The organism is Streptomyces barringtoniae (assembly GCF_020819595.1).
In the GTDB taxonomy this organism is placed as follows: Bacteria; Actinomycetota; Actinomycetes; order Streptomycetales; family Streptomycetaceae; genus Streptomyces; species Streptomyces barringtoniae.
Map to the genome: position 1 here is coordinate 57,672 of NZ_JAJHNP010000014.1, position 166,523 is coordinate 224,194.

At 69.3% G+C, this 166,523-nt stretch carries 150 protein-coding genes and 28 pseudogenes (1 of these 178 only partly in view); 80 read left to right on the plus strand and 98 right to left on the minus strand.

Translation table 11 applies throughout. The features are described 5' to 3' along the window. Together ppdK and LMU33_RS24770 are read left to right on the plus strand one after the other, a co-directional pair. Positions 1-554, plus strand: the 3' end of a protein-coding gene (ppdK, locus tag LMU33_RS24765) for a pyruvate, phosphate dikinase (protein ID WP_228622814.1). It extends 2,131 nt beyond the left edge of the window; 554 of the gene's 2,685 nt are visible here — the last part of the coding sequence; the start codon falls outside the window, past its left edge; it ends in the stop codon at positions 552-554. Between the two features lie 385 nt (positions 555-939). Further along, a pseudogene (locus LMU33_RS24770) lies at positions 940-1,143 on the plus strand (2-hydroxyacid dehydrogenase); the annotation flags it as partial. 12 nt (positions 1,144-1,155) lie between these two features. Here LMU33_RS24770 and LMU33_RS24775 read toward each other — a convergent pair. Beyond that, positions 1,156-2,196: a condensation domain-containing protein gene (locus LMU33_RS24775; protein WP_228622815.1), complete on the minus strand. Its 1,041-nt coding sequence runs from the start codon at positions 2,194-2,196 to the stop codon at positions 1,156-1,158. Between the two features lie 314 nt (positions 2,197-2,510). Between LMU33_RS24775 and LMU33_RS24780 the strand changes: the two genes are divergently transcribed. Continuing rightward, positions 2,511-3,320: a GNAT family N-acetyltransferase gene (locus LMU33_RS24780; RefSeq protein ID WP_228622816.1), complete on the plus strand. Its 810-nt coding sequence runs from the start codon at positions 2,511-2,513 to the stop codon at positions 3,318-3,320. Positions 3,321-3,389: 69 nt separating this feature from the next. Here LMU33_RS24780 and LMU33_RS42055 read toward each other — a convergent pair. Continuing rightward, positions 3,390-3,632, minus strand: a pseudogene (locus LMU33_RS42055) (2OG-Fe(II) oxygenase); the annotation flags it as partial. A 57-nt stretch (positions 3,633-3,689) separates the two neighbouring features. On the opposite strand from LMU33_RS42055, the pseudogene LMU33_RS24785 reads away from it, so the two are divergent. After that, positions 3,690-3,830 (plus strand): annotated as a pseudogene (locus LMU33_RS24785) (IMP dehydrogenase); the annotation flags it as partial. A gap of 204 nt (positions 3,831-4,034) precedes the next feature. Here the strand turns inward: LMU33_RS24785 and LMU33_RS24790 are convergent. The 9 genes from LMU33_RS24790 to LMU33_RS24830 form a co-directional block, all read right to left on the minus strand. Then, positions 4,035-6,365: a heavy metal translocating P-type ATPase gene (locus LMU33_RS24790; protein ID WP_228622817.1), complete on the minus strand. Its 2,331-nt coding sequence runs from the start codon at positions 6,363-6,365 to the stop codon at positions 4,035-4,037. A 133-nt stretch (positions 6,366-6,498) separates the two neighbouring features. Beyond that, entirely contained in the window at positions 6,499-6,711 is a 213-nt protein-coding gene (locus LMU33_RS24795) for a ferredoxin (protein ID WP_228622818.1), read from the minus strand. Then, complete coding sequence (locus LMU33_RS24800; RefSeq protein WP_228622819.1) at positions 6,708-8,042, minus strand: NADH-ubiquinone oxidoreductase-F iron-sulfur binding region domain-containing protein; 1,335 nt, start codon at positions 8,040-8,042, stop codon at positions 6,708-6,710. The genes LMU33_RS24795 and LMU33_RS24800 overlap by 4 nt, the downstream gene beginning before the upstream one ends. Further along, positions 8,039-8,728: a ferric reductase-like transmembrane domain-containing protein gene (locus LMU33_RS24805; protein WP_228622820.1), complete on the minus strand. Its 690-nt coding sequence runs from the start codon at positions 8,726-8,728 to the stop codon at positions 8,039-8,041. The genes LMU33_RS24800 and LMU33_RS24805 overlap by 4 nt, the downstream gene beginning before the upstream one ends. Next, positions 8,725-9,690 carry an FAD:protein FMN transferase gene (locus LMU33_RS24810; protein WP_228622821.1) on the minus strand — a complete coding sequence of 322 codons (966 nt, stop codon included), beginning with the start codon at positions 9,688-9,690 and terminating at the stop codon, positions 8,725-8,727. The genes LMU33_RS24805 and LMU33_RS24810 overlap by 4 nt, the downstream gene beginning before the upstream one ends. Next, positions 9,687-10,052, minus strand: coding sequence for a hypothetical protein (locus LMU33_RS24815; protein ID WP_228622822.1), 366 nt, complete (start codon positions 10,050-10,052; stop codon positions 9,687-9,689). The genes LMU33_RS24810 and LMU33_RS24815 overlap by 4 nt, the downstream gene beginning before the upstream one ends. Before the next feature lie 135 nt (positions 10,053-10,187). Next, positions 10,188-11,534 carry a sensor histidine kinase gene (locus LMU33_RS24820; protein ID WP_228622823.1) on the minus strand — a complete coding sequence of 449 codons (1,347 nt, stop codon included), beginning with the start codon at positions 11,532-11,534 and terminating at the stop codon, positions 10,188-10,190. Further along, the gene (locus tag LMU33_RS24825; protein WP_228622824.1) at positions 11,531-12,235 is read right to left on the minus strand and encodes a response regulator transcription factor; all 705 of its coding nucleotides are present in this window, start codon (positions 12,233-12,235) and stop codon (positions 11,531-11,533) included. Before LMU33_RS24825 ends, LMU33_RS24820 begins: the two co-directional genes overlap by 4 nt. A 238-nt stretch (positions 12,236-12,473) precedes the next feature. Further along, positions 12,474-13,439, minus strand: coding sequence for a ferritin family protein (locus tag LMU33_RS24830; protein WP_228622825.1), 966 nt, complete (start codon positions 13,437-13,439; stop codon positions 12,474-12,476). Positions 13,440-13,741: 302 nt separating this feature from the next. On the opposite strand from LMU33_RS24830, the gene LMU33_RS24835 reads away from it, so the two are divergent. The 3 genes from LMU33_RS24835 to LMU33_RS24845 all read left to right on the plus strand — a co-directional run bounded on the left by LMU33_RS24835 (position 13,742) and on the right by LMU33_RS24845 (position 15,787). After that, a complete protein-coding gene (locus tag LMU33_RS24835; RefSeq protein ID WP_228622826.1) occupies positions 13,742-14,620 on the plus strand; it encodes a universal stress protein in 879 nt (292 codons plus the stop codon). A gap of 289 nt (positions 14,621-14,909) precedes the next feature. Continuing rightward, positions 14,910-15,179 (plus strand): SHOCT domain-containing protein, encoded by a 270-nt coding sequence (locus tag LMU33_RS24840; RefSeq protein ID WP_228622827.1) that lies wholly within the window; start codon positions 14,910-14,912, stop codon positions 15,177-15,179. Next, a complete protein-coding gene (locus tag LMU33_RS24845) occupies positions 15,176-15,787 on the plus strand; it encodes a sulfocyanin-like copper-binding protein (RefSeq protein WP_228622828.1) in 612 nt (203 codons plus the stop codon). Before LMU33_RS24840 ends, LMU33_RS24845 begins: the two co-directional genes overlap by 4 nt. 1,201 nt (positions 15,788-16,988) lie before the next feature. Here LMU33_RS24845 and LMU33_RS24850 read toward each other — a convergent pair. After that, positions 16,989-19,391, minus strand: coding sequence for a glycoside hydrolase family 65 protein (locus LMU33_RS24850; protein ID WP_228622829.1), 2,403 nt, complete (start codon positions 19,389-19,391; stop codon positions 16,989-16,991). Between the two features lie 57 nt (positions 19,392-19,448). Further along, on the minus strand, positions 19,449-20,324 hold the full coding sequence (locus tag LMU33_RS24855) for a universal stress protein (RefSeq protein WP_228622830.1): 876 nt from the start codon (positions 20,322-20,324) through the stop codon (positions 19,449-19,451). 195 nt (positions 20,325-20,519) lie between these two features. Between LMU33_RS24855 and LMU33_RS24860 the strand changes: the two genes are divergently transcribed. After that, positions 20,520-21,200 (plus strand): CBS domain-containing protein, encoded by a 681-nt coding sequence (locus LMU33_RS24860; RefSeq protein ID WP_228622831.1) that lies wholly within the window; start codon positions 20,520-20,522, stop codon positions 21,198-21,200. A gap of 4 nt (positions 21,201-21,204) precedes the next feature. On the opposite strand, the pseudogene LMU33_RS24865 reads toward LMU33_RS24860, so the two are convergent. Next, positions 21,205-22,080: pseudogene (locus LMU33_RS24865) on the minus strand (DUF1918 domain-containing protein). 116 nt (positions 22,081-22,196) lie between these two features. Between LMU33_RS24865 and LMU33_RS24870 the strand changes: the two are divergent. Then, on the plus strand, positions 22,197-22,874 hold the full coding sequence (locus tag LMU33_RS24870) for a CBS domain-containing protein (protein ID WP_228622832.1): 678 nt from the start codon (positions 22,197-22,199) through the stop codon (positions 22,872-22,874). A gap of 115 nt (positions 22,875-22,989) precedes the next feature. On the opposite strand, the gene LMU33_RS24875 is transcribed toward LMU33_RS24870, so the two are convergent. Beyond that, positions 22,990-23,808 (minus strand): universal stress protein, encoded by an 819-nt coding sequence (locus LMU33_RS24875; RefSeq protein ID WP_228622833.1) that lies wholly within the window; start codon positions 23,806-23,808, stop codon positions 22,990-22,992. Positions 23,809-24,005: 197 nt separating this feature from the next. On the opposite strand from LMU33_RS24875, the gene LMU33_RS24880 reads away from it, so the two are divergent. The 3 genes from LMU33_RS24880 (at position 24,006) to LMU33_RS24890 (ending at position 27,542) form a co-directional block, all read left to right on the plus strand. Then, positions 24,006-24,875 carry a universal stress protein gene (locus LMU33_RS24880; protein WP_228622834.1) on the plus strand — a complete coding sequence of 290 codons (870 nt, stop codon included), beginning with the start codon at positions 24,006-24,008 and terminating at the stop codon, positions 24,873-24,875. Further along, the gene (locus LMU33_RS24885) at positions 24,868-26,436 is read left to right on the plus strand and encodes a bifunctional aminoglycoside phosphotransferase/ATP-binding protein (protein ID WP_249814208.1); all 1,569 of its coding nucleotides are present in this window, start codon (positions 24,868-24,870) and stop codon (positions 26,434-26,436) included. Before LMU33_RS24880 ends, LMU33_RS24885 begins: the two co-directional genes overlap by 8 nt. A gap of 77 nt (positions 26,437-26,513) precedes the next feature. After that, positions 26,514-27,542, plus strand: coding sequence for an alcohol dehydrogenase catalytic domain-containing protein (locus LMU33_RS24890; RefSeq protein ID WP_228622835.1), 1,029 nt, complete (start codon positions 26,514-26,516; stop codon positions 27,540-27,542). Positions 27,543-27,606: 64 nt separating this feature from the next. On the opposite strand, the gene LMU33_RS24895 is transcribed toward LMU33_RS24890, so the two are convergent. The 7 genes and pseudogenes from LMU33_RS24895 to LMU33_RS24935 all read right to left on the minus strand — a co-directional run bounded on the left by LMU33_RS24895 (position 27,607) and on the right by LMU33_RS24935 (position 34,605). After that, a complete protein-coding gene (locus LMU33_RS24895) occupies positions 27,607-27,870 on the minus strand; it encodes an acyl carrier protein (RefSeq protein WP_228622836.1) in 264 nt (87 codons plus the stop codon). Positions 27,871-27,875: 5 nt separating this feature from the next. Beyond that, positions 27,876-29,429: a dihydrolipoamide acetyltransferase family protein gene (locus LMU33_RS24900; RefSeq protein WP_228622837.1), complete on the minus strand. Its 1,554-nt coding sequence runs from the start codon at positions 29,427-29,429 to the stop codon at positions 27,876-27,878. A gap of 1 nt (position 29,430) precedes the next feature. Continuing rightward, positions 29,431-30,510 (minus strand): alpha-ketoacid dehydrogenase subunit beta, encoded by a 1,080-nt coding sequence (locus LMU33_RS24905; protein ID WP_228622838.1) that lies wholly within the window; start codon positions 30,508-30,510, stop codon positions 29,431-29,433. After that, a complete protein-coding gene (gene pdhA / locus LMU33_RS24910) occupies positions 30,507-31,532 on the minus strand; it encodes a pyruvate dehydrogenase (acetyl-transferring) E1 component subunit alpha (protein WP_228622839.1) in 1,026 nt (341 codons plus the stop codon). Before pdhA ends, LMU33_RS24905 begins: the two co-directional genes overlap by 4 nt. After that, positions 31,529-33,283, minus strand: a pseudogene (gene acsA / locus LMU33_RS24915) (acetate--CoA ligase); the annotation flags it as partial. The pseudogene acsA and the gene pdhA, both read right to left, overlap by 4 nt. Before the next feature lie 205 nt (positions 33,284-33,488). Continuing rightward, positions 33,489-34,242: pseudogene (locus LMU33_RS42220) on the minus strand (hemerythrin domain-containing protein); the annotation flags it as partial. A 111-nt stretch (positions 34,243-34,353) separates the two neighbouring features. Next, positions 34,354-34,605 (minus strand): hypothetical protein, encoded by a 252-nt coding sequence (locus LMU33_RS24935; RefSeq protein WP_228622841.1) that lies wholly within the window; start codon positions 34,603-34,605, stop codon positions 34,354-34,356. Between the two features lie 850 nt (positions 34,606-35,455). Here LMU33_RS24935 and LMU33_RS24940 point away from each other — a divergent pair. The 7 genes from LMU33_RS24940 to LMU33_RS24970 all read left to right on the plus strand — a co-directional run bounded on the left by LMU33_RS24940 (position 35,456) and on the right by LMU33_RS24970 (position 41,619). Beyond that, complete coding sequence (locus LMU33_RS24940) at positions 35,456-36,640, plus strand: 4Fe-4S dicluster domain-containing protein (protein WP_228622952.1); 1,185 nt, start codon at positions 35,456-35,458, stop codon at positions 36,638-36,640. Further along, positions 36,637-37,455: an FAD/NAD(P)-binding protein gene (locus LMU33_RS24945; protein WP_228622842.1), complete on the plus strand. Its 819-nt coding sequence runs from the start codon at positions 36,637-36,639 to the stop codon at positions 37,453-37,455. The genes LMU33_RS24940 and LMU33_RS24945 overlap by 4 nt, the downstream gene beginning before the upstream one ends. Before the next feature lies 1 nt (position 37,456). Next, a complete protein-coding gene (locus tag LMU33_RS24950) occupies positions 37,457-38,305 on the plus strand; it encodes an NADH-quinone oxidoreductase subunit B family protein (RefSeq protein ID WP_228622843.1) in 849 nt (282 codons plus the stop codon). Positions 38,306-38,330: 25 nt separating this feature from the next. Beyond that, complete coding sequence (locus LMU33_RS24955) at positions 38,331-39,677, plus strand: Ni/Fe hydrogenase subunit alpha (RefSeq protein ID WP_228622844.1); 1,347 nt, start codon at positions 38,331-38,333, stop codon at positions 39,675-39,677. Beyond that, positions 39,674-40,153, plus strand: coding sequence for a hydrogenase maturation protease (locus LMU33_RS24960; RefSeq protein WP_228622845.1), 480 nt, complete (start codon positions 39,674-39,676; stop codon positions 40,151-40,153). The genes LMU33_RS24955 and LMU33_RS24960 overlap by 4 nt, the downstream gene beginning before the upstream one ends. A gap of 268 nt (positions 40,154-40,421) precedes the next feature. After that, entirely contained in the window at positions 40,422-41,042 is a 621-nt protein-coding gene (locus tag LMU33_RS24965) for an Rv1733c family protein (RefSeq protein WP_443728971.1), read from the plus strand. Between the two features lie 133 nt (positions 41,043-41,175). Next, complete coding sequence (locus LMU33_RS24970) at positions 41,176-41,619, plus strand: universal stress protein (protein ID WP_228622847.1); 444 nt, start codon at positions 41,176-41,178, stop codon at positions 41,617-41,619. A 34-nt stretch (positions 41,620-41,653) separates the two neighbouring features. On the opposite strand, the gene LMU33_RS24975 is transcribed toward LMU33_RS24970, so the two are convergent. The 8 genes and pseudogenes from LMU33_RS24975 to LMU33_RS25010 all read right to left on the minus strand — a co-directional run. Beyond that, entirely contained in the window at positions 41,654-42,310 is a 657-nt protein-coding gene (locus LMU33_RS24975) for a potassium channel family protein (protein WP_228622848.1), read from the minus strand. Further along, positions 42,307-42,966 carry a potassium channel family protein gene (locus tag LMU33_RS24980; protein WP_228622849.1) on the minus strand — a complete coding sequence of 220 codons (660 nt, stop codon included), beginning with the start codon at positions 42,964-42,966 and terminating at the stop codon, positions 42,307-42,309. Before LMU33_RS24980 ends, LMU33_RS24975 begins: the two co-directional genes overlap by 4 nt. Further along, positions 42,963-45,818 carry a cation-translocating P-type ATPase gene (locus LMU33_RS24985; protein WP_228622850.1) on the minus strand — a complete coding sequence of 952 codons (2,856 nt, stop codon included), beginning with the start codon at positions 45,816-45,818 and terminating at the stop codon, positions 42,963-42,965. The genes LMU33_RS24980 and LMU33_RS24985 overlap by 4 nt, the downstream gene beginning before the upstream one ends. After that, a complete protein-coding gene (locus tag LMU33_RS24990; RefSeq protein ID WP_228622851.1) occupies positions 45,808-46,266 on the minus strand; it encodes a CBS domain-containing protein in 459 nt (152 codons plus the stop codon). The genes LMU33_RS24985 and LMU33_RS24990 overlap by 11 nt, the downstream gene beginning before the upstream one ends. Positions 46,267-46,305: 39 nt before the next feature. Continuing rightward, complete coding sequence (locus LMU33_RS24995; RefSeq protein ID WP_228622852.1) at positions 46,306-47,295, minus strand: Acg family FMN-binding oxidoreductase; 990 nt, start codon at positions 47,293-47,295, stop codon at positions 46,306-46,308. Positions 47,296-47,325: 30 nt separating this feature from the next. Beyond that, a complete protein-coding gene (locus tag LMU33_RS25000; RefSeq protein ID WP_228622853.1) occupies positions 47,326-48,204 on the minus strand; it encodes a universal stress protein in 879 nt (292 codons plus the stop codon). Between the two features lie 16 nt (positions 48,205-48,220). Then, a pseudogene (locus tag LMU33_RS42225) lies at positions 48,221-48,403 on the minus strand (DUF1918 domain-containing protein); the annotation flags it as partial. A gap of 207 nt (positions 48,404-48,610) precedes the next feature. Beyond that, positions 48,611-49,474: pseudogene (locus LMU33_RS25010) on the minus strand (nicotinate phosphoribosyltransferase); the annotation flags it as partial. A 390-nt stretch (positions 49,475-49,864) separates the two neighbouring features. Between LMU33_RS25010 and LMU33_RS25015 the strand changes: the two are divergent. Then, a complete protein-coding gene (locus LMU33_RS25015; protein ID WP_228622855.1) occupies positions 49,865-51,400 on the plus strand; it encodes an MFS transporter in 1,536 nt (511 codons plus the stop codon). A gap of 57 nt (positions 51,401-51,457) precedes the next feature. On the opposite strand, the gene LMU33_RS41220 is transcribed toward LMU33_RS25015, so the two are convergent. Together LMU33_RS41220 and LMU33_RS25025 are read right to left on the minus strand one after the other, a co-directional pair. Then, positions 51,458-51,766: a DUF1214 domain-containing protein gene (locus tag LMU33_RS41220; RefSeq protein WP_228622856.1), complete on the minus strand. Its 309-nt coding sequence runs from the start codon at positions 51,764-51,766 to the stop codon at positions 51,458-51,460. Between the two features lie 185 nt (positions 51,767-51,951). Then, positions 51,952-52,095: pseudogene (locus tag LMU33_RS25025) on the minus strand (AAA family ATPase); the annotation flags it as partial. Positions 52,096-52,771: 676 nt separating this feature from the next. Between LMU33_RS25025 and LMU33_RS25030 the strand changes: the two are divergent. Further along, positions 52,772-53,251 carry an ATP-binding protein gene (locus LMU33_RS25030; RefSeq protein ID WP_228622857.1) on the plus strand — a complete coding sequence of 160 codons (480 nt, stop codon included), beginning with the start codon at positions 52,772-52,774 and terminating at the stop codon, positions 53,249-53,251. A 429-nt stretch (positions 53,252-53,680) separates the two neighbouring features. After that, positions 53,681-53,848 (plus strand): annotated as a pseudogene (locus tag LMU33_RS25035) (alpha/beta fold hydrolase); the annotation flags it as partial. Between the two features lie 487 nt (positions 53,849-54,335). Here the strand turns inward: LMU33_RS25035 and LMU33_RS25040 are convergent. The 3 genes from LMU33_RS25040 to LMU33_RS25050 all read right to left on the minus strand — a co-directional run bounded on the left by LMU33_RS25040 (position 54,336) and on the right by LMU33_RS25050 (position 57,694). Next, a complete protein-coding gene (locus LMU33_RS25040) occupies positions 54,336-55,916 on the minus strand; it encodes a multicopper oxidase family protein (RefSeq protein ID WP_228622858.1) in 1,581 nt (526 codons plus the stop codon). A gap of 705 nt (positions 55,917-56,621) precedes the next feature. Further along, complete coding sequence (locus tag LMU33_RS25045) at positions 56,622-57,386, minus strand: hypothetical protein (RefSeq protein WP_228622859.1); 765 nt, start codon at positions 57,384-57,386, stop codon at positions 56,622-56,624. Next, the gene (locus tag LMU33_RS25050; protein ID WP_228622860.1) at positions 57,383-57,694 is read right to left on the minus strand and encodes a PadR family transcriptional regulator; all 312 of its coding nucleotides are present in this window, start codon (positions 57,692-57,694) and stop codon (positions 57,383-57,385) included. The genes LMU33_RS25045 and LMU33_RS25050 overlap by 4 nt, the downstream gene beginning before the upstream one ends. An 81-nt stretch (positions 57,695-57,775) precedes the next feature. Here LMU33_RS25050 and LMU33_RS25055 point away from each other — a divergent pair, with 81 nt between their 5' ends. The 6 genes from LMU33_RS25055 (at position 57,776) to LMU33_RS25080 (ending at position 61,790) form a co-directional block, all read left to right on the plus strand. Continuing rightward, complete coding sequence (locus LMU33_RS25055; protein ID WP_228622861.1) at positions 57,776-58,810, plus strand: hypothetical protein; 1,035 nt, start codon at positions 57,776-57,778, stop codon at positions 58,808-58,810. Positions 58,811-58,812: 2 nt separating this feature from the next. Next, entirely contained in the window at positions 58,813-59,142 is a 330-nt protein-coding gene (locus LMU33_RS25060; protein ID WP_228622862.1) for a P-loop NTPase family protein, read from the plus strand. After that, positions 59,120-59,764 carry an ATP-binding cassette domain-containing protein gene (locus tag LMU33_RS25065; RefSeq protein ID WP_228622863.1) on the plus strand — a complete coding sequence of 215 codons (645 nt, stop codon included), beginning with the start codon at positions 59,120-59,122 and terminating at the stop codon, positions 59,762-59,764. The genes LMU33_RS25060 and LMU33_RS25065 overlap by 23 nt, the downstream gene beginning before the upstream one ends. Before the next feature lie 175 nt (positions 59,765-59,939). Continuing rightward, the gene (locus LMU33_RS25070) at positions 59,940-60,245 is read left to right on the plus strand and encodes an ABC transporter permease (protein WP_228622864.1); all 306 of its coding nucleotides are present in this window, start codon (positions 59,940-59,942) and stop codon (positions 60,243-60,245) included. 12 nt (positions 60,246-60,257) lie between these two features. Further along, on the plus strand, positions 60,258-60,509 hold the full coding sequence (locus tag LMU33_RS25075; protein WP_228622865.1) for a hypothetical protein: 252 nt from the start codon (positions 60,258-60,260) through the stop codon (positions 60,507-60,509). A gap of 132 nt (positions 60,510-60,641) precedes the next feature. Beyond that, positions 60,642-61,790: an ISAs1 family transposase gene (locus tag LMU33_RS25080; RefSeq protein ID WP_228622866.1), complete on the plus strand. Its 1,149-nt coding sequence runs from the start codon at positions 60,642-60,644 to the stop codon at positions 61,788-61,790. A 215-nt stretch (positions 61,791-62,005) separates the two neighbouring features. On the opposite strand, the gene LMU33_RS25085 is transcribed toward LMU33_RS25080, so the two are convergent. Continuing rightward, positions 62,006-62,551 (minus strand): methyltransferase domain-containing protein, encoded by a 546-nt coding sequence (locus LMU33_RS25085; protein WP_308280804.1) that lies wholly within the window; start codon positions 62,549-62,551, stop codon positions 62,006-62,008. Between the two features lie 103 nt (positions 62,552-62,654). Beyond that, positions 62,655-63,083: an IS200/IS605 family transposase gene (gene tnpA, locus LMU33_RS25090; protein WP_228622867.1), complete on the minus strand. Its 429-nt coding sequence runs from the start codon at positions 63,081-63,083 to the stop codon at positions 62,655-62,657. A gap of 51 nt (positions 63,084-63,134) precedes the next feature. On the opposite strand from tnpA (LMU33_RS25090), the gene LMU33_RS25095 reads away from it, so the two are divergent. Next, positions 63,135-64,334, plus strand: coding sequence for an RNA-guided endonuclease InsQ/TnpB family protein (locus LMU33_RS25095; RefSeq protein WP_228622868.1), 1,200 nt, complete (start codon positions 63,135-63,137; stop codon positions 64,332-64,334). Here the strand turns inward: LMU33_RS25095 and LMU33_RS25100 are convergent. Together LMU33_RS25100 and LMU33_RS25105 are read right to left on the minus strand one after the other, a co-directional pair. Continuing rightward, positions 64,293-64,601: a methyltransferase domain-containing protein gene (locus LMU33_RS25100; protein WP_308280805.1), complete on the minus strand. Its 309-nt coding sequence runs from the start codon at positions 64,599-64,601 to the stop codon at positions 64,293-64,295. The two genes, LMU33_RS25095 and LMU33_RS25100, sit on opposite strands and share 42 nt — an antisense overlap. 86 nt (positions 64,602-64,687) lie before the next feature. Beyond that, the gene (locus LMU33_RS25105; protein WP_069779380.1) at positions 64,688-65,194 is read right to left on the minus strand and encodes an NUDIX hydrolase; all 507 of its coding nucleotides are present in this window, start codon (positions 65,192-65,194) and stop codon (positions 64,688-64,690) included. Positions 65,195-65,227: 33 nt separating this feature from the next. Here LMU33_RS25105 and LMU33_RS25110 point away from each other — a divergent pair. Together LMU33_RS25110 and LMU33_RS25115 are read left to right on the plus strand one after the other, a co-directional pair. Beyond that, positions 65,228-65,371 (plus strand): annotated as a pseudogene (locus LMU33_RS25110) (phosphate signaling complex protein PhoU); the annotation flags it as partial. 207 nt (positions 65,372-65,578) lie between these two features. Then, entirely contained in the window at positions 65,579-65,947 is a 369-nt protein-coding gene (locus LMU33_RS25115; protein WP_228622869.1) for a VOC family protein, read from the plus strand. A 157-nt stretch (positions 65,948-66,104) separates the two neighbouring features. On the opposite strand, the gene LMU33_RS25120 is transcribed toward LMU33_RS25115, so the two are convergent. Next, positions 66,105-68,306, minus strand: a complete 2,202-nt coding sequence (locus LMU33_RS25120; RefSeq protein ID WP_228622870.1) for a putative Ig domain-containing protein — start codon at positions 68,304-68,306, stop codon at positions 66,105-66,107. Between the two features lie 904 nt (positions 68,307-69,210). Here LMU33_RS25120 and LMU33_RS25125 point away from each other — a divergent pair. The 3 genes from LMU33_RS25125 to LMU33_RS25135 all read left to right on the plus strand — a co-directional run bounded on the left by LMU33_RS25125 (position 69,211) and on the right by LMU33_RS25135 (position 71,783). After that, entirely contained in the window at positions 69,211-69,549 is a 339-nt protein-coding gene (locus LMU33_RS25125; protein WP_228622871.1) for a hypothetical protein, read from the plus strand. A gap of 86 nt (positions 69,550-69,635) precedes the next feature. Next, positions 69,636-70,103 carry a hypothetical protein gene (locus tag LMU33_RS25130; RefSeq protein WP_228622872.1) on the plus strand — a complete coding sequence of 156 codons (468 nt, stop codon included), beginning with the start codon at positions 69,636-69,638 and terminating at the stop codon, positions 70,101-70,103. 1,194 nt (positions 70,104-71,297) lie between these two features. Next, positions 71,298-71,783 carry an Lrp/AsnC family transcriptional regulator gene (locus LMU33_RS25135; RefSeq protein ID WP_228622873.1) on the plus strand — a complete coding sequence of 162 codons (486 nt, stop codon included), beginning with the start codon at positions 71,298-71,300 and terminating at the stop codon, positions 71,781-71,783. 130 nt (positions 71,784-71,913) lie between these two features. On the opposite strand, the gene LMU33_RS25140 is transcribed toward LMU33_RS25135, so the two are convergent. Both LMU33_RS25140 and LMU33_RS42230 read right to left on the minus strand, forming a co-directional pair. Next, on the minus strand, positions 71,914-72,366 hold the full coding sequence (locus LMU33_RS25140) for a hypothetical protein (RefSeq protein ID WP_228622874.1): 453 nt from the start codon (positions 72,364-72,366) through the stop codon (positions 71,914-71,916). A gap of 112 nt (positions 72,367-72,478) precedes the next feature. Next, positions 72,479-72,649 (minus strand): annotated as a pseudogene (locus LMU33_RS42230) (IS256 family transposase); the annotation flags it as partial. A 364-nt stretch (positions 72,650-73,013) separates the two neighbouring features. On the opposite strand from LMU33_RS42230, the gene LMU33_RS25150 reads away from it, so the two are divergent. Continuing rightward, the gene (locus tag LMU33_RS25150) at positions 73,014-73,841 is read left to right on the plus strand and encodes a maleylpyruvate isomerase family mycothiol-dependent enzyme (protein WP_228622875.1); all 828 of its coding nucleotides are present in this window, start codon (positions 73,014-73,016) and stop codon (positions 73,839-73,841) included. Between the two features lie 44 nt (positions 73,842-73,885). On the opposite strand, the gene LMU33_RS25155 is transcribed toward LMU33_RS25150, so the two are convergent. Further along, complete coding sequence (locus LMU33_RS25155) at positions 73,886-74,245, minus strand: MerR family transcriptional regulator (protein ID WP_228622876.1); 360 nt, start codon at positions 74,243-74,245, stop codon at positions 73,886-73,888. Between the two features lie 62 nt (positions 74,246-74,307). On the opposite strand from LMU33_RS25155, the gene LMU33_RS25160 reads away from it, so the two are divergent. Next, the gene (locus tag LMU33_RS25160) at positions 74,308-75,447 is read left to right on the plus strand and encodes an alkene reductase (RefSeq protein WP_228622877.1); all 1,140 of its coding nucleotides are present in this window, start codon (positions 74,308-74,310) and stop codon (positions 75,445-75,447) included. Between the two features lie 902 nt (positions 75,448-76,349). On the opposite strand, the pseudogene LMU33_RS42060 reads toward LMU33_RS25160, so the two are convergent. Beyond that, positions 76,350-76,631: pseudogene (locus tag LMU33_RS42060) on the minus strand (hypothetical protein); the annotation flags it as partial. Positions 76,632-76,699: 68 nt separating this feature from the next. Between LMU33_RS42060 and LMU33_RS42315 the strand changes: the two are divergent. Beyond that, positions 76,700-76,954: a DUF6417 family protein gene (locus LMU33_RS42315; RefSeq protein ID WP_504967698.1), complete on the plus strand. Its 255-nt coding sequence runs from the start codon at positions 76,700-76,702 to the stop codon at positions 76,952-76,954. A gap of 13 nt (positions 76,955-76,967) precedes the next feature. Here the strand turns inward: LMU33_RS42315 and LMU33_RS25170 are convergent, their stop codons facing one another. Beyond that, the gene (locus LMU33_RS25170; RefSeq protein WP_228622878.1) at positions 76,968-77,267 is read right to left on the minus strand and encodes a hypothetical protein; all 300 of its coding nucleotides are present in this window, start codon (positions 77,265-77,267) and stop codon (positions 76,968-76,970) included. Positions 77,268-77,297: 30 nt separating this feature from the next. On the opposite strand from LMU33_RS25170, the gene LMU33_RS25175 reads away from it, so the two are divergent. Next, positions 77,298-77,552 (plus strand): hypothetical protein, encoded by a 255-nt coding sequence (locus LMU33_RS25175; RefSeq protein WP_228622879.1) that lies wholly within the window; start codon positions 77,298-77,300, stop codon positions 77,550-77,552. Positions 77,553-78,080: 528 nt separating this feature from the next. On the opposite strand, the gene LMU33_RS25180 is transcribed toward LMU33_RS25175, so the two are convergent. The 4 genes from LMU33_RS25180 to LMU33_RS25195 form a co-directional block, all read right to left on the minus strand. Beyond that, positions 78,081-78,668, minus strand: coding sequence for a TetR/AcrR family transcriptional regulator (locus LMU33_RS25180; protein WP_228622880.1), 588 nt, complete (start codon positions 78,666-78,668; stop codon positions 78,081-78,083). A gap of 1,095 nt (positions 78,669-79,763) precedes the next feature. Continuing rightward, positions 79,764-80,045 carry a nuclear transport factor 2 family protein gene (locus LMU33_RS25185; RefSeq protein WP_228622953.1) on the minus strand — a complete coding sequence of 94 codons (282 nt, stop codon included), beginning with the start codon at positions 80,043-80,045 and terminating at the stop codon, positions 79,764-79,766. Positions 80,046-80,674: 629 nt separating this feature from the next. After that, entirely contained in the window at positions 80,675-81,601 is a 927-nt protein-coding gene (locus LMU33_RS25190; protein WP_228622881.1) for a hypothetical protein, read from the minus strand. A 4-nt stretch (positions 81,602-81,605) separates the two neighbouring features. Further along, complete coding sequence (locus LMU33_RS25195; RefSeq protein ID WP_228622882.1) at positions 81,606-82,244, minus strand: papain-like cysteine protease family protein; 639 nt, start codon at positions 82,242-82,244, stop codon at positions 81,606-81,608. Positions 82,245-82,492: 248 nt separating this feature from the next. On the opposite strand from LMU33_RS25195, the gene LMU33_RS25200 reads away from it, so the two are divergent. Beyond that, positions 82,493-83,476 carry a hypothetical protein gene (locus LMU33_RS25200; protein WP_228622883.1) on the plus strand — a complete coding sequence of 328 codons (984 nt, stop codon included), beginning with the start codon at positions 82,493-82,495 and terminating at the stop codon, positions 83,474-83,476. Positions 83,477-83,906: 430 nt separating this feature from the next. Here the strand turns inward: LMU33_RS25200 and tnpA (LMU33_RS25205) are convergent, their stop codons facing one another. Next, the gene (tnpA, locus tag LMU33_RS25205; RefSeq protein WP_228622884.1) at positions 83,907-84,338 is read right to left on the minus strand and encodes an IS200/IS605 family transposase; all 432 of its coding nucleotides are present in this window, start codon (positions 84,336-84,338) and stop codon (positions 83,907-83,909) included. A 25-nt stretch (positions 84,339-84,363) separates the two neighbouring features. On the opposite strand from tnpA (LMU33_RS25205), the gene LMU33_RS25210 reads away from it, so the two are divergent. The 4 genes and pseudogenes from LMU33_RS25210 (at position 84,364) to LMU33_RS25220 (ending at position 86,931) form a co-directional block, all read left to right on the plus strand. After that, positions 84,364-85,590, plus strand: a complete 1,227-nt coding sequence (locus LMU33_RS25210) for an RNA-guided endonuclease InsQ/TnpB family protein (RefSeq protein WP_228622885.1) — start codon at positions 84,364-84,366, stop codon at positions 85,588-85,590. A gap of 29 nt (positions 85,591-85,619) precedes the next feature. Beyond that, positions 85,620-85,871: pseudogene (locus tag LMU33_RS42235) on the plus strand (type I-E CRISPR-associated protein Cse1/CasA); the annotation flags it as partial. 50 nt (positions 85,872-85,921) lie between these two features. Then, positions 85,922-86,110 (plus strand): NucA/NucB deoxyribonuclease domain-containing protein, encoded by a 189-nt coding sequence (locus LMU33_RS42240; protein WP_443728973.1) that lies wholly within the window; start codon positions 85,922-85,924, stop codon positions 86,108-86,110. Positions 86,111-86,205: 95 nt separating this feature from the next. Next, entirely contained in the window at positions 86,206-86,931 is a 726-nt protein-coding gene (locus tag LMU33_RS25220; RefSeq protein ID WP_228622886.1) for a hypothetical protein, read from the plus strand. Positions 86,932-87,458: 527 nt separating this feature from the next. On the opposite strand, the gene LMU33_RS41725 is transcribed toward LMU33_RS25220, so the two are convergent. Beyond that, complete coding sequence (locus LMU33_RS41725) at positions 87,459-89,903, minus strand: lysylphosphatidylglycerol synthase transmembrane domain-containing protein (protein ID WP_228622887.1); 2,445 nt, start codon at positions 89,901-89,903, stop codon at positions 87,459-87,461. 405 nt (positions 89,904-90,308) lie between these two features. Between LMU33_RS41725 and LMU33_RS25230 the strand changes: the two genes are divergently transcribed. From LMU33_RS25230 to LMU33_RS25255, 6 genes and pseudogenes are all read left to right on the plus strand, one after another. After that, positions 90,309-90,464 (plus strand): hypothetical protein, encoded by a 156-nt coding sequence (locus LMU33_RS25230; protein ID WP_228622963.1) that lies wholly within the window; start codon positions 90,309-90,311, stop codon positions 90,462-90,464. 376 nt (positions 90,465-90,840) lie between these two features. After that, a complete protein-coding gene (locus LMU33_RS25235) occupies positions 90,841-91,059 on the plus strand; it encodes a ferredoxin (RefSeq protein WP_228622888.1) in 219 nt (72 codons plus the stop codon). After that, positions 91,056-92,459 (plus strand): NAD(P)/FAD-dependent oxidoreductase, encoded by a 1,404-nt coding sequence (locus LMU33_RS25240; protein WP_228622889.1) that lies wholly within the window; start codon positions 91,056-91,058, stop codon positions 92,457-92,459. The genes LMU33_RS25235 and LMU33_RS25240 overlap by 4 nt, the downstream gene beginning before the upstream one ends. A 60-nt stretch (positions 92,460-92,519) precedes the next feature. Beyond that, positions 92,520-93,776, plus strand: a complete 1,257-nt coding sequence (locus LMU33_RS25245) for a cytochrome P450 (protein WP_228622890.1) — start codon at positions 92,520-92,522, stop codon at positions 93,774-93,776. A gap of 24 nt (positions 93,777-93,800) precedes the next feature. Continuing rightward, positions 93,801-94,838: pseudogene (locus LMU33_RS25250) on the plus strand (NAD(P)-dependent alcohol dehydrogenase). A gap of 247 nt (positions 94,839-95,085) precedes the next feature. Beyond that, complete coding sequence (locus LMU33_RS25255) at positions 95,086-95,763, plus strand: HdeD family acid-resistance protein (RefSeq protein ID WP_228622955.1); 678 nt, start codon at positions 95,086-95,088, stop codon at positions 95,761-95,763. Between the two features lie 335 nt (positions 95,764-96,098). On the opposite strand, the gene mgtA is transcribed toward LMU33_RS25255, so the two are convergent. Beyond that, a complete protein-coding gene (gene mgtA / locus LMU33_RS25260; RefSeq protein ID WP_228622891.1) occupies positions 96,099-98,825 on the minus strand; it encodes a magnesium-translocating P-type ATPase in 2,727 nt (908 codons plus the stop codon). Between the two features lie 215 nt (positions 98,826-99,040). Further along, positions 99,041-100,288 carry a diacylglycerol/lipid kinase family protein gene (locus LMU33_RS25265; protein ID WP_228622892.1) on the minus strand — a complete coding sequence of 416 codons (1,248 nt, stop codon included), beginning with the start codon at positions 100,286-100,288 and terminating at the stop codon, positions 99,041-99,043. A gap of 592 nt (positions 100,289-100,880) precedes the next feature. On the opposite strand from LMU33_RS25265, the gene LMU33_RS25270 reads away from it, so the two are divergent. Then, positions 100,881-101,984: an AI-2E family transporter gene (locus tag LMU33_RS25270; RefSeq protein ID WP_228622893.1), complete on the plus strand. Its 1,104-nt coding sequence runs from the start codon at positions 100,881-100,883 to the stop codon at positions 101,982-101,984. A 166-nt stretch (positions 101,985-102,150) separates the two neighbouring features. On the opposite strand, the pseudogene LMU33_RS25275 reads toward LMU33_RS25270, so the two are convergent. Beyond that, positions 102,151-102,327, minus strand: a pseudogene (locus tag LMU33_RS25275) (integrase core domain-containing protein); the annotation flags it as partial. Between the two features lie 8 nt (positions 102,328-102,335). After that, positions 102,336-102,494: pseudogene (locus tag LMU33_RS25280) on the minus strand (IS5/IS1182 family transposase); the annotation flags it as partial. Positions 102,495-102,633: 139 nt separating this feature from the next. Between LMU33_RS25280 and LMU33_RS25285 the strand changes: the two are divergent. Then, positions 102,634-103,112: pseudogene (locus LMU33_RS25285) on the plus strand (GNAT family N-acetyltransferase). 611 nt (positions 103,113-103,723) lie between these two features. Further along, positions 103,724-104,068 (plus strand): MerR family transcriptional regulator, encoded by a 345-nt coding sequence (locus LMU33_RS25290; protein ID WP_228622894.1) that lies wholly within the window; start codon positions 103,724-103,726, stop codon positions 104,066-104,068. Positions 104,069-104,567: 499 nt separating this feature from the next. Here the strand turns inward: LMU33_RS25290 and LMU33_RS42065 are convergent, their stop codons facing one another. The 3 genes from LMU33_RS42065 to LMU33_RS25305 all read right to left on the minus strand — a co-directional run bounded on the left by LMU33_RS42065 (position 104,568) and on the right by LMU33_RS25305 (position 106,920). Continuing rightward, positions 104,568-105,296 (minus strand): ATP-binding protein, encoded by a 729-nt coding sequence (locus LMU33_RS42065; protein WP_372478050.1) that lies wholly within the window; start codon positions 105,294-105,296, stop codon positions 104,568-104,570. A gap of 306 nt (positions 105,297-105,602) precedes the next feature. Next, positions 105,603-106,412, minus strand: coding sequence for an SUKH-3 domain-containing protein (locus tag LMU33_RS41730; RefSeq protein ID WP_228622895.1), 810 nt, complete (start codon positions 106,410-106,412; stop codon positions 105,603-105,605). After that, positions 106,399-106,920, minus strand: coding sequence for a hypothetical protein (locus LMU33_RS25305; protein ID WP_228622896.1), 522 nt, complete (start codon positions 106,918-106,920; stop codon positions 106,399-106,401). Before LMU33_RS25305 ends, LMU33_RS41730 begins: the two co-directional genes overlap by 14 nt. Positions 106,921-107,054: 134 nt before the next feature. Here LMU33_RS25305 and LMU33_RS25310 point away from each other — a divergent pair, with 134 nt between their 5' ends. Further along, on the plus strand, positions 107,055-107,543 hold the full coding sequence (locus LMU33_RS25310) for a hypothetical protein (protein ID WP_228622897.1): 489 nt from the start codon (positions 107,055-107,057) through the stop codon (positions 107,541-107,543). A gap of 375 nt (positions 107,544-107,918) precedes the next feature. Here LMU33_RS25310 and LMU33_RS25315 read toward each other — a convergent pair whose 3' ends face one another. Continuing rightward, positions 107,919-108,398: an SMI1/KNR4 family protein gene (locus LMU33_RS25315; RefSeq protein ID WP_308280808.1), complete on the minus strand. Its 480-nt coding sequence runs from the start codon at positions 108,396-108,398 to the stop codon at positions 107,919-107,921. A gap of 135 nt (positions 108,399-108,533) precedes the next feature. Beyond that, positions 108,534-108,918 (minus strand): annotated as a pseudogene (locus tag LMU33_RS25320) (IS5 family transposase); the annotation flags it as partial. A 162-nt stretch (positions 108,919-109,080) separates the two neighbouring features. Here LMU33_RS25320 and LMU33_RS25325 point away from each other — a divergent pair. After that, a pseudogene (locus LMU33_RS25325) lies at positions 109,081-109,439 on the plus strand (transposase); the annotation flags it as partial. Between the two features lie 221 nt (positions 109,440-109,660). Here LMU33_RS25325 and LMU33_RS25330 read toward each other — a convergent pair. Together LMU33_RS25330 and LMU33_RS25335 are read right to left on the minus strand one after the other, a co-directional pair. Then, complete coding sequence (locus tag LMU33_RS25330; protein WP_228622956.1) at positions 109,661-110,893, minus strand: COG4705 family protein; 1,233 nt, start codon at positions 110,891-110,893, stop codon at positions 109,661-109,663. A gap of 955 nt (positions 110,894-111,848) precedes the next feature. Next, a complete protein-coding gene (locus tag LMU33_RS25335; RefSeq protein WP_228622899.1) occupies positions 111,849-112,679 on the minus strand; it encodes a COG4705 family protein in 831 nt (276 codons plus the stop codon). A gap of 1,192 nt (positions 112,680-113,871) precedes the next feature. Between LMU33_RS25335 and LMU33_RS25340 the strand changes: the two genes are divergently transcribed. Continuing rightward, positions 113,872-114,738 (plus strand): COG4705 family protein, encoded by an 867-nt coding sequence (locus LMU33_RS25340; RefSeq protein ID WP_228622900.1) that lies wholly within the window; start codon positions 113,872-113,874, stop codon positions 114,736-114,738. Between the two features lie 569 nt (positions 114,739-115,307). Here LMU33_RS25340 and LMU33_RS25345 read toward each other — a convergent pair. From LMU33_RS25345 to LMU33_RS25365, 5 genes and pseudogenes are all read right to left on the minus strand, one after another. Then, positions 115,308-115,571: a hypothetical protein gene (locus tag LMU33_RS25345; RefSeq protein ID WP_228622901.1), complete on the minus strand. Its 264-nt coding sequence runs from the start codon at positions 115,569-115,571 to the stop codon at positions 115,308-115,310. Between the two features lie 52 nt (positions 115,572-115,623). Then, positions 115,624-116,031 carry an ATP-binding protein gene (locus LMU33_RS25350; protein ID WP_228622957.1) on the minus strand — a complete coding sequence of 136 codons (408 nt, stop codon included), beginning with the start codon at positions 116,029-116,031 and terminating at the stop codon, positions 115,624-115,626. 171 nt (positions 116,032-116,202) lie between these two features. After that, positions 116,203-116,431: pseudogene (locus tag LMU33_RS25355) on the minus strand (transcriptional regulator); the annotation flags it as partial. A gap of 222 nt (positions 116,432-116,653) precedes the next feature. Continuing rightward, positions 116,654-117,052: a hypothetical protein gene (locus tag LMU33_RS25360; protein ID WP_228622902.1), complete on the minus strand. Its 399-nt coding sequence runs from the start codon at positions 117,050-117,052 to the stop codon at positions 116,654-116,656. Next, on the minus strand, positions 117,049-117,897 hold the full coding sequence (locus LMU33_RS25365; protein WP_228622903.1) for an IS5 family transposase: 849 nt from the start codon (positions 117,895-117,897) through the stop codon (positions 117,049-117,051). Before LMU33_RS25365 ends, LMU33_RS25360 begins: the two co-directional genes overlap by 4 nt. A gap of 173 nt (positions 117,898-118,070) precedes the next feature. Here LMU33_RS25365 and LMU33_RS25370 point away from each other — a divergent pair, with 173 nt between their 5' ends. Next, complete coding sequence (locus LMU33_RS25370; protein WP_228622904.1) at positions 118,071-118,892, plus strand: IS5 family transposase; 822 nt, start codon at positions 118,071-118,073, stop codon at positions 118,890-118,892. 7 nt (positions 118,893-118,899) lie between these two features. On the opposite strand, the gene LMU33_RS25375 is transcribed toward LMU33_RS25370, so the two are convergent. The 3 genes from LMU33_RS25375 to tnpA (LMU33_RS25385) form a co-directional block, all read right to left on the minus strand. Beyond that, positions 118,900-120,033, minus strand: coding sequence for an IS630 family transposase (locus LMU33_RS25375; protein ID WP_228622790.1), 1,134 nt, complete (start codon positions 120,031-120,033; stop codon positions 118,900-118,902). 83 nt (positions 120,034-120,116) lie between these two features. After that, positions 120,117-121,673 (minus strand): oxidoreductase, encoded by a 1,557-nt coding sequence (locus LMU33_RS25380; protein ID WP_228622905.1) that lies wholly within the window; start codon positions 121,671-121,673, stop codon positions 120,117-120,119. 525 nt (positions 121,674-122,198) lie between these two features. After that, positions 122,199-122,627, minus strand: coding sequence for an IS200/IS605 family transposase (gene tnpA / locus LMU33_RS25385; protein WP_228622906.1), 429 nt, complete (start codon positions 122,625-122,627; stop codon positions 122,199-122,201). A gap of 50 nt (positions 122,628-122,677) precedes the next feature. On the opposite strand from tnpA (LMU33_RS25385), the gene LMU33_RS25390 reads away from it, so the two are divergent. Continuing rightward, the gene (locus tag LMU33_RS25390; protein ID WP_249814242.1) at positions 122,678-123,808 is read left to right on the plus strand and encodes an RNA-guided endonuclease InsQ/TnpB family protein; all 1,131 of its coding nucleotides are present in this window, start codon (positions 122,678-122,680) and stop codon (positions 123,806-123,808) included. Between the two features lie 221 nt (positions 123,809-124,029). On the opposite strand, the gene LMU33_RS25400 is transcribed toward LMU33_RS25390, so the two are convergent. The 5 genes and pseudogenes from LMU33_RS25400 to LMU33_RS41740 form a co-directional block, all read right to left on the minus strand. Then, positions 124,030-124,572, minus strand: a complete 543-nt coding sequence (locus LMU33_RS25400; protein ID WP_228622907.1) for a hypothetical protein — start codon at positions 124,570-124,572, stop codon at positions 124,030-124,032. After that, positions 124,572-125,255 (minus strand): hypothetical protein, encoded by a 684-nt coding sequence (locus LMU33_RS25405; RefSeq protein WP_228622908.1) that lies wholly within the window; start codon positions 125,253-125,255, stop codon positions 124,572-124,574. The genes LMU33_RS25400 and LMU33_RS25405 overlap by 1 nt, the downstream gene beginning before the upstream one ends. Positions 125,256-125,280: 25 nt before the next feature. After that, complete coding sequence (locus LMU33_RS25410) at positions 125,281-125,643, minus strand: hypothetical protein (RefSeq protein WP_228622909.1); 363 nt, start codon at positions 125,641-125,643, stop codon at positions 125,281-125,283. Beyond that, the gene (locus LMU33_RS41735) at positions 125,640-125,930 is read right to left on the minus strand and encodes a DUF2071 domain-containing protein (RefSeq protein WP_308280809.1); all 291 of its coding nucleotides are present in this window, start codon (positions 125,928-125,930) and stop codon (positions 125,640-125,642) included. The genes LMU33_RS25410 and LMU33_RS41735 overlap by 4 nt, the downstream gene beginning before the upstream one ends. A gap of 73 nt (positions 125,931-126,003) precedes the next feature. Continuing rightward, positions 126,004-126,357: pseudogene (locus LMU33_RS41740) on the minus strand (DUF2071 domain-containing protein); the annotation flags it as partial. Positions 126,358-126,710: 353 nt separating this feature from the next. Here LMU33_RS41740 and LMU33_RS25420 point away from each other — a divergent pair. Further along, positions 126,711-127,706, plus strand: a complete 996-nt coding sequence (locus tag LMU33_RS25420) for an L-threonylcarbamoyladenylate synthase (protein ID WP_228622910.1) — start codon at positions 126,711-126,713, stop codon at positions 127,704-127,706. Positions 127,707-127,731: 25 nt separating this feature from the next. On the opposite strand, the pseudogene LMU33_RS25425 reads toward LMU33_RS25420, so the two are convergent. The 4 genes and pseudogenes from LMU33_RS25425 to LMU33_RS25445 all read right to left on the minus strand — a co-directional run bounded on the left by LMU33_RS25425 (position 127,732) and on the right by LMU33_RS25445 (position 129,521). Then, a pseudogene (locus tag LMU33_RS25425) lies at positions 127,732-128,092 on the minus strand (carbonic anhydrase). An 81-nt stretch (positions 128,093-128,173) separates the two neighbouring features. Further along, positions 128,174-128,473, minus strand: coding sequence for a hypothetical protein (locus LMU33_RS25430; RefSeq protein WP_443728974.1), 300 nt, complete (start codon positions 128,471-128,473; stop codon positions 128,174-128,176). A gap of 412 nt (positions 128,474-128,885) precedes the next feature. Beyond that, positions 128,886-129,104: a helix-turn-helix transcriptional regulator gene (locus LMU33_RS25440; protein ID WP_228622911.1), complete on the minus strand. Its 219-nt coding sequence runs from the start codon at positions 129,102-129,104 to the stop codon at positions 128,886-128,888. Positions 129,105-129,113: 9 nt separating this feature from the next. Further along, a complete protein-coding gene (locus tag LMU33_RS25445) occupies positions 129,114-129,521 on the minus strand; it encodes a hypothetical protein (protein ID WP_228622912.1) in 408 nt (135 codons plus the stop codon). 346 nt (positions 129,522-129,867) lie between these two features. Between LMU33_RS25445 and LMU33_RS25450 the strand changes: the two genes are divergently transcribed. After that, positions 129,868-130,842, plus strand: a complete 975-nt coding sequence (locus LMU33_RS25450) for an alpha/beta hydrolase family protein (protein ID WP_228622913.1) — start codon at positions 129,868-129,870, stop codon at positions 130,840-130,842. Positions 130,843-130,921: 79 nt separating this feature from the next. On the opposite strand, the pseudogene LMU33_RS25455 reads toward LMU33_RS25450, so the two are convergent. Next, positions 130,922-131,123, minus strand: a pseudogene (locus tag LMU33_RS25455) (hypothetical protein); the annotation flags it as partial. 542 nt (positions 131,124-131,665) lie between these two features. On the opposite strand from LMU33_RS25455, the gene LMU33_RS25460 reads away from it, so the two are divergent. After that, positions 131,666-132,136: an STAS domain-containing protein gene (locus tag LMU33_RS25460; RefSeq protein ID WP_228622914.1), complete on the plus strand. Its 471-nt coding sequence runs from the start codon at positions 131,666-131,668 to the stop codon at positions 132,134-132,136. Positions 132,137-132,196: 60 nt separating this feature from the next. Here the strand turns inward: LMU33_RS25460 and LMU33_RS41470 are convergent, their stop codons facing one another. Further along, positions 132,197-132,319: a hypothetical protein gene (locus tag LMU33_RS41470; protein ID WP_283844196.1), complete on the minus strand. Its 123-nt coding sequence runs from the start codon at positions 132,317-132,319 to the stop codon at positions 132,197-132,199. 497 nt (positions 132,320-132,816) lie between these two features. On the opposite strand from LMU33_RS41470, the gene LMU33_RS25465 reads away from it, so the two are divergent. The 3 genes from LMU33_RS25465 to LMU33_RS25475 all read left to right on the plus strand — a co-directional run bounded on the left by LMU33_RS25465 (position 132,817) and on the right by LMU33_RS25475 (position 135,212). Continuing rightward, a complete protein-coding gene (locus LMU33_RS25465; RefSeq protein WP_228622915.1) occupies positions 132,817-133,620 on the plus strand; it encodes a VOC family protein in 804 nt (267 codons plus the stop codon). A 231-nt stretch (positions 133,621-133,851) separates the two neighbouring features. Beyond that, the gene (locus LMU33_RS25470) at positions 133,852-134,169 is read left to right on the plus strand and encodes a DUF5335 family protein (RefSeq protein WP_228622959.1); all 318 of its coding nucleotides are present in this window, start codon (positions 133,852-133,854) and stop codon (positions 134,167-134,169) included. Beyond that, on the plus strand, positions 134,079-135,212 hold the full coding sequence (locus LMU33_RS25475; protein WP_228622916.1) for an IS630 family transposase: 1,134 nt from the start codon (positions 134,079-134,081) through the stop codon (positions 135,210-135,212). Before LMU33_RS25470 ends, LMU33_RS25475 begins: the two co-directional genes overlap by 91 nt. Before the next feature lie 294 nt (positions 135,213-135,506). On the opposite strand, the pseudogene LMU33_RS25480 reads toward LMU33_RS25475, so the two are convergent. Beyond that, positions 135,507-135,865, minus strand: a pseudogene (locus tag LMU33_RS25480) (DUF2267 domain-containing protein); the annotation flags it as partial. A 135-nt stretch (positions 135,866-136,000) separates the two neighbouring features. Here LMU33_RS25480 and LMU33_RS25485 point away from each other — a divergent pair. Next, positions 136,001-136,474 (plus strand): STAS domain-containing protein, encoded by a 474-nt coding sequence (locus tag LMU33_RS25485; protein WP_228622917.1) that lies wholly within the window; start codon positions 136,001-136,003, stop codon positions 136,472-136,474. A gap of 116 nt (positions 136,475-136,590) precedes the next feature. Here the strand turns inward: LMU33_RS25485 and LMU33_RS25490 are convergent, their stop codons facing one another. The 3 genes from LMU33_RS25490 to LMU33_RS25500 form a co-directional block, all read right to left on the minus strand. Next, positions 136,591-137,346, minus strand: a complete 756-nt coding sequence (locus LMU33_RS25490; protein ID WP_228622918.1) for an alpha/beta fold hydrolase — start codon at positions 137,344-137,346, stop codon at positions 136,591-136,593. Between the two features lie 444 nt (positions 137,347-137,790). Further along, complete coding sequence (locus LMU33_RS25495) at positions 137,791-138,687, minus strand: hypothetical protein (RefSeq protein ID WP_228622919.1); 897 nt, start codon at positions 138,685-138,687, stop codon at positions 137,791-137,793. A gap of 467 nt (positions 138,688-139,154) precedes the next feature. Next, entirely contained in the window at positions 139,155-139,310 is a 156-nt protein-coding gene (locus LMU33_RS25500; protein ID WP_228622920.1) for a hypothetical protein, read from the minus strand. Between the two features lie 199 nt (positions 139,311-139,509). Here LMU33_RS25500 and LMU33_RS25505 point away from each other — a divergent pair, with 199 nt between their 5' ends. Continuing rightward, positions 139,510-139,995: an Hsp20/alpha crystallin family protein gene (locus LMU33_RS25505; RefSeq protein WP_228622921.1), complete on the plus strand. Its 486-nt coding sequence runs from the start codon at positions 139,510-139,512 to the stop codon at positions 139,993-139,995. Positions 139,996-140,092: 97 nt separating this feature from the next. On the opposite strand, the gene LMU33_RS25510 is transcribed toward LMU33_RS25505, so the two are convergent. From LMU33_RS25510 to LMU33_RS25520, 3 genes and pseudogenes are all read right to left on the minus strand, one after another. Next, positions 140,093-140,470: a hypothetical protein gene (locus LMU33_RS25510; RefSeq protein ID WP_228622922.1), complete on the minus strand. Its 378-nt coding sequence runs from the start codon at positions 140,468-140,470 to the stop codon at positions 140,093-140,095. Then, complete coding sequence (locus LMU33_RS25515; RefSeq protein WP_228622923.1) at positions 140,467-140,859, minus strand: STAS domain-containing protein; 393 nt, start codon at positions 140,857-140,859, stop codon at positions 140,467-140,469. Before LMU33_RS25515 ends, LMU33_RS25510 begins: the two co-directional genes overlap by 4 nt. A gap of 118 nt (positions 140,860-140,977) precedes the next feature. Beyond that, positions 140,978-141,452, minus strand: a pseudogene (locus LMU33_RS25520) (Hsp20/alpha crystallin family protein). A gap of 179 nt (positions 141,453-141,631) precedes the next feature. Here LMU33_RS25520 and LMU33_RS25525 point away from each other — a divergent pair. The 3 genes and pseudogenes from LMU33_RS25525 (at position 141,632) to LMU33_RS25535 (ending at position 143,791) form a co-directional block, all read left to right on the plus strand. Beyond that, positions 141,632-142,000, plus strand: a complete 369-nt coding sequence (locus LMU33_RS25525; protein ID WP_228622924.1) for a J domain-containing protein — start codon at positions 141,632-141,634, stop codon at positions 141,998-142,000. A gap of 237 nt (positions 142,001-142,237) precedes the next feature. Further along, positions 142,238-143,385: pseudogene (locus LMU33_RS25530) on the plus strand (SpoIIE family protein phosphatase); the annotation flags it as partial. 10 nt (positions 143,386-143,395) lie between these two features. Beyond that, positions 143,396-143,791: a DUF2267 domain-containing protein gene (locus LMU33_RS25535; RefSeq protein WP_228622925.1), complete on the plus strand. Its 396-nt coding sequence runs from the start codon at positions 143,396-143,398 to the stop codon at positions 143,789-143,791. A 354-nt stretch (positions 143,792-144,145) separates the two neighbouring features. On the opposite strand, the gene LMU33_RS25540 is transcribed toward LMU33_RS25535, so the two are convergent. The 4 genes from LMU33_RS25540 to LMU33_RS25555 all read right to left on the minus strand — a co-directional run bounded on the left by LMU33_RS25540 (position 144,146) and on the right by LMU33_RS25555 (position 147,540). Next, complete coding sequence (locus LMU33_RS25540) at positions 144,146-144,985, minus strand: IS5 family transposase (protein ID WP_228622926.1); 840 nt, start codon at positions 144,983-144,985, stop codon at positions 144,146-144,148. Positions 144,986-145,206: 221 nt separating this feature from the next. After that, the gene (locus LMU33_RS25545; protein WP_308280806.1) at positions 145,207-146,274 is read right to left on the minus strand and encodes a PP2C family protein-serine/threonine phosphatase; all 1,068 of its coding nucleotides are present in this window, start codon (positions 146,272-146,274) and stop codon (positions 145,207-145,209) included. A 199-nt stretch (positions 146,275-146,473) separates the two neighbouring features. After that, positions 146,474-147,001: a hypothetical protein gene (locus tag LMU33_RS25550; RefSeq protein ID WP_228622927.1), complete on the minus strand. Its 528-nt coding sequence runs from the start codon at positions 146,999-147,001 to the stop codon at positions 146,474-146,476. Further along, positions 146,998-147,540, minus strand: coding sequence for a TnsA-like heteromeric transposase endonuclease subunit (locus tag LMU33_RS25555; RefSeq protein ID WP_228622928.1), 543 nt, complete (start codon positions 147,538-147,540; stop codon positions 146,998-147,000). Before LMU33_RS25555 ends, LMU33_RS25550 begins: the two co-directional genes overlap by 4 nt. A 657-nt stretch (positions 147,541-148,197) precedes the next feature. Between LMU33_RS25555 and LMU33_RS25560 the strand changes: the two genes are divergently transcribed. Further along, positions 148,198-148,593, plus strand: a complete 396-nt coding sequence (locus LMU33_RS25560; RefSeq protein ID WP_228622929.1) for a hypothetical protein — start codon at positions 148,198-148,200, stop codon at positions 148,591-148,593. A gap of 189 nt (positions 148,594-148,782) precedes the next feature. On the opposite strand, the gene LMU33_RS25565 is transcribed toward LMU33_RS25560, so the two are convergent. Both LMU33_RS25565 and LMU33_RS25570 read right to left on the minus strand, forming a co-directional pair. Further along, positions 148,783-149,130: a hypothetical protein gene (locus LMU33_RS25565; protein WP_228622930.1), complete on the minus strand. Its 348-nt coding sequence runs from the start codon at positions 149,128-149,130 to the stop codon at positions 148,783-148,785. Positions 149,131-149,158: 28 nt separating this feature from the next. Continuing rightward, on the minus strand, positions 149,159-149,647 hold the full coding sequence (locus LMU33_RS25570; protein WP_228622931.1) for an FKBP-type peptidyl-prolyl cis-trans isomerase: 489 nt from the start codon (positions 149,645-149,647) through the stop codon (positions 149,159-149,161). A 95-nt stretch (positions 149,648-149,742) separates the two neighbouring features. On the opposite strand from LMU33_RS25570, the gene LMU33_RS25575 reads away from it, so the two are divergent. Beyond that, complete coding sequence (locus LMU33_RS25575) at positions 149,743-150,138, plus strand: hypothetical protein (RefSeq protein WP_228622932.1); 396 nt, start codon at positions 149,743-149,745, stop codon at positions 150,136-150,138. A gap of 421 nt (positions 150,139-150,559) precedes the next feature. Here LMU33_RS25575 and LMU33_RS25580 read toward each other — a convergent pair whose 3' ends face one another. Next, entirely contained in the window at positions 150,560-151,183 is a 624-nt protein-coding gene (locus LMU33_RS25580; RefSeq protein WP_228622933.1) for a TetR/AcrR family transcriptional regulator, read from the minus strand. Between the two features lie 160 nt (positions 151,184-151,343). On the opposite strand from LMU33_RS25580, the gene LMU33_RS25585 reads away from it, so the two are divergent. The 8 genes from LMU33_RS25585 to LMU33_RS42075 all read left to right on the plus strand — a co-directional run bounded on the left by LMU33_RS25585 (position 151,344) and on the right by LMU33_RS42075 (position 159,494). Continuing rightward, entirely contained in the window at positions 151,344-152,735 is a 1,392-nt protein-coding gene (locus LMU33_RS25585; RefSeq protein WP_228622934.1) for a flavin monoamine oxidase family protein, read from the plus strand. After that, positions 152,732-153,112, plus strand: a complete 381-nt coding sequence (locus LMU33_RS25590) for an SCP2 sterol-binding domain-containing protein (protein WP_228622935.1) — start codon at positions 152,732-152,734, stop codon at positions 153,110-153,112. Before LMU33_RS25585 ends, LMU33_RS25590 begins: the two co-directional genes overlap by 4 nt. A 188-nt stretch (positions 153,113-153,300) precedes the next feature. Next, complete coding sequence (locus LMU33_RS25595; RefSeq protein ID WP_228622936.1) at positions 153,301-154,734, plus strand: APC family permease; 1,434 nt, start codon at positions 153,301-153,303, stop codon at positions 154,732-154,734. Between the two features lie 82 nt (positions 154,735-154,816). Next, entirely contained in the window at positions 154,817-155,023 is a 207-nt protein-coding gene (locus LMU33_RS25600; protein ID WP_228622937.1) for a hypothetical protein, read from the plus strand. After that, complete coding sequence (locus LMU33_RS25605; RefSeq protein WP_228622938.1) at positions 155,020-155,820, plus strand: maleylpyruvate isomerase family mycothiol-dependent enzyme; 801 nt, start codon at positions 155,020-155,022, stop codon at positions 155,818-155,820. Before LMU33_RS25600 ends, LMU33_RS25605 begins: the two co-directional genes overlap by 4 nt. 467 nt (positions 155,821-156,287) lie before the next feature. After that, positions 156,288-157,994, plus strand: a complete 1,707-nt coding sequence (locus LMU33_RS25610; protein ID WP_228622939.1) for an aldehyde dehydrogenase family protein — start codon at positions 156,288-156,290, stop codon at positions 157,992-157,994. A gap of 19 nt (positions 157,995-158,013) precedes the next feature. Further along, entirely contained in the window at positions 158,014-158,598 is a 585-nt protein-coding gene (locus LMU33_RS42070; RefSeq protein ID WP_372478051.1) for an AMP-binding protein, read from the plus strand. Next, complete coding sequence (locus LMU33_RS42075; RefSeq protein ID WP_372478052.1) at positions 158,598-159,494, plus strand: AMP-binding protein; 897 nt, start codon at positions 158,598-158,600, stop codon at positions 159,492-159,494. Before LMU33_RS42070 ends, LMU33_RS42075 begins: the two co-directional genes overlap by 1 nt. A gap of 497 nt (positions 159,495-159,991) precedes the next feature. Here LMU33_RS42075 and LMU33_RS25620 read toward each other — a convergent pair whose 3' ends face one another. Both LMU33_RS25620 and LMU33_RS25625 read right to left on the minus strand, forming a co-directional pair. After that, positions 159,992-161,743, minus strand: coding sequence for a Vgb family protein (locus LMU33_RS25620; protein ID WP_228622940.1), 1,752 nt, complete (start codon positions 161,741-161,743; stop codon positions 159,992-159,994). A 435-nt stretch (positions 161,744-162,178) separates the two neighbouring features. Continuing rightward, complete coding sequence (locus tag LMU33_RS25625; RefSeq protein ID WP_228622941.1) at positions 162,179-162,634, minus strand: hypothetical protein; 456 nt, start codon at positions 162,632-162,634, stop codon at positions 162,179-162,181. 1,388 nt (positions 162,635-164,022) lie between these two features. Between LMU33_RS25625 and LMU33_RS25630 the strand changes: the two genes are divergently transcribed. Further along, positions 164,023-164,628 (plus strand): TetR/AcrR family transcriptional regulator, encoded by a 606-nt coding sequence (locus tag LMU33_RS25630; protein ID WP_228622942.1) that lies wholly within the window; start codon positions 164,023-164,025, stop codon positions 164,626-164,628. An 87-nt stretch (positions 164,629-164,715) separates the two neighbouring features. Here the strand turns inward: LMU33_RS25630 and LMU33_RS25635 are convergent, their stop codons facing one another. Then, on the minus strand, positions 164,716-166,026 hold the full coding sequence (locus LMU33_RS25635; protein WP_228622943.1) for an MFS transporter: 1,311 nt from the start codon (positions 166,024-166,026) through the stop codon (positions 164,716-164,718). Positions 166,027-166,319: 293 nt separating this feature from the next. Here LMU33_RS25635 and LMU33_RS25640 point away from each other — a divergent pair. After that, a pseudogene (locus LMU33_RS25640) lies at positions 166,320-166,523 on the plus strand (taurine dioxygenase); the annotation flags it as partial.

Sequence of the window (166,523 nt, forward strand, 5' to 3'; positions counted from 1 at the left end):
GGCCGCACGCCGAGATCATGATCCCCCTCGTCGGAACGGTCGAGGAACTGCGCCTGGCCCGGACGGAGGCGGAGCGCGTGCTCGCCGAAGTCACGGCAGAGACAGGGAAGTCCCTGCACCTCCCGATCGGCACAATGATCGAACTGCCCCGCGCGGCCCTCACCGCCGGACGCATCGCCGACGCCGCCGATTTCTTCTCCTTCGGCACCAACGACCTCACCCAGACCACCTGGGGACTGTCCCGCGACGACGCCGAAGCGTCCTTCTTCCCGCTGTACCTGGAGAAGGGCATCTTCAGCGTGTCCCCCTTCGAGACCATCGACCAGGAGGGCGTCGGCAAACTCGTAGGGCTGGCCGTGGAGGCGGGCCGCGCCGTCAACCCCGGGCTGGAGACCGGAGTGTGCGGCGAACACGGCGGCGACCCGGAGTCCATCCACTTCTTCCACCGGGCGGGCCTCGACTACGTCTCCTGCTCCCCCTTCCGCATCCCGGCCGCCCGGCTGGAGGCGGGACGAGCGGCCCTCACGGAAGCCGAAACCAGCAACAGCCGGTGACGGTCAGGTCCGGCTTGGCGATCGGGTCCCCAGTACCCCAGCGCCGCCCGGGTGTTGCGCGTTCTGGACTTGCCCTGGCCTCCCCTCCGGTGGGAGGGAAGGCCACAGCGTGTGACCGGAACCGCATCCACCGGGGGCGTGGATCTGCAGCTCGCCCCTTCGTTCCAGCCGCCCAAACGGGGGCACGCTCACGCCGCCGGTGAGGACGGGCGTGGGGACTTTCGCGGAGGGAAGCGCGTCGTCCTCTCCCCACGACCTCCGCAGTCAGCGCGGCGGCCCGGTGCCCTGGGACGACGGAGCCCACCCCGGAGCCAATCGGCTCCCGTTCCTTCTGCGATCCCGGCCTACGGCGGAGGTGATCACCCGAGCGACGGGAGGAGAGCAGGTGGAGATCGTCGCGTACGGCGTTCTCGCGGACGAGGAGCCGCTGCTGAGGGACGCGTTCGCCAAGGCGTTCACGGGCCGGCATGAGCTGAGGTGTCTGGGGCTGCTCCTGCACGGGGACACCGTCCCGACGGCCGCGGGCAGCGAGGTGGTCCTCAGCAGCGTCAACGACACCCTGGACGCCGGCGTTCTGCGCTCGCTGGCCAGCCGGCGCCTTTCATCGAACCGTCCCGGTCTCAGCGTCAGCACATACGAGCAATCGGTTCACCAGGCCGTCGGCGAGGGCGCACGCTTCCTCGGCGTGGAGGTGCTGCCCCTGGTAGTAGATGGCAATGGTGATCGTCCCGTCGGGCTCCTGCGTCACGTCCACGGTGCAGGGGTAGGGGGACTCGGGCAGTCTGAGCTCTTCGACGCTCCACGTGCTGTTTCCCACCGCACGTGATGTGTTCCAGGACGAACGCACCGACAACGAGACCTCGATCGGCTTGCGCAGTCGCAGCATGCGGAAGATGCGTGCGGAAGGCGTGCTCGCGTGGTCCAGCAGGTCGAGAAGGCCCTCGCGCACCTGGCTGAGCAGGTTGTCAGCGGTGGAGGGCGAGGGGTCGGGCACCTGGACCCTGAGGGGGAGAACGTCGACGAACATGCCGACCGTGTGCGCATACTCCGGCGGCCGGTGGTCAACGGCGATCCCGATTGTCACCTCGGTGCGTCCCCGGTCCTCAGCGAGCTGGCCGGCCAGCGCCGCGCCGAAGAGTGTCGGGAGCCCGGCTCGGCGAGTGCGAGCAACGCGTCGCAGCGAGGACGCTGTGGTCACGTCGATCGACCGGATGACCAAGCCGTCGCCACTGGCGGGCACTGCTGTCGACCGGGCGAGCAGTGGCTCGTACGGCAGGTCTTCGAGTGCCTTGACCCAGAAGTCGTCCGCCAGGTCGCGCTCGCTTCGCCGGGCGTCCTGGTTGCTTCGCGCAGCGTACGCGTACAGGTCGCCCTCAGAAGCCGCATCGGGAACCGCCGTATCGCCGACCGCGGCGAAGTGGGCGGCCGCCAGCTCGTCGATCAACTCAGGGCCGCTGTAACCGTCCATCACCAAGTGATGTGCGATGACCAGGAGCTCGGAGTGCCACTCGTCGACTGGCCACCACCACACGCGCACGAGAGGATCCTCGAGGCTTTCGAAGGGCTGTCGGCAGAAATCGACGATGCCTTCGCTCGGGCGCGAAGGCCGCTTTCCCTGCTTCGTCGGAACCCACGTGAGCACGCAGCATGGATTGGCGACCGGCGACCCGACGCAGCGCGTGTACCTGGACTCACCAACTCCCCAACGTAAAGCTGTTCCTGCTGGGGGATAAAAGGCATGATTCGGGCAAATCCAGGAGGGCGTCCTCCGCCTTCTGTCGGATTTCCCTTCGATTCAATCGACGTTTCGGGATTACCAGAGAATCCGTTCACGAAAAACCCCCTTGCCTCATAGAACTTCTTCAATAATGGATGACGCATCGCTACATGATGCGATATAACGGCCAACGTGACCTTTGAATTCTTCGAACACTCCGAGCCCATTCCGGGCAGCCGATGAACGGCCTGGTCGCCACGGCCGACCGATACTTCGACGCCGCACCGCGCCCGGACGCCGACGCAGTGGAGGTGGGAGCTTTCACGCTCTTCGTCAGCCGCACGCCGTGGAGCTATTACGCGCGCCCCTCGCTCCACAGCGGACGCCCCATCGAGAGCACAGACCTGGACCTCCTGGCCGAGGCCTGCCGGAAGCATGACGTGGACCTTGCCATCGAGTGGGTCCACGAGACCCGTCCGGAGCTGCGAGAGCTGACGCAGTCGTACGGACTGTCCCGCGACGACCACTCGCTCATGGTCGCCACAGTCGACCAGGTCCGCGCCCAGGCAGTACCGGGCGTCACCTTTCGGGTGGCGCAGCCCGGCGGCGACAGTCTGCTGGCCGGTCGTGCCGTCGCCGAGGTGGCTTTCGGCTACGGCGGAACCGCCGTCGGCGTGCCCGGCGCGAGCGAGCGGGACGCCGCGCTGGCCCGGATCTCCCCCGAAATGGCCGAGCACCTGCGGTATCGGGCTCAAAGCGGACTGACAGTCACCGTGGTGGCCGAGACGGCTGATGAGGGCGTAGTGGCCGCCGGCTCGTACCAGCCGATGAGGTCGACCGCCGAAGTGCTCGCGGTAGCCACCCTTCCGAGCGCCCGGCGGCGGGGCATCGCTGCGGCGTTGAGCGCCCAGCTCGCACAGCATGCCCACGGCGCGGGCGTCGAGACGGTCGTCCTCTCCGCACAGGATGCCGACGTCGTCCGGGTCTACGAGCGGGCCGGCTTCACCACGGTGGGGACCGTCCACGCTGCCGAGCTCCCGCAGGACTGACGGCACGACGGGCTCAGTCGGGAAGGCCGGCCGCACCGACTCCAGGCAGGCATCCGAGTAGTAGTTCATCGTCACCACAGCCCGGACCACGTTCGGATCGCGCAGCGGGCGCACGTAGTGCGGGTTGCGCCGGGCGTCGAAGAACAGCAACTGGCCGGCCTTCGGGTAGATGAGCATGCAGTCCGCGTCGACTTCCTCTGTGGTGCGTGCCCCCGCGTCACGCGCCACCGCCAGCTCGCCGCCGGTGTGTTCGTCGCAGTCGGTGAGGTAGAGCAGGCCCTCGACGGGGTTGCTGTCCACGTGGCAGGGGTAGCGGACACCCTTACGTCGGTTCCAGCCTGCCCACCGGTTGGATCCAACACTTGCTGGTTCCGCGCCACCGGCATCGGCACCGAGCGCGGCGAGGAAAGCGTGGCCCGGATCAAGGAGCTGACCGGCGGCATCGGCGCGGACAGTGTCGTGGAGTGCGTGGGCACCACGCAGGCCATGCAACAGGCCCTGCACGCGGCGACTGCTTGGCGCGGACGTCGCGCAGCATGGCCGCGTACGCGCTCTCGGCGGCGAACGCCCTTTCGGAGGGCACAGCGTCACGCTCATAGCGCGCGATGCCAACCGTCGTACTGGAGCGGACCGTCTGACGAAGAGTCCGGCCCCCCGATGTACGGTGCCCCGCATCCGGTAACGAGACGATCAAGGCTGCCTCCATGCCGTCGCTCACGGAGCGAGGGAGAAGTAGTTCTCCTCCTCCTGGGTGAAGTGCAGGCGCAGGACGGTGTTGAGGCCGTAGAGGCAGGAGCGCAGGTCGTCGAGTTGTTCGGAGGCCAAGCCGCCGCCTGCGTGGGCCAGTTGCAGGTGAGTGGCGATGCGGCGGGAGAGACGTTCGATCTCGGTGTGGGCGCGGCTCATGGTGGCGGTGGCCTCCGGGCCGCCGAGCGTCGGCGCGAGGGCGGGGTAGAGCTCGTGTTCCTCGGCGTACTCGTGCGGCAGCAGCCGCTCGGTCAGCAGCCGGTGTGTCTCCTCCACGGCCGCGAGGGCGGTCGGGCCCGAGCTGTCGGACAGGCGGTCGGCCGCGTCGCGCACGGCTTCCAAAACGTCCTGGAGGTCGTCGTGTTCGGCGGCGAAGCGGTGGACGAGGGCTTCGGCGGCGGGGGTGAGGGCCGGTCGTGCAGCCTGGTCGACACGCAGGGCGCGCAGAGCATTGAGGATGACGGCGACGTCGATGCCCTCCTGGAGCAGGGCGCCGGCGGCGGGCGGGAGCATGCCGTAGGCGGCTGCCATCATGGCGGCCAGGGACATCAGCATGCCACCGAGCGCGCTTTGTACGGCGATACGTCGGGAGCGTTGGGCAATGGTGACGGCGTCGGCGAGGCGGTCCACGCGGTCGGTGGTCAGGACGATGTCGGCGGCTTCGGAGGAAGCGGTCGAGCCGCGGGCGCCCATGGCGACGCCGATGTCGGCGGCGGCGAGGGCGGGTGCGTCGTTGACGCCGTCGCCGACCATCACGGTGACTGCTCGCTCACGTTCGGCGCCTACGGCGGCGACCTTATCGGCCGGTGTGAGTTCGGCGCGCACGTCGTCCAGGCCGAGGACGGCGGCGACCTCGTGGGCGGGTGCGGCGCGGTCGCCGGTGAGCATCAGCAGCCGGTCGATGCCCGCCGTACGCAGGTGGCGCAGGGTGCGGGGGGCGTCGTGGCGCAAAGGGTCGCGCAGCAGGACGGCGCCGGTCAGGTGTCCGTCGACGGTGAGCCATGCGATGGCCGCGCCGTCGAGAAGTGCGCGGGTGTCGACCGCCTTCGCCCAGTCCGGCCGGGCGGTCGAGACGCCCATACGACCGACGGACATCCTGTGGCCATCCACGTTTCCGATGGCGCCGCGGCCGGGCTCCTCGGTGACATCCGTCGGCACTGAGAGATCCAGTCCGCGTTCGCGGGCGGTGTCGACCATGGCCTGGGCGAGGACATGCGGCGAGAACTGGTCCAGAGAGGCGGCCAGGCGCAGCACCTCTGCGGGTTTGACCTCTGGAGCGGCGATGACGTCGAGCACGCGGGGGCGGCCGCGGGTGAGGGTGCCGGTCTTGTCCAGCAGGAGGGTGCGGGCTCGGCCGAGGTTCTCCAGCGCTCCGCCGTCACGGATGACGACACCGAGGCGGGAGGCACGGGACAGGCCGGAAACGATCGCGACCGGCGCGGCCAGCAGCAGCGGACAGGGGGTGGCGACCACCAGCACGGCGACCGCGCGCACGGCGGAACCGCTGATCAGCCAGGCCAGTCCCGCCACCGCGAGCGACAGGGGCAAGAACCATGCCGCATACCGGTCGGCCAGCCGTACAACGGGCGCTGACTCGGCGCCGGCCTGCTGGGCCAGCCGTACGATCCCGGCGTAGGTGCTGTCCTGCTCGGTCGAGGTGGCGCGCAGTTCGAAGGCGCCGCCGGCGTTCACCACCCCGCTGCGCACCAGCTCGTCCCGTGCCCGCTCGACCTGGAGGGACTCCCCGGTGAGCACCGACTCGTCGAGAACAGCGGCGGTGCTTTCCACTCGGCCGTCGACGGGGACGACCTCGCCGGGGCCGACGACAAGAAGATCGCCGACGGTGACCTCTGACAGCGGCACCGTGGCCACGCCGGTCTCGGTGCGGCGGCGGGCGGAGCGGGGGGCGTGTTCCAGCAGGGCCCGCAGGTCGTGGGAGGCGCGGCGCCGGGCTGCCGCTTCCAGGGTCCGGCCGGTGGCGAGCATCAGGGCGATCAGTGCGCCGGCCAGGTATTCGTGGACGGCCAGGGTGCCGCCGAGCGCGAGGACGGCGATGAGGTCCACGCCCACGTGCCCGTGCCGCAGCGCGGCGAGCACCCATCCCACGGCGGGGACGACCGCGGAGAGGGTGCCCAGCCCCCAGAAGAGGTCGGCGAGGCTGCCCACTCCCGTGAGCCAGGCGATGCCGCCGGCGACCAGAGCCGTCGCCGTGACTGCCAGAAGGACAGGTTCGAGGCGTGGCGACACGACCGCCGCAGTCAGGCGGCGCAGCCGTGCTGTGAACGTGCGGTGCTTCATCGCGTACCTCGGTCCGTACGGCGCTGGGACCGTTGGGTCGGTCCCCATCCAGCACAGCGCACGCTCACGTGCTGGCGGCAGGGGACGTCCGGCCCTGCTTCAGGGCCATGCAGACGGTGCCTGTGCGTGCTGGTCATGGCCGGCCCCGGTCGGTGTGGAGGGCCAGGCGGGGGCAGGCGGCGACGGCTTGGCGGGCGTGGGTGCGCAGCTGGTCCGGTACCGCTCGGTCTTTCAGGAGGGGGTAGCCCCATTCGTCGAGGTCGATCAGTTCGGGCAGGAGTTCGGCGCACAGGCCCTGGCCGGTGCAGGTGATGCGGTTGACGCGCAGGCTTCGGGTGCTGGTCATCGCCAGGTCTCCGGGGGTGTTGCGGGTGGTATGGGGATGCGGGGTGGCTGGTGGGCGGCGGGGCAGGGGCCGTGGGTGAGGTGGTGGTCGACGTCGTCGGCGAAGGCGCGTAGGGCGGAGGCGGCGAGGCGGGCGGCACCGTCGGGGTGGCGGCAGGCGCCACGGTCGGGCAGTAGGCCGGTGCGGCGGCGCAGGCGGGGCAGCAGCCCGGGGTCGGCTCGTCCGGCGGCCAGGGCGGTGAAGTCCTCGGCCACGGCGGGCAGCCCCAGATGGCAGGGGCCGCACTGGCGGGCGCTGTGGGCGGCGAGGTAGGCGAGTATCTGTGCCGTCTCGCTCAGCCCGCAGGCTGCTCGGGGCAGCGCGATGAGGACCCCGGCACCGGGTGCGGCGCCCAGCGGGGCGAGGTCGCGCCGGGCGAGGGGTGTGTGCAGATGTGCCCTGGGGAGCCAAGTACCGGCGAAACCGCCGAGCAGCACCGCTTGCAGGGGTTCGGTGGGCTCTCCGGCACGGTCGAGGAGCGTGGTGATCGATGTGCCGAGTGCTGCCTCCAGGACACCCGTGGCGGCGACGGCGCCGGAGAGGGTGACGAGCGTGGTGCCGGGCTCGTCCGGGGTGCCCGCCTGCCGGTACCAGTCGGGTCCGTAGCGGGCGATGAGGGCGAGGTGGGCGAGGGTCTCGGCGTTGTTCACGAGTGTGGGGCGCCGGTGGACGCCGCGTTCGTGGGTGCGCGGTGGGCTGCCCTGTGGCCGGGCCGGGCCCCCGTTGAGCCAGCGCACCAAGGAGGTCGATTCGCTGGAGACGTAGGGGTGCGGAAGGGCCTGCAGACGCAGCCGGACCGGGTCGAGGCGGGCGCGCCGGCGTTCGTCCAGCGCCGCGCTCAATTGCCGGTGTTGGGTGGCGCGGTCGCGCGGCAGGCATATGTGGACGGTGTCCGCGCCGACCGCGGCGGCGGCCAGTACGGCACCGTCGAGCACGAGGTGGGGTGCGACGGTGCTGAGGAACTGGTCCTTGCAGCTTGCCGGTTCACTCTCCATGGCGTTGACGACGACCACGGCGCGGCCACGGCGTTCTGCCACGGCGCGCAGCTTGCGGGCGGTGGGGAAGCCCGCGCCGCCGCGCCCGGTGAGTCCGGCCGCCTCGACGGCCTCCACCAGCGGCACTGACGTACGGCTGCCGAGCGCGGCAGCGACAGGGGGTGGCCCGTAGCGCGTCAGGTGGTCGTTCAGGGTGGCCGGTCGCCCGGTGGTGTACCAGTCCGCCAGCAGCCGCGTTTCGCCGGGAGGTGCTGAGGGGTGGGGGAGGGCGAGAGGCATCATGGCGGCGGAGTTCACCGTCCACCTCCCAGGACGAACGTCGTGGCGGCCGCCCGCTGGGCCCAGCCGGGCTGCAGCGGGCCGGTCGCGAGGAACGCGCCGAGTACGACCGGTACGGCCATCGCGGCCGTGGCGGCCGGCAGGCGCCCCGTGATGTGCCCCGGGCCGGCCTTGGCCAGCCGCCACCACACCGCTGCCACCACCGCGCCGAGGCATCCGGCGTGAAGCCACAGCTGCAGCGGCAGCCGGGTGTCGGTACCGGTGCCGACGCCGTGGAAGAGGGCGAGGGGCCAGGCCGCGTACGCCATCCAGTGCACGGCCTTCCAGCGGCGCACGCCCAGGCGCTGCCGCAGGGCGCTGGTGACGAGCACCGCGAGCAGCTGGTCGAGCGCGGCCGTGCCCAGGCCGAGCCAGAGCGGTCGGTACGACGCCCCGAACGGCACCACGGCCACCGCCCACCCCAGGTGGACGAACGGGTCGAGTACGGCCGTCACCACGTGCATGGTGAGGAACGCCAGCGTGAGCAGGGACAGGTTGCGGTGCAGCAGACCGATCTCGAACCGGCCGATGCAGCGGGGTGCGGCGCGCCCGCCGGCGGCGATGCCGAGTGTCACGGTGGCGGTGAGCAGCACCAGGGCGAGGGTGCCACTCGCGCGGCTGGCGTACCACAGGGGGCTGCCCGTTAGGGCCAGGGTCGTCGTCATCGCGGGCCTCCTGGAGCGGGAGTGTCGGAGTCGGGTGGCCAGCCGCCGAGACGTATGACGTGGCCGTCGAGGCCGACCAGCCGGGCGGGCAACGCGGTGCGGCGCAGCCAGTCGACGGCCCGGTCGCCCAGCACGATCGCCGCGGTACTGGCGGTGTTGGCGTCCACGCAGGTGGCCGCGGCGACGGTGACGGTGCGCCAGACGGGGGCGGCGGGTTCTCCGGTGGCCGGGTCGACGATGTGGTGCAGGGTGCGCCCTGCGCGTCGCCAGGTGCGCACGCGGATGCCGGAGGTCGCCAGGGCGCAGCCGGTGATCGCGACGGCGGGGCCGTGGTCCGTGGCAGGCTGGGCGTGGTCGTCGGCCAGCGCGATCCGCCACCCGTCCTCGGGTGCCGGTCCGGCCGTCGCCAGATCGCCGCCGAGACTGACGAGGACGCCGCAGCCGGCGGCCGCGGTCGCGTTGCGGGCGGCGCGGTCGGCGGCGAGGGCCTTGGCGGTCGCACCCAGGTCGAGGCGAGTGTGCGGGGGCAGGCGCAGCCGCCGGGTGTGCGGGTCGAAGGCGATCCGGCGCCATCCGGGGACGGGCCGGGGCGACGGCATGGGGCGGACGTCCTCGGGGCGCAGGGAGGCGAAGGTGCGGTCGTAGCCGAGCGCGGCCATCGCGTGGCCGACTGTCGGGTCCACCGCGCCGTCGGTGAGCCGTGCGGCCCGCAGCGCGACGTAGAGGGCTTCGGCGAAGCCTTCGCTGACCGTCGTCGCGGTGCCTGCGGTGAGGTTGACCCGGGTGAGTTCGGAGTCGGCGCGGAATCGGCTGCAGGTGCGGTCTGTGGCTGCCAGTTCGGCGCGCAGGATCGCTTCCGCGGCGAGCAGGGCGGACGGCTCGGTGACGAGCAGTGCGGCCGTGGTCCCGAGAGCCGGGAAACTGACCTTGGCCAGGGTCGGCTCGGGGCTGTGTGTGGTCATGACGCCCCCGTCGTGGTGTGCGGCTTCTGCTGGGTGGGCGTGGGTGGCTGGGCCGGGGCCCGCGGTGTGGGCTTGGTGACGGCCGCTGCCGCCTCGTCGTCCGACGTGCCCTCCCGGTCGTCTCCTTTGGACGTGGTGGTCGACGTCGGCGGGCTCTGCCCGGCTGGGGGCGACGACGCGGGGGAGGGCGGACTCCCGGGGATCAGGTGGGTGTACACGCCGCCGAGGGCGGCCGTCGCGGCCACTGCGGTGACGGCGAGCCACCGGGTGAGGCGGCGGGTCCGTCGCAGTCCGCGATCGCGAGCGCCGGGTGAACCGGCCGGGGGAACGGTCTGGTCGAAGGCGTCGGGTGAGAGTGCCATGGCAGCGGCTCCTGGTGATTCGGCGGCCCGGATCGGCTGCGTGCACTTCCAGGCTGTGACGGAGGCAACCAGGAACTCGCTCACGTCTCTTTCAGGACTGGTAAAGATCTCGGGTGACCGAGTCGCCGGCCCGAGTCAGCCCTCCGGCGCCAGTGGCAGATCAAGTACGACGGTCAGCCCGCCACCCGGCGTGTCCTCCAGCCGTGCCGTACCGCCGTTGGCGGTGACCAGCCGATGGACGATGGCGAGCCCCAGACCGGTGCCCCTCGCCTCCGGATTGCCGAACCGGCGAAAGGCGACCGCCTTCGCCTCCGCACTCATCCCGGGGCCGTCGTCCTGCACGCGCACGCGGGCCAGTTCGTCAGTCGCCCTGTGGTCGAGCGTCACGTGACCGCCTTCGGGCACGGCGTCCACGGCGTTGGCGATCAGGTTGTCGAGGATCTGCTCCAGGTGGCCCGTACCGAGCGCGGCGGTCAGCGAAGGCCCGTCGGAGACGGTCAGCCGTACACCGCGTTCCCCGGCCACCGGCGCCCAGGCGGCCACCCGCTCGGCCATGACCTCGTCGACCCGGACGGCCACAGGCCGGGGCGTCGCCTGCTCGGCGCGCGCGACCGCGAGCAGCCCGTCAACCAGCCGGGACAGCCGGGTGATCTCCTCCTCGGCGGAGGCCAACTCGGCGGCGGTGTCGCCCTCCGCCCCGGCGGCGAGGACATCGAGGCGCAGCCGCAACGCCGCCAGCGGGGTGCGCAACTGGTGGGAAACGTCGGCGAGCACGGCCCGGTGACCGTGCACGAGGGCCTCGATGCGGGCCGCCATCGTGTTGAAGGTGCCGGCCAGCCGGCGTACCTCAGGGGGTCCGTCGCCGACCTCGGCCCGCTCGCCGAGCGCACCCTCGCCCAGCCGCTGCGCGCTGACGTCCAGTCTCGACAGGGGGCGGCCGACCCAGCGGGCGAGGCGGACGGACAGCAGCACGGAAGCGGCCAGCCCTGCCGCGGCGATCGCGGCGGACCAGCCCCAGATGGCGGCGATCCGGGCGCCGAGCGGGGCCGCGGAGCGGGCCAGGACGACCGCGCCGGAGGGTGCACGGACCTCACCGGCCGGCTCCGCCGTCAGGAGCCGGCCCTCGTTCTCCGGCGGCTCCGGTTCGCGTCCGGCCAGGACCTTCTCCGCCAGTTCCTTCGCCTCCCCGCCCTGGGCCGCTGTACAGGGCGTACTGGCCACCAGCCGCGCGGAGGCGTCGTACACGGCGGCGCAGTCCCCCACGCGGGCCGCGGCGTCCAGCTCCTGGCGCATGACGGTGGCCGGCTTTTGGTCGGAGAGGTGTTCCTCGGCCGCCGCGGCGATCGTCCGGGTGGCGGCACGCTGGCTGTCGCGGAAGGCGACGCGCTCACGGGCCGTCATCGACGCCGCGAGCGGTACGACCGCCAGCACCAGGAGCACGGAGGTCAGGACCAGGAGCGTCCAGGTGATCCGGCGGGTCACGACCGTTCCCGGGACTCCTGGACCGCCCCGAGCCGGAACCCGTGCCCGTAGACGGTTTCGATCAGCCCCGCCACGGCGAGCTTGCGCCGCAGCGCCGCGATGTGCACGTCCACCACCTTGGTGGGGCCGTACCAGTGGGCGTCCCACGCCCGATCCAGGATCTGCTGCCGGCTCACCACGCGGCCGGGGTCGGCGGCTAGGCACTCCAGGATGCCGAATTCCTTCGGCGTCAGCGCGACCACGTGTCCGTCGACCGAGACCTGCCGGGTGCGAAGGTCGAGCGCCAGCGGGCCGTGGCGAAGAATCTCTGGTTCCGTCGGGCGCCGACGGCGCAGTACGGCCCGCATCCGCGCGAGCAGTTCGGCCAGCCCGAACGGCTTGACCAGGTAGTCGTCGGCGCCCTCGTCCAGAGCCACCACCCGGTCCGCCTCCTCGCCGCGCGCGGTCACCGCGATGATCGCGGCGTCCGACCGCGCCCGCAGCCTGCGGCACACCTCGACGCCGTCGATGTCGGGCAGCCCCAGATCGAGCAGCACGACATCGGGGCTGGGCGCCGACAACGCCGCCCGCCCGGTTCCGACGCCCTCCACCGCATAGCCGGCCTGCCGCAGACCGCGCACCAGCGACTCCGCGATGCCGCGGTCGTCCTCCACGACCAGCACCCGTGTCTCCTCGGCCACGCCTGCGACCTCGGCGCTCATGCCTGGCACCCGCCTCCCTGGCGGTGGGATCAGCTGTCCGTATGCGACATCCAGCCTGCTCCCCTCACCGGATGCGAGGGCAGGGCCGTTCGTCCCTGGACCGCGCTGTTCGGACCGCCTCGCCGCCCAGGCACACGGTCCCCGACCGGGCGGGCGAGGGCACCGGCCGGGTGGGCGAGGGCACCGGCCGGTCGGGCGTTTCGCGGCAGGCAGTTCGGGGCGGGCCAGGGGGCGGCGCTCAGCGCAGCCGGTTCAGCGCCGACTGGAAGGCGGCGGCGTGCCGGGCCTCGTCCGCGGCGGTGTTGCGGAAGAAGTTGGCGGCAGCGGTGTCACCGACGGCGGTCGCCTGCTTGGCGAATCCGGGGTAGAGGGTGGTCGCCTCGGAACGTTCCCCGGTAATGGCCTTGTCCAGGTTCTCCTTCGTGGTGCCCACCCGTCCGGCCAGGACCGCCTCACCGGCGAAGTGCTCGTGCAGCTCGACGGCGGCCGTCCCCTCCCACAGGCGGGCCAGCGCGGAATTCCCGGACTGCTTGGCGTGCGCTGCGAAATTCATGTACTTGGCGTAGGCCAGGGCTTCGCCGTGCATCGCGGTGTCCAGGTTGGCTTTCGTGCGGGCGGCACGCACCTGCGGCAGCCCGGCGGGTACTGCGACGGTCCTGGCGGCGCTTGGCGCCGGTACGGTGCCGTGGCCGGAGGTCACGGCTGCGAGTGCCGTGCGGAAGGCGTCGCGGTGGCGGCCCTCGTCGGCGGCTATCTCCGTGAACAGTTCGGCGGCCTTCGCATCCCCGTCCTGCCGGGCCTCCGCCGCGAAACCGCGGTACATGACCTGGTTCTCGTACGTCTCCCCGTTGATGGCCTGGCGCAGGTTGGCCGCGTTCGTGCCGACCAGACCGGCCAGCGTGGCCGCCTCGTGCAGGTGCTCGTTCAACTCGGTCTGCGCCGTGGTCCGGAAGAGCCGGCCGACGGCAACGTGGGCAGCGCCGTCGGCTTGAGTGCCGAAGAGGCTGTAGGAGGCGTAGGCGAACGCCTCGCCCTTGATGGCGGTGTTGAGGTCCGAGAGCGTCTGCGCTCGAAGAGCCCGGGCGGCTTGAAACTGCGGGTGGGGGCTGGCCGGGGCGGCGAGGGCCAGGGCGGGGGCCGCCTGCGATGCCGCCGTCAGCGCGCACAGACTCACCAGGAACGTACGTATCGAGTGGCGGAACACGACTTCCTCCTCCGGGGGCCTCTTGGGTGACAGCGCCCCTTCCTCATGGGAGCCGTTCGGGTGCACCCATGCCGTGTCTGCTGAGCCTTCCGGGTGATTACTGCCCGTGATCAGGAAGGGGGTGGTTACCGCGACAGCGGTGGTACGGCGGCGCCCGGGAGCACGTCCACGGACGCGTACGGCACCGCTGTCTCGAAGGTGCCGGGAAGGCCATCGGGTCCGATGCGCTGCGCGGCACAGTGGCGGAGGATGGACGAAGCCGGGCAGGCGGCCGCAAAGCCGGCCTGGCGAGGAGGCGCGGCATGGCGAAACCGGTCGTAGTGGGAGTCGACGGCTCACCGTCCAGCCTGGACGCGGTCGAGACGGCGGCACACGAGGCGGTGTTGAGCGGGGTCGGCCTGCGGCTGGTGCACGCCTTCGGGTGGCCGTCGATCCATCCACCGCCTGGTGGGTCTCCTTGGAGTCCTGCCAGGGCGGGGGTGCGAGAGCTGGTGGACGGCACTCTGGCCGAGGCCGAAAAACGGGCACGCGAGGTCGCGCCACGTGTGGACATCACACGCGAGGTCACCGTCGGCGAGCCGCTGATGGTGCTGGAGATCGAGTCGCGAACCGCCTCGCTCGTCGTGGTGGGCAGCCGCGGGCTGGGCGCGTTCGGCAGCCTGCTCCTCGGTTCCACTGCCGTGCATCTGGCCGCGTATGGCCACTGCCCGGTGCTGGTGGTACGAGGCAGGCCGAACCCGACCAGTCCCGTACTACTGGCGGTGGACGGCTCCTCGGCGGGCGAACGCGCCGTCGAGTTCGCCTTCGCCGAGGCGTCGATGCGCGGTGCGGACCTGCTGGCCCTGCACGTGTGGAACACCTGGAGCGAACGGCCCTACGAGGGGCCGGGTGACCCGCTGAACATGGTGGTCGACATCGACCGGCTCCGCGAGGAGGAGCAGCAGCTGCTGGACGAGACCCTGTCTCCGTGGCAGACGCGCTACCCCCAGGTCGCTGTGGAGCGGCGCCTGGTGCGCTCCCGGATCCGCCCGGCCCTGATCGAAGCCAGTCACGACGCGCAGCTGGTCGTGGCCGGTGCGCGCGGCCGCGGTGGCTTCACCGGCCTGCTGCTCGGCTCGGTCAGCCAGGCCCTGCTGCATCATGCGCACTGCTCCGTCGCGGTGGTCCGAGGCAAGGAGTGACCGTCGCCACCCGTTCGTCGGGCCGTCGACGTCCGCACCGGTTACGAGAACCGGCCGCCGGCGAGGGTGGCTGCGAAGTGGGTGAAGGTGACGGCCAAGCCCAGGGTGGTGAACGGCCTGGGTGGCACGTCGTGCTCTGCGAAGCGTTTCCACACAGCTGCGAACGGCGGAGTCCGATGGGGTGTTGGGTCCCCCGGCCCTGCATCCGGGAACTGTGGCCCAGCGCGGTTGAGGTCTCACTGATCCATCCTGGTAGCGCGGGAGCAATCAGCCGAGGGAAGTGATCGGCATGATGTGGTACGGCGGCGGATGGGGCGGCTGGATCATCATGACGGTGTTCATGGTGCTGTTCTGGGCCGTCCTGATCGTTGGCCTCGTCGCACTCGTGCGCTACCTCGCCGGTGCCCGTCATCAGCAACCGGGCTCGCCTCCACCGCCCGGCGACGGCGAGTGGCAGGACCGGCGGGCCGAGCACCTGCTCGCCGAGCGGTTCGCACGCGGGGAGATCGACGAGGACGACTACAAACGCCGGCTCGCGCTGCTTCGGGAGCACCGATGAACGCGCATGGCCGCCGAGGGGTCTGGGCGGCGATCGCCATCGCCGCGGCGGCCCTGGTGCTGGGCGTCGCCACGACAAGTCTGATGGCTGCGTCCGGCGCCTTTCACAGGGCGGGACCGGCGTCCTGGCGAGCGCAGGGCGCCCGATGCGCCGCGCCGACCGCGACAGGCAGTGCGGTCGACGTGACCGTGTGGGACACGGGACGCATGATGTGGGGCCCGAACTGGCCTGCGCCGAACAACGGCCACCCAGGTTGGTACGGCATGAGCATGATGCGCCTGGTAGCCCACCCCACGACCGTTCCGGCGGGAAAGGTCACAGTGCGGGTAGTCAATGCGGGAACCCTCACACACGAGGTGATCGTGTTGCCGATGCCGACGGGGCAGGCCGCGGGACAACGTGCCATCGGCTCCGACGGTCGGGTGTCGGAAGCAGGCAGTCTCGGCGAGGCGTCCCGCACCTGTGGCAGTGGCGCTGGGGACGGCATCGCCTCCGGTGCGGCCGCCTGGACCACGGTGACGCTGCGGCCGGGCCACTATGAGCTGCTGTGCAATGTCCCGGGTCACTACGCGGCCGGGATGTACACGGAACTGGACGTCACTCGGTGAGTGGTCCGCACCAGCGGCAGGGGTCTGCCGTAGAGGGTTCCCGATCATCGCCGGATTCCGCGGGAAGCCGCTGTCCCGGTCCAGGCCGGCAGCAGGGCGATGCTGGCCTGGAACGGCGGCCGGAGCGGCGGCAGTCCAGGACCCGACCTGTGCACCGGCGATGGTGCCGACTGCGGCGCGGACCAAGACGGGCAGCTGGGGCATGTGCCGACCGGTGCGGGCAGCGGAGCGCACGACAACCCGGCTGGCACCAGCAAGGTGTCGCCGGGCGGCCGTGTCTGTGATCCATCGAGTATGTCAGGGAAGAGCCCGGGGGACCGGGTCTGCGGCGCCGGGTGACCTCGGCGAGGCGCGCTGTGCCGGCCCAACTCGTCGCGTACCTTCGGCATCCGGACCCTCACGCTGCCTGGCGGGAGTGATGGCCGATGTCCGGGTGGCGGGATCCCGAAGCGGTGGGCGGAGGGTCGTCCCGCGCGACCAGGCCCGCTGTGGTGGTCGGTGACCGTTCTCCTGGCGGCGGCAGTGGTCCTCATCGCAATCCTGCTGCGGCGTGAACTGACACAGGCCCACCACCTCATCGCGGGAGTACACCCGCTACCGATGGCGGGCGCCGTGGTGTGCCAGGTGCTGTCGATCGTGTGTTTCGCCGTCATGCACCGCTGGCTGCTCGGGGCGGGCGGGATCCGTTGGAGCCCGCGGCGCACGACGGAGATCGTGGTGGCCGCCCACGCCGTCGCGGGTGCGTTGCCCGGAGGGCGGCGTTCTCGGCCTGGGTCTTCCGGCAGCTGCGCCGCAGGGGTGTGGAACAGGTACTCGCGGCCGCCGTGCTGGTGGTGGCCGGTGCGCTGGCGATACCGCTTCTCGGGCTTCCGTCACGCGGTGGGGCGAGTCTGGACGAGTGCCGGGACGCGCTCCCGCCGCGTCCAGCAGGCCAGGAGGCACTCTCCCGGCTGGTCGCACAGGCCCGCGGTCTGCACCCCGGCCTGCGGCCGTGGCTTCGACCGTTCGCGTTCGTGCTGCTGAACTGGGTCTTCGACGTCGCTTGTCCGGCTGCCGGCCTGAGGGCGCTGGCTCGCCATCACCCTGCATACCGGTGCGTCGAGCTCCCCGCCACCCCACTCGGCACGACGCGGCGGGCCCCACGGAGAACGTACTGTGAGTGGAGATCCCAACGGCGGCCGAGCCGGCGACCGCCGCAGCGTCAGTCCTTCGGCAGAAGGAGCGTGCACGTCTCGCCCGGGGCGATGGTCACTGCTCGGTCGGCCAGCACCACGCGGATCGCCGACTCTTCCGAGTCGGGTACGGCGATCTCCAGTTGCCCGCTTCGGCGGCGCACGCCGACACCCCAGTGACCGCGGTAGTGGAGCGAGAATCCGTACTCGGACAGGGCTGGGAGAGGCACCGGGTCCAGCCAGAGGGCGTCCTCGCGTGTCTCCAGTCCCGTCAGGCCGCGCTGGATCAGGTCGAGGGTTCCGGCCATGGCGCCGAGGTGGATGCCTTCGCCCGTGGTGCCGCCCTGGATGTCGGCGATATCCGCCTCCAGGGCTTCATGGACGTACTGCCATGCGTCGGCCCGTCTGGCTCTGGCGAGGACCAGGCCGTGGACGAGTTCGCTGAGGGTCGAGCCGTGGCTGGTGCGCTGGAGGTAGTAGTCGACGGTGCTGCGCCAGATCTCGTCATCCAGGTGGTACCCGAGACGCCGGAACAGACCACGCAGTTCCGTGGGCGAGAACAGGTAGCCGAGCATGAGGACATCGGCCTGCTTGGACGCCTTGTAGCGGTTGACCGTGTCGCCCTCGGCCTCGAGAACGCGGTCCAGCCGCCGGATGGTGCCGTAGCGGGCGCGGTAGGCGTCCCAGTCGAGTTCGGTGAGGTCGTCGTAGCCCTCGAACTGGCTGATGACGCCTTGGTGGAAGGGCACCCGCAGGCGTCTGGAGACCTCCTCCCACTCCGGCAGCGCGTCGGTGCTCAGCCGGATCCGTTGGAACAGTTCCTCGCGCCGCCATGCGGGAAGGCGCCGCACGAGTTCCAGAGCGCGGGTGAGGACCCAGGCGGCGGTGACGTTGGTGTACGCGTTGTCGTCCAGCCCGGGCTTCGCGGCACCGGCATAGCCGTCGTGGTACTCGTCGGGGCCGACGACGCCGCGGATCCGGTAGCGGCGCGTGTCATGGTCGAAGACTGCCAGGTCCACCCAGAAGCGGGCGATCTGCAACAGCATTTCCGCGCCTTTGGTGTGCAGGTACTCCGTGTCACCGGTGGCCTCGCAGTACTGCCAGACGTTGTAGGCGATCGCCGAACCCACGTGGTGCTGGAGGCGCGAGTGGTCCGGCAGCCAGCGGCCCGAGGCGGGGTTGAGATGCCATTCCTGGGACTCCTCACGCCCGTTGCTGCCGCTCTGCCACGGATACATCGCCCCGGCCCTGCCGGCTGCGCTCGCCGCCGCGCAGGCCCGAGGGAGGCGTCGGTGGCGATAGTTCAGCAGCGCCCGGGACACCTCCGGAAGGTGCAGGTTCAGATAGGGGAGGACGAAGAGCTCGTCCCAGAACACATGACCCCGGTACGCCTCGCCGTGCAGGCCCCGGGCCGGGACGCCCACATCCAGCTCCGCCGTGTGCGGTGACAGCGTCTGCAGGACGTGGAAGAGATGGAAGCGCAGGATGCGGCCGGCCTCTCCGGGCACCTGTACGTCCGTGCGTCGCCACAGCCGCTCCCAGGCTGCGACATGGGAGTCGAGCAAGGCCGGGAAGTCCGCCGCCACGGACACCCGCTCGGTGGCCTCGCCGAGGGGATCGCTGATCGCTGTGTCCCGCGAGGTGTGCAGTGCCACCGTCTTGTCCACGGTGACGGGCCTGCCGCGGGTGATCGGGACGACCAGACGGTGGACGGCACGGTGGCGGGCGGGCCGAAGCACCGATGAGGCCGGAGCCTCGTCCGCACGGACCGTCGTCCGGGCTGCCAGGGCGACGGTGATGTCCGAAGTGCCGGTCCGGCAGCTCAGCCAGATGGTGTGGGGCTCGTGCGCACCGGTTCGCACGTGGTTCAGGTGGTGGCGGTCGAGTGCGCGATAGCGGTGCACATTGCCGTTGATGACATCGCCGTCCAGAGAGCTTTCGATCTCGATCTGGCCGGTCCAGTCCTCGGCCGTGAGTACCGTCCGCAGTGCGGCCAGGTGCGGGTCCTCCATGTGCACCAGGCGGGTCTGCTCGACGTGGAGCACACCCAGTTCGTCCTTCCGGTGGCGGGAGGACCGTGCGAGTGTGCCTCGGCGCAGATCCAGGGTGTGCCGGTGGTCCAGGAGGGTGTGCGTGCCGGGGGAGAACCACGGGCTCCACGTCCCGTCCGTGCAGCGCGCCCGGAACCGGAGAAAGAGCCAGTTGGGGAGGTTGACCACGTCTTCGTTCACGACCTGCCGCCCCGCCACGGCCGACTCCAGGCGGTTGTAGCACCCCGCTGCATAGGTGCCTGGATAGTGCACCAGGCCGGCCCGGTGTTCCGGCAGTGCGCCGCGTGTGGCGAAGTAGCCGTTGCCCAGTGTGCAGAGGGACTCACGCAGCTGCTCGGCGGCGGGATCGTATCCCGTCCACTCCCAAGTCCACTCCGACATCCGCCACCTTTCCCTCTCCTTCGCGGGCTGTGCCGGCCCAGGTGCCCGCGGCGGGCCTCAGACCGGCTGGGGGACGACGGCGACCGGGCAGTCGGAGTGGTGCAGCAGGGTGTGGCCGACCCGGCCGAGCTGCAGACCGAAGTGGCCGTGCCGGCGCTGGGCACCGACGACGATCAGGTCCGCTTCGGCCGATTCCCGCAGGAGGACCCGGTGGGCGGTGCCCTCGACCGCCTCGCGACGGACATCGACCTGAGGGTGCTCTCGTACCGCCTCGCGCAGGGCGTCTTCGAGGCTGGTCGCGGCCCGCTCCTCGCGGAGCCGGGCGGCGTCGTCAGCGATCAGCATGTGGTCCACGGGTTCTTGTGACGGATTGCGCCAGGCCCGTACGGCTGTCAGGGCACAGCCGCGCACCTCGGCTTCCCGGACGGCGAACCGTACGGCCGCCGCACCACCGGACGCGTCACCGACCCCCACCACCACGCGGCCGTAGGCTCCCCGGCGGTTGGCTTCCGCGCCCCGGATGACGACGACCGGGCAGACGGCGCGGGCCGCGACCGCGAGGCTGACGGATCCCAGCAGCATCCCGGCGATCTCGCCGCGCCCACGTGACCCCGTGACCAGGGCGAACGCCTCGGGCGCCGTCCGTAGCAGCGCGGATACGGCGTCCTCCGGCAGCGCCTTGCCGGACACATTGACCTCGGGATTGCGTCGCCGGGCCCGTTCCACGCACGACGCGACGATGTGCTCCGCCATGACCTCCTCGGCCGGACGGTCGGTGCTGAAGGACGGTTGGGCTCCCTCGTACAGCTCCCAGAGAGAGGCATGGACGAGATGGAGGGGCAGACCGTGCCGTGCCGCCTCGTCCACGGCCCAGTCGACCGCTGCCAGACTGGAGTCCGATCCGTCGACGCCCACGACCAGTGGGAGTTCCATAGCCGTCACCGCCTTCTCGCCCGGCTGCCGAGGTCCTCCTGTGAATACCGTCGCACTGCCTGCCCGGCGCCGCGACACGCCACCGGGTCCCGTTGCCAGGGCGGCTCTCCGGCCGGTTTGCGACCTGTCAGGTCATGGTGATGCTTGAGGCATCGGCCGAGCCGGGTTCCCCGGCCGCCTTTCGAGGACCGAGACATGCCCGTCACTGTTGCGCACATCGTGAACGATGTGATGACCACGCCCGCGGTCGCCGTCGGGCGCGACGCGCCGTTCAAGGAGATCGTGCGGGTCATGGACGAGCGGCACGTGAGTGCCGTGCCGGTCGTGAACGGCGAAGGGCGGGTCGTCGGCGTGGTGTCCGAGGCCGACCTGCTGCCCAAGGAGGAGTTCCGGGATCGCCGGCCCACCCGCTCCGAGCGCATGCGACTGCGGTCCGACCTGGCCAAGGCGGAAGGTGTGACCGCTGAGGAGGTGATGAGCGCGCCCGCTGTCACGGTCCGCCCGAACGACACCCTGGCCCGGGCAGCGCGCCTCATGGCCGTGCACCACGTCAAACGGCTCCCCGTCGTCGGTGCCGAGGACGGATTGCGCGGCATCGTCAGTCGTGGCGACCTGTTGCGGGTCTTCCTGCGGTCGGACGAGGACATCGAGGAGGAGGTCCGCCGTACGGTGGTGTCCTACCTGTTCCCCCTGCACGCCCACGCCATTCACGTGTCCGTGCGGGACGGCGTCGTCAGGCTCCGCGGGCCCGTCCACGACACCTCGCTCATCTGGGTCGCCGAGCGCCTCGTGAGCGGGTTGGAGGGCGTGGTGGGCGTCGAATCACGACTGCGCGGCGAGGGTTTCGGACCGGACAGCCCTGCGTCCGGGCCATGACCGGCTACTGATCGGCAGGGGTGATCCGGCGGCCCGTGTGGTTGGTGGGTTCGATCGACACCCACATTCCCGCGCTCGCCGCCCGCCCACTGCGTGGTGTGCGCGCGTTGGGCGAGCCTGCGTACCGCCTCGGGGTCCGGTACCACACGTGCCGGTGCGACGGCGAGCACGCTCCGGCTCTGGCTCAGGGCGTCGTCCACGTGGTCGACCTCGAAGGCGACCTCCCTCTCCGCTGCCGCCGCCGTCACGGATTCGGGCGCGGTCCGGAAGATGATGGCGTCATCGACGCATGCGTAGTTGACCGGGACGACCGCCGTGCGGCCGTCGGCCGTCGACACCGCGATCCGCGTCCCGAAGCCGGGGGTGCAGCAGTGCGTGGCCCTGACCGGGCGGGAGATCCATGCCTCCGCCACGCAGTGCGGCGACCGAGGTGCCCAGCGCGTCGGCCGGTCTGATGAGCGTCGCCAAGGCCGGATCGGCGGGCTGTTGCTCCGGGTAGGCCAGTAGTAGGGCGACATTCGCGCGCGGCCGACCGTCTCCTCCCGGCTGAGACCCCGCCTACGGCGTTCGACGGCCGCGCGCCGGCCGACGTCACCTGGACTGCCCGTCCCGGCCGGCCTGGTCATCGTGGACGCGGTCGCCGCCTCGCCGGTTGCCGGCGGCGCCTCGCCCGCCCCCCGGGGGGGCTGCTCGTACTCGAGATGGCGGATGTGGGCGTCCGGCCCGGGAAACACCAGCGTCATGTCGTGGGTGTCGGACCAGCGCACGTCGTAGGGGGTGTGCCGTCGTCGTGGGGGAGTCCGACGATCTCGCCGACGCGCCTGGCGTCGCCGGCCGCCGGCCTCTCGATGACGAGGTGGTCGCCGAGGTGCGCTCGCATGATCGCCGCCCTCTCCTCAGAATGGTGCTGTATCCAACCTGCCACGCGGGCCGCACTGCCGCACGGGGCGGCGGCCTCGTATCCGCGAGGTGGGTGTCCCGCACCCGGGAGGCACCATGCATCACCGAACAGTCGAGGAGCTCATGTCCCGGGATGTCGTCCGGGCACGGCCCGACACGCCGTTCAAGGAGCTCGTCAGGCTGCTGGAGGAGAACGACGTCACCGCCGTACCCGTGGTGGACGAGCTCGGCCGTCCGATGGGCGTGGTGTCCGAGGCCGATCTACTGCGCAAGAGCGCCGACCAGGCCGACCCGACCGGTAGGACCCCCATTCCGCATCTGGAGGCCTGGGAGCGGGCCAAAGCCGAGGGGTCCCGGGCCGAGGAACTGATGTCCGCTCCCGCGGTGTGCGCGCGGCCCGAATGGACCGTGGTCGAGGCCGCCCGCCTCATGGAAACCCAGAACGTCAAACGCCTGCCCGTTGTCGACGAGGCCGATCGGCTGCTGGGCATCGTCAGTCGCGGTGATCTGCTGCGGGTCTTCCTGCGCCGTGACGAGGCCATTCGCGAGGAGATCACCGGAGACGTTCTGCGGCGCACCTTGGGGCTCGATCCGAGGGACGTGACCGCGGAGGTCCGCGACGGGCGGGTCGCCCTTGCGGGCACCGTGGAGCACAGGAGTCTGATCCCCGTCATCGAGCAGTTGTGCCGGGGCGTCGACGGCGTGGTCTCGGTCACCGCACAGATCACGTCCCGGACGGACGGCGCCCGGGACACACCTACTGGGACCCCGTAAAACGACTGGGATTCACCGGGGTTGTCCGGCGATCTGCCGGATGCTGTGCCGAGCCGAAGGTTCCGGGCCACCGCCGGGCCCTGGAAGCCGGTGCTGCGGCCAGGTTCTGCGGCGGTCACATCTGGGGTACGACGGCCACGGGACACGGCGCGTGATGCAGCAGTGCGTGGTTGATCAGGCCGAGTTGCAGCCCCGGATGCCCAAGTCGTCGCCGAGCACCCACGATCAGCAGATCTGCGGTCGACGCGGCCTCCAACAGCGCCTGGCGCGCCGGTTTCTCGATCAAGCGCCGGCTCACCGCGGCGTCGCCGTACCTTTCCGCAGGCCGGCGCAGAGCGTCGTCGAGCACCTGCGCCGGGGGACGCCGGTGGGCCTCCAACTGCCACGAGGGTGCCTGTGGTGTCGTACAGGCACCGGACGGTGCGCTCCAGGCGTGCACGGCCTCGAGTCGGCAGCGCCGCACTTGGGCCTCGCGCACCGCGAAGTCCACGGCCGTGCCGCTGCCCTCCCCGTCCTCGACACCCACGACGACGCTTCCGAACCGGGCAGCGCGGTGCTCCGAACTGCCGCGGACCACGACCACCGGGCAGTCGGCGCGTGCGGCCACGGCGAGGCTGACCGAGCCGAGGAGCATGCCGGAAAGATCTCCGAGTCCCCTGTTCCCCAGTACCAGCGCGAAGGCATTACGCCCCTTGCCGACCAGGGCGGAGGCCGCGTCATCGTGCGACACCTCGCTGGACAACCGCACCGCTGGAGCGCCCTCTCTGGCGCGCGCCGAGGCAGCGCTGATCACGGCGGACGCCTCCTGTTCACCGGCCGCCGCGTGCAGCAGGTGGAGCGGGATCCCGTGCCGGGCCGCCTCGTCGGCGGCCCAGTCGACGGCCTCAAGGCTCGTCTCGGATCCGTCGACGCCCACCACCAGGGGAATCGTCACCGCGCCTGTCTCCTCTCCTGCCGCCCGCCCCGCTTTCGCGCCCGCCCCCGAGGTCCACATGCGCCGTGGCGAGGACCGGGAGATCCTCGAAGGGGAGAAACTCGCCGCTCCCGGTATGCAGGCGATGTCCGGACCGTTCACACGATCGGACTCGTTCGCCGTCCCTTCCAGCTTCTTACGAGACGGAGACCGCCGCCATGCAACCAGTCGTCACCGTGGGCCTCGACGGCTCGCCCGAGAGTCTCGCCGCCGCCCGTTGGGCCGCCGATGAGGCCGGGAGGCGAAAGCTCACTCTCCGGCTACTGCACGCGTGGCCGATGCTTGCCCCGGAACCGGCTCGTCTTCCCGCGGAACTCGATCAGAACTACTGGGCGAAGCATCTTGTCGACACAGTGCAGGCGGAACTCCGGACAGGCCACCCGGGCCTGGCCATCGGCAGGAACCTGGTCGCCGACGACGCCCAGCACGCCCTGCTCCAAGCGGCCTCCGAGTCGGAGATGGTCGTCCTGGGCTCCCGAGGACTCGAGCCCGTCGAGAGCTACTTCCTCGGGGACGTCAGCATGCCCGTTGTGGCACGGGCCGAGCGGCCCGTGGTGCTGGTGCGCGCCGAACTCCGGGACGAGGGGAGACCAGCCACGGCGGCGAGCCGTGTCGTTGTGGCCCTGAAACTGCACGGATCGTCGGACGACCTACTCGATTTCGCCTTTCATACCGCTGCGGCCAGGGACGTTCCTGTCCTCGTCGTCCACGGCCGCAGCGTGCCGCTCAGCGCACGTACGCCCTGGGGAGTGGACCACGGCTTCAGCGAGGAGACGACCCGGGACGCGCACGAGCAGGTGAGCAGAGCGCTGCAGCCGTGGCGGGAGAAGTACCCGCAGGTGGACGTGGCCGACAGCATCCGTCTCGAAAGCCCCGCCAAGGCCGTCGTACGAGCCGCGGAGGGCGCCTCACTGCTGGTCGTCGGCCGACGCCGGCACCGTACCGGTCTGGCGCCCCACCTCGGTCCGGTGGCGCAGGCCGCCGTCCATCATGGACGCTGCCCGGTCGCCGTGGTTCCTCATGACTGAGCCCGGTCACCACGAGCCGCGTGCCGACGTGTCCGCTCTGCGGCCGAGTGCTCCGCACGACGGGGAGCCGCTGTCGCGCGCTGCGGTGTGCGAGACCCACACCGCGACGCTGTTCTTCGTCGGCGACCGAGCCTACAAGCTCAAGAAGCCGGTCGATCTGGGATTCCTGGACTACACCACGGTCGCTGGCCGCCGAGCCGCATGCGAGCGCGAAATAGCCCTCAACCGCCGGTTCGCCCCCGACGTCTACGTGGGGCTCGGTGAGTTCCGCAGTCCCGATGGGGAGTCACCTGAACCACTCGTGGTGATGCGTCGCATGCCGGAGGAGCGCCGCCTCTCCCATCTCGTAAGGGCGGGGGCTGTTGTGGACGACGTCCTTCGCACCGTCGCCCGGCAACTGGCGGCATGGCACGCGCACGCGCCCCGTGGCCGCGACGTGGACGAGCAGGGCACGCGGGATGCGCTGTCGGCACGATGGGAGGCGAGCTTCTCGCAGGTCCAGACACTGGCCGCGGACGGCGCCGTGCCCGACTGCCTGACGGAGATCGAGGGGCTGGTGCGCCGCTATCTCGCAGGTCGCAAGCGGTTGTTCGACGCCCGTATCGAGCAGGGGCGGGTGATCGACGGCCATGGCGACCTGCTCGCCGAGGACGTCTTCTGCCTCGACGACGGTCCCCGGGTCCTGGACTGCCTGGAGTTCGACGACCGCCTCCGCTACGTCGACGGCCTCGACGACGCCGCCTTCCTTGCCATGGACCTGGAACAGCTCGGGGCCCGGGAGGCCGCGGCGTACTTCCTCGCCCGGTACGGCGAATACTCCGGGGATCCCGCGCCCTCGTCTCTGTGGCACCACTACGTCGCCTACCGCGCCTTCGTCCGGGCCAAGGTCTCGGTGATCCAGGCCCGGCAGGGCGCGCCCGGCGCCGAAGCCGCGGCGCGGCGGCTCGCCTCCATGGCACTGCGCCACCTGCGCACCTCCGCTGTCGGCCTCACCCTCGTCGGCGGACTGCCGGGCAGCGGGAAGTCCACCCTCTCCGGAGCCCTGGCCGACCGGCTGGGGGTCACCCTGCTCAGCAGTGACCGCATGCGCAAGGAACTGGCGGGCATCCCGGCGGAGCAGTCCGCCGCGGCGGGCTACGGCGAAGGGCTGTACACGCCCGAATGGACGGCCAGGACCTACGCCGCGCTGCTCGACCGCGCGGCCGCACTGCTTTCCTCCGGTGAATCGGTGGTCCTCGACGCCACCTGGTCCGACGCCGCACAGCGCGAAGCAGCTCTGCGCCTGGCCGACCGAACCAGCGCCGACCTGGTGGCCCTCCACTGCCAGGTGCCGGGCGAGCTGTCGGCGGCTCGCCTGAGCACGCGCGCCCCGGGCGTCTCCGACGCCGGTCTCGGCATCGCCACCGCCATGGCTGCCAAGGAGCCGCCGTGGCCCGAGGCCGTCCCGGTCGACACCAGTGGCGCGCTGGAGTCCGCGGTGGCCCAGGCGCTGGCGGCCGTATGCCCGTGGGGCAGCGGTCAGGCACCGGTCTTCCGCCGCCCGTACATGGAGCCGGACTGAGCTGTTGCGAGTGGCCGTGTTGCCCGGGTGCGGTGCGGGGGTGACCGTGGAGGTGGGGGAGCGAGGGAGTAAACGCGGTGCGAGCGCTCGTCTACCACGGCCCGGAACACACCTCCTGGGACACCGTCCCCGATCCGGTGATCGAGGAGGCGACCGACGCGATCGTCCGGGTCGACGCAACGACCGTCTGCGGCACCGATCTGCACATACGGCGGGGCGACTTCCCCGAGGTGAAGCCGGGGACGGTCCTCGGTCACGAGGCCGTCGGCGAGGTCGTCGACGTCGGTGAGCAGGTCCACCACCTGCGCCCCGGCGATCAGGTGATCGTGTCGTCCGTCTCTGCCTGCGGTGACTGCGCGGAGTGCCGCGACGGCAGGTACGGACAGTGCCGTGGGGGTGGCGGATGGATCCTGGGCAGTCTGATCAACGGCACCCAGGCCGAACTGGTGCGTGTGCCGTTCGCCGATCACTCCACCACCCGACGGCCCCCGGACCTTCCACCCGTTGACGCCGTACTGCTCGCCGAGCTCCTCCCCACCGCCTACGAGGTCGGGGTCCGCAACGGACACGTCGGCCCGGGAGACACCGTCGTCGTGGTGGGCGCCGGCCCCGTCGGTCTCGCCACGGTGGTCGTTGCCCGGCTCTACTCGCCTCGCAGGATCATCGTCGTCGACCTGGCCGGCGCTCGGCTGGAGAACGCCAAGCGTGTGGGGGCGGATGCCGCCGAATCGCCAGGAACCATGATCGCCGACCTGTCCGAGGGGCCGGGGGCCGACGTGGTCATCGAGGCGTCCGGCGCCCCGGACGGTTTCGTGCTCTGCACGCGCGCCGTCCGCACGGGAGGGCACATCGCCAACATCGGCACCCACGGCAAACCGGTGTCACTGCATCTGGAGTCCCTCTGGCGCAAGAACGTGACGATCAGCACGGGCCAGGTCGACACGTCCTCCACGCCGTGGCTGCTGGAACTGTTGAGGTTCGGCCATCTGCCCGTCTCCCCGTTGGTCACCCACACGTTCGGCCTCGACCGGATGGAAGACGCCTATGAGGCGTTCGCGCGCGGCACCAGCACAGGCGCCCTCAAAGTGGTGCTGCAGCGGGAGTGAACGCGGAAGGAACGTGGCCGTGGGGCGTACCGGGCAGCCGCGGCCTCGGCGTGTCACAAGGTGGTCATGATCCCTGGCCGGTCCTTTCGACCAGGAACCGCGTCGTGTCGGACAGCGTGGTCAGGTCCGGGTAGTCCTCTTCGCCGATACGGACGCCCACCCGCTCGGACAGCAGCTCGACCAGGCTGAGGAAATCGAGCGAATCCAGTTCGAGCACATCGCGGAACTTGTCGTCCGGTTCGACCAGAGTGAAGTCGGCGTCGGGGATGATCTGCGTGATCGACTCCTTGATCAGCGACAGGGCCTCCGCGTCGTTCAGTGGCTTCATCTGACTCACAACTCCTCCGGTCTCTGCAGAAGTCGGTCGACCGCCGTGAGATAGCGCGCCCCCACCGCGCCGTCCGTGGCCCGGTGGTCGGCGGCCAGGGTCGCGGTCACCACCGGACGCACTCCGAGCATGCCGCCCGCGGCCCAGGGCCGCTCGACGACCGCGCCGAAGCCCACCAGGGCCACCTGAGGCGGGTGGATCACCCCGAACACGGCCTCCACGCCCTGGTCGCCCAGGCTGGTGACGGTCAGAGTGGCGCCGGCCATCTCGCTCCCGCGCAGCCGCCCTCGACGGGCTCGCTGTACCAGCTCCTTCAGACGGGTCATGAGGGCGTCGGGCGGCAGTGTGTCGGCGTTGTGGATCACCGGGGCGAGCAGTCCGCCCTGCCGGAGTGAGACCGCGATGCCCACATTGATCTCGGAGGCGGGGACGAATCCACCGTTCTGCCAGTAGCCGTTGAGTGCCGGCACCTCACGTGCCGCGACGGCGGCGGCTTTCAGGAGCAGGGCCGCCGGTACGAGTCGGTCGGCGGGCGTACGAGCGCGGTTGACCCGGCGGAGCCAGTCGTCGGCCGCCGTCAGGTCGATGGTGGTGGACAGGTAGTAGTGCGGGATCTCCCGCTTGGAGCGGCTCATGAGGTCGGCGATGGCACGGCGCATGGTGTCCGTACGGTCCTCCGGGCGGCTGTCTCTTCGTGCGGCGGCGTCCGGATGCTGGTCGCCGTTCAGCGGGCCTCGATCGGGTCGCTCGGGTCCGCTTCCTCTTCCTCCGGCAAGGGTGCGCATGGCCGTACGCACGTCCGCCGCCCGCACGGCTCCGCCGTCCCCGGTGCCCCGCACCGCCGCCAGGTCGACGCCGAGGTCTTGGGCGAGGCGCCGCGCGTACGGGGTGGCCCGCACTCTCGGGGCGAGGGGCGGCTGGGCGTGCTCCACGTCGGCACGTGTGATCCGGCCGCCCCGGCCGGTGCCGTGCAGTGTCGTCAGGTCGACACCGCGCAGCACGGCCAGGTGCCGTACGAGCGGACCGGCGCCGATCACCGAGTCGGCTCCACCGGACGGCTTCGGGGGCGCGGGTACGTGCTCGTCGGTCGGCTCCTTCCGGGATGCGGCGAGTGCCGGCTCCGGAGTCGCCTCGGGCTTGCGGGCCGCCTTCTTCCGAGGCGCCGGACGCTGGTGCCGTGCGGCCGGTGCCTGGTCGGCCGCCGCGCGCGTCAGCGCCTTGTTCAAGACGGCCTCCCCGGTCGGCTCGGCGGACCAGGCCGGGACCCGCTCCGCCCCGGCCGTCACCGGCCCGCCGGAGACGCCCGCCCGCACGTCCGGCACGGCTTGGTCCTCGATCAGCGCGAGCGGTGTTCCCACCGGTACCCGGGTCCCGGGCTCGACGAGCAGCCGCCCCACCGTCCCGGACTCGAAGCACTCGACCTCTATGGCGGCCTTGTCCGTCTCCACGACCGCCATGACATCGCCCTTGTGCACCCGGTCCCCGGGACTCACGAGCCACTCCTGCAGCAGCCCCTCGTCCATGTCCGCGCCGAGCGAGGGCATGGTGAACGCGGTCATCTCAGCCCGACCTTCCGGTCACCGGTTGCCGTTCCGCCCCGTTGGCTCCGGTCGGCACTGGTTCACCCACGGCGCGGTGCGCGGCTGCGACGATTCCGTCGACCTGAGGCAGCGCGGCCTCCTCCAGCCTGCGTGCGTAAGGTATGGGCACTTCGGCGCTGCACACCCGCTCTACGGGGGCGTCGAGGTCGTAGAAATGCTGTTCCGTGAGGCGCGCCGAGATCTCCGCGGCGAGGCTGCCGGTGCGCCAGCCCTCGTCGACGACGACGGCACGGTGGGTGCGCGCGACCGAGTCGCCGACGGTGGCGTCGTCCAGAGGGCGCAGCGTGCGCAAATCGATGACCTCGGCGCTGATGCCGCCGCTCGCGAGGTCGCCGGCGGCGGCCAGCGCTTTGGGGAGTGACCCGCCGTACGCGATCAGCGAGACGTCCGTGCCGGGCCGGCGGACGGCCGCGTGGTCGATGTCGACCGGCCCTGCGTCGGCGGGCAGGTCGCCCGAGACGTTGTACAGGCTGCCGTGCTCGAAGATCAGCACCGGGTCGGGGTCGGCGAGCGCGGGGGCCAGCATGTAGCGGGCGTCGGTGAGAGTCGCCGGGGCCAGGACACGCAGGCCGGGGATGTGCGCGTACCAGCCCTCGAGGCTGTGCGAGTGCTGAGCCGCGAGCTGTCGTCCCGCGCCCGTGGTCATCCGGATCACGATCGGTACGGGCAGTTGGCCGCCCGACATGTGCAACAAGGTCGCCGCGTTGTTGAGGATCTGGTCGAGGGCCAGCAGGCTGAAGTTGACCGTCATGATCTCGACGATCGGCCGCATGCCCGCCAGGGCGGCACCGATGCCGGCGCCGACGAACGCCGACTCGGACAACGGGGCGTCGCGGATCCGCTCGGGCCCGAACTCCTCCAGCAGACCGAGGCTGACACCGAAGCAGCCGCCGTACCGGCCGACGTCCTCGCCCATCAGGAACACCCGCTCGTCGCTGCGCAGCGCCTCGCGCATGGCCTCGCGCATGGCCTCCCGGTACGTCGTCTTCCGGTCGGAAGGCGCGGTGGCTTCGGCGACACGCGTGTGTGTCGTGGTCATGGCCGGGTCACCTCCACCGGGCTGGTGACGTACTTCAGCAGATCCTCGACGGGCTCTTCCGGAGCCTGTTCGGCCGCTTCCACGGCTGCGTCGATCTCGGCGGCCAGACGATCCTCCAAGGTGGTGCGGGCCTTGTCGGACAGCTCCTTCGCATCCCGCAGCCGCCGCGCGAGCCCCTCCACCGGGTCGCGTTCCTTCCAGTGCTCGATCTCGGCCTTGTCGCGGTAGCGGTCGGAGTCGTACATGGAGTGGGCGCGGAAGCGGTACGTGCGCATCTCCAGGAAGTGCGGCCCGGTTCCGGCCCGCACCCCTTCGGCGGCCCGCCGGGCGGCGTCCTCGACGGCGAAGACGTCCATGCCGTCTACGGCCCAGGAGACCATGCCGTACGCGGCCGCGCGCAGCGCGAGGTCCGTCTGGGCCTGGTGGCGGGCCAAAGCGGTGCCCATCGCGTACAGGTTGTTCTCGCAGACCAGCAGCAGGGGCAGTTGCCAGAGCGCGGCGAGGTTGGCGGTCTCGTGGAACTCGCCCTCGGCGAAGGCGCCGTCGCCGAAGAAGCAGCAGGTGACGCGGCCCTGGCCGGTCATGCGGTCGGCGAGGGCGAGACCGGCCGCGAGGGGGAGCCCACCGCCGACGATCGCGTTGCCGCCGTAGAAGCGGCGGCCGGCGTCGAACAGGTGCATCGAGCCACCACGGCCGCGGCTGCAGCCGGTGACCTTGCCGAACATTTCCGCCATGATCGCCTCAGCCGGAACGCCACGGGCGAGTGCGTGCCCGTGTTCGCGGTACGTCGACACGACCGCGTCGTCGTCCGTGAGTGCCTCGTTGACGCCGACGGCCACGGCTTCCTCGCCGATGTAGAGGTGCATGAAACCCCGGATGCGCGCCGCGCTGTACAGCTGCACACAACGTTCCTCGAACCGGCGGACGCGCAGCATGGACTCCAGCAGCGCCAGGCGATGTGCGTCCTGACGGTTCGGCCGGGCGGCGGGCCGTGGTGCGCGGGGGCTGCGTGTGGTGGTCATGCGGGCTGCTCCGTCCTCGCCGCGGAGGCGGCCTGCGGGGCGGAGTCCTCCAGGGTGGAGATGTCGCCCTCGGGCAGCCCGAGTTCACGGGCCCGCAGCAGGCGGCGCATGACCTTGCCGCTGCGGGTGTGCGGCAGGTGCTGGTCGAATTCGATCTCGCGGGGCGCCACCGCCGGGCCCAGCCGGCGCCTGGCGAAGGCCAGCAGATCCTGGCGCGTGGTGGTGGACGCCTCGAAACCCGGCCGCAGCGTGACGAACGCCTTGACGATGTTTCCGGCGACGGGATCGGGGCGGCCGATGACCCCGGACTCGGCGACCGCCGGATGCTCCATCAGAGCACTCTCGACCTCGAACGGCCCGATGAGGTGTCCTGCCGATTTGATGACGTCGTCGGCTCGGCCGACGAACCAGTACCAGCCGTCGGCGTCGCGCCGCACCAGGTCACCGGTGAGGTACCAGCCGTCAGCGAAGGCCGCCGCACTGCGTGGCTCGTCGTGCAGATAGCCGCGGAACATGGACGGCCAGCCGGGCCGGAGCGCCAGCTCACCCTCTACGCCGGGCTCCTCCAGTACGGTGACGCGCCCGCCGACGACCCCGGCCCGGCCGTCCTCCCCGCGCCGCAGCACCGCCGCCTCCACACCGGGCAGCGGGCGCCCCATCGATCCGGGGCGGATGTCGCAGCCGGCGAAGTTGGCGATCATGATGGCGCCGGTCTCGGTCTGCCACCAGTTGTCGTGCACCGGCAGCCCGAGCACGTCCCGCCCCCACACCACCGCCTCCGGGTTGAGCGGCTCGCCGACCGACGCGATGAACCGCAGCGCACTCAGGTCGAAGGAGCGGGGCAGGTCGTACGGCCCCGTCCTCGGCGTCGTGCGCATCAGCATGCGCAGAGCCGTCGGTGCCGTGTACCAGACGCTCACCCGCTGCTCGGCGAGGATCCGGTACCAGCGGCGGGCGTCGTAGTCGCCCCCGTCCACCACGACCGTCACTCCGTGCATGAGCGGGGCGACGATTCCGTAGGACATGCCCGTCACCCAGCCCGGATCCGCGGTGCACCAGAACACGTCGTCCTCGTGGAGGTCGAGGGCGTACAACGCGGTCATGTAGTGGGCGACGGCCGCCTCGTGCACGTGCACCGCACCCTTGGGGATGCCGGTCGTGCCGCTCGTGAAGTGCAGCAGGGCCATGTCGTGCGGCGAGGTCGGCCGGATCGTGAAGGTGTCGTCCGCGTCGGCCATCAGCGCGGTGAGGGACAGGGTGCCGGGCAGGTCGTCCGCCCCGTCGCCGACGATCAGTACGTGGCGCAGGGCGGCGAGTGCGCCGCGTCGCGCCGCAACCTTCCTGCGATACAGGTCCGCCGTGGTGACCAGGACCTGCGCGTCGCCCAGCGTCATGCGCTGGAACACCGGGTCGGGTCCGAAGGCGGAGAACAGCGGGCACAGGACACTGGTGTTCTTCAGCGTGCCGAGGACCACGGTGTACAACTCGGGGCAGCGCCCCAGCAGCGTCACCACCCGGTCGCCGTATCCGATACCGAGGCCGCGGAGCACGTTGGCGAACCGTGCCGTCGAGCGGGCCAGCTCCCCGTAGGTCACCGAGGTGACGGAGTCGTCCCGTCCCACACAGCGCAGCGCGACCGCTGTGGCCCGCTCCGACGCCGCGTGCCGGTCCACGGCCTCGTGCGCGATGTTCAGTCCCCGTCCACCAGGCAGTCCCTGCAGCCTGCGGCGTGCCGCCTGCCACGAAAAGCCCGCACACTCATTGTCCTAGTCGCGCAGATTGGGGGCGGTGCGCAGCGCGACGTCCTTCCGGATGGTCTCCCATGGCATGCCGGCCCCTCCTTCCCTCGGGCCCTTTTCGACCATCCGCCCGGCTCGCCCCGTCCGCACTGGGTCGAAGGGCCCCCGTCGGCGGCCGGACGGCTCAGATCCGCGTCATCCTTTTACTCGGGGGAGAGGCCCCCGCAAGTTGCAGGTGGGTGGCGATGCGGCGGGAGAGACGTTCCCTTTCGGTGTGGGCACGGCTCATGGCGGCGGTGGCCTCGGGTCCGCCGAGCGTGGGCGCGAGGGCCGGGTACAGCTCGTGCTCTTCGGCGTACTCGTGCGGGAGGAGCCGTTCGATGAGCAGCCGGTGGGCCTCCTCGACGGCTTCCAGGGCCCTGCGGGCCAGGGGAGTCGGAGAGTCGGTCGACGGTGTCGCGGACGGATTCGAGGACGTCCTGAAGCCCTTCGTGTTCGGCGGCGAAACGGTGGATGAGGGCCTCGGCAGGGGGAGCGAGGGGCAGCCACGCAGCCTGGCCGACTCGCGGGGCGCGCAGGGCGTTGAGGGTGACAGTGACGTCGATGCCCTCCTGGAGCAGCGCGCCGGCTGCGGACGGGAGCAGTCCGACAGCGGCCGCGGCCATGGCCGCCAGGGACATCAGCATGCCGCCGAGGGCGCTCTGGGCGGCGATGCGCCGCGCGCGTCGGGCGATGGCGACGGCGTCGGCGAGGCGGTCGACGCGATCGGTGGTCAGGATGATGTCGGCCGCTTCGGATGAGACCGTGGAGCCGCGTACGCCCGTGGCGATGCCGATATCTGCAGAAGCGAGGGCGGGCGCGTCGTTGACGCCGTCGCCCACCATCACCGTCACCGCGCGCTTGCCTTCCGCCCGTACGGCGGCGACCTTGTCGGCGGGGGAGAGCTCGGCGCGTACGTCGTCCAGACCGAGTGCGACGGCGTGCGGAGGGTGGTGCGTGTTCCAGCAAGGTACGCAGGTCGTGCGAGGCGCGTCGCTGGGCTGCGGCCTCCAGGGCGCGGCCGGTGGCCAGCATCAGTGCGATCAGGGCACCGGCAAGGTACTCGCGCACGGCCAGAGTGCCGCCGAGCGCGAGGCCGACGATGAGGTCCACACTGCGCGGCCCTGCCGCAGCGCGGCCAGCACCCATCCCACCGCGGGAACGAGGGCAAAGAGGGTGCCCACTTCCCAGCAGAGGCCGGCCAAGTCGCCGACGTCCATGAGCCAGGAGATGCCACCAGCGATCAGGGCCGCTGCGGCCACGGCCAGCAGGACGGGTTCGAGCCGCTGCGACACACCCGCCGCGATCGAGCGACGCAGTCGTGCCGTGAGGGAGGACCGGTCATTCCTGGCATACCCGGGTGCCGGGTGCGATGACTCTCGGGTCGGTCCTTCTTCATGACATCGCCGCACTGCGAGTACGCGCCAGGGGACGTTCGTTCCTGTTCCAGGGCCGACCGCCGACCGCATCCCGTCGCACTCGCCGCCCTCGGTGCGAGCGTGGCCGGAACGGACCGCCGCCGTCACGACCGGTGCGGTGCCGTTGGTCCTGTTCGCCGTCGAGGGCGTCACCATCCTCTTCCTGGGCCAACTCCGCACCCTTGTCGCCACGGGAGTCGCCGTCCTCGGCACCGGAGTGACGCTGGCTCTGCTCGGGCGCGGCACCGGTCCTCTTCCGGTGCTTCTGCTGCACATGGCCGGCTTCATCTGCTGGGCCGCCGTGATGGCCGTGCACGTCCTCGCCTACCTGTGGCGCCTGCCGCGCCTCATCGGCGCCGACCTGCGCCGCCGTCCCGCACGTCACGGGATCGCAGTCCCGCGACGCGCCGGCCGCTGGTGCCTGCCGGCGCCGTCGGTAGGCGCGGGCCTGATCGTCGCGCTCGCAGGGGTCTATCTGGTCTCCGGCTGGACCAGGCAGGGCCTGGGTCCGTCCGTCTCCGCGAGAGATCGTGGCCGCTCCGGATCGCCTGCCCGTAGTTGCTCTCTGTCACCACAACTGCCGGTTCCGGTCAACGGGACCAATGGACCCGGCGTACGTGTCCACGTGGCTCTGTCGGTGCCGCGCCACAGCGGAAATGCTGCGATCGTGGGTCTGAAGGGACGGCGGGGCTCCACGTGCCGTCCGCTGTGCCGAAGGAGGCCGGTCATGAGCACCGACGCCGATGCGCATGCCTCCCAGCTGCCCGCGTCCGACGGGCTCGTCATGGGCAAGGACGGTATGGCCGCGCTCGTGGACGTGCTGATCCGACGCGGGTTCACCGTGGTCGGGCCCACCGCGCGGGACGGCGCCATCGTGCTGGCGGAGCTGCGGTCGGCCGACGAGTTGCCGTACGGATGGGGTGTGGAGCTGGAAGCCGGGCGGTACCGGCTGCGGGAGCGGCCGGACGGCGCGGCCTTCGCGAACGCGGCGGGTCCCCAGTCGTGGAAGTCCTTCCTGCACCCGGCACGGGTGCGGGAATGGAGCGCCGACCAGGTGGATGGTGATCTGGTCATCACGGCCGACCAGGCCACGCCGCCTCGGTACGCGTTCCTGGGTGTGCGCCCCTGCGATCTGAGGGCCATCGCCATCCAGGACCGCGTACTGACCGGTGGGGCGCACCGCGATCCCGGCTACGAGGGGCGGCGTTCCGGGGCCCTGCTGATCGTGGTCGAGTGCACGGAGCCCGGCGCCACGTGCTTCTGCGTCTCGATGGGCACCGGACCCGCTGCCGGTCCCGGCTACGACCTGGTGATGACGGAAGTCGTCGATGAGGACGGTCACCGCTTCTGGGTCCGCGGCGGCAGCCGGGAAGGCGCGGAGATCCTGGCCGAACTGCCCGGCCGCCCGGCCGACCCGGAAACCCGGGAGACGGCTCGCGCAGGCGTCACGGCCGCCGCGGAGCGCATGGGACGGACCATGCCGGAGGCGGACCTGCGGGAGCTGATGGCCGGAACCCTCGACGCCCCCCGCTGGGACGACGTCGCAGGGCGGTGCCTGACGTGCGGCAACTGCACCATGGCGTGCCCCACCTGCTTCTGCACCACCACCGAGGACGTCACCGACCTCACCGGCGACCACGCGGAGCGGTGGCGGCTGTGGGACTCCTGCTTCGACCTGGACTTCTCCCAGCTGCACGGCGGTCCGGTCCGCGCCTCTTCCCGCAGCCGCTACCGGCAGTGGATGACCCACAAACTCGGCACCTGGTACGACCAGTTCGGGTCGTCCGGCTGCGTGGGCTGCGGACGCTGCATCGTGTGGTGCCCCGTCGGCATCGACATCACCGAGGAAGCGGCCGCACTGCACGACTGGACACAGTCCGGGAAGTCGGCATCGGCGCCGGAGCCACCATGAGCACCGTGATGCCCCCGCTGCCGTACCGGGTCGCCGGCACCTGGGACGAGACCGGCGACACCCGGTCGATCGAGCTGGTGCCGGCCGGACGGAAACTCCCGCCTTTCGCACCAGGACAGTTCGCGATGATCTACGCGTTCGGGGTCGGTGAGGTGCCCGTCTCTGCCAGCGCCGTGCAGGGCCGCCACGGAGGGCTCGTACACACCGTGCGTGCGGTGGGTGCGGTCTCCGCCGCCCTCTGCCGGCTGCGCCCCGGTGACAGCGTCGGGCTCAGCGGGCCGTACGGCACCGGCTGGGACCTCGAAACGGCGGCCGGCCACGATGTCCTGATCGTCGCCGGAGGCATCGGTCTGGCACCGTTGCGGCCGGTCGTCCACGCCGTCCTGGACCGGCAGGCGGCGTACGGTCCGCTCGCGGTACTGCTGGGCGCGCGCACTCCTGCCGACCTGATCTACCGCGAAGAGGCGGAGAGCTGGCGCGGTCGGGCCCGGGTGGAGGTGACCGTCGACCGGCCCGCCCCGGGCTGGCAGGGCGCGGTGGGCGTGGTCACCACGCTCCTGGACCACCTCGAACTGCGCCCGGAACGGACCTGCGCGTTGGTGTGCGGGCCTGAGGTGATGATGCGTCACACGGCACGCGACCTCGTGACCCGGGGCCTGGCCCCGCACTGCATTCAGGTGTCCCTGGAACGCAACATGCACTGCGCCACCGGCCACTGCGGCCACTGCCAGCTCGGTCCGCTCCTGCTGTGCCGCGACGGGCCGGTCGTCGGCTACGACCGCGTGGCGCCCCTGCTCCTTGTGAGGGAGTTGTGACATGGCCACCGAACCTGGGCAGGCCCGCGACCCGCGGCCGACGCTCGCCGTGTGGAAGTTCGCCTCCTGCGACGGCTGCCAGCTGACCCTGCTGGACTGCGAGGACGAACTCCTCGGCCTCACCGAGCGCGCACGGATCGACCACTTCCTGGAGATGACCCCGGCCGAGGGCGCCGACCGGGCACGTGCACGGCTGGAGGGCCGGGGGCCGTACGACCTCTCCCTGGTCGAAGGGTCGATCACCACCACCGAGGACGCCGAGCGGATCCAGCACGTCCGCCGCATCTCCCGGTACCTGGTGACCATCGGGGCCTGCGCCACCGCGGGCGGCATCCAGGCACTGCGCAACTTCGCCGACGTCGACGACTTCCTCGCCGCCGTCTACGCCCGGCCGGAGTACATCGCCACCCTGGAGACCTCGACACCGATCTCGGCCCACGTGCCGGTCGACTTCGAGCTGCGCGGGTGCCCCATCGACCGTCGCCAGCTCCTCGAGGTCATCACCGCCTACCTGGCCGGCCGCAGGCCCCAGATCTCCGACCACAGCGTCTGCTTCGAGTGCAAGAGGCGCGGCACCACCTGCATCACCGTGGCCCACGGCACCCCCTGTCTGGGCCCGGTCACGCACGCGGGGTGCGGCGCCATCTGCCCCGCCTACGGACGCGGCTGCTACGGCTGTTTCGGACCGTCGAGCAAACCCAATCTGCGCTCCATGATCGCCCAGTTGCGCCACGACGGGATGAGCGAGCGGGACATCCAGCGTGTCTTCCACACCTTCAACGCCGCGTCGCCGGAATATGCCCCCGTACCCGACCTCACGGCCGAGGAGCGACAGGGCCCTCCGGCCTGACGGACCCCCGCCCGGAAAGGCTCGCATGAACCATCGCGGAACCCGCGTCCTGCGGCTGGACGCGCTGGCCAGGGTGGAAGGCGAGGCTGCCCTCCACCTGCGCGTCGAGGGTGACACGGTCGCCGAGACGCGGTTGCGCATCTACGAACCCCCACGCTTCTTCGAGGCCTTCCTGACCGGCCGGGGCCACACCGAACCCCCTGACATCACCGCCCGTATCTGCGGCATCTGCCCGGTCGCCTACCAGATGAGCGCCTGCCAGGCGATCGAGAACGCCGGCGGCGTCACGGTCGACGGCCCCCTCGCGGAACTGCGCCGCCTGCTGTACTGCGGCGAGTGGATCGAGAGCCACACCCTGCACATCTACCTGCTGCACGCCCCGGACTTCCTGGGGCGTGCCGACGTCGTGGAACTCGCCCGCGACCAACGAGCCGCCGTCGAGCGCGGCCTGAGGCTCAAGCAGGCCGGCAACGCGATCGTCGAACAGCTCGGCGGCCGCCCCATCCACCCGGTCAACGTCCGGATCGGCGGCTTCTACCGGACGCCGACGCCGGACGAGCTACGCCCTCTGGCGGAACGGCTGAGACAAGCCCGGGACGACGCGCTGGAGACCGTCCGCTGGGTGGCGGCGTTCGACTTCCCCGACGCGGTGTGCGACCACGACCTGTTCGCGCTGCGCGACCCCGGCCGGTACGCCGTCGACACCGGAACACCGGCGGTCATGGCCGCTGCCGACAACGGCCGGGAGCCGCACCCGATCCCCCTGTCCGACTTCGAACAGCACGTCCAGGAAGGGCAGGTGCCCCACTCCACCGCTCTGACGGCCACGCTCGACGGCCGCCGCTACCTCACCGGCCCGCTGGCTCGCTACGCGATCAACGGCCAGTGGCTGCATCCCGTGGCCGCCGAGGCGGCGAGGGCAGCCGGTCTCGGTGATCACGCGGCCGGCGCCATCTGCGACAACCCCTTCCGCAGCATCGTCGTACGGGCCATCGAAGTGGTGCAGGCCGTAGAGGAGGCTTTGCGGATCATCGACGGATACGAACGACCTCCCCGGCCGGCCGTCGAGGTCCCGCCACGCCGGGGCGTGGGCCTCGGGGCCACCGAGGCGCCCCGCGGCCTGCTGTACCACCGCTACGCGCTGACGGAGGACGGCACGCTCACCGAGGCCCGTATCGTCCCGCCCACGGCCCAGAACCAGACGGCCATCGAGGAGGACGTGCGCAGAGCCGTCCAGGCTCGCCTCGACGGGCCCGGGCCCGCCGCCGACGACGAGGAACTGACTCGTCTCTGCGAACGGGCCATCCGCAACCATGATCCCTGCATCTCCTGTGCCGCCCACTTCCTCGACGTGACCGTGGAACGCGCGTGAGCGGGCGGGTCGTGGTGATCGGCGTGGGCAATCCCCTGCGTGGCGACGACGGAGTCGGCCCCGCGGCCGTCGAGGCTCTGCGAGGCCGTGTACCCGACGGCACCGCCCTGGCGGTCAGCGACGGCGAACCCGCGCGCATGCTGGACCTGTGGCGTGGCGCGGACACGGTGGTCATGGTGGAAGCTCTCAGGACACGGTCGGCCCGGCCGGGGGAACTGCACATCCTCTCGGCGGCCGACGCGGCCTCCCGGACAGTGGCCACGGCGAGCACGCACGCGCTCGGGCTCGGAGAGTGCCTGGCCTTGGCAGCGGCCCTCGACCAGCTGCCGCCGAGACTCGTGGTGCACGCCATGGAAGTGGCCGACGTGGAACTGGGCGAGGGGCTGAGTGAAGCGGTGCGGTCGGTGCTTCCCGAGTTGATCGACCGGGTCGCCGCTTCCGTTCGACAGGCGCACGGACAAGACCCGGAGCAGTAGGGGGCCGACTGTGGGAGCGCTATGAGGCCGGGCTTCCTTCGTTGGGCCTGGGGCGCCCTTCCGAGCAGGTGCTGGCCGCGCACATCGTGGCTTCGGCGGCCGATCGTGCCGAACGGCGCAACCCGGATGTGAAGGTCACCACCGGCACCGTGCCCGATGGGGCCCAACGGCACTCACAAGGACCGTGAGGCCCTTGTCCGGCCGGTTGGCGAGGCGGGACGGTCAAAGGGCGCAAAGAACCGACGGCTCCAGGGCGGAGGCCCGTGCCATGCGGACACCTCGGACTCCCGGTCACCGGCCCGCCTCCGGCTCGCCCGGTGAATCCTCGCGCGGGCCCGGGGTCCGAAGCCCTTTGGAACGGGCGGTGGACCGGTGGGAGCGCAGGCTGCGCGTCATCCTGACAGTCGTCACCCTCGTGGTGCTGCCGTTGGTGGCGTGGGGTGCCGGACAGGCGGTGTACGGCCACTACACGCAGGTACGACAGGTTCAGTTGGCCCGACTGCATCCCGTCGCGGCGCGGCTGCTGACGGACGCGAGGTCGTCCGGTGACCGCCGCGGGGCGCAGCCGGGCTTCCATGCGCTGGTGCGCTGGAGCGACCGGGACGGCAGCCGAACGGGCACCGCGCCGGTCAGGGCATGGCTTCACCGGGGCGCCACGGCGACGGTATGGCTCGACGCCCGCGGGGTCATCGCCGTTCCGCCCGAGAACCGGGACTTCGCCGTGACCGCCGGTGTGGCGATGGGCTTCGCGACGGCTTTCGGCGGCGTGGCTGCCGCCTACGGCGCCCGGCGGGGCATCTACCGCAGCATCGACCGCCGACGCCTCGCCCAGTGGAACCGCGAGTGGGAGCGCGTGGAGCCCGGGTGGGTGACGCGCTACGGGCGTTGACGGCACCGTCGCTCCCGTCGCCCGTCATGCCGCCGGATGCTCATCGCTGGCGGTGCGGCGAGGGGGCCCTCAGCGTGGTGAACAGAGGTGCACCGGCCCGGCGGGCACAGACACCGAAAGAGATGTGGGACGCATGGACAAGGATGCCTCCGAGCACCGGGTGGTGGTCGGTGTCGACGGGTCGCAGTCCTCGTACGAGGCCCTGCGCTGGGCAGTGCGCTATGCCGGCCTGGTCGGCGGCACCGTGGACGCGGTCGCGGTGTGGGAGCTGCCGGGCCTGTACGGCTGGTCGGGGCCCGCTGTGGACCTGGACGTCGACGAAGACGAGACCCGGCAGAAGATGAACCAGGAACTGATCGATGTTCTCGGCGCGGGAGCTGCCGACGCGGTCCGGACCCACGTGGTGCACGGCAACCCCGCCGACGTCCTGCTGAGAGCAGCCGAAGGAGCCGAGGTCGTGGTCGTCGGCAGCCGGGGCAGGGGCGGGTTCGCCCGTGCCCTGCTCGGCTCTGTCAGCCAGCATGTGTCGCAGCATGCGAGCTGCCCGGTCGTGATCGTGCGCTGCCAGAAGCAGTGACGCGAAGCCGGTCCCGTGCCGGGGGGGGGGCAGCTCACTGGAAGGCCGCGTGGATCTCCTGCTCGGTCGCCTCGTGCGACACGAGCAGCAACTCGTCGCCGGGGAGCAGCCGCACCTCGGGACTTGGGACAGTGGGCTGCCCGCCGCGTACGACGGTGGCGACCACGGTGCCGGCGGGCAGGGAGACCTCGCCCAGCGTGTGACCGGCGGCCCGGGACCGTTCGGTGATCGCGGTCTCGATGACCTCGACACCGGCCTTGCTCAGTCGCAGCAGGGCCACCGTGTCCGTGGCTCCGGTGGCTTCCTCGATGAGGGAGATCAGCGGGGTGGCGGCGGGCACCGCCGCGTCCACGCCCCACCGCTGGTCGAAGAGCCAGGCGTTCTCCGCCTCGTTGACGCGCGCGGCAACCCGCCCCACCCCGAACTGCCGCTTCGCCAGCAGGCTGATGACCAGGTTGTCCTCGTCGCGGCCGGTGACCGCGATGACGAGGTCGCAGGCCAGCGCGCCCGCGCTCTCCAACAGACCCGGCTCGCAGGCGTCCCCCCTCACGAGGCGCACGTGCGGCAGGCCTCCGAGTTCCGCCACGCGCTCGTCGTCGTACTCGACGAGGGTGACGTCGTTGCGGGCGGCGGACAGCACCTGGGCGATCTGGGTGCCGAGTCGGCCCGCGCCCGCGATCAGGACCTTCACGTTCCCAGCTCCTTGTCGAGAAAGCCGCTCAGCCGGCCCAGCGCCGTTGCGGCGACACCGAAAGTGACGAGGTCGCCGGGCTCGGCCAGGACACCGCGTGCGGGGAGCAGCGAGCGGTCGCCACGGGTGATCTCCACGACCCGGATCTCGCCGTCGACGTCGAACTCCGTGACCTGCCGTCCGGTGAGATAGGACGGCAGCTGGGAGCGGACGAGGAGCGTCTCGCCGTTGCCGAAGGAGACCTCCGGTGTGAGGTGCCGGTGCAGCAGCATCTGGTGGATGCGGCCCACGGCCCAGCGGACGCTGGAGATGGTCGGGATTCCCAGGTCCCGGTAGATGTCGGCGCGGCGTGGATCGTGGATGCGGGCGAGGACGATCGGGACCCGGTACGTCTCCTTGGCGGTGCGCGCGCTGACGATGTTGCTGTTGTCCCCGGAGGTGACGGCGACGAACGCGTCCGCATGGGCGATGCCGGCCGATTCCAGCGCGGACCGGCTGAAGCCGTTCCCGACGTGGAAGGCGCCGGGGAAGCCCGGTGACAACCTCTGCCGCGCTTTGGGCTGGCGGTCGATGAGGCGGACGTCGTGGCCCTCGGTGACGAGTTGCGTGGCCAGGGTGGCCCCGAGCCGACCGCAGCCCGCGATGATCACTCTCATGGCGTTCCTCCCTTCGGGGATGCTCTCCGGTGCCGCAGCGTCCACTTGCGGAGTTCCTCGGCCGCCAGCAGCAGTGCTCCGAACGCCACCAGGACCGCCCAGTCGGCTGGGGCCAGCGGCGCGGTGTTGAAGACGGCCTGGAGCGGTGGCGCGTAGCTGATGGCGGCCATCAGTCCGATGCCGAAGCAGCCGGCGGCCAGCAGCCACGGATTGCTCAGCAGACCGGCTCGGAAGACGCTCTGCCGGTCGGTGCGCACGGCCAGCGCGTTGAAGAACTGGCTGACGACGATGCCGGCCTGGACCATGGTGATCGCCTCGCGGTAGACGGGGTTGTCCTTGGTGAAGTCCGCGTAGGGGATGCCGGAGGCGTGGATGTGCCAGAAGAAGACGGCGCACACGCCGAGGGCCTGGATACCCCCCAGGAAGAGGATGCGGCCCATGACGGCGGCCGAGAAGAGCCGCTCCTGGCGGGGCCTCGGCGGGCTGTTCATGACGTCGGGTTCCATCGGTTCCGCGCCGAGCGCGAGGGCGGGCAGCACGTCGGAGCCGAGGTCGATGGCGAGGATCTGTACGGCCGTGATCGGCACCAGCGGAAACCCGGCGAAGGTCGCCGCGAGGATCGGCATGAGTTCGGCGATGTTGTGGCTGAAGAGGTAGATCAGGAACTTGCGGATGTTGCGGTAGACCGAGCGGCCCAGTCCCACCGCGGTCGTGATGGAGGCGAAGGAGTCGTCGAGCAGCACCATCACGGCGGCCTCGCGGGCGACGTCGGTGCCGGAGGCGCCCATGGCGACGCCGATGTCGGCGTGCTTGAGGGCCGGGGCGTCGTTGGCCCCGTCGCCGGTGACGGCTACGACCTCTCCGCGCCGCTGCAGCGCGGTGACCACCCGCATCTTGTGCTCGGGGCTGACGCGGCACAGCAGTAGTTCGGTGGAGCCGGCCAGCAGGTCGTCCAGCCCGCTGTCGTCCATCGTGTCCAGCTGGGTGCCGGTCGCCACGGCCGGAGCCGTCTCGCGCACGATGCCGACGCGACGGGCGACCGCCTCCGCGGTCAGCGGATGGTCCCCGGTGACCATGACGATGCGGATCCCGGCCCGCCGGCACGAGTCCACCGCGTCCCGTACCTCTGGCCGGGGCGGGTCGTACATCCCGGCGAGCCCCAGCAGGGTCAGCTCCGACTCGACATGCGCGATCGGCGGCCGAGGCCCGGAGACCTGCCGTCGGGCGACCGCCAGCACGCGCAGGCCCTGCCCGGCCATGCCGTCCGCGGCTGCGACCACACGGCTGCGATCGGCCTCCGTCAGCGGCGTCTTCCCGTCACCGTGGTCGAGGGCGTCGCAGCGGGTGAGCAGTTCGAGGGGGGCGCCTTTGGTACATGCGAAATACGTCCCGTCGCTGTCGCGATGGACGGTGCTCATCAGTTTCCGCGCCGAGTCGAAGGGATACTCCGCCACCCGGGGTGCCCGCATCTCCTCCTCGGCGGGGTCCAGACCGGCCTTCATGGCCGCCACCAGCAGCGCACCCTCGGTGGTGTCTCCCAGCACCCGCCACGCGTCCCGTCCGGTGGGCCGCACCAGTCGGGCGTTGCTGCACAGAGCTGCCGCCCGCAGCAGCTCCCGTACGGGCGGGGCGTCGGCGATCTCACCCACCGGCGCGTACCCCACTCCCGCCGCGGCGTGCGACACCCCGTCCGCCCACAGCTGCACGACGGTCATCTCGGCCTGCGTGAGAGTGCCCGTCTTGTCGGTGCAGATCACGCTGGTCGAACCCAGGGCCTCCACGGCGAGCAACTGCTTGACCAGTGCGTGCCGACGGGCCATGCGACGGACACCGATCGCCAGCGACACGGAGAGCGTGGCCGGCAGCCCCTCGGGCACGAGAGCGACCATAACTCCCAGCGAGAAGACGAACGTGTCGACGAATGGCTGCCCGCTGGGCACGCGCACCGCGAACAGGGCGGCGCCGGTTGCGAGTGCCACAGCCGCGACCCGGCGGGCCATGACGGCGACCTGCCGCTGCAGTGGGGTCTGCTGCCTGGGGGCGGCGGCGGTGAGCCGGAAGATCCTCCCGAACTCGGTGGCCGTGCCGGTGGCGAACACGACGGCCTTGCCGGTGCCGGCGACCAGATCGGTACCCATGAAGACGCAGTTGCGTGCCTCCAGCGGCGGCCCCGGCGGCACGGGTTCCGCGATGCGCGTGACGGGATCGCTCTCACCGGTGAGCGCGGCGTTGTTGACGGCCGCTTCTTGAGCCTCGACCAGCCGGCAGTCGGCCGGGACCGCGTCGCCGGCCTCCAGGACCACCACATCGCCCGGCACCAGATCCCGCGCGGACGACTCCCGCCGTTCCCCGTCCCGCAGTACCCGGCAGGTGTGCGGCACCATCGCCTGCAAGGACTCTGCGGTGCGCTCGGCGGAGTACTCCTGTGCGAAACCGATGCCGGCGTTCAGCAGCACCACACCGAGAATGGCCAGGGCCAGTTGCAGGGTGGCCGGGTCCCGGGGCTGTCCCAGCCAGTAGGCGAGGAACGTGATCGCCGCGGAGACGAGTAGGACGACCGCGAAGAGGTCGGTGAACTGGGCGAGCAGCCGACGCCATAGCTGGCCGTGGCTCGCTTCGGGCAGCTCGTTGGGGCCGTAGCGGTCCCGTCGGGCGGTGGTCTCGGCCGGTGTCAGACCGCGCGGGGAGCTTTCCAGAGCGGCGAAGACCGCGGGAACCGGCAGGGAGGGGATCGACGGCACAGGGGTGCTCGGCCGGTCCGTGGGTGGCGCCTGTGCCGCGGTCTCGCCGCCCGCCGCCGGACCGTCCTCGTGGAGCGCGGTCGTGCCCTGCCGGGCCTGTTCAGGGTTCATCCGGGGCTCCGGCCTCCTGGGGCGGTCCCGGAGGCTCCTGCAGGACGCTCCAGGCCACCGGTCCCAGGAGGTCGGCGAACCGCCGGAAGAGGTCGAGGAAGAGGTCGTCGATCGTCAGCACCCCCACCACCCGGCCCGCGTCCAGGACCGGAAGCCGGCGGACCCCCGTGCGACGGAACGTGCGATAGGCAGCCCCTAGATCCTCGACGGCCTCGACCGTGACGACGCGGGTCGACATCACCGCGTCCACCCGGGCCCTCGCGTCCAGGCCGCCGCCCATGCCACGAACGGCGAGGTCGCGGTCGGTGACGATGCCGTGCAGTGCTCCGTCCTCGACCACCAGCACAGACCCGACGGCGCTCTCGGTCATCTGCCGGGCCACCTCGACCAGGGTGGCGTTCGGCGCCACGCACACCGGAGGAGCCGTCATCACCTCGGAGACCTTCATGCGCTCCTCCTCGCTGTCCAATGGTTCGCAAGGTCCGACTCAGAGAACGTCGAGCACTTCGGGCACCGCCCGCCGTGGGCTCGCGGGGCCTTCGGGGCCGTGACCGAGCCGGATGACCATCTGGACATGAGCCATCGCGGAGACGGGGTCGCGGACGGCCCACCGGATCTCGGGCCACTCCAGGGGCTGGGAAGTGACCGAGGCGACGAGCCCGTCCGTCGTGGCCTGGAGCAGGACCCGTTCCAGTGCCTGACCGGCCGACAACCAGTCCGCGGGCCCGTCGTGGGCCGTGCCCAGCAGGGCGATGTTCGGTTCCCTCTCGAAGGGCGCCCAGCCGCGTTCGGGCAGCGGACGACCGACGGCGAAGTCACGCACGGGGACCGAGGTGTGGCGCTGCCGAGGACCGAAAGCCTCGGCGGCGATGCCGTCAACGGCCCCGGCATTGCCGGAAGAGCCGGTGTGCGCCCAGCGCGCCGTCTCCTCACGCACGTCCGGCGCGAGCGCCTCCCTGCCCTCGGCATCCCGCACCAGCTCCAGGATCGACTGCACGTGCCATGCGCCGGGGAACAGCAGCTGTGCGCCCTCGGCGAGCGCAGCTTCCTGCAACGTCTCCTGCACGGCGACGGGGAGCGTCTCCTCGCGGAAGGGGAAGCGGCTGGAGTGACGGCGATGGATCGCAGGACTCAGCCGGGCGAGCGCCCCGTCGGGGGTTCCCGTGCCGCACAGATGCGCCTCGGCGAGGAACTCCGGGCAGGCCGGGTCCGGTAGCAACCGGACGACCGGCGCGAGCCCGGCTGCCGCGGCGGCCACGCGCAGGTTGAGCAGCGCGGCGCCGCACCCCACGTGCAGGCCGCGGTTCTCGGGGTCGGTTCGCGGGAGTGCCCGCTCCAGGTCCGCGTACAGCCGCAGGACACCGGTGTCCCGCAGGTAGCGGAAGGTCCAGGGCTGGGCGTTGTGCAGCGAGGGCGCCGCCGCGGCATCCGCCACGAGCCCGGCGACGGTGTCCACGTCGAGAGGTTGTGCAGTCACGGCGGCTTCCCTTCGTGCCGGTCTGCCGGTTCACTCGCGGGTCGGTACGGCGATGAGAGGGCAGCGGGCGTGGTGCAGCACGCCTTGGCTGACCGAGCCCAGCAGCATGCCGGCGAAGCCTCCGCGGCCCCGGGTCCCCACCACCAGACCCAACGCATGCGCCGAGGCGTCGGTGAGCACCTGGACGGGATGCCCGACGAGCACTTCGTGGTGCAGGTCCACCTCGGGATAGCGGGCGTGGCGTCCTGCCACGATTTCCGAGAGGAGCCGTCGGCACTCCTGCTGCGGCTGGTGCTCGTCGAAGACCCTCAGCGCTCCGGGCTCCCAGACGAGCAGGGCCCGCAGCCGGGCGCCGCGCAGGGCCGCCTCCTCGAACGCCACGTCGACCGCGGCGGCGGAGTGCTCGCTGCCGTCCACACCGACGACGAAGTACGCCGGCTCCTCGGTGATGTGTTCCGGCTCGGGGACGACCACCAGGGGACAGCGCGTACGGGCCATGACCGGCAGGGCAACCGACGCGGAGCCGAACACCTCCTGCTTCCGGCTCAGGTGCCGCGATCCCAGCACGACGGCGGTGGCGTCGCGGCTCTGCTCGCGCAGCACCCACACCGGATCGCCCTCCGCGAGCAGCGCGTCGACCTGGAGCTGCGGGTGCCGGGCCGCCACGAAGTCCACGGCCTGCCCCAGCACCTGTTGGCCGGCCTTGTGCAGAGCCTCGTTCCACTCCTCCCACGACGGCGGGACTTCCTGCCTCCGATAGCCCCTGGTGGGCATGCCCTCGACGTGGACGGCGCGCAACGGCAGCCGACGGCGGGCGGCCTCGTCGGCCGCCCAGGCCAGTGCCATCCGGTGGACGGGATCGGGATCGACACCCACCACGATCGGCCGGCGGTCACCGGGCCCGGACATGCCCGCCTCCGCTCACCAAGTGCCGGACGTACGCATCAGGACCCGGGAAGTACAGGGTCACTCGTCCGTCCTCGGCCCACCGTACGTCGTAGGGCGGGCTGCCGTCCTGATGGTGGAGGCCGACGATCTCGCCGTCGCGCGCGACGACCCCGGCCGTGGTCCCACTTACCACGATCTCGTCGCCCACACGGGCGCGCATGGAGGTGCCTGTTGCCTCTGGACCGGCCTGCGCGACGGCCTGCGCGTTCTTCGCTGGTGCGGGAAAGGACATCGCCCTCGCCTCCTCCCTGCGGTGGCGCGGAGGGATGCCGCCGCCACTTCCATGGAAGGCGTTGGCAGCGCCTGCCTGCCAGGGGCCGATGGTCCCCACCGGAGGCCTGCCGACCCTCCGCCGTCACGCGGCAGGTCAGTGTCCGGAGACCGAGAGCGTGGCGGAATGCGGGCCGGCAACGTCCGACGGCGCGGGGCGGTGCTCCGGGCACCGGCGGACTTCGATGTCGGCTCGTACCGAGGCCGTCAGATGGTCGAGCGCCTCGGACCGCACCGGGCGGACCGGCTCGGGATTCTCGATCCGGCGCGCCGAGCCGGGCAGATCGGCCAGGTCCTCGCGGAGCCGCTTGCACGCGTCCAGCCAGTGGTCCGGCGCCCCCGTCCGCCGCCCACGCCGCATGACCGTGCGCAGCAGCGGCTGTGCGGAGTCCGGTGGTTCCTCGGCCGCCAGGGCGATGACGTCCGGCCGCCCGGACCGGCGGAAGACCTGCTTGCGGCCCGGGGCCGTGACCTTCGCCGAGGACAGTTTCATCACGGGACGGCCGTCGTACTCGACGAGCTTGTAGGCGGCGCCCAGGTACGGGGCGTCCGCGGCGACGCCCACCTTCGTGCCCACGGCGTACACGTCGATCGAGGCTCCGGCGCGTATGAGCCGGTCCACCCCGTACTCGTCGAGTCCGCCGCTGGCCACGATCCGTACGTCGGTCAGCCCGGCGGCGTCGAGCAGCGCGCGCGACCGCCGCGAAAGTGCGTCGAGGTCTCCACTGTCCAGGCGGATCGCGCAGCCGGGACCATGCCGCAGATCGGCCAGGACCCGGGCCGCGATCCTGACACCTTGATACGTGTCATAGGTGTCGACGAGGAAGGTGACCGGACCGGGGTGACAGCGGGCGAGTGCGCGGAACGCCTCCTCCTCACCGGGGAAGGCTTCGATGTAGGAGTGGGCCATGGTGCCCGAGGCCGGAATGCCCAAGGATGCGGCGGCGACGACGTTGCTGGTGCTGGTTGGTGATCTCCAACTGTGGTTTGGCGCTACGGCCGTTCCCGAACTTGTAGGGGGCGAGGCCGAGTTTCGGTGCATCTCGGTACCCCCACGTGATCGACATGTTGAGTACTCGGCGGTCTGCTTGGCGTTCATGATATTGAGGCCCAGGTCGCAGACGCGGCGACGTCCCCGCCCCGGACGGTTATCGAGCAGTCCGTCCGTCGGCAGGCGGACAATCGTTGCCGTTCGCCAGCAGGTTGATGACGAGCCTGGACGGTGTACGACGGGCCTCGGCTGACCCGAACGCCGGACTTCCGCGCGTGTTGCTCCGGGGGAACCCGACGGTACGTGGCGGCCGGGTTAGCGTCGACCGGCATGCGACGTGGGAGTGCGGGAGGTGTCGCGGTGCCGACGGTCGGGCGACGCACGAACGTGACGACCCTGCCGATCATTCTCGGCCTCGCCCTCGCTTTCACGGTCACGGTCGTCGACCCGCTGGTGCTCAGCCTGAATCTGCCGCAGGTGAGCCGGGCCCTGCATGCTCCGCCGCACGTCCTCGGGTTGCTGAGCGGGGCGGCGACGCTGGTGATGGCTGTCGCCGTCCTCGCCGCGGGCCGCCTCGGGGACGTCTTCGGCCTCAAGCGGCTGCTGATGCGGGGACTCGTCGTCGTCACGGTCGTCGACCTGATCTCCATGCTGTCCCCCGGCTATGGCTTCCTGCTGGTGATGCGCCTCCTGGCCGGGCTGGGGATGACAGCGCTGCTGGGAGTGCCGTTGGCCCTGGTGAAAGTGGCGGTACCGCCGGAGAAGCGCCCTGTGGGCATCGGCATCCTGATGGCCGTCACGACGATCCTTTGCGGGGTGGTTCCCGCGTTCACGGGCTGGATGGTGGCGGCCGTCGGCTGGCGGTTTCTGTTCCTGATCGGTCCACTGATGTGTCTGGTCTCGCTCTGGTTGACGGCCCGCTACGTCCCTGAGTCCCCCGTCCAGCGGGGGCGTCGTCTCGACATGGGCGGCGTGACCATGATCGGGACCGCCCTGCTGGCCCTTGTCGTCGGTCTCGCGGCGGCGCAGAACGGCATCTCCCGGCCAGAGACCTGGGTGCCGCTGGTGATCAGTGCGGTCGGCGCCGTACTTTTCGCGCTCCACGAACGTCGCACTGCCGAACCAGCCCTGGACCTGGTGCTGTTCCGCAGCACACCGTTCAGCGTGGCCCTGGCGGCGACCCTCACACTGAACTTCCTCGCCGCCGGACTCGGCCTCGTTCTGGGGCAGTTCGGAAGCATCGTACTGTCGCTGTCCCCCGAGACCATCGGCCTGCTCTACCTGCCCGGCACCCTGCTGATCGCCGGTGCCGTCATCCTGGCCGGGCGCCTGGTGGGGAAGTACACCCCGCGGCCGGTCATGGTCACCGGTCTGCTGGTGATGGCGGCGAGCGGGCTGCTGCTGGCGGGCACCGCCGGCCCCACGATGGCGCTGTGGCTGCTCGTTCTGGCCACATGGCTGTGCAACCTCGGGTCGCTGGTCACCTCCACGTCCGTGTCCGAGACGGTTCTCTCCCAAGCACCGCCCGGGCATTCCGGCACGGTGGCCTCCGTTCAGATGGCCTTCGCGATGACGGGCTCCGCGTTCGGGCCCACCGTCTACCTTCTGCTTTTCGACTTCTTCTTCCAGCGACGGTGGCTGGCGGACGCGAAAGCACGCGATCTGTCGGTGAGGAAGGCCGAACAAGCCGTGGATGCCGTGCGCAGCGGGATGGCGCAGCACCCGGGTGGCAACGGATACGACCCGAACCTGCTCCGACAGGCCGCAGGACTGAAACTCGGGCTGGACTTCGCCGAGGGCCTGCGGCTCGCCATGCTGACGGTCAGCATCCTGCCGCTCGCCGTGGCGGCACTGGCCTTTGTGCTGATGCCTCGCTGCAAGGAAGCCCGGGCGTAGAGCTCAAGCCACGGCTCACGTCAGTCTCGACGGCGCCACGGTCGCTCCGCCGTGTCGTCAGGCGACGCGGTTGATCGGCGGGCACTCCCATCGGGTGTCGATGACTTCGGTTCGTGGCAGGTACATGCGCAGCGCGGCGAACCAGGTGCCCTGCGCCGGCGTGGGCAGCCAGTTGGGCTCCTCGGCAGATCCCGGCGAATCGGGCTGCAGGCGGATGGTCAGGCTTCCGTCTGCGTCGGTGACCAGTCCGGGGGTGCGGTCACCGATGGAGTAGCGGTCGATCGGGTTGGCGACCAGGTTCCCCGAACCGTCCCATCTGTGGTGGTGGGTAGCGCCAGCCGTTGACGACGTGGGCCCATTCGCCACTGAGCAGTTGCTGTTCGAGCATGGCTACACCGGTGGCTGCGGCCCGGATCAGGCTCTGCTTGACGGGTTCTGGCTGGACTTCGACGTCGATCCCGGGTCCTATGCCGATCTCCGCGAACTGCTTGAGCAGGACCTCGTGGTGCCGCGGCGGCGGCGTCGGGCCGGTTGGTGGCGGCGCGGCGTCATCCGAGCGCGTCGATCTCGTCGATGAAGATGATCGACGGGGGCATGCGGGCTGCTCCGAACAGGTCGCGCACCTGGGAGACACCGACGCCGACGAACATCTCCACGAACGACGAGCCGGCTACGGACAGGAACGGCATGTGAGCCCGCGGCACGGCGCTTACTTGCACCTTCGTCGAGCAGCCAGCTCGGTGCCTTGATCCGGAGCCGTGGGGGAGTGGTCCCGTGCCCCCTCCTTGGAAGAGCCCCAGATGGCGTGTCGGCACGTGCACGGAACGGCACCTGAAACGCTGAAGGTCAGCCCGGCGAGAAAAGTGCCTCCTGAGCCGGCCCTCCTCTCTGTGCCCGCGGCGGGATCCGAACCTGCGACAGCCGCTTCAGGAGAGAGGTGGGGAGGGCGCGCCGGTGACCTGGGGTTTCGATACCTAGTGAGGCGGTTGCGAGCTCGACCGCGAGACACCCTCGTTGACTGAGGCTAACCGCTGCATCTGGCACGGTTGTGGCACGAACCTCAGCCGACGATAGTCAGGCACGACGGCAGGTGCGCCGCCCGATCAGGCGTGCGTGTGTCTCACTGCACCCCCACCGGCACCAGCCACGCTGCTCTTTTCCGGACTAAGAACATGATCAAGCTGGGCTATCGAGGTGAGCCCAAAAGGGGCCATGGGCGGCTTCAGCACGGCCGCCTGAACGGCCCGGGGCGCCGCAACCGCTCTGAGCGCCCAAACCGGTGAGGAGACTGCGCGGCGGCGCGCCTGCACGGGGGTTTGAGGGTACGCGCGTTGCGTAGGGCCAGAACGCTCAGGCGGAGGGCGGGTGAACATGGACAAGCCTGCCCGAAGCCGAGACCGCCCTCAGGCCGTTCTGAAGCCGCTGGTGACCGCGTCGGCGGCGTACGAGGGCGGCCCTGCCGACATCGCCGCCGCCCGCCATCTCGCCCGCGGCTTCCTGGACCGGGTGCAGACAGAGCACTGTCTTCCGGTGTCCGGCCGGGCGATGGGCATGGTGCAGCTGGTCGTCAGCGAGCTGATCACCAACGCCTGCAGGCACGCGCCCGGGCCGTGCCTGCTCGATCTGGAAGTGGACGGCGGCACCGTCAAGATCACGGTCTGGGACAGTGAACCCATGCTTCCGAATGGCACGGGCCGCCGATCCAGGCCGGTGGGCCAGCACGGCCTGGAGATAGTCATGGCCGCGTGGCAGGACTTCGAGGTACACCGGGAACCGGTCGGCAAGCGCACGGTCGCGTCGGTGATGCTCGCCGACGACCCCGGCGGAGTCGTCTCGGGTAGTCACCGCTGAGGCCATCTGCCCCTTGTGGAGCGCGTCAGGGTGTTTGCCCGGACCAGGCCGCCCTACTCTGGCCGCAGCCGTCCTGGTGCACGGGCCGGAGTGGACCGCGGTGTCCGCATCCTTCATCCTCCGGCCGGCCGGTGCTCCTGGCACCAGCCACCGTGCCCCAGGGCGGCCGCTGTCTTGGGGGCGAACAAGGCCGGGTCGTCGCCGCCTCCCAAGGGTGACCAGGGCCCGGTCGCCATCGACGGGGTGAGTAGCTTCTGTTCCCGGCCGGTCGTTGGGCTGTGCGTGGATGCTCGCCATGACGGCGCCAGCCCCTGCGCGCCCTGGCCGGGGGCTTCCGGCGCCGGGCCGAATCGGATGATCACAGCAGGGTCACCGAGCGGGCGCGCGGGAGACTGCGGCCGAAGGCGTGGAACGGGCGGGCGGGATGGGTACCCGAAACTGCAGGAGTACCTCCGTACCAGCCAGGTACCCCTACTCGCGGTCTGGGGCGAGCGGGATGAGATCTTCGGGCCGGACGGCGCGCGAGCGTTCTCCCGTGACCTGCCGGACGCCATCAGCGGATACATCCACGGATTCCTCGGGCGTGTCCTTACATGACGTGCCCCCACATGAGGCGCAGCGAGACTCACGCACTCCGCCTGATCCTCAGCGGACGCGGCGGCCGATGCGACCTCAGCTTGGGAAGATCGTGTCTTCTGACGGCAGTTGGCGCGATGTACTGCGGTGAGGCGATGCAGCAACTCCGGCCGTACCCGTGCCCAAGTCCCTGTTGTTTCCCGCGATTCCCCGTGGCATCCGGCACGCGAATGGCACGCCCCGTCCACTCAGGAGACCGACCCCTGAGCGGAAGCTTTGTCTTGGAGAAACCACGTTGGCGGGTACGTCGACCGACGGGGCGCGCGTGTTTCGCAGTACCCCAGTCGGTCTGAGCCACGCTGCCGCGTGACGTCCGTGAGAGCAAGGTGCAACGGCAGAACCCAGGTGAAGCACGACCGCGGTACGCCAGCTTTGAAAAGGGAAAACCTGGCGGCCTGCGTAATGCAGATCGCCAGGTTCGGCCAGAACGGATGCGGTGTATCAACGTCTACGGCTGGCGCACCAGTTGATCGAGTCTTTTCAGTGTGAGTACTCGGGGCAGCTGGAGTTGCGGTGTCGAGCCAACGGCCAGGGGCCGCATCATCTCGATGGCGCCGCCTGTCGAAGCGCCGTCCTCATGAGAGAGGATGTGGCAGTGCCAGACTGAGGTACCCGGGATGGTGTATGTGCCCACCCATGCGGTGATGTAGTCCGGAGGGGACATGAAGGTGTCCTTGGGCCCGGATTCATAGGCGTTTGCCGGTTGGAAGGGGCCGATAGTGCCGGGAACCGGCCTGCCGTTGGCATCCCACTGTCCGACGTGCCATTGTCCGATCAGCCGGAGCTCCACGATGTGTTCGTGGAAGGGGTGCGCGTCCGGACTGTGGTTGCGCATCGCCCAGACTTCAGTGGAGCCGAGTTGCGGGGTCTCGGTAGGCGGGTCGAAATAGTTGAGCAGCTGGTTCTTGTCCCCGATCTGGGGAACGCCGGGCGTGTTCTCGCCGGCCTGGACCGTTCGAAGACGTGCCTTCGCCAGCTTGACCGCCGACGACTCGCCGTTGTTGGTCTCCCGAATTGTCTTCGGCACACGTGAACGGTCAGGAGACGTCACTTTGCAGTCGACGTCGAACCGCATCAGCTGAGGAATCAGAGGAGCTGCGTTCGGGCCCGGGTAGGGCGCGGGAGCATCGTTGGCCAGCACCCACTTCTCCCCCTTGTGGCCGGTGAAGTCGACGACCACCTTGTAGCGCTCTCCGGGCGCGATCAGCAGGTCACTGATCGGCGCGGGATGCCGCAGATAGCCCTCGTCATTGCCGACCACGGTCATTTTCGGTGCGGCCGACGGAGATCCACCGGCCTGCTGGAGGCTCAGGTGGTAGAACCGAGAGTCGGAGCCGTTGACCAGGGTGAAGGTATAACGACGGGGCTGCACCGCCTGTTTGGGTGCGATGGTCCCGTTGATCACCGGCAGGTCGCCGAAGAATTCCGGATCGGCGTGCGTGTAGCACAGCGAGTGGTCGGCGTTGAACGACTTGTCCTGGAGTACGTAGGCCTTGGCGAAATTACCCTGAGGCAGTCCGAACGACGGCTCCAGCTTGTCGGTGTTGGGCGCCAGTCCTGCCAAGCCCTCGTAGACGTGGTACGAGTCGTGTGCATCGGCGTGGTCGTGGTACCACAAAGGCGCCGCGGCCTGGTTGTTCGGGTAGTTCTGCGTCTGCGATCCACCCGGCGGTACTTCCACACCGTTGGGCAGTGGGACGCCGTCGCTTGCCACGGGCTGAAGACCGCCGTGGCGGTGCGTGGTGATGGTGTTGTTGTCGTTGGGCTGGTCGAACGGAAACACGGGTGTGCCCGCTGCGGGCAGGTTGTTGATGACCCGCACCTTGATGGGACGGTTCTTCTGGGTGACGATGGTCGGCCCGAGGTAGTCCACGGTTGCGTTGGCCGTGCTGTAGCCCAACGTCTTGGTCGGACCCCACGCACTGCTGAACTTGTGGGTGTTATGGACGCGCACCGTGAGTGTGTAGTGATTTTTTCCGTCCGGTGCGGCGACCGGTGGCTGCTGCACATTGTCGACGAAGGGTGTCACTGCGGGCGAGGGGCCGCAGGACGCCGCGGCAGCCAGTGCCGGTGTCGTGAACGGTCCAGCTGCCAACAGCGGTCCGGCCCCGACTACAGCTACGCCGGTAATACTCGCCAGCATTCGCTTCGGTACCAGATGCCTGGTAGGCCGCCGGCTCTGGCTATGCAACTTCGCTCCGAGCAAGAAATCCTCCCATAACGCGTTACCGGGGCCCACACACAATGACCCCATTGAATTGGGGGTCACCAACCGGCTCTATCGGTGGGCTCGACGTGTCTGCCGTCAGGAAACTCTCGCGAACGGCGTCCAGTTGAACACGTCGGCACAAGGATGCACGCCTGCACATATGCCCTTCAGCAACACGTCGGTCTGAGCTACGAATTCGTGATGAGACCACTCGAATGCGGTAAGGGCTGCTGACACGGCCGCGCGTGACGACGTACGACGATGCCTGAGGTGCATTGGGTGGTGCCGATCGGTCCTATGAACTCGTAACACGACGATCGTCCGCCCATACGTGCTGCCTTGGGCAGGCGACCAGCGAACGCCGATGAAGTTCTGTGCCGCTGCTCCTCCGTGTCCGGCACCGAACTCGTTGCCCGCCGCGCGGCCCTCTTCGCCGTGCAACTCCTGGGTCGGTGGTCGGGAATGGTTCAGCGGTACCGGCGCTCGGCGGTCGCGGAGCGCCGGTCGCTCTCCAATGGCTGGGGCCTATGCCCTCTGCTGCCGCAGGTCGCGGCCGGTGCTGATGGCCGTGGCGGCCAGGAGGCCCAGTGCCGTGCTCTCGGCCAGGGACCCTGGGTGAGGAGCGGTCCGGACGACGGCGAGGAGGTTCTGGCCCGCGGCGAGGGTCAGTCCTGTGCCGATGTGCAGAAGGGCCGTGGACAGCCGGCGCGTGGTCGGCAGGGCGGCGGTTCGGGCGATACGGGCGACGAGGACGCACAGGCGGAACGCGACGAATCCGAGCGTGAGCCAGTAGTACGTGACCACGGCTGTGCCAGCGAAGCCGGTGAGGTGTTCGGCCACGCCGCTCCATGCCATCAGGCACAGGGCGACGACCGCGGCGGTCGGGGCGGCCAGGGTGCGGAACGCCGCGGCGGTCAGGCTGCGGAGTGCTGCCCCGCTGAGCGGGGGAAGCGGTGCGGCGAGGCCGATGCCGAGCAGGAGCGGGGCGAGCCACAGGCTGGTGGCGGGGTGATGGATGTCTGCGGTGAGGGTGGTGGAGGGTTCGGCCGAGCGCAGCAGCAGACCGGTGGCCGCGGTGAGCGTGAAGAGTGCGACGGTCAGCACGCGGCGGGTCTGTCCGGTGAACGTCTCGGGCCAGTCGCCGGGGTGGAGCCAGAGGCGCGCGGCCCCCGCGAGGGTGTCGGGCCAGGACCGGACTCCGCCGGCGGACACCTCGTGCCGGATGTCCTCGCCCCATCGCTCACGTACGGCCGGCGGGTAGAGCCGGGTCAGGAGCGTGGCCGCGTTCATGCCGGGTTGATCCCGAGTGCGCGCAGGCCGACGGCGGAGATCCGGGCCATCTGCTGGAGTTCGGCGCGCAGTTGGTCGCGGCCGGCGTCGGTGATCTGCACGGTGCGGTGGCGTTCCTGGGGGCCGGTTGTCTGGTTCGCGGGCTGGATCAGCCCGCGCCCCTCCAGTCGGGAGAGGGCGCCGTAGAGGCTGCCGGGGCCGAGTCTGCGGCCGGTGAGCTCTTCGATCGCGGTGTTGATGGCGTATCCGTGCCGCGGCCCGTCCGCGAGGACGGTGAGCACGAGCATCTGGGCGTCGTTGCTGTGCATGGGTCTCCTTGCCTCCGGCCCACATGGTACGAGTCGCGATACTACTTGTCACGTAGTACGAGACGCGTACTATTGCGGGCCATGGAACACGTGAAGGAGAACGGCCGGGCTTCCTCGGCCGTGGTCTGGGCGAGCCTCGGCGCGGCCGGAGTGTTCGAGGTGTTGACGGTGCTGGAGACCCAGGACAAGACGGTGAGGGCCGCCAGCCCGTGGCAGGACGACCCGTACGACGTGGTGGTGTCCCTGGCTCAGTTTGCGGTGCCGATGCTCGCCCTGGTGATCGCGTTACGGCTGCTCGCGTGGCGGGCGCCGGGGGGTGCGGAGCGGGTGCGGCAGACGGCGCGTGCGGCGGGGGCGATGGTCACGCTGGTCGGACTCACAGTGGTGTCCGAGTGGGCCGCGGTCATCGCCAGGACGCCTGCCTCGTCCTCGGGGACTTGGGCATCGGTGCTGATCGGCGGGCTGGTCGTCAACTCCGTACTCACCGTGGTGGCAGCGGTGTCGCTCGGGCGATGTCACCGCTGGCGCCGCTCGTCCGGCGGTTGGCGGAACGACTGGCTCGGCGACGCCGTCTTCCTCTGCCGACGGATTCCCGTACTGCGGCGCTGGGTTGGTCCGGACGCGGCGGTCTGGGCACGCCGCCGCGCCCTGACGGTGTTCATCACGCTGAGCACGCTGGCCGCGGCGGCCATCACCGGTGCGCAGGCCGTCGGCGAACGCTGGACGGATCCGCTGCTCGTCGTCTGGATGCTGATCGTCGTGGCGACCTCCAACCTCGCCTTCTGCGTGATCGGCAACGCGGTCGCGGGATTCATCGCCCGGCCGCCGCGCACCCGGGCCCGCCGCATCGCCGAGACATCGGCCGTCGCCGGATGCGTCGCGATCAGTGCGGCAACGGCGTTCCGCGACACACTGTGGCCGGTGTTCGGGACAGGATCGCTGACCTCCGTCCCGGCCCTGGGCGCCCTCACACTCGGCGCCGGTCTGGCCACCTCCCTGGTCACAGCAGCGCTCCTGCTCGCCTGCTTCCCGTACGACTCCACCGGCTCGCGGCGCCGCTTCGGCGCGGCCGCCACTCACCTTCGACGACCGGACAAGCACCGGCGAAAGGCGTGACAATGCACCTGTCCACGGCGCACGAACTATCAACACCGACGATCTGTGACCGCGAGCTGTCCAAACGGTACGGACGCAGGCAGGCCGTCAGCGGGCTCGGCCCCACTGTGGAAGCCGGCCAGATCTGCGCGCTGCTCGGCCCGAACGAGGCGGGCAAGACCTCCACGATGCGGATGCCGGTCGGCCGGTCGTCCTCGGACACCGGCAGCGCGAGCATCCTGGGCGAGCTCGTCGGCCTGGGCACGGACGTGCTGAGTCGCGTCGGCGTACTCATCGACGGCCCAGCTTTCGTACCGTGCCTCACCGGCCATGCCAACCTGCGGCTCCTGTAGTTGGCGGCACGACAGGCATGGCTGCCCCCCTCTGGACGACGCCCTGAACCTTGCCGGGTTCGGCGAGGCGCTCGACCGCAAGGTCAAGGGCTATTCGATGGGGATGAAGCAGCGACTGATGCTGGCCCAGGCCCTGATGCGGAAGCCCGGCGTGCTGATCCTTGACGAGCCGGCTAACGGAGGGGACCCCGGCGAGGTCCGAGCCCTGCGTCTGCGCGAGCACCTGGGTGAGCTGGCCCGACGAGGGGCCGCCGTACTCGTCTCCAGCCACCAGCTCGCCGAGGTGCAGCAACTGGCGACCCACGTCGTCGTGATGAACCATGGCCGGCTGATCGCCGCAGGACCGATGGGCGAACTGCTCGGCGAAGCCGGCACTTACCGCCTCCGGGTGGACGACACCGAGCAGGCGACCGCCGTGCTGCGCGCACTGCCCGGCGTCGCGTCGGCCACGACGCAGCGGGACGAGATCGTCGTCACCGCCCCCGGTGTGCTCTCCCGCGACCTGGTCCGCGCGCTGCTCACGGAAGGCATCGGCGTCACGTCCGTGCAGCAGGAGGGCAAGTCCCCGGAAGAGGCGTTCCTGACCATGACCGAAGGAGCCGAAGAGCATGCTGCGCGTTGAACTGACCACCCCACTACTGCGGATCCACACCCTCCCTCGTCATGCTCGCCTGTCTGGCCGCCGTACCCGTGCTGTCCGACTTTCCGTACGCCTCCGAGGCGGGGCATCGCAACGGCCGTCAGACCGGCCTGTTCGGCGCCTCCCCCACTCCGCGCTCAACCACGCCATGGCGAGCATGGAGTTCATCGAACCGCTGCTCCTCCCGATCATGGTGGCCTTGCCGGACGCCGCGATCGCCTCGTCCGACCGGGAGTGGGGAACCCTGCGCCACCTGTACGTCGCGCCCATAAGCCGAGCACGCCTGCTGGCGACCAAGCTCGGAGCTCTGGCCGTTGTGACCGCGATCGCCACCCTGTTTGTGCTGACGGCCGGCCTGCTCGCCGGTGTTGCCATCTACGGCTGGCACCCGTTCCACATCGTCGGCGCTCCGAATCTCACCGACGGCGAGACGGCCACCCGCGTCCTGTCGGCGACCGGCTAGTGCCTGCTGTGCATGCTGAGCATCGCAACGATCGCATTCACCCTGGGACTCCTCCTGCCCCGCGGGATCGAGGCCCTCGGCGCCGTCGTCGCCTTCATGATCGCTGCCGGCATCCTCAACGGCGCGCACACCCTGCACGCCGTGCAAGTCGCCCTGCCCGTGCACTACTGGCAGGACTGGATCCACGCCTTCGACCCTTCAGGGACCGCCCACCTCGGCACCGGCATCGTGGCGCAGGTGGCCACGATCACCCTGCAGGGCTGATTCATAGTCCTGGCGGCTCTGAGAACCTGCAGGTCACAGGGATGTGACGAATCTTCACCCCAGCAGTGCTGCACGCAACGAAGCTCCGATGATCAAGAGGACCTACCAAGTCGCCCGATCATCGGAGCTTCGATGTGCCGTCAGTCTGCCATGGTCTGTCTGGTCAAGCCCTTCTCGCGTCAGCAGCGTGAACTTCCCGGAGTGGAGGCCCGCCTGGCTGTCCTGCCCGATCCGCGTCACCGGCGTGGACGGCGGCACACCCTCGCCTCGGTTCTGCTGACCGCCGCGTGCGCGGTCCTGGCCGGCGCCCGCTCCTATCGGGCCATCGGGCAGTGGGCCCGCCACGCACCCCAGGACACCCTCGTCCGCCTGGGGTTTCGCGCGTGTGGGCCGCTTGGCGTGCGCCGTCCGGCCGGCCTGTCCACCCTGCGCCGGGTGCTGGTCCTGGTGTGTCCCGGCGGGCTCGCCGACCTGCTCGGCCACGGCCCGACCGGGACGGAGACGGTCGCGGTGGACGGCAAGAGCGCCCGCGGCTCGCGCACCGATACCGTGCCCGCCGCCCACCTGCTGTCCGCCGTCACGGCCGCCGGCCGCATCGTCAGCCAGTTACGGGTGCCGGACAAGACCAACGAGATCTCCGCGTTCACCGCCCTGCTGGCCCCGTTCGACCTGGCCGGAACCGTGGTGACCGCGGATGCCCTACACACCCAGCGCGAGCACGCGAAGTGGCTGGTGGAGGTGAAGAAAGCGCACTACCTCCTAGTCGTCAAGGGCAACCAGCCGAACCTGCACGCGGCGCTCAAGGCCCTGCCGTGGAAGGACGTGACCGCCCGCCGCTACGACCGCGAGCGCGGCCACGGACGGCGTGAGACCCGCTCGGTGCGCACGCTCACCGTCACCAGCCTCGGCCTGGACTTCCCGCATGTGGTCCAGGCGGCGAAGATCCTGCGCCACCGCACCGACCTGAAGACCGGCAAGGTCACCCGGCAGACCGTCTACGCGATCACGGACATGGCGGCATCTGAGGCATCGCCGCAGCGGATCGGCCGTCTCACCAGGTCGCAGTGGGGCATCGAAGCGGTGCACCACATCCGGGACACCGCCTTCGCCGAGGACGCCTCCAAGGTCCGCACCGGCCACGGCCCCGCGAACATGGCCACCTTACGGAACCTGGCGATCAACACCCTCCGAGACGCCGGCCACCGCAGCATCGCCGCCGGACTGCGAGAGGTTTCCTACGAACCGTTCACCCGCCCACTCGACCTGCTGAAACTCCCGTGACCTGCAACAACACCCCAGCACCGAGACTTTGAACCAGCCCTGGATCACCCTGGCCACCTGCGCCGCCGTCCTCGTGCTCCTTCGGCGGGACCCCGCGGCATGACACCGGTCCGTTCGCGATGCCCGAACTCCGCGAAGGGAGCCTTGCCGCGGCCTGCCGCTGCTGGTGAGACGACGGACACCGCCGCGCCGGCAGTGGCGACCGCGACGCCCGGCTATGCCTCGGCCACGACGATGTAGAACGTCACCGCTGCGAAAAAGGGGCCATGCGTGAGATGGGTCAACCAGGCTTCCGCCGCCTGGTCGCTGAAACAGCCTGCCTCGACGGCGCGCCGAGTGGTGCGTTCCAGGCCGAGGATCCTGTCCGCGACCTGGACGTCCCGGAAGACCGGTGTGACAGGGATGACGGTGGGCACCGTGAAGCCGCTCTCGGCCGCCAGGCGGGCCAGCTGCCTGCCGATCCCCGCGTTGCGGACCACCCTTTCGGCCACATGGCGGGTGTAGGCACGCGTCAGGCCGCTGTCCGGATGGTCGACGGCCAGGGTCTCCCAGTCTGGCTCGCCCATCACGAGCCGCCCGCCCGGCCGCAGGACCCGGCGGATCTCACCGAGCGCGGCCAGGGGATCGGCGACGTGCTGCAGGACCCGGTCGGTGCGGGCGCGGTCGGCGATGTGGTCGTGCAGCGGCAGGTCGTGGATGTCCGCGTACCGGACGTCCACCACGGCTTCACTGGCGGTGCGGGCCCGCGCGGCGTCCACCATCCTTGATCTTGCGTGGGTATCCCCGGCTTCAGCCGGGGAGGGAGACGCATCCTCGGGCCGGAGGCGCGCAGCGCCGGAGTTCGCTGCGTCTCTTCGGTGACGGTCAGGTGGGCCGCTTCTGGCCCTTGATGTACTGGCGGACGATGCTGAGCGGTGCACCGCCGCAGGAACCGGCGAAGTAGGAGCGGGACCAGAAGACGGAGCCGAGTCCGATGCGGTTGATGCGGCCGGTGTACTCGGCTCGCAGGTATCGGGAGCTGACGCCCTTGAGGCTGTTGATCAGCTTGGACAGGGCGATCTTCGGCGGGTAGCGCACGAGCAGGTGCACGTGATCGCGCTCGCCGTTGAACTCCTTCAGCTCTGTCTCGAAGCTGTCGCACACCTCCCGCATGATCTCCTCGCACCGCTTCAGCATGGCGTCATCAAAAACGTCCTTGCGGTACTTGGTGACGAACACCAAGTGAGCGTGAAGGTTGTAGGCGACGTGACGTCCAGTACGAATATCGGGGTTTGTTTCCCAGCGTGGTGACATACACCAAGGGTAGTGTGATCACGCGAACCGACGTGGAAGGAGGTGGGCCAGATGATCCGTGCGTACAAGTTCCTCATGCGGCCCACCGTCGGCCAGGCCGTCGCGCTCGGCGAGATGCTGCGTGATCACTGCTCGCTCTACAACGGAGCCTTGCAGGAACGCCGCGACGCCTACCGGCACAGCTCGAAGACGACAGTCCGGTACGGACAGCAGTCCGCGCAGCTCAAGGACATCCGGGCCTTCGACGCCGAGCGTCAGGGACGCTGGTCGTTCTCCAGCCAGCAGGCGACCTTGCGGCGTCTGGACAAGGCGTTTGCCGCGTTCTTCCGGCGCGTGAAGGCCGGGGACAAGCCGGGGTATCCGCGTTTCCGGTCGAGCAAGCGGTTCGACACCGTCGACTTCCCCAAGGACGGCGACGGCTGCCGCTGGGACTCCACCCCGCACGACCCCGTCACCCGCGTCCGCCTCCAAGGCGTCGGCCACGTCAAGGTGCACCAGCACCGGCCCGTGGTCGGCAAGGTCAAGACGATCAGCGTGAAGCGCGAAGGGCGACGCTGGTACGTCATCCTGACTGCTGAGCAGGCCCAGCCCGAACCGCTGCCGGCAACCGAGTCTGTGATCGGCGTCGACATGGGCATAGCCAATTTCCTCGCCGACTCAGGCGGCGAGTTCGTACCCAACCCCCGCCACGGGGCGAAGGCAGCCACGAAACTCGAAGCCGCACAGCAGGCCCTCAGCCGGTGCAAGCGCGGCAGCAAGCGCCGCCGCAAGGCCGTGGAGACGGTTGCCCGGCTGCACCGCAAGGTCCGCCGTCAGCGGCTGGACCACGCGCACAAGACCGCGCTCGGTCTCGTCAGTGAGCACGACTTCATCGCGCACGAAGACCTCAAGATCCGCAACATGAGTAAGGCTCCCGCGCCGAAGCCGCACCCCGGACAGCCGGGCAGTTTCCTGCCCAACGGGGCCAGCGCGAAAGCGGGACTCAACCGCTCGATCGCTGATGCCGGGTGGGGGGTGTTTCTCGCGATCCTGGCCGCCAAGGCGGAAGGAGCCGGACGGCAAGTGATGGCGGTGGACCCCCGCAACACCTCCCGGCGATGCCCCGAATGCGGGCACACCGCCAAGGAGAACCGGCCCACTCAGGAGAAGTTCCACTGCCAGGCGTGCGGCCACACCGCGCACGCTGACACGGTGGGCGCGATCAACGTTCTACGGGCCGGGCTGGTCCGTCGCGACGCCAACCCGGCATAGCGAGAAGCCCCCTCGTTCACGAGGGGGAGGAGTCACGTTCCGGTCGTGGTCGACGCCGACGACAGCGCCGGCCGGGGTGACTGCCTGGGCGAGCGCCTCAAGGTCGGTACCGGGGCCGCAGCCGAGGTCGAGCACCCTGTGTCCGGCACGCAGGTGGAGTTCGTCGAGCATCCGCCGCTTGTAGGAGCGGCCGAGATCGCTCGTGGCGAGCCGGTCGAGATAGCTGACGGGATCGGGCCTGTACGTCTCGAACGCAGATGACGTCATGCGTCCCAGTCAACCAACTACCCAGGCGGCCATACGGGTTGCGACGCGACAAAATATGGCTCTGCGGCTCAAACCGTACCGATGCGCTACTCCGGATCAGTGTCTTCGTTGAAATTGCCCAAATGCACAGGGGCTCGATCAAGACCCACGGCCGACAGCGCATCGGGCAGGAGAGAAGCCATCCTCTTCGGTCGGACGGTCTCCGCAGTGGTGGCGAGTTCCGCTGCCGACCACCAGCGATGCCCGTAACGAGCCTCCTGTGTCCGGACGTTCATTCCGCGGACCTCATCGGCAGTGACGCGGGCAAGACGGTATTCCTCGTACTGGTCGAAGACACGGCCGTCGACGCTGAAGATCGCCTGCCGGGTCCAGACAACGGGGCCCAAGCGCCCAACGGGGAGAGACAGCGCCGTCTCCTCCCACACTTCACGCACGGCGGCCTGAGGATAGCTCTCGCCGTCCTCGACGCCACCACCGACGGTGAACCACCATCGTGCCCCGGGTCTGCGCGGATCACGGCCGCACAGCAGGAGCAGACGATCGTCGCCGTCCACCAGGAGAACACGGGAAGTCCACCGCTGCGTCAGCGTCATGAAGCCCGATGCTATCCACAGGTCACATGATGAACCGCCGTGGACGTCACGCTGGTCGGCCGCTACTGCGAGCGGTTTGCCGACCACGCGGTATCGGTAGCCCGGCGTGTGGCCCACCTGGTCACGGGCGAGCATGCGGACGAACCCCCACCACCGGACCTGCACACGACGACGTGAGGTCCCTCGTCCCGGCGCGGCGTAGAGACAAGCTCCGCCATCTTGAAGTGACTGGTCAGCGAGGTGGCGTGACCTCGTTCCGGGGTGCTCGTGCTCGTCGTGGGCGGCAGTTTGTGTTGTAGATCGTCCGGTGGGGTTGTTTTGCCGATGAGTTCACTGTCCTCGAACGGTCTACCCAGCGACACGACCGTTCTCGACAGGAGTGCCATGTCCACCATCCAGCCAGTGATCATCACTGCCGACCAGGACGTCCTGCTCGGCTTCTATACGAAATTGTTCGGCGCCGAGGAGATCTTCCGGGTATCGGCGGAAGGCCCGGCCTTCTACCTCGGCTTGCGCATAGGCGACACCGACCTCGGGCTGGTGGCCAAGGCGGACCCGGGGACCGGGGCGGCACCGCGGATCCTGCTCAGCATCGGTGTCGACGACGTCGACGAGACGCTCGGCCGGGTCGAGGCGCTGGGCGGCTCGGTCCGCAGCGGCCCCAACGACATGCCGTGGGGACAGCGCGTCGCCCACATCCAGGACCCCGACGGCAACCCGGTGAACCTCACCCAGCCGATCCCGGCCGGGTGAGGCTGTTCCGGCGGCATGTGCGGCGCCGAGGGATGGCGCCGCACCGGAATGTCCAGGGCAAGCAGCTGAGGGTGACTCCTGTGCCGTTGCCGACGGGGTAGATGACCATGCCTGAGGCCGCCCGGTGGGGTGTTGGCAGATCGGAGTCGGCTGAGGGTCAGTTGAGTGTGAGGGCGGTGTCGTCGATGACGAATGAGGTCTGGAGGGAGGTGTCTTCGGTGCCGGTGAAGGTGATGGTGACGGTCTGGCCGGCTAGGGAGGAGACGTCGAAGGTCTTCTGGGTGTAGCCGGCGGCGGCGTTGAGGTTGGAGTAGGTGGCCAGTGTGGTGGCGCCGGCCTTGACGGTGAGCTTGTCGTACGCGGTCGAGGTCGTCGTTTCGGCGGTGTCGATGTGCAGGTACAGGCTGAGGGTGGCCTTGCAGCCGGACGGGATCGTCACGGGCTGCGAGAGGGTGTCGGTGTGGGAGCTGCCGTAGCCATCAAGCCATGCGTCCCATGTACCGCCGTGCGGGGGCTCGCCCTGTGAGCCGTACTGCCCGATGACGCCCGAGCTGGCGGACCATACCGTGTTGCCGGACTCGAAGCCCGGGTTGCTGAGCTTTTGGCCGGTGCTGGTGCAGGTTCCGCCGCCTGCCGGGTTGATTGTCCAGGTGAATGTGGTGGAGCCGGTGGCGCCTGTGTCGTCGGTGGCGGTGGCGGTGACGTGGTAGGTGCCGGCGGTGGTGGGTGTGCCGGAGATCAGGCCGGTGGTGGAGGCGATGGTCAGGCCGGGTGGCAGGCCGGCCGCGCTGTAGGTGAGCTTGGCGGACGAGGAGGAGTCGGCCGCTGCGATCTGCAGGTTCACCGCGGTGCCGGCGGTGCCGTTCTGGTCGCCGGGGTTGGTGACGGTGACGGTGTTGCCGCCTGGCTGGCCGCTGCCGATCGGCAGGCCGCCGGTCGGTGCGTACATCGCCACGTCGAAGGTGCTGTCGCTGGGGGAGTGGGCGATGGGGATCACGGTGACGGCGTTGCCGCCGGACAGGACGGACGTGGATATGTAGTCGCCGAACATCCGGCCCTGTGTCGTGTTGGGTAGCCAGGCCAGTGTCATGGGGCCGGCGAGCTGCGTGGGTGCCGCCCACGTGGCGCCGCCGTCGGTGGACGAGACGTAGCCTGCGTCGAGCTGGCAGGTGGTGTCCGTGCAGGATGCGTTCGGGTAGTAGTAGTACGTCAGCCCGATGCGGGCGGTGTTGCCTGCGCTGCTGGGATCCACGCCGATGCCGGGCACGAAATGGTCGGCGGAGCTGTTGGCGGCGTCGATCGGCACGCGGGCCGGCGAGCTCCACGAGGTGCCGTTCGTCGAGGTCGACATGATGATGTCGTTGTTGGTGCAGTTGGTGCGGAAGCGGCAGTCGGACCAGACCACGTAGACGCGGCCGGAGGCGTCGATCTCAGCGGACGGCAGGGGCCCCTCGCGCAGGCTGTCCAGCCGCGACATGTCGGCGGCGTCGTCCTCCAGACCGGCGACCGGGTGGTGCGAGACAGTGGCGATCTGCACGCTTGAGCCCCAACTGCTGCCGCCGTTGGTGGAGATGAACGCCCGTTCACTGTCCTCACTGCCGGAGGAGAACGGTACGACGACGGTGCCGTTGGGCTGCACGACCGGCTGGCCGCCGAGTCCGCTCGGGCTGTCGGCCGGGCTCGCTTGCGCGCCCCAGGTCGCGCCACCGTCGGTGGAGGTCTTCATGTGCTCGGCGTCGCCGGCGTTGGCGTCGTCGTATTCGGTGTAGCAGCGGCCGTAGTACGGGCTGGACGGGTGGTTGTCGCAGACCGTCCAGTTCTTGTCATCGAAGGTGCCGGTGGAGACGGTGACCGGGGCGCCCCAGGTGTGGCCGCCGTCCGTGGAGCGGCTGACGTCGACATCGACGCTGTTGCCGGAGCGGATGCCCAGCCAGGAGACCATCCACACGCCGTCCTTGGCGTCGTATGCCACGGAGGCGTCACTGGCGGCGGAGTACGAGCCGCCGGTGTTCGTGGTGGAGTTGGGCAGGAAGCCGTGCGTCCAGCTCTGTCCGTTGTCGGTGGAGGTCGCCCACCCGATGTTGGACGCCCCGCCGCCGGAGACCCTGCCGACCTGGAAGGCGGCGACGACGGTGCTGCCGAAGCTGTAGGTGTCCGGCTCGACTTCGGTGGCGTGCTGGGCCTGCGAGTCGGAGTACGGGTCACTGCTGACCTGCGCGAGAGAGGGAGCGGTGGCATGGGGGGCCACTAAGGCGGTCGCGGAGTCCGAGGGGCTGGCGAAGGCGGGCGCGGCGAACGCCATCGCCGCGGCCAGGACACCGATGAGCAGGGGGGTTCTTCCTCTTGCCGGTCTGGACATGTCTCTCCTGGCGGTTGGTGTGGGGCACCGGCGGCCGCTGACAGACGCGGCACAACCGGCAGGAAGGCGATACGGCGGGCTGGCGTCAGGTGGTGCAGGGGCTTTCGCGCAGTTGCACCACGGGCTGGACCATGCGCGTCGTGCTCGGGTCTGGCATGCGACGCAGCCACACCGCCATCGATCAACGCGGAGGCGCGCTCCAAGTGGCGGCAACGTTCAGCGGGTTGGTCGTCCTGATCGCGCCCATGGTCGGCGTCGCCAACTTGGCTCCTGCTTTCCCGCCGCTCCAAGTTGCTGGGCTGACTGTGGCCGCACGCGTGGTGAATGCGGTGATGAGGCGTCTTCGGCCTGGTGTGGAGCGTGACACTGAACATCCCTTCAGGCAGCCGGTGGTCGACCGGCGGTGGGGGTGAAGGACGTTCGCGCGAGGTGCACGCGTGTTCGCAAGCCGGAGTCTGGACCCGTACATGACAGCACGCAAGAGGGCGGCGACAAGTCCGCCAGCACCCCGCACCTCCCGAACCCGGTCGAGGCCTCACGCAGCGCAGCCGGGCGAACGCCAGCCGAGGCAGCGACGCCGTTGTCCGCGCCACGGACACGGCCGCAGCCGTCTGTGTGCGGGTCCTCGGGCAACATGCGGCGTGCGGCCCCGTCATGGCGGCGTCTTGCGGCCCGGCTGGAGGCGACGGTTTGACCGGCTATTCCTGGCCGACCAGGGTGGCCTGCCAAGCTCCTGAGCGGCGCCCCTGACCTTCGGTCTCACCGTGATCTTCGGGGTCCTGCTCAAACAGGACCAGCTCAAGGCACTTGGAAGCCGGGCCTGGAGCGTTCAGGCGACGGCTGTAGCGCTTCTTCTCGCCGCCGTCCTCTACTTCGCGACGCTGATGCGTACGACTCACTCCTGATGCCCGAGCGCTTCGGCGGCGAGCGACGCGGCGCAGGAGGAGAGCGCTCGCGTCGTCGCAGCTGGCGCGTGGCGCGACCGCCCAGTTCCGCAGCCTGGGTGCTGTATCAGAACATGATGCGGATGTGGTGCTCTCTCTTCACCACAGCCACCGTTCTCACGACCTCGGGGATCGCGCTTCTCGGCTACGGCGCCCTCACCTTCCCTGCGCGGCTGGCAAACGTCCTCGTCCTGGGCCTGGGTGCTGTCGCGAGAGCTTGGACCTGGTGGTTTTGGCCGGACCGTCCCCTGCTGCTGGACGACTGTCTCGCCGGCACCGGTCTGGCCTTCGAGGCGTGACCAGCATGGGAACATGCCACCCGAATGCGCGTTCGGCAACATCGCGTCGCCTGGATGAAGTTCCGCCTGACGAATCGAGTGAGCCCGTGAGTGACGATGTCCTCTCTGTCATTCCGACCGACCCGCACTGGCAGCCTGAGCAGGCCTCGGCTGAGCGTGCTGCGTCGATTGCGGAGGACCTGGCGCCCGGGCTCCCCGATGGCGTTGATGTGGAGATCGACGTCACCTGGCACGACACGCTCACCGTTGTCGACTGTGGTCAGAATCTGGAGAAGATCGGTTGTCCCCACTGCGGTGCGTCGATTGACACCGAGTGGTGGGCCGATCTGCTCGAAGCTCACTGCGAGGACGGCTTTGCAACCCTCGCCGTGGTGGTTCCCTGCTGCGGTGCCGCGACCTCGCTGGACGCGCTGGACTACGACTGGCCCTGTGCCTTTGCCCGCTTCGAGATCGCTATCTGGAACCCAGAGCGTGCCTGGTTCAGCGACGAGGAACTGACCGCCATTGGAGACGCCCTCGGACATCCGGTGCAACAAGTCAGGGCCCACATCTGACGCAGGTCAACCCACGAGGAATCCGACATCACGAGTTCAGGTTCAGCAGTTGGCTGGAATTTCCCTCCAGCATAAGTCTCAGTCCGCCCCTACGCTTAGCAGCAAGTCGGGGGGCGCAGGGCTCTCCGATGTGTCCACACGGGGGGAATGTGCGTATCAGCACCAAGCGCCGAGGTGCCAAACTGGCGGTCGTCGGCGCAATCGCCGCTTGCGGCTTGATCTTCTCCACGACCAACGCGTCAGCCGCTACAGGCGAAGTCACGACGGCCGACTGCGACGCCTGGATCATTAACGTGGGGGGGTCCACACTGGGGTGCCGCTGATCTCGACGGCCTCTCGAACTGCGAAGGGCGGCTGTGGCAGACCAATATCAACACCGGAGGGTGGACGAACACTGGCTGGGACGTCAGCCCCGGCGTGACCGCAACCCTCTATCACGGTGATGGTGTCCACGAGCTTGAGATCGAGATCTACGACCCCAACACGGGTCAAGACGCCTGGGGGCCCATGGTCTACTGACCAGACAGGCCGTCACTTTGCCAACGGGGTGCCCCATGCATTGATTGGCAGCGAGGCATCCCTCGGCTGAGCGCTGCATACGGGTCATACGGGCGCTCGGGGAGTGACCGGTGGTCACACCAGGCTGTAGAGCTGCTGAAACCTCATTCGGGATGAAGAGGCCGTGGGTTCAAATTCCGCGACCCCGAACGAGTAATAGCAGGAAGGACCCTGTTGGATAGGGCGCTTTCATGAGCGGGGCGGCCCGAGGTGTGATCAAAAGAACCAGGAGTGCCGCTGACCCGGGACGAGAGGGCCATCGCCTCGATCGCCACGGTTGGACCGGCCTTTTTCCATAACCAGCTGGTCACGACCGTGTGAGCCAGGTCAGCCGGACGTGGTGGTAACCCACCCGGCGCTCTGCATCCTCCGCCAAGTCTGCCGGGTGCCGGGCCTTCCATCTCGTCGTAGTCCGGTAGGCGGTGGCCCGATGAGCAGGTGAGCACAGTGGCCAGCACGTTGGCCGCATAACCTCGCGGAGTGGTGAACCAGGTCGCAGGTGACGGCTTGCTCGATGCCGGCCGGCTGGTCGTTCGGCCGGGGACGACGCAGAAGGAGCCCGCTGTTGCGGGCCCCTTCTTCTGGTACAGGCTTGGCGGCCGCGGCGCGTAACCAGAATGCGCCGCCGAGCCCGGCATGCGATGGCGTAGTGAGTGCCTGTACGGCGCCGCAGTGCAGGATTGTTCGACGATACGGCCGTTATGCTGCATTTCATGCCACGCCCTGTACGACCGTATCGACCGGGCGATCCTGGACCACCTCACGCGCCACGGACGCACCCCCAACGTCGACGGCTACCGGGCCGATCTGTACCGCGAGCGCCTCGACCTCGGGCTGACGGTGTTCCTCTCCCTCGAAGTCGAGCACTACCGCACCACCTGCCAGTTGGGCGAAGAGGCACTGAAGGCGATCGACCACGTGGTCGCCTGCCATGTGGTCTCTGGCGACGCCGATTTCTTCGTTGAGCTCGCCGTGCCGGACCGGCGCACCTTCGAAAAGGTGCTCACCGGCCCGATCCTGGCCATCGGTCCCGTTCGCGACGCCCGCAGCACCTTCTGCATTCGCACCGTCATCGACCGCGGCCCGCTACCCCTCATTTCCCGGTCCGCCCCGCGTGCATGATCGGACGACACAGCTTCACCTGCTTGGGGAACACCGCGATTCCCCGGCCCGAAGATGGGGCAGCAAGCTGAGCACCGGAGTGGCTTCCCAATGGAGAAGCCAAGCTGTGTCGCGCGACGGATTTCCGTGATCAGTCGAACCAGACCACGAGTCGCACGTGTTCTGGTCCATGCAAGTCGGCAAGTGTCCGCATCACATCCCAGACCGGCGCCCATTGGGTCCCCGGCCCGGCGACCGTGCTGCGGCTGCGCGTGCCGGACCGATCGGTCTCGTCCCAGTTGGCAGCTGCCAACTCGGCCCAGTTGATCCACGTCGTTCCGTGTGCGTCCTGTGGCGCGCCCCACGCGTTGAACGCGGCCCGCAGCCCGTCCGAGGCGTCGTCCGGCAGGCCACGGTCTTCGGTCAGCGGCTGGAATCCGAAGGAGTTACGGACGCCGAAGAGGCAGGCGAGTGCGTCATAGGCGTTGCCGGTGTTGAGGAGGAAGAGGTCCATGGCGGCGTGCCAAACCGCGTCCTCGTCGTCCTCGCCCCAGATTTGGGCCAGAGGTCTGCACTCGATCATCCCGCTCACATCGGTGGACATGTCGGCAGTCTGCCGAGAAGGGACAAGGCTCGTCGCCTCGATTTCGACGCAGAACCCAACCGGTGGGCTGGGGTGACTTCGTACAGGCGCCGGTCCCGAATCAGGCCCACAGTACGCGTAGGCGGCGACCGTCGCCGTCCCGCTCGTCGACCAACTCGGTAGCGCAGCTGTTGACTTCGGCTTCCAGCCCCGTGGCCAGCATCCGCCGGGCGCCCTCGAGGACGATCGCGTCAATCAGGGAGCCGGTTGGTGTGGAACCGTCAGCATTGACTACCGTGAGCACAGGCGTGGCTTCCCGACCGACGCGCCGACGTCGGCCACTGGATGATCGCCACAGGATCATTCGGGAAGGTAGGCCCTTCGCGTTGCCTCGCCGACACCGATCCACAGGTCTTGAGCATTGCTCCACCATCAGGCGACGACAGAAACACTCATAGGCTTACCAACCGTCTCTCATACGGTCGCTCCCGCCGCTCCCGCAGCCTTGCGCCGGGCCTCCTTGCCCGGCAGAAATGGAAGCGCCGTTCCTGCGGCAACGGGGCTCACGGCCGCAGGGGCTTGCCGGGTGCGGTGCGAGTCTGGTTGGGTACCACCGCCCCAGACACACATGGGGCGTGCCGGGCAGGGTGGGGAGCGGAGCAAACAGCGTGCACACGACGGTACGGCAGGACGGCCCGTGGCCCTTGCCCGACGGGCTGGCGGAGGCGATTCGTGGCACTGCTGAGGAGATCGCCGCGCTGGTGCGCGGCGCGAGTGACACGGCGCTTGCCGTGCCGGGGTCAAAATGGACCGTCGGCGAGGCCGCGGCCCACTTGGCCATAGCCAACGAACTGATGGCCGACCTGGCAGCCGGACGGGAGCGCCCCTACGGCGACGGAACGCCCCAAAGCCTGGCCGAGGCCAACGCACAGTCCCTCGCCGTCTTCGCAGAACGTCGGGCGGAGCCACTCGCGACGATGATCGAGGAGCAGGCCGAGGCGTTCCTGGACGCTGTCTCGCGCTCTGCGGCCCCCGGCCCCGAACCAGCCACACCCCTGGGCACGATGAACCGGTCCGTTCTGGCGTCGTATCTGCTCACGCACATGCTCGGCCATGGATACGACCTGGCCCGCGCCCTGAAACGCCCGCACATGGTCGACCGGGCACGGGTGGGGCTGTGCATGCCGTTCATGCTCTCGGTCATGTCGCGTGTCGCGGACCCGTCAGCCACGGCCGGGCTCGCGGCCCGTTACCGGATCCGGCTCCGCGGGGGCGAGACATTCGGCGTGGCCCTGGCCGACGGTGCCGTGCAGGTCACCCCGGGCGCGATGCGACACCGCGCGGACTGCACCATCCTGCTCGACCCCGTCGCCTTCCTGCTCATCGCGCTCGGCCGGCTGAATCCCTGGCGTGCCATCGCCCAAGGGCAGATCCTCGCCTGGGGCCCCCGGCCCTGGCTGGCCCCCCGCTTCCCGACCCTGTTCATCGCACCCTGACCCAGCTGACAGGACGGACGCCGTGCGTTCGGGGGTATGGCCGGTCAGGCGTCCCGGGCCGTGCGGATGACCTCGTCCAGGGTCTCCCGGGAGCGGCGCAGATCGGCGATCATGCGGTCGATCCGGTCGCGCTCGGCGGTCAGGTCCTGCACCAGACGCGGGGTGGCGATCGCGGAGGGCCCGCCGTCCCGGTCGCGCATGCAGGGCAGCAGCTGCCGGATCTTCTCGCTGTGCAGCCCGGCCGCGTACAGCTCCTGGATGCGGATGACCCGGTCGACGGCCGTCTCCGGGTAGTCGCGGTGGCCGCCGGGGGTGCGCTCGGCGGCGAGCAGCCCCTGGGTCTCGTAGTAGCGCAGCGACCGCTCGCTCACGCCGGTGCGCCGGGCCAGTTCGCCGATCCGCATGTACGCCTCCGCCAGCAAGAGGGCTTGAACCTCACATCAGTGTCAAGTTCTACCGTGCCGACATGACGCGGACAACTGACTTCCTCGCCCCCGCCCGGCTCGGCCGGCTCGCCCTCCCCAACCACCTCGTGATGGCCCCGCTGACCCGGAACCGCGCGGAGGCCGACGGCACCCCGACGGACCTGATGGTCACCCACTACGCACAGCGCGCCTCGGCCGGACTGATCATCGCCGAGGGCTCGACGCCCAACCCGGCCGGACAGACGTACCCGGACATCACCGCGATCCACACCGACCGGCACGCGGCCGGCTGGCGGCGGGTCACCGACGCGGTGCGGGCGGCCAGCGGGCGGATGTTCCTGCAGCTCCAGCACGGGGGCCGAGTCAGCCACCCGGCGACCACCGGCCTCACGCCCCTCGCACCCTCACCCGTCCCACTGCCGGAGACGATCTTCACACCGCAGGGCCACCGGCAGGCCGCCGTCCCGCGCGCGATGACGACGGACGACATCCGGGCCACGATCGTCGACTTCGCCGCCGCCGCACGCCGGGCCATCGTCGCGGGCTTCGAGGGCGTGGAGGTGCACTCGGCCAACGGGATGCTGCTGCACCAGTTCCTCGCGGACAACACCAACCGCCGCACCGACGGCTACGGCGGCTCGGTCGAGCGGCGGGTGCGGTTCGCGGCGGAGGTGACCGAGGCGGTGGTCGACGCGATCGGCGCGGACCGGGTGGGCATCCGCATCTCCCCCGCGAGCACGGTCAACGGCGTCCTGGAGGAGGACACCGACGGCCTCTACGCCACGCTCCTGGACCGCCTGAAGGGGCTGGACCTCGCCTATCTGCACCTGGTGCGGTCCGACCCGGCCACCGGCTGGTACCGGCGGATCCGCGCCGACTGGCCCCGCGTCCTGATCGGTAACCCCGACCTGACCGACCTGTCCACGCAAGCCGTCACCCGGGCCGCGCGGGAGATGCTGGCGGCCGGCGCCGACCTGGTGGCGCTCGGCCGACCCTTCCTCGCCAACCCGGACCTGGTCACCCGGCTGCGCCTGGGCGCACCGCTCAACCCGGTCCGGGACCGGTACTTCATGTACGTGGGCGGGGTCGCCGGCTACAACGACTACCCCGCCCTGGCGGATCAGGCGGGGCCGCCGTCCGGCGACTCGATGGTGGCGTTGGACGGGACACGGGTCGCCTGAAGATCACGGGCCATGTCCTCCGCCGCGCCCAGCACCCGCACCGCCACGGCGAAGTCCGCACCCGACCGACCAGGTGCGCGCGTATTTCCAGCGAACTCGTTCGTTCGCTGAAAGACCGTCGGTCTTGGGCGGGGCCTGGCTACGGTCCGCCTCATGCCCATCCGCATCCGCCGGTCCGGGGACCCGCTTACCCCCGAAGACATCGGCCTCCGCGAACGCCTCCAGGCCCAGCCTCACCCGAACAAGGAAAGCCGCAGCTAGACCCCGTGATCAATCTCAGCGCCAACGGCTGTACCGACGTACCAAGGCCGTTCATTGCGTCCGCAGCCGAGCTGCGGCCGGCGCGGGCCCCGCCCAGGGGCGGAACCTCTGCCCCCAGGGCCGACGGGGTCAGCACCCGAGCACCCGGGTCCCGTCAGGGGGCGTCTCAACGCCTATGCCAATCGCCCCTGGCGGGGGCGGGCAGCCGTCCCTTAAACGAGTGACGTAAAGCGTGCGGGGGCCTGGCGGGTGGGATGTCTTATGCCTGTCCTTACGCCCAGGGTCTTCTCCTCACCGGGAGGGAATCACCGTGCTGTCTGTTCGCCGCATCGTGATCGTTGCAGCAGTGAGCGCGCTGCTTTCCCTTGGAGCGGTCGTCCCGGCCATAGCTGCCCAGGCACCGGGCCCCGACGACGTCACCGACGGTCTTCTCGATCAACCCGTCAGCACTGTTGTGGGCTCTCCCCTCGGCCTCCCCCTCGGCATCTGAAACCGTTGGTCGGTTCGGGTTTGTAGCGTCCGCCGCCCCCCGATAGCCGCTCATCAGCCCCGTCACTAAATGTGACGGGGCTTTCCCGTGTCCGGTCAATGGCCGGCCCCTCGCTTCGAGAGTCGGTGTTGTCCGGCGTCTGTCAGGCGTGGCGGCCACCGCGCCGTGGCGCCCGGCGTGCTGTGTGCCGCTCCAGCCGGGCCGCTCGGGCCCGCGCCCGTACCCGACGTCTCGCGTCCAGTCGAAGCCCGCCAACGAGGGCTGGGGAGCCGAACTGGTCCAGCAGTCTGAGGACGGCCGGGTGGTGGATGGGCGGGCCGAGGACGCGTTCCAGGTGAGGGTGGATCTGGGTGAGCAGGCCACGCAGTCGGTTGCGGATGCGAGTGGCCTCGCCGGCCAGGTCGTCGTCGAAGTCAACGATCCTCTCCAGCTGGAGGGTGCGGCCGGGCAGGGCCTGGTGGAGCCGGCCGACCGGGAGATGCGTGCGGAGTCGTCCGTGTATTGAGGGCGGGCCTTCTGCCCGGTGGGCGGCCCGCCCACCGGGCAGAACCGGGATGTGCTCGTCTACACCGAGGCAGGCCCCGCCCCCGACCACCAGTGCGAGGGCCGGGCCGCGGTGAGCGTCTGGTGGAGCTGCGCCGCTCGGGGATGGACGCGCTGCGCCTTCACGTGCACCTCGGTGCCCGGCTGCGTGCCTTGATCCAGGGTCTCGGTGCCCACCGGCGGGTTACCGCCGACGCGGATTTCGGCCGTTGAGCCTCCTGATCCGTCACGCTGCGTCGAAGTCCGACCGGGGCCGGACCTCCACGACGAAGTCCGCATCCTCCATCTCGCCCGCCTCGTCGTGCCAGAGGAAGACGCGCACGTGCATCGCGTGGTGGAGGCCGGTCCTCTCCCACTCGGTCATGAGGGCGGCGACGATGCGGCCGATGGCGTGCTTGGCGCCCTCGTCCGTGTCGGCGGCGGTGATCGCGCCGTGCCACTGTTCGGGGTCGCTGCCGTAGGGGCGCCAGCCCTCGGACCCGTGCGGCTCGAACACCCGGTAGGCCCAGTCCGTATTGGTGTTCATAACACCGATCGTGCCACCTCGAGGAGCCTCATGCGCCGCATCGGATCGACGCCCGCCGAGCGCGGGTCCGTCGGAGCGAACAACTGCCCGGACGTCCTGGAGCTGGACGACGGCGACTTCTTGGTGATCGGGAAGCTGCATCTCTTGACCGCGCCGGAGGCGGAGCGGATGAACGAGCTGGGCGCCTCGATCGGAGAAGGTGAGGCCCTGGTCTTGGTACCGCGCGACTGCCTCCTGGCCGCCGCGAAGCAGCTGGCGGGTGAGGGGGTCGCCGGGGCGGGGTGATAGGGGGCGGTCGGCTGCGCCCGTCGGGTAGCGGGCGTGGCCTCTGACACGAGCAGAACCCAGCTTGGCAAGGTTCGTCTCTCATGCGGATCGTCCGGATCACGCTCCTGGTGGTGGGAGCCATGGTCACGCCCTTCGTGGGGTTTGTTCTTGGCGCGATGGCTGCCGCCGTCCATGCAGGGCAGTTGACCGGTGCCCCGGATACGGCGGACACAGGGATCCCGCTGGTTGGCACCGGCGGAGCTGCTGCCGCTGTCATGAGCTGGACCAGGCTGCGCTTTGCGCACTACCGGCGCCTGCGACGGCTGCGGCGCTCCGGCCCGGCATGCGGGGGAGGGTCGTCGTGGCGCGCACCGCAAGTTCGATGTCCAGTTCTTGGTCTGCTGGTCGTACACCTTGCATGTGCGCCCTGACCAGCGCAAAGGGACCCGAGCGGGACAGAGATCGAGCGGTTGGTCCGCAGCCGGTCCGAATCCTGCTGCCGGGGCGCGGCGCAGGGACGGGCGTGAGTAGCGGCGGGCGCCAGGGTCAGGGTCGAGGCAGGTGGGAGAGCGCGGCGCGGCCGATCTGCAGCAGGGCCGAAGCGTCCATGTTCGTCTTGGCGAGAAACTCGATGCCCTGCAGGACGGCGAGGAGCAGACGTCCCAGTTCCTGCGGGTCGGCACCCGGATCCAGGTCTCCTTCAAGCTGCGCATCCCTCACGCAGGTGATCAGAAGGTCTTCCACGCCCTGATATGTCGTTCGGGCCCGCGAGACCACCTCCGGATCCTGGCTGTGCAACTCCGACGTGCTGTTGACCATCAAGCAGCCGCGCCGGTGCGCGTCTGCAGCGAACCCATTGGCGGCGCTTTCCAGGAGGAGGGTCAAGCGCTGCAGGGCCGGGTCCGGTCCGGTGAGGATCTGCCGGACGCCGGTCAGCTGCTCGTCGCGATAGCTGTCCAGTACCTGCAGGAACAACTGGTGCTTGTCGCCGAACGCCCCGTACAGGCTTCCCTTGCCCAGGCCAGTGGCGGTCATCAAGTCCTGCAGCGACGTTGCGGCATAGCCTCGGTTCCAGAACTGCTCGCGCACGGACTCCAGAACTTGGTTCTCGTCGAAGTTTCGGGGACGGCCCATAGGTGTCACATTACCTCTTCTGGACCTTTCGGTCCATATAGGCTTGCATGGGAGGCAACAGCGTCAGTCTTTCGGCTGGGTGCAGCGGGTTGGCTCGCTGACGCAGCATCGTGGCCCATTGCCACCTTCCGCCGAGGTCCGGGACGACTCGAAACAGTCCGATCAAGAACTCGCGCACATAGCTTCGGGACCGACCGTTCGGGTCGGGAGGTCAATGGATTCGAGGTACGGCAGTTCAACGGCGCCGTCCTCGGCAAAGAGGCACGAGGCGCATCTCGGGTTTGCGGTGTAGGCCGCGTAAGCGAGCAGCAGTTCCCGGGCACTCATCGTGGATTGCTCATTTCGCTGGGTGTGCGTCATGTCGCTGCACACGGCGTCCGCTCGGCAGGCCGGTTTTCGGGTCCCCCGGAGGATCGCAGTGGCGTGCATCTCCCACATGAGCACCTCGGCACCGAGCTGCTGCGGTAATGCGCTGGCCCTCAGCAGCCGTGATGCGTGCCGCATCTCCGTGAGCGATCCGTGAGCGAGCAGGTCGGAGCCCTCCAGGCAAGCGCGCCCTTGGCGACGACGAGATGAACGACAGGCACGGTCGCGTTGCGCAGGGGCTCGGCGGGACGAAGGCGCCCCGTGCACCGTGGCATGCTGACGGCTGATGGCCCGTATGCCGGAGTGCCTGGCATGCCCGATGCCAGGATGGCCCACCCGCCATGTGCGAGCTGGGCATTGATGTCCAATTGCTCGTACGCCGGGGTCACGTCGGCAGTGTCGGGCAGGACCCCCATCTGGACGAAGTGCACCGGGTTGCTGTGTTCAGGGTTGCCGGGCAGCGTCCACGAGTCGTTCGTCTTGCTGTGAAGAATGCCCGCGCCGGCGGTCATTCGCTGGGCGAGGCCCTGACCGGAGCCAGTCGGTGCGGGCGAGGTGGCGGGGGGAGGAACGGCGAAGGTCGATCGCAGCGCGCAAGGCGGCTTCCTTGAACGATGTGGAGGCCGGGCTTCTGCGCAAGGACACGGCGCAGGGGCCAGCCGCCGGCTACCGCGTCCGCGGCGCGAGGGCCGCTGATCGGCCTCGGGCGATGGAACGGAGATCAGGCCCTCACTGGGCGTATGCCTGAGCGACCTTGAAGGTGTCTTCGTAGAGATGCAGCTTGATGATCTCCCCGTCGGCGACCTGGAAGTGGATGGCGATGGGCATCTGATACGAGCGGCCCGTGCTTCTCGCCACTCGCGAGAACTCTCCGAGGAGGACAGCGCGGTCACCATCCACGACGAGAGCTTCGATGCTGTCGACGTTCTCTTCCGGAACGATGTGCTCGCCCAGTACGCGGAGGTAGTCGGCGACCTCGGCAGGTGTCGTGCGCCGGCCGGTCCAGGGCAGTTGTCAGAGAAAGTGGCAGGTGGAGCGCATCCGGCGCTGTGCGCCACTCGCGGCGCCGACGGCCGCTGCACGGGAGAAATCGGAGGACCGCGTGGGCGCCAAGACCCCGCGCTCCGCAAACATCTATTCGAGTAGAACAGATTCGGACCGACCGGTCAAGAATCCCTCGCGGGAGGGCGCTCACTGACTCGTCGCAATGCGACAGGATCGATCGTCAGGCCCTTTGTCACCACGCCGGGCGAAACGACGATCGTCTACAAGAACTGGGGAACCGGACAACCCGTCGTTCTCAGTCATGGCTGGCCGCTCAACGTCGCTTCCCTGATGTCGACCATGCGCCGCCAGTCGTTCAGGTCCGCGCCTGGAGCGCCCGGGCGGCATGAGACTGGCGTTGTTGACCTGGATGTCCGGGCGGCCCCAGCTCTCAATGGCCGCTCGAGCGCTCCCGCGGCGGCCTGCGTCCTCGGTGGTGGCCTCGGTCCACTCCACCGAGGCGGCGGTGGAGTGGACCGAGGTGCGGGTGCCGGGGGAGTGGTCAGGTGCTGGAAGTACGACGACAGCCGCTGACGCAGCCTCTCGGCCTTGCCCGCGTAGGAGACGCGGTCGTACTGGTCTGCTGGGGAGGCGGCTCAGCTGGCGCAGCGCGTCCGCCGCATGCGGCGGACGCCGAAGCAGGCTCCGAGCAGGGCGGCGACGGCCGTGGCGGCGGAGCCCGCGGTGATGGCTTCGCCGGCGGTCGCCGCGGCTGCGGCGGACGTGCGCCGGGTCGCGGCTGTACGGTCGTAACCGCCGCCTTCGCCCGCCCGGTCGTAGGCGGACCCCGGGAGCTTGTCGCCGTATTTCGCGTGTACCAGGCGTTGGTAGGCGCCCAGGGTCACGCCGCCCTTTCCCACGGCGCGTCGCGCGTCGGGGTCGAGCGGCAGCACACGGCCGTCTCGCACCACGTACCAGGCGTCGATCTGCGGTTCCCGGAAGACGGGCCCGAGGTCGTGCGCCTCGCTGACGTAGTTGGTCTCGTCACCGCCGGTCGCGATGTTGACGACTTTCCACCCCTTCTCCGTCCGTACCGTCCATACCGAGGCGACCTGGCCGTCCGCGGAGACGACCTTGCTCGCGATGAACTGTGGATCGGCGACAGGGGCGCCCGGGCGTCCGGCGACGAATCCCGGGTCCAGGTAGTAGACGGTTACCGAGGGTCCGACCAGGTGTGGCCCGGCCGCGCTCTGCGCGATCGCGCCATCGCGGGCGAAGAAGCGCGAGAGGGTGAGGAGGGTGGCTGGGGTTGACGCCGCCTCGCGTGCCTGAGCGGTGTCGGCGGCGGTGAAGGGCGTGGGGAAGTCGCCGGCGGCCGCCGCGTGGGCAGTGGCGGGGGTGAGTGCCCCGAGGGCCGCGGTGGCGGCGAGTACCGCGCCTGCCGCGCTTTTGCGGATGGGGTTGTGGCGGGCGGGGGCGTGTTTCGGTGCGCGGCGCTTCGATGACGGCGGTGTCGATGACGTGCCGCTCGATGACGCCAGGGTCGGTGGGGTCTGGATCGGCGACGTGCGGATCGGGATCACGGGGTCACGCTCCGATCCCGTAGAGCGAGTGGGTCCACGTGAACGAGTTGTTGTTCACGTAGTAGTCGTAATCCCCCCAGTTGTACCGGTAGTTGGAGGGCCAGGGGTCGCCCCAGTAGACCTGGCTGTCGGAGGTGTCGTAGCCGTACAGCACATGCATGTGCCCGCCTCCGGAGCTCCACTCGATGCGCGTCTCGATGGGGCGGTCGGCGTTGATCTCCTTCTGCACGGTGTTGTAGCGCAGGTAACCGCTCACGTACGTACCGGGGTTGATGCCCATCCAGTCGAGGGCGTTCTGCACGTCGTCCAAGGCCGCCTGCCAGTTGCCGCAGGTGCTGCCCTGGGGCCGGTTGAAAGCGGCGTCGCAGAACTGGTTCTGGGTGTAGTCGCGCCCGAACCACGACGCGATGGTGTTGCCGCTCGCCGCCCAGCACCAGTTGCTGTTCTGCTGCGCCTGCATGGTGATGTTGAGGCGCTTGGCAGTGGGAACGGCCGGGTGAGGGGCGGCTCGACGAGCGGTGTCCGCAGCGGAGACCGGAGCGGCGTGAGCGGTGGCCGTTGGCACCAGGACGGGCGTCAGGACGGCGACGGCGGCGAGGACCGCTGACGCCAGCCGTCTACGGCCCCGGGTGGTAATGGACATGGCGTTCCTCCCAGTCGGGGTGGGGGTGGAGGAGCGCGTCCGGACGCTGCGACAGCAGCATCGATCTCTTGTCGGGTGCCGGTCAATGAAGTTATCCACAGGGCTGGCGGCGAAGTGAACTCCACCCGTACGGTTGTGAACGCCGCAGCAGGTACCAACAGGTGGCAGCGCAAGTAGCGCCCCGTTCCGGGACGGGGAAGTGAACGTTCACGCTTGAGTGATCAGAGGGGGTGGGGGGGAGGGGCCCAATGGCAGCACACAGTGCCGATCGCCGTGTTACCCCGCGCCCCGGCGACCCAGCCCTCGGCTCGTCCCGCCGCCGCACCCCCGAGGCCGAACTCGCCGAAGTCCTGCGCACGGGCCCGTTCTCCGCCGCGCTCCGGGCCGCGCTTGCCGCACGGGGGCTGGCTCTGCATCGCGTGCAGCACCGGCTCGCCCAGCGCGGCATACGTGTCAGTGTGACCAGCCTCAGCTACTGGCAGCGTGGTGTGCGGCGGCCCGAGCGGCCCGAGTCGCTTCGTGCCGTCACCGCGCTTGAGGAGGTCCTGGAGCTTCCCCCGCACGCCCTTACCCGCCTGTTAGGCCCCCGTGCCACCAGCGACCATCCCCCGGCCCGTCCGTATCGCTCCCTTCTGGAGCCCGCCGCCGCGCTCGAATCGCTGCTGGGGAGTCTGGCGGCACCGGCGGACGGCGGGCTGCACACCGTGATCCACTACGAGCACGTGCATATCGGTGCCCACCGAGAGCTCGCCGCCCGCGACTCACACCACGTCGTACGGGCCCACCGCGATGGCGTCGACCGCTACCTCGCCATCCATCACGGCGACCCGGGCTGCGACCCGGAACAGGTCCGGGTGCGCGGCCTCGGCAATTGCCGGGTCGGGCGCATCCGGCGGCACGGGGCTTCGGGGGTGATCGTGGTCGAACTGCTCTTCGACGGGCGGCTGAGAGTCGGGGAGACCGCGGTCCTGGGGTACCGCTTCGAGGACGGAACCGGCGCGCCCAGCCATGAGTACGTTCGCGGCTTCACCTATGCCGGCGGCCAGTATGTCCTCCAGGTCGGCTTCGACCGCGCCGCACTGCCCGTCCATTGCCGCCGCTTCTTCCGTCGCTCGCCGACCGCCCTTCGCGAGGCGGTCGCCGATCTGACAGTGAACGCCTATGGCTCGGTCCACCTCGTGGAGCAGCAGATACGGCCGGGCGTCCTCGGCATCACATGGGAGTGGGACTAACAAGTCCTCACAGCAGTGCTTGATCATGTGACTGCCCGCTTATCCGCTTGTTGGGTCCGGTTGTGGGGAAGCGTCAGTCGCAGCCGTGGATCGTGGCGGATGAACCGTGGGCGCTGATCGAGCCGTTGCTGCCCAAGCCGGGCTGAAGCCGACCGAGGGACGGCCGCGGGGGCCGGACCGCAGGCGTTGTGCGGCTGGACGACGAGGACACCGCGGAGGAGATCCCCCGGTGGTACGCCCTGCGGCGGGCGGTACTGGGCGTGGGCCGGTTCGATCCGGACGCGGTCGACGCCTACTTCGACGAGCAGGTTCCGGCGGGGCGGTTCTACCTTTTTGATCTTGGCCAGTGCTCCGCCCTTTTGGGCGGGGGTGAGGGCCATCTCGGAACTGTTCTGACCCGCGCCAGGGGCACGGGTCCGCAGTGTTTGCCTCAGTCCACGGGGCGCTTCTGGTTCTCGATGTACTGCTTCACGACGGTCAGGGGCGCCCCGCCGCAGCTTCCGGCGAAGTAGGAGCCGGACCAGAAGTGTCCGCCCCACAGGTACCGGCGGACGTGCGTGTCGTACTCCTTGAGCAGGAGCCGGGCGGAGACGCCTTTGAGGGAGTTGACCAGCTTGGAGAGCTGGACCTTCGGCGGGTAGTGCACGAGCAGGTGTACGTGATCGTCCTCGCCGTTGAACTGCTTCAGTTCGGCCTCGAAGTCCTCGCATACCTCCCGCATGATCTCTTCGCAGCGCGTCAGTATCGCGTCCGTCATGGCCTTGCGCCGGTACTTCGTGACGAAAACCAAATGAACATGCAGGTTGGAGACGACGTGACGGCCGGTACGCACATCGGGATTTGGGGTCCAGCGTGGTGACATGAACCAAGTATGTATGGTGATCGCTATGCAGCTCAGGTACGGGTTCCGTCTGTACCCGAACGGTCCGCAGCGCTCGGCGCTGGCGAGGGCGTTCGGGTGCGCTCGGGTGGTCTTCAACGACGCGTTGCGCGTCCGTGAGGACGCTCGTGCCGCCGGGCTGCCGTCCGTCACCTCGGGTGAGCTGTCCAAGCGGCTCACGGCGTCGAAGAAGACACCGCAACGGGCCTGGCTCGGGGAGGTGTCGTCGGTGATCCTCCAGCAGTGCCTTCGGGACCTGGACACCGCGTACCGGAACTTCTTCGACTCCCTCAAGGGCAAGCGCCCCAAGATGGGACCGCCCCGATTCAAGTCCAAGCGGGACACCCGGCAGGCGATCCGCTTCACCGCGAACGCCGGATGGAAGATCACCCCCGGCGGAAAGCTGCGCCTGCCCAAGGTCGGCGACGTCCCGGTGAAGTGGTCACGCACCCTGCCGTCCACTCCCACCACCGTGACCGTCATCAAAGACAGTGCGGGCAGGTACTTCGCCTCATTCGTCATCGAGACCGGTCCCGAAGAAGCCCTCACCCCCGTCACGCCCGAGGTCGGCACAGACCTGGGCCTGGGGCACTTCGCCGTCCTCTCGGACGGCCGGAAGATCGACAGTTGGCGCTTCCTGCGCCGGGCTGAGAAGCAGCTCAAGAAGGCTCAGCGCGCCCTGTCCCGCAAGGAGAAGGGCAGCGCCAACCGGAATAAGGCCCGCATCAAAGTCGCCCGCGCTCACGCACGGGTGGCCGACGCACGGCGGGAGTTCCACCACCAGCTCTCCACCAAGCTGATCCGCGAAAACCAAGCCATCGCGGTGGAAGACCTGGCGGTCAAGGGACTCGCCCGCACACGTCTGGCCAAGTCCGTGCACGACGCCGGATGGTCACAGTTCGTGACCATGCCGGAGTACAAGGCCACCCGGTACGGGCGCACCTTCGTGCGCATCGGCCGCTTCGAGCCCACCTCTCAGGTCTGCTCGGCCTGCGGCGTCAAGGACGGCCCGAAGCCCCTGCACGTCCGGGAATGGACGTGTGCACAGTGCGGGGCCGTCCTGGACCGAGACATCAATGCGGCGGTCAACGTCGCCAAGGCGGCCGGACTGGCCGTGTCAGCCCGTGGAGCGCAGGTAAGACCGGAACCCCTACCGGCACAGCGCGATGAAGCAGGAACCCACCCGGAGCCACGCCCGACAACGGCGCGACAGACGGGAATCGCCCTCCTCTAGGTGGGCGAGGATGTCAATTTTTCGATCAGGAGCGGCCGTTTCTGCAGGATCCGCGGCTTGCCAAGGAGTGTGTCGACGCGCAGGGACGGCCGAACCCCTCGGGTGTGAACAATCTCGTGATGGGCCGTCCGACGGGGGTGAACGGCGCCGTGCTGTTCGGGCACTTCACGGACGGCGATCCGGTGCCGGTGATGGCGGCGGAGGCGGTGTGGCATCTGATCGCGCAGTTGTACTTCGGTCCGTCGGGGCAGTGCACACCGCGGCGGATCGCGGGTCGCAGGGACGGTCGGCTGCCACCGTCCCCCTGTGCCCACGCAGCGCACCGCCGGACATGCAGCGCGCCGGCCGCACCTCGTGCGACGAGTACCCGTTCGCCTCCACCTACGAAGGCGGCACCCACCTGCCCGCCAGCCACCGGGAAATCACCGGGCCAAGGTCAACGAGAACTAGGCCCAGGGCGGACGTATCACCGCGTGGCGCGGCCGGATGCACGTCATGGACCACGACCCCTTCCACGTGATCGTCTAACCGCGCCTACACTCGCCGCCAGGCAGGGTGCCCCGCATCCCACCGTGTTCGGGAAGCGGGGCACCTCTCCGACGAAGGAGGCTCTGCATGCTGCTGCGTGAAGCGACGTTCACCCTCGACGTCGGCGAACACGGCTACCTCATCGGTTTCGACGACGACTACGACTTCCCACCCGAGATGCCGTTCGGCTGGCGCTGCGGGCCTTTCACCGAGACCATCGCCGTCGTCCTGCCCGCCACCGACACCGGCCCGCTGCAGATGACCGTCCAGGCCCACGACGCCCCGCCCGGCCCTGAAACAGACGGCGGCTGGGAGCCCGCGGAGGAGATGAGCCTGCGGGCCGGCGCCCCTGCCCTGTGCCTCGCCACCATGGGGCAGGGCGACTTCTGGGACGCCTGGCCCGAAGAGGAACCACCTCTGGACGTGCCGTCGGCCGCCCAAGGCGGTGACTGGGTCCGCATGCGCCTGTACTGCCACGCCGACGACCCCAACCCCGGCATCGGCGACCACGGAGAACACCACCTGATCCAGCTCTGGCGCGCGTCGGCCACAGACCCCGTACACCCTCCACTCAGCGACGAGGACCGGCAGGCGCGGGCCCAATACGCCGCAGACATGGCCACGCCTGTCGAGGACTACACCACCGAGTACCCGATCCCCTACAGCGGCGAGAGCCTCGATACCCAGCCTCCGCCGTGTGCCGAGCACACCGGATCCGACGCCGCGGCACTTCAGCGTATGGGAGGCGGGGGACGAATGATCGGCTCGACCAGCTCAGCCCGCGTGGATGCCCCGCGGCGGGGTGACCGGTAGGCGGTGTGGCGATCGCGTTGACCGCGGTGGCGACTGACACTGACCCAACGGCGGATGGAGCAGGCTCATAGCTGGGACAGCGCGCAGGTCGCCTCCTCCGAGCGTGGAGGAGGCGACCTGCGCTCTACGGCGGGCTACTTGATGGAGAACCCGGCAGTGATTGCGGAGCATGCCTCGTCGAAGTGAGAGGTGAAGAGCAGTGCCTCCGTTATTGGAGCGGGAAGGGGCCGGGGGAGCGAAGCGCGCTGCGCGAGCCTCTCACACCGGTTTAGATCGACGACAAACCTCATCTGGAACCCCGCTCCTTTCTGGGGTCGCTGCGACCGCAGGCTCCGCACCCGCTCTGCGCTCGGTCCACTCGATGAGTGGGACTGCCTCGCTCACGGGGTAGCTCGGTGGGAGGCCTCGCGACTCGGTATCTGCGCAGACAGCGATCCACCGGATACCCGCCCGACTGGGGCCTGGGGCCTGGGGCCTGGGGCCTGGGGCCTGGGGCCTGAGGCCTGAGGCCGGCGACGGCAGTGGCGTCAGGCGTAGCCCTTGCGCTGTACGGCGCGCAGGGCCAGGGCGCCCAGTGGGACGTTCAGCCAGAAGGTGAGCAGCCGGTAGACGAGCACGGCCGAGGTGGCTGCGCCGGCTGTGACGCCGAGCGCGGTGAGACCGGCGATGAGGCCGGCTTCGAGGGCACCCAGTCCGCCGGGGACAGGAGCCGCGTTGGCGACGAGGCGTGCCGCCATGTAGACGGCGCCGGCCTGGACGAAGGGAAGATCACCGCCGAACGCGCGCACGCTCAACGCCAGTCCGACGACCTGGATGAGGGGCAGGCCCAGCGCGCCGGTGACGAGGAGAGCCAGCTTGGCGGGATCGGAGGCGACCCCCGTCACAGTCGACGCCGCCGCCCGCAGGAACGGCCACACCTTCTCGCGGAGGAAGCGCCGTCCGGCCGGGGTGACACCGAGCAGACCCCCTGCCGCGAGGGCCAGGGCGAAGGCCGGCAGCACATACCGGCCTACGGGCACGTGCAGGTGCACTTCGGTGTGGTGGCGTCCGGCCCAGGCGAGAAACCAGGCGGCGAGCAAGGCGTTGGAGACGGCGCTGACGAGACTCTGCAGGCCGACAGAGGCTGTGGCGGCCCCCGTCTCGATCCCCGTCTTCTGCAGGTAGCGCAGGTTGAGCGCCATGCCGCCGACGTTGTTCGGAGTGATCCGGTTCAGGAACGAACTGGCGAACTGCACCTCGTACGTGGGGCCGAACGGCAACCTGGCCGGAATGGTGCCCATTTGCAGGCAGGTGGAGAACACCTGGGAGATGAAGGTGACGGGCAGCGCCGCGAGCACCCACCACCAGTCGGCCTTTCGCAACGCGGCCACCACCGCTGGGGCACTGGCGAACTGCGGCAGCACCAAGTGCAGGACAAGGAATGCACCGGCCAGGCCGAAGATGGTCTTCCAGGTGAAGCGCGCGAGGGGCGCGAGGGGAGCGGGCTCGGCACCGGTCGCCTCCACGACCGCGGCAGAGAGGTCACGCAGCAGGCTCGGGCGGCCACCGGGGCGCACCGCGCGCCGCTTGGTGCCCGCTCCCGCCGCACGAGCGCGGGCCTGGTCGTGCCGGGCGACCTCGCGCCGTGCGGGGCCGAGCAGCGCGAGCGGCTGCAGGTAGGGCAGGGCTGTCGCCAGCAGCGGCGGGCCGAGGCTGGCCAACGCACACTGGGTGGCGCGCGGCACCCCTATGCGTGTCGCGGTGGTGGCCAGCAGTTCGGCAATGTCGCTGCCGAGCGCGTCGGGCGTGGCGCCCAGCCGGGCGCGTGCGAACGCGATGAGCCGGGACGCACCGTCCGGCTCGACGAGGATGTGTTCCGGGCGGAGCGCCCGGTGCGCCAGTCGGTGCTTTTGGAGGCGGGCCACGGACGTCCATACGCCGGTGAGTATCTGGTCGGTGATCTCCTCGCCCGGGAACGCGGACAGCGGACGGGCGGCGTGCTCGATCGTCACCAGGAGTGCGCCGCCCTTGGCCACCGGGTACGCGATCACCGGCTCGGCCGCACGGGCGCCGGTACGGCCTGCGAACACGAGCATGAGGAGTTCGTGCTCGACCGCGGCGAGCGGGGTATGCGCGTCCGTGTCGGCGGGGTGGCGCAGCAGCGCGAGCCGGGCCAGCCGGTGGAAGAGGTCGCGGTTGCGGTCCTCGGGGCCGAGCACCTGTACCGTGAGCCGCGCACCGGTGGTGGTCTCGGCGCCGTAGCCGACCCCTTCCCCGGAGCGATGATCGGGTGGCGGCGTCTCCCGCAGCGCGGCGAGCGGGATCCCGCACGCGACGAGTGCGTCGGCGACCGCCTGCGGGGCCGGCCGGTCCGCTGGGGCTCCGGCCAGCAGAAGTACGGCCGATCCGGCCACACCTCCTACGGCGAGCGCGGCGACTGCCTCCAGCGGCATGATGGCGGCGGCTGTGATGCTCAGCCCGGCGCACCCGACGGTCAGCGTCCACCACGTCCGCCGCAGACGCGTGTCCAGCCACGGACCTGCCGCCACGACCGCCGCAGCGCAGGCGGCCAGATACGCTGCCGGCGGCCAGCCGGCATCCACCAGCGCGCCCCGCCCCGCCAGCACCTGCGGCCATACGCCTGGTCTGCTACGCGTCATGGCCAGGTGGGTGACGGGCCACGAAAGCAGCACGCCCAGGGCCGCCGCGGGCACGACCCGCAAGATCGCGTCGCCCCGCCGCCGGAAGACTAGTACGCCGACGGCCACCACCGGCGCGACGACAGCGACCACCTGCACCGCCCCGAGGACACCATCGCGCAATCCCGGCGGTAGGGCGGTCGTCGCGTCGAGCAGCCCCTGCTGCATCCTGCGGGTGGATGCGTGCGCCGCGACGGCCGGCAGCACCGTCACCACCAGCACGGCGCCGGAGACGAGCAGCCGCGACAGATCGGCCGCCCGGCGCACGTGGCGCGACGGCGGGGCGTCGATCACCGGCGTTGCCGCCGTCTGAGCATCTCCGGCAGCAACGGAGAGTGGGAGGATGCCAGGGCGTTCATTCACAGTCGGCCGCCCAGGCGGATCCGGCCTTGGCCATGTCGGCTCCTCGTCGGTAGGCCGAGGCCCGAGGCGGGCTCTGGCGGGCACCGCCGCTTCATCCGACCAACCGATGCGGGCAGACGGGTCCGCTCTTCCGTCATTCGAGCGCGTCCGAGACCGGTCCGCAAACCCACGCCATCCAAGAGCAAGCGATGGGGTGCTGATCGGCCTTTGTCGCTGTCCCTCTGCATCTTGCTCGCCATGTGTCCGCCCGTGGCGACACCGCCCTCGAAGTCCTGGCCGGGCAGTCAGGGCGTAGGGCAGGTGCATCACCCCCTCGCTCTGCCAGAGGCTGAGGAGTTGGCAGCCAGAGTCGGCCTGGACACGGTGCCGGTCAAGGTGGAGGCACTGCGTTCGAAGGCGGAGCGCCTATTCGTGCTGGGGTGGTTGGCCGAGCGGCAGCCGGGCCAGTTCACCCTCGCCCAGGGCCCGGCCGGGCGAGGCGGCGCGGCATGAGCGGGTCACCGAGCGGTACACCGTCGTCTCGGCCCCAGAAGATCGTCCGCAAACAGACCGTTTGCGATCGTCGGAGGGCGGGACGAGTATTTTTTAGGGCGCGACGACCAGGGCCCACCTGATGCCGACGCTGTCGATGTACCGCCCCCTTCCAGCTGTGACGCTCACAGCCGACAAGCGTCACCGTGAACGCTGCGGCGCAGCGAACAGGACCGAAGCTGCTTAGTCGGTGGCCTCGGCCCAGGCGACGGGTGGGGCATCCAGCCCGGTCGCCTGACGGGAGGCCTGAGAACCGTCCCATAGTTCATGACCGAGGCTTCATGACCCAGTCGATGGTCGCCGTGGGGGCGGTAGGCAGAACGGAAGGAGTCTGCCCATGCGGATCGTCGTGGACCTGAATCGATGCCAGGGATACGCACAATGCGTGTATCTGGCGCACGAGGTCTTCAGGTTGAATGGTCAAGAGGCGCTCACATATGAGCCGAACCCCGATGACGCGCGGCGCCTGCAGGTCGAGCGAGCCGCCGCGGCGTGCCCCGTGCAGGCGATCGTCATCGACCGCTTGGACGGCGCGGAGCGGGGCGAGACGTCATGACCTTGAGGGCAACGGTCGCGGAGCTGGTGCGCGAGTTCCGGGCCAGCGGCCGGATCGTCATCGTGGGTGCCTCTCTGGCCGGGCTTCGGGCCGCGGAGACCCTGCGTGAGGAGGGCTTCACCGGTTCTTTGACCATCATCGGGGACGAGCCGTACGAGCCCTACGACCGTCCCCCGCTGTCCAAGCAGGTACTCAAGGGCTGGGTGCCGGCCGATCACACCAAGCTGCCCCGCATGCGAGAAGTGGACGCGGACTGGCGGCTCGGGGTGGCCGCCGCCGGGCTGGAACGGGTCACCAAGCAGGTACGCCTGGCCGATGGTGAGCAGGTCCCGTACGACCGGTTGCTGATCGCCACGGGCACCCGCGCACGCCAGTGGCCGAACCCGGTCGAGGCCGCCCTGGACGGGGTCCATACGATTCGCTCGCGTGATGATGCCGCGCAGCTGCAGAAGGCGTTGGCCGAGTCGCCGTCGCGGGTCCTGGTCATCGGTGCCGGATTCATCGGCTCGGAAGTGGCCTCTGTCTGCCGGGAGCTCGACGTCCCGGTGACCGTCGTCGAGCGGGGTTCGGCGCCGCTGGTCGGTGCGCTCGGTGGGGTGATCGGGGAGATCGCCGCGCAGATGCAGCGTGATCACGGTGTGGACCTGCGCTGCGGGCTGGACGTGTCGTCACTTGAGGGCGACGCCGCCGGACATGTCCGGCGTGCCGAGCTTTCGGACGGATCCACGGTCGACGCCGACGTGGTGGTGGCCTCGCTGGGGTCGATCCGAAACGTGGAATGGCTGGAGGGCTCCGGGCTGGCGGCCGGTTTCTGGGGCGTCGGGTGTGACGCCGGTGGCCGTGCCTTTGACATCAACGGGGTGGTCACCGACAGCATCTACGTGGCAGGGGATGTGGCGCGTGCGCCGCATGTGCTGTACGAGTACCAGTTTCTGGCGATGGAGCATTGGGACAACGCCGTTTTCGGCGCCGAGGTCGCGGCGCACAACATGGTGAACCTCGAGCCCCACTATCGCCCGCATCTGCTGCTGCCCGGCTTCTGGTCCGGTCAGTTCGGCATCAATATCAAGTCCGTCGGTGTGCCGCCGTTCGGTGAAGAGATCGTCTTCACGCAGGGGTCTGTTGCAGAGCGTCGTTTCGCAGCGGCTTACGGATACCGGGGTCGCATTGTCGCGGCCGTGACCTTCGATCACGGCAAGTGGCTGGAGTACTACGCAAAGCTGATCGAGCAGTCCGGTCCGTTCCCGCCTCCGCCGCCGGGCTGGGACCAGCCGTCCGACACGAAGCCGATGCCGGCCGAGTTCCCGGACCCGAGGGTCCCGACGGCGATCCCCGACGTCGTCCTGACGGGCCATGCCCCGAGCGAGCGCACGGCCGAGTTCCGGCCGCGGCGTCACTGACGCGGCCCGCCGGGTCAAGCGTGCAGGCGGACAGCACCGACAGGAAGAAGGAGGGGAGCCGTGGTCGAGGAAACCCCCTGGCAGCAGGCCCTCCGCTACGCCAACCGCGCCAACCCGTACCCCTTCTACGAGGAACTCCGCAAAACGCCGGTGGCGCGGCAGCCGGACGGCACCTATGTCGTCAGCACCTACCGGGAGATCGTCGCGCTGCTCCACGACCCCCGGGTCAGTTCGGACCCACGAAAGTGCCCCGCCCCGGCCACGGTCCAGGCAGAGGGCTCGGCGGAGCCGATCAGGGAAGTGCTGAGCGAGCCGAACATCATTACGTGCGATCCACCCGAGCACGATCGGGATCGACGGATGATGATGCCGCACTTCGTCGGCCCCCCTCCTTCACCTCACTTGATCTCCGACCTGGAGCCCGAGATCCGCCGCATCGTCGACGGACTCCTGGACGACATGAAGGGCAAGAATCGGGTCGATGCCGTCGATGACTTCGCTTACCCCCTGCCGGTGACGGTGATCTGCAAGGTCTTGGGCGTGCCGCTGGAGGACGAGCCACGCTTCCACCAGTGGATCGAGACCGCCCTGGACGCTTTGGACTTCGGCCCCGAGGCCACCTCCGAAGAGATCCGAAGCCGGCAAGCCGGGGGTCGACAGGCCGTGCGAGACTTCGGGCAGTTTGCAGTCGAGCTGCTCGACAGGTACGCCCGGCAGCCCGGCCCCGGCATGCTCTCAGCATTGGTGAACGAGGACGGCCCGGAGGGACGGATGTCCAAGGGCGTCCTCGCGAGCAACGCCCTGCTCCTGATCTTCGCGGGACACGAAACCACGGTCAATCTCATCGCCCACAGTGTCCTCACCCTGCTGCGCCACCCCGACGCGCTCGAGAAGCTGCGGCGCCGGCCCGAGCTGATCGTGCCCGGGGTGGAGGAACTGCTGCGCTTCGAGTCGTCGGTGCAGTTCTGGCACACTCGCTCCGCCGTGGAAGACATCGACATCGCCGGCACTACGATCCCGAAGGGGGCGCCGATCTTCCTGGCGTACGGCTCGGCGAACCGCGACCCGGAACGGTTCACCGACCCCGACGCACTCGACCTCGAGCGTCGCGACAACCAGCACCTCGGGTTCAGTCAGGGCATCCACTTCTGCTTCGGCGCTCCGCTTGCGCGGCTCGAGGTCCAGGTCGCGGTCGGTTCGTTCGTCCGCCGGGTGCAGAATCCCCGGCTGGTCGAGGACCCGCCGCCGTACCGGCACAACCAGATCTTCCGCGGCCCGCGCCACGTCCTGGTCGACATCGACGGCATCCGCGACTAGCCAGTGTCTGCGTGAAGGATCGCGATGCGGGCTTTTCAACTCGTCGGATGGCGGCAACCGCCCGAGCTGCGCGAGGTGCGGGTGCCCGCGCCCGCGCCGGGGCAGGTCCTGGTGAAGGGGGGGTGCCGGTGCATGCCATTCCGATCTGCACATCATGCAGGTACCCGCACCGCTACCCGGCTTCACACATCTGCCCTTCACGCTCGGCCATGAGAACGCGGGATGGGTGCAACGGCTGGGGCCCGGTGTTACCGGGTTCGCGCCGGGAGACCCTGTGATTGTCTACGGCTCCTGGGGCTGTGGGGTGTGCGCCAACTGTCGTCAGGGCCGGGAGAACTACTGCCAGAACCTCCGTGGTCAGGGCCCGGGCCTGGGAGGGGGCACGACGGCGGAATGGCCGAGTACCTGCTGGTCCCGGCGGCGCGACACCTCATTGCGCTGGGCACCCTTGACCCCGCCAGGCCGCCCCGCTCAGCGACGCAGGACTGACCAGCTATCACGCCGTCAAACGGTCGCTGCACCTGCTGGGACCGGGCTCGACCGCCGTCGTGATCGGGGCCGGCGGCCTGGGCCAGATGACCATCCAGATTCTGCGCGCGCTGAGCGCGGCGACCACCGTCGTCGCCGTGGACACCGACGCCGGCAAACTGGAAACCGCCAAGCGCATGGGTGCCCACGAGGACTGCTCTCGGGCGACGAGACGATCGCGCGCATCAAGGACATCACGGCGCAGCAGGGCGCTCAGCTCGTGCTGGACATGGTCGGCATAGACCCGACGCTGCGGATGGCTGCACAGGTGGCCAGGACGCTCGGCCACCTGACCATCGTCGGCCTCGGCGGCGGAGCCCTCCCCGTCAACTTCTCCAGCCCGCAGCACGAGTGCTTGGTCGCCTCGCCCTACTGGGCTCGCTCCCCGAACTCATGGAAGTGATCACCCTCGCCCAGCAGGAAAAGATCACGATGCTGGTCGAGCACTTCCCCCTGCAACGCGCCGGCGCGGCCTACCAGCTCCTGCACGACGGCAAGATCCAGGGACGCGCCGTCATCACCCCCGAGGCATGAGTCCGACGTGTCAACCCGAACGGGACAGCAGGACATGTGCTGTGGCCGCTGGCGCGGGGCGGCCCGGGGAACTCCCATCCTGAGCTCCCGCCGAGGGGCTGTCCGGATGAGTAGCCGGAGGAGCTTGTGCGTGGAATACCTCCTGCGCCACACCCCCGCCCTCTCCAGCGAGCAACATGAGGCTGATCGGGTGACGATGGGAATAGACGAATGTGACGACGCTCGCTCCGAGAAGGAGGCAGGTGCCATGACAGCTCCTTCACATTCCTCCGGCCCCGTTTCCCCACACGGCACCGAGCCGCAAGAGGGCCCCCTGACCGAAGGCATGGCAGCACTGGCGAACCTGGGCTGGCAGTTCCTGCTCACCATGGGCCTCGCCACCATCGCCCTGGGCGTCGTCGCGCTGGTCTGGCCCGGTGCGACGCTTCGCGTCGTCGGCGTGCTCTTCGGTGTCTACCTGCTTGCCACTGGTGTCTTCCAACTCGCCGCCGCCTTCGGCACCCACGTCCCCCGGCATCTTCGCGTACTGCACTTCATCACCGGCGCGGCCTCCATCCTGCTGGGACTGATCTGCTTCAAGGGCACCCTCGAGTCGATCTTTCTGCTCGCCCTGTGGATCGGCTTCAGCTGGCTCATGCGGGGCACCCTGGAGACGGTTGCCGCAGCCTCCGATCAGGCCATGCCGGGGCGCGGCTGGCACGTCGCCTTCGGCATCATCGGCACTATGGCCGGCATCGTGATGATCATCATGCCGTTCGCATCTATCGCGACACTCACACTGGTGGTGGGCGTCATGGCTATAGTTCTGGGCCTGACCGAGGTGGTCCGCGCCATCAGGACACGCGTCGAGCTCGGCCATCTCGCTCCCGGCACGGCCACCCAGCGGCGCCCTCTGTTCCACGCGCGTGCGCACCCCCAGCACTGATCGGCCGGCGGGGGGCGTTCTCGGGTATCGGCTCATCAGGGCCGTACTCACGTACCGCCCGAGTCAGGGGAGTGGAGAAGTCGTCCACGATGTGACCACCACCGCGGCGGCATCGGAGCTGCGCGGATCAGGGACCGAGCGCGCTGGGCATTCCTGCTCGGGCTGCTGAAGCACGAATAGCGTATGAGCGGCTCGAGTGACACGGGCAGGCTCGGCGAGCATGCGTCTGTTGGGTCTGCCTTGCGAGGGCGGATCACCGACTGCGTCGGCCGTAGAAGCCCGGCCGGCCGGAAAATGCCGAGTCGCACGGCGGACGGATGCGGGATTCCGGCGGATCAGGCAGATGGGGTCCGAGGAACGGGGGAGTGGGGAGACACGGTCGTGCCCGTCGGGTGCGGCCCCTTCACCGGCGGACGGCGGAGGGCTTGCCGGTGCGGCAGGCGGGTGACGGTGCTGAACCGTGCTGCGCGGCGGCGCAAATGCCGGTGGCCGGGAGCGGGTTCGGGGCGAGCGTGTGGCCCCGTGGTCCGGTAGAAGATCCGTTTGCCGAGCTCGACGAGGAGCAGGTAGACGACGACCATGGTAGCTACCGCGGCGAAGAAGGCAGTCGGTAGGGGCTGGAAGCCGAGGACGTGGGCCAGGGGAGTGGTCGGCAGGGCGGCGCCGAGCGCGACGACTCCCAGCGCGGTCAGTGTCAGAGGCAGGCTGGGGCGACTGCGCCAGAACGGTATGCGGCGGGTGCGGATGGCGAAGATCACCAGGGTCTGCGTGGCGAGGGACTCCACGAACCAGCCGGTGTGGAACTGGGCGGCGTCGGCGTGGAAGACGCCGAGCATCACGGCGAACGTGACGAAGTCGAACAGCGAACTGATCGGCCCGAAACAGATCATGAACCGCCGGATGAAGGCGATGTCCCAGTGCGCGGGGCGGCGTACCTGCTCCTCGTCGACCTCGTCGGTGGGGATGGCGAGCTGACTGGTGTCGTACAACAGGTTGTTGAGCAGGATCTGGGACGGCAGCATCGGCAGGAAGGGCAGGAACAGCGAGGCTCCGGCCGCACTGAACATGTTGCCGAAATTGCTGGACGTGCCCATCAGGACGTACTTGATCGTGTTGGCGAAGATGCGTCGCCCCTCGGCGACCCCGTCCGCCAAAACCCCGAGGTCCTTCTCCAGCAGGATCACGTCGGCCGCGTCCTTGGCCACGTCGGTGGCCGAATCCACCGAGATGCCCACGTCGGCGGCGTGCAGCGCGAGCGCGTCGTTGACGCCGTCGCCGAGGAAGGCGACGTCGCCACCGGTCTTCCGCTGGATCCGCACGATGCGAGCCTTGTGCTCGGGGCTGACCCGGGCGAATACGGTGGTGTCGCGTATGGCTTCGGTGAGCCGCTCATCGTCCATGGCGTCCAGGTCGGTCCCGGTCAGCACGGCGGCGTCGGTCAGCCCCAAGTCCTGGCAGACCTTGGCGGCGACCGTGGGGTTGTCCCCGGTGACGATCTTCGTCGTGATGCCGAGCGCGTCCAGCTGCCCCAGAGCCTCGGCCGCGTCGGGTTTGGGCGGGTCACGGAAGACCAGCAGGCCGGCCAGGCGGAGGCCCCGCTCGTCGGCGGCACTGAGTGCGGTGGCCGGGTGGGCGGGCCGGGTCGCCACCGCGACCACCCGGTTCCCGGCGGCGAACTCCGCGTCCAGCGCCCCGCGGACCGGCTCGGGGACCTCCGCGCAGCGTTCCAGTACCGTCTCCGGAGCGCCCTTCGTGATGAGCAGGGTGTCACCGGCGGGATCGGTGACGGTGACGGAGACCATCCGCCGCTCATGGTCGAAGGGCAGGACGCCGACCCGCTTCCAGCCGCTGAGCACCGGGCGCTGGGCGGCGGCGGCCGGTGAGTCCCACAGGGCGTCGTCGAGCGGGTTTCCGCCCACCGGCCGGCCTTGGCCGTCCACGTCCGATTCGGTGCACAGCAGTCCCCGGTGCAGCACGTCCTCTGCCGAGGTGCCGGGGACGGGTACGGCCCGCATGAAGTCGATGCGGCCCTGGGTGAGGGTTCCCGTCTTGTCGGTGAACAGCACATCGACGTCGCCGAGATCCTCGATGCACACCAGCCGTTTGACCAGTACCTTGCGCCGGCTCATCCGCCGGGAGCCGGCGGCGAGGCTGGTGGAGACGACCGCGGGCAGCAGTTGCGGGGTGATGCCGACCGCGATGGCAAGAGAGAACAGCAGTGCATCGATGAGCGGCTTGTGCAGTGCGACGTTGATGATGAAGATCGATGTGGTCAGTGCCCCGGCGACGTAGACCAGGAGCATGGAGAAGCGGCGCAGACCCACCTGGAACTCGGTCTCCAGCTGGTGTCCGCTCAGGCCGGCGGCGATCTTCCCGAACTCGGCTTCGGCACCGGTGGCGACCACGACACCGCGGCCGCTTCCAGCGTGCACCACCGTGCCCATCAGGGCGCAGCCGGACAGGTCCGCCAGCGCCGTGCCGGCCGGCACGGCCGCGGTGTCCTTCGCGACCGGCAACGACTCGCCGGTCAGCACCGACTCGCTGCACTCGAGCCCGGCTGCCTGAAGCAGCCGTAGGTCCGCGGGCACGATGTCGCCGAGCCGCAGCTCGACCACATCACCCGGCACCAGGGTGGTGACCTCCACCTCCTGTGGTCGCCCGTCGCGCAGTACGACCGCGCGGTGCCGGATCTTCGCGTGCAGCGACTGGGCGGTCTTCTCCGCCCGGAACTCGTTGACGAAGCCCAGGCCGACGGAGAGCGCGACGATCACCGCGATGATCATGGCGTCGCTGCGCTCCCCGACGAAGTACGACACGACGGCCGCGGCCAGCAGCAGGCCGAGCAGTGGGGACCGCAGCTGATGCCACAGCACCAGCCACGCCCGAGCTCGGTGGGAGTGGACGGCGTTCGGGCCCCAGCGCTTCAGCCGTCTTGCCGCCTCCTCCGACGACAGGCCGCCTTCCGGCACCTGGAGATCACGGAGCACCTGCGCGGTGGGCAGGGCGGCCGCCGAGACGGCACGCCCCCCGGCCACCAGCCTCGCTCCGACAGTGGTCACCATCAGCGCCCACCGCCCGGGCGTGTGCCCTCGCGCACAGGGAAACACGCATGGCTGAATGAACGTTCGACAGTGCTGAGCGGACGGGAGAACGGGCCCGCGCCCGGATCATCTGGCAGTAGCCTCACCATCCCACCCTCCGCCCTTCACCGGTCACCCCCCATGGGCCGTCGGGCCCTGTCTCCGGGACCTGCTGCCCACCATGCAGCGTGCTCCGGTCAGTCGGTGTGACGGCCATGAGACCGCCCGACGAGTGAGGCCGCCCGCTGGACGACGGCCCATCCCGGCGGCCGCCGTCCGGTGGGCGCGACGCCCGGCCGATGGCGGGGAACCCATACTCGAAGCGTTCGGGGACTGATCCGGCACCGTACGGGAGTGCGCAGGGTGACGGCTTCGCCGTCCAGCCCGGCGGCGACGACCGGGGGGTCGGCGTGGATGACGACGTCGTCGGGTGTCGCCAGACGGGTCAGCCCGTGCATCTGCCCGCTTCGCAGCCTGGCGGCTGTTTCGGCGGGTGTCTCCGCCCTGGCGGCCAGTACTCCCAGGAGTCCGGAGTCGAGCTGCGCACGCCTGTCGAGCCCGGCTGGGTCGTCGATCTGGTAGGGGTTGTTGCTCACCAGAACGGCGTCCGGCCGGTCCACGGTGAGCAGCCCTGTGCGTACCACCAGCTCCGGACCCTGGTGGCGGGCCAGGAATTCCGGGAGGATCCGTACCATCGTGCCGATCTTGTCCTCCCGGTAGGCGGGGTCCTGCACCAGGGCGGCGTACGCTCCGAACGACACATTGTTGACGAATGCCCGCTCGCCTGCGTACCCGAGATCCACGCGCAGCTCGACGCCGTCCCTGAGGGCCTCCAGCGCGGCCGAAGGGTCCTCACGGTTCAGGCCGAGATCCATCGCGAAGTGGTTGCGGGTGCCCGCCGGAATGACCATGAACGGCAGGCCGCTTTCCGCGGCCACCTCGGCGACGAGTGCCTGCGTGCCGTCTCCACCGGCCACCCCGAGCAGATCCGCACCGTCGTCCACGGCGCGTCGCGCGACAGTCGCCAGGTCCTGGGGCCGGGAATGATCGATCAGGAAAACCTGAGCTCCGTACGCACGGGCGCGTTCCGCGATCCGGAACCGGCTCGCCTTCCCTCCCCCTGAATGCGGGTTCACGATCAGATAGGGCCGTCGCGCGCCGGTCGCCGGTCGCGACGCGTTCTCAGTCACGGCATGTACCGGCAAGCCGCATGCATCGGCCCGGCGCACATCACAGGCGACAGCAGGGCTGCCGCGAACACACCCGCAGCTGGCGGCGCCGTCCCCCACCGGGCCGACGCTCCGGCGATCCCACGTGTGGCCACCGTCACCATGACACTTCCTTCGACAGTCGCGGCCTACGGCACCAGCTTGCAGCGGGGCCTGAGCATCCGCACTTGGGACGTAGGTGGTCGACCCGCCACCGTCGTTGATCCACCGTGCCATGGACGGGTCCCCGCAACGCGTCCACCGCCGCCGCCGGACCCCCGCCTCTCCCGTCCTGCGTGCCCGGGGGTCGGACGGCCCACGGATCAGGATGTGGATGAGCCACGGAAGCACGCTCACACAGAGGGTTCGCTACCGCTCCCACTGCACGGCATCAGCCACCAGGCCAGCGCCTGGGGTGATGAGCGGCAAGCCCTTGAAGTGCTCCGCGGCCTGCTCGGTCGAGATGTTCAGGTGCCGACCGACATGGGCACGATCTCCTACCGTGGTGCCCACTTCAGCCGCGGCGTACAGATGAGAGCTCGGGGCCTTCTCCAGCGCCGACCGATCGAGGCGGCCAATGCGCAAGGCGTGACCGGCCTCCCAGCGGTTGGTGTCAGCCGCCGTAGCCGGACACGGCCGCCTCGGTGGCGCTCCACGGGGGATGGGCGAGGCATCCGCTGGTTGTGTCCACCTACTCCCATGTCGGCCGGCGGCGACTTGGCGCAGCCCGTGTCAGAGGCCGGCACGTGTGACAACGCAGGGAGATCACGTCCCTCCGAGCGATGAGGGCTCCTCGTTTCCCGAGACTGCGGCTGGGCACCCAGTGCCCATGGCGACGCGTCCAGTTCCGGTGCGAACCATCCTCGCCACCATCGGTCTGGTACTCGCCACCTACGTCGTACTCGAGTTGGTGGTGCAGGCTCGCCGGGTCTTGATCTGGGCGGTCATCGCGTTGTTCTTGGCCGTCTCCCTTCATCCCGTGGTCGAGGCGCTGCAACGACGGGTGCCGCGGTGCCGACGGTCGGTTGCCACCTTGCTGGTCTTTCTGGCCGCGGCCGCGGCCGTTGGCGCGGTGGTCGCCCTGTTCGTCATCCCCCTGGCTCAGGAAGGAAGCCGGTTCGCCGGTCGTCTGCCCGTGATGATCAGGGACGCCCGGGCCGGCCGCGGGCCAGTCGGTAACCTGCTGGAGCGGACCCATGCTCTGCGGTATGTACAGCGGCATCAGGCGCAGATTCGCGCGTTCACCACCGGGCTGAGCAGGCCTGCCTTGAGGTTCATCCGCAGTGCTACGACCACCGTGACAGGCGCTCTCACCATTTTTGTCCTGGCCTATCTGATGGTGTTGGAGGGCCCCAAGACGATAGATCGGTCCCTGGCGCTCGTGGACGAGGCGCCCGCGGCCCGCATACGCCGCGTCGGGGCCGCATGCGCCCGTACTGTCAACGGCTACCTGACCGGAAACTTGCTGATCAGCGTCATCTGCGGGCTCCTGACCTACGTGGTGCTGCTGGTTTCCGGAGTGCCGTTCGCCGGCCTGCTGGCCCTCTTCGTCGCCGTGACCGACCTCATTCCCTTGGTGGGGGCCACCATAGGGGCTGTCGTCGCCTCCTCAGTAGCGTTCGTTCATTCCTTGCCGGCCGGTATCGGAGCCATCGTCTTCTTCATCGTCTATCAGCAGGCCGAAAACCACCTCTTGCAACCGGTCATCCTGTCTCGAACGGTCAAACTCAACCCCCTCACCGTGCTGCTGGCCATCCTGATCGCTGCCGAAGTCGCCGGGATACTCGGTGCCCTGCTGGCGATTCCCGTCACCGGCATCATCCAAGTCGTCCTCGGTGACATCTGGGCTCACCGCGGCGGTCGGCGGCTGGGGCTGCCGATGCGGCCAGACAACAGCCCCGCGAACGCCGACCGGTCCGACGCCGCCGAATGACCGCAGTACGGAATCCGGCCGCCATAAGGCAGCGCTTAGTTGTCCCAGGTCAGGTCAGGCCGGGCGCTGCTACGTGACCTCCAACCAGGTACCGAAGCAACGTGAGTGGATGTTCCACGGCGTCATCGACTGCCGTACCACCTCACAGCTAAAGAACAAGCTTTCACTAGCTGTAATGACCCGCAGGGTTCTTGACGCGGCTGATGGGTGGTTGGCCGTCGAGTGCGGTATGGCACCGGTGGTAGTTGTAGGTGTGGAGGAAGTCCGTCAGGGCTTCGGTGCATTCGGCATGGCTGGAGTACGGGCGCACGTACGCCCATTCGTCGAGCAGGGTGCGATTTACACCGTGTCCTATGTGGTGAGTTTGAGGAGTCGTTTGTAGCAGCTGAGGGCTGCGGCGAGGCCGAGAAAGGCGAGGTAGTTGCGGGGATGGCGTTCGTAGCGAGGGCTGGGCCTGCGGTAGCCGCTGAGCCAGGAGATGGTGCGTTCGATGACCCAGTGGTGTCGCCCACGCTGGTCGCGGGCGGCAGCCTGCGGGGTAGATCGTCCGGCAGCGGTCGACTCCTAGGTTCGTTGGCACGAGCAAGGCGGGGAGGACCCCGGCTAGCACACGCACCGACGAAAACGACACCACCACTTGAGGAGGCGCATGCCCATGGGGCCGGTCATCAGCGGAAGGCAGACGTGCCTTGTCCCCACGTCCGAGGCCGACCTGGACCTGCTCGCGCGCTGGTTCGCCGACCCCGAATTCGTGGAGCACTGGGGCGGGCTGCCGATGCCGCGTGAGGAAGTCGCCGCCAAGTGCGTGGGCCGGCGCCGCCCGCAGGTAGATCCTTCCTGATACACGCTCAGGGTATAGCCGTCGGCTACGCGCAGCATTGGCATGCCGGCGCTGATGAGGGCGGAATCGACATGGTCCTGGCCACCGAGGCACGAGGCCGCGGACTGGGACCGGATGCGGCCCGCACACTGATCACCTATCTGTGCAAAACGCTCGGGTGGCGGCGGGTGACGGTCGACCCCTCGGCGACGAACGTTCGGGCCGTGCACGCGTGGGAGAAGGCCGGCTTCCAGCGCATGGCAGGTGAGGGAGAGATCCTGGCGATGGAGTACCGGCCCGCGCCATGACTGATAGTCGAATGCGCCGCCCTCAACCGGTCCGCTCCACTGCACCGAGCCCACCCGAAGCGCAACACTCGGCGCCGGCGGCCGCTTCGGTGCGCACCGCCCACCGAGTGGATGCGCACCTACCAAGACAGCCGAGCCTGAATACACAACCTGCCGTGAAGCACCCTTCCAGGTGTAACGGAGGAAATCTGTCATGGCTGAGGTAGACATTGGCCATCCACAGGGCTATGGTTTCTACCGTACCCAGGAAGTCGAAGTGGGCACGGCAGACAGGAACTGCCGTGCATGCAGGGCAAGCAGGACGCGACCCGAAGGGGTCGCGAGCAGTACCCGCGTTATCCAGCAGTACAACCGAGTAACCGAAGGTAAGGAGCAGAACGCCATCAGGATCGCCCGGGCGAGGAAGCAGTCCGCCCGGGTACCGCAAGGCCCCGGATTGGAAGGTGGTCCCCGGTCACGCATACGCGATCCCCGCAGCCCCGCCCTCCCAGGCGGAACCTGCGGACAAAGAAGGCCGGCGCAGTCGGCCGGTAGATGGTGTTGAAAGCTCGGGGCCCGGGTGCCAGTACGGCATCCGGGCCCCCCGACGCATCCCCCGGAAGAAGAGGTCTATGCCCCCTCGCAGTACCCGGCCCGCCGACATCCTCGACGACGACGACTACCCCGCCTACACCATGGGCCGGGCCGCCGAGATGCTCGGCACCACCCCCGCCTTCCTCCGCACCCTCGGCGAACACCGCCTGATCACTCCCTTGCGCTCCGAAGGCGGCCACCGCCGCTACTCCCGCTACCAGCTGCGCATCGCCGCCCGTGCCCGCGAACTCGTCGACCAGGGCACCGCCATAGAGGCCGCCTGCCGCATCGTCATCCTCGAAGACCAGCTCGAAGAAGCTCAGCGCATCAACGAGCAACTGCGCGCCCAGGGCGGCCAGCCGCAGTCGAAGCCCTCAGCCTGACAAGGACGCCGGGTACGGGCCCCACACCGACCGACCAGCGGACCAGGCACCCCTGACAGTTCCGCGCCGCCGCCTCGCGCTGGGTCGCAACGAGTACGCGCACAGCACTGCACAAGGCCCCCGACACACCTGCCGGGGGCCTTGGCCGTTCAAGTGCGGCCGCCTGATTGCATCCCCCTCGGCAGCGTCGACGACGAGGTGACCGACGCGGTCGCTGAGCAGACCGGCGCAGGCCCGGACCGCGGGGTGCACGCTGTGGCCCCCGGTGGAACCGAAGACCGGAGGATGGACCTTCCTCACCCATCACGCCCGCGTCCTGCTGGTCATCGCACGCGCTCCTGACCTGCACCTGCACGACATCGCCGCGGCCTGCGACATTACCGAACGCACCGCCCAGAGCATCGTCACCGACCTCGAACAGGCCAATCTCCAGCAGCGCCTGGCGCAAAGCGTGCGGATGCCCTCATACTCTGCGTCCCGCCGCCCGGCGGCATCCAGGTCACCCGTCGGCATCCATCCCACGGCTACCGCATCCGGCTCCCGGCGAATCCGCAGCCCCGTCCGATCGCCCATGCCTGCCGACGCGATGTCGAACCCGGCATGGGCAGCGTCTGGCACACGTCATCGAACAGGCCTTGCAGGGCAGCCTCGTCAGCCACCGGCCACACCTACACAGCCCGTCATCGGCCTTCCGGGCTCTGGCCACGAGGCTCGTGCGGTGACACCGGCCTTCGTCGTGCGGACATGACCGCGGAGCCCGGCCAATCCCGGCAGGCTCCGCGGGTGAAGGATGCAGCCCACGGCTCGTGAGCCGAACCGTGCTCCACTCGCCTTGAGTACCGCCGACCGCAGATGCCAAACGCCCGAGGGGCGCCTGGTCATCACTCGCGGCCGACCGCATCTCCGAGGGGTCATCGGCAAGATCGATGGTCGCTGTGATGCGCTTGCCGACCGGCTCACGGTGCACCTCGAAGCTCCGGCAGACCGCCGTCACGATCTCCAGGCCGTGCTGCCCCACCCGTTCCGGGTCGGAGTCCTGGATCGCCGGCAGCCGGGGTTCGGTGTCCCACACGGTCACCTCCGCGGCGCCGTCCCGGGCCTCCAGGGTGAGCAGCGACGGGCCCGGCGCATACTTGCGGGTGTTCGTCACCAGTTCGCTCACAACCAGCTTCACCATGTCCACGGATCTTTGGGGTACCGGCACCCCGTGTTCGGCCTGCAGGTCCATCAGGAAGGACCAGGCGCGATCACGGGCCTCAGCGATCGCCTCTCTGCCCTCGAACGCGGCAGACAGCGCTATCGGACCGTCGGCCGGCGACCGCCGGCCCTCTCCGCCCTCGAGGTCGAATTGACGAGGACAGCCCCGGCGCGGGCGTCTGCGGCGGTGTAGCTTCGGCCGCTTCGTCAGCAGGAGGTCCTGCTGAGACTGCGGATTCCGCGTCGCGTTAGCAATGTGCCGATCGGCTGATCTTCAGCAATCGCGTGGCCCGCCGGGAAACATCGTCGGAGTGGAGCCCGGTCCGGCTGGGGCTGTTCAGTCGGCAGTCTCGATCCGCTCCGGGGCGATGCCCAGGATGAGCTTCTCCAGCGCGTCCTGGGCAGAGCCGAACGTAGCCAGCCAGGTCTCGACCAGGTAGATCTCGCTGTTCTCGTCGATGCCGAGGAAGAATCTGCCCTCATCGAGTTCGCCGAGGGGGAAGATGGCGCGCCCGATGGCGTGACTCCAGTCGGCGAAGCGGTCTTCCTCGCCGATCAGGTTGTCCGGGTCGAAGTTGAAGGGGGTCTTGGCGCAGGTGATCCCGGGGCCGCTGATCTGGACGTCCAGGCCACCGAACTCCGCCAAGAAGGCTTCAGCGGCATCGTGCATGCGGACCAGGCCGGTCTTCTCGAGCGTCTTGCGCCAGTGGTCCGTCGAGACGTGCCGTCCCGGCCGCCAGCCTGCAGAGCGCAGTGTCTCCTCGATCACGCCAGTTCCCCGTAGATACGTCGCCGCTGCATCGACCCATGCCTTGTCCACCGGCACGTCTTCTGGCCAGCCGGGCCGCCAGTCCGCCTGCCAGTGGGCGAAGTCGTCACGCAGGAACTGCGGGTCAACTGGCTTGAGTCGCACTTGCTGTCGCTCATCGGCCCACCAGACCTCGAATTCGGCCTCGGTTCCGTTGCTTGGCCAGCGTTCTGCGACCGTCGGCAGAAGCAGAACATCGACGAACCCTCCGACCGGAAGACCGATGTCGACGAAGATCCCGATCGCACCCGGCCTCGGGACTGCCGTCACCGTCCCTTGGAACCTTTGCCCGAACCGCAGGCCGCGACGGATTCGAATCCACTCTTCAGCGCTGACCACCCGGACATCCTGGCATCCCGCTGTTGCGGGTGGCGGCCGGACAGTCGTGGTGGTGGGGCTGGGGGCCAGCGACGTTGAGGATGGGCTCTCCCCCTTCCGGGATTTCGAAGACGAAGACGACGCCGGAGGGGGCGGCCTGGATGGCGCACTGGTTGTCGAAGGTCAGGGGCGCGTATGGCTGCCAGGCGCAACCGACGCGGCCGAGAGCTTCGATCACTTCGGCGTACTTGGGGTGGCCGGTGAACGACCGCTTCTCGACCAGTCCCGCAGGGAGTTCAACGGTGTCTCGCCAGGTCTGGAGGCAGATCAAGATGATCTTCTGGCAGCGGCAGACGCTCAGCTCAAGGTCGCCGTAGGCGAACAGACGCGGCCATGACCGACGCTTCCCCACGACCACTTCAAAGGGCTCGCCGAGCGCTTCGGCAACCGCGCCCCAGGCGGCGCCGTTCGCGACCGGACCCAGCTGCCCCGACCGGGCAAGTTCCGTCAGGACGTCGAGTAGCTCCATGTGGCGGAAGCCTGCCATCTGCGGCGATGGACGGTCGAGAGGCTTGGGGCTGCCTCGGCCGCTGCGGGCGCCGCAGCCCTCAGCGGACATGGAAACCGGTGGGTCAGGGTGTACTGGGGAGGCAGGATTGGGCGGTGGCTGAACTGCTGTGGGACGACGTTAGATGGTTCTTCGACCCCGAGATGATGGGGTCGCTGCCGGACGTGTGGGTGCCCAACGCCTCGGAGAGGGACTGGCAGGCGGTTCTCGACCTCGTGGTGGAGCGGGGCTGGGCCTTTCAGTACCGCGAGGGCTCGGCAGCGCTGCCGCTGCCTCCGGCAAGGGCCGTGCTGTCGCGCCCGGCCGACGCCGAGCAGCCTCATCTGGAGGTTCGGCCGGTGCAAGACATGTTGGCGATCTTTCGGTTCTATGCAGCAGAGGAGATCGATTTCGATGTCGACCTGCGGGAGATTCAGGGGCAGGAGCCACTCGATGCCCTGAGCGGATTCCTCGCCGCGATCGGTCGCCGGCTGGGTAAGCCGGTGCTGATGGGTGCCGAGGGTGGTGATGGGAGTCGTCCCGTCCTCGGGTTCGACGTCGAGGCGGACCGCGTCGTGATGCTGGTCGAGCCGCCGGTCAGGTGACGGAGGATTGCACTGCGTCCAAGAGGCTGAGCAGGCGCTCTGCTTCGTGGATGAGAGCGGTGCCCAACACCTACGACGACTACGGCCGCGAACTTACCGAAACGGACGCCGACAACCGCACCACCACCACGACCTACAACCCCACCACGGGCACCGCACCGACCTCCATCAAGGTCACCCAGCCCAAGGTCACTGGCCAGACCACGGCCTTCAGCACCACCACCCTCGACTCGGCCCGCGGTCTGGACCTGAAGACCACCGACGCCGCCGGCTACTCCACCGCCAGCACCTACGACCCGCTGGGCCGGCTAACCGCCGTATGGAACCCGGGCTTTGCAACGAGCAACAATCCGAACACCAAGTACAGGTACAACCTCAACCCTGCCGGGCCGTCGACGGTTGGTATCCCGGCTCGCCGACGGCGACGAACCGTGCCAGGGACCGCTCCAGCAGTTCGAGGAACTGCCGCACGTCATCAGCTACCTTGTCGAGCTCGGGTTCGTCCAGCGACGCCGTCCGCGTCCGGTAGATCACCCCACCAGGGCCGGCTATATAGGAGAGGCCGCCGCCGTTCGAGCCGATGACCAGGCCACTGGCTTTGTGGTCGGCGCCGATGTCGACAGCGCCGTACTCCTTGAGTGCCAGAAGGACATCACCTACTGGGTCGACGAAGTAGCCTTTGCCGACGTCCGCCCAGGTGATGTCTCCGATGCTGTCGTAGAAGGTGACCAGGTCAGCAGGTACGAGGCTCGCTTGGGCAAGCGCGCGAGCCGCAGCCTGATCGTTGTGGTCGGCCGGCCGGACCTCATTGGTGCCCGGGGGAAAGCCATGGCGATGCTCGAACTCGTCTGTCATTGCTTTCAGGGCCGGGGAGACCCGGCTGATCCACGAGGCCAGCCAGGCGGGTGAAAGGGAAGGGTCACTCATGAGGCCGGATCATGGCATGAGCCTCGAGCGTATAAGAGGTGGCCTGCAGCTTCGCTGTTCACGTCAGCACAAGGCCCTGAGCTGTCGATGGGTGATTAGGCAGCAGGCGAGCTTGAGGAACGCTTCGTGCATGTCGGCCCCCTGCGTTCCGACCGGATGCGCAGGCGTCGGAAGCCATGCAACCAGGCAAACGTTCTCTCGACCACCCAGCGGTGGGTGCCCAGGCCAGTGCCGTGCCGTGTTCCACGCCGAGTGATCGCCGGGACGATGCCACGAGCCCGGACCTGATCACGGTAAACGTCATGGTCATACCGCGGTCCGTGAACAGTGGGTCGGGCTTGCGGCGCGGCCGTCCGACGCGACCACGAACGGGCGGAACCGCGTCGAGCAGAGGCAGGAGTTGGGTGACGTCGTTGCGGTTGCCGCCGGTCAGCAGGATCGCGAGTGGATGTTTGCCCCAAACGCGCGTCTTCGAGTCCGTCGAGCCGACGACTTGGCCGCCCATTTACTTCGCTTCTTGCCCATGAAGTCCGTCTGGTTTGAAGATCAGGCAGAAACGCCCAACAGAGCGGAACAGCACCGTCCGCCGCATCCATGATCACGCTACGGCGTGAGCCAGCGGAAACCCACCCCAGCGACCTGTCCGACGCCCGATGGGCCTTGATCGAGCCGACGTTGACGGCCTGGAGAAAGGCCCGGCTCGACCGCAGGCCCACCGGGCAGTCGGCCAAAGTCGACCTGCGCGACGTGTTCAACGCACTCCTCTACGTCAACCGCACCGGAATCCCCTGGAAATACCTCCCGCATGAGTTCCCCAGCCACGGCACCGTCTACGCCTGCTACGCCGCCTGGCGCGACGAGGGAATCCTCACCCAGCTCAACTACGACCTGACCCGTCTGGCCCGCGTAAAGGAAGGACGCAAGCCCGAACCGGCCGCTTCCGTGATCGACACCCAGAGCGTGAAGACCTTGTACGCGGCGTCGAATGCCTCCCGGCCCGTCGCGTCCGGGATCAGGTCGGCGGGGCAGGGTGCTGGCAGGGGCGGCATGAGACGCATCGTTCCAGGGCGGGTGGGCCGCGGTGACGTCGACACGGAGGGCGTTGGGCCTTGGTGCACCGGTACAGCGCAGTTGGTGACCGGTCCTGTGCAGGCCCATTAACCGGCCACCAACCGCGTCCCCGACCTCGCTCAGAAGTGGTGGCTGTGGAGGTCGCCCAGCAGGATGTTGAGCTGCTTTTCCTGCTCGGCGGCTGGAGCCGGCTGGATGTTGCCGTGGTCGATGGCGTATGCCTTGAGGACCTCATCCATCTGGTGGTCGAGCAGGGTCCAGGTCGTGTTGTTGACCGCCTGCAGGGAGGTGGCGTCGGCGTCCCAGTCGTCGCGCATCTTCTGCACGGTGGCATGGGAGGCCGCGGCCGTCCCGGCCCGGTCCTGAGCGATCGCCGTCTGGGCAAGCTTCTCGTACTTTGCCACTGCCGCGGTGGTCTGGCTGCCGGTCAGGGCCGCCTTCGGGCAGGCCGGCATCGTCTCGCTCTGACCGGTCGGGTCGCAGGTGACGTGGGGCTGGTTGTGAGCCCAGATCATGAGCGCGACGGTGCCGGCGGCGATCAGCGCGAAGCCTCCGAGCGCGACGCGCTCCCTGCGCGCGTTGGTGACCGACGGCTCGTGCGTCGTCTCGGAGGTCTCGGCGACGTCCCTGCGGCTGATGGCCAGGTAGATGACCGTGGCCAGGATGGCACCGAGGAAGATCAGGCTCGTGGCGAAGGTGCCCAGGCCGAGTCCCACCGGGTCGCCGGGGTTGGCTGCGGCCTTCGGGGAGGCGAGCCAGTCACCGATGTTGGCGCCGAGCGGGCGGGTGAGGATGTAGGCGAGCCAGAACGAGAGAACCGGGTTGGCGCCGAACTTCCACAGTGCGGTGATCGACGCGATGAGGCCCAGCGGCAGGAACACCGACTGCGCGGGCGTCCAGTTGGTCAGCTCCAGCGTCCAGTCACCGAGGGCGGTGCCCAGCGCGAACGTCACCAGGACGGTCAGCCAGTAGAACGCCTCACGCGGGAAGGTCGTGATGCTGTGGATCGACAGGGTCCGCTCGCGCAGCCACCAGACCCCGAAGACGAGGGCCAGCAGGACCGAGAACACCGTCGAGCTGAGCCACAGCGGGACGTGTTGCTTGTCGGTGAGCATGTCGGTGTACAGCGTGCCGGTGACACTGACCACCACCACGGTGAGCCAGTACGGGAAGGGGCTGTAGCGCTTCGTACGGAACTGGACCGCCAGCACGATCGCGAATACCGCGGTGAACAACAGCATGGTGTTGGTCAGGCCGAAGCCCAGCGTCTCGTTGATGTAGTCGGCGAAACTCTCGCCGACGGTGGTGCACAGGATCTTGATGATCCAGAACCAGGCCGTGACCTCGGGCACCTTGTTCAACAGGGGACTTCCCGCAGCATGACGAGGTGTCGTCGCGGTAGTCGTCGAAGTTGTCATGCAGTCCTCACATGGAAGGGGTCGCAGTACAGAGGGGGCGCCCCTCACGTCTGCGGAACGGTAACTGTCCACATATGTGCAGACAAGTGCGGCCTCGGACCTGCTTGGCGGTGGATGACTCCAATTGCTCGTCAGTCCACTCGGGCCGCGCCGCTGAAGGCGTAGTCCGTGACACGGTTCACGTTCTCGGAATGGCCTCCGCTTTTGTTCTTTCCTCGGTCTGCGCGAGGGCTTTCTGTATGTCCGTTATGACCCGGTGGGCGGCGCACCTTTTAACGCGGGATCTTGAGATATTCCTATGTGATGCAAGACATGCCCTTACTGCCTGCGCCGCCCGGCGGGGAGGTGCCAGGAAGGCGCCGATGCATCTCGTGGGAGCCGCTGAGATCAGAGAGACTTGGTACCGTAGTCATCAACGGCCGAGCATGGGCCGCCTCGGAAGCCTTCGGCTTCTCAGGTCAGACCGCGCCCCTGCTGGTCGGCCGGAACGCCCCACCCCCTGGCCGGAATTCGTGGAGCCAATTCGCGCTGTGGCCGGCGGGGTTGGCCAGAATTCTGGGAACCTCGTCCCGGAGTCCACTCGCCATCCAGTGTCGGCGAGGGGGTGCGAGCCCGCCTCAGCCAGTTGTTCGCCGACTCGCTTCCGGTCTCCTTGCCACGTGGCCACCTCTGGAACCACCGGACTCTCAGGCGTTTCATGGGTCATACCGCACGACTGTGCCAGCGGCAACCTGAACACATCCTGACTGCGGCTCGTTGATCACTTGCGCAACACGAGCAGCACGGCGTCATGCACACACGCACCTTCTCCATAACGGCCGTCCGGCACACTTGGCATGCCGAGCCCGGCCGGAACGTGCGCGTCCGGCCCACCGAACCACCGTGTGGCTCAGGCCACGAATTCCGTCGCCTGCTCCGGTTCGGCGACGTCCCTGCGGGTGACGGAAAGGTAGATGACCAGCCCGAGGATGACCGCGAGGAACAGAACGCTGGTCACGACGGTGCCGAGGCCGAGGCCGTCGGTGGGCTGGGAGAGGTAGTCGCCGATCGAGGCTCCGAGCGGGCGGGTCAGGATGTAGGCGATCCAGAAACTCCACACTGCGTCCAGGTCCAGCGCGAAGTGCGCGATGGCCACGGCGGCGATGGCCGCCGCGAACAGGACGGCGGACAGCCAGTATCCGAGGTCGATGCGCTCGGACACCAGGTCACCGGCCGCGGTGCCCAGGGCGAAGGTGAACAGCACTGCCAGCCAGTAGAGGGACTCGCGGCTGGTGGTGTCGATGTGGTGGAGGGACAGGGTCCGCTCACGCTGGTACCAGACGATGAAGACGACCGCGAGGACGATCGCGAAAACCGTGGTGCTCGTCTCCAGCGGCACGCCCATGGTGTTGGTGAGGTTGTCGCTGATCAGCGTGCCGACGACGCTGATCAGTGCCACCGCCGGCCAGTACACGCCGACGCGGTAAGCCTTCGTTCGGAACTGGACGACCAGGGCGACGGCCAGCAGGGCACTCAGCAGGAACGACACGCCGGTCAGCCCGAGCCCCGCCTTCTCGTTCAGCAGGTCCGCCGCGGTTCTGCCGACCGTCGTGCACAGGACCTTGATGATCCAGAAGGAGAGGGTGACCTCGGGCACCTTGATTTCGCGCGGCCGGTGACGCGAACGGGGCGTCCGGCCGTCCTCTGGTGCCGCCTGGCTCTCCGACGTTTCGTAGGTCACGTTGTCCGACCGTGCCACCGGGCACCTGAACGCATCCTGACTGCTGGCGCGCTTCGCCCACCCAGGCCGTCCTGTATGAGCAGGATGACGCCATGCGCACGCACACAGACGGTCTCTGCATAGCGGCCCTCAGTTCCTCCCTTGCCCACGTGATGGAAGAAGGCCGCCTTGAACGCTCCGACCACCGCCCTTGCGCCGACTGACCGCGCGACCGCATGGCTGCGGCGCCGGCTGGGCCGGGCCGTGCTGCTGTCCTACGTCTGTGCTCTGTTCATGCCGGGGCCCGGCATTTGGCTGCGCCACACGCATGCCCTGCCGCTCGGGCCACTCATCCACCTGCCGGTGTCCGCCGCCCCGTGCCTGCTGTCGCTGGTGCTGTTCTCGGCAGGGCTCCAGGTCCCCGTCCGTGAGCCGGGCGACGTCCTGCGGCGTCCGAGTGCGCTGCTCGCGGGGCTCGCGCTGCACCTGACGATTCCGCTTAGGTGGCGAGTCGTACCTGCTGGCGGTACCGACTGTCTCGGTTGTCCAAGGGCAGCACTTCGTCCCGGAGTGCATCCCTGGGTGTGACGGTCGCATGACGTCGGGAGCCGCCTTCGCCGCGGTGTCCCCCTCTCATGTCTGGGCGGACATTCCTGGCGGGCGGACAAGCAGGCTGTGACAGTGATGCCTGGACATGGGCGCCGAGGGACTGAAGGCCAAGGAGTCCTGACGGGGACTTACCTTCATGTGGCGGTGCATCACCTGACGGGGCTGCGGCCGGCGACCATCGAGTAGAGGTCCTGTCCTTGCCTGTCAGCGGCCACCAGCGCCGCCCGGCGAGCGGACGCGGAGTCGGCGGCAGCAGCAGCTTGAGAGCCCGTGGTCGCGAGTCGTTCGCTCGCCAATGATCTCCCGGTGGGGATTGTGGAACTGAGATCCTTCTCAGTGGCGTTCAGCGAGTTCTCGGCGGCGTCGTGGGACAGTAGTGCCACGTTAGGCGAATTTGCGATAGGAATCATCGGACAATAGTCAGTCCGCTTAAATGGGCTCGCGGGAGATATCAGCTCCCTCACGCCGCGCACATTGCTGCGTGAGTCGGGTTCTTGCGCGCCATGACGGAATAGGAAGACAGGAGACGCCCATGGCTATCACCGAGCCCCGGACCTCCAGATTGGGCCACCCAGCCAAGTATGTACTACGGAAACTCCCACACGTGACGGCGTTGTTCTGGGCACTGAAGATCGTCGCTGTGACTCTCGGGGAAACGGGCAGCGACGAGTTTGCGATTCAGCTCAAGTTCGGCTATGTCGCCTGCGTGCTCGGCTTTTTCCTGTTCTTCCTGATCGTGGCTGGCATCCAGCTGCGGGCCAAACGATTCTATCCGGGAATTTTTTGGACGGTGATCTTCAGCACCAGCATCGCCGGCACTGCACTCTCGGATCTCATGGACCGCGGAATTGGCAATTCCGGCACCGTGACCAAGAATGGGATCGGTTACGGGCCAGGCGCGGTCATCCTCACCAGTCTCCTAGTGGTCGTCTTTCTGGTGTGGTGGCGTACCGGACAGACCTATGATGTGGAGAAGATCGCCACCCGCAAGGGCGAGATCCTGTACTGGATCGCGATCCTGGTGTCCAACACCCTCGGCACCGCCAGCGGGGACTGGCTGTCCCACAGCACCGGACTGGGATTCCGCGATGCCTTCTTCATCATCGCCGGAATCATGCTGGTGCTGCTCGTCGCCCACTACGTGACCAACATCAACAGCATGGTGTTGTTCTGGCTGGCGTTCATCCTGACCCGCCCATTGAGCGCCGCCGCCGGTGACTCGATCACCAAACCTGTCAGCGAGGGAGGACTCGGACTGGGAACGCTGTGGGGCTCGATGGCCCTCGTGGGAGTGTTGGCCGCGTTGGTCGCCTACCAGACCTGGCAAATCCGACGCCACCCGCTCGACCTGCTGCCGGCCCCGACCCACAGGATCACCGGACAACCACAGCGGCCCAACGGGCAGGTAGTCCTGGCCTACGGTCCGCACCCCGACCAGATCGTCGAGGCCTCAACGAGGGCACCTCGATGAGGCTGAGGCGGCCGCCTGGGTGTTGTCTCGATGTGGGTGGTGCCGTGGTGGCCACCGCGAACGGCACCCCCGTCGCTAGGCCCTCGGCTCAGTCGTAGAACCGGCTCACCGCAGTGACCTGCAACTCCCCAGGACGAGGACCTCCAGCCGTTCCTCCAACGGCCCTGACAGCCGACGGTCCGCCTACGTACCGAGCGCGGCGAGCAGCTCCTGCCGCGTACCGAACACCTCGACGCGGTGTCGCCGCAAATGCATCGGCCAGTCCCGGGCCGCCCGCGCATACGCCCCGCCACGAGATCGGCGACGGCGCCCCGCCCGACGGCAGCGTACGAAGCCAGGCGTTCACCGCCCGCGGGCCGTACTCGTCCTCGAACACGAAGTCGTCGTCGAACAGCACCAGCGTCCGCTCGACGGCTCCTCCTGCCGGCATCTGGCAGGAGAACCCGTGCCGGATCAGTAGCTTGCGCACACCTGCAGGGTGTAGCTCGTGTGGAAACCACCTGAGGGGGAGAAGGGGACGCCGAACCGCCGGGGCTGTCCTTCCGTGCACCGGGCGGGGTATGTGGGTGCTAAAGGGAGGCCCGCAGGCCCTCCAGGACGAGCGAGAGCAGCGTCGTGTCCAGCTCGGTGGCCTCGGCGGCGGCTCGCCCTTTGGCGTGGCACTCAGCGAGTCGTCCGCGCCATGCGGCCTCGGCGCGCATGACTTCGGTGCGGATATCCGCCAGCGCCAGATCGGTTTCGGTGCGCAGTCGTACGAGGTCGGCGGGTGTAGGCGCAGGGTGAGGACGGTGATCGTGCCCTCCGTGCGGCGGGGTACGGCCAGCTCCACGCATCGCTCCGGATCGGCGACGCCCGCCAGCTCGTCTTCGGGCAGCAGCCGCAAGGTCAGCATGCCGGGACCGCCAGCTCCGCCCAGACGGTTTTGCCCCAGCGCTTTCGGTCGTAGCCCCAACGGTGTGACAGCGCGTCGATCAGTACGAGGCCGCGTCCAGTCTCGTCGCCGCCGGCGACCGGACCCATTTTCGGCAGGGCCTGGGATTTGTCGGTGACGCCGATCCGTACGAGATCGTTCGTGACGCGCCGGACGGACACCCGAATCAGACGGCACGGGGTGTGGCGGACTGCGTTGCCCACCAGCTCGGAGACGATCAGCGCGCCCGCATCGGCCATCTCGCCTATGCCCCACGTGTTCAGTGGAGCCGAGAGGAGTCGCCGGGCCCGGCGGGCCGTCTCGGGCTCGCAAGGGAGGGTTTCGGTGTAACCGGCCGGTCCGACTGTGGTGGGTCTGGTCATGACGCTCACGGGGTCGTCTCCTTGGGGCCGGACGTCCCGCTCGCCACCGGGGGGGTGCCAGCGGGACTCTCCTCCACTGCGGCCGAAAGGAGCCTGGTCTGCCCCGGCGACGCCAACGACCGTACGGAGAGCCGGAGTTTTGCCTCAACGGTTGCCGGGAATTGCGCGATGTCATCCGAGGGAGTCGATCGCCGTGTTGATCAAAGCGCGGGGCGGCGTTGCCGTGGACAGCCATCTTCGTCAGCTCACCGAACGCCTTGCGATAGTCGGCAAGTTCGCGCGGTTGCACCACGTTGACCTCGGCCGTGAGGGTTTCCACGACGCTGCGTGAGCCGTCATGGAGGTAGAACGCCTCCAGCGGCCACACGGTCCGCAGTGCGGTGAAGGGGATGATGCCCAGTTGTCGCATCCCTTGGAGACGCGGTCGTATCCCGCGGTCGGGTTCCACGTCGCCTCGGTCCACTCGATCGCGCTGCGGTCACTCACCGGCCGGCCCTCCATCCCCTCGAACCGAGCCTCATCACCGACGGAGCAGTCGCGGCCCGCTGTAAGTGGGTGGTTCGTAAGGTGATGTCCGTTTCTGGATGAGGCTGAGCAAGGTCGCTGGTGGAGGTTCCGTCGGCTATGGCTTCCTGGCGAAGTTGCCGGTGTCGGCCTCGGTGAGGATCCCGAGTTCGACCAGGCGTTTCAGCTTGGCGCGAGTGCCTTCGACGTTCTTGGGCAGCAGTTCGTGGCCGAGGGCTTCGCAGACGTCCTTGGCCCGTAGCGGGCCGGTCGCGTGATTGAAGGCGGCGAGGATGCGGGGGTAGTCCGGGTGCTCGGGCAGGTCCGGTGTGTAGGCCGGGAGCCGGTCGGCGAGGCCGGTGATGGTCTTGCGGGTGATCGCGAGATGCTCCAGGTGGGTCTCGGCCTCCCGCAGCCGGGTCTGCAGGTCGTCGATCTGTGTGCGGAGGTCGTCGGCCAGGATCCGGGCGGCGTCTTCCTGGAGGTCCAGGGCGTCGAAGAGGGGCTCGATGTTCACGCTGCCACCGCCTGCGTCTCGCGCCAGGTGGGGGCGTTCGCGCCGGTGAGGCGTCGGGTCATGACGTGGGTCATCGCCCAGTAGACGCGGGAGGCGGAGGAGGAGGTGTAGTGCTCGTAGTCGCGGACAAGGCGCCGGTGCAGTATCAGGATCCCGTAGGTCTGCTCGACCTTCCACCGCTTCGGCTGGGGCACGAACCCCTTGACCTGCGGGTTGCGTTCGACGATCTCGACATCGATGCCCAGGTCGGCGCCGTGCATGACGACCTGATTCTTGAAGCCCTGGTCGACCAGGGCTTTGCGCACGGTTCCGCCGGCGTGCTCGGCGACCTGGTCCAGCAGGACGATGCCCGCAGTGTTGTCGTGGGTGTTCGCAGCGAGGACGACGACCGCGATGACCAGGCCAAGGACGTCCACGGCCAGGCCGCGCTTGCGGCCGGGCACCCGCTTGGCCGGATCGTGGCCACTCGTGGAGGCGGGGACCCCGGCGGCCACGTGGACACTCTGGGTGTCCAGCACCACCAGGGTCGGGTCCTCTAATCGTCGGGCCCTCTCCCGGACCTGGCAGCGCAGGAGTTCATGAATGACCTGGTCGGTCCCGTCGTCCCGCCATGCGGCGAAGTAGTAGTACGTCGCGCTCTTCTGCGGCAGATCGTGCGGGAGATAGGCCCACTGGCAACCGGTCCGCCCCTGGTAGAGGATGGCGTTCACGATCTCCCGCATGTCGTAGGCGCCCTGATGACCGCTGACCGAGCGGTGCCGGTCCTTCCACGCGGTGATCACCGGCTCGATCAACGACCACGGCTCGTCCGATAAGTCACTCGGATACGGCTTGCGTTCACTCACCCGGTCACATCACCAGATCACCAACCGCGGACCGGCAGAGTCCGCCCCACCGCCACACGATCAGGCGACAGCAGATCCACTCAAAGACTCACGAACCGCCCACTAAGAACTCCTAACGAAATGATCTTCGCGGTAGTTGGATTGCTCCGGGCTTGGTGATCTGGGGGTGCGGGGTGGCGCGGCCGAAGCCATGGGAAGTCGACGACAAGCTGTGGGCGGTGATTGAGCCGGTGCTGCCCAGGGTCGAGCGTCGGCCCCGGCACCCCGGGCGCAGGCGGCATCCGGACCGGCTGGTGTTCCAGGGCATCCTGTTCGTCCTGCACACCGGGATCGCCTGGGAACACCTGCCACAGGAACTCGGTTTCGGTTCCGGCATGACCTGCTGGCGGCGCCTGGCCGAGTGGACCGAAGCTGACGTATGGCCCCGGCTGCACGAGGTCTTCCTCGCCAAGCTCCGCAGCGCGAACGCCCTGGACTTCTCCTGGGCGGCCGTAGACGGCTCACACATCCGGGCGTTAAAGGGGGGCTCCAAGACCGGACGAAGCCCCGTCGACCGGGGCAGAACAGGCAGCAAACACCACCTCATCACCGACGCCACCGGCATCCCGCTCGCCGTTACCTTGACCGGCGGCAACCGCAACGACGTCACCCAGCTGATCCCACTGCTTGAAGCGGTGCCGCCGGTGCGGGGCAAGCGCGGCCGGCCCCGCCGTCGCCCGGACGTGGTGCTGGGCGACCGCGGCTACGACCACGACAAGTACCGCCGTTTGGTCTGGGATCTCGGCGTGAAGCCGCTGATCGCCCGCCGGGGCGCCGAGCACGGCTCCGGACTCGGCACCCACCGCTGGGTCGTGGAGCGCGCGTTCGCCCACCTGCACTGGTTCCGCCGCCTGCGGATCCGCTGGGAGATACGCGACGACATCCACGAAGCCTTCCTCACCCTCGGCTGCGCGCTGATCTGCTGGCGACGCCTGAACGCAGGTGTCGCTCGCTAGTGCCGCATCAAGCAACGTTCGCCCTGTTCACTACCTCGCGGAGGCGGTTGTCGGCGGCATGCTTGTTCCGCCAGATGACGTAGCGACGGATCATGCTTCCCTGCTCCTTGTGACTGGCGTGGTCGGTGCCGTCGAGGGCGAAGTAGCGCAGGGCGGTGAACTGGGCCTCGATCCGGTTGAGCCAGGAACTGTTTGTCGGGGTGTAGGCGATCTCCACGTTGTTCGCCGCCGCCCACGTCCCGACTCGCTGACACCGCTTCGTCGTCAAGTGCGGTGAGTAGTTGTCGCAGACGATGGCGATGCGTACGTCCCTCGGGTGCAGGGAGCGCAGGTAGCGGCAGAACTCCAGGAACTTCGACCTGTTCTTGGTCTTCTTGATGTGCCCGTAGAGCTGGTCTTTGGCCAGGTCGTAGGCGGCGAACAGGTGGCGGACCCCGTGAGGGCGGGTGTAGGTCGCCCGGCGGCGAGGACGGGGCTCGCGGTCGGGGTCCTTGTGTCTGCCGCCGCGTTCGGCCCAGTGCCGGCCAGGGTGCGGCTGGAGGTTGAGCGGCCCGAACTCATCCATGCAGAAGATGACTTCGGGCTCGCCTTCCTCGGGTATGACGTCACCGTCGGCGATCGCATAGAGGTGTTCGACACGGGCCTTCTTGGTCGCGTAGTCGGGGTCGCGGGAGGTCTTCCAGGTCTTCATGCGTTGAAATGAGACGCCCTCCTCGCGGAGCATGATCCGAAGGCCCTCGTGGCTGATGTCGTCGACCACCCCCTCGGCGACCAGGAAGTCGGCCAGCTTGGCCAGGCTCCAGGTCGAAAACGGCAGGCCGTGCTCGGCCGGCCTGGACTTGGCGATCTTCTTGATCTCCCGGCGTTCGGGGAGAGTGAAGGTCTTCGGCCGGCCACCCTTGTACTTCGGGTAGAGCGAGTCGAACCCGTCCGTGTTGAAGTTGTGGATCACATCCCGGACCCGGTCGTCGCTGGTGAACGTCACCTCGGCGATCTTCGTCACGGGCATGCCCTGCGCGGATAACAGCACCATCTGAGCCCGCCGCCAGGTCACCACCGAACCGGTGCCCCGGCGGATGATCCGCAGCAACCGCCTGCCCTCGTCGTCATCAAATTCCCGGACCCGCACGCGTTCAGCCACGTGATCATTCTGGCCGTCTGGGGCTTCCCGGCGCAGCAACTGGGCGACACATTACGACAGGGCGAACGTTGCTTGATGCGGCACTAGTTTTTCTGCAGGGCGCGCGTGACACCCGCGATGACGGCGGTCGTCAGCACCCAGCCGAAGGCGATCAGCAGGTAGGCCAGCCATTGGAGGCTGTCGTTCGGCCAGAACCAGGCCGTGCGCTGGCCCAGACCGCCGATGGGGATCAAGAGGTCGAGTGTGTAGACGAGGGGCTGGAACGGGGCGCCTTGGCCTCGTTGAACCGGGTCGGGGGAGTGAGTACCGAAGGACAGCGTGCCCAGCAAGGTCAGCGCGAGGAGCCAGACGCCGGCCAGCCAGGGGCGGTAGCCATAGCCGACAGTCGCGTCGAGCAGGTGCCCCCACACTCGCGCGGCCGGGTGAAGAGTTTGACGCCGATGGCGCTGCTTGGCCAGGAGTACACGGCGGGCGTCGTCGTCGTGGCCGGCCTTCCGATACCAGCTCGCCAACTGCTCATAGGGCTGGGGGTTGTAGCCCGGGCTGCGTCGTATCCACGCCACACGGTGGGCCACGGAATCCCGCCGCCCCACTGCCTCCCGCCGCTCGCCGGCCTCGTCCACCTTGATGGAGCCGTAGACAAAGCCGTCCAGCTCCACCACGTCCGGCCAGCTGTGCTCGCTGTCGTGGAGGTAGGACACCTGCGCACCCCGCAGGTCCACGATGCCGGACGGTGGCCGGGCGAGGATGAAGTCGAAGTCGACGGCCTGCATCAACAGGGCGACCAAAGAGGGGCCGCTGCCGTCGGGCGGCCCGTTCAGGACGGCCCCTTCGAAGGTCAGATTGTCCGAGATCCGGACACCCCGCAGCCGTACGGTCCCGTTCGCGGTGAACCCGCCGGAGAGGTTGATCGACGAGGCCACGGCGTTGTCCAGGGCGAGGGCCACTCCGCGCGGGCCGGGCTGTTCCAAGCGCGCGCCCTGCATGAACAGCCCACCCGGCAACTGTGCCCCCAGCAGGCGCACTTCACCTCGCGCGACAAACCCGCCCCTGCAGAAGACGCCTCCTTCCATAACCAGGCCACCGGCGGCCACGGCCCACCCTCCGGGCGCGTTGATCTCAGCCTTGTTGAGGACCACGCCGCCGGTCACGCGGGCGTTGGTGAGCGACAAAGCGGTAATGTCGTGGTGGAAAGGTCCGGGAGCGCCGCTCTCCACGAGCGAGCGCCGCAGGTCGAGGTTTCCCTCGATGCGGGCCGACCCGGCTTCGATGCCGGGCACCCGGCTGCCCGTGATCACGAGCGTCTGCGTTGACGCCCCGAGAAGGTTCACCGGCTCATCGAACCAGCAGTCCTCGATCCATAGGGAGTGACCGATCTGTGCGCCGGCCAGGTTGAGGTGGCCCGATATCCGAGCCCCGGTGAGCCTCAGGCATGCGACGGCGCCCGGTTGCGTGGTGTTCGCGCCCAGGAGGAGCGCCACGATCACGGCAGCCCGGACGGCCCGCCCGGGGCCCCATTGCCCACCCGCGGCGACACGATCGTCCTCGGGCGCACCCGTGCGCAAGTCCACGCGGCGTCCTTCGGGGAACGCGTCCCACAACTCACGCTCCGAGGAAGTCAACTCGTCGTATGAAAGCACTCCTGCAGAGTAGTGATCTACCTTCGCGCTCGCCTTGCCTCACCCCGCGCGGCTTGGAGGGCGGTCCATTCTGTTAGGAGTTCTAAGCCCAACGAGTCGCTACAGCACCGGATACCGGCATCCAACCATCCGACGGCCGTGCCGTACTCCCTATCCCAAAAATGAAACATGCGTTCCCTTCTGTGTGGGAGCCCCCGCGCTGAAATCCGGCCACACCTCAAGCCCTGGGCCCGAGGCCCCGTTCACGCTGTGGACCGCAGCGCCGCCGACTCCTTCACCGCGGCCGCCGTCTCGGGCTGTCGTCCTGCTCGTTCCGCGCGGGCCCGACGCAAGGCCGCCGCTTGGGAGGCGTCGGCTTCACGACGACGCCGGATGCGTGCCGTGCCGATCGGAGACGGCTCGTCGGCGGCGAGGCCCTCCGATTCAGCGGAATCTAGCGAGGAACCCCGGTCCTTCAGGCCCGGGAGGAATCGCTTCTCAAAATGGGGGTGACCCGTGCCGGAGCATGGGTCTGCACTGTTGACCTCAGTCGGGATGCTTCTGATTCGCGATGTACTCCTTTACCACGGCGAGCGGTGCGCCCCCGCATGAGGCGGCGAAGTAGGACGGCGACCAGAAGTGTTCGCCCCACAGGTACTTGCGGATGTGGCCGGGGAACTCCTGCCGGAGCCTGCGGGCGGAGACACCCTTGAGACTGCCGACGAGCCGGGAGATAGCCACCTTGGGCGGGTAGTGCACGAGTAGGTGTACGTGGTCGCGTTCGCCGTTGAACTCCCGCAGCTCCGCGCCGAAGTCGGCGCATACGTCGCGCATGACCTCTTCGCAGCGTTTGAGGATGTCGTCGGTGAACGGTCCGCAGCGGTACTTGGGGGTGAAGACCAAATGCGCGTGGAGAGTGTAGGCGACGCTACGGCCCCTGCGGATATCGGGGTTTGGCTCCCATCTTGGCGACATAGATCAATGATATTTTCGTACCCTTGAAGATCGTGACGCAGGTGAAGCTGATGCCGGAGGCCGCGCAGGCCGCCGCGCTGTCGGCGACCCTGCGCACGGTCAACGATCTGGCGTGCTGGGTCTCTGAGGTTGCGTTCGCCCATGGCGTGCCGCGTGAGTACGAGCTGCGCAAGCACACGTACCCGCACCTCAAAGCCTGCGGGCTCGGGGCGCAGGCGGCGCAGCACGTGATCAAGAAGGTGCGTGATGCGTACACCACGCTGCACGCCAACATTCGCGCCGGGAACCTGGGCAAGCCGAAGTCGAAGCGCCGGATCAAGGCAGAGTCCAAGCCGATCACGTTCCGCCCCGAGGCCGCGCAGCCGTATGACGACCGGTGTTTGTCCTGGCAGTACGACCAGCAGACCGTGTCGATCTGGACCACCGCCGGACGCATCAAGAACGTCCGCTTCTCCTGCTCCGCCGACGCGCTCAAGGTGCTCCAGCAGTACCGCAAGGGCGAGTCCGACCTGATCGAGCGTGACGGCAGCTTCTACCTGATCGCCACGTGCGAGGTTCCCGAGGCCGAGCCCTACGAGCCGGACGGGTTCATCGGCGTGGACCTCGGCATCGTCAATATCTCCACTACGTCCACCGGCTACCAGGCCGCCGGGCGCGGCCTGAACCGGTACCGCAGGCGGCAGCTCGCCCTGCGGGCCAAGCTCCAGAAGAAGCGCACCAAGAGCGCCAAGCGCCGGTTGAAGGAGCGCTCCCGCCGCGAGGCGCGGCACGTCAAGAACACCAACCACATCATCGCCAAGACGATCGTGACCGAGGCTGAACGCACCTCGGCCGGGATCTCCCTGGAAGAACTCAAGGGGATCCGGCAGAGGGTACGGCTCCGCAAGCCCCAACGGGTCGCACTCCACTCCTGGGCTTTCGCCCAGCTCGGAGACTTCATCGTCTACAAGGCACGCAGGGCCGGTGTCCCGGTCGTGTTCGTGGACCCCGCCTACTCCTCCAAGGAGTGCGCGGACTGCGGACACGTCGACCGGCTCAACCGGATCTCCCAAGCCAAGTTCGCATGCCGGTCGTGCGGCGTCGTTGCGCACGCCGACCGGAACGCTTCCCGTGTCCTCGCCCGCAGGGGCAAGGACGCGTGGACTGCGGGGCGTGAGTCACGCGCCCCTGCCACCCCATAAGGGTGTCTGGACGGAGGAGCCAACCCAGCAGCCAGTCGGGCGCTACCTCCAAGCCCGGTCCTTTAGGGCCGGGTCAAGTTGACGGAACACCCGGAGGCTGAGCGCACGCATCGCCTTCGTCTGTCGCTCCACCGCCTCCGCGATCGACGGGTCGATGCGGCTCGGGAGCGCGACCGTCTGGTGCGCGGCGAGGGTCTCCCTGTAGCCCGTGGCGCCGTCACTCAGTCAGCCGTTGTGCGGAGTGCCGCTTCGGCTTGGCGGATGCGCCATTCCTCCACGGTGTCCTGCTGTCTTCGGGCTCGCTCCAGCAGCCTGTCGAGCAGGGCTGGATCGAGGCGTTCGTCCGTCCCGGTGAGCTGACGCAGAGTCTGCCATCCGGCCGTCTTGCCCTCCACCCCCAGCCGCAGCGCCTCCAGTTCCAGCACGGTGCTCAGCGGAGAGCGTCGCACCAGGCGGCCGTTGCCCTTCAGCCGTGCCAGTTTTTCCGCGACCCAGCCCGCGGAGACCTTGTAGCGGTGTACGGGGACACCCAGGTCCCGCATGATGCCGACAAGCGCCGTGCGGTCCTGGGCGATGTCGGTGGCGACAGGCCCGAGCGCGCGGCCGAGCGCGGAACCACGGGCGACACGTGCCAGGTGGCCGGCCCGCTGGGTGCCCGCGGTGGCGCCGGCGAGGTGGTCGTTCAGATAGATGCCGAGCAGCTTCATGTCGGCGCCGCGTGCGGGCGGGTGGCGCCGAGGTGAGCTCCGTGGTGGGGCGTTCATCAGAAGCCTCCTTCTTGTGCGGGTGGCTGCCGTGCAGCCGGGGATGCAAGAGGTTCGGGCGTGCGCGGTGTACTCACCGTCGTCGTGACGCGTACGAGGCAGGGCGTGCGGGGCGTGGAGCCGAAGCCGAACCGTACGGGCGGTTCCACTGCGGTGAGGGCGCCGAGGTGGCGGCCCTCGAGAATCACGGTGGCCGCGGTGATCAGATGCAGGTCGCGGGTGCCGTACCACTCGCGTCGGCCGGCGCCGGCCGTGCCACGGGTGCGCACTCCCAGGAGGAGACGGGCGAGCGGGTCCGTCACCACCGTCCAGAAGGGCCGGGCGGCCAGGACATCGGGGACCGTCCGCAGGAGCAGCCCCACGGGGCCGCGTCGGCCGGCTGTGAACCGGAGGTCGAGGAGCGGGCCTGCGGTGACCGTCCAGTCGGCGCCGGTGACGTGGACGCGTACGGGTTCGATGCGGACCTCGTCGAAGGCGTAGGTGCCGGCGATGAAGTCCGCCGTCTGCCGGGTGGGTGCCAGCAACAGACGGTGGCCGTCGGTCCGTTCGAGCATCACGTTGCTGTACGGCCCGAGGGAGGAGCGGGGCCAGTGGCCGAGGATCAGGCGGGCGCCGGACGCCGTGCCGATCCCGGCGATCCAGCCGTCGAAGCGCCACTGGGTAGTCCGCGGGGATCGGCGCATCAGGGTGCCTCGGTGGTGGTCGGGTTCATCTGCCCGCGGGCGGCCCGAGTCGGCCGCACCGGCGCCATGCCAGGAGCCATCCGATCTGCATCGCCGCGTCCAGCAGATGGGTCGGACGGATCCGGCCGATGGGCACGTACACCAGGTCGACGGCCAGGAGGGTCACGGCCGTCCCGAGGCCCGTACGGCGGGCCTGGCGCACCGCACCGGCCGGGGTGAACAGCATGCTCCAGTCTGCCGTGGCCAGCAGCCCGGCTGTCGTGCGCTGGAGCCATTCCTCGGACTTGGGTCCGAAGACGCGCTGGAAGCTGCGCAGGTGCAGCAGCGGCCAGCCGCCGCCGACCAGGTTGAACAGCCTCTGGGCCCGCGCCACGAGCACCGGGTTCATCCCCGTCTCCTCACTGTCGGCCGCACTGGGCTGGAGACCCCGAAGCGGACCTTGTGGACGCCGTCGGAGAAGTGCACGCGTGGCGCCTGTGCGGGCGGCGGTAGCCCGGCCGCCCGGGTGAGGGTCTCCGCGAGGTCTTCCAGGCGCGCCGCGCGCAGCGGCCAGGGCTCGTGCTCGACGGGCGTCTGCCAGAGCACGCCGCAGCCCATTGTGAAGGCCCGCCACCACGACGTCGGCCACACATCGCGCGGGCTCGGCCTGACCGGCTCGCCCGGACGGACCACCACGCGGTACGACGGCCCGCCACGCCCCCGCGTAGGTCACTACATCACCGCCCCGCGACAGCGTCAGGTGCCCGAGGTGGTACGGCGCACCGATCGCACGGGCGGCCAGCATGACCCGGGAACTCACCTCGAGGGTCAGGAACCACAGGCCATCCCTGCCGCCCCGTTCACGTACATACGTGCGCAGGTTGGTCTCCGCGAAGGAGGGCGGAGCAGCAGGTACACCCGGCGGGCGCATCCGGGCCATCACGAACGGCGTGAGGCTCACCCACGCCCACTGATCATGGGTGTCGACCGTCAGCCCCTCCGGCAGCAGACGCTGCACCTGCTCGGGGGAGTAGGCCCAGTGCACGAACGTCTGGGTGAGCCAGTCGGCGCGCAGTGCCGGGAAGTACACGCGCTGCTCCGGTCCGTAGGACACCACGCGCACCGACTCCCCAGGAGGTCCGCATCAAAACCCGGCACGACCCGATGCGGACGGGCCTGGGGCTCTCACCTGCCCCCAGCAGACCAGGACAGAGTTCGGCCGACGGTGCGGGCAGCGCCCCGCTCGTTGTACGCGTGTGGACGACGAATGGGGTGTTCTGGGCCAGCAGCGCCCGCGCTGCGCTTCCGCACCGAGCCGTTCTCGCCCGGCGCCCGGGGGGCGATGGGCAAGCCGTCACCTGCGCCCGGGTCCCGCGAGTTGCGGCGGGGCCGGGCGGTGTGACGGCCGGTGCCGGTTGGCGCCGAGATTGATCACGACCGTCGCCGGTTCTTTGTGCTCCTAGGATTGCGAGAGTGATGGCAAGAACCAGTGACATCGAGAATGCGGCCGACGTGCTGCGCGCCGGCGGCCTGGTGGCCCTGCCGACCGAGACCGTCTACGGTCTGGGCGCCAACGCCGAGGACCCGGCCGCCGTCGCGCGCATCTTCCAGGTCAAAGGGCGTCCGCCCTCCCACCCGCTGATCGTCCACATCGGCGGCGCGGAGCAGCTGGACGACTGGGTCCAGGACGTGCCCGCGACGGCGCGCCTGCTGGCCGAACACTTCTGGCCGGGGCCGCTCACGCTGGTCCTGCGGCGCGGTTCCCGGGTGCCCCTCGAAGCGACGGGTGGCTTGGAGACGGTGGCCGTGCGCGTGCCCGACCACCCGGTCGCACTCGCGCTGCTGTCGGCCTTCGGCGGCGGCGTTACCGCCCCGTCCGCCAACCGCTTCGGCTCGGTCAGCCCCACCACCGCGGACCACGTCCGTGCCGAGCTCGGCGATACGGTCGACTTCGTGCTGGACGGCGGCCCCTGCGAGGTCGGCGTCGAGTCGACCATCGTCGACGCCACGGGCGATGCCCCGAGCATCCTGCGGCCCGGCGGGGTGACGCGCGAGGACCTTGGAGCGGTGCTCGGGCACCCGCTGGCGGTCCCTTCGGCGAGCCGTGTCCGGGTGCCGGGCCAGCATCCGTCGCACTACGCGCCGCGTGCGCGGGTCGTCCTCGTCGAGCCGGAGAAGGTCGTCGCCGAGGCGGAGCTCGCGCAGGAGCTGGGGCACCGGGTGGGTGTCTTCCTTCCCTCCGCTTTCGCCGGCACTGCGGTGAAGGCGCACGCCGTGGTGGCTCTCCCGGGGTCGATGGCCGCCTACGCGCGTGGGCTGTACGGGTTCCTGCGCGAGCTCGACCAGCAGGGGTGCGACCTCATCGTCGCGTCCTTGCCGGCGGAGGAGGGCCTGGGGCTGGCGATCGCCAACCGGCTCCGCCGCGCCGCGGGGCCCCGGCCCTCCCCGGTCCCCGGCCTCCAGCAGCGCTGAACACCGGGGTGGCCGGCAGCGGGTTTCACCGTGTGAGGGAAGCAGCCCTGCTCAGGCCGTGGGAGGCGACCAGTTGTGCACTGCCGTCGGCCAGGCGGTAGGACAGACCCACCACGGCAAGTTGGCCCGCGGCCACTCGCTCGGCCAGCACGCGGGAGCGTTCCAGCAGCAGATCGACGGTAAGCCTTATGTCCGCGGCCAGGATCTCCTCGTGCTGCTCGCGTCCGGCGGCGCGGGCCGCCAGCACACTAGGGGTCACACGCTCGACAACGTCACGGACGAAGCCGGCGGGCATGCCCGGCGTTGCGCACGACGAACAGGTCCCCGAGCCCCCGGTCGAAGATGATCTCGGCGGCCAGCCGGGAGTCGGAGCAGCCGAACAGCACCGCGTAGGGATTCTGGGCCGGGGCGGTCCCGGCGCGGCGCGCGGCGTCCTGGTTGGGGTGCTCGGACGAGCACCCCCCAACTCACAGCACCTGATGGCTGGCAAGGTGCTGACCGATCCGGTCCGGGTCCGCCGCCAGCACCGATCGCAGCATCGTGCTGCTGTCCCACACACTGACCGCGACGGTTCCCTCCTCGATCTCCAACGTCAGCAGGCAGGGGCCAGGCGCGTACTTGCGGGCATTGGTCACCAGCTCACTCACCACAAGCTGCACCATGCCCATCGCCGGCCGGAAACCGGCAGCCCATGCACGGCCTGAAGGTTCACCAGGAACGGGCATCCCCAGCAGCACCAAGGCCCGCGACGAGGCATGGCTGGCCATGGTCGGGCGCCGTCCACTGGAAGATGCTCGCCGATCTCCTCGGCCTCGCCGACGGCACGGCCCGCAAATGGCACAAACTCACAGGGGGGAGACCGCGCCAGCTACGTCGCCAGCCGACTCAAAACCTCTGAAGCACCCGCGGGACCCGAGTAGACACCAGCCCCGTCACTCGACTTTGCCTCGATGATGCCTTGGGTTCGAGCCGCGGTCAGGTCGTGCACCGCACCCGGCAGGGTCGGTGAGGCCCAGGTGCGAGCCAGCAAGATCCGCACCCGCGGCGAACAAGCGATCACACTCTCAAGACCTGGAAGATCTTGGTCAAGCTGCGCTACTGCCCGCGATAGTCGTGCACACCATTCTTGTCCTGCACGACATCGAATCGAACCGCTATGCCGGCTGAGAAGGCTCAATGTCAGGCGGGGTTGTTCGTCGTTTCCGTCCGGTCAGGACGGAAGATTTCCTCGATGGTCAGGCCGAAGACGTCGGCGATGGTGAACGCCAGGGGCAGGCTGGGATCGTACCGCTCGGTTTCGATGGCGTTGATGGCCTGCCGGGAGACTTGGCACCGGTCGGCCAGGTCGGCCTGGCTCCATCGGCGGGCTGCACGCAGTTCGCGTAGTCGGTTCTTCACAACGCGCCGTCACCGGTTCAGGCGGGTACGCAAGTCCGCGATCGTCATCCAGATGGCCACGCCGCCGAGGAGGATCAATTGCGCGAGCTGATGGAGCTGGATGATGCCTGCGGCATCGAGCAGGGTGGCCACTTGCAGCCCCACGAGGACTGCGGCGAAGGCGATGGCCATGCTCTCCAACTGAATGCGGCGCAGGTATTCGTCCGCGCGCCGGAATGCCCGCAGCAGCACCCAGGCGATCGCGAGGGTGAAGACTGCGGTGGTCGCGATCCACCAGGCCTTCTGGGCGGTGCTCTGATGGGGGTTGCTGCCCAGCGCCAGGGCTATCACCCCCAAAGCGGACACGGGTATGCCGTCGATGAGTACAGCGCGGCGGGCCGCGCGCGTCACATGGTCCTGCTGTGCCTGCTTTGCCATGTGAGGAATGTAAGGTGTCCTTTCCATGAAGTCAAGCGTCCTTGACTCGATGGAAAGGACACCTTACATTCTGGCCATGTCGAACGCGAGACGGCTCCTGACCCGCCGAGCACTGCTCGGTACCGCCGTGGCGTCAGCCATCGCTTCCGTCCCGATATCCACCGCGGCATCCGCCCAGCCGCGACCCGCCGCGGGCTCGCCGGTCGCCGCCAGCCCCACGCCGACTCCGCTGCGGCTTACCCTGCCCGCACCAACCGGTCCGCATCCCCTGGGTACGATCCCCCTGCACCTGGTCGACCGGTCGCGCGTCGATCCCTGGCAGGATTCCCGCCCGGCTCGGGAACTCATGATCCAGCTCTGGTACCCGGCACACGCCGCCCATGGCCACCCGCCCGTGCCGTGGATGTCACCCGGCGCCGACCCCGTCTTCGAACGGGAACAGGGCATCCCGCCCGGCACGCTGCTGCTGCCGACCACGCACGCCCACCTGGACGCACCGGTGGACCGCGGCCGGTGCGGGAGGCCGGTCGTCCTGTACTCACCGGGCCTGCGCAGCGACCGCAGCCTCGGCACTGTTCTGATCGAGGAACTAGCCAGCCACGGCTACCTGGTCGTGGCCATCGACCACACCTACGACGCCGATCAAGTCGAGTTTCCCGGCGGCCGGGTGGAAACCTTCGCCATCACCGGCGACATCGACGATGCCCTGATCGCCAAGGCCCTCGCTGTCCGCACCGCAGACACCCGGTTCGTGCTGGACCAGCTCACCGCGCTCAACGCCGGACACAACGCCGACGTCGGACGGCGACCCCTGCCACCCACCCTCGCCAGCGCGTTCGACCTGTCCCGCGTCGGCATGCTCGGCCACTCCCTCGGCGGCGCCACAGCCGCCGCAGCCATCCACGCCGACCGGCGCCTGCGCGCCGGCGTCAACCTGGACGGCAGCCTCCTGCCACCCGTCACCGACGGCACCGACCGGCCCTTCCTCCTCTTCGGCAGCGACCCCGGCCCAGGCCCGGAGGATTCCAGCTGGGATCAGTTCTGGACCAGCCAACGCGGCTGGAAGCGCGAACTGGCACTCATCGGTTCCACCCACACCTCGTTCACCGACCTGGAAACACTGCTACCCCAAGCCGCGCCTGCCCTCGGGTTGACGCCCAGCCAGGTGACGCAAGCAATCGGCACCCTCGACCCGCACCACGCCATCCACACCCAACGCGACTACGTGCGAGCTTTCTTCGACCTTCATCTACGCCACCTCGACAACAACCTGCTCCAGCACCCCTCACCCCGCTACCCACAGATCCGGTTCCTCCGATGAGGCACCCGCCACCCCTGCGCCATCGCAGCCCTTCAAGCCTGCGGTGCTCCCGAGCCTACGGGCGCGTATTCGGTCGTGATCAATGGGTGGTCCTGGTGAGGCCCTTGATCCAGATCATCCCGCCGCGAAGGTGGAGGCCGGCGCGGTAGCTCTCCGGGGCCTTGTCGTACCGGGTGGCGATGCCTCGCCAGGCCTTCAGCTTGTTGATCAGGCGCGCGTCGTGGCTGACGGGCCGGGCTCCTGCTGCCCTTCTTCTTCCGGTTGGCGGCCTGGTCTCTCTTCGTTACGAGTGGTCCGAGGAGTTCCTGACCGCGGTGACCGGGCTCGTCGCGGGGGAGACGGAGACCCGTGTCCAGGGGGGAGCGGTGCGTGGTTGGCCTGCGATCGCTCGCTCTGGCTGGCTCTGGCAGGTCCGCTTCGTTGTGACAGAAGTGCTGGGGTCCGCCCGGGGCCGGGAGCACTGACGATTCTGCCGGTTGGGCGGCTCCGAATGTTGATGCCGCGAGCAGCCTGCCTTTCGTCGACTCTTGGCGCGAAAGGTGAGTGGGGTGTTGTCAATTTGGCTGCGTTGCAGTTAAAAAGGTGCCGGTCATGCGGGTCGTGGGGCTCCCCGGGTCGCGAGGCGGCTGCGGGCACCCCTTTGTGTTGAAAGGCGAGACGTGATGGGCCAGTTGTCCTCGTTGTCCAGTGCGGCGTTCGGCGTCAGGGTCGACGTATGGGTCGGCCAGAGCGGACGCCTACGGCGCCGAGCGGTCACGGCACGGATCGCGCAGGACGCCCATTGCCCGGCGGCGTTGCGGCGGCTGGTTGAGGGAGCGATCCGGTGACCGGGCCTGCCCGGATGAGGCCACACGTCGCGGCCGGCCTGCATATCGAGGCGCTGCTGACCAGCGACTGTGCCGCCGTGTACGTCGCCGGCGAACTCGACCTGGACACCGCCGAGCAACTGGTGCAGACAGTCCGGACCTGCCTGACCCACCGTCCGAACGTGGTGCGCGTGGAGGTCTCCGAACTGGCCTTCTGCGACTGGTACGGCCTCAAGACCCTGCTCAGCCTGCACCGCGAAGCCCAACGCGCCGGATGCGCCCTTAAGTTGTCCGGGACAGCGCGGCCGCAGCTTGTCCGCCTGCTCGCCGCGACCGGCACCGGGCACCTGCTGACCGCGACCGGCGCGCAACCGACCGGTACCGCTCGGCGCCGTCATTGCGCAGCTGCCCCGTTGACAGCGCCGAACCCTGCCCCGGGCGTCCCTTCGGCCCGGCCTGCCACCGTACCGGCACCGGCGGTGGCCTGACGGAACCCGGCCGCAACCGACCGAAGTCTGCCAACGGCCCTGCGGCGGTTCGCCTGTGCATCAGCCGATGCCGAGCCAGCCCAGCAGGGTCTGCAGGAGGACGACGGCCGACAGCAGGGCGGTCGCGGACACGCACACGGGGCCACGGCAGAGCACCTTGACGGCCCGATGCATCAGGTCCACCCGCATTATGGCTCCCAGACGGCAGGAAGCAGCCTGCCAATCGAGCGCATCGGCCCATACCGGTGACCGGACAGGGCTCCTCAGACCCGCCATAAGGGCGGGCGGCCTCACGCGGAGATGTCAGCGTCCGACGGCGTCGCGATCGTCGCGCGCCCCTCCAAGCGCGGAGAATCATCCTCCGTAGGGCTGTCATCCCCGGCAACACCCAGCCGTCCCATGAACACGGGCTCGCTGAGTGCCAGGACACTCTGCAGCCGCTCCCGCAGTTCCGTGTACGGCACTCCTGTGCCGGGTCGCTGTGCTGCCACGGGAGAACAACGAGAGGTGCCAGGCGGGCGATGTCCGCCGGATGGGTGGGGTTGCGAAGCCGCTGCCAAGGGGGCATGGCCGACTGGGACGGATCAGGCTGAGAGCAGACAATGTGCGGGGCTGGAACTCCGGCCAGACACTTGAGTGAGATCGCTCGCTGCCTGCATGGAAACCGGGGTGCGATGGCCATGAAACATGGCACGACACGTTCTTCCACCGGAACGGACGTCGTGTACACGGATTCTGTGTCCGGCGCACCGTGCTGGGTGAGCCTGACCAGCCGCGATCTCGACGCAACGCAGCGTTTCTACAGTGCCGTACTGGGCTGGCAGTGGCGCACTGCCAGACTGGGTGACCGTTTCCTGACCGCGCTGGCGGACGGGATACCCGTCGCCGGGGTCGCGGGGATGGCCACTGTCTGGCATATGCCGGTGACCTGGACGCCATACTTCGCCGCCGCAGACGCGGACGAGACGGTCGCCCGCGTCCGGGAGCGTGGCGGGACCGTGGCCGTGGGGCCGATCTCCTTTGCGCCCGGCAGGGCGGCGCTGCTCGCCGACCGCGACGGGGCCATCTTCGGGATATGGCAGGGCAGGCTCGTCACCGAATGGGAGGCGTGGCGGCAGGCGGCACCGGTGTTCGTCACCCTCCACACTCGCGACGCTTTCGATGCGGCGATCTTCTACGGCGAGATCCTCGGCTGGGCCTCGGGTCCCTCTGGCTGCTGCGAGGTGGAGTACGAAGGGGAAGAGGTGGTGCTGCGCAGCCAGGGTTCCGTCGTCGCGCGCATCGAGTCTGGCGCCGTGGATACAGCGCCTGATCGCTCGGTCCGGCCTCACTGGCAGGTCCACTTCGTGGTGGCAGACGTGTCGGGGTGTGCCCGAGCCGCACGAGAGCACGACGGCGACGTCCTTGCGGAGTGCGAACACGAGGTGGTGCTGCGCGATCCTGACGGAGCACTCTTCGTGGTGAGCTCCAGCCGGGAGCACTGACGCTCTGGCTGGTCGGCCCGGAGGCGAGTTGTGCCGGTGTCCCCTCGAACCAAGGATCGGAACGCAGGACGGACTTTGTCCGTCGAACGGCTCTTTGCCCTGAGGGAAGCAGACGCCGCCGCACCGGCACTCGGAAGGGACGGTGGCCGCGTGGGACAGCATCGGGGACGATTGACGACAGAAGCCATCCAAGGTGCACGGAGGGAGGAACACACAATGGCCGACACCTCGATGTCCGACCGGGCGGGATGGCGGTCCATGCTCGACGAGGTCACCGATGCACACAGCGGTGAACTGGTCACCATCGAAGTGGTGGATCCCTCGATCGGAAGCCAGCACGAAGCGGAGCGGCTGCCGTTCTCCTACCTCACCTATTGCCGTATCAAGCAACGTTCGCCCTGCGATGAGGCGTCGCTCTATTGCTGTCCTGGGCGGCGCCGGACGGCCAGAATGATCGCGTGGCTGAACGTGTGCAGGTCCGGGAGATCGATGACGACGAGGGCAGGCGGTTGCTGCGGATCGTCCGTAGGGGCACTGGTTCGGTGGTGACCTGGCGGCGGGCCCAGATGGTGCTGTTATCCGCGCAGGGCATGCCCGTGGCGAAGATCGCCGAGGTGACGTTCACCAGCCCGGACCGGGTCAGAGATGTGATCCACAACTTCAACGCGGACGGGTTCGACTCGCTGTATCCGAAGTACAAGGGCGGCCGGCCCAAGACCTTCAGCCTCCCCGAACGCCGTGAGATCAAGAAGATCGCCAAGTCCAAGCCGGCCGAGCATGGCCTGCCGTTCTCGACCTGGAGCCTGGCCAAGCTGGCCGACTTCCTGGTCGCCGAGGGGGTGGTCGACGACATCAGCCACGAGGGCCTGCGGGCACTGCTCCGCGAGGAGGGCGTCTCGTTTCAACGCGTGAAGACCTGGAAGAGCTCACGCGACCCCGACTACGCGGCCAAGAAGGCCCGCGTCGAGCACCTCTACGCGATTGCCGACGGGGAGGTCGTCCCCGAGGACGGTGAGCCCAAAGTCGTCTTATGCCTCGACGAGTTCGGACCACTCAACCTCCAGCCCCACCCCGGTCGGCACTGGGCCGAGCGCGGTGGGAAGCACAAGGATCCCGGCCGCGGGCCCCGGCCCCGACGCCGGGCGACCTACACACGACCACACGGGGTCCGCCACCTGTTCGCCGCCTACGACCTGGGCAGGGACAAGCTCTACGGCCACATCAAGCCGAAGAAGAACCGGACCAGATTCTTGGAGTTCTGCCGCTACCTGCGCAGCCTCTACCCGCCCGAGATCCGCATCGCGATCGTGCTCGACAACTTCTCCCCGCACCTGACCACAAAGAAGGACACCCGGGTCGGCGACTGGGCAGCGGCCAACAACGTCGAGTTCGCCTACACGCCGACCAACAGCTCCTGGCTCAACCGCATCGAAGCCCAGTTCACAGCCCTGCGCTACTTCGCTCTCGACGGCACCGATCATGCCAGCCACAAGGAGCAGGGCAGCATGATCCGCCGCTACATCATCTGGCGGAACAAGCACGCTGCCGACGAACGCCTACGCGAGGTCGTGGACAGGGCGAACGTTGCTTGATGCGGCACTATGATCCGAAGGACGACGTGGTGGTCGTCGCCGTCGGGGGTCAGTCACCGCGTTACCCGGTCGTCCTGCGCCACATGGTCCCGCACTCCAAGGAGGTCGACGTCTCTACGCCAGACGTCACTGAGGCGGCAGTCCGAGTGGTGGACCCGGAGGACACCGCAACCTTGATCACTTTCTTCCCTGCGGAGTCCAGGACTGCCTCATGACCAGCCCTGACCGAACGGTCCGGCGCCGGGGGCTTCCCTGAGCGGAGCCGCGGGCGCCCACTCTCTGGCCGGATCGGCCAGCGGGGTCAGCCCTGCCGAAGAGGGTGGCGTAGCCAGATGACAGCTGGCTGATGATCTGGTTCAGTTCGCCGCCGGAGACCGCGTCGGCCAGGGTGGACAGCACCGCGCTGGCGTCCCACCCGGCCGTACGGGGACGAGCGCCGGTGCGCTCGGCGACGCGCTGGCAGAACTCCTCGACCCCGAAACTCTCCGCCTGCCCTGTCCGTCACCCTTGAGGGGCGCGCCGAGCGGTTCGGGTAGCTGTGCGGCGACGTCAGACGCCTCTCCCGGGGTGATCCGCTGCGCAAGGACCTCAAGTACCGCAGTGGTGATCTTCGCGGCCTCCTCCTGGCTACGTGCCGTGATGCGCCGAATGATGAGTAATAGGTCTACCGGGCAGGGACACTCCCGGAACGCGGCCGACCGTCGCTCGCCACATCAAGGAAAGAAGCGCCCGGTATGGAGGTCGTTGTGACAGCCCATCCGGATCCCTTCACCGGCTCGTGAGCCCCGGTGAGCGTCACGGAGGTGGACGGCTGCGCCATCCTGCGCTTTGCCGGCGAGCTGACCGCTGACAGCGTGCTGGACTTGGAGCAGCAGCTCCTCGATGTGCGTCTTCCTCAGGTCCGCGAGTGGGTGCTGGACATGAGTGACCTCACCAGCATGGACTTGACCTGTGCCTATGCTCTGCTGCGAGCGGCCACTCGCGTTCCGGCAACTACTACGGTCCGGGTACGCAGCGCACGGCGCACCGTCCAACGCATGCTGCAGCACGCCGGTGTCGATGCGCTCGCCGCCATCGAGGAGCCCCTGCCCCCTGCTGCTGCCGCCGCCGCCGTCTCACGCACTTGCCGCAATGGTCACCGAAGCGGCCGCGTCCAGCTCGCCGGTCCCACTGTGCTCCTGCACGGTGGAAGCCGAAAGCCGATCCTCTCCCCGAGGCCGAGGATGGGCAGCGCAAGGGCGGCCGGCGCTTTCGCCGCATGAGCCGGCCGCCCCTTCTTCTCGCTAGCCCGGTCCGCCACCGGTTCCGGCCGATGCCGCCCGGCTTGCATCAAGTCGGCGTCATTCCCGACCGCCGGGGCGGACCAGATGAGTCAGCGTCACGCCTGCCGGGCCGGCTGGGTGGCTTTAAGGATCGTGTGGGCGATCAGTTCGGGCGCGTCCAGCATGGGCACATGTCCGCAGCCGGGCAGCGGCACCAGTCGTGCCTGAGGGATCATGGCGCGGGCCCGGGCCGCCTGCCGCGGTGGCAGGATGCGGTCGCGGGTGCCCCAGGCGATGGTGACCGGCACATCGGGGATGTCACCCGTGAACAGGCCGGGTGTGCGTCCGGCTCGCAGCGTGGCCTTGAAGGCCGGTGTGTGCTGCAAGGTCCGCAGGGCCGCGGCCACGGGCTGCGGCGGGCATGCCTGCGAGCGATCGTACAGGGTGCCGGTCAGCACGGCACGGGCAGGCGCGGTGCCCACCAGGGCCTCAAAGGCCGGCTCGGGCAGCAGGCGTACACCGTAGTGGGTGGCATGGAGGACGGCGTAGGTGTAGCGGCGCTCGGCGGGGGTCCAGAACCCGGCCGGGGCCAGCGCGGTCACGCTTCGGGCGAGCCCTGCCTGCCCCAGGTGCAGAGCGATCAGTCCGCCCAGCGAGGGGCCGACCACGTCCGGCCGCTCGACGCCCAGGGCGGTGAACACCGAGCCCAGCCACAGCATGGCCGTCTCCAGGTTGCGGGGAACGCCGGGGTCGAGGTCGGGAGCCTGCCCGAAGCCCGGCAGGTCCATCGCGATGATCTCACTGCTGTCGGTCAGCAGCGGGATGACCGGGTCCCAGGTCTGCTGGTGGCATCCCAGGCCGTGCACCAGCACGACCGGTTCACCGGACCCCTGCGCTCATACGCCACCCGTCACCGGGCCCAGGCCGGTTGCCTCGCCCTGGACGTACCAGGCCGACCGTGGCTCCAGCAGGAGGCGGCCCCGTTCACCGTCGGCCCCATCGGTAGCGGGAGTCTTCAGACGGCGCAGGCACGCCGCGACCCGTGCTGCCCGGTCACCGCCGTGGCCGGCAGCCGACGGGAGAGCAGATACCCAAGCCATCGTCGTGCGCCTCGCACACCACGTGACATTGACTGCCGTCACAAAGGCGACACCGCCCACGCAGTGCCGCAGCAGTGTCAACCACGAATGACACGGGTGTATTTCCGCGCGACCGCGTCGCACGCCGGGAGCGCGACTCAAGAACGAAGGAGCCGCGCCGCTCGCGACGGTGTGGCCTTGGAAGCGGGTGGGGCTCGGCGGGGCGCGGCAGTGCGGTCAGGGCCGGCTGGAGCTCAGCTGCTCGATGGCTTCCAGGACATGTTTGCGGCGGGCGTGCGTGCGCTCGTATCCCTCGAGAACGCGCAGGTCGGACTCGGACAAAGAGGGCAGGCGCCGCTCGATCTCCTCAACGCTGAGCTGGCTGAAGCCGACGATGGGCAGGCTTTCCTCGCTGCTGGCCGCGCCTTGGATCTGCTCGGCCGCGGCGGTCACTTCCGGCTCCTCCGCCACCGGCCTTTCGTCTTCGGGCCTCGGCCCGGGGCGTGCCGCGTGGCGCAGCCGGTCGGCGACAGCCCGCAGCGGGCGGGTGGCCGCATGGGCGAGGCCGCCGTTCGTCGTCTGTTCCACGCGGAAGCCGTCGCCTGCGGCGACCACGGTTCGGGCCTGCCGGGCGAGGCTGTCCTCGAGCAGTGCCAGCAGCTCCTGGTCCTTGCTGCGAAGTTCCTGCAGCAGGTGGAGGGTGGTGTCGTCCTGGGCCTGGTCGGCGAGGACCTCCCCGGCCAGAGCGCTGGCCAGGGCCCGGGCAGCAGCGGCGTACTCGTCCTCGGTGTTCCTCAGCAGCTGCTGGTCGTCGGCCGGCCCTCGGCCGTGCATCACCCCTGTCACCGTCTTCTGCCCGATGGTCAGCGGCAGCATGGCTGTTCTGAAGGTGGTGCGGGCGGCGAACCGCGCCATGTCGGCCGCGCTGCCGAGCAGGCCGCGGGGCCGCAGTCCGCGGACATGGCCTTCGATGCGGCGCACCCGGCCCTGCATCTCATCGGCCTCGCGCTCAAGCATCTGCCGGTGGGCGCCGGGCGGCGCGAGCGCCGCATCCGCCCACAGCCGGTCACACGCTGCGGCATGAGCGTGGCGAGCATCCTCCAGCACCGGTATCAAGGTCTGCGTCATAGCCATGGGAGGCTGCTCCCTTCATGCGGTGTCAGGCGGGTGATGAGCGGCTGCCCAGCCGGCCGTCCTCCTGCGGCTGAGCAGCCGGGATCATCCTGCGCGGACCGCGCGAAGATCACCCGCCTGGGAGCGCGCCCGCCCTGCGGGCCCCACGGCACAGGAGCCCGGCTTTACCCGCTGCCGCAGGTGCGGAGACAGTCTGCCGGCGGTTCCACCGTCCGGGTGAGGGCGCGTGTGACGGCCGAGTCGTCCTGGGCACCGCGCGGCCAGTCACGTACAGCCGTCATCGGCACGCCGTTGAAAGCCCCACTCGAATGTCCTGGACCGTCACAGGCTTCAGAGAGCGCGAACGCGCACCAGCCCCGAGGCTGAGCGCAGTCGCGGCCCCGGTACCTCGGGGCCGGTCCTCCGCCCCTACGATGACCCGATCCGTGATCAACGGTAAGCGCTGGCGCCGTTGACACAGGCGCGAGTCAGGACGACCGGCCCGGGTACTCCGGCTCCCCGCCGTCAGCGTCGAACATCTTGGTGAAGGTGGCACCGCACCGGCAACGCGAGTACTCGACCAGTTCCCCCTCTTCCGACACGCTCAGCCCCTGGCTGAGTCGCACATGCACATGATTACCCATGAGGAGCTGCCTTCCTTGACGTCTGTCGTCCGCCTCATCGTGGGCGCCGGCCGCTCACGCTGACAATGCCGCAGCTCACACAGTTCACGAGTGCGACCACGGCACTTCTCCATGTGGCCGCAATCCGGCCGTGCCGCGAAGCACCACCAGGAATAGCCTGAAAGTGACAGAAGGTACGTTCGTGCGGAGGTGAGGAGTAATGGCACTGCCTGCGCGACGCGGCGGGCCCCTGGCTGAACGGCGGTTCCCGGGCTGGGGCACGGATCCTCTCGCCGAGCTCAACGACCTCTTCGGCAGGATGGGCATCCTCCTGGAGTCCACCGCGGGCGGCGCCATGGGCCCCATGACGGAGGGCATGGCCTGGTCGCCGCTGGCGGACCTGTCGGAAACCGATGACGCCTACCTGGTCGAAGTCGAGGTGCCAGGCGTCAAGCGCGAGGACCTCGACATCGAGATGACCGAGCGCGAACTGACCATCACCGGCGAGTTCAAAGAACGCGAGCGCACCGGCATGCTGCGCCGCAGCACCCGCAGGACCGGCCGGTTCGAGTACCGCGCCGCGCTGCCCGGCGACATCAGCCCCGAGAACGTCGAGGCCACCCTCGACAACGGTGTGCTGACCGTCAAGGTACCGAAGGCGGAAGCCACCAAATCGCGCCGCATCGAGATCACGTCCGGACAGTGACCCCAGCTCGGACAGTGAGCCCTGCCCCCGTGCGGTGCGCGCCGTACGAGGGCAGGTGCGGGTTGGATGCGGTGACCGTCCCGGGCCGACTGGCCGATCAGGACGTATCCGTGGACGGATGCTCGGCTCGCGCGTGCGCCTGGGGATGGCCGGCGGCGTGCAGCATCGGTGCGGTGTGCCGTTCGGGGCGGTGTTCGCCTTCGGCCGGAACGCGGCTGCGCGGCCCTTCGGCGTCGGGCAGGGGAACGGGGCGGCGGGCCACGAGGCGCCCGACCCAGCGCCGACCGCAGTGTTCGCAAGGCGGAGCGCCCTGCGGCGTGTAGGGGGAGGAAACCGCCGTGTTGTCGCGGTAGAAGACCTCCCACTCGGCATCGAGGGCGTCCCGGTAGCGCTGCACGTCGTAGTCGACACTCCAGCGGTGCCAGCACGAGCCGCAGATGAACTCGACTCGTTCGACGGCAAGTTCAGTGATCACGGCAGGGCACCTCCCATCCGGCTGGCGACTGTGGTCCGGGGCGCTGTGAGCGCGGCCTCGAGGGAGGGGTAGACGGGCAGGGCCTGGGGGAGTCCGCTGTCGCGCAGGAGCCGCTCCACCCGCCCTTCGGGGCATACCAGGCGTAGCTCTCCCTGCTCTCCCTGGTCCTCCTCCAGCATGGCCCGGACGGACATCAGGGCAGCCAGGCCGCCGGTGTCGGCCCAGGTCCGCTCGGACAGGTCCACGATCAGGTCGAGCAAGTGCCGGTGCTTGGCGGTGACGGCGGCCACGTAATCACACAGCTCACGGGCCGTGGTGGTGTCCAGGGCTCCTTTGATCTCCGTCACGGCCCAGCCGTTCTCCCAGTGGGAGGCGAGGAACACAGCCATGCTCCTCACTCCTGCCGCTCAGCGCCCGCCGTGGCCCGCCGCACGACGTTCAGGGTGCGGAGGCCCACGGTCATGTCGTCGATGCTGCGGTCTGCTGTTGTCTACCTGCATTCACTCCTTACATGTCACTTCTTCCGCTTGCTTCCCACGGGGCGGGATGCCAGCTCTCGATCTGCTGTGACTCCGCGCCCTTCCGGCCGATCTCGATGGGGCGGGGCTTGGCCTCTTCCGTCACCGGGATCTTCACGGTGAGCACGCCGGCGTCGTAGTGGGCGGTGATCTTCTCAGGGTCGAGCGAGTCGCCCGGCGGAAGCTGGCGACTGAAGACGCCGTGGGGCCGCTCGGCGACGAGCAGGTCGGCCTCCGTGGTGTCCGGGCCGGGCCGCTCGGCTCGCACGGTCAGCATGTTGCGCTCCACGTTGAGGTCCACGGGTGTCGGGATCGACGCCGGGCAGGTCGAAGTGGACGACGAAGGCGTCGCCGCTCTGATAGGCGTCGATCGGCATGACGGCCGGCCGTGCCAGGGAGCCGAACATCTGCTGGGTTAGCCGGTCGAGGTCCCGGAAGGGGTCGGTGCGGATGAGCGCAGCCATCGTGCAGCTCCTTCCACCTGGCGGTCCGCCCATTCCGGGCTCAGGGAGTCCGGAATGCCTCCGAAACCCCATATACCTCCCCTCATCAAGCCTTGACAAGATGAGACTCAAGTTTTATCTCAGGAATTGAGGCAAGTAAGGGTGAAGTCGCAGCTCGCAGTGGGCGAGGAGGTGGCGGGATGCCGGCGCGGGACCAGGGTGGAGACCTGTATGCGGTGCTGGGGGTGGAGCCCTCGGCGACAGCCGAGGTGATCACCTCTGCCTTCCGCGCCCGGGCGCGGGAGCTGCGCCCCGACACCCGCGTGGATGCGGTCACCGCCGAACGGTTCGGCGAGGTGCGGTCGGCGTACGAGACGCTCCGCGATCCGGTCCTGCGCGCGGCGTACGACCAGACGTACCAGCGGACGGCCGAGCGGACATACGAACCCGGCCCTGTCGTCGCGCGGCCGGTCCGGCCGGCGCCACGTTACCTCGTGGTGCTCGGGGTCGTGCGTCCCGAGCCTGCGCTGCGGGCCGGTCCCGTCCGGTGGGAGCCGGCATCCCGATGAAGCCCCGATCGCAAACGTGAAGCAGAGGATGGTGAGGAGGGAGAAGCAGATGGCGCGCTCGGTTGGTATCGACCTGGGAACGACGAACTCGGTGGTCTCGGTCCTGCAGGGGTTTTGCTGCGCGACCGGGCCGGCCGCACGATCGAGGCCGAACCACGAGCATGCCCGCTGCTGAACGGCAAGGGCGACGTGCAGTGGTTCCTGCAGGCGTCCGTGCCCCAGGAGAGCGACGGCGCCGCCCTCGCACTGCAGCGCAGCCTGCTGCAGCACCGCCTCCCCGCCCAGCAGGCGCTGGAGACAGCCGCCCGCTACCTGCCCGCCGATCCCCACGCCGGCGTCGGGGGGACTGGTTCGACGTCATCGCCCTGTCCGGCGCACGGATGGCACTGGTCGCCGGCGACGTCGCCGGCCACGGCCTGAACGCCTCCGCGGCCATGGGACGGCTACGCACGGCGGTGCGCACCCTCGCCGATGTCGACCTGCCCCCGGACGAGCTGCTGTCCGACCTCGACGACCTCATCCTCGACGAAGTCAGGGACGGCACCGAGATGGCCGGGGAGATCGGCGCGACCTGCCTGTACGCGGTGTACGACCCGGTCACCTGCCACTGCACCCTGGCCAGCGCCGGCCACCCGCCGCCCGCCGTGCTCACCCCGGATGGCACCGTCTGCTTCGTCGACGTCGAACCGGGACCGCTGCTGGGGGTGGGCGGCGCGCCCTTCGACGCCGTCGACATCGCCCTGCCGGAAGGCAGCCTGCTCGCGCTGTACAGCGACGGCCTGATCGAAGCCCGCGACCGCGACATCGACGCGGGCATGAAGGCTCTGCGCGAGGCGCTCGACCGGCCGGTGCCCTCCCTGGACGCCCTGTGCGACACCGTCCTGGAGACCCTGCTGCCCGACGGCCACGCCGACGACGTGGCACTCCTCATCGCCCGCACCCACGCGCTGGACGCCGCGCACGTCGCCTCCTGGAAGGTGCCCGCCGACCCGGCTGCCGTCGCACAGGCCCGCCGCGAGGCCGCAGCCCAGCTCAGGCGATGGGGGCTGTCCGATGCAGTGCCCACCACCGAACTGCTCGTCAGTGAACTGGTCACCAATGCCATCCGCCACGCCAGCGCCCCCATCGAGCTGCGCCTGATCCACGACGGCAGCCTGATCTCCGAGGTCTCCGACGCCAGCAGCACCTCCCCCCACCCGCGCCGCGCCCACATCCTGGACGAGGGCGGCCGCGGCCTGCTGCTCGTCGGACAGCTCTCCGACCGGTGGGGCACCCGCCACACACCCAGCGGAAAGACCATCTGGACCGAACAAGAACATCCGCTTCGCGCCACCACGGCCCCGGACACGGACGCCAGCGGGCATCCGCCGGTGCCGGCCGCCTAGGGAGGACAGCATGCGACTCGAGTGGGACGCCTTCATCGCCGCAGTCCAAGAACGCGGAGAATACCCGTCACAGGAGGAGGCGGAACGGGCCTCCCGGGTCGTGCTGGCCCTGCTGGGCGCTCACCTGGTGGGCGAGGTGCGCGCCGAGTTGGCCGCCCGGCTTCCTGAGACGCTTGCGTATGTCCTGCTCAACCCGCTCCAAGCACATGAACCGCTGCCGCCCGAGAGGTTCATCCGGGCGACCGCGGCCTGGATCGAAGGCGCCACGGAGAAGACCGCCACATGGGACGTCAGCGCCGTACTCAGCGTCGTGGCCGACAACGCGGGCGAGGACCTGATGAACCACATCCTGCTCCAGCTCCCGCCCGGCTACGACCTGCTCTTCGGACACCCGCGACCGAGCTGACCACCACCGGTCGTCAGCCGGCACCGGCGGACGCTGGGGCCTCCGGTGCACCGCTGTTCAGCGGTGCGTGGTGGTGGAGATCGAGGTTGATCAGGCGAGGCTGGAGTTCGGCCGTTACCGGCACCGACCGCGTGTCCGACGGGTTCGCGGGGACCTGACGCCCGAGCTGGTCGACGAAGAACGTTGATCGAGGAGGTGTGCTTGAGCGCTTCAATCGCTGGGTTTCGCCATGCGCCGCGCTCCCCTGGGTTCGGGGGCAGGCCTACCAGCTGATCGTGAGTATCCACACGCTGCCCAATGGCTGCCCCCAAGGTTTCAGAGGGCGTTTGATCTAGGTGGATTGCCCTTTATCTCCTAGTAAGTTCCTCGCCAGGTGGGTGTTGTCTCGTCCGTTATGCGCTTGGTGAGGTTGTCGATCGATGCGACGTGGATCATGGCTTCGGAGCTCGCAGGCAGGGTCTCGTAGTCTCGGGCGAGGCGCCGGTGGAGCATGATCCAACCAATACTTCGTTCGACAACCCAGCGCCTTTTAACAACGTGGAAGCCGCGAACTCCTGGGTTTCTGTTGACGACTTCGACGTCGATTCCGAGGCTGGCGCCGTGCTCGATGACGGAGTTCTTGAATCCCGTGTCGACCCAGCTCTTGGAGATGGTCGGGTAGGCCTTCTTGGCCTGGTTGAGGAGCTGGATTCCGACGGCGTTCTCGGAGAGGCTCGCGGCGGTGACGGTCACGGCGAGGATGAGTCCGATCGTGTCGGTGAGGATGCCCCGTTTCCTGCCGACGATCTTCTTTGCGGCGTCGGTTCCCTGGCTGGTCAGGGGCACGTTGGTGGAGGTCTTCACGCTCTGGGTGTCGATCACGGAAGCGGTCGGTTCGGGCTTGCGTCCTTCCTTCACGCGGGCTAGTCCGGTCAGGTCGTAGTTGAGCTGGGCGAGGATTCCCTCGTCGCGCCAGGCGGCGTAGTAGGCGTAGACGGTGCCGTGGTTGGGGAAGTCGTGCGGGAGGTATTTCCAGGGGATTCCGGTGCGGTTGATGTAGAGGAGTGCGTTGAATACGTCGCGCAGGTCGACCTTTGCCGGCTGCCCGGTGGGCCTGCGGTCGAGCCGAGCTTTTCTCCAGGCAGTCAACGTCGGCTCGATTAAGGCCCATCTGGCGTCGGACAAGTCGCTGGGGTACGGCTTCCGCTGGCTCACGCCGTAGCGTGTTCACGGATGCGGCGGACTGTGCTGTTCCGCTGCCGCTGGGCGTTTCTGCCTGATCTTCAAATCAGCCGGACTTCGCGCACGAGAACCGGACTAAACGGGCGACCAAGTTCACAGCTCGGCGAATGCGAGGGCGCGCGTATGGGGCAAACACCTCAAGCCTGACGGACACGAAAGTCACTTACCGATATAGATCATCTTTAAATGCCCACTCAGATGTCCGGCATGCCGACTCCTTCTTCGAGCCGGTCGACAAGGATCATCGCCATGTCGTCCGCCAAGTGGCCTTCGGTGTGGCCGATCAATGTGTGTTGCAGTTGCTCAAGAAAGTCTTTAGGGGTGGTGCTGAAGCTGATCGACTCCATGGTCTCCGGCAGAGGGAAGAAGTCGTTGACAGGGTTGCGGGCTTCGATCACGCCGTCGGTGTAGAGGAGTAGACGGTCTCCGGGGACGAACGGATAGCTCTCTGGTTTCTCGGGAGGGCTGGTGATCAGATCCTCCAGGCCCAGGGGCGGACGGGGGGAGGTGGGCATCAAAGGCTGAGTTCGGCCCTTGTGGAGTACCAGCGGGGGCGGATGGCCGCGGTTGACCAGTTGCACTACGGGTTCGTCGTTCGGCACCTGAGCGATGAGCGCGGTGGTGAATCCCTCCGTCAGGGCTTCCTCGGGAAAGGCGCCCGGCACGGCCGCCTCCCGGCGAAGTGCAGCCGCGCAGTGGTTCATGACCCCCACCAGGTCGTCCTCGTAATGTACGACCACCCGGAACGCGCCCAGCGCCACTGCGACAGCGCGCATGGCAGTCAGCCCCTTGCCGCGGACGTCCCCCACGATCATCCGGACGCCGTACCGCGTCTGCACGGCCTCGTACAGATCACCGCCGACCTGCGCCCCGGTCCCGGCGGCGAGGCACAGGCTGGCAGCGCGCACCGGTCCCAAACGCTCGGGGACTGGCCGCAGAATGACCTCCTGCGCGCACACGGCGATCCGGCGGACCTGGTCGAGCTCGCTCCTTCTGCACGCACGTACGACGCTGCTCGTGATGAAACCGGCGACGGAGACCAGAGCCAGAGCCAGGAAGTTGGTGTAGACCTGCAGGGTGCCCCATGCCTGGTTGTAGGTGGCTGTGGTCACGCTGACCGCCAGCGCGAGAGCCACTGCCAGAGCCGTGCCCCTGGGGCCCATCGTCACCGCCGCCAGCGCCGGCACCGCGGCGAGAAAGGGTCCGGTATAGATGAAGTGAGCGGGGGTGAGCTCGATGATCAGAACGGCCAGCGCGATCACAAACGGTACGCACTGCGCCAGTGCGAGCAGAGCCCTGCTTTGACTGCCCGCTCCTGCTCGAGAGGGTGAGCGGAAGAATGACACCACACATTCAGCCTGCCTCGCCGACGCTCTGGCGGCCTCCCAGGGGACCAGACTCCGCCAGGTGAAGCAGTGAGGCCGCCAACCTAGCCGCTGCTCCGTCGGCTGAAGCGCTCAGTCAGACACAAGAACATGAGACCTTCGCCAGCGTGGTGCGGTGCGGCACCGGCACCCGATCGTCAAACTTCTCCAGCACGTACTGGTGGATCATCCGCTCCTTGGTGGTCATGCTGACCTTCGAACGGTGCAGACACTCGGCATGGACGGCCCGGATCGCCTCGGTAATCGCCCGCCGACCACGCAGCGGCGGCGTCCACCGCCCGTCCGCCAGACCCATCAGGCCGTGCTCGGCGTACTGAGCAGCCATCCGCTTCAGCGTGCGCTCACTGATCCACTCCAGACCCAGTTGCTTGGCCTCCCGCCGATCCAGCCCCTTCAACTCGGCCACCTTCGCCCGCCGCCGCTCCGTCAGCGTCGTCGACTGCGGGTCGTACTCCGCCCGAGGTTCATCGGGCCGGGCCCAAAACCGGCTGCCGCTGCGATAACCGGTCTCCACCTCGAGCAGATGCGCCTGCCGGATCTCGGCCCGCGCCAGGTCATGGCCCTGCAGATCCTCGCTCTGCGGCCGCTGGCGCCCCTCAGTCATCGCCGCCTCCCCGCCGGGTAGATCCACGCGGCATCCCCCAGCGGCTGAGCAAGGTCCACCGCCAGCCGCCGGTGCCAGAGGAGATGAACGGCGTGCGCGCGGGCAACGGCCGGCAGCGACGTGGCATCCACCAGCTCCCCGAACCGCCGAGGCCGCTCCTGAACCAGCTCCAGAAGATCGCCATGCAGGCCGAGGCGGTCGGCCATCGGCCGACGCCGGGCGGACAGCGCATCCAGCCCGGCAGCGACATGACGGCGCCAGCCAGTCACCACCACGTAGCGCCATCCGGCCGCAGCCGCCGCCCGCTGCGCCGCTGCGAACTTCACGGCATCCTCATCCTTGATCAAATGAGCGGGCTGGACGTCGACCAGCACCGCCGTCCCCGGCAGCAGCACCAGGAAGTCCGGCGTGTGATCCTCACTGCCGTCGACAGTGGCAAACCGCAGCCGGAAGGGCTGGGAGAGCACCTCATCGACCTCACCCGTAAAATCCAAGGCCAGCAGCACACGGCGCTCGGCCAAGCTCTCGAAGCCATGCATCCGGCGTGACTGCGAGGTACTGCAACCCCGGGCGGTGCCTCTGGTGTGCTCGCCAAGTGAACTGACGTACCGGCGCCGAAGCCAGCGCGGGAAAGCCCGCCAGATCCTGGACCGGACAGATCACCTCAGCCTCAGACGCCTTCCACAACGCTGTCCAGCGCCGCCCCCAGCCCGAGCCCGTATCCAGACGAGCAGCCGCCTCCGCATCGACGGCGTAGCAGGTGGCGAGGTCATCCAGAGTGCAGCTATGCGACCACACCGGTGCCGACTCCGCAGCAGTCGTACGAACGGAAGCCTTCATGCACCCAGCACAGCCCGAGCAATTGGCATCCCGTACCACTTCCCGCGAATTCCCGCAGGTAGGAGAGCCGACCGCTACCCTGCGGGCCAACAGCACCGCGCAGAAGGCCCAACTACACCGCGCTCACGGCCCAGGTGAAGCGCTCGTGGGCCCCTGTGGTTGGCCCGTCTGAGCGGTGCTGTTGGCCTGCTGCGTGCGACTTTTCGAGTTGGGTGACACTTGGTGACCTAAAAGGCGGCGCCCGCTCGCCGTCACCACCACGCGCCGCAGCGCCCCAGCCATCTGCTGATCACTCAACCTGACCCGCCATCGCGTGGCGTGTGCGCAGGGATCTCACCTGTGGGCAGAATGCCCTGGTGCAGCCTCTGCCGGTTCCCTGCCCCGCGCACCTCATCCCGGATGCCACCGGCACCGACGTCTTCCACGACGTCTACCGCAACGCCATGGCGCACAACGCCGTATTCGTCGCCATCGAATCCGAAAAACGCCAGCGGTGGACCGTGAAAGCGGACACCCTCACCGCCGGCTCTGGCCACGCGGTCGCCGATACCGTCAACGAGGCCATCCGGGACGCGATCAGCCGCCTGGTCCACAGCCATGAGGTCGACCTGGACGCCTACGCGGGGCCGGTCTACTTCTTGATGCACGGCGTGCGCAGCGAAGAACGCGCCCGTGAACTCGCGGCCGCACTCCACGCCGCCCTCTATGGCAACCTGGAACCCCTGGCCCGCGCCGTCCCTCCCGCACCCTGACGCGCTCGCAACTCCCACGGCCGGCACCTGTGTGCACGCAGCGCACGGGCACGGGGCGGCTGCACCGCTGGGAGAACGCTGCAGCCGGGCGGGCGGCCCCGCAGGATCCGCGGACACAGCCCGCACCCGCGACATCGTCGACCCGATCACCCACGGTGGCGAGCCGGTCGGATCGCCCCCCACCAGGGATCAGGAGAGTGCCCAGAGCACGGCAGCCACGATATCCACCTCCCAAAAGATGACCAGGGTGACGACGAGGGCGATGATGAAGGCAAACAGTCCCAGCGCCTTCAGCGCCACCCTCAGGCTGTCCGACTGCGAGCGGTTCTTCCGCCGGTTGCGGCTGCCCGCGTAATTCTCGGCCTGCTCGAGCTTCTTCTTCGCCGAGTTGTACGCCTTGCGGTCGTACGGCCGCCCGTTGGCTTCGTTGACGGTGGGCCCTGCGGGAACGCCGGAATCCGCGCACGGTGAGCAGCGGCCGTGTCGGTGGGTAGTGAGCAATCGGTGGTTCTCCGCGAGCGGGGTCGGTGACACCACTGAATGAGTGACCGATCCCGGCATCGCCTCAGGTGGCGGCGAGGATGTCGAGGACCGAGATCACCGTGGCGCCGGGCTCCAGACCCTTCGGGGGATGCAGACCGTACGCCAGTTTCGCGGGGATGACGGCGAGGATCCGGCTGCCGACCCGCTGGCCGACCAGGGCGCGGTCCCACCCTGGGATGACGTTGCCCCGGCCGATCACGACCGTCAGCGGGCCGCCGTCCGCGTGGGAGCTGAGGAAGAGCTCGGCCTGGTCCTTGCCGCGGGCGGGCTCCCATGCGGCCGAGGAATGCTGGAGGACCAGGGTCTGCCCGGCCTTCACCACCGGGCCGGTGCCGTCCACCAGGCGCTTGATGACCAGGCCCTTGGGGGCCGCCTGGTCGGGGACGGTCAGGGTTGCGGTGCCCTCGCCCTTGTTCATGCCTCCCTCGGGCAGCGCATTGGAGACCGAGTGCTGCTCGCCGGGGACGAGGGCGTGGGCGCCGATGACGTTCAGGATGTCGACGGCGAACACGACGGTGTCCTTGCCGGTGACCCCGAGCTCGGCGCTGCCGGTCGTCCCGTAGCTTTACGGCCGACACGAACGGCCGGACCACTGGCAGCGTACGCGTGCAGGAGACCAGCCTGGCAGCAGACCAGCTTGCCTTCCTCAGGCTGGAGCTGGCCTCCGCGCGCGTCTTCAAGACCTGTCCGCACCTGGGCAGCACGGCCGCCAATCGTGCCTGGGCTGCAAAAATGGCGGCCGCGCTGGACCATGAAGCAGGTGGCCTCGAAGCCGCCCACTGGTCGGCCGGTGCGAGGCCCAAGGTCACCGTCTACGTCGGGGAGCTTCGAAGGAGCGCCGAGCTGTGGCGCGAGGCCGTGGCGGCACGTTCTGACAACAGTTACTGGGCCCGTTCCGACGACGCCTGGAACCAACCTTCCTCCAAGTATCAGCGGGACGTCCGGAAGGCTCTGGGACTGGCTTCGGATCTCCCCGCCACCTCTTTCGGGCCGCCGTTCTAGGTTCGACACGCCCCGGGTTGCTGATCGAGCCCGCCTGTTTGAGCCGGCTGTCGAACCGAAGCGCCCTCAGCACAGTTCAGTGCGTTCGGGCGCACGGTGGAAGCGGTGGCTGGCCCCATCCTGTCGGGTGGCTACCCGGCGTGGGTGACTGCTCGCCGCCGCCTCCCGCTGGATGCCGCAACCTCAGGGCATGGCGGATCCTCGCCAAGTTCCGCACCGGCCCTGACCGCGCCGCCCCCCTGCCCGGAGGAAGTGGGAAGACCTCTCCCACGTCTGGTTCAGGAGGTATGACCGAAGCCGCTCGAGTGGACGGCCGCCAATCGTGCCTGGGATGCGAAGACGGCGGCCGCGGTGGACCGTGAGACCTGATCGATGCGCCGTGCTGGGGTCCAGTCTGTGGTTGCGTGGCCACCGGTCGCGACTACGCGGGGCTTTCAGGTCCCAGGGACGGAAGCACGGGGGCGAGGCCGGCCAGCGAGAGGGCGCAGGTGATCACGTTTTCGATGTCGCGGCGGGACTGTTCGGCCTCGTGGTGTACCTCGTACTGGATGATCAGCCCGTCGATCGCCGCGACGAGGAACCGCGTCAGCGCCGCCAGGTCCATCGGCGGTGGTGAGGTCTCGTGGGCGAGCGCGGAGCGGAAGACGTCTTCGACGCAGGCGCAGTAGCGGGTGTACTGCCAGGCGGCGAGCCACTCGAAGCCGGGGTTGCGGCGGCAGTAGATCATCAGCTCGTATTGCATCAGCTGGAGCCCGTCGTCGCCCACCACGAAGGCCCAGAAGGCGCGTGCTGCGTCGCCGATCGCCGCGGCCAGTCCCTTTTCGGGCGTCACCGCGTCGCGCAGGATCTGCTCGACCTGCTCGGTCACCGTGCCGATGACGGCGGTCAGTAGTTCGTCCTTGCCTCGGAACGCGTAGTGGATCGCGGCCTGCGCTGTTCCGGCATGTTCGGCGATGCGGCGCGTCGTGGCACGGTCCAGACCTTCGCGGGCCATGACCTCGATGGCGGCCTTCACGAACTGCTCGCGGCGCTCTTCGACCTTCATCCGAGGCAGGGTGGCCACCTTCTTCCCCAGGTCCGCGACCGGGTCTTCCGGTCACCTCTTGACACCTTCACCGAAGCATACTTCACTCTGGCCACCCGACTTGGTCAGCTGACCAATTCGATTGACCTGTTCATCTGACCAAAATCTGGAAGGTGGCCTCGTGCCCGAGAATTACGACACCGACGTCGTCATCGTCGGAGCCGGACTGGCCGGGCTGACCGTCGGCCGCACCCTGCACGCTCAAGGCGTGGACGTGCTTGTTCTGGAGGCGCGTGACCGGGTAGGTGGGCGCACCTGCTCCGTGGTCGAGGACGACGGGCGGCTGGTGGAGTACGGCGGGCAGTGGATCGGCCCGACCCAGGACCGGATCAACGCGCTCGTCGAGGAGTTCGGTCTGACGACGTTCACGCAGTACAGCGACGGGGACAACCTGCAACGCACCGAGGACGGCAGACTGCTGCGTTACCACGGGGCAATCCCCACCGGGGACCCGGTGGTGGCCGCGGACCTCATGGAGGCCATGGTCGAGCTGACCGCACTGGCCGCCGAGGTCGGCGCCGAGGCCCCGTGGACCCACCCGCAGGCCGCTGTGCTGGACGCCACCACCGTCGAGAGCTGGATCGGCGCGCAGCCGTACTGCGACGGCGCCAAGGAGTGGCTGCGCGCGTTCACCCGCGCCCTGTTCCCCGCCGAGCCGGGGGAGGTGTCGCTGCTGCACGCGCTGTTCTACATCGCCTCCGGCGGCGGCGTGGAGCGGATGATCGGGGTCATCAACAGCGCGCAGGAGACCCGTCTCAGCGCCGGAGCGATGGGCGTCTCCCTCGGCCTGGCCGGGGTGCTTGGCGACCGGGTCCGCCTGTCCTGCCCGGTTCACCGGATCGACCAGGACGAAAGTGGTGTCGTCGTGCACCACGAGCAGGGCCGGGTGCGTGCCCGCTACGCCGTCGTCGCCGTCCCGCCGCCGCTGGCCGGCCGGCTGCGCTACAGTCCGGCGCTGCCGGGCCTGCGCGATCAGCTGACCCAGCGGGTGTTCATGGGCTCGGCCATCAAGACCACCGTGGTCTACCCCGAGCCGTTCTGGCGCGCCGACGGCCTGTCCGGGCACAGCACAGGACACAACACGTTGACCTTCGACCAGAGCCACCCGGACCGTGCGGAGGGCGTGCTGGTCAGTTTCACGGACTGCGACGCCGCCCGGCGCGCGCTGCGGATGAGCCCCGAAGAACGGCAGCAGCAGGTCGTGGCCGAACTGGTCTCGGTCTTCGGCCCCAAGGCGGCGCAGCCGATCGCGACCTACGAGAAGGTGTGGCTCGAGGAGGAGTGGTCCCGCGGCTGCTACACCGGGATCCTGAGCCCGGGCACCTGGTCCACGCTCGGCCCGGCGCTGCGCGAGCCGGTCGGCCGGATCCACTGGGCCGGCACCGAGTACGCCACCGTATGGAGCGGCTACATGGACGGCGCGGTGCGCTCGGGCGAGCAGGCTGCCGCCGCGGTGGCGGCCGAGCTGGGCGTGGGCGCCGGGCTGAGCGAGTCGGTGGAGGCCGCCCGATGAGCGAGGTGATCCGTGAGAGCGTCGGGGCGGACGAGCTGCTGGACGCGCTGAGCGAGTACGCGACCAAGGCTGGGGCCAGTCCCCGGGTCGGCAAGACGCTGGGCGGCTGGAACTGCCGCATCCACATCCTGGCCACCGACCACGACGCGGCCTTCACCCTGGTGATCTCCGGCGGAAGACCCGCAGCGCCGACGGCCGGCCTGTCCGGCGCGGCCGATCTGGTGGTGCGCGGCCACAGCTTCGACCTGGCCGAGATCTTCTGGGGCGACGCGAACCCGGTGTCCAACTACATGCAAGGAGCGATCCGCACCCAGGGCCGGGCCGAGGACGTCATGCGCCTGGACGCGATGGCGATGTTCGTCTTCCTGGGCCAGTAGCCGACACCGCGCGGCACGGGCTCGTGCCGGGGCGTGGCCCCACGCCCCGGCTTGCATGCCCGCCTTCCCGCCGCCCGTCAGCGGCTCGGCCGGGGGCAAGTCCCTTCCGGCGCGGCCGGCCGGGAAGGCCGCGCCACGCCACCTTGCGACATCCGTGATCTTGTACCCGAGCATCAGATAGGAACACCATGGCCGAACCTTCGCCGCAGCCGGTGCTGCGGCGGGCGCTGTCGTTCGGCGGCGCCTCCGCGATATCCACCGGACTGGCGTTCGCCGCGATCAATTTCCTGGGCCTCGCGCAGCTGCTGACCTATGTCAGCGGGCCGATGTCCTGGCTGGCCATCGCCTTTGGCGGCCTGGTCATGCTGGCGGTGCGGTCGGTGTTCGCCGAGCTGAACGGCATGCACCCGACGGCGGCCGGCATCCGGCTGTGGCTTGCCCGCGCCATGCCGGACAAGGCGGCCCTGACCATCACGTTGACCTACATGGTGGCGATCGTGCTGGTGATCGCCGCCGACGCCTACATCATCGGCGAAGCGCTTGCCTACGCCTTCGGCAACGGCCGGCTGATCGCGGTCGGCTACGTCGGCGTGCTGCTCCTCCTGGCGACCTGGCTGAACCTGCGCGGGATCAAGCTCGCCGGAGCGGCCGAGCGGATCGTCACCACGATCGTGGTGCTGGCCACCGTCGCGATCGGCGTCGCGGCCATCTCGCACCCGGGCCACCACGCCGCGCTCGGCGCGGGCTCGTCGAGCTCGCCGATCCAGGCGCTGATCCTCGGCATCTTCGTCTACACCGGTTTCGAGTGGGTGACCACCAACGCCGAGGAGGTCACCGAGCCGCGAATCATCCCGCGGGCGATGCTGGTCGCCGTGCTGGTCCTCGCCGGTTCCCAGGCGGTGTTCGCGGTGGCGATGGGCGCCACCCTCGACGGCGCCTCGCTCGGCACCGCCTACCCGCAGCTGCTGGTCGCCCAGCAAGCGCTGGGCCGGGCCGGGATGCTGGTGATGCTCGCCGTCACGGCACTGACCGCGGTCAACACCTTCAACGGCGGGTTCGTCACCCTCTCCCGGTTCATGTACGCGGTCGCCCGCGAAGGCAAGCTGCCCCGCCCGCTGACCCGGCTCAACGAGCAGGCGGTGCCGGTGCTCCCGGTGTGGATCCTGGGCGGTGCTTCCCTGGTCCTGGCTGCGGTCGTGGCCGCCACCGGTTCCTTCGCCGTCATCGTCTCTTTGTGCGCGGCTTTGGAGATGGGGGTGTACAGCGCCGCCGGGTACTGCGTGTGGAAGCTGCGGCGCCGCGAGCCCGGCACGCACCGCCCCTACCGGCTGCGCGGCGGCGTGTCTGTGGCAGCCGCGCTCACGGTGGTCTTCGCCCTGATGGGGTTGCTGGCCTCGGTCAGCGTCGGCCCGCAGTTCACCGTGGCCCCGCTGGTGCTGCTGCTGGCCTGTGCCGGGCTGGTGGCGGTGTACGTGTGGACCTACGTACCGCGGCTGGAGCGGCGCGAAGCCGAGGAGCTCGCAGCCCGGCGCGCGGCCCGGGCCGCGGCCCGCGGCGCCGCCCGCACCGCCTCGGCCGTGCGAGCAGAGATGCCGGAAGCCGAACAGGAGCCGCGGCAGTAAGCACACCACCGGACTTCGGCACCGCCCCGATCGACCAGGTGCTCGGCGTGGCCACGGTCGACCCGCCTGAACGGATCGCGCTGTGGAACGGCTGACGCTGCGGATCACGCGGCCGGCCAAGGACACGCCGACCGCGGCCGCGAAGGCTTACGATCCGGGCCTGCCCGTCGCTGCCGAGGAGCGGACCGACGGTCCCTGGGCGACGGCGCAGAACGCTAGCGCCCTGGTGCTGACCCTGCACCGGATCGCCGCCAGGAAGGAGCCGGTCCCGCCACGGCGCCGTGCATGACAAGGCCGGATGCCTCAGGAGCAGTGTCCTCAGGTGGCAGCGTGTTGCACGCGGACGTTCCGCCACTTGGGCGTTCCGGCGCTGCCACACAACCTGCGGGACAGGCGAGCGGCACTGTCGTCGGTGCCCTGCACAAGTCACCTCTTCGAACCGCGCGGGTCCAGCCCGTGGTTGTGGAGCGGATTCATCCAGGAAAGGAACCGCAGGCTGTGTCCACCGCATGGCACTTGGAACTGCGTCGGGAACGCACTCGGTTCATGGAGACCATGAGCGAGCTGACCGACGATGAGTTCAACAACGCGAAAACCCTGTGTGCGGATTGGGCCCCACGGGACGTCCTCGCACATGTGGTCGGCCTGGACCGAATGGCATCCCATTATTTCCGGCCGTCGACACTGACGGTGAATCGGGGAAACGCACGGATGGTCGCGCACGGCAGGACGCTGAGCCGTGCGGAGCTGACCGACCTCGGGTGGAAGGCCGCCGAGGAGCCCTCCGGTCAGGCACAGGCCATGGCATGGCTGCTCACCGGAGACATGGCGATGCATCACCAGGATGTTCTGCGTGGCCTGGGCCGCAACCGCGAGATCCCCGACACGGTGGCCCGCGCCCTGTTCCGTGAAGGAGTCATCTGGAGCTGGCCGTTCGGCCGCAAGCTCACCCGCTACCGCGTCGTCCCCACAACACCGGGCGGAAGGCCGCGCGGCCGCGGCCGGCTGGTGAGCGGCACCACCGAAGCGTTGAGCATGTGGCTCGCAGGGCGCGAGAGCGTCGCCAACGAGCTCACGTTCCAGTAGGCCAGCGACAAGTGTCCGGCCAGCGGCTGCGCCGTGGTGTGCACAGTCGTTGGGCCCGTGCCCGCCTGGGCGGCATCACGCTGATCATCTGCGTTCCGTCCTGCCCGGCCCTGCCGGGACTTCCGCACGGTCTCCTCACCGTGCTCCTGCGGCCGGGGTTCGGTCTGGCCGGCGTGATGACCGGCACGCCTTGACGACCGTCGCCGAACTCGCCCCCGGTCGGCGCCGCGGTGGGCGCTGGGCCCTGATGACCACCGCCGGACCGATCGCCCCAGCGCCGACCGGCTCGCTGGCCGACACTCACGGCACCGCCGGCTACCCGAACGCCGTGCGACTCACCGCAGTTCTGTTGCTGCCTGGCGGCACCGCCACCGTCGTCCCGATCGACCCCGCCCGTGACGGGCGCCTTCCGGGCGAGCGAGCCGCCCCAGTTCCTGCCCCACTTGTTCGCACCGCCAAGGAGTGACGTGAACAACACCCCCCTCGACACCGCTGCCCTCGACCACGCCCTGCGCGAACTGCGGGAGAACGCCGCGTCCTGGGCCGCGGCACCGCTCGCCGAGCGGATCGGCCTGCTGGAGCGGCTGATGCCGGGCATCCGCGACGGAGCCGCCGAGCTGGCCGCGGCCGGCGCCCACGCCAAGGGGTACAGCCCCGACTCCCCCTGGGCCACGGAGGACTGGGCGGGCGGCCCATGGGCGCTGGCCCAGAACGTCAGCGCCCGCCTGCACGTCCTGCGCCGGATCGCCGCCGGCCAGGACCCGCTGCCCACGCGGGCGGTCCACGAACACGGCGGCCGTACCCGGGTGGACGTCTTCCCCGCCACGGGCTGGGACCGGCTGCTGCTCAGTGGCTACTCGGCCCAGGTCCGGATGCCGCCGGGCACCACCGCCGAGCAGGTGCGCGAGCGGGCGGCCGGACAGTACCGCGGCCGTCCGGAGCCGGCCGGGGTGGCACTGGTGCTCGGCGCGGGCAACGTCGCCGCCCTGACCGCCGTCGACATTCTGCACAAGCTGTACGCCGAGAGTCAGGTCGTCGTCGCCAAGATGAACCCGGTCAACGCCTATCTACGGCCCCACTTCGAGCGGATCTTCGCCGAGTTCACCGAGCGCGGCTGGCTGCGGTTCGTCGACGGCGGCCCGGCCGAGGGCGCGTACCTCACCACCCACGACGATGTGGACTCCATCCATGTGACCGGCAGCGACCGCACCCACGACGCCATCACGTGGGGCACCGACGACCGGGCCGAACAGCGCCGCCGCGACGACCAGCCGCTGGTCGACAAGCCGTTCACCAGCGAGCTGGGCGGGGTCAGCCCGTGCATTGTGGTGCCGGGAAAGTGGAGCACGGCGGACTTCCGCTTCCAGGCCGAGCACATCGTCACCAGCAAGATGAACAACTCCGGCCACAACTGCATCGCCAGCCAGGTGCTGGTGCTGCCCCGCTCCTGGGCCGGCACCGAGCGGCTGCTCGACGAGATTCGCAAGGTGCTGTGCGAACTGCCCGCCCGCAGCGACTACTACCCCGGCGCCGACCGGAGGCTGGCCGCGGTCCGCGAGGCACATCCGGAGGCCGAGAGCTACGGCGACGGCTGCCGGCTTCTGGTCCCGGACATCGCCGACCACGATGACGTGCTGCTCAGCGGCGAGGTGTTCGCCAGCGCCCTCGGCGTGGTGCGCCTGCCCGGCGAGACCCCGGCCGAATTCCTGGGCAACGCCGCCGACTTCGCCAACGACACCCTCCCCGGCACGCTCGGCGCGACCCTGATCATCCACCCGGCCACCGAGCGGGCCCACCGGGCCGTGGTGGAGGCGGCCATCGCCGACCTGCGCTACGGCACCCTCGGCGTCAACTGCTGGTCCGCCGTCGGTTTCCTGCTCGGCTACACGCCCTGGGGCGCCTACCCGGGCAACACCCGGCAGGCGATCGGCAGCGGCATCGGATTCGTCAACAACGCCTTCATGCTGGAGGACGTCGAGAAGACCGTGGTGCGCGCGCCCTTCGCGCCGGCCCCGCGTGGCCTGTTCACCGGCTCGCCGTCGCTGTCGCCCCGCCCCCCGTACTTCGTCACCAATCGCACCGGGCGCACCACCCTGCGACGCGTCACGGGCTTCACCACCGCACCCGGCATCACCCGGCTGCCCGCCGTCTTCGCCTCCGCGCTCCGCGGCTGACAGGAAGCGATCCCCCCTCATGAACCTCAACGACCTCCTCGTCCGCGCCGCCGCCGAGCACGGCTACCGCCGTGCGGTCGAGCTCGGCGACCAGGGGCTGAGCTACGCCGAGCTGGCCGCTTTCGCTGGTCGTACCACCGCACTCCTCGCCGCCCATGGGGTCGGCCCCGGCGACCGGGTCGGCCTGATGCTGCCCAACCTGTGCGAGTTCCCCGTCCTCTACTACGGCGTGCTGGGCGCCGGTGCCGTCGTGGTGCCGATGAACCCCCTCCTCAAGCCCCGCGAGATCGCCCACCAGGTGCGCGACTCCGGCATGGCGCTGCTCCTGGCCTGGGACGGCGTCGCCGACCAGGCCCGGGCCGGCGTCGACCACACCGGAACCCCGGTGGTGCCGATCGTGCCCGGTGGGCTTCAGACGCTGCTGGTCGAGCAACCGGACCCGGCGGCGGCCGTGCCGCGCAGGGACGACGACCTCGCCGTCATCCTGTACACCTCCGGAACCACAGGCGCACCCAAGGGCGCCATGCTCACCCACGCCGGGATGGCCCGCAACGCCGAGATCGGCGGTCGCACCCTGCTCCGGCTCACCCCGACGACGTGGTGATGGGCTGTCTGCCGCTCTTCCACGCCTTCGGACAGTCCTGCGCCATGAACGCCGCCGTGGCGACGGGTGCCCGGCTCACCCTGCTCGCCCGCTTCGACCCGGGCCAGGCCCTCCGCACCATCGACGAGCGGCGGGTCACCGTCTTCGAGGGCGTGCCGACCATGTACGCCGCCATACTCGCCGAACACGAGCGCGGCACCGAGAAACACGGCACCAGCTCGCTGCGGCTGTGCGCCTCTGGTGGAGCGTCACTCCCGGTGGAGGTCCTCCACGCCTTCGAGGCCGCCTTCGAGTGTCCGGTCCTGGAGGGCTTCGGCATGTCCGAGACCTCCCCGATCGCATCCTTCAACCACCCCGACCGGCCCCGCAAGCCCGGCTCCGTCGGCACACCCGTCGAGGGCGTCGAGATGTGCCTCCTCGACCCGCAGCACGGTGTCGGCGAGCTCTGCGTCCGCGGGCACAACGTGATGGCCGGTTACTGGAACCGTCCCGAGGCGACCGCCGAGACCATCGTCGACGGCTGGCTGCGCACCGGCGACCTGGCCCGCGTGGACGAGGACGGTTACTACTACATCGTCGACCGGAAGAAGGACCTCATCATCCGCGGCGGCTACAACGTCTACCCGCGCGAGATCGAGGAGGTGCTGTACGAGCACCCTGCCGTGGCCGAGGCTGCAGTGATCGGCATACCACACGTCACGCTCGGCGAGGAGGTCGCTGCCGTGGTCGCGCTGCGCCACGGCAGCGCGGCTAGCCCGGACGAGCTGCGGGAGTTCGTCCGCGAGCGGGTGGCGGCGTACAAGTACCCGCGTGAGGTCTGGCTCGTCGACGCTCTGCCCAAGGGCCCCACCGGCAAGATCCTCAAGCGCCAGATCACCGCGCCGGAGAGCCGCTGAACTGAGGCCGGACAACCGGCCGGCGTCCGAGCGCCGCCCCAAGGCGTACGGTCATCGGCCCAGATGCCGATTCAAGGGAGAAGGGGCGCGACCATTCCGTCTGAGACCGCGTACGCACCGTCCGGCACGCGGAGGTGACGCTCCGACAAGTCTGCGGCTGTTCCCGCCAGCGAGGGCTGTGGCTGGCGACGGTACTCGCCATACAGGCCGACGCATCGTTTGGGGACTCGCTGGTCTTCGACCAGGATCGACGACGTGGACGTCGAGGCGGTGTCCGCCGTCTTCGGCACGGTCGAAGTGGTGGCGAGAGGCCGGGCGGCCGGCGCGCCGTGTCCGGACTGCGACCGCTGCTGAGGCCGCTCCCCCGCAGCCCCAAAACACGGCGCCGGGCCGGTCGGCGATGGCCCGGTCCCGTTCGCTGGTCATGTGCTGATGGATCAGCGCGGCCCGTGAGCTGCTGTGGCCCAACCAGGACCAGGCGGCATTACTGGGCGTGGTCATCCGGGCTGCGTGCTGGTCTGCTGGGGGCAGGCGGTTGAGCTGGTCGTTGCAGGGCGGGCGGGTACCGGGGTCAGGGGTGTGCAGACAGGTGTGGCGACTCCGACGAGTTCAACCAGGCCGTTGCCGCCGGTGGGTGGCAGGAGTTCGGACCAGTTGTTGGCCAGCCAGACGTTGCCGGACTGGTCGAGTTGGATGGCGGTGAGGTGCTGGATGGAGTTGCTGCGATAGCCCTGGGACGGCGTCAGCGGGGAGCCGGTGGAGGAGCTGGGTGGGCAGGCGCCGGCGTTCACGCCGCACAAGACGGAGACGGAGGGGGCACCGAAGCCGGCGACCCATACGCGGTCGGCTCCGTCGATGGCCACGGACCAGGGAGCGATGGCGGTCGGCAGTTTGTAGACGCCCGCGATCTTTCCGCTCGGCCCGATTTCGGTGACCGAGTTGCTGACGAAGCCGGGCACCCAGACGTTGTTCCTGGAGTCGACGGCCAGGCCGAGAGGCCAGTCGAGTGAGTTGTCCTTGATGGGCGAGAACGAGGTCGGCTTGAAGTCGGGCCCGATCACTGTGACGCTCCCACCGACGTGGCCCTTGGGTACGCGGCTGTCCAGGAGCTTTGCCCCGTTGAGACGGGCATTGCTGACCCAGGCCCGGCCGTAGCCGTCGATCTGGATGGAGAACGGGTGGTCGAGACCGCCACCCTTGATGGTGATCGCCTTTGAGGGGTCCCCGTGAGGGTAGACGATCACGCTTCCCTGGCCGCGGTTGCCTTTCAGGCCGTAGAAGTTCGCAATCCAGATGTTGCCCTTCTGGTCGACTGCGGTGCCCTGGGGATGGTTCAGGTCGCCATTCTTGAATCCTGTGCCGGGCGACAGCGGCTTCCCTGCCGCTGAGTACTTCGCCATGGCGTCGCCGCCGTAGCTGGGCACCCACACGGCGCCGTCGTGGTCGATGGCGATGCCCCAGGCGCCTGCCTTCATGCCGCCGCCGCTGATGGGGCTGTTCAGCGTGGGATTGCCCACCGGATCCTGCACGGTGACGTAAGGGCTGGGGCTTCGCGTTCCGGGCAGCCAGTTGTTGGAGGCCCAGACGTTGCCCTTGGCGTCGATGGCCATCCGGCCGGGGGCGTAGACGTCGGGGGCGGTGTAGTGCAGGGCCAGGACCCAGGCTGCCGGTGCCGCGGTGAGCGCGGGGGTGTAGGTGTGTGCCCGGCCGGTCAGGGCGTACAGCTTGCCGGTGGCCAGTCGCGGGTTGTGGGCGAGGTTGAGCACCGCTTGTGCCGTGTCGGCGGGAGTGGTCCCGTTTCGCGGTGTTGCCAGGCGCAGCATGTCCTGGCATCGCCCGGTGTCCGCTCCCGGCGCGCAGAGGGAGACGAGGTTGGCCAAGGTGCCAAGGGTGGCCAGCGTGTCGTTCTTGCTGCCGTTGTTCTGGTCGGTGACGACCTTGCCAGGTCTGCCGGAAGCCGGATCGGCGAGGTTGTAGGACGTGGCTGCGGCGTTTTCCAGGCCGGGGCTCGGCCCGGTGATGCCGTGGGGGTCGGTGAACTGGGCCAGTGCGTAGGCGGCGGCGACGGTGGTGAGTTCGTTGACCGTGACAGCGGACTCGGAGCGTTGGGCGACGCCGCCTCCGGAGCCGAATCCCACGACGGAACGCAGACGCAGCGACCGGTCGCCGTGGGGCGCGGCGTCGACGTACATCACCGAGCCCGTAGGCCGGGTGGACCTGATCTGGAAGGCTCCCTTGGCGTCGGTCATGGCGTGCCCCAGTTTCCGGACGCCTTGCCGGTCTCCGGTGAGGAGAGTGACGTCGGCATGAGACAGCGGTTTTCCCGCGCTGGTGACTGTTCCGTGCAGCGCTGTCGGCGTGCTGGGGGGTGTGGCGGCAGGCAGTCCCGTCAGGGCCAGTGCCATGGTGGCCGATGCCGCCAGGGCAGCGACCGGCTGGTGCCGGGAGAACTTGGCCGGTGCCATGCCGCGCGACGTGTGAGGTGCGACTGTGCGGGGGCAACTCGTAGAGGGAGGCAATGTCAGGACCTCTCGTGATGTCGGCATGGTGCTGAACCCTCACCCGCGCACCGAATACCCGACGCGCTGACGGGTCTCGCTGAGTGTTCGCGGGGAGGCCGCCCTGTCGCGGCGGGCGCTTGGAACGGCGGTGGTCAGGACGCCGTCGGTTTCGCCCGGTCGGCCCTATGTATCACTGTTGTCCGCATTGTTCGGGCCGCGCAGCGTGAACCAGCCGATCTTGCGGCCGGCTAGCCAGATCAGGCCCAGGTACAGGTCCGGGCCGACCTGACGGAGCTCGTCGCGCACGCCTCCGAACACCAAGGACGTGTGGGAGTAGTCGATGACGATGCACTCCTGGTCGTCCAGACGGCTGGGGCCGGGCCCGACCATGGCGACGATGGACAGGATGTCCATCGCGGTGAGCCGGTTGCTGAGGTAACCGTCCGGGCTGAAGACCTTGCCTCGCCATGCGGTCAGGTTCACGACACTGGCGAGCAGCCACGCTCCCGCACGTCCTGCCACCGGGAAGATCGCCAGACCCTCCATCGGGCCTTTGGGGATCTCACCGGCTGGGCTCTTGCGAAACAGCTCCTCAAGCCGCTGATCGTCGGATTTGAGAAGTTCAGACTCTGTAGTCATCGCAGCCTTCCTCACCCCGGCACCGCTGCGTTCACGGACTGGCCTCCGAGCAGCCAGCACGCCAGCCACACGTTTTGGCATGTGATCCGGCGCTGTCTCCATCCTGAACCCCCGAGGCGGGGCTCACCACCGGTGCCGACGGCTGAGGTCCGCGCAATGGTGCATGGCGGAATCCAAGCAACAGCGTCCATCCACCGCAGCCAAGAGGTGTTCAACGCTTGGTCACCGTAGACCGGCGCGCATGCCGGCGCGAAAGCCACTCCGATACGAGCAATCTGCACGAGCCACAGCAGGCGGCACACGGCGAGGCCCGCTGACCGATGGCCGGAGCCGTCATCGCCGCCGCGGTGCTGACTCTGCTGCTGCCCGACGACCTACGCCGCGACCCCGCTGGGCGCTCCCTCTTGTCGAAGGACTGCTCCTGGTGGCGCTGATCGCGGCCGATCCCGTTCGAATCAGCCGCCGCTCGGCTGCCATGCGTATGGTATCGATCGCCCTGGTCAGTGTGCTGGCGTGCGGCGCCATCTGGTCGACCCTCCAGCTGATCGACGACCTCATGCACGGTGGTAGAGAGACCAACTCCGCCGATGCTCTCCTGCAGGCCGGCGGCAGCGTGTGGGTCTCCACCGTCCTCGCGTTCTCCCTGCTGTACTTCGAGCTCGACAGCGGCGGAGCCGCCGCCCGGGCCCACCACATGCCGCCCACCCCCGCTCTCGCCTCTCCCCAACACCTCAGCCCCGAACTGAACGCTACGCACTGGCGCCCCCGCTACATCGACTACCTCTACCTCGGATTCACCAACGCCACCGCCTTCAGCCCCACCGCCGTCATGCCACTGGCCCCTTGGGCCAAGATCGTCATGACTGTCCAGTCCGTCGTCTCCCTACTCATCCTCGGACTCGTCGTCGCCCGAGCGTCAACGTCCTCGTCTGACGACCCGCAGTGGCACATCACCGCAGGGCGAACCGCTACACCTCGACCGCGAAGCCCGGAAGACCATGGCCGATGGGATCACGAGCGTTTGGGCAATGAGGGACGACATCGTTGGTCGGCGCGGTCCGCCGATGATGGACCCACCCATCACGCCGCAGTGTCCTGGGGGCCGGCCTGTTCTCCGTGGCCCTCACCATGTTCTTGGTCCGCTGCCGGTGGTCGCTCCGCCGCTCACGGTCGCCTGCGCGGGGCTCCGGCTGAGGGCGCTGGTCGGATTCCTTGCCGCAGGGGCGCAGGCGTGTGTCGGCTGGCACTTCGGCGTGCTGTTCAACACGATGGCCCTTCCAGCCTCCCTGCGAGGCAGGGAGGCCGCACCCGTCCCAGGACGTGCTCCCAGGTGCCGCCGTACCACCACCCCGGCAATACCCGCTCCTGGAGCCTCGTATTCTCGGAGCATGGTCGGGGCACAGACACAGAAGGCCGAACGCGGACCGGGGCGGCCGCGGCAGGAGCGGGTCACGGGCGACACCCTCGACGCGGTGATCGAGCTCGTGACCGAGCAGGGCGTGAAAGCGGTGACGATGGATGCCGTGGCGGCACGTGCCGGGGTGAGCAAGCCCGCCATCTACCGGCGCTGGCCCTCCAAGCAGGCCCTGATCATCGCGGCGGCCGAGTCACGCATCGGCCCGCTGTCGGTGCCGGACCTGGGTGACATCCGGGCCGAGCTGCGCGAGGTGCTGACCGCGCGCTTGGCAGCGTACCGGCTGCCGGGTACGGCGCGGCTGCTGACGGAACTCATGGCGTCGGCCGCCGAGGCGGGCCGGGACAGCGGAGAGTACGCGGACTACACCGAACGGATGATGGCCGAGACGCGCCGCATCCTCCAACGGGGCATCGCCCGCGGCGAGGTGCGGCCCGACGTCGACATCCGGTCGGCCGCCACGCTGGTGGCGGCGCCGCTGGTGTACCGCCTGCTGGCGGAGCGTGAACTGCCCAACGCGCACTTCGTGGAGGACCTGGTGGATCTGGTCGTCCGGGCGGTCGGCCACCCGGGAACCTGAGAACCGCGGGCCCGTGGCGGCCGGCTGCGTGCCGACCGTTCCGCCGTCGTCCGGACAGAACGGTCCAGCGGAGCACCACGACGACGGTCAGGGGGCCAGGCGCCGGGCGTCGCGGGCCGGGTCGATCAGTGTCACGGCGGCCGTGCCTCCCAGCGCGAGGAGTACGGCGGCGAGGAGCACGGCGTGCTGGTAGCCGGCCCTTGCCTCGGTGTCGACCAGATACCCCGTCAGGGCGGGGGCGATCAGGCCGCCCGTCGTGACCACGGCGTTCATCAGGCCGAGGGCGCCACCGCGCCGGCGGGCCGGGACGATTTCGGCGACCGTGGTCACCGCGACCGTCGACATCGCCCCGCACAGGCCGAAGCCGACGACCAGGAGCAGCACGGTGACCGGCCCGCGTGCGGCCTGGGACAGGGCGCCGCAGCCGAGGGCGGAGACGAGCAGGGAGATGCCGCCGACGCGGCCACGGGCCCACCGGCTGCTCACTCCACGTCGTAGCAGCCCTCCGGTCACTGCGGCCTGACCGAGCAGCGCCATGCCGTTGACCGCCCAGATCGCGGCGACCAGGGCGGCGGCGGTCGTGGTGGAGTAGCCCAGGCCGTCGTGCAGGTAGGAGGGCACCCACACCAGTGACAGGGCGATCATCCAGTACGTGCAGAAGTAGCCGGTCGTGGCGCCGATCCAGGTCCTGGTGGCCATGATGCGACGGTACGAGGGGGCGGGCGAGCTCTCCTCGCCGCCGGCGGAGTCGGCGCCGACACCGTGGGCTTCGGCTTGCGATGCCCGGTCCTTGCCGAAAGCGGCCCAGGCCGCCGCCCACACCACGCCGGCGACGGCGACCGCGGCGAAGGCGGAGCGCCAGCCGTGGTGCTGGATCACCCAGGTCAGCCCCGGGGCGGCGAGCACCACGCCGAGGGCGATGCCCACGCTGAGCAGAGCGCCGGGAAGGTTGCGTCGCTTGTCCGGGAACCATGCCAGGGCGCTGTGCTGGGCCACCGGGTAGGCGGGTCCCTCCGCGGCACCCAGCACGATCCGCGAGGCGACCAGCGCGACCAGTCCTCCGCCGAGGGCCATCGGCAGCTGGGCGAACGACCACAGCAGTGCCATCCCCAGCAGCAGCCACCGTGCCCGCACCCGGTCCGCCAGCAGCCCGCCCATGGCGCCGCAGATCGAGAAGAGCAGGAAGAACGCGCTGTTGGCCAGCCCGAAGCCGGTCGCCGACAGACCCAGGTCATGGCGTATCGGGTCGGCCGCCAGTCCTAGGACGGACTTGTCGGCGAAGTTGACCATCATGAAGACCACCAGCAACCCGGTGACGGTCCAGGCCTGCCGTCGGTGGCCGCGGCTCGTCGGGACGGGCTCGGTGAGCGTGACGGGAGTGAGCTCGGTGTTGGGCACGGGGGCTCCGCGAAGGTAGCTGTTCTCGGGCAGGCGTGGTCGGCGTGCAGCGTGGGGGAGGGAACGTCGGCGAATCGGGGCGCGTCGGCACACACCGATCGCAACGACACGCAAATCGTTACGTGAAGTATCGATACGGTTGGGCGTGACGACAAGGCCTGTTCGCTGCGAATACGGATCACTGCCTGGGCGAGTGGCGTGGCGAAATGGTCATGGTGGAACCCCTTGCGGCCGTCCATCTGAATATCGATACTTCGCGTAACGATTTTTTGGATGCGACCGTGGAGGACCGCATGGAGACCACCGGAACCGACACCAACCCCCTGCTGGAGAAGCCGCTGATCCACTTCGGCCGGCGTGTGCTCGAGCGGACCGCGCCCGGTACGGCACCGGCCGAGTACCGGCTGCTGCGGATCGCGTCGATGACTCCGCACATCGGTGCGGAGATCGAAGGTGTGGACCTGTCCCGGCCGATCGGCGAGGAACTCGCGGAGGAG

Excerpts from the sequence above, each read along its gene's own strand:
- LMU33_RS24780 (WP_228622816.1), top strand. The coding sequence starts at position 2,511 with ATGAACGGCCTGGTCGCCACGGCCGACCGATACTTCGACGCCGCACCG.
- LMU33_RS24790 (WP_228622817.1), bottom strand. The coding sequence starts at position 6,365 with ATGAAGCACCGCACGTTCACAGCACGGCTGCGCCGCCTGACTGCGGCG.
- LMU33_RS24795 (WP_228622818.1), bottom strand. The coding sequence starts at position 6,711 with ATGACCAGCACCCGAAGCCTGCGCGTCAACCGCATCACCTGCACCGGC.
- LMU33_RS24805 (WP_228622820.1), bottom strand. The coding sequence starts at position 8,728 with ATGACGACGACCCTGGCCCTAACGGGCAGCCCCCTGTGGTACGCCAGC.
- LMU33_RS24810 (WP_228622821.1), bottom strand. The coding sequence starts at position 9,690 with ATGACCACACACAGCCCCGAGCCGACCCTGGCCAAGGTCAGTTTCCCG.
- LMU33_RS24815 (WP_228622822.1), bottom strand. The coding sequence starts at position 10,052 with ATGGCACTCTCACCCGACGCCTTCGACCAGACCGTTCCCCCGGCCGGT.
- LMU33_RS24825 (WP_228622824.1), bottom strand. The coding sequence starts at position 12,235 with ATGAGCGCCGAGGTCGCAGGCGTGGCCGAGGAGACACGGGTGCTGGTC.
- LMU33_RS24835 (WP_228622826.1), top strand. The coding sequence starts at position 13,742 with ATGGCGAAACCGGTCGTAGTGGGAGTCGACGGCTCACCGTCCAGCCTG.
- LMU33_RS24840 (WP_228622827.1), top strand. The coding sequence starts at position 14,910 with ATGATGTGGTACGGCGGCGGATGGGGCGGCTGGATCATCATGACGGTG.
- LMU33_RS24845 (WP_228622828.1), top strand. The coding sequence starts at position 15,176 with ATGAACGCGCATGGCCGCCGAGGGGTCTGGGCGGCGATCGCCATCGCC.
- LMU33_RS24850 (WP_228622829.1), bottom strand. The coding sequence starts at position 19,391 with ATGTCGGAGTGGACTTGGGAGTGGACGGGATACGATCCCGCCGCCGAG.
- LMU33_RS24855 (WP_228622830.1), bottom strand. The coding sequence starts at position 20,324 with ATGGAACTCCCACTGGTCGTGGGCGTCGACGGATCGGACTCCAGTCTG.
- LMU33_RS24860 (WP_228622831.1), top strand. The coding sequence starts at position 20,520 with ATGCCCGTCACTGTTGCGCACATCGTGAACGATGTGATGACCACGCCC.
- LMU33_RS24870 (WP_228622832.1), top strand. The coding sequence starts at position 22,197 with ATGCATCACCGAACAGTCGAGGAGCTCATGTCCCGGGATGTCGTCCGG.
- LMU33_RS24880 (WP_228622834.1), top strand. The coding sequence starts at position 24,006 with ATGCAACCAGTCGTCACCGTGGGCCTCGACGGCTCGCCCGAGAGTCTC.
- LMU33_RS24885 (WP_249814208.1), top strand. The coding sequence starts at position 24,868 with ATGACTGAGCCCGGTCACCACGAGCCGCGTGCCGACGTGTCCGCTCTG.
- LMU33_RS24895 (WP_228622836.1), bottom strand. The coding sequence starts at position 27,870 with ATGAAGCCACTGAACGACGCGGAGGCCCTGTCGCTGATCAAGGAGTCG.
- LMU33_RS24900 (WP_228622837.1), bottom strand. The coding sequence starts at position 29,429 with ATGACCGCGTTCACCATGCCCTCGCTCGGCGCGGACATGGACGAGGGG.
- LMU33_RS24905 (WP_228622838.1), bottom strand. The coding sequence starts at position 30,510 with ATGACCACGACACACACGCGTGTCGCCGAAGCCACCGCGCCTTCCGAC.
- pdhA (WP_228622839.1), bottom strand. The coding sequence starts at position 31,532 with ATGACCACCACACGCAGCCCCCGCGCACCACGGCCCGCCGCCCGGCCG.
- LMU33_RS24940 (WP_228622952.1), top strand. The coding sequence starts at position 35,456 with ATGAGCACCGACGCCGATGCGCATGCCTCCCAGCTGCCCGCGTCCGAC.
- LMU33_RS24945 (WP_228622842.1), top strand. The coding sequence starts at position 36,637 with ATGAGCACCGTGATGCCCCCGCTGCCGTACCGGGTCGCCGGCACCTGG.
- LMU33_RS24950 (WP_228622843.1), top strand. The coding sequence starts at position 37,457 with ATGGCCACCGAACCTGGGCAGGCCCGCGACCCGCGGCCGACGCTCGCC.
- LMU33_RS24955 (WP_228622844.1), top strand. The coding sequence starts at position 38,331 with ATGAACCATCGCGGAACCCGCGTCCTGCGGCTGGACGCGCTGGCCAGG.
- LMU33_RS24965 (WP_443728971.1), top strand. The coding sequence starts at position 40,422 with ATGCGGACACCTCGGACTCCCGGTCACCGGCCCGCCTCCGGCTCGCCC.
- LMU33_RS24970 (WP_228622847.1), top strand. The coding sequence starts at position 41,176 with ATGGACAAGGATGCCTCCGAGCACCGGGTGGTGGTCGGTGTCGACGGG.
- LMU33_RS24980 (WP_228622849.1), bottom strand. The coding sequence starts at position 42,966 with ATGAGAGTGATCATCGCGGGCTGCGGTCGGCTCGGGGCCACCCTGGCC.
- LMU33_RS24985 (WP_228622850.1), bottom strand. The coding sequence starts at position 45,818 with ATGAACCCTGAACAGGCCCGGCAGGGCACGACCGCGCTCCACGAGGAC.
- LMU33_RS24990 (WP_228622851.1), bottom strand. The coding sequence starts at position 46,266 with ATGAAGGTCTCCGAGGTGATGACGGCTCCTCCGGTGTGCGTGGCGCCG.
- LMU33_RS25000 (WP_228622853.1), bottom strand. The coding sequence starts at position 48,204 with ATGTCCGGGCCCGGTGACCGCCGGCCGATCGTGGTGGGTGTCGATCCC.
- LMU33_RS25030 (WP_228622857.1), top strand. The coding sequence starts at position 52,772 with ATGGACAAGCCTGCCCGAAGCCGAGACCGCCCTCAGGCCGTTCTGAAG.
- LMU33_RS25045 (WP_228622859.1), bottom strand. The coding sequence starts at position 57,386 with ATGAACGCGGCCACGCTCCTGACCCGGCTCTACCCGCCGGCCGTACGT.
- LMU33_RS25050 (WP_228622860.1), bottom strand. The coding sequence starts at position 57,694 with ATGCACAGCAACGACGCCCAGATGCTCGTGCTCACCGTCCTCGCGGAC.
- LMU33_RS25055 (WP_228622861.1), top strand. The coding sequence starts at position 57,776 with ATGGAACACGTGAAGGAGAACGGCCGGGCTTCCTCGGCCGTGGTCTGG.
- LMU33_RS25060 (WP_228622862.1), top strand. The coding sequence starts at position 58,813 with ATGCACCTGTCCACGGCGCACGAACTATCAACACCGACGATCTGTGAC.
- LMU33_RS25065 (WP_228622863.1), top strand. The coding sequence starts at position 59,120 with ATGCCAACCTGCGGCTCCTGTAGTTGGCGGCACGACAGGCATGGCTGC.
- LMU33_RS25070 (WP_228622864.1), top strand. The coding sequence starts at position 59,940 with ATGGAGTTCATCGAACCGCTGCTCCTCCCGATCATGGTGGCCTTGCCG.
- LMU33_RS25075 (WP_228622865.1), top strand. The coding sequence starts at position 60,258 with ATGCTGAGCATCGCAACGATCGCATTCACCCTGGGACTCCTCCTGCCC.
- LMU33_RS25080 (WP_228622866.1), top strand. The coding sequence starts at position 60,642 with ATGTGCCGTCAGTCTGCCATGGTCTGTCTGGTCAAGCCCTTCTCGCGT.
- LMU33_RS25085 (WP_308280804.1), bottom strand. The coding sequence starts at position 62,551 with ATGGTGGACGCCGCGCGGGCCCGCACCGCCAGTGAAGCCGTGGTGGAC.
- tnpA (WP_228622867.1), bottom strand. The coding sequence starts at position 63,083 with ATGTCACCACGCTGGGAAACAAACCCCGATATTCGTACTGGACGTCAC.
- LMU33_RS25095 (WP_228622868.1), top strand. The coding sequence starts at position 63,135 with ATGATCCGTGCGTACAAGTTCCTCATGCGGCCCACCGTCGGCCAGGCC.
- LMU33_RS25100 (WP_308280805.1), bottom strand. The coding sequence starts at position 64,601 with ATGACGTCATCTGCGTTCGAGACGTACAGGCCCGATCCCGTCAGCTAT.
- LMU33_RS25105 (WP_069779380.1), bottom strand. The coding sequence starts at position 65,194 with ATGACGCTGACGCAGCGGTGGACTTCCCGTGTTCTCCTGGTGGACGGC.
- LMU33_RS25115 (WP_228622869.1), top strand. The coding sequence starts at position 65,579 with ATGTCCACCATCCAGCCAGTGATCATCACTGCCGACCAGGACGTCCTG.
- LMU33_RS25120 (WP_228622870.1), bottom strand. The coding sequence starts at position 68,306 with ATGTCCAGACCGGCAAGAGGAAGAACCCCCCTGCTCATCGGTGTCCTG.
- LMU33_RS25125 (WP_228622871.1), top strand. The coding sequence starts at position 69,211 with ATGCCCGAGCGCTTCGGCGGCGAGCGACGCGGCGCAGGAGGAGAGCGC.
- LMU33_RS25135 (WP_228622873.1), top strand. The coding sequence starts at position 71,298 with ATGCGATGGCGTAGTGAGTGCCTGTACGGCGCCGCAGTGCAGGATTGT.
- LMU33_RS25140 (WP_228622874.1), bottom strand. The coding sequence starts at position 72,366 with ATGTCCACCGATGTGAGCGGGATGATCGAGTGCAGACCTCTGGCCCAA.
- LMU33_RS25155 (WP_228622876.1), bottom strand. The coding sequence starts at position 74,245 with ATGCGGATCGGCGAACTGGCCCGGCGCACCGGCGTGAGCGAGCGGTCG.
- LMU33_RS25160 (WP_228622877.1), top strand. The coding sequence starts at position 74,308 with ATGACGCGGACAACTGACTTCCTCGCCCCCGCCCGGCTCGGCCGGCTC.
- LMU33_RS25170 (WP_228622878.1), bottom strand. The coding sequence starts at position 77,267 with ATGAACACCAATACGGACTGGGCCTACCGGGTGTTCGAGCCGCACGGG.
- LMU33_RS25175 (WP_228622879.1), top strand. The coding sequence starts at position 77,298 with ATGCGCCGCATCGGATCGACGCCCGCCGAGCGCGGGTCCGTCGGAGCG.
- LMU33_RS25180 (WP_228622880.1), bottom strand. The coding sequence starts at position 78,668 with ATGGGCCGTCCCCGAAACTTCGACGAGAACCAAGTTCTGGAGTCCGTG.
- LMU33_RS25195 (WP_228622882.1), bottom strand. The coding sequence starts at position 82,244 with ATGTCCATTACCACCCGGGGCCGTAGACGGCTGGCGTCAGCGGTCCTC.
- LMU33_RS25200 (WP_228622883.1), top strand. The coding sequence starts at position 82,493 with ATGGCAGCACACAGTGCCGATCGCCGTGTTACCCCGCGCCCCGGCGAC.
- tnpA (WP_228622884.1), bottom strand. The coding sequence starts at position 84,338 with ATGTCACCACGCTGGACCCCAAATCCCGATGTGCGTACCGGCCGTCAC.
- LMU33_RS25210 (WP_228622885.1), top strand. The coding sequence starts at position 84,364 with ATGCAGCTCAGGTACGGGTTCCGTCTGTACCCGAACGGTCCGCAGCGC.
- LMU33_RS42240 (WP_443728973.1), top strand. The coding sequence starts at position 85,922 with ATGCAGCGCGCCGGCCGCACCTCGTGCGACGAGTACCCGTTCGCCTCC.
- LMU33_RS25220 (WP_228622886.1), top strand. The coding sequence starts at position 86,206 with ATGCTGCTGCGTGAAGCGACGTTCACCCTCGACGTCGGCGAACACGGC.
- LMU33_RS25235 (WP_228622888.1), top strand. The coding sequence starts at position 90,841 with ATGCGGATCGTCGTGGACCTGAATCGATGCCAGGGATACGCACAATGC.
- LMU33_RS25240 (WP_228622889.1), top strand. The coding sequence starts at position 91,056 with ATGACCTTGAGGGCAACGGTCGCGGAGCTGGTGCGCGAGTTCCGGGCC.
- LMU33_RS25255 (WP_228622955.1), top strand. The coding sequence starts at position 95,086 with ATGACAGCTCCTTCACATTCCTCCGGCCCCGTTTCCCCACACGGCACC.
- mgtA (WP_228622891.1), bottom strand. The coding sequence starts at position 98,825 with ATGGTGACCACTGTCGGAGCGAGGCTGGTGGCCGGGGGGCGTGCCGTC.
- LMU33_RS25265 (WP_228622892.1), bottom strand. The coding sequence starts at position 100,288 with ATGGCACGGTGGATCAACGACGGTGGCGGGTCGACCACCTACGTCCCA.
- LMU33_RS25270 (WP_228622893.1), top strand. The coding sequence starts at position 100,881 with ATGGCGACGCGTCCAGTTCCGGTGCGAACCATCCTCGCCACCATCGGT.
- LMU33_RS25290 (WP_228622894.1), top strand. The coding sequence starts at position 103,724 with ATGCCCCCTCGCAGTACCCGGCCCGCCGACATCCTCGACGACGACGAC.
- LMU33_RS42065 (WP_372478050.1), bottom strand. The coding sequence starts at position 105,296 with ATGGACCTGCAGGCCGAACACGGGGTGCCGGTACCCCAAAGATCCGTG.
- LMU33_RS25305 (WP_228622896.1), bottom strand. The coding sequence starts at position 106,920 with ATGGAGCTACTCGACGTCCTGACGGAACTTGCCCGGTCGGGGCAGCTG.
- LMU33_RS25315 (WP_308280808.1), bottom strand. The coding sequence starts at position 108,398 with ATGACAGACGAGTTCGAGCATCGCCATGGCTTTCCCCCGGGCACCAAT.
- LMU33_RS25345 (WP_228622901.1), bottom strand. The coding sequence starts at position 115,571 with ATGCGTGGAGCTGGCCGTACCCCGCCGCACGGAGGGCACGATCACCGT.
- LMU33_RS25350 (WP_228622957.1), bottom strand. The coding sequence starts at position 116,031 with ATGACCAGACCCACCACAGTCGGACCGGCCGGTTACACCGAAACCCTC.
- tnpA (WP_228622906.1), bottom strand. The coding sequence starts at position 122,627 with ATGTCGCCAAGATGGGAGCCAAACCCCGATATCCGCAGGGGCCGTAGC.
- LMU33_RS25390 (WP_249814242.1), top strand. The coding sequence starts at position 122,678 with ATGCCGGAGGCCGCGCAGGCCGCCGCGCTGTCGGCGACCCTGCGCACG.
- LMU33_RS25400 (WP_228622907.1), bottom strand. The coding sequence starts at position 124,572 with ATGAACGCCCCACCACGGAGCTCACCTCGGCGCCACCCGCCCGCACGC.
- LMU33_RS25405 (WP_228622908.1), bottom strand. The coding sequence starts at position 125,255 with ATGCGCCGATCCCCGCGGACTACCCAGTGGCGCTTCGACGGCTGGATC.
- LMU33_RS25410 (WP_228622909.1), bottom strand. The coding sequence starts at position 125,643 with ATGAACCCGGTGCTCGTGGCGCGGGCCCAGAGGCTGTTCAACCTGGTC.
- LMU33_RS25420 (WP_228622910.1), top strand. The coding sequence starts at position 126,711 with ATGGCAAGAACCAGTGACATCGAGAATGCGGCCGACGTGCTGCGCGCC.
- LMU33_RS25430 (WP_443728974.1), bottom strand. The coding sequence starts at position 128,473 with ATGGCCAGCCATGCCTCGTCGCGGGCCTTGGTGCTGCTGGGGATGCCC.
- LMU33_RS25445 (WP_228622912.1), bottom strand. The coding sequence starts at position 129,521 with ATGGCAAAGCAGGCACAGCAGGACCATGTGACGCGCGCGGCCCGCCGC.
- LMU33_RS25450 (WP_228622913.1), top strand. The coding sequence starts at position 129,868 with ATGATCCAGCTCTGGTACCCGGCACACGCCGCCCATGGCCACCCGCCC.
- LMU33_RS25465 (WP_228622915.1), top strand. The coding sequence starts at position 132,817 with ATGAAACATGGCACGACACGTTCTTCCACCGGAACGGACGTCGTGTAC.
- LMU33_RS25470 (WP_228622959.1), top strand. The coding sequence starts at position 133,852 with ATGTCCGACCGGGCGGGATGGCGGTCCATGCTCGACGAGGTCACCGAT.
- LMU33_RS25495 (WP_228622919.1), bottom strand. The coding sequence starts at position 138,687 with ATGGCTATGACGCAGACCTTGATACCGGTGCTGGAGGATGCTCGCCAC.
- LMU33_RS25500 (WP_228622920.1), bottom strand. The coding sequence starts at position 139,310 with ATGGGTAATCATGTGCATGTGCGACTCAGCCAGGGGCTGAGCGTGTCG.
- LMU33_RS25505 (WP_228622921.1), top strand. The coding sequence starts at position 139,510 with ATGGCACTGCCTGCGCGACGCGGCGGGCCCCTGGCTGAACGGCGGTTC.
- LMU33_RS25515 (WP_228622923.1), bottom strand. The coding sequence starts at position 140,859 with ATGGCTGTGTTCCTCGCCTCCCACTGGGAGAACGGCTGGGCCGTGACG.
- LMU33_RS25525 (WP_228622924.1), top strand. The coding sequence starts at position 141,632 with ATGCCGGCGCGGGACCAGGGTGGAGACCTGTATGCGGTGCTGGGGGTG.
- LMU33_RS25535 (WP_228622925.1), top strand. The coding sequence starts at position 143,396 with ATGCGACTCGAGTGGGACGCCTTCATCGCCGCAGTCCAAGAACGCGGA.
- LMU33_RS25550 (WP_228622927.1), bottom strand. The coding sequence starts at position 147,001 with ATGACTGAGGGGCGCCAGCGGCCGCAGAGCGAGGATCTGCAGGGCCAT.
- LMU33_RS25555 (WP_228622928.1), bottom strand. The coding sequence starts at position 147,540 with ATGCATGGCTTCGAGAGCTTGGCCGAGCGCCGTGTGCTGCTGGCCTTG.
- LMU33_RS25580 (WP_228622933.1), bottom strand. The coding sequence starts at position 151,183 with ATGAAGGTCGAAGAGCGCCGCGAGCAGTTCGTGAAGGCCGCCATCGAG.
- LMU33_RS25590 (WP_228622935.1), top strand. The coding sequence starts at position 152,732 with ATGAGCGAGGTGATCCGTGAGAGCGTCGGGGCGGACGAGCTGCTGGAC.
- LMU33_RS25595 (WP_228622936.1), top strand. The coding sequence starts at position 153,301 with ATGGCCGAACCTTCGCCGCAGCCGGTGCTGCGGCGGGCGCTGTCGTTC.
- LMU33_RS25605 (WP_228622938.1), top strand. The coding sequence starts at position 155,020 with ATGACAAGGCCGGATGCCTCAGGAGCAGTGTCCTCAGGTGGCAGCGTG.
- LMU33_RS42070 (WP_372478051.1), top strand. The coding sequence starts at position 158,014 with ATGAACCTCAACGACCTCCTCGTCCGCGCCGCCGCCGAGCACGGCTAC.
- LMU33_RS42075 (WP_372478052.1), top strand. The coding sequence starts at position 158,598 with ATGGGCTGTCTGCCGCTCTTCCACGCCTTCGGACAGTCCTGCGCCATG.
- LMU33_RS25620 (WP_228622940.1), bottom strand. The coding sequence starts at position 161,743 with ATGACCGACGCCAAGGGAGCCTTCCAGATCAGGTCCACCCGGCCTACG.
- LMU33_RS25625 (WP_228622941.1), bottom strand. The coding sequence starts at position 162,634 with ATGACTACAGAGTCTGAACTTCTCAAATCCGACGATCAGCGGCTTGAG.
- LMU33_RS25630 (WP_228622942.1), top strand. The coding sequence starts at position 164,023 with ATGGTCGGGGCACAGACACAGAAGGCCGAACGCGGACCGGGGCGGCCG.